At 58.1% G+C, this 230,686-nt stretch carries 182 protein-coding genes and 6 tRNA genes (2 of these 188 cut by a window edge); 67 read left to right on the top strand and 121 right to left on the bottom strand.

Going from position 1 to position 230,686, the window contains the following annotated elements; translation table 11 throughout:
* Together RE428_RS10295 and RE428_RS10290 are read left to right on the top strand one after the other, a co-directional pair.
* Positions 1–100: the 3' end of a sulfite exporter TauE/SafE family protein gene (locus RE428_RS10295; protein WP_004581920.1), read on the top strand. It extends 596 nt beyond the left edge of the window; 100 of the gene's 696 nt are visible here — the last part of the coding sequence; its start codon lies off the left edge, out of view; the stop codon is at positions 98–100.
* 207 nt (positions 101–307) lie between these two features.
* Entirely contained in the window at positions 308–799 is a 492-nt protein-coding gene (locus RE428_RS10290; protein ID WP_004581919.1) for a hypothetical protein, read from the top strand.
* Positions 800–835: 36 nt separating this feature from the next.
* Here RE428_RS10290 and ttcA read toward each other — a convergent pair whose 3' ends face one another.
* Positions 836–1,711 (bottom strand): tRNA 2-thiocytidine(32) synthetase TtcA, encoded by an 876-nt coding sequence (ttcA, locus tag RE428_RS10285; RefSeq protein WP_004581918.1) that lies wholly within the window; start codon positions 1,709–1,711, stop codon positions 836–838.
* A gap of 176 nt (positions 1,712–1,887) precedes the next feature.
* Here ttcA and RE428_RS10280 point away from each other — a divergent pair, with 176 nt between their 5' ends.
* The 3 genes from RE428_RS10280 to RE428_RS10270 all read left to right on the top strand — a co-directional run bounded on the left by RE428_RS10280 (position 1,888) and on the right by RE428_RS10270 (position 4,344).
* Positions 1,888–2,547, top strand: coding sequence for a TetR/AcrR family transcriptional regulator (locus RE428_RS10280; protein ID WP_004581917.1), 660 nt, complete (start codon positions 1,888–1,890; stop codon positions 2,545–2,547).
* A 63-nt stretch (positions 2,548–2,610) separates the two neighbouring features.
* Positions 2,611–3,282, top strand: coding sequence for a DNA-J related domain-containing protein (locus RE428_RS10275; protein ID WP_004581916.1), 672 nt, complete (start codon positions 2,611–2,613; stop codon positions 3,280–3,282).
* Positions 3,283–3,297: 15 nt separating this feature from the next.
* Entirely contained in the window at positions 3,298–4,344 is a 1,047-nt protein-coding gene (locus RE428_RS10270) for a polysaccharide deacetylase family protein (RefSeq protein ID WP_004581915.1), read from the top strand.
* A 25-nt stretch (positions 4,345–4,369) separates the two neighbouring features.
* On the opposite strand, the gene RE428_RS10265 is transcribed toward RE428_RS10270, so the two are convergent.
* The 6 genes from RE428_RS10265 to aceE all read right to left on the bottom strand — a co-directional run bounded on the left by RE428_RS10265 (position 4,370) and on the right by aceE (position 14,140).
* Entirely contained in the window at positions 4,370–5,755 is a 1,386-nt protein-coding gene (locus RE428_RS10265; protein ID WP_004581914.1) for a MalM family protein, read from the bottom strand.
* Between the two features lie 53 nt (positions 5,756–5,808).
* The gene (locus RE428_RS10260; protein WP_004581913.1) at positions 5,809–7,434 is read right to left on the bottom strand and encodes an OmpP1/FadL family transporter; all 1,626 of its coding nucleotides are present in this window, start codon (positions 7,432–7,434) and stop codon (positions 5,809–5,811) included.
* 39 nt (positions 7,435–7,473) lie between these two features.
* Complete coding sequence (locus RE428_RS10255; protein WP_004581912.1) at positions 7,474–8,499, bottom strand: hypothetical protein; 1,026 nt, start codon at positions 8,497–8,499, stop codon at positions 7,474–7,476.
* A gap of 60 nt (positions 8,500–8,559) precedes the next feature.
* Positions 8,560–9,360: a C39 family peptidase gene (locus RE428_RS10250; protein WP_004581911.1), complete on the bottom strand. Its 801-nt coding sequence runs from the start codon at positions 9,358–9,360 to the stop codon at positions 8,560–8,562.
* 440 nt (positions 9,361–9,800) lie between these two features.
* Positions 9,801–11,441: a dihydrolipoyllysine-residue acetyltransferase gene (aceF, locus tag RE428_RS10245; protein WP_004581910.1), complete on the bottom strand. Its 1,641-nt coding sequence runs from the start codon at positions 11,439–11,441 to the stop codon at positions 9,801–9,803.
* A gap of 23 nt (positions 11,442–11,464) precedes the next feature.
* Positions 11,465–14,140 (bottom strand): pyruvate dehydrogenase (acetyl-transferring), homodimeric type, encoded by a 2,676-nt coding sequence (gene aceE, locus RE428_RS10240; RefSeq protein WP_004581909.1) that lies wholly within the window; start codon positions 14,138–14,140, stop codon positions 11,465–11,467.
* A 268-nt stretch (positions 14,141–14,408) separates the two neighbouring features.
* Here aceE and malT point away from each other — a divergent pair, with 268 nt between their 5' ends.
* The 3 genes from malT to malK all read left to right on the top strand — a co-directional run bounded on the left by malT (position 14,409) and on the right by malK (position 20,186).
* Positions 14,409–17,177, top strand: a complete 2,769-nt coding sequence (gene malT / locus RE428_RS10235) for an HTH-type transcriptional regulator MalT (protein ID WP_004581908.1) — start codon at positions 14,409–14,411, stop codon at positions 17,175–17,177.
* 231 nt (positions 17,178–17,408) lie between these two features.
* Positions 17,409–19,025, top strand: a complete 1,617-nt coding sequence (locus tag RE428_RS10230; RefSeq protein WP_004581907.1) for an alpha-glucosidase family protein — start codon at positions 17,409–17,411, stop codon at positions 19,023–19,025.
* 45 nt (positions 19,026–19,070) lie between these two features.
* Positions 19,071–20,186, top strand: coding sequence for a maltose/maltodextrin ABC transporter ATP-binding protein MalK (gene malK, locus RE428_RS10225; protein WP_004581906.1), 1,116 nt, complete (start codon positions 19,071–19,073; stop codon positions 20,184–20,186).
* Between the two features lie 804 nt (positions 20,187–20,990).
* On the opposite strand, the gene malG is transcribed toward malK, so the two are convergent.
* From malG to malE, 3 genes are all read right to left on the bottom strand, one after another.
* Positions 20,991–21,881: a maltose ABC transporter permease MalG gene (gene malG / locus RE428_RS10220; RefSeq protein ID WP_004581904.1), complete on the bottom strand. Its 891-nt coding sequence runs from the start codon at positions 21,879–21,881 to the stop codon at positions 20,991–20,993.
* 9 nt (positions 21,882–21,890) lie between these two features.
* Positions 21,891–23,435 carry a maltose ABC transporter permease MalF gene (gene malF / locus RE428_RS10215; RefSeq protein WP_040882642.1) on the bottom strand — a complete coding sequence of 515 codons (1,545 nt, stop codon included), beginning with the start codon at positions 23,433–23,435 and terminating at the stop codon, positions 21,891–21,893.
* Positions 23,436–23,527: 92 nt separating this feature from the next.
* The gene (gene malE / locus RE428_RS10210) at positions 23,528–24,724 is read right to left on the bottom strand and encodes a maltose/maltodextrin ABC transporter substrate-binding protein MalE (RefSeq protein ID WP_004581902.1); all 1,197 of its coding nucleotides are present in this window, start codon (positions 24,722–24,724) and stop codon (positions 23,528–23,530) included.
* 295 nt (positions 24,725–25,019) lie between these two features.
* Between malE and RE428_RS10205 the strand changes: the two genes are divergently transcribed.
* Together RE428_RS10205 and RE428_RS10200 are read left to right on the top strand one after the other, a co-directional pair.
* Positions 25,020–26,834, top strand: a complete 1,815-nt coding sequence (locus tag RE428_RS10205; RefSeq protein ID WP_004581901.1) for an alpha-amylase — start codon at positions 25,020–25,022, stop codon at positions 26,832–26,834.
* A 14-nt stretch (positions 26,835–26,848) separates the two neighbouring features.
* A complete protein-coding gene (locus RE428_RS10200; RefSeq protein ID WP_004581900.1) occupies positions 26,849–27,703 on the top strand; it encodes an aldo/keto reductase in 855 nt (284 codons plus the stop codon).
* A 416-nt stretch (positions 27,704–28,119) separates the two neighbouring features.
* On the opposite strand, the gene RE428_RS10195 is transcribed toward RE428_RS10200, so the two are convergent.
* The 6 genes from RE428_RS10195 to RE428_RS10170 form a co-directional block, all read right to left on the bottom strand.
* Positions 28,120–29,865, bottom strand: a complete 1,746-nt coding sequence (locus RE428_RS10195; RefSeq protein WP_004581899.1) for an ABC transporter substrate-binding protein — start codon at positions 29,863–29,865, stop codon at positions 28,120–28,122.
* A gap of 205 nt (positions 29,866–30,070) precedes the next feature.
* Positions 30,071–30,346 (bottom strand): DUF2160 domain-containing protein, encoded by a 276-nt coding sequence (locus RE428_RS10190; RefSeq protein ID WP_004581898.1) that lies wholly within the window; start codon positions 30,344–30,346, stop codon positions 30,071–30,073.
* Between the two features lie 11 nt (positions 30,347–30,357).
* Positions 30,358–31,158: a carbohydrate ABC transporter permease gene (locus tag RE428_RS10185; RefSeq protein WP_004581897.1), complete on the bottom strand. Its 801-nt coding sequence runs from the start codon at positions 31,156–31,158 to the stop codon at positions 30,358–30,360.
* A 16-nt stretch (positions 31,159–31,174) separates the two neighbouring features.
* Positions 31,175–32,041, bottom strand: a complete 867-nt coding sequence (locus RE428_RS10180; RefSeq protein ID WP_004581896.1) for a carbohydrate ABC transporter permease — start codon at positions 32,039–32,041, stop codon at positions 31,175–31,177.
* A complete protein-coding gene (locus RE428_RS10175; RefSeq protein ID WP_004581895.1) occupies positions 32,038–33,153 on the bottom strand; it encodes an ABC transporter ATP-binding protein in 1,116 nt (371 codons plus the stop codon). The genes RE428_RS10180 and RE428_RS10175 overlap by 4 nt, the downstream gene beginning before the upstream one ends.
* A 6-nt stretch (positions 33,154–33,159) precedes the next feature.
* Entirely contained in the window at positions 33,160–34,263 is a 1,104-nt protein-coding gene (locus tag RE428_RS10170) for an ABC transporter ATP-binding protein (protein ID WP_004581894.1), read from the bottom strand.
* 293 nt (positions 34,264–34,556) lie between these two features.
* Here RE428_RS10170 and RE428_RS10165 point away from each other — a divergent pair, with 293 nt between their 5' ends.
* Positions 34,557–36,452, top strand: coding sequence for a sigma-54-dependent Fis family transcriptional regulator (locus tag RE428_RS10165; RefSeq protein WP_004581893.1), 1,896 nt, complete (start codon positions 34,557–34,559; stop codon positions 36,450–36,452).
* A gap of 36 nt (positions 36,453–36,488) precedes the next feature.
* Here the strand turns inward: RE428_RS10165 and glpK are convergent, their stop codons facing one another.
* Positions 36,489–37,970, bottom strand: a complete 1,482-nt coding sequence (gene glpK / locus RE428_RS10160) for a glycerol kinase GlpK (protein ID WP_004581892.1) — start codon at positions 37,968–37,970, stop codon at positions 36,489–36,491.
* Positions 37,971–38,269: 299 nt separating this feature from the next.
* Here glpK and RE428_RS10155 point away from each other — a divergent pair, with 299 nt between their 5' ends.
* Positions 38,270–39,028, top strand: a complete 759-nt coding sequence (locus tag RE428_RS10155) for a DeoR/GlpR family transcriptional regulator (RefSeq protein ID WP_004581891.1) — start codon at positions 38,270–38,272, stop codon at positions 39,026–39,028.
* Between the two features lie 374 nt (positions 39,029–39,402).
* The gene (gene glpD / locus RE428_RS10150; protein WP_004581890.1) at positions 39,403–40,926 is read left to right on the top strand and encodes a glycerol-3-phosphate dehydrogenase; all 1,524 of its coding nucleotides are present in this window, start codon (positions 39,403–39,405) and stop codon (positions 40,924–40,926) included.
* Between the two features lie 5 nt (positions 40,927–40,931).
* Here the strand turns inward: glpD and RE428_RS10145 are convergent, their stop codons facing one another.
* Positions 40,932–42,128, bottom strand: coding sequence for a M24 family metallopeptidase (locus RE428_RS10145; protein ID WP_004581889.1), 1,197 nt, complete (start codon positions 42,126–42,128; stop codon positions 40,932–40,934).
* A gap of 271 nt (positions 42,129–42,399) precedes the next feature.
* Here RE428_RS10145 and RE428_RS10140 point away from each other — a divergent pair, with 271 nt between their 5' ends.
* Positions 42,400–43,650, top strand: a complete 1,251-nt coding sequence (locus RE428_RS10140) for an ABC transporter substrate-binding protein (RefSeq protein ID WP_004581888.1) — start codon at positions 42,400–42,402, stop codon at positions 43,648–43,650.
* 35 nt (positions 43,651–43,685) lie between these two features.
* Here the strand turns inward: RE428_RS10140 and RE428_RS10135 are convergent, their stop codons facing one another.
* The 3 genes from RE428_RS10135 to edd form a co-directional block, all read right to left on the bottom strand.
* Positions 43,686–44,246 carry an LOG family protein gene (locus RE428_RS10135; RefSeq protein ID WP_004581887.1) on the bottom strand — a complete coding sequence of 187 codons (561 nt, stop codon included), beginning with the start codon at positions 44,244–44,246 and terminating at the stop codon, positions 43,686–43,688.
* 135 nt (positions 44,247–44,381) lie between these two features.
* Complete coding sequence (locus tag RE428_RS10130; protein WP_040883410.1) at positions 44,382–45,368, bottom strand: glucokinase; 987 nt, start codon at positions 45,366–45,368, stop codon at positions 44,382–44,384.
* Between the two features lie 14 nt (positions 45,369–45,382).
* The gene (gene edd, locus RE428_RS10125) at positions 45,383–47,203 is read right to left on the bottom strand and encodes a phosphogluconate dehydratase (RefSeq protein WP_004581885.1); all 1,821 of its coding nucleotides are present in this window, start codon (positions 47,201–47,203) and stop codon (positions 45,383–45,385) included.
* Positions 47,204–47,582: 379 nt separating this feature from the next.
* Here edd and gap point away from each other — a divergent pair, with 379 nt between their 5' ends.
* Both gap and pyk read left to right on the top strand, forming a co-directional pair.
* Positions 47,583–48,590: a type I glyceraldehyde-3-phosphate dehydrogenase gene (gene gap / locus RE428_RS10120; protein WP_004581884.1), complete on the top strand. Its 1,008-nt coding sequence runs from the start codon at positions 47,583–47,585 to the stop codon at positions 48,588–48,590.
* 59 nt (positions 48,591–48,649) lie between these two features.
* Positions 48,650–50,098 (top strand): pyruvate kinase, encoded by a 1,449-nt coding sequence (gene pyk, locus RE428_RS10115; RefSeq protein WP_004581883.1) that lies wholly within the window; start codon positions 48,650–48,652, stop codon positions 50,096–50,098.
* Positions 50,099–50,340: 242 nt separating this feature from the next.
* On the opposite strand, the gene RE428_RS10110 is transcribed toward pyk, so the two are convergent.
* Genes RE428_RS10110 through zwf form a run of 3 tightly spaced genes read right to left on the bottom strand, consistent with a single transcriptional unit; the run spans position 50,341 to position 53,203 of the window.
* Positions 50,341–50,997, bottom strand: coding sequence for a bifunctional 4-hydroxy-2-oxoglutarate aldolase/2-dehydro-3-deoxy-phosphogluconate aldolase (locus RE428_RS10110; RefSeq protein ID WP_004581882.1), 657 nt, complete (start codon positions 50,995–50,997; stop codon positions 50,341–50,343).
* A gap of 24 nt (positions 50,998–51,021) precedes the next feature.
* The gene (pgl, locus tag RE428_RS10105) at positions 51,022–51,741 is read right to left on the bottom strand and encodes a 6-phosphogluconolactonase (protein ID WP_004581881.1); all 720 of its coding nucleotides are present in this window, start codon (positions 51,739–51,741) and stop codon (positions 51,022–51,024) included.
* Positions 51,728–53,203, bottom strand: a complete 1,476-nt coding sequence (gene zwf, locus RE428_RS10100) for a glucose-6-phosphate dehydrogenase (protein ID WP_004581880.1) — start codon at positions 53,201–53,203, stop codon at positions 51,728–51,730. The genes pgl and zwf overlap by 14 nt, the downstream gene beginning before the upstream one ends.
* Before the next feature lie 339 nt (positions 53,204–53,542).
* Here zwf and RE428_RS10095 point away from each other — a divergent pair, with 339 nt between their 5' ends.
* The 3 genes from RE428_RS10095 (at position 53,543) to pulA (ending at position 59,371) form a co-directional block, all read left to right on the top strand.
* The gene (locus tag RE428_RS10095) at positions 53,543–54,415 is read left to right on the top strand and encodes a MurR/RpiR family transcriptional regulator (RefSeq protein WP_004581879.1); all 873 of its coding nucleotides are present in this window, start codon (positions 53,543–53,545) and stop codon (positions 54,413–54,415) included.
* 306 nt (positions 54,416–54,721) lie between these two features.
* Positions 54,722–55,993 carry a maltoporin LamB gene (gene lamB, locus RE428_RS10090; RefSeq protein ID WP_004581878.1) on the top strand — a complete coding sequence of 424 codons (1,272 nt, stop codon included), beginning with the start codon at positions 54,722–54,724 and terminating at the stop codon, positions 55,991–55,993.
* 207 nt (positions 55,994–56,200) lie between these two features.
* Positions 56,201–59,371: a pullulanase-type alpha-1,6-glucosidase gene (pulA, locus tag RE428_RS10085; RefSeq protein WP_004581877.1), complete on the top strand. Its 3,171-nt coding sequence runs from the start codon at positions 56,201–56,203 to the stop codon at positions 59,369–59,371.
* A 130-nt stretch (positions 59,372–59,501) separates the two neighbouring features.
* Here the strand turns inward: pulA and RE428_RS10080 are convergent, their stop codons facing one another.
* The 10 genes from RE428_RS10080 to RE428_RS10035 all read right to left on the bottom strand — a co-directional run bounded on the left by RE428_RS10080 (position 59,502) and on the right by RE428_RS10035 (position 69,466).
* Positions 59,502–61,367, bottom strand: a complete 1,866-nt coding sequence (locus RE428_RS10080) for a SurA N-terminal domain-containing protein (RefSeq protein WP_004581876.1) — start codon at positions 61,365–61,367, stop codon at positions 59,502–59,504.
* 300 nt (positions 61,368–61,667) lie between these two features.
* Positions 61,668–61,940, bottom strand: coding sequence for an HU family DNA-binding protein (locus RE428_RS10075; protein WP_004581875.1), 273 nt, complete (start codon positions 61,938–61,940; stop codon positions 61,668–61,670).
* Positions 61,941–62,177: 237 nt separating this feature from the next.
* Positions 62,178–64,595, bottom strand: coding sequence for an endopeptidase La (lon, locus tag RE428_RS10070; protein WP_004581874.1), 2,418 nt, complete (start codon positions 64,593–64,595; stop codon positions 62,178–62,180).
* A gap of 330 nt (positions 64,596–64,925) precedes the next feature.
* Positions 64,926–66,209, bottom strand: coding sequence for an ATP-dependent Clp protease ATP-binding subunit ClpX (clpX, locus tag RE428_RS10065; RefSeq protein WP_004581873.1), 1,284 nt, complete (start codon positions 66,207–66,209; stop codon positions 64,926–64,928).
* A gap of 194 nt (positions 66,210–66,403) precedes the next feature.
* Positions 66,404–67,039 (bottom strand): ATP-dependent Clp endopeptidase proteolytic subunit ClpP, encoded by a 636-nt coding sequence (clpP, locus tag RE428_RS10060; protein ID WP_040882637.1) that lies wholly within the window; start codon positions 67,037–67,039, stop codon positions 66,404–66,406.
* Between the two features lie 335 nt (positions 67,040–67,374).
* On the bottom strand, positions 67,375–68,679 hold the full coding sequence (gene tig, locus RE428_RS10055; RefSeq protein ID WP_004581871.1) for a trigger factor: 1,305 nt from the start codon (positions 68,677–68,679) through the stop codon (positions 67,375–67,377).
* A gap of 216 nt (positions 68,680–68,895) precedes the next feature.
* Positions 68,896–68,980: transfer RNA gene (locus tag RE428_RS10050), tRNA-Leu, on the bottom strand.
* A gap of 72 nt (positions 68,981–69,052) precedes the next feature.
* Positions 69,053–69,128, bottom strand: a tRNA-His gene (locus RE428_RS10045).
* A 144-nt stretch (positions 69,129–69,272) separates the two neighbouring features.
* Positions 69,273–69,349 (bottom strand) — tRNA-Arg (locus RE428_RS10040).
* A 40-nt stretch (positions 69,350–69,389) separates the two neighbouring features.
* Positions 69,390–69,466, bottom strand: a tRNA-Pro gene (locus tag RE428_RS10035).
* Between the two features lie 283 nt (positions 69,467–69,749).
* On the opposite strand from RE428_RS10035, the gene folD reads away from it, so the two are divergent.
* Entirely contained in the window at positions 69,750–70,607 is an 858-nt protein-coding gene (gene folD, locus RE428_RS10030; protein ID WP_004581870.1) for a bifunctional methylenetetrahydrofolate dehydrogenase/methenyltetrahydrofolate cyclohydrolase FolD, read from the top strand.
* Between the two features lie 88 nt (positions 70,608–70,695).
* Here folD and RE428_RS10025 read toward each other — a convergent pair whose 3' ends face one another.
* The 3 genes from RE428_RS10025 to RE428_RS10015 all read right to left on the bottom strand — a co-directional run bounded on the left by RE428_RS10025 (position 70,696) and on the right by RE428_RS10015 (position 76,156).
* Complete coding sequence (locus RE428_RS10025; RefSeq protein WP_004581869.1) at positions 70,696–72,876, bottom strand: malate synthase G; 2,181 nt, start codon at positions 72,874–72,876, stop codon at positions 70,696–70,698.
* Positions 72,877–73,034: 158 nt separating this feature from the next.
* On the bottom strand, positions 73,035–74,417 hold the full coding sequence (cysS, locus tag RE428_RS10020; RefSeq protein ID WP_004581868.1) for a cysteine--tRNA ligase: 1,383 nt from the start codon (positions 74,415–74,417) through the stop codon (positions 73,035–73,037).
* A gap of 62 nt (positions 74,418–74,479) precedes the next feature.
* A complete protein-coding gene (locus tag RE428_RS10015; RefSeq protein WP_004581867.1) occupies positions 74,480–76,156 on the bottom strand; it encodes a glutamine--tRNA ligase/YqeY domain fusion protein in 1,677 nt (558 codons plus the stop codon).
* 167 nt (positions 76,157–76,323) lie between these two features.
* On the opposite strand from RE428_RS10015, the gene RE428_RS10010 reads away from it, so the two are divergent.
* A complete protein-coding gene (locus RE428_RS10010) occupies positions 76,324–76,833 on the top strand; it encodes a peptidylprolyl isomerase (protein WP_004581866.1) in 510 nt (169 codons plus the stop codon).
* Complete coding sequence (locus tag RE428_RS10005; protein ID WP_004581865.1) at positions 76,830–77,558, top strand: UDP-2,3-diacylglucosamine diphosphatase; 729 nt, start codon at positions 76,830–76,832, stop codon at positions 77,556–77,558. The genes RE428_RS10010 and RE428_RS10005 overlap by 4 nt, the downstream gene beginning before the upstream one ends.
* Before the next feature lie 100 nt (positions 77,559–77,658).
* Here the strand turns inward: RE428_RS10005 and RE428_RS10000 are convergent, their stop codons facing one another.
* Positions 77,659–78,429: a ferredoxin--NADP reductase gene (locus tag RE428_RS10000; RefSeq protein WP_004581864.1), complete on the bottom strand. Its 771-nt coding sequence runs from the start codon at positions 78,427–78,429 to the stop codon at positions 77,659–77,661.
* A 124-nt stretch (positions 78,430–78,553) separates the two neighbouring features.
* Between RE428_RS10000 and RE428_RS09995 the strand changes: the two genes are divergently transcribed.
* Entirely contained in the window at positions 78,554–79,441 is an 888-nt protein-coding gene (locus RE428_RS09995; protein ID WP_004581863.1) for a LysR family transcriptional regulator, read from the top strand.
* 150 nt (positions 79,442–79,591) lie between these two features.
* Here RE428_RS09995 and RE428_RS09990 read toward each other — a convergent pair whose 3' ends face one another.
* Positions 79,592–80,200 (bottom strand): MiaE family protein, encoded by a 609-nt coding sequence (locus RE428_RS09990; RefSeq protein WP_004581862.1) that lies wholly within the window; start codon positions 80,198–80,200, stop codon positions 79,592–79,594.
* A gap of 465 nt (positions 80,201–80,665) precedes the next feature.
* Between RE428_RS09990 and acnB the strand changes: the two genes are divergently transcribed.
* Together acnB and RE428_RS09980 are read left to right on the top strand one after the other, a co-directional pair.
* Entirely contained in the window at positions 80,666–83,260 is a 2,595-nt protein-coding gene (gene acnB, locus RE428_RS09985; RefSeq protein ID WP_004581861.1) for a bifunctional aconitate hydratase 2/2-methylisocitrate dehydratase, read from the top strand.
* 93 nt (positions 83,261–83,353) lie between these two features.
* Complete coding sequence (locus RE428_RS09980) at positions 83,354–83,827, top strand: YchJ family protein (RefSeq protein ID WP_004581860.1); 474 nt, start codon at positions 83,354–83,356, stop codon at positions 83,825–83,827.
* Here the strand turns inward: RE428_RS09980 and thpD are convergent.
* From thpD to RE428_RS09820, 32 genes are all read right to left on the bottom strand, one after another.
* Complete coding sequence (gene thpD / locus RE428_RS09975; RefSeq protein ID WP_051079797.1) at positions 83,824–84,789, bottom strand: ectoine hydroxylase; 966 nt, start codon at positions 84,787–84,789, stop codon at positions 83,824–83,826. The genes RE428_RS09980 and thpD overlap by 4 nt on opposite strands.
* Before the next feature lie 240 nt (positions 84,790–85,029).
* Positions 85,030–86,073, bottom strand: a complete 1,044-nt coding sequence (locus RE428_RS09970) for a sodium:calcium antiporter (RefSeq protein ID WP_004581858.1) — start codon at positions 86,071–86,073, stop codon at positions 85,030–85,032.
* Between the two features lie 13 nt (positions 86,074–86,086).
* Complete coding sequence (nuoN, locus tag RE428_RS09965; RefSeq protein ID WP_004581857.1) at positions 86,087–87,529, bottom strand: NADH-quinone oxidoreductase subunit NuoN; 1,443 nt, start codon at positions 87,527–87,529, stop codon at positions 86,087–86,089.
* Entirely contained in the window at positions 87,529–89,079 is a 1,551-nt protein-coding gene (gene nuoM / locus RE428_RS09960) for an NADH-quinone oxidoreductase subunit M (RefSeq protein WP_004581856.1), read from the bottom strand. The genes nuoN and nuoM overlap by 1 nt, the downstream gene beginning before the upstream one ends.
* 87 nt (positions 89,080–89,166) lie before the next feature.
* On the bottom strand, positions 89,167–91,038 hold the full coding sequence (gene nuoL, locus RE428_RS09955; RefSeq protein ID WP_004581855.1) for an NADH-quinone oxidoreductase subunit L: 1,872 nt from the start codon (positions 91,036–91,038) through the stop codon (positions 89,167–89,169).
* A complete protein-coding gene (nuoK, locus tag RE428_RS09950) occupies positions 91,035–91,343 on the bottom strand; it encodes an NADH-quinone oxidoreductase subunit NuoK (protein ID WP_004581854.1) in 309 nt (102 codons plus the stop codon). Before nuoK ends, nuoL begins: the two co-directional genes overlap by 4 nt.
* Entirely contained in the window at positions 91,340–91,870 is a 531-nt protein-coding gene (gene nuoJ / locus RE428_RS09945) for an NADH-quinone oxidoreductase subunit J (RefSeq protein ID WP_004581853.1), read from the bottom strand. The genes nuoK and nuoJ overlap by 4 nt, the downstream gene beginning before the upstream one ends.
* A gap of 88 nt (positions 91,871–91,958) precedes the next feature.
* The gene (gene nuoI / locus RE428_RS09940) at positions 91,959–92,501 is read right to left on the bottom strand and encodes an NADH-quinone oxidoreductase subunit NuoI (protein ID WP_004581852.1); all 543 of its coding nucleotides are present in this window, start codon (positions 92,499–92,501) and stop codon (positions 91,959–91,961) included.
* Entirely contained in the window at positions 92,501–93,493 is a 993-nt protein-coding gene (gene nuoH / locus RE428_RS09935) for an NADH-quinone oxidoreductase subunit NuoH (RefSeq protein ID WP_004581851.1), read from the bottom strand. Before nuoH ends, nuoI begins: the two co-directional genes overlap by 1 nt.
* Positions 93,490–96,264, bottom strand: coding sequence for an NADH-quinone oxidoreductase subunit NuoG (gene nuoG / locus RE428_RS09930; protein ID WP_004581850.1), 2,775 nt, complete (start codon positions 96,262–96,264; stop codon positions 93,490–93,492). Before nuoG ends, nuoH begins: the two co-directional genes overlap by 4 nt.
* Positions 96,265–96,268: 4 nt before the next feature.
* Positions 96,269–97,639: an NADH-quinone oxidoreductase subunit NuoF gene (gene nuoF, locus RE428_RS09925; protein WP_004581849.1), complete on the bottom strand. Its 1,371-nt coding sequence runs from the start codon at positions 97,637–97,639 to the stop codon at positions 96,269–96,271.
* Positions 97,636–98,160 (bottom strand): NADH-quinone oxidoreductase subunit NuoE, encoded by a 525-nt coding sequence (gene nuoE / locus RE428_RS09920; RefSeq protein WP_004581848.1) that lies wholly within the window; start codon positions 98,158–98,160, stop codon positions 97,636–97,638. The genes nuoF and nuoE overlap by 4 nt, the downstream gene beginning before the upstream one ends.
* Positions 98,160–99,944 carry an NADH-quinone oxidoreductase subunit C/D gene (gene nuoC / locus RE428_RS09915; RefSeq protein ID WP_040882632.1) on the bottom strand — a complete coding sequence of 595 codons (1,785 nt, stop codon included), beginning with the start codon at positions 99,942–99,944 and terminating at the stop codon, positions 98,160–98,162. Before nuoC ends, nuoE begins: the two co-directional genes overlap by 1 nt.
* Positions 99,945–100,022: 78 nt before the next feature.
* Positions 100,023–100,703 carry a NuoB/complex I 20 kDa subunit family protein gene (locus RE428_RS09910; RefSeq protein ID WP_004581846.1) on the bottom strand — a complete coding sequence of 227 codons (681 nt, stop codon included), beginning with the start codon at positions 100,701–100,703 and terminating at the stop codon, positions 100,023–100,025.
* A gap of 99 nt (positions 100,704–100,802) precedes the next feature.
* Positions 100,803–101,216 carry an NADH-quinone oxidoreductase subunit A gene (locus RE428_RS09905; RefSeq protein ID WP_004581845.1) on the bottom strand — a complete coding sequence of 138 codons (414 nt, stop codon included), beginning with the start codon at positions 101,214–101,216 and terminating at the stop codon, positions 100,803–100,805.
* 147 nt (positions 101,217–101,363) lie between these two features.
* A complete protein-coding gene (locus RE428_RS09900) occupies positions 101,364–102,347 on the bottom strand; it encodes a zinc-dependent alcohol dehydrogenase family protein (RefSeq protein WP_227500287.1) in 984 nt (327 codons plus the stop codon).
* Between the two features lie 150 nt (positions 102,348–102,497).
* On the bottom strand, positions 102,498–103,244 hold the full coding sequence (locus tag RE428_RS09895; protein WP_004581843.1) for a sulfite exporter TauE/SafE family protein: 747 nt from the start codon (positions 103,242–103,244) through the stop codon (positions 102,498–102,500).
* A 47-nt stretch (positions 103,245–103,291) separates the two neighbouring features.
* Complete coding sequence (locus RE428_RS09890) at positions 103,292–105,469, bottom strand: TRAP transporter permease (RefSeq protein WP_227500236.1); 2,178 nt, start codon at positions 105,467–105,469, stop codon at positions 103,292–103,294.
* A gap of 69 nt (positions 105,470–105,538) precedes the next feature.
* Complete coding sequence (locus RE428_RS09885) at positions 105,539–106,561, bottom strand: TAXI family TRAP transporter solute-binding subunit (protein WP_004581841.1); 1,023 nt, start codon at positions 106,559–106,561, stop codon at positions 105,539–105,541.
* 302 nt (positions 106,562–106,863) lie between these two features.
* On the bottom strand, positions 106,864–108,354 hold the full coding sequence (gene putP, locus RE428_RS09880) for a sodium/proline symporter PutP (RefSeq protein ID WP_040882630.1): 1,491 nt from the start codon (positions 108,352–108,354) through the stop codon (positions 106,864–106,866).
* Between the two features lie 370 nt (positions 108,355–108,724).
* Positions 108,725–109,537, bottom strand: coding sequence for an AraC family transcriptional regulator (locus tag RE428_RS09875; RefSeq protein WP_227500235.1), 813 nt, complete (start codon positions 109,535–109,537; stop codon positions 108,725–108,727).
* Positions 109,538–109,650: 113 nt separating this feature from the next.
* A complete protein-coding gene (locus RE428_RS09870; protein WP_004581838.1) occupies positions 109,651–110,979 on the bottom strand; it encodes a phospholipase effector Tle1 domain-containing protein in 1,329 nt (442 codons plus the stop codon).
* Between the two features lie 208 nt (positions 110,980–111,187).
* Complete coding sequence (gene tmk, locus RE428_RS09865) at positions 111,188–111,829, bottom strand: dTMP kinase (protein WP_004581837.1); 642 nt, start codon at positions 111,827–111,829, stop codon at positions 111,188–111,190.
* Positions 111,830–111,861: 32 nt separating this feature from the next.
* Positions 111,862–112,902, bottom strand: a complete 1,041-nt coding sequence (gene mltG / locus RE428_RS09860) for an endolytic transglycosylase MltG (RefSeq protein WP_227500234.1) — start codon at positions 112,900–112,902, stop codon at positions 111,862–111,864.
* 27 nt (positions 112,903–112,929) lie between these two features.
* Positions 112,930–113,742: an aminodeoxychorismate lyase gene (pabC, locus tag RE428_RS09855; protein ID WP_004581835.1), complete on the bottom strand. Its 813-nt coding sequence runs from the start codon at positions 113,740–113,742 to the stop codon at positions 112,930–112,932.
* An 8-nt stretch (positions 113,743–113,750) separates the two neighbouring features.
* Positions 113,751–114,992, bottom strand: a complete 1,242-nt coding sequence (fabF, locus tag RE428_RS09850) for a beta-ketoacyl-ACP synthase II (protein WP_004581834.1) — start codon at positions 114,990–114,992, stop codon at positions 113,751–113,753.
* Positions 114,993–115,361: 369 nt separating this feature from the next.
* Positions 115,362–115,595, bottom strand: coding sequence for an acyl carrier protein (acpP, locus tag RE428_RS09845; protein ID WP_004581833.1), 234 nt, complete (start codon positions 115,593–115,595; stop codon positions 115,362–115,364).
* A gap of 143 nt (positions 115,596–115,738) precedes the next feature.
* Positions 115,739–116,482 carry a 3-oxoacyl-ACP reductase FabG gene (gene fabG, locus RE428_RS09840; RefSeq protein WP_004581832.1) on the bottom strand — a complete coding sequence of 248 codons (744 nt, stop codon included), beginning with the start codon at positions 116,480–116,482 and terminating at the stop codon, positions 115,739–115,741.
* Positions 116,483–116,505: 23 nt separating this feature from the next.
* A complete protein-coding gene (gene fabD, locus RE428_RS09835; protein ID WP_040882625.1) occupies positions 116,506–117,441 on the bottom strand; it encodes an ACP S-malonyltransferase in 936 nt (311 codons plus the stop codon).
* A 134-nt stretch (positions 117,442–117,575) separates the two neighbouring features.
* Positions 117,576–118,580: a phosphate acyltransferase PlsX gene (plsX, locus tag RE428_RS09830; RefSeq protein WP_085988668.1), complete on the bottom strand. Its 1,005-nt coding sequence runs from the start codon at positions 118,578–118,580 to the stop codon at positions 117,576–117,578.
* A gap of 53 nt (positions 118,581–118,633) precedes the next feature.
* A complete protein-coding gene (gene rpmF / locus RE428_RS09825) occupies positions 118,634–118,813 on the bottom strand; it encodes a 50S ribosomal protein L32 (RefSeq protein ID WP_004581829.1) in 180 nt (59 codons plus the stop codon).
* Between the two features lie 101 nt (positions 118,814–118,914).
* Complete coding sequence (locus tag RE428_RS09820) at positions 118,915–119,463, bottom strand: YceD family protein (protein ID WP_004581828.1); 549 nt, start codon at positions 119,461–119,463, stop codon at positions 118,915–118,917.
* A 141-nt stretch (positions 119,464–119,604) separates the two neighbouring features.
* Here RE428_RS09820 and RE428_RS09815 point away from each other — a divergent pair, with 141 nt between their 5' ends.
* The gene (locus RE428_RS09815; RefSeq protein WP_004581827.1) at positions 119,605–120,222 is read left to right on the top strand and encodes a Maf family protein; all 618 of its coding nucleotides are present in this window, start codon (positions 119,605–119,607) and stop codon (positions 120,220–120,222) included.
* Here RE428_RS09815 and RE428_RS09810 read toward each other — a convergent pair.
* The 3 genes from RE428_RS09810 to rluC all read right to left on the bottom strand — a co-directional run bounded on the left by RE428_RS09810 (position 120,198) and on the right by rluC (position 123,114).
* Complete coding sequence (locus RE428_RS09810; protein WP_004581826.1) at positions 120,198–121,229, bottom strand: S49 family peptidase; 1,032 nt, start codon at positions 121,227–121,229, stop codon at positions 120,198–120,200. The two genes, RE428_RS09815 and RE428_RS09810, sit on opposite strands and share 25 nt — an antisense overlap.
* Before the next feature lie 95 nt (positions 121,230–121,324).
* The gene (locus RE428_RS09805) at positions 121,325–121,975 is read right to left on the bottom strand and encodes an HAD family hydrolase (RefSeq protein WP_004581825.1); all 651 of its coding nucleotides are present in this window, start codon (positions 121,973–121,975) and stop codon (positions 121,325–121,327) included.
* Positions 121,976–122,052: 77 nt separating this feature from the next.
* Positions 122,053–123,114 (bottom strand): 23S rRNA pseudouridine(955/2504/2580) synthase RluC, encoded by a 1,062-nt coding sequence (gene rluC, locus RE428_RS09800; protein ID WP_004581824.1) that lies wholly within the window; start codon positions 123,112–123,114, stop codon positions 122,053–122,055.
* Between the two features lie 611 nt (positions 123,115–123,725).
* On the opposite strand from rluC, the gene rne reads away from it, so the two are divergent.
* Complete coding sequence (gene rne, locus RE428_RS09795) at positions 123,726–127,172, top strand: ribonuclease E (protein ID WP_040882623.1); 3,447 nt, start codon at positions 123,726–123,728, stop codon at positions 127,170–127,172.
* Between the two features lie 213 nt (positions 127,173–127,385).
* Positions 127,386–127,925 (top strand): YecA/YgfB family protein, encoded by a 540-nt coding sequence (locus tag RE428_RS09790; protein WP_004581822.1) that lies wholly within the window; start codon positions 127,386–127,388, stop codon positions 127,923–127,925.
* On the opposite strand, the gene RE428_RS09785 is transcribed toward RE428_RS09790, so the two are convergent.
* On the bottom strand, positions 127,884–128,792 hold the full coding sequence (locus RE428_RS09785; RefSeq protein ID WP_004581821.1) for a PHP domain-containing protein: 909 nt from the start codon (positions 128,790–128,792) through the stop codon (positions 127,884–127,886). The two genes, RE428_RS09790 and RE428_RS09785, sit on opposite strands and share 42 nt — an antisense overlap.
* 80 nt (positions 128,793–128,872) lie before the next feature.
* Here RE428_RS09785 and RE428_RS09780 point away from each other — a divergent pair, with 80 nt between their 5' ends.
* The 3 genes from RE428_RS09780 (at position 128,873) to RE428_RS09770 (ending at position 130,684) form a co-directional block, all read left to right on the top strand.
* Positions 128,873–129,172 (top strand): YciI family protein, encoded by a 300-nt coding sequence (locus RE428_RS09780; protein WP_004581820.1) that lies wholly within the window; start codon positions 128,873–128,875, stop codon positions 129,170–129,172.
* A gap of 200 nt (positions 129,173–129,372) precedes the next feature.
* Complete coding sequence (locus RE428_RS09775; protein ID WP_004581819.1) at positions 129,373–130,122, top strand: TIGR04211 family SH3 domain-containing protein; 750 nt, start codon at positions 129,373–129,375, stop codon at positions 130,120–130,122.
* A gap of 271 nt (positions 130,123–130,393) precedes the next feature.
* On the top strand, positions 130,394–130,684 hold the full coding sequence (locus RE428_RS09770) for a PilZ domain-containing protein (RefSeq protein ID WP_040882621.1): 291 nt from the start codon (positions 130,394–130,396) through the stop codon (positions 130,682–130,684).
* Positions 130,685–130,793: 109 nt separating this feature from the next.
* Here the strand turns inward: RE428_RS09770 and rraA are convergent, their stop codons facing one another.
* The gene (rraA, locus tag RE428_RS09765; protein ID WP_004581817.1) at positions 130,794–131,279 is read right to left on the bottom strand and encodes a ribonuclease E activity regulator RraA; all 486 of its coding nucleotides are present in this window, start codon (positions 131,277–131,279) and stop codon (positions 130,794–130,796) included.
* Between the two features lie 101 nt (positions 131,280–131,380).
* Positions 131,381–133,753 (bottom strand): phosphoenolpyruvate synthase, encoded by a 2,373-nt coding sequence (gene ppsA, locus RE428_RS09760; RefSeq protein WP_004581816.1) that lies wholly within the window; start codon positions 133,751–133,753, stop codon positions 131,381–131,383.
* 264 nt (positions 133,754–134,017) lie between these two features.
* Here ppsA and ppsR point away from each other — a divergent pair, with 264 nt between their 5' ends.
* Positions 134,018–134,833 (top strand): posphoenolpyruvate synthetase regulatory kinase/phosphorylase PpsR, encoded by an 816-nt coding sequence (gene ppsR, locus RE428_RS09755; protein ID WP_004581815.1) that lies wholly within the window; start codon positions 134,018–134,020, stop codon positions 134,831–134,833.
* Positions 134,834–134,884: 51 nt separating this feature from the next.
* Here the strand turns inward: ppsR and RE428_RS09750 are convergent, their stop codons facing one another.
* Complete coding sequence (locus tag RE428_RS09750) at positions 134,885–137,809, bottom strand: insulinase family protein (RefSeq protein WP_004581814.1); 2,925 nt, start codon at positions 137,807–137,809, stop codon at positions 134,885–134,887.
* Positions 137,810–137,851: 42 nt separating this feature from the next.
* Complete coding sequence (locus RE428_RS09745; RefSeq protein ID WP_004581813.1) at positions 137,852–138,301, bottom strand: methylglyoxal synthase; 450 nt, start codon at positions 138,299–138,301, stop codon at positions 137,852–137,854.
* Between the two features lie 220 nt (positions 138,302–138,521).
* Between RE428_RS09745 and RE428_RS09740 the strand changes: the two genes are divergently transcribed.
* The 3 genes from RE428_RS09740 to RE428_RS09730 all read left to right on the top strand — a co-directional run bounded on the left by RE428_RS09740 (position 138,522) and on the right by RE428_RS09730 (position 142,060).
* On the top strand, positions 138,522–139,118 hold the full coding sequence (locus RE428_RS09740) for a hypothetical protein (protein WP_004581812.1): 597 nt from the start codon (positions 138,522–138,524) through the stop codon (positions 139,116–139,118).
* Between the two features lie 224 nt (positions 139,119–139,342).
* Complete coding sequence (locus RE428_RS09735) at positions 139,343–140,794, top strand: MORN repeat-containing protein (protein WP_004581811.1); 1,452 nt, start codon at positions 139,343–139,345, stop codon at positions 140,792–140,794.
* A gap of 90 nt (positions 140,795–140,884) precedes the next feature.
* The gene (locus tag RE428_RS09730) at positions 140,885–142,060 is read left to right on the top strand and encodes a response regulator (protein ID WP_040883392.1); all 1,176 of its coding nucleotides are present in this window, start codon (positions 140,885–140,887) and stop codon (positions 142,058–142,060) included.
* Here RE428_RS09730 and RE428_RS09725 read toward each other — a convergent pair.
* Positions 142,052–142,657 (bottom strand): nucleotidyltransferase family protein, encoded by a 606-nt coding sequence (locus RE428_RS09725; protein ID WP_051079796.1) that lies wholly within the window; start codon positions 142,655–142,657, stop codon positions 142,052–142,054. The two genes, RE428_RS09730 and RE428_RS09725, sit on opposite strands and share 9 nt — an antisense overlap.
* Before the next feature lie 166 nt (positions 142,658–142,823).
* Between RE428_RS09725 and RE428_RS09720 the strand changes: the two genes are divergently transcribed.
* Entirely contained in the window at positions 142,824–143,675 is an 852-nt protein-coding gene (locus tag RE428_RS09720; RefSeq protein ID WP_004581808.1) for a 6-pyruvoyl trahydropterin synthase family protein, read from the top strand.
* A gap of 325 nt (positions 143,676–144,000) precedes the next feature.
* On the opposite strand, the gene RE428_RS09715 is transcribed toward RE428_RS09720, so the two are convergent.
* From RE428_RS09715 to gltX, 3 genes are all read right to left on the bottom strand, one after another.
* Positions 144,001–144,076: transfer RNA gene (locus RE428_RS09715), tRNA-Glu, on the bottom strand.
* Between the two features lie 8 nt (positions 144,077–144,084).
* Positions 144,085–144,160 (bottom strand) — tRNA-Ala (locus tag RE428_RS09710).
* Positions 144,161–144,253: 93 nt separating this feature from the next.
* Positions 144,254–145,738, bottom strand: coding sequence for a glutamate--tRNA ligase (gene gltX / locus RE428_RS09705; protein WP_004581807.1), 1,485 nt, complete (start codon positions 145,736–145,738; stop codon positions 144,254–144,256).
* Positions 145,739–145,937: 199 nt separating this feature from the next.
* Here gltX and RE428_RS09700 point away from each other — a divergent pair, with 199 nt between their 5' ends.
* Positions 145,938–146,900, top strand: a complete 963-nt coding sequence (locus RE428_RS09700; RefSeq protein WP_004581806.1) for a zinc ABC transporter substrate-binding protein — start codon at positions 145,938–145,940, stop codon at positions 146,898–146,900.
* Here the strand turns inward: RE428_RS09700 and RE428_RS09695 are convergent.
* Positions 146,877–147,791: an AEC family transporter gene (locus tag RE428_RS09695; protein WP_004581805.1), complete on the bottom strand. Its 915-nt coding sequence runs from the start codon at positions 147,789–147,791 to the stop codon at positions 146,877–146,879. The genes RE428_RS09700 and RE428_RS09695 overlap by 24 nt on opposite strands.
* A 214-nt stretch (positions 147,792–148,005) precedes the next feature.
* Between RE428_RS09695 and dusA the strand changes: the two genes are divergently transcribed.
* From dusA to RE428_RS09670, 5 genes are all read left to right on the top strand, one after another.
* A complete protein-coding gene (gene dusA, locus RE428_RS09690; RefSeq protein WP_004581804.1) occupies positions 148,006–149,040 on the top strand; it encodes a tRNA dihydrouridine(20/20a) synthase DusA in 1,035 nt (344 codons plus the stop codon).
* A gap of 190 nt (positions 149,041–149,230) precedes the next feature.
* A complete protein-coding gene (gene tal / locus RE428_RS09685) occupies positions 149,231–150,193 on the top strand; it encodes a transaldolase (RefSeq protein ID WP_004581803.1) in 963 nt (320 codons plus the stop codon).
* Between the two features lie 2 nt (positions 150,194–150,195).
* Entirely contained in the window at positions 150,196–150,651 is a 456-nt protein-coding gene (locus RE428_RS09680; RefSeq protein WP_004581802.1) for a tellurite resistance TerB family protein, read from the top strand.
* Positions 150,652–150,661: 10 nt separating this feature from the next.
* Complete coding sequence (locus tag RE428_RS09675) at positions 150,662–151,768, top strand: phospho-2-dehydro-3-deoxyheptonate aldolase (protein WP_004581801.1); 1,107 nt, start codon at positions 150,662–150,664, stop codon at positions 151,766–151,768.
* 92 nt (positions 151,769–151,860) lie between these two features.
* Positions 151,861–152,652 carry a glycerophosphodiester phosphodiesterase gene (locus tag RE428_RS09670; protein WP_004581800.1) on the top strand — a complete coding sequence of 264 codons (792 nt, stop codon included), beginning with the start codon at positions 151,861–151,863 and terminating at the stop codon, positions 152,650–152,652.
* A gap of 292 nt (positions 152,653–152,944) precedes the next feature.
* Here the strand turns inward: RE428_RS09670 and sthA are convergent, their stop codons facing one another.
* From sthA to RE428_RS09620, 10 genes are all read right to left on the bottom strand, one after another.
* Positions 152,945–154,336 (bottom strand): Si-specific NAD(P)(+) transhydrogenase, encoded by a 1,392-nt coding sequence (sthA, locus tag RE428_RS09665; protein WP_004581799.1) that lies wholly within the window; start codon positions 154,334–154,336, stop codon positions 152,945–152,947.
* Between the two features lie 149 nt (positions 154,337–154,485).
* Entirely contained in the window at positions 154,486–154,734 is a 249-nt protein-coding gene (nqrM, locus tag RE428_RS09660) for a (Na+)-NQR maturation NqrM (RefSeq protein WP_004581798.1), read from the bottom strand.
* 11 nt (positions 154,735–154,745) lie between these two features.
* Positions 154,746–155,765, bottom strand: coding sequence for an FAD:protein FMN transferase (locus RE428_RS09655; protein WP_004581797.1), 1,020 nt, complete (start codon positions 155,763–155,765; stop codon positions 154,746–154,748).
* 21 nt (positions 155,766–155,786) lie between these two features.
* The gene (nqrF, locus tag RE428_RS09650) at positions 155,787–157,013 is read right to left on the bottom strand and encodes an NADH:ubiquinone reductase (Na(+)-transporting) subunit F (protein WP_004581796.1); all 1,227 of its coding nucleotides are present in this window, start codon (positions 157,011–157,013) and stop codon (positions 155,787–155,789) included.
* A gap of 39 nt (positions 157,014–157,052) precedes the next feature.
* The gene (gene nqrE, locus RE428_RS09645; RefSeq protein ID WP_004581795.1) at positions 157,053–157,661 is read right to left on the bottom strand and encodes an NADH:ubiquinone reductase (Na(+)-transporting) subunit E; all 609 of its coding nucleotides are present in this window, start codon (positions 157,659–157,661) and stop codon (positions 157,053–157,055) included.
* Positions 157,661–158,326: an NADH:ubiquinone reductase (Na(+)-transporting) subunit D gene (locus tag RE428_RS09640; protein ID WP_004581794.1), complete on the bottom strand. Its 666-nt coding sequence runs from the start codon at positions 158,324–158,326 to the stop codon at positions 157,661–157,663. Before RE428_RS09640 ends, nqrE begins: the two co-directional genes overlap by 1 nt.
* 2 nt (positions 158,327–158,328) lie before the next feature.
* Positions 158,329–159,132, bottom strand: a complete 804-nt coding sequence (locus tag RE428_RS09635; RefSeq protein WP_004581793.1) for a Na(+)-translocating NADH-quinone reductase subunit C — start codon at positions 159,130–159,132, stop codon at positions 158,329–158,331.
* Positions 159,125–160,330: an NADH:ubiquinone reductase (Na(+)-transporting) subunit B gene (locus RE428_RS09630; protein WP_004581792.1), complete on the bottom strand. Its 1,206-nt coding sequence runs from the start codon at positions 160,328–160,330 to the stop codon at positions 159,125–159,127. Before RE428_RS09630 ends, RE428_RS09635 begins: the two co-directional genes overlap by 8 nt.
* Positions 160,331–160,334: 4 nt before the next feature.
* Positions 160,335–161,681, bottom strand: coding sequence for a Na(+)-translocating NADH-quinone reductase subunit A (locus RE428_RS09625; protein ID WP_004581791.1), 1,347 nt, complete (start codon positions 161,679–161,681; stop codon positions 160,335–160,337).
* Positions 161,682–162,084: 403 nt separating this feature from the next.
* Complete coding sequence (locus tag RE428_RS09620) at positions 162,085–163,542, bottom strand: glyceraldehyde-3-phosphate dehydrogenase (RefSeq protein WP_051079795.1); 1,458 nt, start codon at positions 163,540–163,542, stop codon at positions 162,085–162,087.
* Positions 163,543–163,840: 298 nt separating this feature from the next.
* Here RE428_RS09620 and mfd point away from each other — a divergent pair, with 298 nt between their 5' ends.
* A complete protein-coding gene (gene mfd / locus RE428_RS09615) occupies positions 163,841–167,350 on the top strand; it encodes a transcription-repair coupling factor (protein ID WP_004581789.1) in 3,510 nt (1,169 codons plus the stop codon).
* Positions 167,347–168,201 (top strand): CsiV family protein, encoded by an 855-nt coding sequence (locus tag RE428_RS09610; RefSeq protein WP_004581788.1) that lies wholly within the window; start codon positions 167,347–167,349, stop codon positions 168,199–168,201. Before mfd ends, RE428_RS09610 begins: the two co-directional genes overlap by 4 nt.
* Positions 168,202–168,219: 18 nt before the next feature.
* On the opposite strand, the gene RE428_RS09605 is transcribed toward RE428_RS09610, so the two are convergent.
* The 6 genes from RE428_RS09605 to RE428_RS09580 form a co-directional block, all read right to left on the bottom strand.
* Entirely contained in the window at positions 168,220–169,017 is a 798-nt protein-coding gene (locus RE428_RS09605; protein ID WP_004581787.1) for an S-methyl-5'-thioinosine phosphorylase, read from the bottom strand.
* Complete coding sequence (locus RE428_RS09600) at positions 169,017–170,267, bottom strand: mechanosensitive ion channel family protein (protein ID WP_004581786.1); 1,251 nt, start codon at positions 170,265–170,267, stop codon at positions 169,017–169,019. The genes RE428_RS09605 and RE428_RS09600 overlap by 1 nt, the downstream gene beginning before the upstream one ends.
* A 94-nt stretch (positions 170,268–170,361) precedes the next feature.
* Positions 170,362–170,889, bottom strand: a complete 528-nt coding sequence (locus RE428_RS09595; RefSeq protein WP_051079794.1) for a L,D-transpeptidase — start codon at positions 170,887–170,889, stop codon at positions 170,362–170,364.
* Between the two features lie 155 nt (positions 170,890–171,044).
* A complete protein-coding gene (locus RE428_RS09590) occupies positions 171,045–171,704 on the bottom strand; it encodes a TetR/AcrR family transcriptional regulator (RefSeq protein WP_004581784.1) in 660 nt (219 codons plus the stop codon).
* 221 nt (positions 171,705–171,925) lie between these two features.
* Complete coding sequence (locus RE428_RS09585) at positions 171,926–173,137, bottom strand: ammonium transporter (protein ID WP_040882612.1); 1,212 nt, start codon at positions 173,135–173,137, stop codon at positions 171,926–171,928.
* A gap of 385 nt (positions 173,138–173,522) precedes the next feature.
* Entirely contained in the window at positions 173,523–174,422 is a 900-nt protein-coding gene (locus tag RE428_RS09580; protein WP_205624613.1) for a hypothetical protein, read from the bottom strand.
* A gap of 200 nt (positions 174,423–174,622) precedes the next feature.
* Here RE428_RS09580 and RE428_RS09575 point away from each other — a divergent pair, with 200 nt between their 5' ends.
* Positions 174,623–175,240, top strand: coding sequence for a riboflavin synthase (locus RE428_RS09575; RefSeq protein ID WP_004581781.1), 618 nt, complete (start codon positions 174,623–174,625; stop codon positions 175,238–175,240).
* Here the strand turns inward: RE428_RS09575 and RE428_RS09570 are convergent.
* Both RE428_RS09570 and RE428_RS09565 read right to left on the bottom strand, forming a co-directional pair.
* Entirely contained in the window at positions 175,231–176,382 is a 1,152-nt protein-coding gene (locus RE428_RS09570; protein WP_227500233.1) for a class I SAM-dependent methyltransferase, read from the bottom strand. The two genes, RE428_RS09575 and RE428_RS09570, sit on opposite strands and share 10 nt — an antisense overlap.
* Positions 176,383–176,624: 242 nt before the next feature.
* Positions 176,625–178,340 carry a sensor domain-containing diguanylate cyclase gene (locus tag RE428_RS09565; protein ID WP_004581779.1) on the bottom strand — a complete coding sequence of 572 codons (1,716 nt, stop codon included), beginning with the start codon at positions 178,338–178,340 and terminating at the stop codon, positions 176,625–176,627.
* Positions 178,341–178,708: 368 nt separating this feature from the next.
* Here RE428_RS09565 and RE428_RS09560 point away from each other — a divergent pair, with 368 nt between their 5' ends.
* Entirely contained in the window at positions 178,709–179,218 is a 510-nt protein-coding gene (locus RE428_RS09560; protein WP_004581778.1) for an acyl-CoA thioesterase, read from the top strand.
* A 37-nt stretch (positions 179,219–179,255) separates the two neighbouring features.
* Here RE428_RS09560 and RE428_RS09555 read toward each other — a convergent pair whose 3' ends face one another.
* Positions 179,256–180,104: a UDP-2,3-diacylglucosamine diphosphatase gene (locus RE428_RS09555; RefSeq protein ID WP_004581777.1), complete on the bottom strand. Its 849-nt coding sequence runs from the start codon at positions 180,102–180,104 to the stop codon at positions 179,256–179,258.
* Positions 180,105–180,407: 303 nt separating this feature from the next.
* Here RE428_RS09555 and RE428_RS09550 point away from each other — a divergent pair, with 303 nt between their 5' ends.
* Complete coding sequence (locus tag RE428_RS09550; protein WP_004581776.1) at positions 180,408–180,674, top strand: hypothetical protein; 267 nt, start codon at positions 180,408–180,410, stop codon at positions 180,672–180,674.
* Positions 180,675–180,701: 27 nt separating this feature from the next.
* Here RE428_RS09550 and RE428_RS09545 read toward each other — a convergent pair whose 3' ends face one another.
* The 6 genes from RE428_RS09545 to RE428_RS09520 form a co-directional block, all read right to left on the bottom strand.
* Positions 180,702–181,316, bottom strand: a complete 615-nt coding sequence (locus RE428_RS09545) for a flavin reductase family protein (RefSeq protein WP_004581775.1) — start codon at positions 181,314–181,316, stop codon at positions 180,702–180,704.
* Between the two features lie 44 nt (positions 181,317–181,360).
* Positions 181,361–182,383 (bottom strand): class I SAM-dependent methyltransferase, encoded by a 1,023-nt coding sequence (locus tag RE428_RS09540; protein ID WP_004581774.1) that lies wholly within the window; start codon positions 182,381–182,383, stop codon positions 181,361–181,363.
* Between the two features lie 60 nt (positions 182,384–182,443).
* Positions 182,444–183,100, bottom strand: a complete 657-nt coding sequence (locus tag RE428_RS09535; protein WP_169334073.1) for an energy transducer TonB family protein — start codon at positions 183,098–183,100, stop codon at positions 182,444–182,446.
* Positions 183,101–183,476: 376 nt separating this feature from the next.
* Positions 183,477–183,656: a hypothetical protein gene (locus RE428_RS09530; protein WP_040882606.1), complete on the bottom strand. Its 180-nt coding sequence runs from the start codon at positions 183,654–183,656 to the stop codon at positions 183,477–183,479.
* Between the two features lie 367 nt (positions 183,657–184,023).
* A complete protein-coding gene (locus tag RE428_RS09525) occupies positions 184,024–185,154 on the bottom strand; it encodes a tRNA-queuosine alpha-mannosyltransferase domain-containing protein (RefSeq protein ID WP_051079793.1) in 1,131 nt (376 codons plus the stop codon).
* A 365-nt stretch (positions 185,155–185,519) separates the two neighbouring features.
* Entirely contained in the window at positions 185,520–186,071 is a 552-nt protein-coding gene (locus tag RE428_RS09520) for an HD domain-containing protein (protein WP_004581771.1), read from the bottom strand.
* Between the two features lie 127 nt (positions 186,072–186,198).
* Here RE428_RS09520 and RE428_RS09515 point away from each other — a divergent pair, with 127 nt between their 5' ends.
* A complete protein-coding gene (locus RE428_RS09515) occupies positions 186,199–187,677 on the top strand; it encodes a protein adenylyltransferase SelO (protein ID WP_004581770.1) in 1,479 nt (492 codons plus the stop codon).
* Between the two features lie 46 nt (positions 187,678–187,723).
* Entirely contained in the window at positions 187,724–188,086 is a 363-nt protein-coding gene (locus RE428_RS09510) for a SpoIIAA family protein (protein ID WP_004581769.1), read from the top strand.
* Between the two features lie 45 nt (positions 188,087–188,131).
* Here the strand turns inward: RE428_RS09510 and RE428_RS09505 are convergent, their stop codons facing one another.
* Positions 188,132–189,646, bottom strand: a complete 1,515-nt coding sequence (locus tag RE428_RS09505; RefSeq protein WP_040882604.1) for a fumarate hydratase — start codon at positions 189,644–189,646, stop codon at positions 188,132–188,134.
* A 277-nt stretch (positions 189,647–189,923) separates the two neighbouring features.
* Here RE428_RS09505 and RE428_RS09500 point away from each other — a divergent pair, with 277 nt between their 5' ends.
* The 3 genes from RE428_RS09500 to RE428_RS09490 all read left to right on the top strand — a co-directional run bounded on the left by RE428_RS09500 (position 189,924) and on the right by RE428_RS09490 (position 195,386).
* A complete protein-coding gene (locus RE428_RS09500; RefSeq protein WP_004581767.1) occupies positions 189,924–190,697 on the top strand; it encodes an enoyl-CoA hydratase in 774 nt (257 codons plus the stop codon).
* 356 nt (positions 190,698–191,053) lie between these two features.
* Positions 191,054–193,951, top strand: a complete 2,898-nt coding sequence (locus tag RE428_RS09495; protein ID WP_004581766.1) for an MECDP-synthase — start codon at positions 191,054–191,056, stop codon at positions 193,949–193,951.
* Between the two features lie 235 nt (positions 193,952–194,186).
* Positions 194,187–195,386, top strand: a complete 1,200-nt coding sequence (locus RE428_RS09490) for a GGDEF domain-containing protein (RefSeq protein ID WP_004581765.1) — start codon at positions 194,187–194,189, stop codon at positions 195,384–195,386.
* Positions 195,387–195,465: 79 nt separating this feature from the next.
* Here RE428_RS09490 and RE428_RS09485 read toward each other — a convergent pair whose 3' ends face one another.
* The 4 genes from RE428_RS09485 to RE428_RS09470 all read right to left on the bottom strand — a co-directional run bounded on the left by RE428_RS09485 (position 195,466) and on the right by RE428_RS09470 (position 203,706).
* On the bottom strand, positions 195,466–198,213 hold the full coding sequence (locus RE428_RS09485) for a penicillin acylase family protein (RefSeq protein ID WP_004581764.1): 2,748 nt from the start codon (positions 198,211–198,213) through the stop codon (positions 195,466–195,468).
* Between the two features lie 269 nt (positions 198,214–198,482).
* The gene (locus RE428_RS09480) at positions 198,483–201,167 is read right to left on the bottom strand and encodes a penicillin acylase family protein (protein WP_004581763.1); all 2,685 of its coding nucleotides are present in this window, start codon (positions 201,165–201,167) and stop codon (positions 198,483–198,485) included.
* 239 nt (positions 201,168–201,406) lie between these two features.
* Positions 201,407–202,621: an argininosuccinate synthase gene (locus tag RE428_RS09475; RefSeq protein ID WP_004581762.1), complete on the bottom strand. Its 1,215-nt coding sequence runs from the start codon at positions 202,619–202,621 to the stop codon at positions 201,407–201,409.
* A gap of 176 nt (positions 202,622–202,797) precedes the next feature.
* The gene (locus RE428_RS09470; protein WP_040883377.1) at positions 202,798–203,706 is read right to left on the bottom strand and encodes a flagellar protein MotY; all 909 of its coding nucleotides are present in this window, start codon (positions 203,704–203,706) and stop codon (positions 202,798–202,800) included.
* Between the two features lie 168 nt (positions 203,707–203,874).
* On the opposite strand from RE428_RS09470, the gene pyrC reads away from it, so the two are divergent.
* Positions 203,875–204,915 carry a dihydroorotase gene (gene pyrC / locus RE428_RS09465; RefSeq protein ID WP_004581760.1) on the top strand — a complete coding sequence of 347 codons (1,041 nt, stop codon included), beginning with the start codon at positions 203,875–203,877 and terminating at the stop codon, positions 204,913–204,915.
* A 79-nt stretch (positions 204,916–204,994) separates the two neighbouring features.
* Entirely contained in the window at positions 204,995–205,627 is a 633-nt protein-coding gene (rnt, locus tag RE428_RS09460; protein ID WP_004581759.1) for a ribonuclease T, read from the top strand.
* A 66-nt stretch (positions 205,628–205,693) separates the two neighbouring features.
* Here the strand turns inward: rnt and RE428_RS09455 are convergent, their stop codons facing one another.
* Positions 205,694–207,679, bottom strand: a complete 1,986-nt coding sequence (locus RE428_RS09455) for an SDR family oxidoreductase (protein WP_004581758.1) — start codon at positions 207,677–207,679, stop codon at positions 205,694–205,696.
* Between the two features lie 447 nt (positions 207,680–208,126).
* Here RE428_RS09455 and RE428_RS09450 point away from each other — a divergent pair, with 447 nt between their 5' ends.
* A complete protein-coding gene (locus RE428_RS09450) occupies positions 208,127–208,426 on the top strand; it encodes a hypothetical protein (protein WP_004581757.1) in 300 nt (99 codons plus the stop codon).
* Between the two features lie 129 nt (positions 208,427–208,555).
* Positions 208,556–211,384 (top strand): insulinase family protein, encoded by a 2,829-nt coding sequence (locus RE428_RS09445; protein ID WP_004581756.1) that lies wholly within the window; start codon positions 208,556–208,558, stop codon positions 211,382–211,384.
* 75 nt (positions 211,385–211,459) lie between these two features.
* Here the strand turns inward: RE428_RS09445 and mtnA are convergent, their stop codons facing one another.
* Entirely contained in the window at positions 211,460–212,536 is a 1,077-nt protein-coding gene (gene mtnA / locus RE428_RS09440) for an S-methyl-5-thioribose-1-phosphate isomerase (RefSeq protein WP_004581755.1), read from the bottom strand.
* Positions 212,537–212,783: 247 nt separating this feature from the next.
* Between mtnA and RE428_RS09435 the strand changes: the two genes are divergently transcribed.
* The 8 genes from RE428_RS09435 to rdgC all read left to right on the top strand — a co-directional run bounded on the left by RE428_RS09435 (position 212,784) and on the right by rdgC (position 218,976).
* Positions 212,784–214,115: a TRZ/ATZ family hydrolase gene (locus RE428_RS09435; RefSeq protein WP_040882602.1), complete on the top strand. Its 1,332-nt coding sequence runs from the start codon at positions 212,784–212,786 to the stop codon at positions 214,113–214,115.
* Between the two features lie 31 nt (positions 214,116–214,146).
* Complete coding sequence (gene ubiG / locus RE428_RS09430; RefSeq protein ID WP_004581753.1) at positions 214,147–214,896, top strand: bifunctional 2-polyprenyl-6-hydroxyphenol methylase/3-demethylubiquinol 3-O-methyltransferase UbiG; 750 nt, start codon at positions 214,147–214,149, stop codon at positions 214,894–214,896.
* A gap of 3 nt (positions 214,897–214,899) precedes the next feature.
* Entirely contained in the window at positions 214,900–215,580 is a 681-nt protein-coding gene (locus RE428_RS09425; protein WP_004581752.1) for an HAD-IA family hydrolase, read from the top strand.
* A gap of 179 nt (positions 215,581–215,759) precedes the next feature.
* The gene (locus RE428_RS09420) at positions 215,760–216,506 is read left to right on the top strand and encodes a YciK family oxidoreductase (RefSeq protein ID WP_004581751.1); all 747 of its coding nucleotides are present in this window, start codon (positions 215,760–215,762) and stop codon (positions 216,504–216,506) included.
* A 17-nt stretch (positions 216,507–216,523) separates the two neighbouring features.
* On the top strand, positions 216,524–216,775 hold the full coding sequence (locus RE428_RS09415; protein WP_004581750.1) for a glutaredoxin family protein: 252 nt from the start codon (positions 216,524–216,526) through the stop codon (positions 216,773–216,775).
* A gap of 141 nt (positions 216,776–216,916) precedes the next feature.
* Positions 216,917–217,690 (top strand): peroxide stress protein YaaA, encoded by a 774-nt coding sequence (gene yaaA, locus RE428_RS09410; protein WP_004581749.1) that lies wholly within the window; start codon positions 216,917–216,919, stop codon positions 217,688–217,690.
* A gap of 30 nt (positions 217,691–217,720) precedes the next feature.
* Positions 217,721–217,921: a DUF2788 domain-containing protein gene (locus RE428_RS09405; RefSeq protein WP_004581748.1), complete on the top strand. Its 201-nt coding sequence runs from the start codon at positions 217,721–217,723 to the stop codon at positions 217,919–217,921.
* Positions 217,922–218,040: 119 nt separating this feature from the next.
* Positions 218,041–218,976 (top strand): recombination-associated protein RdgC, encoded by a 936-nt coding sequence (gene rdgC / locus RE428_RS09400; protein ID WP_004581747.1) that lies wholly within the window; start codon positions 218,041–218,043, stop codon positions 218,974–218,976.
* A 245-nt stretch (positions 218,977–219,221) separates the two neighbouring features.
* Here the strand turns inward: rdgC and RE428_RS09395 are convergent, their stop codons facing one another.
* Positions 219,222–221,957 carry a bifunctional acetate--CoA ligase family protein/GNAT family N-acetyltransferase gene (locus RE428_RS09395; RefSeq protein WP_004581746.1) on the bottom strand — a complete coding sequence of 912 codons (2,736 nt, stop codon included), beginning with the start codon at positions 221,955–221,957 and terminating at the stop codon, positions 219,222–219,224.
* 232 nt (positions 221,958–222,189) lie between these two features.
* Between RE428_RS09395 and RE428_RS09390 the strand changes: the two genes are divergently transcribed.
* Positions 222,190–223,116: a histone deacetylase family protein gene (locus tag RE428_RS09390; protein WP_004581745.1), complete on the top strand. Its 927-nt coding sequence runs from the start codon at positions 222,190–222,192 to the stop codon at positions 223,114–223,116.
* A 279-nt stretch (positions 223,117–223,395) separates the two neighbouring features.
* On the opposite strand, the gene fliS is transcribed toward RE428_RS09390, so the two are convergent.
* From fliS to RE428_RS09370, 4 genes are all read right to left on the bottom strand, one after another.
* Positions 223,396–223,797, bottom strand: a complete 402-nt coding sequence (gene fliS / locus RE428_RS09385) for a flagellar export chaperone FliS (RefSeq protein ID WP_004581744.1) — start codon at positions 223,795–223,797, stop codon at positions 223,396–223,398.
* A gap of 42 nt (positions 223,798–223,839) precedes the next feature.
* Positions 223,840–225,822: a flagellar filament capping protein FliD gene (gene fliD, locus RE428_RS09380; RefSeq protein ID WP_004581743.1), complete on the bottom strand. Its 1,983-nt coding sequence runs from the start codon at positions 225,820–225,822 to the stop codon at positions 223,840–223,842.
* Positions 225,823–226,037: 215 nt separating this feature from the next.
* Positions 226,038–226,460, bottom strand: coding sequence for a flagellar protein FlaG (locus tag RE428_RS09375; protein WP_004581742.1), 423 nt, complete (start codon positions 226,458–226,460; stop codon positions 226,038–226,040).
* Between the two features lie 73 nt (positions 226,461–226,533).
* Positions 226,534–227,964, bottom strand: a complete 1,431-nt coding sequence (locus tag RE428_RS09370) for a flagellin N-terminal helical domain-containing protein (protein ID WP_004581741.1) — start codon at positions 227,962–227,964, stop codon at positions 226,534–226,536.
* A gap of 470 nt (positions 227,965–228,434) precedes the next feature.
* Between RE428_RS09370 and RE428_RS09365 the strand changes: the two genes are divergently transcribed.
* Together RE428_RS09365 and RE428_RS09360 are read left to right on the top strand one after the other, a co-directional pair.
* On the top strand, positions 228,435–229,952 hold the full coding sequence (locus RE428_RS09365; protein WP_004581740.1) for a flagellin N-terminal helical domain-containing protein: 1,518 nt from the start codon (positions 228,435–228,437) through the stop codon (positions 229,950–229,952).
* A 183-nt stretch (positions 229,953–230,135) separates the two neighbouring features.
* Positions 230,136–230,686 carry the 5' end (the start) of a tetratricopeptide repeat protein gene (locus tag RE428_RS09360; RefSeq protein ID WP_004581739.1) on the top strand. It continues 1,450 nt past the right edge of the window, so only the first 551 of its 2,001 coding nucleotides appear in the window; its start codon is at positions 230,136–230,138; its stop codon lies beyond the right edge, outside the window.

Below are 230,686 nucleotides of genomic sequence, written 5' to 3'. Positions count from 1 at the left end.
GCGTACCCATCGCCGGTTCCGGCAAGTGACGGGAGGCTTGCTGATTATTTTCGGTGTTTGGACTCTGCCCTTTACCGCCAGCCTGATACATAGCCTCTGAATCCTTCCCTCTGAGCTCTTTCCCTATTTGACAAGATTTAATGTTCAAGGATTGACCAGCCCGTTTTAGATGGACTAAGTTGATCATGTACTTAGGGCTGTTTTCTCAAGTGAATTTCACAGAGCAAAGCATAAGTGCTCGTTATGTTTGCGAGCTGACAGGACAGTAATGCCGTCAGTTCGCCAGGTTCCAGCGAGGGCCAAGCATATGTCGCAGGCATCCGCACTGTTAGATCACGTCATTCGCCCGGTATCCCATGCATTGGGCGAATCCCACCCTGTTATCGAAGAAATACTGCTAAGCGCGGCCACTCTGAGAAGCTTCGATCCGTTTGCCGAAAATGCGGAGGCGGGACTCGGCGTGTTCGGCATATCGCCGGAACTGCACCGACAGGTCTGGGATGAATTCCTGGCCTTCCAACCCGATCTGGCCAGCCAGGTGCGTGGTTTCGCCAGCCAGCATCAGTTTTTGATCAACCCCGACGCAGAACTCGTAACCAACACGCGCTATGCCGCCGCGATTGCGATCAGTGCACTCGAATGGGTGAAACCATCCTGGCCGCTGCCCAATGACGCCTATGCTCTCACACAGCTATGGTCGGGACTGACGCACATTCATGAGGAGAGCTACGTCAGTCGTTTGCAGCATACGCTGGAGGAGCTTTGCGACACGGCAGGCGCTCCTCACTACGCGTTCTAAGAGGCGAGAGTCTGCGGACCTCAGGCGTTCAAGACCTCAGATGTTGAGCACATCGAGACGTTCGAAGGCCGGCGCATCTGACGGCGCGGCTTTTTCCTGCTGACGCCAATCCACTTCAAGGTTATTGAAATCGTATATAGACGGATCCGCGAGGTGTGAAGGCGATACGTTGCAAATCGCCCGGAACATTGATTCGATGCGCCCTGGGTGCTGGCGATCCCAGGTATTCAGCATGTCCTTGACCACCTGACGCTGGAGATTCTCCTGGGACCCACAGAGGTTACACGGAATGATGGGGAACTCGCGTAGTCCGGCATAGCGCTCGATGTCTTTCTCCCGGGCGTAGACCAGTGGTCGGATCACCACGTTGCGGCCGTCATCACTCTTCAGCTTGGGCGGCATGGTCTTCAGGCGCCCCCCATAGAACATGTTGAGGAAGAGGGTCTCGAGCAGGTCGTCACGGTGATGGCCCAAGGCGATCTTGGTAACGCCGTGCTCCTCGGCAAAGTTGTAGAGTATGCCCCGGCGCAGGCGCGAACAGAGCCCGCAGGTGGTTTTGCCTTCGGGCACCTTGTCCTTGACGATACTGTAGGTGTCCTTTTCGATGATGTGGTACTCGATACCCAGCCTTCCCAGGTACTCGGGGAGCACGTGTTCGGGGAAACCCGGTTGTTTCTGGTCCAGGTTCACGGCAATCAGTTCGAACGGTACCGGCGCACTGCGTTGCAGATTGAGCAGGATATCCAGCATGGCATACGAATCCTTACCACCGCTGAGACAGCACATCACCTTGTCACCCGCTTCGATCATGCCGAAATCGGCAATCGCCTGACCCACGTCTCGCCGTAGGCGCTTCTGCAGCTTGTTGAGTTCGACGGTTGCCTTGCGGTTGTCTGCGAGTTGCTCTTCCATAACCTTGCCGGACAGTGAAAAATGGGACCCGAGTATACCGAATGGCGATGGCCGTCGTCAGGCCCGCCTCCCGGTATTCCGGCTTTCACGTATACCTCGGCGCGAACTTATCGGAGACTCTAGCGCCTCAAGGATGACAAACAGTTCATAAAAACCCATGGAAAGGGAGCAGTAGCATGCAAGGCAAGAAGCCAGGCCCTGCGGTCAAACAGGGCAAACGCGAACTTAACCGCTTCAACAACCGCCGCGCCATCCTTGGCGCCGCCCGGGAATGTTTTCGCGAACGGGGCTACGAACAGACCACTATTCGCGACATCATCCGCCGTACTGACCTGGCGGCAGGCACCTTCTACAATTACTTCTCCGACAAGCGTGATATCTTTATCGCCCTGCTGGAGAGTTTCCTCGGCACCCTACGCACACACATCAAGGCTGGTCACCGTTCAGCCGGCAACGAGCTGGATCTCATCCGCTCTACCTATCTGGCCCTGTTCCGGGCGACCGCCGATGACCCAGTCATCTACGAACTCGCCTACCGGAACGGACAGGCAATTCGCGAGCTCCTTGGTTCTGACCTTTTGGGGCTGGCCATGGCGTCCCTGGATGAGGATATCCGCCAGGCAGCTGACCGCGGATGGATTGCGCCCGATAAGCAGGATTACCTGTCGGCGGCATGCCGGGGTATCGCCTACGAGATGAGCCTTCAATTGGCCCGCCGTGCCGGCACCGAGCCCGACCATGCCGTCAAGGCTGCGGAGGAGGCAGCGGACTTCGCCATCGACATGCTCCGCCACCACTTCACACCGGTAGCCGGGACACGACGCAGGCAGGCATGATTTCCCGAGGGTCTGTTGACCCTACGGCTTTCACTTCGCCTGCGACTGCCTTAGTCTAATGGTATGAATGATCAGCCCGAGAAATCATTACCCGAAAACAGCGAGCGCCAGAATGCTGCGCGCTCAGCGGCCCTGCGCCAGAAAATCGCGACCATGCTGGTGGCCACAGAGGCCATCCTGCGTGAGGACGATGAGGGTATTTCGGAGCTTGCACTCATACGCCGACTCCAGCAGCCGCCCTGGCAGTTGCTCGAAAAGGTAGATTTTTCGGATCCCGCCGGACTCTATCCCGTGCATTTCCTGATCTTTCATTGCCTTTATCGACTAAGGGACGACCTCGCGCCGGATGGTGAAACCGTGGACATATCGCCCCTGCGCATCAGGCTGCGGCCCGACCCCACCATTGCCAGCGATGGACTACCAGCGGAACAGGATCAGCTGCGGCTTTTTTACCTGGACCTGTCACAGTATGATTTGTCGGAAATCGTAGTCCGCCGCATGCTGGACGATTTCTGGGCTGGTCGCACACCCACCCGTCTGGGAGTGGAAGAACTCGACGAAGCAGCGCAGGTACTCGGCTTCGAACAGTTCCCGGACGACTTCGACAGTGTCCGCCGGGCCTACCGGCGCCAGGCTATGCGCGCGCACCCGGACCGCGGCGGCTCCAAGGAGGAAGTCCAGCCCCTCAATGAGGCATTCAATATACTACGTACGCATTTCCTGTCTGCTGTCTAGAAATAGGAACCTATCGTGACTGGAAGACTATCCGCACCGATCGCCGGACTGGCGATACTGACACTGCTGGCCATCGGCGCACCGAGCCATGCCGATCTGGCTATCCTCCAATATCACCACATCAGCAACGAGACACCGGCCGCTACCAGCACCACGCCTTCGCTATTCCGGGGGCAGATCGATATGATCCAGGATCTGGAGCTGCCGGTTCGCTCCCTGCGGGAGGCCACCCGGGCGGCGCTGGCCGGCGATATCGGCGAGGAGCCGGTCGTCGCCATTACTTTCGACGATGCCTACAGCTCGGTCTACGACACCGCCGCGCCCATCCTGCTCCAGCGGGATATGCCATTTACCATCTTTGTGAACACCCAGGCTATCAGCGAGGGCCGTCACGGTCACATGACCTGGGATCAGTTGCGCGAACTCGCCGCCAAGCCGCAAGTCACCATAGGCAACCACAGCGCCGACCATGGGCACCTGGCACAGAAGCCTGAGGAACGCGAGGAAACCTGGCGCGAGCGAGTGACCACCAGCCTGGACCAGGCCCAAGAGACCTTGCAGGAAAAAATGGGTGAAGCCACTCCACTTTTCGCCTACCCCTACGGGGAGTTCAGTGAGGCCCTCGAGGAGTTGGTCGCCGAACGTGACTGGTACGGTTACGGCCAGCACTCCGGGCCGGTCGGCAAAACATCGGCACCGACCCGTCTGCCCCGATTCCCGATGGCGACCAGCTACGGACAGTTAGCATCGCTGGAAGATAAACTGCGCAGCCGCACATTGCCTGTGGATGCGACAACGCTACCTGACGGTATTGTCGACACGAATCCACCCAAACTTACGCTGGATTTACCGCAGGGTATGAAACCCGATCCCCTGACCTGTTATGGCTCAGGCGTTGGTCGGCTCGACGTAGAACCTGCAGAAGGCAACCAGGTGAAAGTCAGTGCAGACAGCGCCTTTTCCAGCCGCCGCTTTCGCTACAACTGCACTTACCCGGCAGGGAATGGTCGCTTCTACTGGCAGTCCGTGCAATGGGTAGACCTCTCCCAGCCGGAAGACTGAAATCGATAGGAAGTCGATGCAACGGTCAGCCGCCTAACTCGGCCAGCCCTAGCAGCCCATGCGTGGAATGCCTTATGACCGTGGTACCCTCCTCGGTCTCGAACACCGTCTGTCCCGCCTGGTCCTCAGCTCGACTCATAATCAGTAGCCAGCGGTCTCCCTGTCTTGGAAAAGCCGGGACCCGGGCCTCCAAGTAACCATGGCTATGCCAGCTCTCCGGCTGATACTCGAATGCCAGCTCGGTAACCAGACGACGGGTGGCCATATCCTTGTCGAGGAAAACAAGAGTCGGCAGGAAAACGCCCTGTTTGACGTAGGAGCGAACCTGCATCACGAAAGCGACTGAATTCTCTGGTTCCGGTAATTCAACCAACCGGTAAGCGCTGTTACCCGTGGAAAACCGGAATTCGGGCGCAAGGTCATCAAGGTCCAGCTGGAATTCCCGGGAATCATCCCACTCGGCCAGGTCTTTCCTGGGCAAGTCCTCGCAGCATTGCCTGACCCAGGCCTCCAACAAAGACTCTGTCTTGTCGATACCCAGCACTTCCAGCGCAGCGGGATTGGCCTGCTCGATCGTCGGTTGCCGTGACCCATCGATCACCAATGCCGAGGTCAGTTCTGTTACGCTCCGATCCTGCTTGGGGTTATCGAAACCGGCCTCGGGCCGGTAATAGTCGACACGGGTATTGCCTTGAGCATCCCGCCAAGTGAAGTAGGGTAACGGGTCGCCTTCGCGGATAAAGCCCTTCTTTGCCAGTTCGTTACCATCCGGATAGTTTTCGAGGGTGTACTCGGATTCGTCGTTTCGGGCTCGCTCGGGCGACGGTTTTTTTGAGGGCTCCGCCCCAGGTCGCGCCTCCTTTATGTCCAGTTCAGCAGCCCGGCTCGCTTTGTTTTTTGTTGACGCCTTCTCTGCCGCCACGAATGCAGGCAGGCTTCCAGGTGAAGCATCGGCTGGCGTATCTTTTGACGTATTATAGGAAGGAGCTGTTTGGGGGGGTAACGTAGCCTGCGCATCCAAGACCGCAGGTTTTGCCACATCAGATTCTGCTTCGAGTGTACCTTCGGCTTTCTTATTCGACAGCGCATGGGAGCGAATCTGAAGATCCGTAACAGGATCGCTAGCCTGATCCATTGCACGTGTCGACGTAGGGTCCTGTGCGGCCTCGGGTTCCACCGGCCTGGACTTGGCCGGCGTTCTCTGCCCTGCCCGTACCTGTTTGGCCCGCTGCTCGACAGGGTTCTTCTCTTCCTTGATCGGCGACTGACGCACGCGCCCGAACTCGTCGACCCACGTAAAGTACCGTCGATCGCCTTCGGCTCCGCCCCCAGTCGAACATGCGGCCAATACCAACACGCAGGAAAGCAGTAGCACAAGCAGACGTGAAACGACTATGGTATACAGCTTCATATCGGCTCCCCGAACGCCGCATGCCCAGGCTGCGCTCGTGCATACCTCCCCATTCAGAACTTGGTCCGGAAACTCAACCCCGCCATAACAACCCGCAGCGACGTCTTGACGTCGAGGCCGGCATAGGGGTTATAGATAATATTCGTAATACCGTCGCAGTTGATATTACAGCTGGTGTCCGCCGGAATTTCCTCGACCGAATGCAGGTAGCTCAGGTTCATATCGATCTGGGTGTCCCGGTCCCAACGGTAGCCCAGGCCAACGCTGTACAGGTTAGCGCCACCAAACGGCGCCATGATGGTTCGCTGGTCATCCGGAATGACCGAGTCACGGATTTCCACACCGGCGCGCAGATCGAGACGCGAAGAGGCATGGAATTCCGCCCCGAAGGCCCAATTCCACTGATCCTTGAAGCCCAGCGGTAAACGCAGGGTATTTGGGGTGGCGTTGTCCGGCGAAAGAATGCGTGCCGCGTTGAGGAACTCCAGATTGCGGTCGAACTTCAACTCCAGTGCATCCCATTCTGAATAGTCGGTCCAACCCAAGTCTACGTTCAACGTCAGCTTGGGATGGACCTTGACGCTGATACCGGTCTGAAAATGCTGAGGGTAAGTCAGGTTGAGACTGACATTCCCCGATTCCCGGGGCGCACCGGAAGGCAAACTCAGTATCGCCGAACCTATCGCCCCCAGAATTGAACTATTCACGCTCTGCCAGAAGCCTGACCAATCCTCGGTATACTCGATGGCGAACTGGCCCTTCATATTCATGTCAGCTTCGGAGGTATAGCTGGCACCCCAACTGAACCACTCCGTGGGCTCCCACATCACCCCAAGCGAATAGGTCGGTGAAAGGGTTTGCTGGACGTCGATACTTAATGCACCGATATCGTCCCAGGGGCCTACATTACCTCCGCATAGCGCCAGCCAGGGTGCCAAGGGCTCGTCGCCGGATTCACAGTTGAAGGCATCCTGAAGCACCTCCGCCACACCCAGCAGCATATTCGGCGCACGCATGTACTGGTCGGCGGCAATACCCATATGGGACAGATGGACGCCAGCCCCGACCGACCATTCATCGTTGACCTTATAGCCAACCGTTGGCGACAGATAGGTGGTCCGTTGCAAGGCCGTCGCCTTGGGCTGGTAACGGCCCGGGTCTTCTTTCTCCCGATAGAAGCCGGCGGCCATCGGCATATAGAACGCATTGCCGAAGGTCAGCTTGGAGCCGGGTTCGTTGATGCTGACACCTCCCGACGGCGCTAGCGCAGGCCCAGGCGGCAACTTCTGCAGGCCGAACCCGGGTACGTAAAGCGCCACGGTGTTGGTATGACTGTGGCTATTGGCAACGGGGTCCCGCTGCTCACCGGTGACCGGATCGGTTTCGAGCCCGTCGATACCAAAGATGTTGTAACCATCCGGCGCGTGGAAATCGGCATCATTGTCCAGATAGATGCTCATCAGGTTCACTTCGACCTGGCGATCTTCCAGCTTGGTGAGGCCTGCCGGGTTGTAGTGAATGGCCATAATCCCCGGGGGGTCTGCGGTGACGGCGTTGCCCAACGCCAGCGCTTTGGGGTGAATGGTCAGGTTCTGCGTCAATTGCGCGTGGGCACCGCACGACACAGCGCCGGCCGCCAGGGCCCCGATAATTCGTGTTCTGCAGCGGTTAACTCGCATGAAGATGATCCCTTGCCGATAAAACGTCCGTTGCCTCGTTTATTCCCGGAGTCCCGAGAAATTAATCGGCAGGGAGACACCCAACGAGAAATCAGGCGCATCTTCGGTCAGGCCGATGCCTACACTGGTATTGATGATGGTGGTGTCGCTGACCCTCGTACCGAGTGACAGGCTGAGGAAACCCGTCATCTGGTCCTGGGCCGTTGCGTCGGTGCCATCACTGAACTGCAGCTGGGTTTCATCGCTGTAGCTGATCTGTGAGGACACACTGAGGGAGATGTCGTAGGAAAGCGAATAAGCGAAACCCATGGATGCGGACAAACCAAAACCTGGCTCAACGGTGGTCAGAAGCCGTGCGCCGCGAACCTGTTCAAGATCATCCACTTCCATGTTGTAGCTGGCGCTGGCCGACCCGAAGAGCACGACCGGGTCAAGCACCTTCGACATACTGACCCCGCCGGCTACGGTGTAATAGCCACTGCCCGTGGATAGCTGACGGTTAACGTCGATCTCATAGGGGCTTACACCGGTCTTGCTGGTGATAGAGGTAAACAGTGTGGTCGACATCTTGCCGGGCACGTATGCAGCCGGCTGCCAGCGGGCGGTAAACGAAACGTCACCGATATCGTAGATTTCGAGCTCGTCCTGGGTATCGTACTTCACCACCAGAGGAATTCGCGTGCCGATGGTGAGGTTATCCAAGAGGCCGTAATCGTAAGAGAAGGCATTGGTGAAGTTATGGGTTGCAGAAGGCACGATATCCAGGTTACGGACCGAACCGTCGCTGATATTCACATCCAGCCGTTGATCCCCGGTGTAGGAGTAGTCGAAGGAATAGGTCAGCGCATGCGTGCCCTTCTTCTGCAGCGAATAGTTCTTTTCGGCGGACTGGAAGACCTCTTCCAGTTGCTTGGTGGAATCCTCGTCATCGTCCTGCTTCGCCAGGGCTTCCCGCGCCTTGTCGACGTTTTCTTCCTGGGCCCCGTTATTATCCTGAGCCCAGAGGAGGGTCGGCTGACCCGCGACGGAACAGATGATTAAACCTCGCACAACCCAACGATTCATCCCAGCTCCCTTATTTTTCGCATTCGTTTCCCTGACGTGCAGGACTCACCCGACCAGCCATCAATTGCGCCGGTAAAACAACTGTTTGCGGGTGTTCTCCACGGTGCCGTCAGGATTGTTCTTCTGTCGTTCAAGCAGATTATTGATCCGGCGACTGGTCGCCTCATGGAACTCTGGGATGGTGTCCAGCGCGAACAGCGTCATTGTCTGGTCGTCCACGAAACGCATGTCCTCTTCCTTGAGTTCAAGCGCATCCAGGGGCTTTTCACTCCCCGGGAATACGATGAAAAGGACATTGTCATCCCACTTCTCTTCGAACTGGGCCAACGTGAAGGAGATATTGCCGACGGAGGGATCTGCTAGGAACGCACGACCATCACGGATCGCACGCAACACCACAAAATGCTTAAAGCCGGCATGCTGAATGGGGACGATAGCGGGGTGATCCAGTTCCTTGAGATCGGCCACCGTGGCGCGGAAGCCACCTGATGGGTAACCCAACGCCGTCACCAGGCGCTTCATGTCCAACATTGAGAAGGCCCGGCGCTGGACAATGCGTTCGCTCTCGCCGTAATGCAGCAACCCTTCCATCACCTGGCGCTCATTGAGGTTTCGCCCCAGGTAATACTTCAGGACCGTGGTTAGTGCGGCGGAGCCACAGCTGTAGTCGTAAGCCTGGCGAACGATGTTGCGATAACGCTGTTCCACCAGCGGGTGGACATCGATGTCCCAGCGCAGCTCCTGCGGGCTGTCATCGAAATCCTGCTCGATGACGATAACGCCGGGTTCGCGTGGCTCAACGACTGTCGCCTCCTGCACCATCGCAAACGTCATGAGGGATCCCGCCAGCACGAGAATCATGGCAACTACGCGTCCTTCTTATAATTGGAATTCAATTTCCGGAATTCAGTCTTTGGTATTCTTTGAATCTGCTGAACTGTCGTTGTTGTTATCCAGCAGCCGCTTGTCTTTGTTTTGGCGCAGCTACCGTTACATCGTGTAACGCTAAGATACCGGATTGATATCACGCTGAAAGATAACTGTGCCTCAAATCCAGGGGTGGCCAGAAGGGCGTCTGGAGCGGTTTTGCGAGCCAGTTCACGTCATCGGAAAACAGGCTTGAGGAGGCATTGATAGAGCTCGGCCGGGGATTTTCTATCAGCACTTCAGCACATGAGTGTCGATAGCGAGGGAGAAAACGGCATGAACAGCAAAGAAGGGCTAGGGAAGGAAAAGAACAGAAAGGAAGGAAAAAAGGGAGCGGCCGCCGGGGGCTGGCTGACCGCTCCAATAGTGGCAACCTAGAGCAGGAGCTGGCGCAGGTCCTCCAGGCCCTCCCGCAAGGTATTGGTGAAACGTGCCGCGTCGGCGCCGTTGATCGCGCGATGGTCATAGGACAGCGACAGCGGCAGCATCAGACGCGGCTGGAAGGCAGAGCCATCCCACACCGGTGCCATGCTGGACTTCGATACGCCCAGGATCGCGACCTCGGGCGTGTTGACGATCGGCGTAAAGGCCGTGCCGCCAATACCACCGAGGCTGGTGATGGTGAAGCAGGCGCCCTGCATCTCCTTCGGGCTCAGCTTCTTGTCGCGGGCCTTCTGGGCCAGGGTTTGACATTCCTCAGCCAATTCCCAAAGCCCTTTCTGATCGACATTCCGGATGACAGGAACCACCAGACCGTCCGGCGTATCCACGGCAATACCAATGTGGATGTAGCGCTTGCGAATGATCTCCTTGCGATCCATATCCAACGAGACGTTGAAGTTCGGATGGGCCTTCAGCGCATTGGCGCAGATCTTCAGCAGGAAGGCCATCGGCGTCAGCTTCACGCCCCGCTTCTCGCCCTCACCCTTCTTCGACTTGCGGAACGCCTCCATCTCAGTGATGTCCGCCTGCTCGAACTGGGTCACGTGGGGCACGTTGAGCCAGCTACGCTGCATGCTATCCGCTGTCAGCTTCATCAGGCGGCTCATGGATTCCCGCTCAATGTCGCCGAACTGGCTGAAATCAGGCAGTTTCACGCCTGGCAGACCAGTACCCGCTACGGCACCGCCCTCCTGGGACTTGGCCAGGGCCTGTTTGATGTAAGCCTGCACATCCTCCTTGAGGATCCGGTTCTTGGGGCCAGAGCCTTGGATTCGACCCAGGTCGGCGCCCAGCTCGCGGGCCAAACGGCGCACCGCAGGACCTGCGTGGACACGCTTACCAGAGGCCGGCGCCACCTCTGCTTGAGGCTCAGGCTTTGATTCCGCCTTGGGGGCAGGTTCAGGCTTCGGCTCGGCGGGCTTCTCGGCTTTAGCCGGTTCAGCCGCCTTTTCGGTTTTCGGCTCGGGTGAAGCTCCGCCGCCAGACACCTCGATCTGACCGACCACATCGCCTTCACTGATGCGATCCCCCACCTTGACGGAGATGGACTTGATCGTACCCGCTGCCGGCGCAGGCAATTCCACCGATGCCTTGTCGGACTCGACCACCAGGATGGCAGCTTCCTCTTCAACAGAGTCGCCGGCGGTAACGCTGATCTCGATAACTTCCACCGACTCGGCACCGCCGAGGTCTGGAACATGAATGTCCTGGACACTACCGGAAGCAGACGCTTCTTTTTTTGCATCGCTCGCCTCTTCGGCGGGCGCTTCCTCTTCAGCGGGTGTTTCCTCCGCAGGCGTGTCGGCAGCGGAGGAACTCTCCTCGGCATCACTGCTATCACCCGCTTCCAGTTGGCCGATCACATCGCCTTCGCTGATGCGGTCGCCAACGCTGACGTTCAGGGCGGTGATCTTGCCAGTCTTGGGTGCAGGCAATTCGACGCTCGCCTTGTCGGACTCCAGGACCAGGATCGGGTCCTCTTCTGCCACGCTATCGCCCACGTTTACACTGATTTCGATGACCTCAACCGAATCGGCTCCGCCAAGGTCTGGCACGCGAATATCTTCTGCCATACTGCTGTGTCTCCTTAACGGGTTCAGTTGATGGCCGGAGCCGGCTTGTCGGCGTCGATGCCGAATTCACGGATGGCATCCTCGACAACCTCTGCCTTAACCTTGCCCTGGCGTGCCAAGGCACCCAGGGCAGCAACGACCACATGGCCACGATCCACTTCAAAGTGGCGACGCAGCTTTTCACGGGTGTCGGAGCGCCCGAAGCCGTCCGTGCCCAATACGGTGTAGTCTGCCGGCACCCACGCCCTCACCTGTTCGGCGTAAAGGCGCATGTAATCCGTCGAAGCGATCACCGGAGTTTCTGCGTCACCCAGGGTATCCTGGATATAAGCCGTACGCGGACGGGACGCCGGATGCAGGCGATTCCAGCGTTCGACGTTCTGACCATCACGGGCCAACTCGGTGAAACTGGTGACGCTATAGACATCGGAGGCGACTTCGTACTTCTCGGCCAGGATTTTCGCGGCCTCGCGCACCTCATTGAGGATGGTGCCGCTACCCAGCAGGCGTACGGCGTGCTTGGCCTTCTTGGCGCCCTTCTTCGCACCACTCTTCTCGCCCGCGGATTCCAGCTTGTAGATGCCGCGAATGATGCCCTCTTCCGCACCTTCCGGCATGGCCGGGTGGGCATAGTTCTCGTTCATCAGCGTCAGGTAGAAGTAGACACTCTCGTTATCGCCGTACATCCGCTGCAGGCCGTGACGCACGATAACCGCGACTTCATAGGCGAAAGTCGGGTCATAAGAGACACAATTGGGAACAGTGGCGGAAAGTACATGGCTGTGACCGTCCTGGTGCTGCAGACCTTCGCCGTTCAGCGTGGTGCGACCGGCAGTGCCGCCCAGCAGGAAACCACGGGCGCGCATGTCACCGGCAGCCCAGCACAGGTCGCCCACACGCTGGAAGCCGAACATCGAGTAGAAGATGTAGAACGGGATCAGCGGATAGTCGTTAGTGCTGTAGGAGGTCGCCGCGGCAATCCAGGCGGACATGGCACCGGCTTCGTTGATGCCTTCCTGCAGGATCTGGCCCTTACGATCCTCGCGGTAATACATGATCTGGTTGCGGTCGTTCGGCGTGTACTTCTGCCCTTCCGCGGTGTAGATCCCCATCTGGCGGAACATGCCGTCCATACCGAACGTCCGGGCTTCGTCCGGAACGATCGGCACGACGCGGGAACCGATCTGCTTGTCCTTGATCAACGTGCCCAGCATGCGCACGAAGGCCATGGTAGTGGAAAACTCGCGGTCGCCACTGTCCTGCAGTTGCTGTTTGAAGGTATCCAGCGGGGGAATGGTCAGCGGCTGGCTATCCGGACGACGGCGTGGCAGTGAACCACCGAGCTTGCCGCGCATCTTCTGCAGGTACTTCATCTCCGGCGAATCGTCCGCCGGTTTGTAGTACGGCATGCTCTCGATATCGTCATCGGAGATCGGAACACCAAAGCGATCACGGAATTCCTTGATGGTTTCCATGCTCAGTTTTTTCTGCTGGTGGGCGGTGTTCTGGGCCTGGCCCTGCTCACCGAAGCCATAGCCTTTAATCGTGTGCGCCAGGATGACCGTCGGTCCACCCGTATGGTTGACCGCTTCGTGGTAGGCGGCGTAGACCTTGTATGGGTCATGTCCGCCGCGGTTCAGGGCGTAGATATCCTCGTCGGACATGTGCTCGACGCGCTTGAGCAGCTCCGGATCGCGCCCGAAGAAGTTCTGGCGTACGTAGCCACCACCGTTGGACTTGAAGTTCTGCATCTCGCCATCGACGGCTTCGTCCATGACTTTCTGCATGCGCCCGTCATCGTCCTGCTCGAACAGCGGATCCCACAAGCGGCCCCATACCACTTTAATGACGTTCCAATTGGCGCCACGGAAGATGCCTTCCAGCTCCTGGATGATCTTGCCGTTACCCCGTACCGGTCCGTCCAAACGCTGCAGGTTGCAGTTGACGACAAAAATCAGGTTATCGAGCTTCTCGCGTCCTGCCAGCCCGATGGCCCCGAGGGTCTCCGGCTCATCACACTCACCGTCACCGATAAAGCACCAGACCTTACGATCGGGTCCTTCCGTGAGTTCACGGTTGTGCAGGTACTTCATGACGTGCGCCTGGTAGATTGCCTGTATCGGGCCCAGTCCCATGGAGACCGTCGGGAACTGCCAGTAGTCAGGCATCAGCCAGGGGTGCGGATAGGATGACAGGCCGTCACCGTCGACTTCGTTACGGAATTTGTCCAGGTGCTCTTCGGTCAGGCGCCCTTCCAGGAAGGAGCGGGCGTATAGGCCGGGCGAAGAGTGGCCCTGGAAGTAGATCAGGTCGCCTTCGCGGGTTTCGTCGCCGGCGTGGAAGAAATAGTTGAAACCGACATCCAGCAGCGTCGCGATGGACGAGAACGAATGGATGTGGCCGCCCAGTTCACCCGGGCGTTTATTGGCGCGGATAACCATCGCCAGGGCATTCCAGCGAACCAGCGAGCGGATACGACGCTCCATGAACAGGTCGCCCGGCATGCGCGCCTCGCGACTGGCTGGAATGGTATTGCGGTATGGCGTGTTTACGCTGTACGGCAGGGATGCACCCTCGCGGCTGGCCCGCTCTCCCAGCCGTTCGAGCAGAAACGCTGCCCGGTCAAGCCCTTCCTCACTGAGAACGGACTCCAGGGCTTCAACCCACTCCCCGGTTTCCGTTGGATCTTCATCATGCAACATCTACTTGTCTCCTCGTGCGGAAGCTGGGCTCGACCGGCTTGGTCTCGACTGGCTCTTAAAGGGTGGACCTGTTCATAATGGCGGGAACCACTAGCGACCAGGGGGCACATAACCAGGCGATCTGAGGCCAGAACGCAGCCCTGTTTAAGTCCTACGGTCGTCGTTCGAAAAGCTCTACGACTTTTGTAGTAATAAATAAATCAATGTATCTTTTAGGCGCTCTATAATAGAGTTTTTTTGCTATTATTTACAACAAATAGACATGATGGCCGTGATGATGACAACAACAATCGAGCCGGGGCAGCGCACCTATATCAGCGCCAAGACCCTACCACCCCAGGCACCCGCTGCTCTGATTGCGAGAGAAAAATTCAATGACCTTTTGCACGAAACCGATCCGGTCAGCCTGCTACTGATGCAGGCGCCGGCCGGTTACGGCAAAACCACTACGCTGGCCGAGCGACTGGCCGCCCTCGGGGCCCAGGCCGCCTGGTACCGACTCGACGACCAGGACAACGACGCGGCGCAGTTCGCGGCCTACCTCGCCCATGCCCTCGAGATCAACCGTCCGGGCACTTGTCCCGCTACCTTGCGTCAACTTGCGGAAACCGGCTTCGACAACTTGCAGGCATTCCTGACCGACCTGCTCGCGGAAATGCCACTGGACGCCGACCCGCTGTATCTGGTGTTGGACGACTTCCATCTCATCAAGGATCCGGAAATCCACGAGGCCATACGCTTCCTGCTGCGCCACCAACCGGGCTACCTCACCCTGGCGATACTCACACGAACCGTACCGCCGATCGGCGTCGCGCAATTGCGGATGCAGGGACGAATGCTAGAGATCTCGTCCAGGGATTTGGGTTTCGATGCCGACGAGGCGCAGACCTATTTCGAAACCAGACTGACTTACGAGGTATCGCGGGAAAGTATCGAGCGTGCCGTCCGTCGTGTGGAAGGCTGGGTCTCGGCGTTGCAACTGCTGGCGGCCAGCGCCTCGACCAGCGTTGCCTTCAACGACATGGTGGCCCAGTTCGAGGAGGGTAATCAGTACGTCTTCGATTATTTCGACGAATTGGTGGGTCGCAGCCTGGACGAGAGCGCGCTAGGATTTTTACTACGTACCTGCATACTGGACCGCTTTAACGCCTTTATGGCCATGCGAGTGGCCGGACACCAGGACGGACAGGCGCTTTTAAACCAGCTCATCAACCACGGCTTCTTCGTCATTCCCCTCGACAGTAGTGGCCTCTGGTTCCGCTACCATCCGCTGTTCAGCGCCTACCTGCGTCACCTGCTGGCCTGCTCAGCCCAGGAAAACGTCGCAATCCTTCACCAGAAAGCCAGTGACGCCTGGCTTGAGCAGAATCAACCTGAGGAAGCCGCACGCCATGCGGTCAAAGCCTGCGACCCCACGCGAATCGTTCGTATCCTGATGGATTATGGCCGTGCCTTCTTCACCGAAGGACAGTTCTCCCTTTTGCAGCAATGCCTTGACGCACTGGATCCCTCCACGATTGCCGACGAACCCATGCTGACCCTGCTGCGCGCGTGGGTGGCCCAGGGTCAGTACAAATTCGATGAAGTGGAACAGTGGCTGGCCGCCGCCGAAGCCAAGCTCAAGGAACACCTGGACGACGCGGACCTCCGATCGGTTCGCTGCGAGTTCAGCGCTGTTCGCGCACAGGTGGCCATGAACTTCGGAGACTCCCACAGTGCGTTGGGGTTGGCCACCGATGCCATGGAGCAGGAAGCCCGCTTCCTGCCCACGTCCAAGGTGGCAGCTGCTTCGGTCATGGGCGAAGCCCTGTTCGTCGAGGGCCACCTCAAGGAAGCCCTGGCCCGCATGCAGGAAACCGAGACCCTGGCCCGCGCTCATGGCGCCCACCAGAACGTACTGTGGGCCTTGTGCCAGCAGTCCGAAATCAGCGTTGCCATGGGCCTTCTCCAGAAGGCCTACAACGTCCAGGAGAGGGCTTTCCAGTATGCCGAGGAAAACCACCTCGATCACTTGCCGATCCTGGAATTTCTCTACCGCATTCGCAGCCAGATCATGTGGGAATGGCACCATCTGGAAAACGCGGAACGCTGTGCGCTCCAGGGTATCGAGATCCTCGAAGCCCAGGGCGAGCGCTGGTACCTGCAGAGTTATACCTCCCTGGCCAAGGTGGCCCAGGCCCGCGGCCGCCAGACCCTGTGTGCGGATTACATCCAGAAAATCCAGAAAATGCTGGCCTCCGGTGAATACCATATCGACTGGGTCGCCAACTCCCACGCCACCATGCTCTCTTTCTGGGACGCGGTACGGGACCGGGAAGCCATCCAGCGCTGGCTGACCGCCGCGCCGGAATACACCATCGACGACGCGACCAACCACTTCCTGCAATGCAATGCTCGTAACTGGGCCCGGGCCTACCTGAGCCTCGAGCAGCCGGAAAAAGCCCAGCCTATCCTGGAAGGTCTACAGGCAGTTGCCGAGCGCGTGGGTCTGCAGACCGACCTGAACCGCAACCATATTGCCCTCGCCCATCTTCACTGGCAGTTGGAGGATCGGGAGAAGGCCCTCTACCACATGCGCGAGGCGCTGCAATTGGCCAGCACCACCGGGGCCGTGGGGAGTTTCCTGCGCCTGGGCAAGGTGTTGATCGTCGTTCTCAAGGCGTTGATCAACGATAGCCTGATCGACGGCATGGAGCTACAGCGCGCTGAGCGGCTGATCCAGCTTTCCCAGCAGCAGCGGGACTTTAGTCGGGCGATCCGTATTTCGCTCGATGAGGCGATCATCCAGGACATCATCGACCGGCCGGACGTCCCCGAGCTGATCCGCACCTCGCCACTGACCCGGCGCGAATGGCAGATCCTCAGCCTGATCCACGCCGGCCTCTCAAACGACCAGATCGCCGAGCATCTGAAGGTTGCTGCGACCACGGTAAAGACGCACATCCGCAGCCTCTACCAAAAGCAGAATATTGCCCATCGGTCCGAGGCCATCGAACTGGCCCGCGACCTGCTGAGCAAGATCCAGGGGGAGTAGAAAAGCAAGCCGTCCTCCGGGGAGTGGGAGTCTTCTCCTCCCCCTCCTCCCCCTCCCTACGCCAGTAAAAACACGAGTGGGAGGATGCTTCAGGAACGGTTGCGAAGCACCCTATTCGCATCACAGAAACTCCTTATCACAACAAAAAAGGGGCCGACGGAGGGCCTGGGCGTGCGATCCACCCCGCCACAACTCCTGAAGCTCCCCAAGCGAATTCGTTCTGAGTGAGGCATGATGCAAAAGAATCCAGATTGGTGGCGCGGCGCAGTCATCTACCAGGTTTATCCACGCAGCTTTTTCGATTCCAATGGCGACGGTATTGGCGACCTGCCTGGCGTGACCGCCAAGCTGGACTATATTGCTAGCCTGAACGTCGATGCGATCTGGCTTTCGCCGTTCTTTACCTCACCCATGAAAGACTTCGGTTACGACGTCTCGGACTACCGTGGAGTCGACCCCATCTTCGGCACCCTCGATGACTTCGATACGTTGATTGCCGAGGCGCACAAGCGCGACCTGAAGATCATGATCGACCAGGTGCTGAGCCATTCTTCGGACCAACACGCCTGGTTCAAGGAAAGTCGCGCCAGCCGCGATAATCCCAAGGCAGACTGGTATGTCTGGGCCGAGGCCCGGGAGGACGGTACACCACCCAACAACTGGCTCTCGGTATTTGGTGGCTCCGCCTGGGCATGGGACAGTCGCCGACGCCAGTACTACCTGCACAACTTCCTCACCAGTCAGCCGGACCTGAATTTCCATAATCCCGAGCTGCAGGACCAGATGCTGTCCGAGGTCCGCTTCTGGCTGGACCGGGGCGTGGACGGCTTCCGTCTTGATGCCATCAACTTCTGTTTCCACGACCCCCTGCTACGCGACAACCCGCCCAGCCAAGCCATTCAGGAAGCGTCCATCGGTGTGCGCAAGGAAAATCCCTACGCTTACCAGTACCACAAGTACGACAAAACCCAGCCGGAGAACCTGGCGTTCCTCAAGCGCCTGCGGGCTCTGCTGGACGAGTATCCCGGCACCACAACCGTGGGAGAGATTGGCGACGACAATTCCCTGCAGACCATGGCCGACTACACCAGCGACGGCGACAAGCTGCACATGGCCTATTCCTTCGATCTGCTGACCGAACAGAACAGCGCCTCCTTCATCAAACACACGGTCGAAACCATCGAGGACAAGCTCGAAGACGGCTGGCCCTGCTGGGCCATTGGCAACCACGACGTCGCCCGCGTCGCATCACGCTGGAAAGCAGCCTCCCCCGAGCAGATGAAGCTGTTCATGATCATGATGCTGAGCCTGCGCGGCAGCGCGTGCATCTACCAGGGCGAGGAGCTGGGCCTGACCGAAGCGGAACTGGAATTCGAAGATCTGGTCGATCCCTATGGCATCAGTTTCTGGCCGGAATACAAAGGGCGGGATGGCTGCCGCACGCCGATGGTCTGGACAGCGGGTGAAGCCAATGCGGGCTTTTCCGAGGGCAAGCCCTGGCTTCCGGTCTACGCGGAACATCTGAACGCGGCTGTGGACCTGCAGGATCAACAGGAGACGTCGGTCCTGCAAGCCTACCGGGAATTCCTGGGGTGGCGCAGGCAACAACCGGTACTGCTCACGGGCGATATCCGTTTTCACGCGAGCCCGGCGGATACCTTGCTATTCAGTCGCACGGAAGGAGAAAACGCGTTTCTGGTCGCCCTCAACTTTACGGACGAGCCGGTCATGCTTGAACTGCCCTCCACCGCCAGGCCGATCGACGACGCACCACGTTGCCTGGTCGGCCAATGGCGGGGAGCCAGCGTCACCCTGCCCGCCTACGGGGCAGGTATCGGCAAAGGCTAAGCACACCAGTAGTTAATTTCACATCAACAACAAAGACTGAAGACTATGGCAAGCGTCACTCTCAGAAACGTCTATAAACGCTTCGGCGAGGCCGAAGTCACTCGGAACGTCAACCTGGACATCCAGAACGGCGAGTTCGTTGTCTTCGTCGGCCCCTCAGGATGCGGAAAATCCACGCTACTGCGTATGATCGCCGGCCTGGAAGACATCACAGAAGGCGAACTCTACATCGGCAACGACAAGGTTAACGATTTGCCGCCGAAGGACCGCGAAGTCGGTATGGTGTTCCAGTCCTACGCCCTCTACCCGCATATGAACGTGGCGGAGAACATGGCGTTCGGTCTTAAGCTTGCAAACGTCAAGAGAGCTGAAATCGATCGCCGTGTCCAGGAGGCCGCGCGTCTGCTGCAACTGGACAACCTGCTCGAACGAAAGCCGAAAGACCTCTCCGGAGGCCAGCGCCAACGGGTCGCTATCGGCCGCACCATCGTGCGCGAGCCGGCGGTATTCCTGTTCGACGAGCCGCTCTCCAACCTGGACGCGTCACTGCGGGTACAGATGCGGATCGAGATCTCCAGCCTGCACAAGCGTCTTGGCGCCACCATGATCTACGTGACCCACGATCAGGTGGAAGCCATGACCATGGCGGACAAGATCGTCGCCCTGGACAACGGCGCCATCGCCCAGGTCGGCAAACCCCTCGAGCTCTACCACTATCCGGCAACCCGTTTCGTAGCGGGATTTATCGGTTCGCCAAAGATGAATTTTATCGACTGCGAGGTTGTGAAGGCCGACAGCCAGGAAGTGACGGTCAGCATGCCGGGCGCTACAGAGATTACGCTGCCCATCAACGGTGCCGAACTAACGAGCGGGGAAACCGTTACCCTGGGCATCCGTCCGGAGCATTTCTCAAGCGAGGACGACTGCGCGCTGACGATGCAGGGCGAAGTCAATGTGGTCGAGCGACTGGGTTACCAGACCCTGGTTCACCTGAATGTCGAGGGTGTGGATGGCATTCTGACCATGCGAACCGAGGGTACCAACCCGGTCCAGGAAGGCCATGCGATGGTCCTGGGTATCAAGCCCGAGATGTGCCACCTGTTCCGACAGGACGGTACGGCTTGTCCACGGCTTTTCAAGGAGCCGTGTGTCGATCTCTGAATCGGCGTTATCTCCTCACACTCTCATTAGCGTTTGTCACGTTATTGCCCGCCCTGTGCGGGCTTTTTTGTGTCCGTGATTCGTCCAAACACGAAGATAGGGAAACGTCAGTGAGATTATTAGAGACAGACGGTCACACCTGGAGCGCTTGCTGCGCCTCAGAAGCTGAAGGTTCTGCTACATGCTCGAGTTGCCTGTAAATGCAGTAGCCGACGGTTCAGAGGGTGGTGCAAAGCGTCGCGAGCGAAGGTCAGATAAGGCGAAAATCAACGAAAGAGCGCAGTTTACGGGTTGTAAATGAGCATCTTGATCCGACTCGCGCACGAGGCGATTTTCAACGCCGTATGGCCGAGCGCAGTAGCTTTTGCAACTCCCTCTTCAGCTTCTGAGCAGGCCATCGGCCTGGCCTATTTATAGCAGTGGCGAACCCACCAATATCACCGCAGACACGAAAACCAATGCTCACAGGTCCAACCATATACTTACCCGTCGGCGTGTCGAAGACCGCCTCTGCCCCGCGATACAACATGAGCAGGCTCAACCGGGAAATGAAGATTACGTTGCATCGCCATTTACTCGCGGCCACCGCCGATGTCCGCGACACAGGGGACGCGGAAGCCACGGACAAACACCTTGTCTTTCAATAATCGGTGGGGACAACAAAAAAGCCCCGGAGCAGTCGCGGGAGGGCGCTGTTCCGGGGTCGCGTAAGGATTCTTTAAGGAAGACGCAACAGGTTTCGCGCAATCGGATGAAGCGGGAACAGCGCTCCTGATCATCCAAGAAGCATTCGTTCGTATTGCCCTACCCTTTCACACCGCCAGCGGTCAGACCACCAACAATCCACTTCTGGCAGTACAGGAACACGAGCGTAATCGGCAGGCCAGAAAGCACGGCGGCCGCTGCAAAATCACCCCACAGGTAATTCTGTTCATAGAGATACTGTTGCGCCCCTACCGCTAGCGTCAGTTTATTGGTATCCACCAGCAGGATCGAAGCCATCGGGTACTCCATGATCGTCATGATGAACGCCAGGATGAACACCACCATCAGGATGGGCACCGATAGCGGCAGGAGAATGTAGCGGAACGCCTGCCACGTGGTCGCGCCATCGACGATGGCCGCTTCCTCCAGGGAGCGATCGATAGAGTCGAAGTAGCCCTTTATCGTCCATATGTGTAACGCCATTCCCCCCAGGGAAGCGACGATAACCGCGCCGTGAGTATTCAGGCCCAACCAGCTGACGTGGTTGCCGATCTCATCGAACAGCGCATAGAGCGCCACCAGCGACAACACCGGCGGGAACATCTGGAAGATCAGCATCGACTTGAGCACGAACCCCTTGCCACCGAAGCGCATGCGGGCGAAGGCGTAGGCACTGGTGGTCGATAACGCCAGGATCAGGACCGACGAGATCACTGCAATCTTGACCGAATTCCACAACCAGAGGAGAACCGGGAACGGTGGCTGGGTCACGTTGCCCGCCTCATCGGTGTAGGGAATGCCAAGCGCCAGGGACCAGTGTTCAAGCGATGGCGTTTCCGGCAGCAGACTACCGGTGGCAAAGTTCCCGCTGCGGAACGAGATCGAGATGATCATCAGCAGCGGAAACAGGATCAGTGCAATAAAGCACAGCATACCGAGGTGGGAGGCGAGTACCCGGTATTTGGTGGAGCGGGGTTCGACCATTGCCATAAGAGCCTCCTACACCTTGACCTTGGACAGTTTGAGATTGATCAGGGACAGCGCGCCCACGACCACGAAGATCACCGTTGCTATCGCTGCCGCCAGGCCGAAGTTCTGGCCGGAATCCTGAAACGCAATCCGGTAGGTATAGCTCACCAGCAGATCGGTCGTGCCCGCCGGCGTGCTGGCACCGATTATGTCTGGCGCGCCGCCGGTCAGCAGGGCGATCAGCACGAAATTATTGAAATTGAACGCGAAGCTGGCAATCAGCAGCGGCGCCAGAGGCTTAAGGATCAGCGGGAAAGTGATGTTCATCAGATTATTGATTGGACCTGCCCCATCCATGGCCGAGGCCTCATACAAATCCCGCGGAATCGACTGCAACAAGCCCATGCACAGCAGCATCATGTAGGGATAGCCCAACCAGGTGTTGACGATCAGGATCATGCTCCGCGCCATGGTCGGGTCGCTGAACCAATCGGGACGGAGACCGAACAGGTTCTCCAATACCAGGTTGATCTCACCGAAGTTCTGGTTGAACAACCCCTTGAATACCAGGATCGAGATAAACGCCGGTACCGCGTATGGCAGGATTAGCATGGTGCGGTAGAAACCCTTGCCACGGATCTGGTCCCACTGCAGCAGGTTGGCCAGCAGCAAGCCCAAAATCAGGGTGAAGATGACGGTGAACACCGAGAAGGCCAGTGTCCAGGCGAATATCTGCAGGAAGGGGCCGCTAATGGTTGGATCGGTGATCACCCGCTCGTAGTTCGACCAGCCGGTGTTTACCGTCCAGCCCGGCGACAACCTCTCGCCCTCGGCACTCTGGTAAAAGCCGGTGTCATGATTCGGAAAGTAGGTCACGCCAGTGCGCTGATTGGTAAGCGCGCCGTTCTCGCTCAGCTCATACAGTGGCTGTATTCCAGCAAAGTCACGCAGCCCGACCATGGTGAGCATACGCCCGTCCTCGGTCTCCAGCGTCAGCGCACCCAAGGCTTGCCGGTTCTTGATAATGTCGCGCATCGCCAGCGGCTCGCCCGTTGGGGCGCTCGCGGCAGGCCGTAAAGGCACCGCTTCGGCATTGCCATTTTCCAGGGAGAACGGCGGCGATTGGAAATTCTGGTTCTGACCTTCGAGATAGATCACATACCCCTGTTCGGTCTGGTACAGCTCATATCCATAGCGTACCGCCTCGGATTGGTAGGTCCGCGCGAGTATCTGTTCCTGCACACGCTCGAAGCTCAACAGGTTGCTGGCGCTGTAATTGGTGAAGCCGATACCGACGGTGTACATCAGCGGGAAGATGACGAACAGCGTCATGCCCGCCACCGCAGGATAGATGTAGCGATGGGCGTACATACGCCGATTCACGAAAACGAAGACGGCTGATGCGGTGAGCACCAGGAACAGCATCGCGAACACGAATTCTCGCTGCGCGTAGAGCGCCAGGATCAGGTACAGCGCCAGGCTGACCAATATGGCCATCAGGCCCCACTTCAGAATATTTCGACTCATGAGAGGTTTGCTTGCTGCGCGAGGATAGGACAGCGTCTCGGTTAACATTGTAGTCAGCCCCGTCGGTTGTCGCCTGGACACGGTTACCCGGGGGCAACCGGCATCCGGCGGCGGTCGGCGCCGCCGCCGGACGGAGGCTTTTATCGGGTGATTCGGTTTGCCGCCGTGTCCAGCGCTTCCTCGACGGACTGACGGCCAGACGTGATGTTTTGCAAGGCCGGCGCCATGGAGGACCAGAAAGCACCCATCGCAGGAACGCTCGGCATGGGCTCGCCTATCTCGGCGTTCTTGAACGTGGCCTCTATGTGCGGATTGGCCGCAGACAATTCTTCCATCAGTTCCTTGTTGGCCACGGCGCCCAAGGGAACGTCGTCGTTGACCATTTTCAGGCCTTTGACCGACAGTGCATAGTTCTCAAGGAACTCCACAGCCAGCGCACGATTGGGGCTCGCGCTGTTAAGGGTAGCTGCCATCACACCCACCATGGGCTCGGGCGTTCCGCCGTCGATGGTCGGCAGCGTGGTCACACCGAAGTCGATGCCGCTCTTCTTCAGGTTCGCCCAGGCCCATGGACCGTTGATCATCATTGCCACTTCACCCTGGTTGAAGCGGGAGTCCATCGCGCCGTAGTCGGCCCCGCGAGGCATGACGCCCTGTTCGATCAGGGTCTCCAGCATCTTGGCGCCCTTGATGGCACCTTCGCTATTTACACCGGTATCGCTAACGTCGTACCCGTTATCGGTTTCCTTGAAGATGTAGCCACCGTTAGCCGCCAACAGCGGCCAGGTGAAGTAGGTGTTGTTGTAGTCCCACAGGATGGCCTTCTTGCCCTGCTCGGCGAGCTTCTTGTCCAGGGCGGGAATCTCTTCGAAGGTCTTGGGCGGCTCGGGTACAAGATCCTTGTTGTAGATCAGGCCGATGGACTCTACCGCCATAGGGTAGCCGTAGACTTTCCCGTCTACAGTAACCGCATCCCAGGTGAAGTCGTAGTTGGCGTCGCGTGCCGACTGGGAGGGATTGAGTTCCGCGATCAGGCCACTCTGGGCCCATTCGCCCAGACGATCATGCGCCCAAATGAAGATATCCGGACCGTTGCCGGTCGCTGCAGCCTGCTGGAACTTGTCCGTGGCGCTGTCGGGATGGGCTACTTCCACAGGGATACCGGTTTCTTCGGCGAACCAGTCGCCGACTTCCTGAAGACCGTTGTAGCCCTTGTCACCGTTGATCCAGACAACCAGCTTACCTTCCTCGATCTCGGCGTGGGCCGACCCCACAGCGCCCAGGGTTGCAAGCATGGAGACGGCGAGCGTGCTGCGGATGAAATTGCGGCGATTCATTGTCAGTACCTCTTCTGTTCTCTGCCTTATTGTTCTTGTCCGGTGTCTTGCTGAGGTTTGTTGCACCGGGATGGTCGCACTTGTCGTTATTGCGATGCTCAACATCGTCAGTGAAAACCGCAATACAGGCATCAGCCCTGTTTTTAATACCCGAGGCGTAGCGCGGGGGAGTAGGGGGCGTAGTTTTTTCCGTCTACAAAAAACGCGCCCGCTCTGGTTTTATTCAGCCTACTCCCAAACAATAACCGGCGCTCCCGTTAACGCGCCTGATAATAAATACCGCCAGGAGAATGCTATGCGCTCGCCCCTACGCCCTGCCCTGACCAGCCTCTGTGCACTGCTCGTCGGCTGCGCCGGCCCCACAAGTCAGGGAACTGGCCCACTCAATCGAACCGACGGAAACATGGTTAGTGACAAGGTCTGCACGGTCTCCGCCGAACCGGAACGCATTCCCGTTGGCGACGTCTTCGCCGATGGTGAGTGGGTTCGCGACTTCTATTCCGGACGCAAGGTACAGGTCGAGGACGGCCACGTCACCCTGGCCGCCGCACCCGGTTCAGAAGGTCTGATCATGCTGGAATCCGTCGAGGCGGAGCCCGGCAGCTTCAAGTGGGCCGGGGCTACCGTCTATTTCGTCATCACCGATCGCTTTGCCAACGGCAAGGCCGGCAATGATAACGCCTACGGCCGAAAGCGCGATGGAAAAGAAGAAATCGGCACCTTCCACGGTGGCGATTTCGTTGGCTTGACCGAGAAGCTGGATTACCTGGAACAGCTGGGCGTCAATGCAATCTGGGTGTCGCCGCCAGTAGAACAGATTCACGGCTGGGTCGGCGGCGGCGACCAGGGCGATTTCCGTCATTACGGCTATCACGGCTACTACGCGCTGGATTTCACTCGCCTGGACGCGGCCTACGGTACTGAAGCCGAGTTCCAGGCCCTGGTGGACGAAGCCCACGAGCGCGGTATCCGCGTAGTGATGGATATCGTCATGAATCACCCGGGTTACAGCACCCTTCAGGATATGCAGACCTTCAACTTCGGAGGGCTGTTCGAGGGGTTCGAACAGTACTTGCCGGAACGCTGGGGCGACTGGCGGCCGGAATCCTGGGAAAACCTGCATGCCTACCACGCCCTGATCAATTACGATCATCCGGACTGGTCGCGCTGGTGGGGTGGCGACTGGGTGCGGGCGGGCATCGCCGACTACCCCGATGCCCCCAGCGTCACCCTGGACCCAGTCAAGGGCTCGCTGTCGTTCCTGCCGGATTTCCGCACGGCGTCCGATGAGCCGGTCGACTTACCCGTTTTCCTTGCCGGGAAAGACGATACCCGCGCCAAGCAACTGGAGAACGCCACGGTCCGCGATTACCTGATCCAGTGGCACACCGACTGGATTCGCCGCTTTGGTATCGATGGCTTCCGGGTGGATACGGTCAAGCACGTGGAGCCCGAAGCCTGGGCTGAGTTGAAAGTCGCAGCACAGGAGGCGCTGGACGAGTACCGGTCGGCACATCCTGGAGCCGACTTACCGGCGAAGGACTTCTGGATGGTGGGCGAAGTCTTCCCTCATTCAGTCTCGCGCAGCCAGTACTACGATGCCGGGTTCGACGCCGTAATCAACTTCGACCTGCAGGAGGAAGCCCTGTCCGGAGCCGAGTGTCTGCCCAACATGGAGCCGGTCTATGCCGACTATAGCGACGCCATGCATGGAGAAGAGCGCTTCAACGTCATGAGCTATATTTCTTCCCACGATACCCGGTTGTTCAGCAGCGAAGCCGACGAGGACCCGGCGTTGCAAAAGCGAGTCGCCGCCGCCCTCCTCTTCACGCCAGGCACAGTGCAGGTGTTCTATGGTGACGAGAGTGGCCGCAAGGACGGCCCCAACGGTTCAGATGCGCACCAGGGCACCCGCTCGGATATGAACTGGGCTGAACTGGACGACGACGAAACGGCTGAGACCTTGCGCTACTGGCAAACGATGGGGCAATTCCGCGAGAATCATCCGGCCATCGGCGCTGGTCGGCATGCGCTGCTGTCAGAGGCGCCCTACACCTTTGCCCGGCAAACCCGGACCGATCGAGTCGTGATTGCCTTCGCGCGAAAATAAAACAGGAGCCCACCATGGCAACGCCCTATCCCGAGCTCGTTCTCGGCTTCATGCGCCTGCTGGACTATCCGGAACTGGGCCGGCCCAATGATCTGGCACGCTGGATCGAGACGTACGTCGACCAGGGGCTGGACACTTTCGATCATGCGGATATCTACGGCAGTACCGTGTGCGAGAGCGCGTTCGGAGAGGCCCTGAAAGCAGCACCGTCGCTACGAAACCGGGTTCGCGTGATTACCAAGGCGGACATCGTTCACGCTCATGGCGATACGGTGAAGCATTATTGCGCCGAATCAGACTATATATCCTCGGCCATCGACAGCGCCCTGCAGCGACTGAACATCGAACAGATCGATACCTTCCTCATCCACCGACCGGACCCCCTCATGCACGCGCCGTCCGTCGCACGTGCCCTCGAAGCCGCCGTGGAAGCTGGCAAGGTGGCCCAGATCGGTGTATCCAACTTCCTGCCAGAGCAATGGCGCTGGCTGCAAGCCAACACCCGGCTCCCGCTGGTATGCAACCAGAGCGAACTGTCACTGCGCGCGAACGCTGCATTGTCCGATGGCACTATAGAAGCGCACTTACGCGACAATCTCCACTGGCTCGCCTGGTCGCCCTTGGGCGGTGGCAACCTGCAAGCCGGCAAGCTGGCCGATGAGCTGGCACGGATCTCCAACGAAACCGGCCTGACCTCGACGGCCCTGGCCATAGCCTGGCTGCGCATGATCCCCGGAACGCCGACGCCGGTTCTGGGCTCCATGCGTGCCGAACGGATTGCCGAAGCGCGGGCGGGGTTGCAGGCGAAGCTGCCGAGGACGGATTGGTTTGCGTTGTTGGAGGCGGCGCGGGGGCAGGAAGTGCCGTAGGGCTTTAGGGCTTTGTCGGAGCTTGGTAAGCCGTATGTTTTTTGCTGCGGGGCACCTTTGGTGCCTCAGAAGCTGAAGCTTCTGCTACACACTCGAGTTGACTGGAGCATGTAGCCGACGCTTTAGAGGGTGTTGCAAAAGCGTCGCGAGCGACGGTCAGACAAGGCGAAAATCAACGAAAGAGCGCAGTTTACGGGTTGTAAATGAGCATCTTGAGGCGATTTTCAACGCCGTATGTCCGAGCGCAGTAGCTTTTGCAACACCCTCTTTAGCTTCGGAGCAGCCTGGTCAAGGCTGCCCTCTTTCTGAACTTCTAAACTCCATCACGCAGTTTGCCGCCAAGATGCAGTCCGCACCATTAAAAAAGCCACCGGAATCCGAGTCTCCGGTGGCTCTTATTTTCAACCAGTCAGCAATTAACTCTCAGCTGCTTCCCAGCTCTTCAGCAGTTCCTGGTAAGGAACGGTCTCACCTTGCGGCTTCTCGTTCTCGAGCTTGGGCTTCGGTGCTCCCGGCTGCTCCAGCCAGTAACTGGCTTCACGCGGCTCGTTCAGCTTGGGTCCGCAAGTTGCCATCACATTGGCCCGCTCCAGACGCATCATGATGTTGTCCTGGGCTTCAGCCAGGCCGTCCAATGCCTGCTGCGGGGTCTGTTCGCCGCTGGCGACCTGGGAGATGTACTGCCACCACAGCTGGGCCAGCTTCGGATAGTCCGGCACGTTGGTGCCGGTCGGGCTCCACTGTACGCGGGCCGGGCTGCGGTAGAACTCCACCAGGCCACCGAGCTTCGGTGCCGCTTCAGTCATGGCTTCCGAGTTGATGTCGGACTCGCGGATCGGGGTCAGACCTTCGAGGGTCTTCTTAAGCGAAACGGTCTTGGAGGTGGTGAACTGGGCGTAGAGCCAGGCCGCCAGGCGACGTTTCTCAGGCGTAGACTCCATGAAGGTCCATGAACCCACATCCTGATAACCCAACTTCATGCCTTCCTGCCAGTACGGGCCATGCGGTGAAGGCGCCATCCGCCACTTGGGCGTGCCGTCTTCGTTGACGACGGGCAGGCCGTCCTTCGTCATGCTTGAGGTAAACGCCGTATACCAGAAAATCTGCTGGGCCACGTTACCCTGCGCCGGCACCGGACCCGCTTCGGAGAACGTCATGCCCTGTGCTTCAGGCGGCGCGTACTTGTCCAACCAATCCACGTATTTCTGAGTGGCGTAGACTGCCGCCGGACCGTTGACCGCGCCACCGCGGGTCACACTGGAACCCACAGGATGGCAATCCTCGACACGGATGCCCCACTCGTCCACCGGCATACCATTAGGCAGGCCCTTGTCGCCTGCACCGGCCATGGAGAACCAGGCGTCGGTGAAACGCCAGCCGAGGGAAGGATCCTTCTTGCCGTAGTCCATGTGACCATAGACTCGCTTACCGTCGATTTCCTTCACATGCTCGCTAAAGAATTCGGCGATGTCTTCATAGGCCGACCAGTTCACCGGAACGCCCAGCTCATAGCCGTAGAGATCCTTGAACTGTTTCTTCAGATCTTCACGCTCGAACCAGTCGGCACGGAACCAGTACAGGTTGGCGAATTGCTGGTCCGGTAACTGGTAGATCTTGCCGTCCGGGGCGGTCGTGAAATCGAGACCGATGAAATCATCCAAATCCAGGGTCGGCGACGTGTACTCCTTTCCGGAACCTTCCATGATGTCGGTAATTGGGACCACCTTACCGTAGCGGAAGTGGGTACCGATCAGGTCGGAGTCGTTGACGTAGCCATCGTAGATATTGCGGCCGGACTGCATCTGGGTCTGCAACTTCTCGATGACGTCACCTTCCTGGATCAGGTTATGGGTCAGGTTGATACCGGTAATTTCAGAGAAGGCCTTGGCGAGGACGTTAGCTTCGTACTCATGCGTGGCGATGGTCTCGGACACCACGTTGATGTCCATGCCACGGAACTCCTTGGCGGCTTCCGTAAACCAGGCCATTTCCTCAAGCTGTTCTTCCTTACTCAGGGTGGATGGCGTGAATTCATTCGTCACCCACTTCTCGGCCGCATCGGAATATTGGTCGGCTCCGGCGTGCATGCTGAAACCCGCACCGAGCACGCCAACGGCGGTACTCAATAACAGGGCTCGCGGATAGTTCTTCTTGTTAAACATATCCAACCTCGTCTGTATTGTTAGTGTTGTCGACCACGGGGCCTCGCGGCCCCACTTCCCATCCATAGCCCCCGTGCTTGAGGCAACCACCGGGTCACAGATCGAAAACTTCCTCGCGATCGTTTGCGATCATTTTCCATACAATAGTTCGTTTACGAAAAGCATACAATTTCGAAAGTGGAAATATTTACCAGCTTCACCTCCTTCATCCCCACCTTAAGAGTACACCTACCCACACCACCGATATGGCCAGCGCGATCCACAGCGAAGCATCGGTCAACCCCAGGAATAACAAGTGGATATAGGCGCTGCTCAACAGGCCGATGAACAACCGGTCGCCCCGGGTGGTGGCGATGGGAAGAAACCCTTTTCGTTCGATACACGGCGAAACCACTTCGAAAATCGTCATCACCAGCAGGATTGCGGCGATCACGGCGAAGAAAATGGCGGTCGGCAGGGTCCACTGCATCCAGGCAATCATGATCGATCTCCTTAAACCCGGCCCAGGGCAAAGCCCGTGGCCACATGGTTACGAACAAACCAGACCACCAGCAGCCCGGGAATAATGGTAAGTACCCCTGCCGCCGCCAGCACACCCCAATCGATCCCGCTGGCACCGACCGTTCGTGTCATGATGGCGCTGATGGGCTGGGCGTCCACCGATGTCAGGGTGCGCGCCAACAGCAGTTCGACCCAAGAGAACATAAAGGCAAAGAACGCGGCGACACCGATACCCGAGCGAATCATGGGCATAAAGATCTTGATGAAGAATTTGGGAAAGCTATAGCCATCGATATAGGCCATTTCGTCGTATTCCCGCGGTACGCCAGAGATAAAGCCCTCGAGGATCCACACCGCCAGCGGCACGTTGAACAGACAGTGGGCCAGGGCCACAGCAATGTGGGTGTCGAACAGGCCAATGGACGAATACAGCTGGAAGAACGGCAGCAGAAAGACCGCCGGAGGCGCCATGCGATTGCTCAGCAGCCAGAAGAACAGGTGCTTGTCACCGACGAACTTGTAGCGACTGAAGGCATAGGCCGCGGGCAAGGCCACGACCAGGGTAATCACCACGTTGATCGACACATAGATCATCGAGTTGATGTAGCCGGAATACCAACTGGGGTCGGTAAAGATCACCGCATAGTTGTTTAGCGTGAAATCTTTTGGCCACAACGTCAGCGAGCTCAATATTTCCTGGTTGGTCTTGAAGGACATGTTCAGCAACCAGTAGATCGGCAGCATCAGGAACAGGATATAGAAGGTGATGCCGAAGCCTTTGCGTTGATTCATCTTCATGGCAGCGCCCCTACTTGTCTCTGTCCGGGTATGTGATGGCGGTGAAAAACAGCCAGGAAACCAACAGCACGATCAAGAAGTAGATCAATGAGAAGGCAGCGGCCCGGCCGATATCGAACTGACCTACAGCCATCGTCGTCAGTGTCTGACTCAGGAATGTGGTTGAACTGCCAGGTCCGCCCCCCGTAAGCACGAAAGGCTCGGTGTAGATCATGAAACTGTCCATGAATCGCAGCAGTACGGCGATGACCAGCACGCTTTTAAGACGCGGCAACTGGATATAGCGGAACACTGCCCAGCGGGAAGCCCGATCTATTTCGGCCGCCTGGTAGAAGGCCTGGGGAATAGCGCGCAGCCCGGAGTAACACAGCAGCGCCACCAGCGGCGTCCAGTGCCAGACATCCATCAGCAGCACGGTGAACCAGGCATCGGCGGTATCCGCCGTATAGTTGTAACTGAAGCCGATCTCGTTCATCGCCCGACCAAACAGTCCAATGTCGCCGCGGCCGAAAATCTGCCAGATCGTCCCGACAACGTTCCACGGAATCAGCAGCGGAATAGCCAGCAGGATCAGACACAGGGATGCCCGGCGACCCGCCGTCGGCATCATCAATGCAACGCCAATGCCCAGCGGAATCTCGATGATCAGTACGGCGGCGGAAAAGATGATCTGACGACCGAGGGATTCCTGTAGCGCCTCGTTACGCAGAACGTCCCGAAACCATTCGATACCGACCCAGTAGGCACTGTTGGGCCCAAAGATATCCTGTACCGAATAATTCACGACCGTCATCAGGGGAATCAGTGCCGAGAAGGCCACCAGGATGAATACCGGCAGGACCAGCCACCAGGCTTTATTGTTGGGTACTTTTCTCATTCTGCCTGCTCCTTTGCGCCACGCTCGTCGACCAGGAACTCATCGACATAGAGCTTCAGCCATTGCCTCGGAAAACCGACATGTACAGACTCGCTGGTGACCTCCTGGTCCTCGTCCACCCTTGCCTTCAGGGTTTGTCCGCCCAGTTGCAGGGTGACGATCTTGTATGTCCCCAGGTCTTCGATGTCGCGTACCTCACACGGATAGGTATCGTCGGCGGCGTGGCCTGTCAGGTGAACGAACTCAGGGCGGATACCCAGCTTGATGTTGCCGCTCTGATCTGCCCGGATGGCCTCCATCAGGTGTTCGCTCAGCGGTACGTCGATACCGTCGAACCGCACCCCGCCCTCAGTGGGCTCGACTTCGATGAGGTTCATGCCGGGGCTGCCGATGAAGAAACCGACGAAGGTGTGGTTGGGGCTCTCGAACAGCTCCCGCGGCGTACCAAACTGCACGATCTGGCCGTCGTACATCACCGCGATCTTGTCCGCGAAGGTGGACGCTTCGAGCTGATCGTGGGTGACGTAGACCATGGTGATATTGAATTGCTCATGGATCTGCTTGAGCTTGCGGCGCAGCCTCCATTTGAGCTGCGGATCGATCACCGTTAGCGGCTCGTCGAACAGGATGGCGGACACGTCGTCCCGCACCAGACCGCGGCCCATGGATACTTTCTGCTTCTCGTCCGCGGTCAGCCCCTTCGCCTTCTTGTGGAGCACCGCTTCCAGCTCAAGGATAGCGGCGATCTCCTCAACCTTGGCCTTGATCTTCGCCTTCGGCATATCCGCATTCTTGAGCGGAAACGCCAGGTTGTCGTAGACCGTCATAGAGTCGTAGACCACCGGGAACTGGAACACCTGGGCGATGTTACGGTCTTTCGGCGATAGCTCGTTGACCTTGACGTTATCGAACAGCACATCGCCTTCGGACGGCTCCAGCAGCCCGGAGATGATATTGAGCATGGTGCTCTTGCCGCAGCCGGACGGGCCGAGAAGCGCGTAGGCGCCGCCCTTGTGCCAGGTATGACTCATACGGCGAATGGCATAGTCTTCAGAGCCGGCCGGGTGGCGGCTGTAGCTGTGGGCAAGCGAATTCAACTGGATCTCGGCCATGGTCGCTTACTCCTCGTTGGCAGGGACGGAACGGACATGAGCCGGCGCATGGATCAACTCGCCAGCCTTGTCGAAGACGAACAGCTTGCCGATGGGCAGGTAGATCTTGATCGGCGTCTCCGTGTGGTACTCATGCACGCCCATTAACTGCAGCACGAGTTCGAAATGCTCGTTCTTGACGTGCATGAAGGTTTCCGAGCCGCTGATTTCCGCCAACTCCACCGTCATTGCCAGTTCCAGGTCGTCATCGTTCTGCGGTACAAGGCTGATGTGGCTGGGGCGGATGCCGAAGGTATAGTCGTCCGGCTGCAACTGGCTCAGTTCACGGGTGAGCGGATGGTGGGCGTACTCATCGAAGGTCACGTCGGTTTCGGTAACGCGACCAGGCATGAAGTTGATCGGCGGTTCGCTAAACAGCTCTGCAGCCACGACGTTGGTGGGCTTACGGTAAACATCCATTACCGGCCCGCTCTGGATGATCCGCCCTTCGTGCAGCAGCGTGGTAACGCCGCCCAAGGCCAGGGCTTCGTTGGGTTCGGTGGTCGCGTAAACGGCCACACAATTTCGTGCCTTGAAGAGTTCCCGCAGTTCCGCCCGCAACTCTTCGCGCAACTTGTAGTCTAGATTAACCAGCGGCTCGTCGAACAGGATCAGCGTGGCGTCCTTCACCAGCGCCCGGGCCATGGCGGTGCGCTGCTGCTGACCACCGGACAGCTCCAGCGGATAGCGTTTGAGCAACGGCTCGATGCGCAGCATCGCGGCTGTCTCACGTACCCTGCGATTGATCTCGTCGGACGACACCTTGGCGAGTTTCAGGGGTGACGCGATGTTGTCCCAGACGGTGAGATTGGGATAGTTGATGAACTGTTGGTAGATCATCGAGATATTGCGTTTCTGTACCGTTTGCTCGGTGACGTCTCGACCATCTACCAGCACACGCCCCTGGTCGGGCTTGTCCAACCCCGCCATCAGGCGCATCAGCGATGTCTTGCCGGCAAGCGTCCGGCCCAGCAGTACATTGAAGGAGCCCGCCTCGAAGGTGATGTTTGCATCAGCAACGTGGGCCACGCCATCCACGACACGGGAGACGTTATCCAGAGTGAGCGACATTGATGGTTGTCCTTGTTCTTATTCTGGACCTGAACCCGGGAACGCATCCGTCAGGTTCGCTTTCGAATATACGAACGCAATGAACATACCAATAGCTACGATAGCGCCTGCATTTTTATTTATTATATTGTTTTAAAAAGATTTTATCCGAACATGATCATGTTCTCATTCGATCTCAAGTTTTCGATTTCGAATAACACTGTTCACTTTGAACATTGACAAGGGAACAGTGTGAACACAATATTGAACAGGATTAAGGCCTCGAATAAGCATAAGAAGTCAGGTGAGCCACAGTGAAACAACAAACCACAAGTGACGAGTTCGCGGAGGTGATCGCGGCCTCCTGGGCCCGCTGCCAGGCATTCGGCCTGACCCATGCCAGCCGACCCGAATACACTCACCTTGACCGCCCCCACAGGGTCTTGCTGCGGGAACAGCATCAGGTGCTGCTGGAGACCACCGAGTGCGAAGTCCTGCCCTATTACGAAAACATCCTCGCCAACAGCCGCTCACTGATCATGCTTTCGGATGCCCGGGGCTGCATCCTTAACCACTGGGGCGACCGCCGTTTTATCGAACCGGGGCGGGAGGGCCTGTTCCAGGACGGCACCAGTTGGCAGGAACAGGTCAACGGCACCAACGCCATCGGCACAGCAATCGCCTGCGGGCAGGCCATACAGGTGCAACGCAATGAACATTTCCTGACGGCCAACCGCTTTATGGTCGGCTGTGCCGCCCCTATCCTGGATGTCGAACAAAACCTGGTGGGCGTGCTCAACGTCTCCAGCGATGCCTACCTGCCCCAGGCCCATACCCTGGGCATGGTGAAGCTGATGTCGATATCCGTGGAGAATCGCCTGATGGCGAGGACCTATGGTGCCGACTGCTACCTGCTGACACTGAACACCAACCCGGACAACCTGGACAGCCAGTGGTCGGGCATGGTTGCCATCGATCCCGGCGGCGAAGTGGTGGCGGCAAATCGCCGCGCTGGTCAATTGCTGGGTACAGGCCTGCTGCACAACCCCATCACGGAATTGCTGGACACAGGGTTGGACACGTTGTTAGGCCAAGCAGAGGGGGGCCATGGCAAGACGGCCGCCTTTCAACTCATTACCCGCACGCGCCGCCGGCTGTTTGGCTGCCTGAAGAAGCCCGCCCAGATGGCACATACTCCAGTGGCGAAAACCGATACTGCCCCGAGCGTTCGCGTGGATCAGCCGCTCAGCTTTGCGGATATCGAATTCGGGGATCTCCAGGTCAGGCGCTGTATCAGCCAGGCGTCGAGGGTAGCGAACAAGGACATCCCGATCCTGATTCACGGTGAAACCGGCGTGGGTAAGGAAGTTTTCGTCAAGGCGTTGCATCAGGCCAGTGAGCGGAGCGCCCATCCTGTAGTGGCAGTCAATTGCGCTGCCATTCCGTCGGAACTGGTTGAGTCGGAGCTTTTCGGTTATGAAAAAGGCGCGTTTACCGGCGCCAGTATCCAAGGAGCGTCAGGGCTCATCCGCAAGGCCCACCAAGGGATGCTCTTCCTGGACGAAATTGGCGAGATGCCAGCCCATGCCCAGGCACGCCTGTTGCGCGTCCTGCAGGAACGTGAGGTCACGCCGCTGGGCTCGACGCAGGCTTATCCTGTGGATATCCGGCTGGTATCCGCCACCAACCAACCGCTGCGCGACAAAGTGGAAAATGGAGAATTTCGACGGGACCTCTACTACCGGATCAGCGGCCTCAACATTGAGCTGCCACCACTGCGTGAACGCAGCGACAGGCGAGCCCTCGTCCGCAAGGTCCATTCGCTCTATCGGGAGCCGGGCCAGCCGGCCGAATTGCAGGAAGCCATTCTCGATATCTTCGAACAGCACCCTTGGCCGGGAAATATCCGCCAGTTGATCAACGTCATGCAAGTGGCTCTCGCCATCGCGGATCGAGACGTTGTGGAAACCTGGCACTTACCGGACGACTTCATGCGGGATCTGACCGCGCTAAACCACGACAAAGCTCGTCATGACAGTGCACCGCAGCCGGCCTTTTCACCCCGTAGTTTCGGCACGAGCCCCAACCCGCTTGAAACCCTGCTGGAAGTCTATAACCAGCACCAGGGCAATATCTCACGCACCGCCCGGCACTTCGGCTTCAGCCGGAATACCGTCTACAAACGGCTGCGGGAGCTGGGCGTGCGCTAAACCGCCACCTTCCACCGCCCGGGCTGGTCGCATGGCCTAGTGACTTTGCAGACGATCGACGGCTTCGACCCAGCCTTCATAGAGACGGTCGCGCTCTTCCTTGGTCATTTCCGGCTTGAAGCTGCGATCGCATTGCCAAAGACCTTCCAGGGTCTCCAGCGAGTCAAAAACACCGGCCTTGAGCCCCGCGAGATAGGCTGCACCAAGCGCCGTGGTTTCGATCAGTTTCGGACGATCAACGGTAGCCCCGAGAATATTGGCAAGGAATTGCAGTAACCAGCTGTTCTCCACCATACCGCCATCCACGCGCAAAGCGGTCGGCCGCAGACCATCCTTCTCCATCGCCTTCTGCAGGTCCTTGGTCTGGTAACACACCGATTGCAGGCCAGCGGTGACGATTTCCTTGATGCCGGTATCCCGAGTCAGGCCGAAAATCGCGCCCCTTGCCTTGGGATCCCAATGGGGAGCACCCAGTCCGGTAAACGCGGGAACCAGGTAAACCCCATGATTGGCAGGCGTCTGCTGCGCCAGGGACTCGGTTTCCTGTGCAATGCGGATTAGCTTTAGACCATCGCGCAGCCACTGGATAGCCGCACCAGCAATAAAGATGCTGCCTTCCTGGGCGTATGTCGGCTTGCCATTGATGCGATAGGCGACGGTCGTCAACAGCCGATAATTTGAACGTAGCGGCTTGTCGCCGGTGTTAAGCATCAGGAAACAGCCGGTGCCGTACGTGCTCTTGGCCATGCCCTCGCGGAAGCAGGTTTGTCCAAATAGCGCCGCCTGCTGGTCACCCGCCATCCCGTACACCGGAATGGATTCACCGAGCAGATCAGCTTCGATATCGCCAAACTCGTCAGATGAGTCCAGGACCTCCGGCAGTATCTGTCCGGGAATGTTAAAAATACCCAGTAAGTCCGGATCCCAGGCCTGGGTGTGGATGTTGAAGATCAGTGTGCGCGAGGCGTTCGTCGCATCGGTGTAGTGCGATTTGCCGCCTGTAAGACGCCATAGCAGGAAAGTATCTATCGTGCCGAAGGCCAGCTCGCCCTTTTCAGCCCGCTCCTGCGCGCCGGGCACCTGATCCAGAATCCAGCGGATCTTCGTCGCGGAAAAGTAGGGGTCGACCAGCAGCCCGGTCTTCTCCTGAATCATCGGCTCGTGCCCGTCCGCCTTCAACTGCTCGCAGTACTTCGCCGAACGCCGATCCTGCCACACGATCGCGTTATAGATGGGTTTGCCGGTCGCCCGATCCCAAATGACCGTAGTTTCACGCTGGTTGGTGATACCGATACCAGCAATATCGCCGGCACTCAGGCTGGCTTCCTTGAGTGCGCCGCGGCAGGTTTCGACCACAGAATTCCAGATATCCTCCGGATCGTGCTCGACCCATCCGCTGTCTGGAAAATGCTGCGGAAACTCCTGCTGGCTGACCGCGCAGAATTCGCCCCTGTCGTCGAAGATCATGGCCCGGGAACTGGTGGTGCCCTGGTCGATCGCCAAGAGGTATCTCGTCATGATCACACCCTGTCATCGTTGTCTTGTCGGTTGTTGTGTTGTTGACGGCTGTCGTGTTCCAGATTGACGGCATTTTTACCCTTTTCGAAAACGAATCCAAATATTTTTTCGTTTTCGCTAATGCCCATACCGCGAATGTACCCCATCCACGAGTCCCTTGTCTTATTAGACGCCACATTCCCTGCTATGCTTTGTGGATAATCGTATGATTTACGGTCATTAATTGTTAGAAAACGACTTGGGGCACGCCATTTTCGCAACGCGAGTGGCGGCGAACACCGACTCAGCGAGCAGCAGGTATGGCACAAAAACACCGACACGACCTGATCATGGAGCTGATCCAGAAGAACGGCTTTGTCACCACCGAGCAACTGGTCGACCACTTCCAGGTAACGCCGCAGACCATCCGTCGGGACCTGAATCAACTGGCCAAGCAAAGCCGCGTCAGGCGTCATCATGGTGGTGCTGGCATCGATTCCAGTACGGTCAATACCGCCTACCAGACCCGCAAGATCATGGAACTGGAAGCCAAGGAGCGAATCGCAGAAAGCCTGGTGAAGATGATTCCCGATGGCGCGTCGCTATTCATCAACATAGGTACCACCACAGAAACCATCGCCCGCGCGCTACTCAACCACAACAATCTCCGCGTGGTGACCAATAACTTGCATGTCGCATCGATCCTGGCTACCCGGGAAGACTTCAATATTATTGTTGCGGGTGGAGAAGTCCGTAATCGCGATGGCGGTATCGTTGGCGAAGCCACCCGGGATTTCATCAACCAGTTCAAGATGGATTTCGGGATCGTCGGCATCAGTGGCATCCATATCGACGGCTCCCTACTCGATTTCGACTACCGCGAGGTGCGCGTGGCCCAGACGATCATCGCCAACTCCCAACAGGTCCTGCTCGCCGCCGATCACACCAAGTTTGGCCGCAACGCCATGGTGCGCCTCGGCAGCATCATCCAGGCAGATCACTTCTTCACCGACCAGAAGCCACCCCATGAAATCCAGCAATTGCTGACGGAAAGCGACGTCAAGCTCCACGTAGTTTGACCTGCTGGCCCGGCAAGAACGGCGCCTACTTCACAAATCCATACACCCAAACGAGAGACAGCACCATAGACTGTCATAGCACCCTCGCAACGCACTGCTGGTTCCATCCTGCGACGTAAATCGCACCACATCTCAGTGTTCGTTTTTATTCTTTATTTTCCTTTACGAATACCTGTTCTTTTCGCATAATGGCCTTGCTGGCCATTTATTCGCCAAAACGAACACCTCTTATCCAGTGACGCGCTAGTGCAGTGTCGCCTCCGATCCAGCGACGCCGGCAGCCCAGCGGCACGTCAAAGCAAGTCTGCGCACCCGAGCCTTGGCAGCTATTGTCTCGGCAATAAAAAAGGTGCCGAGGCGGGAGATATTCCGGCATGAGCCCTGACACCACAGAATACGATCTCATTGTCGTTGGCGGCGGCGTCAACGGGACAGGCATAGCCATGGACGCAGCAGGACGGGGTCTCAAGGTCATGCTGTGCGAAATGAACGACCTTGCCTCGGCCACGTCGTCCAGCAGCAGCAAACTGATCCATGGTGGATTACGCTATCTGGAACACTATGAATTCAAGCTGGTACGCCAGGCCCTGGCTGAGCGGGAATCCCTGCTACGCAACGCGCCGCACATCATGTGGCCCATGCGCTTCCGCCTGCCCTACCAGTCACACCTGCGCCCTGCCTGGATGATCCGGACGGGCTTATTCCTCTACGACCACCTGGCCAAACGCGAGCTGCTCAAGGGCTCGAACAGCATCCAGTTCAACGGCAACAGCCCGTTGGTCAGCGAGATCAAAAAGGGTTTCGAGTATTCCGACGGCTGGGTGGATGACGCAAGATTGGTGGTTCTCACCGCAAAGGGCGCCCAGGAGAAAGGCGCTGATGTGCGGACCCGCACCCGCTGCAGCCGTGCCGAGCGGGACGGCAAGCACTGGAACGTCACCCTTACCGATCAGCTTACCGGTGAGGAAACGCGGCTTCGCGCCAAGGCGATGGTCAATGCTACCGGCCCCTGGGTCAGTTCCCTTTTCAAGGACACGCTGAATATCCCGGCGCCAAAGCAGATCCGCATGGTCAAGGGCAGCCATATCGTGGTTCCGAAGATCCACAATGAACCAGAAGCCTATATCCTTCAGAACGCCGATGAGCGCATCATCTTCGTGATCCCTTACGAAGATGATTTCTCACTAGTCGGCACAACGGACGTCGATTACGAGGGCGACCCGAAGAAAGCGGTCATTTCCAAGGAGGAAACCGAATACCTGATCGGTATCGTCAACGATTACTTCAAGAACAAGCTGACGCCCAGTGATGTGGTCTGGTCCTATTCCGGCGTACGCCCACTGATGGATGATGAAGGCGGGGACGCCCAGAAAGCGTCGCGGGACTATTCGTTCGAAGTGGACGGCGGCAAGAATAACGCACCGCTGATTTCTGTTTTTGGCGGGAAGATCACGACCTATCGCAAGCTTGCAGAGGCCGCAACGGACCGTATCTGCGGGTTCTTTCCGGAAGCCGGCGATCGGTGGACACGGACGGCCGCCTTACCCGGAGGTAACTTCCTTAGCCAGGACGACTTGCTCAACGAATTCAAGATCGAGTTTCCCTGGCTCCCCTCCGGCCTTGCCCATCGCTACGTCAGGACCTACGGTACCCGTACACGAACGATGCTGGAGGGCTGCGAATCCATGGACGAGATGGGTAAGCACTTCGGCGCCAACCTCTATGCGCGGGAAATCGACTACCTGGCCGATCATGAATGGGCTCGGGATGCGGAAGATGTCGTATGGCGCCGCACCAAGCTTGGCCTTCGCCTGACGGCCGGGGAGCTGAGCGGGATCCAGGATTACCTGGACCACCGCTCTCAGGCCCCTGCGCACGAAGTCGCCCATTCCGCCTGACCGGCTTACCGCCCCACCACGTCGAGCTGCCAAAGGTTGCCCGTCAGCGGCTGGGCGCCTTCGGCCGAAACCCGGACCGTCTCGCTAAAGGCCATCCCCCACTTGCCGGGAAGACGAAAACACAGGGGAAGATGAAAGACCATATTCTCCTCAAACCGGTCCGTTTGGCCACGTGCGATAAAGCCCGAGCCCTCAACCCAGGACGGTGGGAACTGCGCGCCCACGGTGTAGCCGTAGACGCCCGAGAAAAAGGCCTCGTCAACCTGATCCTCCCAGGCACTCGCTGCATGCCGGGCTGCTTCTTCAAACGTATTTCCCGGCACCATGGCGTCGATCAGCGTCTCGTAGATCCGCCGGCAGTTGTCAGCCCATTTCAGCATATTTGGATCAGCGGGCTGGTTGCCGGCGACAACCGTATGCATCATCGGCGCCGTATAACGCTGGTATGCCGAACCCAGCTCAAGAAACACGGAGTCCCCCGCCTGGATAGGAAAACGCCGATGGTTCGTGTGTATGATGCTGCTGCGAGTACCCGCGACGACGATCGGCTGCATGCTCATGAACTCGCTACCGGCACCATGCAAGGCGTTTGCGGCCGCGGCAGCCACTTCACTGTCGGTCGTTCCGGCGGCCACCGCCTCACGGGCACCTCGAATACCCGCCTCCGTGATCCGCGCCGACTGCGCGAGACACACCAACTCCTCACCCGACTTAACGCGACGAATAAGCCCCAGCAACCCCGAGCCGTCGAGCCATTGATGCCCTGAAAGACGCTGCTTCAGACCGGACACAATCCCGCTCCGTAAGCCGCCCCCCCAATAGTCGAGGCCGACGCGACGCCCCATACCCGACAGGACATCCGCCAGCGGATCGAGTACTTCTCGTGGATCTTCCCAGCGATAGCCGAGGATGCTGTCGCAGCGTGCGGTGGCGACGGCTGGGCCGGTTTCTATGGAGGGAACCTGGAGAACCGCGAGCCCGGGCGAATAAGCCAAAGCCGTATGGACAGAAACTTCAAAGGTGTTGTAGCCGGTCAGGTAATAGATATCCGCTGGCTGGGTGATCAACAGCGCATCCAGGCCAGCCTGTTCCAGCCGGCGATCCAGCGCCTGGCAGCGCCGGGTATATTCGGCATCACTGAAAGCGGTTTCACGCTCGGTGAGAACTTCCCGGAGCTGCCTTTCGTAGGTCGTGAAATCCATTTGCCACCTCCTGCGCCGTTTTCTGCAGTTTAGGGATAGCAACCCGTGGCGAACAACCCCCGACCACTCGCTTACAACCCGTTACCCACCACTACAATTTCTGCCTAAGTTTTGACCTAAGTACCATTGTGCCGCCCTCACCCCCGGACCAGACTCAGAAAGGTACTGAAACTACCCGTTTCGAAAAACAACGGCTACCCATTTCCAAAAACAACAAGGGCCCGGGACGCCGGAGCAGGGCCGGCGTCCCGGGCCAGGGAGATTACACATCATGTCATTCGCGCGACTGGCATTGGCCAGCCTGATGCTTACCTTCGTCTGCGCCATGCAGGCTGCCGCCGCTGTCAATATCGGCTTTAACTACCCACAAACCGGACGTTACAAGGACCAGGGCCTGCAGGAACGGCTCGGCGCGTTCATGGCCATGGAGGAAATCAACCAGGCCGGCGGGATCATGGGCGAGCCCATCGAACTGGTCATTCGCAACAACAGCAGCGACCCCAAACAGGGCGCCGCCAACACCGCCGAGATGATCGATAAGTATGACGCCAAGATGGTCTTTGGCGGTGTCTCCAGTGCGGTGGCCATCTCATCGGGTGAAGCTGCCCGCCAGCGTGACCGCCTCTATTTCGGCACCCTGACCTACTCCAACGCCACTACGGGTAGTGCCGGTCATACGCACATGTTCCGCGAGCCGTACAATGCCTGGATGGCGGCCAAGGCCATCAGTAAGTACCTGGCCTCCCAATACGCCGGTCAGAAATTCTATTACATCACCGCTGACTACACTTGGGGCTGGTCCACCGAAGATTCCATGCGTCGCTTCACCGACACGATGGACAAGCAAGCCCATCCCGGCGTCAAGACGCCCTTCCCCCGCGCCTATATCTCCGACTTTCGCAGTGCGCTTGAATCAGCTGAGGCCAGCGATGCCGACGTACTGGTGATGGTGCTTTTCGGCGATGATATGGTTCGCGCCTTGAGTATGGCCTACGAAATGGGAATCAAGGACAAGATGCAGGTGGTCGTTCCCAATATCACGCTGGGCATGGCGCAGGATGTTGGCCCCACGATCATGGAAGGTGTCATTGGCGGCGCACCCTGGGTGTGGGAAGTGCCCTATAAATACAACTATCCGCGCGGCATACAGTTCGTGGAAGACTTCGTCAGCCGCTACGAGATGCGTCCGTCATCAGCCGCAGCTTCAGCCTACAGCATCCTCTACCAATACAAGGAAGCCGTTGAACGTGCCGGCACTTTCAACACGTCAGCCGTTATCCGTGCCCTGGAGGGCTATCGCTATAGTCTTCTCAAGGATGAGCAGGAATGGCGGGCCTTTGATCACCAGAACGTACAGACCGTCTATGTGGTCAAGAGCAAGCCCCGCGAAGAAGTCATGAAGGATCCGCTGGGCGCGGACTACTTTGAGATTGTCGATACGCTGGATGGAAATTCCGCCGCGAAGACCCTGGAAGAATGGCAGGAAGAGCGTCGCGCTGCCAACAAGCCCACGAGCCTATAGGATGACGCCGGCCCGGGGGCCGGCGGATAAACTCTTCATCGCCACTTGGCCTGGGGCGAGGCGTAATCCTCAAACCGGGCCAGTATACGGCTGGGATCGTCGTCGACGATCAGCATGTCGCGATAGACATCCTTCAGGAAGCCGTTCTCGCGCATGTTATCGAGGAAGCTGAACAGCGGATCGTAATAACCCGCTACATTTAAGAAAGCGCAGGGCTTCTCGTGATAGCCCAACTGCGCCCAGGTCCACACTTCGAAGATCTCTTCAAGGGTACCCGGACCACCCGGCATGGCAATGAAAGCTTTTGCCAGTGAATTCATCTTTGCCTTGCGCTGATGCATGTCGTCGACCACAAACAACTCTGTGATGCCGGCATGGGCCACTTCGCGCTCCTTGAGCATATGCGGGATCACTCCGATGACTTCGCCACCGTGCTCGAGCACCGAATCCGCCAGGATCCCCATGAGACCCACTTTGCCGCCTCCGAAAACCAGGCTATGCCCCGCCTCGGCGATCGCTTTTCCCATTGCCCTCGCCTGTTCAGCGAAAATCGGATCGTTGCCGGAACTGGAACCACAAAAGACTGCAACCCTCATTCTGTCCACCACCTGTTTATCTGCCATCAGTGCGTCCAAGACGACCGCCAATGAAAGCAGATTGGCTGGTCCGACACAATCAGTTAGCGGTAGTGGGTACGCAACGACAGCAGATTGGGGCCACCTTGAACCGGCTCACTCCACTTCCCGGTTACGTAGGGCCTCTGCGGCACCAAGCAGGCCAGTATAGGGTTCCATAACGATGTGTACCGGTGTCGCTTCCATGAGAGGGCGCATGCGGCCCTTGTCTTCGAACGCAGCCTGGAAGGGGCTCTCCAGAAAGAACTCGAGGAACTTAGGCAGGATGCCACCGCACAGGTAGACACCACCCAGGCTGCCGACGGTCAACGCGGCGTTTCCGGCCGTGCGACCCAATATCTCGCAGAAGTGCCGCAGTGTATGCCGGGCCAGCGCATCACCGTCTTTTATCGCAGCCGTCGTAATCTTCTCCGGCGCGTCGAGTGGTGCTGAAACACCCTGGATTTCCGCATGGGCCTGGTAGAGGTTCAGGATACCCTGGCCACACAGAATGCGCTCGACAGAAACCCGACCAAAACGCGCCTTGAGGATCTGGAGAATCCTGATTTCAGTCTCGTCGGTGGGCGCAAAATCCACGTGCCCCCCTTCCGTCATCAGCGGAACCCAGCCGTCATGGATGGGAACAAGTCCCGATACACCAAGACCTGTACCCGGACCAATAACCAGTTTCGCGCGATTTTCATCGCCAGGGCCACCACAGACATGGATCAATTGATCCTGAGCTACGTTGGGGACCCCAAGGGCCATCGCCGTGAAGTCGTTGATCAACTTGAACGAGCGAAGCTCGAATTGCTCGCGAATAGCCTGCAGACCGAAACGCCAGTGGTTGTTGGTCATGCGGAATTGCGCATCCGGATCCTTGGCCGAAGGCACCGGTCCGGCTACCGCGAGGCAAACGTCCTTGACCCGGTCGATGCCGACTTTCTGCATATATGCCTTGATGGCACTGTCCAGGTTGTCGAACTCGCCACAGGGGAGAACCTCAATGGCGTGCAAATGCACGTCACCTTCCCGGGTCAGCGCAAAGCGGGCATTGGTACCGCCGATATCGCCGACCAGCTCTACCGCCGCTTGGTCAGTCATACTCGCTCGATCAGTCATGCATCGTGATTCCAGAAAAAGCTGGCGCCCTCCTCCGGCGTCCCGGCAGAACGGCGAAGCCAACCAAACAGTTCACGGCCGAAGCCGGTGTGCACCCGTGACAGGTCAACTTGCGCCTGCTCGCGGGAAGCCAATTCGTTATCGGGGACCTCGATGTCGAGCCGGCCCCTGGTGGCATCCACACAGATCATATCGCCCGCCTTGACCTTGGAAAGCGGACCGCCGTCCAGTGCCTCGGGATAGACGTGAATGGCTGCGGGCACCTTACCGGATGCACCGGACATTCGGCCATCGGTAACCAAGGCCACCTTGAACCCGCGATCCTGCAGTACTCCCAGATACGGCGTTAATTTGTGCAGCTCCGGCATGCCATTGGCCTTCGGTCCCTGGAAGCGGACAACCACCACGCAGTCCTTATCCAGGTCACCGGCATCGAACGCCTTGGCGAGGTCGTTCTGGTCGTCGAAGATCACCGCTGGCGCGCGGATCACATGACGATCCTCCTTGACCGCGGATACCTTGATCACGCCTCGTCCCAAATTCCCGTCCAGGACTCTGAGGCCACCACCCTGCGCAAACGGATCGCTGGCCGAACTGAGCACTTCCGGGTTCCCGGACTCTTTGGCCGCAGGCGTCCACACGAGTTTCTCGTTCTCAAGCGATGGCATGCGGGTGTAGCGATCAAGACCTCGACCCACGACCGTCTCGACATCTTCGTGCAGATAACCATGCTCCAGGAGTTCACGGATCAGGAAAGGCGTTCCGCCAGCATCGTGGAACGCATTCACATCTTCCTGGCCGTTCGGGTAGATACGGGTCATGGACGGCACTGCCGAAGACAGCTCGGAATAGTCATTCCAGTCGATGGTGATACCTGCTGCCTTCGCGATGGCAATCCAGTGCATCGTGTGGTTGGTGGAACCGCCGGTGACCAGTAACGCGACCAGGGCGTTGACGATGCTTTTCTCGTCAACCATATCCGCGAGTCCAAGTTTACCGCCGTTGGGTCTGGAAAGGCGGATGACCTGCTCCGTTGCCTCCCGGGTAAGGGTGTCCCGCAGGTCGGTGTTCGGATGGATAAAGGCCGAACCCGGAATGTGCAGACCCATGACCTCGACCAGCAACTGGTTGCTATTTGCGGTTCCATAGAAGGTACAGGTGCCGGGGCTATGGTAGGACTTGCTCTCGGCTTCGAGCAATTCGTCCTTGCCCACCTTGCCCTCGGCATAGAGTTGACGGATGCGCTGCTTTTCCTTGTTAGGAAGACCTGAGGGCATCGGTCCCGCCGGGACCAACACCGTGGGCAGGTAACCATAGCTCAGCGCCCCGATGAGCAGGCCCGGAACGATCTTGTCGCAGATACCGAGTAGCAGCGTCGCGTCGAACATGTTGTGGCTCAGGGCCACGGCTGTGCTCATGGCGATGACATCGCGGGAGAACAGACTCAACTCCATACCCGGCTGGCCCTGGGTCACTCCGTCGCACATAGCGGGGGTACCACCGGCAAACTGCGCCACGGAGCCCATACCATGGGCCGCTTCGCGAATAACATCCGGGAATCGGTGGTAAGGCTGGTGGGCCGAAAGCATATCGTTGTAGGCGGAGACAATGGCGACGTTCGCCTGGTTCATAAACTTCAGGGTGTTCTTGTCGGACTTGCCGCAGGCCGCAAAACCGTGAGCCAGGTTACCGCATGACAGCGTACCGCGCTGGGGTGACTGCTCCCCCAACTGCGCCATGCGCTGAAGGTAGTCCTCACGATCAGCCCGGCTGCGGTCGATAATCCGCTGGGTTACTTTTTCCACGATCGGATGCATGTCTCTCTCCTAAAATCATCGCCGTTTCATCCCCGTTGACCGGATCTCTGATGGCCCGGTCCGCCTACTGGGAACGCCCGGCGCTCACGGCTGTCTAGATTTTGACCATTTTCGGTCAATTACAGCTTTAATGGCCGTAATCCTACGTAACTTTTTTGTCTTTTTCACGAAATAATCTATATAGACCGAATGTATTTTGTTATGTTTACTACATCATACTGATTTCCCGACCTGGCAGGCGCTGGCCCGCTTGCTCAGGCCGCTGACGTAACTAGGAGCTTCTGATTAACGTCTTGATCGCCTTGCCTTAGAGGCAACGGGAGACGATCAAAGCGCTAACCGGAGGCTCCACAACAAACAGAGTCCGCGGAGGCCTGACATGACTACTCGCATCGCTATCAACGGTTTTGGGCGTATCGGCCGCAACGTATTGCGCGCCCTTTATGAGAACGACTACCGCAAGGATATGCAGGTTGTCGCCATCAACGATCTGGGCGATGCCGAAACCAACGCCCACCTGCTTAAGTATGACAGTGTGCACGGGCGTTTCGGCGGTGTTGTCAGTCATGACTCCGAATCTCTTTCCGTTAATGGCGACCGCATCGCCATTACTGCAGAGCGCGATCCTGAGAAACTCCCCTGGAAAGACTATCACGTTGACGTCGTGCTCGAGTGCACGGGCATTTTCACCTCACGTGATGCCGCTGCGGCCCATATCCGTGCCGGTGCGGACAGCGTAATCATCTCCGCGCCCTCCGGCGACGCCGACGCAATGATCGTCTACGGCGTCAACCATGACGTGCTGACCGCCGGCCACCAAATTATTTCCAACGCATCCTGTACCACCAACTGCCTGGCACCGGTGGTGAAGGCGATCCACGATGGCGTGGGTATCGAAAGTGGCCTGATGACCACAATCCACTCCTACACCAACGACCAGAAGCTCAGCGATGTCTACCACAAGGACATCTACCGTGCCCGGTCTGCCACCCAATCCATGATTCCGACCAAGACCGGCGCTGCCGCAGCGATCGGCAAGGTCCTGCCCGATCTCGATGGCAAGCTCGATGGCCTGGCAGTCCGCGTGCCGACGATCAACGTCTCACTGGTAGATCTGAGCTTCATCGCCAACCGCGACACCACCACCGACGAGATCAATGCCCTGGTCCGCGATGCCGCAGAGAAGAACCCGATTCTGGGCTATAGTGAAGAGAAACTGGTCAGCATCGACTACAACCACTCCGCCCTATCGAGCATCTTCGATGCCAACCACACCCGGGCGCTGGGTCGTCATGTGAAAGTCATGGCCTGGTACGACAATGAGTGGGGCTTCTCCAACAGGATGCTCGACAATACCCGTGCACTGGTCGCAGCCCGCAAGAAGTAGATCGGGCGACGGCCCATCACGGACGCAAAGCACCACCCATGATAACCAGAGGACATTAAATGCTCAGGCGCACCAAGATTGTCGCCACGCTGGGACCTGCCACGGACTCGCCGGAATCACTCGCCGCTATTATCGCGGCGGGCGTGGATGTAACCCGCCTCAACTTCTCACATGGCAGCGCGGAAGACCATATCGAGCGCGCTCGCCGGGTACGGGAAACGGCCAAGTCGCAAGGCCGGTTCGTCGCTTTGCTGGCCGACCTTCAGGGTCCCAAGCTCCGCATTGCCCGATTTGCGGACAATAAGATTACCGTCCAGGCCGGTCAGACATTTGTGCTCGATGCGGCCATGGACAAGGCGGCCGGCGATGAGACGCGAGTCGGCATAGACTACGAACAACTGATCCAGGACGTGGTTCCCGGTGACATCCTGGTGCTGGATGACGGTCGCATCGAAATGGAAGTCGAGGAAGTCAACGACCACAGCATCAGTTCCCGGGTGCTGATCGGTGGACCGCTCTCGAACAATAAGGGCTTGAATAAGCGGGGTGGCGGGCTCTCCGCAGACGCGCTGACCGAGAAGGACAAGCAGGATATCAAGACTGCCGCCGCCCTTGGCGCGGATTACGTTGCGGTGTCGTTCGTGCGCACGGCCGATGACATGCATACGGCCCGTGCGCTTCTGCGAGAAGCCGGATCCGATGCCGCACTGGTGGCCAAGATCGAGCGGGCAGAGCTTGCCCACAACCTCGAACAGCTGGACGCGGTTATCGAGGCCTCCGACGCGGTCATGGTGGCCAGGGGCGACCTGGCGGTGGAAATCGGCGATGCGGAACTGGTCGGCATACAGAAGCACATCATCAACCGCGCCCGCAGCCTCGACCGCGTAGTAATCACGGCCACGCAGATGATGGAATCCATGATCGACAATCCCATGCCCACACGGGCAGAGGTGTCGGACGTGGCCAACGCGGTTATGGACTATACCGATGCCGTCATGCTTTCGGCGGAAACCGCTGTGGGCGACTATCCGAAGGAAGCGGTCGACGCCATGGTGCGAATATGCCTCGGTGCGGAAAAGCAGCCGTCGATGCACCAGTCCAAGCACCGTATCCATGAGAGTATGGAGCGGGTGGACGAAGCCATCGCCCTCTCCGCGATGTATGCCGCCAACCACCTTGAAGGCGTAGCTGCGATTATCTGCCTGACCGAGACAGGCGCAACGCCGCTGCTGATGTCCCGGATCAAGTCGAGCCTGCCCATCTTCGCCTTTTCACGCCATCACAGCACACAGCATAAAGTCGCGCTTTACCGTGGTGTGCAAACTGTTCCGTTCGACTCCGAAATCCTTCCCAACGAGACGATCAACGCCCGAGCCGTGGATGAGCTTGTGGAGCGTGGCGTGGCCAAAGAAGGCGACCTGGTGGTCGTCACCAAGGGCGATTACGTTAACGCCCAGGGTGGCACCAATACGATGAAGATTGTACGGGTGGGCTCTACGATCCAGTAGAGTTCTACCAGAGAAAACCGACGACTGCGTGTGGTGCTCCAACCATCGTGGACTTGGCAGGGAAGCCACTCTCCCAGGGGTTTCTCCTGCCCTTTTTTTCTTTCCTTTGCCCCTCCTTTCATAGTTCTGTCTTTCAGTCTAAAAGCGTCGCTCGAGCCATTTGCTTATCTTCTCTCGCCAACGAAAAAGGCGCCCGAAGGCGCCCCAGATATTATTAGTTCGTTGTTCGGCGAGACTAGCGACTAGCCCTTCAACAACGCCAGGCTTTCTTTGGCAATGGCAGTCACCCGATCCCAATCACCGGCGTCGATGGCGTCCTGCGGTGTCAACCAACTACCACCAACGGCCACCACATTGTCGAGTGCCAGGTAATCTTTGGCGGTTTCCTTCTTTATCCCGCCAGTGGGACAGAAGCGGACGTCCGGGAATGGCCCGGCAAAAGCCTTAAGCGCATTTACTCCACCGGAGACTTCCGCCGGGAAGAACTTGAAATGGCGGAAACCACGCTGGTAGCCCATCAGCATCTCTGACATGGTCGCCACACCGGGCAACAGCGGTGCGCGGGCGGTTGTCGCATGCTCCAGCAGGGATTCGGTCACCCCCGGCGTAATAACGAACTGGGCGCCCGCCTTGTCCACCTCGCGATACTGCTCGATGGTCGTGACGGTGCCCGCGCCTACCCAGGCTTCCGGCAATGCGGCGCGAAGCTCACGGATGGCATCGAGGCCATAGGGGGTACGCAATGTGATCTCCAGAATAGTGATACCACCGGCCACCAGCGCGCGACCCAGGGGCAACGCATGCTCGGGCTTGTTGATGGCGATAACCGGCACCAGCGGGCAGGTGTCCAGCAGTGACTGGACCTGTTGGCGATGGGCTTCTGTCAGCAGTGAAGGCATTGAAAAGGTCTCTTTCTTAAGAATTCAGGGGCTCCAGAACAGGCTCACGCCCGTACTGAGAAAAGCCCGGATCGGCATGTCGCGCACCGCATTCATGTCGCCAATGGCCGTTTCCAGGGTATCCATCTTGTCCTGACCGCGCAGGTGCAGCGCAATCCAGCTTGCGCCCGCCAGCGCACTGCGGGTCAGCGAAAGACGGGGTTGCGGCTGGGATGCGGGGTGCAAGGCCATGCAGCGGTCGGCAAGGCTCTCCTCCAGCGCACGGTCGATTTCGGGCGCGTCAGGAAAAAGTGACGCAGTGTGCCCGTCGTTACCCATACCCAGCACCAAGACATCCAGCGGCCAGGTCATCTGGCTCAGGGCCTCTTCAGCCAGCGGTTGACCGGCGTTGGCGGTATCATGGCGCTGTTTCAGGCCGATAAACCGTGCCCCGCTTGCTGCGCCCTGCAGCAAGGTCTCCCGCAACAGACGTTCATTGCTGTCCTTGGAGTCGGTAGGCACCCAGCGCTCGTCCGCCAATGTGATATCGATACGAGACCAGTCCAGCGGCTTTTCCCGTAGCTTTTCAAAGAATGGCCTTGGGGTGCTGCCACCGGAAACCGCCATACTCGCGCGGTCCCGGCTCTGCAATGCCGCTTCCAGACGGTCGGCAACGGCATCCGCCAGGCGGGCAGCAACGTCATCGGCGCTCTCACCGAGCTCCGGCGTAATGGTTGGAGGCCAATCGATATCAGGCATCTTCATACCAGCTCCTGCCATCTCGGGTTATCAATGCAATGGAAGCCACCGGCCCCCAGGTGCCGGCCGCGTAACGCTTGGGTGGCGACGCATGCTCTTCCCAGTTGGAAATGACCTGGTCGACCCATTTCCAGGCGTATTCCACCTCGTCACGGCGCACGAAGAGATACTGATTACCCTTCATCGCTTCCCAAAGGAGCCGTTCATAGGCATCCGGAATACGCTCCTGGTTAAAGGTCTCGGAGAACGTCAGTTCCAGCGGCCCCTGGCGCAGGCGCATGCCTTTGTGTAGTCCCTGGTCCTTGGTGAGGATTTGCAGGGACATACCCTCGTCCGGCTGGAGGCGGATAATCAGCTTGTTGTTGGCCAGGTGCTTCTGGTCCGGATCGAAGATGTAATGGGGCGCCGGCTTGAAGTGGATGATGATCTGCGACAGCTTTTCCGGCATGCGCTTGCCGGTACGGATGTAGAACGGCACGCCGGACCAGCGCCAGTTGGAGATCTCAGCCTTCAGCGCGACGAAGGTTTCCGTCGTGCTGCCCCGCACCGCATCTTCCTCTTCCAGATATCCCGGAACCGGCCGACCGTTGGCGGTACCCGCGGTGTACTGGCCTCGCACCAGGTGCGTTTCCACCAGGTCCGGGGTAATGGGTCGAAGGGCCTTCAATACCTTGACCTTCTCGTCGCGGATACTGTCGGCGGAAAGATCCGAGGGCGGGTCCATAGCGATCAGGCACAGCAACTGCAGCAGGTGATTCTGGATCATGTCCCGCATCTGTCCGGCCTTGTCGAAATAGCCCCAGCGACCTTCGATCCCGACACTTTCGGCCACGGTAATTTCCACATGGGAAATGTGATTCTGGTTCCACTGGGTGGCAAACAGGTTGTTGGCGAAACGCAGGGCGATCAGGTTCTGGACCGTTTCCTTGCCCAGGTAATGGTCGATACGGAAGAGCTGGTTCTCGTTGAAGACTTCAGCCAACTGGTCGTTGATCTCATAGGACGAATCCAGGTCATGACCAATCGGCTTTTCGACGACGACGCGGGTTGCGGTGTCGATGCATTCGGTTTCCCTGAGATTTCGGGCGATCATGCCATAGATGGAGGGCGGCGTTGCCATATAGACGATCAACGCACCGCCCCCACCCTTGCGCCATTCGCGCAGACTGACATAGTCGTTGGTGGCTGAAAAGTCGAGTTGTTGGTAGTCGATGCGACTGAGGAAGCGTGACATCACGGAGTCATCCAGCTCCGCTGCCTTGATATGCTCTTCCAGCTTCTGCTTCAGTTTTTCCCGCGCACTGTCAGTATCGTAATCCTGACGGGCCAGGGCGAGGATGCGCGTTTTCGGCGCAAGCAGGTTGGCCGCGTCCAGCTGGTAAAGTGCGGGGAAAAGTTTACGCTGTGCCAGGTCACCCAGCGCGCCGAACATGATCAGGTCGCACTGGTTCTCGTTTTTCCGGCTCATTCGACGATCGTCCTTCAAGCTCTGGTTGGCGCTCAAGCTATTTTGGCGCTTATTGTCTATACATCACGCTACAGGTGTGAAAGCGGTAAACCGCCGCATCCAGCTTATGATGTAGTAATTTTGACAAAATAATGGCATCAAAAAGGACTAAATCCAAGATTATTTCTGATATTTTGACTACTTTACTACACAAGCAGTCCGTAAAAACCGGTATAATCCGCAGCTCCACAGACGTCACGATGTCTCTTAGTCATACGGCGAATGCCTCCAAGCCATCCGTCGAATATCAGGCGAGCGCCCTACAATCATTCAAGCAGAGCCAATCCGGGATAGCCAAACATGAATAAAGCCAGCGACAGTACTGCACCGAATCTGCTGGAACAGATCCAGAGTAAACTGGACACCCTGAACAAGTCCGAGCGTAAGGTGGCCGAAGCCATTCTCCGCGATCCAACGGCCGCAACCCGCTATAGCATCGCCGCCCTCGCCCGCGCAGCGGATGTGAGCGAGCCGACTGTCAACCGCTTCTGCCGCGGCTTCTCCACTTCCGGCTTTCCCGATTTCAAGATCCAGCTGGCTCAGAGCATCGCGACCGGCACCCCCTACGTCAGCCAGAATGTACGGCCAGACGACGACGTTGCAACTTTCTCCGACAAGATAGTGCTGAGCACCATCGCCAGTCTGGATAAAGCCCGCCAGGCCCTGGACCCGGTAGCGATCGGCACCGCCATTGACTACCTGATCCAGGCCAAGCAGATCAATTTCTTCGGCATGGGCGGCTCCGCCCCAGTCGCACTGGATGCACAGCACAAGTTCTTCCGCTTCAACATTCCCGTCATCGCTTACGACGACGCGCTGATGCAACGCATGGTGGCCGCAGGCAGTCACACCGGCGACGTCATCGTGGTGATCTCCTACACCGGCCGTACGCGGGACCTGGTGGACATCGCCGAGGCCGGTCGCAACAATGGCGCTACGGTCATCGGCATCACCGCGCCGAACTCACCCCTTTCCCGTGCGTGTACCGTCGCGCTGGAAGTCACGGCTCCGGAAGATACCGAGGTCTACATGCCGATGACGTCACGCATCATCCACCTGATGATCATCGATATCCTGGCCACCGGCGTGACCCTCAAGCGCGGCAGCGATTTCCAGGGCCACCTGAAGAAGATCAAGGACAGCCTCAAGCCTACGCGCTTCAGTGCCGAATAATCGGCGGGGAGCGGCGACACCCCACGCCGCTCCCTCCTTATGCTCTACCACCCTACGCCCCGCCTACCCCCTGATACTCACCCCCCTTTTCTCTCAACCTGGATGATGTGACGCCCTGTTGCATTGCGGACTATGAATACGGGTTTCCCGAAACATGGGCAGGAAGCCGGGAAGACATGACCTGATAACGGGCAACTCGGTCTTCCTGGGGTGAGTAACCGGCGAGCAGTCCGGCCGACGCCCGATTGCACCTTGCGGTGACTAACCCTGCGCTCATAACAAAACGAAAAGCACAGGACAGAGATGATGCAAAACAACAACAGACGACTGTTTAGACTGACTCCGATTGCGGCCGCGATTGCATCTACAGCACTGGCAACACCGGCGCTCGCAGTGGACTTCAGCGGTTACGCCCGCGCTGGCGCTTCAACCAACCTGCAAAGTGGTGGCGAGCAGACCTGCTTTGGTAGCGGTGCGGCCGGTCATTTCGTCGGCCGTCTGGCGGATGAATGTGATACCTACGCCGAAATCGGTCTGGGCGACGAGCTGTACAACGAGGATGGCAAATCCTTCCGCTTCGACTCCATGGTGTCCTACGGAACAGATAACCAGGGTAACGATTTCCAGAGCTACAGCTACAACGATTCCTCGGGTGGCTACGGCGGAGGCGACACGTCGCTGCGCCAACTCTATGTCTCTGGCGACAATGTCATTGACTCCCTCCCAGGCGCGACGCTCTGGGCCGGTAAACGCTACTACCAGCGTCACGATGTCCATCAGCTAGACCTCTACTACCTGAACAACTCCGGTTACGGCGGCGGTGTGGAAAACATCCAGGCTGGCCCGGGCAAGCTGTCGCTAGCCTTTGTCAACCACGACGGCGACGAATTCATCCAGAACAACAAGTTCGACGTGCGCTACGCGTTCCCGGTAGGATCCAGCACCCTGACCCTCGTGGGTATCTATGGCATGGCCGACCTGACCGACCAGCAGGAGGACGCCGGCTTTGAAGATGAGAACGGCTACTTCTTCACCGCTGAGCTGGCCAGCGGCATTATGGGCGGTTTCAACAAACTCGTCGTGCAGTACGGCGCCGATTCTATGGGTTTTGGCGCCTTCGAGAATGGCGGTGGCGGCCGGATTGCAAACAGCAATGTTGACGGTTATCTGGAAAGCAGTTGGCGCGTACTCGACCACGGCGTCATCAGTCTGGCGAGCAATTGGGAAATGGGCTATTCCGCGCTGTACCAGCAGGGGTCCGCTCACGACTCCGACGCAGAAGATGCAGAGCGCTTCAGCGTCGTGGTTCGTCCCACCTACAAGTGGTCGCCCGTCCTGAGCACGGCAATCGAAGTCGGCTATGACGATGTGCAATATGCTGGCATCGACAGCGAGTCCACTGATCTGCAGAAGGTTGCCATCGCTCAACAATGGTCTGCCGGCGGTAGCTACTGGGCACGTCCTGTCATCCGTGCCTACGCGGCCACATTCTTCGGTGACCGTGCCGAGGCAGCCCGCGAAGGTGACGGCGTCGACGGCGACATCCAGTTGGGCATCCAGATGGAAGCTTGGTGGTAAAACCTCAATAGAACCAGCGTCTTTCCTTTGCTTGAGCCTCCGCGCCCGCAATCCGGGCCGGAGGTTTTTTCTTTCCGATCCCCTTCCTCCTACGCCCCAAAATCTACGCCGCGATAAATCCCACCTGAGAGGATGTGTCGGCAAGACACGCAGGCGACCATTTCTTGTGCAGTAGCAAAAACAACAAACATACAAGGAATGCTTCTCATGAATCAGCGACATATCCTGAAGCTGGCCTGCGTATTCGCCCTCTCACTGGGCGTGGTGGGCTGCAATTCCGGGGATGACGATCCCTCCGACCCGGGCACACCCGGTGACTCGACTGAACCACTGATCGAACCAGGCGCCAACGAAGCGGTACTCTACTACCTGCGTCCCGATGCCACCTATGACGGCTGGGGCCTCCACCTGTGGAATAACGACGCCTGCGCCGGCGCCGCCGCACCGACCGACTGGGCGGAGCCTTTGGCCGCCGAAGGCGTCAGCGATACCTACGGCGCTTACTACATCATCGACACCACCGAAGACGCGTCCTGCCTCAACTTCATCATGCACAAGGGCGACGAGAAAGATCTGGGAGGCAACGACATCCTGTGGCAATTTGACGAGCTTGGTCGCAGGGTATTCACCCTGAGCGCGTCGAGCAAATTGTCCAGCGAGCCGATTTCCGCCGAGCCTTTGGTTATCGAAGGCGCCAGTGCCCATTGGGTCGACCAACAGACCCTGCTCTGGGATGACGCCGAAGGCGCATCGCGAGTTGAATTGCGGTATGACGTTAACGCCCGCATAGAGCTCAACGATGGCCAACTGGCTGGGGGAAGCTCCGTTGAACTCGCCAATGGCAGCCTTTCTTCAGCGTCTGCAGAGAAGTTCCCGCATCTTGCCAACTGGCCGGCCTTCGAGGTACCACTCACCGGCTCAGATCGTACCGACGCGCTGAAGGGACAGCTCGTGGCTGCGGCCTACAACGCCGACGACGAACTGATGGCAGCTACGCGCTTGCAGATCCCGGGCGTTCTCGACGAGCTCTTTGCCTATGAGGGGCAACTCGGGGCCACGGTAAACGGTAGTGGCGTGGATTTCCGAGTCTGGGCGCCTACCGCTAAAGCGGTGAATCTGCATGTATTCGATGCCGGTAAAAATGCCACAGACGGATACCCGGTCGCCATGACTGCCGACCCGGATCACCCGGGAGTCTGGACGTATTCAGGCCCCCTGTCGCTCGATCGCATGTTCTACCAGTATGAAGTCGCGGTGTTTCACCCGCGCACGGATGCCATCGAAACCACGATGACGACCGATCCGTACGCCCGGAGCCTGTCAACGAACGGCCAGTACGCCCAGGTCGTTGATCTTGAAGACAGCGACCTGAAGCCGTCCGGCTGGGATAGCCTGACACCGCCCACCGTGGCCAACCCTGAAGATATCGTGGTCTATGAAACCCATATCCGCGACTTCAGCGCTGGCGATGCGTCGGTCTCCGCCGAGGATCGCGGTAAGTATGCTGCTTTCAGCGAAGCCGGTAGCAGCGGTGTCACACACCTTCAACGCCTGGCCGACGCCGGTATCACCCACCTGCACTTGCTGCCTTCCTTTGACATTGCCACCGTCAACGAAGATCCGAGCAAGGTGGTTGATATCGAGGACGACTTCAACCAGCTTTGCAGTCTGTCGGAAGAAGCGGCAACACGATGGGCCGACAAATGCAGCGCGGGTACGATCCGGTCCGTACTGGCGTCCTTCGATCCAGCTACCGGCGATGCCCAAGCACTCTATTCCACCCTGCGTGGCATCGACAGCTTCAATTGGGGCTATGACCCGGTGCACTACACCGTTCCCGAAGGCAGCTACGCCTCCGATGCGGACGGCACCGCGCGCATCCTGGAGTTTCGCCAGATGGTGCACTCACTCACGTCCATGGGCTTCAACGTGGTGCTGGACGTGGTCTACAACCACACCAACTCATCGGGGCTGGCGGACAAGTCGGTGCTCGACAAGCTGGTTCCCGGCTACTACCACCGCCAGAATTCCCAAACCGGCGCGGTGGAACAATCCACCTGCTGCGAGAACACCGCGTCCGAACACGTCATGATGGAAAAACTCATGATCGACTCCCTGGTGACCTGGGCCGACCAGTACGGCATATCGGGCTTCCGTTTCGACCTCATGGGGCACCACATGCTAAGCAATATGACCAAGGCGCTGGAGGCGGTACAGGACGTCGACCCGGATACCTACTTCTACGGCGAGGGCTGGAATTTCGGTGAAGTCGCCAATAATGCCCGGGGTCTGAATGCCATACAGGCCAACCTGGCTGGCACCGGTATCGGCTCGTTCAACGACCGCAGTCGGGATGGCGTGCGCGGCGGCGGACCCTTCGATGGCGGCCAGGCGCTGCGTGACAACCAGGGCTTCGCCAACGGTCTTTTCACCCTCCCGAATGAGTTGAACTCCGGTGCGGAGGACGAGAAGCAACAGTTGCTGCACAGCATGGATTGGATTCGTGTGGGTATCGCCGGCGGCTTGGCCGATTTCAGTTTCGAGACAGCCGATGGCAACCTCCGGACAGGCGCCGAAATCGACTACAACGGCCAAGCGGCTGGTTACACCGCCGATCCCCAGGAATTGGTCAACTACGTCTCCAAGCACGACAACCAGACACTCTGGGACAACAACCAGTACAAGATTGCCTCATCGGCCAGTAGCAGCGACCGCGCAAATATGCAGGTTGTCGGCCTCTCCGTGCCTATTCTCGGACAGGGCATTCCTTTCCTGCACATGGGTTCGGAAATCCTGCGCTCTAAATCCATGCAGCGCGACAGCTATGACTCTGGCGACTGGTTCAATGCGGTGGACTTCAGCTACCAGGAAACCGCCTGGAACCGGGGTCTCCCGCGGGAAGACAAGGATGGGGACAACTGGCCAGTAATCCTGGAGATCATCGAAGACCCCAACGCCGAGCCTACGCCGACGGATATCCTGGCCACTCGTGATGCCGTGGAAACGCTGCTCCGTATTCGCAAGAATTCCCCGCTGTTCCGCCTACAAACCGGCGACGCAGTGAAGCAACGCCTGGCCTTCCATAATACCGGTCCCGGCCAGATACCCGGCGTGCTGGCCTTCAGTCTCGACGACGGGAGCAGTGCCGGCGCGGATCTTGATAACGCCCGGGATGCCCTGATGATGATTATTAACGCCACACCCGATAGTCAAACCGTCAGTACCGGAATGACCGGTTTTTCCCTGCATCCGCAACTCGACGGCAATGTCGCTGCGACGTTCCTGGCAGGGGATTTCGTGGTACCCGGTTTATCGGTGGCGGTATTCGAGCAGGTGCAGACCGGCGCCCAGGGGCCTGGCATACCGGCTCAGCCTTAACCACAGCCGGGCTGCACTTATCCCTTACCCGCAGGCAAAAAAGTCATAGCTGCGAGCAATAAAAAAGGAGGGCCAAGACCCTCCTTTTTTATTATCGCTTATCCCGAACCTGCAGTTTTACTGGACTGGATCAGGGGCGCTCAATTTCCGCGCTGTTACGCAGCGTTTCGGCATAGGCGCCATATTCGCGCTGTCCCCGCTGGTTGACCAGGAAGTTCGTCAGCGCCTGAATCTCGGTTTCCTTACCTTCGATATCACCGTCCTCAACACGCTGCAGGCTGATAATAACTGCACGCTGCGCACCGCTCACCCAATCGTAGGTCGCCTTTTCATCTGCCGGGCGCGGCATGCTGAAGGCGGCGTTAAGCACATCGTACTCCACGTCGCGCGCATTGCGGGGAACGGACTCGTGGGACGCCCATTCAGCACCGATATCCTCAGCCACCGCAGCCGGTTCCTCTCCATCCTGCAGGCGAGCCACCAACGCTTCGCTACGCTCGGCCAGCGCCTCACTGATCTGTTGGGCACGTAGTTGCTCGCGGATCTGGTCGCTTACGGCTTGCAGCTCCAACTGCTCCTGTTCGTGGTGTTCGCGCACATGAGCGACAACCGCAGTGTCGTTATTAACGTCAATCACTTCGGTATTGAAGTCGCCAGCCAACACGTCTTCCGAGAACAACTGACGAACCAGACCCTGATGATTGAACGGCGCTTCGCCACCCTCACGGGTAACACCTTCACGGGTCTGGATTTCCAACCCCAGGTCTTCGGCCGGGACTTCCAGACTGGGCTCCGAATAGGAAATATCAGCCAGTTGGGTACGCAGCTCGGAGAACCGACGACCGGCCTTTTCGCGGGCCAGTTGCTGGCGCAATTCGTCGCGACGTTCCTCGAAGGCGGGTCCTTCGGTCTTGCGAATGTCGGTCAGCTTGATGATGTGATAACCGAACTGCGTCTCTACCGGCTCGGATATCTGACCCTCTTCCATGTCGAACAAGGCATTCTCGAAGGCGTTATCGTAGACGCCCTTCCCGGCGTATCCCAGGTCGCCGCCCTGCTCTGCAGAGGCAACATCCGCTGAATAAGTCTTGGCCACTTCAGCAAAGTCCTCACCGTCTTCCAGCTCCTGCTGTACCTCGGCGAGTTTCTCCTGCGCATCATCACCCGACTCGATCAGGATGTGGGAAGCACGGCGCTGCTCCTCACCGCCGGCCTGGTCACGCTGCTGCTCATAATAGTCACGCAGCTCCTCTTCGGTGATTTCCACATCGTTGGCAAGGTCGTCGAGAGACAGGGTCAGGTAGGCTACGTCCACGCGTTCGGGCTGGAGGAAATTGGCCTTGTTTTCGTCGTAATAGTCTTCGATATCGTCTTCGGTAACCTCGACCTGTTCTGCGACCGTTGAGGCCGGGATGCGCAGTGTGTCGAAAGTCCGGCTCTGGGATTGGATACGAAGGATGTCCTGAGCGGTCTGTTCGTTGACGATGGCACTGCTGACAATACCGCCACGAATCTGGTTGACCAGGAACTGGGTGCGGAGTGCTTCGCGGAACTCGGCGACGCCCATTCCCAGATTGCGCACGGCGCTGGCAAACCTTTCGCGACTGAATTGGCCGTCCACCTGGAACTGCGGCATGGTGGTGATCAACTGGTCAACATCCTGGGATGACAGTGAGAGACCTTGAGCATGCGCATCCTGTGTCAACACGGATTGCTGGATCAGGCCTTCCAGGACATTTTGACGGATCTGGTCTTCATTGAGCAGGGACGGATCAGGATTCTCCATCTGGGCCAGCTGACGCTGACGCTGCATTTGAACGGTGCGGGTAAATTCACGCTCGGTGATGTCCTGACCGTTGACGGTGGCAACTTCGGGCTCCCCAGCAAACCCGCCGATGATGGCGTCAACACCGAACATGGACAGACCGATGACCAGCAGCACGATGATAATCTTGGCAATCGTACTCTGGGCGTTGTTCCGAATATCTTGAAGCATGTTCCTCCCAGACGTCAGCTTGGCCGGCAGTCGGATGAATCGTTGCGGCTCGCTGCGTTAGGCCTCTTATTGATGTTCTTCGGGACCACCAGCCGCTGCCTTCGAACCGTCGATATTGCCGGACAAGAGCAGCGCACTGAACGTAAAAAGGCGCATCCTGACAGGGATGCGCCTCGAAATCTGTGGGGCAGTTAATCAGTAGATTTCAGCATGATCAGGTATGTTGACTTACCGGGACCAGATGCCTTTAAGAAACTACCCCGGCAATGCCTCGACGGGCATTGCCGCGAAAGTCGCCTCTTACTTGACGGCGTCCTTCAGAGCCTTGCCTGCCTTGAAGCCAGGAACCTTGGAGGCCGGAATCTTGATTTCCGCGCCGGTCTGCGGGTTACGACCAGTACGTGCCGCACGCTCTTTAACAGAGAATGTACCAAAGCCGATCAGGGTAACCTGATCACCTTTTTTCAGTGCGTCGGTGATAGAGGCAACCATAGCATCCAGGGCACGTCCTGCACCGGCCTTGGAAATATCTGCTGACTCTGCGATTGCATCGATAAGTTCGGACTTGTTCACACTAAACCCCTTCGATTTCAGGTTGAAGATGTTATAGGTTGGTTTCTTTTTTTCGGAGCTTCCCGACTATCGCATAAGCGGTCGGGGAATTCCATTCTTCGGTTTTGTTATTCCTTTCGGTCATCTGGCGTCGATCGGAATACCAACAAAAACCCCGGGAGCCCTTGGTACAGGCTGCTTCAGGAGGAAACAGTTATACCAACGGGCTCTGAGGCCTGTCAACAACGGCTTCGACGTTTAATGTGTATTTATGCGTTCGCCGGTTTCGCCTTCATCCTCGCGGCTTTTAGCCGTTGCGCCCTCCTTCGGAAGGTCGACCGCATCAGGGTCCGGCTGGTATGCCAAAGCCACATCAAGCACCTGGTCGATCCAGGTCGCCGGTACGATTTCCAGCGACTCCTTGATATTTTCCGGTATCTCCCTGAGATCCCGAACATTTTCCTCAGGAATGATGACTGTCTTGATGCCACCGCGGTGGGCTGCAAGCAGCTTCTCCTTGAGGCCGCCGATAGCCAGCACACGGCCACGCAGAGTGATCTCGCCGGTCATCGCAACGTCAGCCCGCACCGGAATTCCGGTCAACGCTGACACCAGACCGGTGCACATGCCGATACCGGCACTCGGGCCGTCCTTCGGCGTTGCACCTTCAGGAACGTGAATGTGCAGGTCATTATGCTCGTAGAAGTCTTCCTTTATACCCAGGCCGGCCGCCCGGCTGCGAACCACGGTCAAAGCCGCCTGGATCGACTCCTGCATCACATCGCCGAGGGAGCCGGTCTTGACCACCTTGCCCTTGCCCCGGGTCAAGGCACACTCGATGGTTAACAGCTCGCCACCGACCTGGGTCCAGGCCAGGCCAGTGACCTGCCCTACCTGGTTAGCCTCTTCCGCAAGGCCATACTTGAACTTGCGGACACCGGAGTAGTGTTCCAGCAAGTCCGGCGTGAGCTCGACTGACGTCTTCTCGCCGGACTCCACGTGCTCGCGGACGACCTTACGACAGATCTTGGCGATCTCACGCTCCAGACTACGCACACCGGCTTCGCGGGTGTAGTACCGGATCAGGTCCCGCAGGGAGTCGTCGGATACCTTGAGTTCGTCCTTGCGCAAGCCATTCGCCTTCAACTGCTTTGGCAGCAGATGCTGCAGCGCGATGTTGACCTTCTCGTCCTCGGTGTAACCCGGAATGCGGATGATCTCCATCCGGTCCAACAGCGCCGGCGGAATATCCATGGAGTTCGAGGTACAGACGAACATGACGTCCGAAAGGTCGTAATCCACTTCCAGGTAATGGTCGTTGAAGGTGTGGTTCTGCTCGGGATCCAGCACTTCCAGTAACGCCGAGGCCGGATCGCCACGATGGTCCATACCCATCTTGTCGATTTCATCGAACAGGAACAGCGGGTTCTTCACACCCACCTTGGACAGCTTCTGCAGAAGCTTGCCCGGCAGCGCACCAATGTAGGTCTTGCGGTGACCACGGATCTCCGCCTCGTCGCGAACACCGCCCAGCGCCATCCGCGTGTATTTCCGGTTTGTGGCCCGGGCGATGGATTGCCCCAATGAGGTTTTACCCACACCCGGAGGACCAACCAGACAAAGTACCGGGCCCTTGATCTTCTTCACCCGGCTCTGGACGGCCAAGTATTCAAGAATGCGCTTCTTGACCTCATCCAGCCCGTAGTGGTCCTGGTCGAGAATCTCGCGCGCCTTGTCCAGGTCATGGCGAACGCGGCTGCGTTTTTTCCAGGGTACGGCCAGCATCCAGTCGATGTAACCGCGTACCACCGTGGCCTCGGCCGACATCGGCGACATCATCTTTAGCTTGTTCAGCTCGGTTTCCGTCTTCTTCCGGGCCTCTTCGGGAAGACCGGCTTCCTCGAGCTTCTGCTCGAGCTCTTCGAAATCGTTGTTACCCTCTCCGAGCTGCCCCATCTCCTTCTGGATGGCTTTCATCTGCTCATTAAGGTAGTACTCGCGCTGGCTGCGCTCCATTTGCTTCTTCACGCGGCCACGAATACGCTTTTCTACCTCTATCAGGTCGATCTCGCCGTCAAGGCGACCCAACAGAAGCTCAACGCGCTTGCGCACATCCAATGTCTCAAGCAGTTCCTGCTTCTCATGGATCTTCAGTTCGAGATGGGCGGCCATGGTGTCTGCCAGACGCTCAAGGTCATCGATGCCCGTGAGAGAATTCGTGACTTCCGAAGGTACCTTCTTGGACAGTTTGACGTATTTCTCGAATTCTTCGGACAGGGTTTTTACCAGGACGGATTCCTCCCGTTCCGGCAACGTATCCTCGTCCAGCAGCGCAGCGCGGGCACTAAGGAATTCACCATCCTCAATGGAATCCAGGCGGGCACGAGCATTGCCCTCGACCAGCACCTTTACCGTTCCGTCCGGCAGCTTGAGCATTTGCAGCACTGTCGCCAGTGTACCCATGTCATAGACATCTTCTGGCGCAGGATCGTCAGTGCCCGCGTCGCGTTGGGCAACCAACAGGATTTCCTTACTCCCCTCCATGGCCGCTTCCAGGGCCTTGATAGACTTCTCGCGGCCTACAAACAGCGGAACAACCATATGTGGAAACACCACCACATCCCGCAGGGGAAGCATCGGATAATCATTCATGGGGGCTTCAGGTATCGGTGTCATAGAGATTCCTCTGACTGACGTGTCGAAAGACACGTGGCGGAAACGATCAAACGCAAGTGCCGTTACCTTGATCGCGTACAAACGGGCTAAATACCGAACAGCCTTGGCTCAATAATGCCATAGAGAAGTGGCTGTCAGCTTCCTTTGCTTCTTATCATTGGGGTTCGGTTTGGGGAATGCAATGCCCTAAAGAGACCGTTTTTGGCCGGAACTCGCGCCGATTAGGCAAACACCAGGCAGCAAAAAGGGGCGCAAGCGCCCCTTTTTACCGAGCCCACAAACAGACCCAAGGCGATGGGCCGGCAAGTAGACTCATGATCCGCCGAAGAATCAGTCCTCCGGCACCGCCTTGGCATGGTCGTTGTTGGCGTAGATCTTGAACGGCTCGGAGTCACCGTTGATCACGCTTTCATCGATCACCACCTTGCAGACTTCATGCTCGGACGGGATCTGGTACATGGTATCCAGCAACGTTGCCTCAAGGATCGAGCGAAGACCTCGCGCGCCGGTCTTCCGCTCCATCGCCTTCCGCGCTACGGCGCGCAGGGCGTCTTCACGGAAGTCGAGCTCGACGTCTTCCATGTCGAACAACTTCTGGTACTGCTTGGTCAGCGCGTTCTTCGGCTCGGTCAGGATCTGCACCAACGCTTCCTCGTCGAGCTCTGTTAGAGTAGCAACGACCGGAAGACGACCGACAAACTCAGGAATCAAGCCATACTTGACGAGGTCTTCGGTCTCGACGTCCTTGATGATGTCACCCGTGCTCTTGCGATCTTCTTCGCTGACCACAGAAGCGGAGAAACCGATACTGCTACGCTCGGACCGCTCGCGAATGACCTTATCCAGACCGGCGAAGGCACCGCCACAGATAAACAGGATGTTGCCTGTATCTACTTGCAGGAACTCCTGCTGGGGATGCTTGCGACCACCCTGCGGCGGAACTGACGCCACCGTTCCCTCGATCAGCTTGAGCAGTGCCTGCTGCACGCCTTCACCGGAAACGTCCCGGGTAATCGAAGGGTTGTCGGACTTGCGGGAAATCTTGTCGATCTCGTCGATATAGACGATGCCGCGCTGGGCCTTGTCGACGTCGTAATCACACTTCTGGAGAAGTTTCTGGATGATGTTCTCGACGTCTTCACCCACATAGCCGGCCTCGGTCAGGGTCGTGGCATCGGCGATCGTGAATGGAACGTTCAGCATCCGCGCAAGAGTCTCGGCAAGCAGCGTCTTACCGCTACCTGTCGGTCCGATCAGCAGGATGTTGCTCTTGCCCAGTTCCACATCAGACTTACCTTCGCCGTAGCGCAGGCGCTTGTAGTGGTTATAGACCGCAACCGACAAAACGACCTTGGCGCGGTCCTGGCCAATGACATACTGGTTCAGCGTATCGCGGATTTCTGCGGGCGTCGGCAGCCGATCGCTCTGCTCTTCCTGTGCACTCTCCTGGATTTCCTCCCGGATGATGTCGTTACACAGGTCGACGCACTCGTCGCAGATGAATACCGAGGGCCCTGCAATGAGCTTGCGGACTTCATGCTGGCTCTTTCCGCAAAACGAGCAATAGAGCAACTTGCCGTTATCGTCGCCCCTGCCGTTTCTGTCATCTGCCATTGAAATACCTCTGTCTTGGCTAACATTTCTTTCGCCGGGACCCGGATCAGAGATTCCGGCCCTTCCCGACATACGCCCGCGACGCCTATTGCGATCACGGCACGTCCCTGCGAATTCCTGCTGGCCTCTATACAGGCATGGGGCGCACCGACAATGCCCGGTTACCCCAACCTTTCATAGCCACCAAATCAGTATTATTTATTCGACACGCGTTTATCAAGTACGGCGTCGATCAGACCGTAGTCCTTGGCTTGGTGTGGATCCATAAAGTTATCGCGATCAGTATCGCGCGAGATCGTTTCGAGATCCTGACCGGTGTGATGGGCCAACAGACGGTTCAGCGTTTCACGGATTTTTAGAATCTCACGGGTATGGATCTCAATATCGGACGCCTGACCCTGATAGCCACCCAGCGGCTGGTGAATCATCACCCTGGAATTTGGTAGACAGGCGCGCTTCCCTTCTGCTCCACCGGCGAGAAGGAACGCACCCATGCTAGCTGCCTGCCCCACGCAAAGCGTGGCCACATCGGGCTTGATGAACTGCATGGTGTCGTAGATCGACATTCCTGCCGTAACTGAGCCACCAGGACTATTAATATAGAGGTGAACGTCCTTATCCGGGTTCTCGGATTCCAGGAACAGGAGCTGCGCGACAATCAGGTTGGCCATGTGGTCCTCGACCGGCCCTACCATGAAAATGACACGCTCCTTGAGAAGACGGGAATAAATATCGAAAGAGCGTTCGCCGCGAGCAGTTTGCTCGATGACGATCGGTACCAGACCGGAATTGGTCACCATGGTCGGGCCGTCATAAGGTTTTTGCATCATGATGTGCCTGAACTCCTTAATGTTTGGGCGAGCCAGAATGTTAGAGCGGACCAATCGGTGATATGGGGGCCACCCGATTGGAAGTCAACTGAGGCGCTCTCCAAAAATAGGCCCAGCTATCTAAACAAACCCCGGTTTTCCAAGGGAGCCTTTAATTGCCCCCTAGAAAAAACAGCCGGCAAATCCGGCTGTTCCGTAGTCTACCCCATCCGTTTCAGCCTGGGCGAAACAGAACGTTATTCGAGTGTTGCATATCCGCCCCTCAAGGCTAAGTTATGCAACACCCCTCGCCACCCTGGTTATTGACACCGAGGGCGCTTGAGCCATCGCGGCGTTTAACCCTGCGACTGCCCTGCCTGAACCGCTTCCTCGTACTTCATCTTCTTCTCTTTGACCTTGGCCTTGTCCAGCACATGGTCGACAACAGCGTCTTCGAGCACTACGGACTCGATCTGAGCCTTCTGCTGCGGGTTGCTGCTGTAATGAGCGATGACTTCATCCGGAGTCTCGTAAGTAGACGCGATCTCCTGGATCTTCTCGTCCACCTTTTCCGGTTCAGCTTTGATGTCGTTCTGGCGGATCAGTTCCTGGAACAGCAGCCCGGTCTTTACGCGGCGCTTGGCTTGGTCAGTAAAGAGTTCAGCAGGCAGTTGCTTGGGGTCCATCTGGCCGCCGAAACGCTGTACGGCGTCCTGGCGCAGACGATCGATCTCCTGGTCGATAAGGGCCTGGGGCACCTCGACTTCAGTGCTTTCCAGCAAACCTTCAACAACGTCGTTCTTCACCTTGTTGTTGACCGCCTGCTTCAACTCCCGCTCCATGTTCTTCTTCACTTCGGTGCGGAAGCCTTCTTCGTCTTCGGCCTCGACACCAAACTTCTTGAAGAACTCCTCATTCAGTTCAGGCAGGACCGGCTCTTCGACGGTGTGGACCTTGATCTCGAACTTGGCCGGCTTACCCGCCAGCTCTTCGTTCTGGTAATCCTCGGGGAAAGTCACCTCGACCTCCAGCTCTTCACCGGCCTTGGCGCCGATGACACCTTCCTCGAAGCCGGGAATCATTTGGCCGGAACCCAGGGTCAGCTTGTGCCCTTCGGCTGAGCCACCTTCGAAGGCTTCACCTTCGATGAAACCCTTGAAGTCGATAGTGACGACGTCCTTCTTCTTGGACTTACGCTTTACGGATTTCATATCGGCCTGCTGGCGACGCAGGTTATCGATCATGTTGTCGAGATCCTTGTCAGACACCTCGGCTTTCGGCTTCTCGACTTCGATCTTGCTCAGATCGCCCAGCTCAATCTCAGGCAGTACTTCGAAGATGGCAATGAATTCGAGATCCTTACCTTCTTCCATGTTCTTGGGCTCGAAACGAGGCCAGCCTGCCGGCGAAATGTCCTTCTCTTCAAGCGCCTTGACGTAGCTGTCGCGCATGACTTCGCTCACAACTTCCTGGCGAACACCCGCTCCAAAACGACGCTTAACGACGCTCATCGGCACCTTGCCCGGACGGAAGCCGTTCAGGCGTACGGTGCGCGCGGTTTCCTGCAGACGCTTTTGCACAGCCTGATCAATTTCCTGGGCGGGCACACCAATCGTCATGCGACGCTCGATGTTGGACGTCGTTTCAACAGACACTTGCATGGAAGTTCCTCGAATTACCGATTCATGGGTTAGTGGATACAGGCCTGAGAAAAACGCAATGTAAACCACGTTATTCCGCGAGAACCTGCGAAAACTAAAACGCGTATTTTATCACGCTTTTGGTGGCGGAGAGAATCGCCCGGAGCGCCGACTTCACACATTCGCAAGCGCAATCGAAAGGAAAACCGAGAAGAAAGACAGGAAGAAACAGAATAATGGTGCGAGAGGAGAGACTCGAACTCTCACGGGTTGCCCCACTGGAACCTAAATCCAGCGCGTCTACCAGTTCCGCCACTCTCGCATACCGACCGCAGGGCTCATGATGACTGCCGCCATCCCAGGCCACCGGGCATGGAAATCAAATCGGGAAAAGTGGGGTGGACGAAGGGGCTCGAACCCTCGACCGCAGGAGTCACAATCCTGAGCTCTACCAACTGAGCTACGTCCACCACATTGTTGCGCCAAGCATGCAGAATGCAAGCTCTGACTTAAGACCTGAAGGCAATAAATTACCTGGCCTGATATCCGTTCGTTCAACTTTGCTTCGGGGCCTGGTTCGCGCTCTGTGAAGAACCCTCACCCGCCGGGTTGATTGGCGCGCCCGGTAGGACTCGAACCTACGACCCACGGCTTAGAAGGCCGTTGCTCTATCCAGCTGAGCTACGGGCGCTTGACCTTTCGCCCACCTGAATGACCAGGTTTTAAATAAGTGGTCGGGGTAGAGAGATTCGAACTCCCGACATCCTGCTCCCAAAGCAGGCGCGCTACCAGACTGCGCTATACCCCGTTCCAAACGACCTGAACAACAGATGCCTCAGCAAAGTTGGCGCGAATGATACCGGCGGTTCCGGGGCCCGTCAACACGGATTTCCGATTACCTGCCTTTCTCTTCCGCTCCGTTGGCCGAAACCCGGAAGCATGCGACAATAGCGCGCAATTTTTCCGGGGTCATACTCGCCCTTCCCTGTCGTCACACATAGATGCCGGCAACACCCAGAGGCCAGTGCCGATCCCACCGCCACTCGCACGCGCAGGCCCGCAACCTGCCCTCAAACCAGATTATACAGGCAATGACAGCACAACTGATTGATGGAAAGAAGATCGCCGCCCAGGTACGGGAAGAGGTCAGGCTAGGTGTCCAGTCCCGTATGGAACGGGGGCTGCGCGCACCCGGACTTGCTGTGGTACTGGTCGGCGAGGACCCGGCCTCACAGGTCTATGTTGGCAACAAGCGCAAGGCCTGCGAGCAGGCGGGCATTATCTCGCTCTCCTACGACTTACCCGCCGATACGACCCAGAAAAGCCTCGAAAAGCTGGTCGATGAACTGAATGAAAACCCGGAGGTCGACGGTATCCTGGTTCAACTCCCCCTACCCGATCACCTGGACGACGATCCGATCCTGGTCAAGATCAGGCCTGACAAGGACGTGGATGGCTTCCACCCCTTCAACGTCGGTCGTCTGGTACAGCGCCGCCCGGAGCTACGCCCATGCACACCTGCCGGCATTATCACGCTACTTGACTCAGTGGGCACGCCATACAAAGGCCAGCACGCGGTGATCGTCGGCGCGTCCAATATTGTCGGCCGCCCCATGGCGATGGAACTACTAATGAAGGGCGCGACCGTGACAGTCACTCACCGGTTTACCCAAAACCTCCCAGGATACATAGCTGAGGGCGACATCGTGATTGCGGCCGCTGGGAAACCGGGACTGGTCAAGGGCGAGTGGATCAAGGAAGGCGCCACAGTTATCGATGTGGGCATCAACCGAACCGAGGAAGGGAAGCTGATCGGCGACGTGGAATTTGCAGTCGCTACAGAACGCGCCGCCTATATCACCCCGGTTCCGGGTGGCGTGGGACCGATGACCATCGCCACTCTGCTGCAGAATACGCTTTTCGCTGCCAACGAACTGCACGAGGACTGAGGCACGAGGTTTTTACGAAAACCTGTTTTTACACGCCCGGCAGATACAAAAAAACCCGCACGAAGCGGGTTTTTTTGTGGCCGGTCGCTTACTGACCGTACTTGGCTTTCGCCTTCAGGCGATAGGCGTGCAACAACGGCTCGGTGTAGCCGTTCGGCTGCGAGCGACCCTTCAGCACCAAATCGACTGCCGCCTGGAACGCGACGCTGTCGTCATAGTTCGGCGCCATGGCACGGTAGCTGGGATCCTTCTCATTCTGACGATCGACAACGGTCGCCATGCGCTTCATGGTCTCCATGACCTGCTCTTCAGTGCAGATGCCGTGATAGAGCCAGTTGCAGATGTGCTGTGATGAGATACGCAGGGTCGCGCGGTCTTCCATCAGGCCCACATCATTGATGTCAGGCACCTTGGAGCAGCCAACACCCTGGTCGATCCAGCGCACCACATAGCCAAGGATACCCTGAGCATTGTTATCCAGCTCCTGCTGGATCTCGTCCGCGGACAGCGCCTTCGGATCCTTCATGAGCGGAACGGTCAGGATGTCATCGAGACTCGCGCGCTCACGCTTGGCCAACTGCTCCTGAACCTCGGCCACGTTGACCTTGTGGTAATGCAATGCGTGAAGTGTGGCCGCGGTCGGCGACGGGACCCAAGCTGTGTTGGCGCCCGCTTTCGGGTGGCCAATCTTGGCGTCCATCATTGCCGCCATCATGTCCGGCATGGCCCACATACCCTTACCGATCTGGGCAACGCCTTTCAGGCCTGATTCAAGACCGATATCCACGTTCCACTGCTCATAGGCCTGGATCCACGCGGCGGATTTGATCTCACCCTTGCGGATGATCGGACCTGCTTCCATGGAGGTATGGATCTCGTCACCGGTGCGGTCAAGGAAGCCAGTGTTGATAAAGATACAACGTTCTTTGGCGGCTTCAATGCAGGACTTCAGGTTCACCGTCGTGCGGCGCTCTTCGTCCATGATACCGACTTTCAGCGTGTAGCGCGGCAGACCCAGCGCGTCTTCCACGCGGCCAAAGAATTCGTTGGTGAACGCCACTTCCTCCGGACCATGCATCTTCGGCTTGACGATGAATACGCTGCCCTTGGTGGAGTTCTGGAATGGGCCATTGCCCTTGAGATCGTGAATGGCGACCAGGGAAGTCAGCAGGCCGTCCATCAAACCTTCTGGAATTTCGTTGCCGTCCTTGTCCAGGATCGCATTGATGGTCATCAGATGGCCGACATTGCGCACCAGCATCAGACTGCGGCCTTTGAGACTCAGCTCGCTGCCGTCTGGCGCAGTGTACGTGCGGTCACCATGCATCTTACGGGTAACCTGGCTACCGCCTTTCTCGAAGGTTTCTTGCAGGTCGCCTTTCATCAGGCCCAACCAGTTGCGGTAGACCACAGTCTTGTCTTCCGCATCAACGGCAGCCACGGAGTCTTCGCAATCCATGATGGTCGTCAGCGCCGACTCCATCAGGACATCCTTCACGTGAGCACCATCATCCTTGCCGATCGGATGGGTCGCATCGATCTGGATCTCGAAGTGCATACCGTTCTTGACCAGCAGGATCCCAGTGGGCTCACCGGCCGCGCCGGAATAGCCGACGAAGGCAGACTCGTCTTTCAGGCCGACAGCTTGGCCCTCATGCAGCCTCACGACCAGCTTGCCGTCCTCGACCAGATACTTGGCAGCATCCTTATGGCTGCCACTTGCCAGCGGAGCGGACTCGTCCAGCATATTGCGCGCATACTCGATGACCTTGGCGCCACGTACCGGGTTGTAGCCAGGACCTTTATCAGCACCACCCTCTTCGGAGATGACATCGGTACCGTAAAGCGCGTCATAAAGGCTGCCCCAGCGGGCATTGGCCGCGTTCAGCGCAAAACGGGCATTCATCACCGGTACGACCAGCTGCGGGCCAGCCATGGTGGCGATTTCGGGATCGACGTTGGACGTGGTGACGTTGAAGTCAGCCGGTTCGTCGACGAGGTAACCGATCTCTTTCAGAAACGCCTTATATTCGTCCAGATTGATCGGCTGGCCCTTGCGCTCGGTGTACCAACCATCCATCTTTGCCTGGATGTCGTCGCGCTTGGCCAGCAGCGCCTTGTTCCGCGGAGCCAGCTCGTGAATGATGGTGTCAAATTCCGCCCAGAATTTGTCAGCATCGACGCCGGTGCCCGGAATCGCTTCGTTGTTCACAAAGTCGTACAAGACTTTAGCGACCTGTAGGCCGCCGACTTGGACGCGTTCTGTCATCGTTATCGCCTCAGTGGGTTGCTGTATTCTGTGGTATCCGAGCGCGGAGTTCTGGACGCTACCCGGTCCACCTCCCTTCTTTTATATGTTCACCTCTCCATCGGAGCAGCGAACGCGCTTTTCGGAGCGCGATAGTCTACGTGAAAATACGGATGAATTCATACACGACGCCAAGTAGTGCCTTCCCGGGCATCGTCCAGGATCACGCCCTGCTCCGCCAGCGTGTCACGAATCCGATCAGCTTCAGCGAAATCCCGGTTGCGCCGCGCTTCGGCCCGGGCTTCAATCTGCGCCTCGATCTCGTCGGCCGTCGGACCATCCGCACTTCCCGTCTGGAAGAAAGCTTCCGGATTCTGCTGCAGTAAACCCAGGACATCGCCCAGACGCACCATCACACCTGCCAGGCGGGCGGCCTCATGCTCGTCTCCGTTGCGGCGCAGCCGGTTGATTTCAGAGGCGACCGCATGCAGCACGGTATTGGCACCCGCAGTATTGAAGTCGTCATCCATGGCCTCCCGAAATTGCTGGTCAAACTCGGTCTCGGGCACATCAGCTGCTGGCGCCAGGCCACGCAACGCCTGATAAAGACGCGTCAACGCACTGGAAGCTTCCGCCAGGTTGTCCTCAGAGTAATCGACCTGGCTGCGGTAGTGACTCGACACCAGGAAGTAACGCACGACCTCCGCCGGGTACTTTTCGAGGATCTCGCGGATGGTGAAGAAGTTGCCCAGCGACTTGGACATCTTCTCCTTATTTACCCGCACTGCGCCCGCGTGCATCCAGTAGTTGACGAAAGGCTGACCGGTGGCCGCTTCCGACTGGGCGATTTCGTTTTCGTGGTGCGGGAACAGCAGGTCCGGACCGCCGCCATGGATATCAAAGGTATTGCCCAGGCAGCAGGTGGACATGGCAGAGCACTCGATATGCCAGCCCGGGCGCCCCTTGCCCCAAGGCGAATCCCAGCTTACTTCGCCGGCTTTTGCGGCTTTCCAGAGGGCAAAATCCGCAGGGCTGCGCTTTACCTCGGACACGTCGACGCGCGCACCGGCAATCAGGTCATCGAGCTTCTTCTTGGAAAGCTTGCCATACCCCTCGAACTGCTCGACCGCAAAATAGACATCGCCATTATCGGCCGCATAGGCAAAGCCCTTGTCGATCAGGGTCTGGATCATGCGCAGCATGCCGTCCATATGACCGGTCGCGCGAGGCTCCTGATCCGGGGCGATTACGCCCAGGGCCCGCTCATCTTCATGCATGGCGTCGATCATGCGTTCCGTCAGGGCGGTGAAGGCCTCGCCATTCTCATCCGCCCGGCGCAGGATCTTATCGTCCACGTCGGTGATATTGCGCACATAAGTGACCTCGTAACCGCGGTGACGCAGATAACGGGTAATCACATCGAAAGCCACCAGCACCCGCGCGTGCCCCAAGTGACAGAAGTCGTAGACCGTCATGCCGCAGACGTACATGCGCACCTTGCCCGGTTCCAGGGTTTTAAGCGCTTCCTTCTTCTGTGTCAGGGTGTTGTATAGTTGAATCACGTTTTCTGGGTCCAAATCTGTTGGGTCCGAATCCTTTGAAACTCGCGCTGTCGGGATGCGTTTTACTTCTGGGCCTTCGCCCAGGAGTCACGCAAGGTGACGGTACGGTTGAACACCGGCTTCTCTGCCGTTGAACGAGCTTCGTCCAGGAAAAAATAGCCTTCGCGCTCGAACTGGTACGGAATATCGTTGCGCGGCTGCGCCAGACTCTTTTCAACGCGGGCTCCGGTCTTGACGATCAGGTTCTCGCTGTTGATATGGGTGACGAAGTCGACGCTCTTGTCACTGTCCGGCGCCTCATGGTTGAACAGCCTGTCATAAAGATAGACGTCGGCGTCCACGCTCTCGTCGGCGGACACCCAGTGGATGACGCCATTGGGCTTGTACCCTTCAGGATTTACACCCAGGGTCGCCGGATCATACTCGCACCTGAGCTCGACGATCTCGCCACTATCGTCACGAACGACTTCGCGACAAGTCATCACGTAACCACCGCGCAGGCGAACGGCCTGGTTCGGGGCCAGACGCTTCCATTTGCGCGGAGGCTCTTCCGCGAAATCCTCACGGTCGATATAAAGCGTCCGTGTCCAGGGCGCCTCCCGGGAGCCCATGTCCGGATCCTGTGGATGTACCGGCAACGTAAGTGACTCAGACTGCCCTTCCGGATAATTGGTCAGTGTCACTTTCAGCGGACGCATCACACACATGGCACGCGGTGCGCGGGCGTTCAGGTCCTCTCGAATCGCATGCTCGAGCATACCCAGGTCGACCGTGCCGCCGGCCTTGCTGACACCCACCATGTCGCAGAAGTTGCGGATCGATTGTGGCGTAAACCCTCGGCGACGCATGCCAGAGATGGTCGGCATTCGCGGGTCGTCCCAGCTTTCCACAAACCCTTCGTCCACCAGGCGCTTGAGTTTGCGCTTGCTGGTGATGGTGTAGTTCAGGTTCAACCGCGCGAACTCGATCTGGCGGGGCTTGCAGGGTGCGGAAATATTGTCGATCACCCAGTCATAGAGCGGACGGTGATCCTCGAACTCCAGCGTGCACAGGGAATGGGTAATTCCTTCCATGGCATCGGAAATTGGATGGGTGAAGTCATACATCGGGTAGATGCACCACTTGTCGCCAGTCTGGTGGTGCGAGGCGAAACGGATGCGGTAGAGGATCGGGTCCCGCAAATTAATGTTGGGCGAGGCCATATCGATCTTGGCGCGCAGCACCAGCGAACCACCTTCATGCTTGCCGTCGCGCATTTCGCGAAAGAGCTTAAGGTTTTCCTCTACCGGGCGATCACGGTAGGGGCTGTTGCGACCCGGCTCAGTCAGGGTGCCCCGGTACTCGGCCATCTCGTCGGCGTTCAATGCACAGACATAGGCCAGCCCTTTCTCTATCAACTCCACGGCGAAGTCATAGATGGCATCGAAGTAGTCGGATGCATAGCGGACATCACCGGTCCAGTCGCCACCCAGCCACTTCACATCGCGGGTGATGGCATCGATGTATTCCTGGGATTCCTTCTCAGGGTTAGTATCGTCAAAGCGCAGGGTACAGTCGCCGCCAAAGGTTTCGGCAATACCGAAATTCAGGCAAATGGACTTGGCGTGGCCAATGTGCAGGTATCCGTTGGGCTCGGGCGGAAACCGGGTTACCACCTTGCCCTGATGCTGACCGCTGGCAATGCTTTCTTCGATCAGGTTACGGATAAAGTTGTTGGCTTTTCGGGATTCTGCGCTCATACATACTCATCTGGTGGTCGATGGAAAACGGCTATTATACGCATAGATGAGGCCGTATCTCATGCATCCGCGTGAATGCTCGCGTACAATTTTATGAAGAAACCGTTTCGGGTGATTTCCACCACCCGAAGACCTATCCGACCGAGTGACGAACACAGGAACCCCTAATGATTCTGCTGAAAACCAATCACGGTGATATCAAGATCGAACTGGACCACGACAAAGCACCGAAAACGGCCGCGAACTTCGAGCAATACGTGCGCGAAGGCTTCTATGACGGCCTGATCTTTCACCGCGTCATCAGCAACTTCATGATCCAGGGTGGCGGCTTCGAGCCCGGCATGGTTCCGCGCAAGACCGGCGCGTCGATCCGCAATGAAGCCAACAATGGTTTGAGCAACATGATCGGCACCGTCGCGATGGCCCGCACCATGGACCCGCATTCCGCCACGGCGCAGTTCTTTATCAACGTCGAGAACAACGGCTTTTTGGACCATACGGCGGAAACTTCCGAAGGCTGGGGCTACTGCGTGTTCGGCAAGGTGGTCGAAGGTATGGACACGGTCAACAGCATCCGCAGTATCCGCACCACCATGCGCCAGGGCCACCAGGATGTACCGGCCGAGGACGTGGTGATCGAATCCGCTGAAGTGCTGGAGGATGGAGGCGCGGCGTGAGCACGCTCTTCATCTCTGACCTGCATCTTGAGGAATCGCGTCGGGATATTACCGACGCCTTCCTAGGCTTTCTCGAAGCCAAGGCAATGCATGCCAACGCCCTCTATATTTTGGGCGACTTCTTCGAGGCCTGGATCGGCGACGACGAACGCACGCCGCTGCAGGAGGAAGTAGCCGGTGCACTGCGCAAGGTGACCGACGCCGGTGTGACGCTCTACCTGATGCACGGCAACCGGGATTTCCTGATTGGCGAGGACTATTGCAACCGTATCGGTGGCACCCTGCTCGATGATCCCACCGTGGTGGACCTCTACGGCACCCCCACCCTGCTGATGCATGGCGACAGTCTGTGCACCGCCGATGTGGAGTACCAGAAGTTCCGCGCCAATATGCGCAATAAGCAGTGGCAGGCGATGTTCCTGAAGCGCCCGCTGGAAGACCGCCAACTCGTGGCCCGCCAGTTGCGCCAGATGAGCATGGCCAAGAACCAGGGCAAGCAGGAATTCATCATGGACGTCACCCCGGATGAAGTTGTGCGCGTCATGGAGGAATATGGCGTGAAGCGCCTGATCCATGGCCATACGCACCGACCAGCCATCCACGACCACACGGTCGCCGGCGAGCCTGCAGAACGCTTCGTGCTAGGCGACTGGGATTCGCACGTCTGGTGGATAGAGGCTGACGAAAACCAGCCGCCCGAGCTAAAGAAGGAAGCTTTTCGCTAGTTCTCTTAACAAGCAAAACCCCAAAAACGCAGAAAGGGACCGTCAGGTCCCTTTCTTATGCACCTCACCCTTGTATACCACTCAATCGGCTTGGCGCACTTTAACGCTCGACAAATGCCCGTTCGATAACGTAGTGGCCCAAATCGCCATGACGTGCTTCCTGGAAGCCCTGAGCGTCCAGAATGGCACAGGTGTCTTTGAGCATGCTGGGGCTGCCGCAAATCATGAAACGGTCGTCTTCTTTGTTGAAGGCGGGCAGGCCCAGATCTTCCATCAACTTGCCGCTTTCCATGAGATCGGTCAGACGCCCCTGATTGCGGAATTCTTCCCGGGTCACCGTCGGATAGTACAGCAGCTTGCCATCGACCATTTCGCCGAAGTATTCGTTGTCCGGCAGGCTGGTAATCTCATCCTGATAGGCCAGCTCGGACACATGGCGAACACCGTGGGTCAGGATCACCTTGTCGAAGCGCTCATAGACCTCCGGGTCCTTGATGATGCTCAGGAAAGGCGCAAGGCCGGTACCGGTGCTGATCAGGTAAAGGTTGCGACCAGGCAGCAAGTGATCCACCACCAAAGTACCGGTCGGCTTGCGGCTGACGAGGATCTCATCACCGACCTGAATCTTCTGCAGCTTGGAAGTGAGCGGGCCGTCCTGCACCTTGATCGAGAAGAACTCCAGCTCCTCTTCATAATTGGCGCTCGCAATACTATAGGCGCGCATTAGCGGCTTACCCTCTTGCTCCAGACCAATCATGATGAAATGACCGTTCTTGAAGCGAAAACCAGGGTCCCGGCTGGTCGTAAAGCTGAACAGCGTGTCGTTCCAATGACGCACGCTCGTTACAGTTTCGCGATTCATATTGCTCATAACGATCTTTCCTGACGCAGCTGTTTAATAGGTTCAAAAGTTTAAAAGTTGAGCACAGCTTACCCCAAGAGTAACCTATCGACAAAATGGGATATTTTCATAACCTTATTCGGTTTACTCGATAATGCGTTACACCTTTCGCCAACTCGAAGTTTTCCTGGCCGCGGCTAATACCCAGAACATCACGCGGGCCGCGGAATCCCTGGCCATGTCGCAGTCCGCCGCGAGCAGCGCCCTGAAAGAACTGGAATCCCAATTCGATATCCAATTGTTCGATCGTATCGGAAAACGCTTACAACTGAACGAGCTGGGCAGGCTATTTCGCCCCCAAGTAGAGGCCCTGCTCTCGCAGGGACGGGAACTGGAGCTGGCACTCGACCAGCACACTGAAGTGGGCGCTCTCAAGGTTGGGGCTACTCTCACAATCGGAAACTACCTGGCCGTTGGCGTCATGGCCCGCTACATGCGCGCCCAACCCCACGCCAAGGTTTCTCTTGAGGTGGCCAATACGCAAACCGTGGCGCGCCGGGTGAAGGACTTCGAACTGGACATCGGGCTGATTGAGGGCGAGCTGCAATCCGACGAACTGGAAGTCATTCCCTGGCGCCCGGACGAACTGGTCGTCTTTTGCTCCCCCGAGCACCCCTATGCCGACAAAGGCGACCTGGACGATGAAGACCTGAAGGCCGCTACGTGGATCATGCGGGAAACCGGTTCGGGCACCCGACAGACTTTCGAGCGCGGTATGCACGGCATCCTGCCCGACCTGAATATCCTGCTGGAACTTGAGCACACCGAAGCGATCAAGCGCGCCGTAGAGGCCAACCTGGGCATCGGCTGCCTGTCCCGGGTCTGCCTGGCCGACGCCTTCCGCCGCGGCAGCCTGATACCTCTCGCCGTGCCGGATTACCGACGATTCGATCGGCAGTTCTACTTTATATTGCACCGTCAGAAGTATCGTAGCGCGGGCATTGGACGCTGGATGGCGTTGTGCCAGGAGCTTTGGAGTTGAGCGAAGTAGTGGCCGGAATGATTCGGTTCACTTGCGCTCACCACATCCTACGCGGGAGCATGCGGCAACGTAGGATGCGCTGAGGCGAAGCCGATGCGCATCAATCCAATAAGGATCCGGTAGGTAGCGTTAGGCAGAGCAACCGCTGACTCAGTTGGCAACCGGACCACTATGGAAACGAAACTCGACATCCGGCTTTTCGATCAAACCTTGCTCGATAGCCAGAAATGCCGCAATACGGTCGTCGATCGATTCGCCAGCTGCCCTCTCCGCCAATTTCAGGTAATCCTGATAATGCCGCGCCTCTGATTTGAGCAGGCTGGTGTAGAACTTTTCCAGATCAGCGTCCAGATGCGGTGCCAAGGCGGCAAAGCGTTCACAGGAACGTGCCTCAATGATGGCGCCAACGATCAGCACATCAACCAGGCGCCCGGGATCCTCGGTTCTTACTTCCTTACGCAGTTCCGCCGCATAGCGTGCTGGCGTGAGGTGGCCGTACTCGACACCTCGTTTTTTCATGATCGCCAGCACCTGCTCGAAATGCCGCAACTCTTCCCTGGCAAGGCGCGACATTTTGTTCAGCAGATCGGAATAATCCACGTAGCGATACATCAGGCTTAGTGCAGTAGACGCTGCTTTTTTTTCGCAATGGGCGTGATCGATCAGCAGCAGGTCCTGGTTAGCCAGTGCGTTTTCGATCCACTGCCGGGGCGTGCGGCATGGCAGGAAGCTATGGATATTATCGAGAGCGGCTTGCATACGGGTTAAATCGGTTCCGGTACGTCTCTATCAATGGCCGCGCATTATACACGATTCGATCAATCCGGCTGCGTCGGCGGATGGCCGCAGGCATCATGACCAACCACATGCTCGCCATTTGTACAACTTAACTTCGTCAGGGATTTCCGCTAGAATTGCCGCCCGAACTCGGTGTCCTGTCGGGCTAATTCATTGACTATTGCTGGGTCCGCGCCGCAAGCGCCTGTCAGTATTGCGTTACTGGGGCGCCTGCCAGTAGATGAATGAATTAGCCAGACGGGACACATATCGGGGAACCAACGACGATTCCCCAGTCACCAATAATCCCTGCTCAAAAAGGAGCCACTGAATAAGTAACTTGCCCTTCCCCATCGATGCCAAGCACCGCCAGGAAGGTTACGTAATCTATTTATTCAGTGCCTCCTTTTGACACTGCGGGGCATCCTAACTGATGAGGGTCTTACCGTGTTAGAAGAATACCGTAAACACGTCGAAGAGCGCGCGGCACTGGGTATTCCCCCCAAGCCCCTGAATGCCGAGCAAACTGCTGCATTGGTCGAGCTGCTGAAGAACCCGCCGGCCGGTGAAGAAGAAGAACTGGTTTACCTGCTGGAAAACCGTATTCCGCCAGGTGTTGACGAGGCTGCCTACGTCAAGGCCGCATTCCTCACTGCAGTCGTCAAGGATGAAGCAAACTCCCCACTGATCAGCAAGGAAAAAGCCGTTGAGCTGCTGGGTATGATGCAGGGTGGTTACAACATTGCCACGCTGGTCGAGCTGCTGGACAACGCCGACCTGGCCAAGCTGGCCGGCGAGAAGCTGAAGAAAACGCTGCTGATGTTCGACGCCTTCAACGACGTGAAGGAAAAGATGGACGCCGGCAACGCCGTCGCCAAGGACGTCATGGAATCCTGGGCCAATGCCGAGTGGTTCACCGGCAAGAAGAAAGTGCCTGAAAGCATGAAAATGGTCGTGTTTAAGGTGACTGGCGAAACCAACACCGATGACCTTTCCCCGGCCCCGGATGCCTGGTCCCGCCCGGACATCCCGCTGCACGCCCGTGCCGCCTACAAGATGCCCCGCGACGGCCTGACCCCGGAAGATCCGGGTACCACCGGCCCGATGACCCAGATCGATGAGATCAAGAGCAAGGGTCTGCCGGTTGCCTTCGTTGGCGACGTGGTCGGCACCGGTTCCTCACGTAAGTCCGCAACCAACTCCGTACTCTGGTTCTTCGGTGAAGACATTCCTGGCGTGCCCAACAAGCGTGCCGGCGGTGTCTGTATAGGTAACAAGGTTGCGCCGATCTTCTTCAACACCATGGAAGACGCTGGCGCCCTTGTATTCGAGGCCCCGGTAGACGACATGAACATGGGCGACGTCATCGACATCCGCCCGTACGAAGGCAAGATCCTGAACGAGGCCGGCGAGACTATCTCCGAGTTCGGTTTCAAGTCCGAAGTGATCCTCGACGAAGTCCAGGCAGGCGGCCGTATCCCGCTGATCATCGGCCGCGGTCTGACCAACAAGGCTCGCGAAGCGCTTGGACTGGGCGCCACTGACATTTTCCGTCTGCCGAAAGATCCGGAAGCGGGCACCAAGGGCTTCACCCTGGCCCAGAAGATGGTCGGCAAGGCCTGCGGCCTGGAAGAGGGCCAAGGCGTTCGCCCAGGCACCTACTGCGAGCCGGAAATGACCACTGTAGGCTCCCAGGACACCACCGGCCCCATGACCCGTGACGAACTGAAAGACCTGGCCTGCCTGGGCTTCCAGTCCGACCTGGTGATGCAGTCCTTCTGTCACACCGCCGCTTATCCCAAGCCGGTTGACGTGGAGATGCAGCACACCATGCCGGACTTCATCCAGACCCGCGGCGGTGTTGCCCTGCGTCCGGGTGACGGCATCATCCACTCCTGGCTGAACCGCATGCTGCTGCCGGACACCGTGGGCACCGGCGGTGACTCCCACACCCGTTTCCCGATGGGTATCTCCTTCCCGGCGGGTTCCGGCCTGGTGGCCTTTGCGGCAGCAACTGGCGTTATGCCGCTGGATATGCCTGAGTCTGTTCTGGTTCGCTTCAAGGGTGAAATGCAGCCGGGTATCACCCTGCGTGACTTGGTTCATGCGATCCCGCTGTATGGTATCAAGCAAGGCCTGCTGACCGTCGAGAAGAAAGGCAAGATCAACGAGTTCTCTGGCCGTATCCTCGAGATCGAGGGTCTGGAGCACCTGACCGTCGAGCAGGCGTTCGAGCTGTCTGACGCCTCCGCCGAGCGCTCTGCAGCCGGCTGTACCATCAACCTGTCCGAAGACTCCGTTGCCGAGTACCTGCGCTCCAACATCGTCATGCTGCGCTGGATGATCGCCGAAGGCTACGGCGACCCGCGTACGCTTGAGCGTCGCGCCAAGAAGATGGAAGAGTGGCTGGCGAACCCAAGCCTCATGCGTGCCGACAAGGACGCGGAATACTCACACGTCATCGAGATCGACCTGGCCGATATCAAGGAGCCGATCGTCTGCTGCCCGAACGACCCGGACGATGCCAAGGTCCTGTCCGAAGTGGCCGGCGACAAGGTGGACGAAGTGTTCATCGGTTCGTGCATGACCAACATCGGTCACTTCCGTGCCGCCGGCAAGCTGCTGGAACAGCACAAGGGCCCGCTGAGCACCCGCCTGTGGATGTCGCCGCCGACCAAGATGGACCAGGCGCAGCTGATGGAAGAAGGCTACTTCAACACCTACGGCACTGCCGGTGTACGCACCGAAATGCCGGGCTGCTCCCTGTGCATGGGCAACCAGGCTCGTGTCGCGGCCAAGTCCACGGTACTGTCCACCTCCACCCGTAACTTCCCGAACCGCCTGGGCGATGGTGCCAACGTGTACCTGACTTCTGCGGAACTGGCGGCTGTGGGCGCGGTTCTCGGCAAACTGCCGACGCCGGCGGAGTACATGGAGTACGCCAAGGACCTGAACAGCATGTCCAAGGACATCTACAAGTACCTGAACTTCGACCAGATGGAGAACTACACCAGCAAGGCGGCCAAGGCTTCCGTAGCCTAAGCCCCGACTGGATACTCCAAGGGCTATGCCCGGAAGACGCCAGCTCTCGCAGCTGGCGTTTTTTTTGGTCTTCTAACCGTTCCGAAGTTACTTATGAGTACCGCTCTTCTCTGTCCCTGCGGTAGCCAGCTGTCCTATGCAGAATGCTGCAAGCCGTTTCACGATGGCAAATCCGCGCCGTCACCCGAATCCCTGATGCGATCGCGCTTCACCGCTTTCGTGATGCACAAGATCGGCTATCTGCTGCAAACCTGGCACCCAACGACACGCCCTTCGGATCTCGACCTCCAGGGCTCACCGAACTGGACGACTTTGCAGATACTCGACGCATCGGAAACGGGCAATAAAGGGAATGTACATTTTCGCGCCATGTATCGCGAGATGGGGCGATGGGGTTACCTGGAGGAAAACTCAGACTTTGTCCGCGAAGAGAATCAGTGGCTCTACGTTAGTGGAACCCCTCGCCAGGGAACGTTCAAGCCGAGCCGCAACGACCGCTGCCCGTGCGGGAGCGGTCGCAAGTACAAGGCATGCTGTCTCAACCGAGAGAGTAACGTCCTTGATTAGCCTCTGAACTTGAGTGGGCTGACTCCCTGCCCCGCCAGCTCAGGGAAATCATCATGCATCGTTAGCGGATCGGTGTTTTCACGGGCACCCAGAAATTCCGGACGTGGGTTTGGTGCGGCGTATGGTTCTTCCAACTGATTCTCTACGCTGTTGTAGACGAAGAACAGGTTAGACCGCGGCCATGGCGACATGTTTTTGTTGGACGCATGCAGGGTATTGCATTCGAACAGGAGTAGCGACCCTGCCGGTCCTTTCGGAGCCTGTATCCCTCCACGTTCAGCCAACATGGCGAGGGAATCCTGATCAGGAACACCGAGGCGCTGTGCCTTCAGGGAATCCGTCCAGTTCATGTCTGGCGTTTCGCCTATGCAGGGTACGAAGTAATGATGTGATCCCGGAATCAGCATCAGCGGGCCGTTGAACTCATTATTGTCGGTAAGCATGAGCGATGCACTTACCGCCCGCATGCGCGGCATACCGTCTTCGGAATGCCAGGTTTCGAAATCCGAATGCCAGTCGAAACCGCTTCCCTGAAAGCCGAATTTGTCATTGATGCGCGACTGGTGAATATAAACTTCACTGCCCAGCAGCTGACGCACCATTCCCAGTATACGAGGGTCCCGGGTGAGTCGGTTGAAATGATCGGAAATTTCGTGCATCGCGAAAACAGACCGAATCTCTCCCGACTCGGGGTCTTTGATGATCTGCTGCGATTCCATGAGTTTCTTATCCTCAGCCATCTCCTTCAGCTCGTCGAAGAAAGGCTGCATGCGCTCCTGGGAAAAGAACCCTTCAAACCAAAGAAAGCCGTCTCGCTCATATCTCGAAAGTGACATTTCATCCAGCGGTCCATCCCAGCGCCACTGATTACGGGAATGTACGACCGGATCAAGACGAACAAAGGGATCGATGCCCTGATCTTCTTTTAATCGCGAAGGGTAAGGGTTTGTTTCGTGGGTCATAGCGGATAACCTCAATTTCTCTGCAATGCATCAAAATTTCGGCCGTCCGGACTGAGCTCCGGGCATTTGCTCCGCCCACCGGTTACGGAGCAGGAAGGGGCCCGACGTCTTGGCTGTTCCTTCGGCCTTTCGCGGGACAAGAACACGTGCATCTGGAAGCGTTTAAACAGTTCCGGCGTTTTTCCTAAGCTTCCATACACGCTTCTCTTATCTACTCTATGTGAACCATAACCGCTTAACTCAACCACCCGCCAACAACATAAGGCAAACCCCGACCACGTAAAGCACGATTATTGCAAAACTTTCAGAGCCGATACGGGCAATGCCCTGCTCTTGCCGGCGGATCAGTCCCATCATCAGGATGCCACACATCAACAACGTCAGCGCCACCCAGAATTGCGACGAGTCGCGCATGGCGTGGTAAATGGAACCATCTCTGTACGCCACGTCAGACGCCGCCATGAAAAGCGTGTCGAAGGCGTTGCCGCCAATAATGCCGCCAATCGCCAGAGTCAGCGCGCCCCTTCGCACGGCCGCAATCGACGTCACCAGCTCAGGAATGGATGTACTGACTGCCGTGAACAGAACGCCCACCGCAGTGAGCGAGAGCCCGGAAGCCGACGCAATCTTGTTTGCTGTCGGCTCGAGCAGGAACCCGGCAATCGCAAGTCCACTTGTCAGTACCGCAAACTCGATACCCAGCCGAGGCAACGGCGGCATCTGGTTGACGTCATCCGGCACGTCCTGTCGCGTCTCCTGGGTGAACGATGGACGCCACATGGGTTCCAGGCGGGCATTCCTGACTAACCAGATACCGTAGATATACATGCCAAACAGGATCGGTGTTATCGGATGCACCCCCCAGATCGTGACATTCGGCGATAGCGGTGCAAACAGGATCAGCGAAAGGAGCGCTATCAGCAGCGCATTCTGCAGCATGTTGGGCACCGAAGCCGCGGCATGCTCCAGGTTTGCACGCCGGTAGACCAAGTCAGCCAGGGCCAGGAAGAGCGTCTGTACAGCGATGCCGCCCATCGCATTACTGATAGCCAGTTCCGGATGCCCCCGCCAGGCCGCAGTTACCGAAAGGACGGAACCGGAAAGCGATGTCGCGGCCCCCAGGATCACCGCGCCCGCAAGCGCCTCGCCAATCCCGAGCCGGTCCGCAAGTTGGTCCACGACCCGGGTGAGCCGCGTACCCAAGACGCCGATCACCAGTGCGCAGGCGCAGAAAACACCTACGGCGACGCCGACAGACCAGTTGTCCGGGCTCAGACTGATCACAGGTTCTCCTTTCTTACTGACCCGCCACCGCGATATCGGCCATCCAGTCGATCGCCGGTGTCGGGTATACACCTAACAGGATCACCAGCAACGCCAGGCCCAGGGTCACCAGCCCCCCGGCACGAATAGCCCAATCGTGAGGGGCATCTCTACGCTGCATGCCCGGCTCTACGAGGTACAGGGTAACCAGGACGCGCAGGTAGTAGTAAAGCCCGATGGCACTGCCCGCAAGGATACCGCCAACCAACCACCAGCGCCCGGCCTCGACGGCGAGCGCGACGATATAGAACTTGCCGATGAAGCCGGCGGTAAATGGAATGCCCGCGAGAGAAAGCAGGGACACGGTCAACACCGCCGCCAGATACGGCCGTCGCCAGAACAGCCCGCGGTAGTGATGCAGGGCCGAAGCATCTTCACCACTATAGGGACTGGAGAGCACCGTCACGACGCCGAAAGCGCCCAGCGTCGTGACCAGGTAGGTCACCAGGTAGATGCCCGCCGTCTCCACAGCAAGCCCATCAGCCACCACCAGCACAACCAGCAGATAGCCGAAGTGAGCGATGGAGGAATACCCCAAGAGGCGTTTCAGGTTGGGCTGGAGCAAAGCCAAAATGTTGCCCACCAGCATCGTAATCAATGCCAGTACCGTCAGGATCAGGTGGGGTCCGGTTTCGTGGAACACCGGCACCTCCATCACGATACGCAGGAAAACAATGAACACGGCCGCCTTGCTTGCCGTAGCCAGGAAGGTAGCCGAAGGTCCAGGCCCGCCCTGGTAGACGTCCGGCGTCCAGAGATGGAAAGGTACGAACGAAAGCTTGAAGCCGAGCCCCACCAGCATCAGCCCTGCACCTGCAATAGCCCAGACACCTTGCGTACTCGCCAGCCGGGCGCCAATGGTCGCAATATCCAGCGCGCCGGTCTCGGCGTAGAGCAAGGCCATACCGAACAGCAGGAAGGCTGTTCCGGCCGCGGACAGGATCAGGTACTTGATCCCCGCCTCAAGGGAACGTTCATCCCGAAAGGTGTACGCCAACATGCCGTAAAGCGGCATGGAGAGCAGTTCAAGGCCGAAGAAGATAGTCGCCAGGTGACGGCTGGCCACCAGCACCATACCGCCGGCAGCAGCACAGAGCAGCAGCAGGTAGAACTCCTCCTTTGGCCCTGGATAGCCTTCCAGGTAGCCATGGGCGAAAGTGGCGCAGGCCAGGGAGGAAACCAGCACGACCGCCATGCCAAAGATGGCCAGGCCGTCGAACACCAGCAGCGGCGTCTCGACCGTACCCATCAGCCACACCGCGATCACCGAGACCAGAGCCAGGTTCAGCCCCAGGACAGAAACCAGGAACGTGGCGGCATGGTGGCGGCGCCACGCAATCCCCAGCATCACCGTTATCGCGGTTGCGCAGACGAGGATCACGGGCGTCAGGGCAAAGATGTCGGCTTTCGTCAGCATCATTGCCCTCCCTTGAACCAATGGACCGTACCCACTTCGGCACCCGCAGCGAACACCTGCTGCACTTCAACCATGACCGCGCTGGTCGTGTCCAACAGCGGTTGTGGATAGAGGCCGAACAGCAAAACCAGGGCCAGCAAACCGGACATCATGGAATATTCACGCCAGTCCAGACCGCGGAACTGCCCCTCCCCCTGCGAAGGACCGAAATGCACCCGTTGCATCAGGATCAGTGAATAGATTGCTGCCAGCACAAGACCGATGCTGGCCAGTACCACTACGGTCGGGGCAACGGGGAAAGTCCCGAAAAGCACCATGAACTCGCCGATGAAATTGGCCGTCCCGGGCATACCCAACGAAGCCGCAACAAAGCACAGGGAGAAACCGGGGAGACTCTCGAAACGGCCCCACAAACCGCCCATCTTGCGCATATCGCGGGTATGTAGGCGCTCGAACAACTGGCCACTGAGTATGAAAAGGCCGGCCGCTGAGAACGCATGAGCCACCATGAGCACCACCACGCCCTGCAGAGCAAGTTGGGAGCCGGAGTAGATGCCGATGATCACGAAACCCATATGGGAGATCGACGTGTAGGCAATAAGGCGCTTGATATCCTGCTGGCCGCAGGCAAGCAATGCCCCGTAGAACACGCCCACCACACCCAGCGCCATCGCAACGGGCGCAAAAGTCTGCGACGCTTCGGGAAACAGCGGCAGCGCGAAACGCAGCATCCCATAGGCGGCGGTTTTCAGCAGGATGCCCGCCAGATCCACACTGCCGGCCGTGGGCGCCTGGGCATGGGCATCCGGCAACCAGCCGTGGAACGGCACCACCGGCAGCTTGACCGCAAACGCCACGAAAAAGCCGAGCATCAGCAACATGGCCATGGGTTCGGATAGCGGCGTCTGCAACAGATCGGCATAGGCGAAGGAGTACTCGCCGGTATTGGCGTGGTGCATAAACACCAGGGCCAGGATGGACACCAGCATCAGCAGCCCGCTCGCCTGGGTATAGATGAAGAACTTCATCGCCGCCCGGATGCGGGTCTTGCCCTCCGACCCGCTATGTCCCCAGAGCGCGATCAGGAAGTACATGGGCACCAGCATCATTTCCCAGAAGAAGAAAAACAGGAACAGGTCGATGGCCAGGAAGACCCCGACAACACCCGCGAGGATGAAGAGCAGGTTCAGGTGGAAAAAGCCGATCCGCTGGGAGATCTCCTTCCAGGAGCAGATCACCGCCAGCATGCCCAATAGCCCTGTTAAGGCGATCAGGATCAGCGAGAGGCCATCGAGGGCCAGGTGGATATCGATACCAAAGCGCGGTATCCAGGGGACGCGGTATTCCATGGCCCAGCGGATGGCGGCGTCGCCCCCCTCCGCAGCTGGCAACCGGTAGTCGCCGTGCCACCAGAGTACCAGCGTCGTGACGAATACCAGCGTCATGGTTGCCAGCGCAATCCAGCGCGGCACCTTCTCGCCCCATTGGTCAGCCTGCCAACACAGCAGGCCACCGATAAACGGAATCAGGATCAGCCAGATCAACACCATGGTGTCGAGTTCTCCCTCCCAGGGCCTGCATTGATCAACCGATGCGCCATCGCCTCTCGTCCTGGCGTCATACACTCTCCCTTTGTGTCAGTAATTCAGCGCCAAAACCAATAGGACCAGGGTCGCTCCCAAGGCCATCGACGTGGCATAGGTGCGCAGGCGCCCGGTCTGGGTCAGCACCAGGCCGGCGTTGAAAACCCGGACGACGGCTGCGACCAGTCCCATGAGGCGGTCGACCAGGTCATTTCGCATCCAGCGCACCATGGCCTGGTATGGCCGCACTAACGTGCGATCGAACAGCCAGTCGAATCCCCAGGCATGGTTCCAGTACGTCCACAACTGCGCAGGCCAGCCCTTCGATACACGACGGTCCAGCCACTGCCTGCGATTCAGGAAAAGCCAGAGACCAACACCAACGCCCGCAAGGGAGGTGGCGGCGGCAAGGAGCTCCAAGGTGACATGTCCGGAGTCGCTCTGGGCCCCTGGTCCTGCCGGCAGAACACCTTCCAGCGGAGGTGTGATCAATCCTCCCAGGAACGTCGAAAGAACACCCAGGACGACAATGGGCAGACCATGCTGTAGCCCACGGCCAGGCTCGGCATGCCGGGCTTTGTCGCTGCCTTCGGCACCATGGAAGATGCCAATGATCAAGCGCAGCGTGTAGATGGACGTCAAGAAGGCCCCAGCCAGGCCAGCAAGAAGCAATCCCGTCTGACCCGAAGCGAATTCTTGCCACAGAATTTCGTCCTTGCTGAAGAAACCCGCACTCACTAGCGGCAAGGCCACCAGGGCGGATCCCCCGAGTACGAACCCCGCGTAGGCCAGGGGCAGGCGGCGCCAGAGACCGCCGAGGCGGCGTATATCCTGTTCATGGTGACAACTGACAATGACCGCGCCCGCCGATAGGAACAACAACGCCTTGAAAAAGGCGTGCGTTTCCAGGTGAAAGATAGCGGCGTCGTAGGCACCTACCCCGAGCGCAAGGAACATATAGCCGATCTGACTCATGGTGGAATAGGCCAGCACCCGCTTGATGTCGGTCTGCGCCAGGGCAGCAAAGCCTGCCATAAGAAGTGTCAGCGCCCCAATGAGACCGACCAGGTACTGGGCAGCAGGAGCAAGGTCGAACAACCCATGCAATCTGGCAATCAGGTAGACACCCGCGGTGACCATGGTCGCGGCATGGATCAGCGCGGAGACCGGCGTGGGACCAGCCATGGCATCGGCCAGCCAGGTATGCAGGGGTAGTTGCGCGGACTTGCCGAGGGCACCACCGAGAACCAGCAAGGCGGCAATCTCCACGGTGGTATCCCCGCGCGCCCAGAGTTCGGGCGCCGTACGCAGGATCTCTTCAATGTTCAGCGTACCCACCTGGCTGAATAGCAGGAACATCCCGATCGCCAGGAACACGTCGCCAATCCGCGTCACGATAAACGCCTTGAAGGCCGCCGCCCCGTTGGCCGAGTCCCGGTAGTAGTAGCCAATCAGCAGGTAACTGCACAGGCCAACCCCTTCCCAGCCCAGGAATAGCAGCAGCAGGTTATCGCCCAGCACCAGCAGCACCATACTGAACACGAACAGGTTCATGTAGGCAAAGAAGCGCGTAATGCCCTCATCGCCGTGCATGTACCAGGCGGCGAAGAGATGGATGAGGAAACCGACACCGGTGATCACCCCCAGCATCGTCAGCGAAAGCCCATCAAGTGCGAGGCCGATGGTGGGCGTGAAGTCCCCGACCGAGATCCAGGTCCAGAGCGTTATGGACTGCGGCTCGCGATCGCCCACCAGGAATTCGAACCCGATGACAGCGGTCACGATGGCGGCCAGCCCGACGCTGGCAACCCCGACGAAAGCGCTGGGCCGGTCGCCCAGACGCCCATGTGAAAATGCCAGGATCAGCATGCCGATCAGGGGCAACAGAAAGGTCCAGGGCAAGAGTGATGTCGATAAATCCGTCATCCGCGCATCCCGCTTGCTTTATCCGTATCGAGGGTCCTGAAGCGCTGGTAGAGCTGGATCAGCAAGGCCAAGCCAACGCTGGCTTCCGCGGCCGCCAGCGTGATGACCAGCAGGAACATGGCCTGACCCTCGGGCTGTTGCCAGGCGGTGCCGGCGACGATAAAGGCCAGACCCGCTGCGTTAAGCATGATCTCCAGGCTCATCAGCACGAAAACCATATTGCGCCGGAACATCAGTCCGGCCAGTCCGAGCGCAAACAGGATGGCCGCCAGGATCAGGCCGTGCTCCATGGGCACACCGCTCATTGATCGCCTCCCCTGCCTTTGTCATTCGGTTTGGCGGGCCACATGCGGCCTACATGGGACGCTGTCACCAGTGCTGCCAGCAACAGCATCGCAGCCAGCTCGACCACCAGCAGCCAGGGTCCGAACAGCGTCGTACCCACAGCTTTGGCGGTCAGTGTCTCACCTTCGATCACACGGCCCGCATCGCCCTGCCACAGGCTGTAGACCAAAACACCCAGCAGGACCAACGCAAGTACAGAGGGCCCGAACCAGGTTCCAGCCTTGAGCCAGAGCCGCTCTTGCTCGGCCGCGCCCTCGCCCAGGTTGAGGATCATCACGACGAACACGAACAGCACCATGATCGCCCCGGCATACACGATAATCTCCAGGGCCCCGGCAAATGGCGCGCCCAGGGCGAAGTACACCATGGCCACGGCGATCAGCGAGACAATCAGGTACAACAGGGCATGCACGGCGTTGGTGCCGCTGATTACGCCCAGCGTGGCCAATACGGCCACGAGTCCACTGAGGTAAAAGGCCAGTTCCATCGTCGCTCTTCCCCGCTCCTCTTCCTAGTGCTGTTCTTAACCGTTGCTCTTCTTTCCTGCTCTCGGGCTGGCTGTGGCCCCGACCGAGTCAGGGCAACAACGTCTTCACGTCTATGGGTTCCTGTTCGTTCTGGGCCTTGCCTTTGTCCTTACCCGCAATCGACAGCCCGGCCACCTTGTAGAAGTGATAGTCATGGTCCTTGCCGGGCCCGTTGATCAACAGGTCTTCCTTCTCGTAGACCAGCTCCTGGCGGTCATACTCGCTCATCTCGAAATCCGGCGTGAGCTGGATGGCGGATGTGGGGCAGGCTTCCTCGCACATGCCGCAGAAGATGCAGCGGGAGAAGTTGATGCGGAAGAACTCCGGATACCAGCGGCCATCTTCATGTTCTCCTTTCTGCAACGCGATGCAGTCCACCGGACAGGCCACCGCGCAGAGATTGCAGGCGACGCACCGCTCCTCACCATCCGGGTCGCGGGTCAGCACGATACGGCCACGATAGCGTGGTGGCAGGTCAACCTGCTCCTCCGGATAGTTCACCGTCTCCCGTTTGCGGAACGAATGCATGAAGATGATGCCCATGGTCTTCAGTTGCGACCAGGTTCCGGTTATCAGCTGTCTGGGTGTCATCAGCTTCCTCCCGCGGCCGGTGTATCCAGCAGGATCACCGCACCGGTTACCAGCAAATTGATCAGCGTCAGCGGCAGGCAAACCTTCCAGCCAAAGCTCATGACCCGGTCGTACCGCGGCCGTGGCAGCGCGGCCCGCAGCAACACGAATACCATCAGGAAAAAGCCCGTCTTGAGCGCAAACCAGATGATCGGTGGCAGCCAGGGGCCGTGCCAACCGCCAAAGAAGAGCGTCACGATCAGCGCGGACACCAGCACCATGCCCACGTACTCGCCGATGAAGAACATGCCGAACTTCATGCTTGAGTATTCGATGTGATAGCCGTCTGCCAGCTCCTGCTCCGCTTCCGGTTGGTCGAAGGGATGGCGGTGGGTTACCGCAATACCCGCGATCAGGAAGGTACAGAAGCCGAAGAACTGCGGGATGATGTACCACAGCCCTTCCTGGGCCTGGACGATATCGCGCATATTGAAGGTGCCGGCAAGGGCCACCACGCCCATCAGGGCGAGCCCCATGAACACCTCATAGGACAGGGTCTGGGCCGACGCCCGCATGGCGCCGATCAGCGCGTACTTGTTGCCGCTGGACCAGCCGCCGAACAGTACCGCGTAGACGTTGATGCCCGCCATCGCGAAGAAGAACAGTAGGCCGATATTGAGGTCGGCCACACCCCAGCCCGGCGTAATCGGGATGATCATGAACGACAGCAGCAGCGAGGCCATGGCGATTGCCGGTGCCAGCACGAACAGCTTGCGATCGGCAAACGGCGGAATCCAGTCTTCCTTGAAGAAGATCTTGATCATGTCGGCGACCAATTGCATCGAACCGAAAGGCCCCACTCGGTTGGGACCATAACGATCCTGCCAGAGCCCCAGCAGACGGCGCTCGATCACCGTCATGACCGCCCCGAGCAGCACGGCGCCCAACAGGATCACCACAGCCTGGAACATGGCGTAGAGGATAGCGAGCAGCTCTGGCGTCAACCAGCTCATGGGCGTGCCTCCCCACCATCAGCCGCTGGCTGGTCCGACATCACCGGATCCGACCCGGCCAGGCTGAGGCTAGCCCAACTACCGTTGGCGAAGTCCGTTCCTGCGCCGGCGGGTAAGCCCACCATCCCTGACGGAAAGCCAGCCTCAATGTGAACCGGGAAGGTTCGCTCAGACCCATTCAGTGCCATTTTGAGAGAGTCTCCCGGGGACACACCGAGTAGCTGGGCATCCCGCTCGGAGAGGATCAGCTCCGCACGTCCGGCGCGCTCCTGAATCGGTTCCGCACGGGCCGAGGTCTCATCACCGCCGAACAGCCGCGGCAGAACTATGACGCGCCACTCACCTTCCTGCGAGGCAAACGCTGCCGGAACAGAATCACTGTAGCGGTAAATACCGGGTACCGGCTCCACCAGGCGCACGCCGGGGTCGCCGGCACTAAGATGGCCGCCCACCTCGTCGGTAAACTTGTTCCAAGCCTGGGGCGAGTTCCAGCCCGGAGCCCAGGCGAAGGCCACGGTATCCCGGGGGCGGTCGAAGCCGTTGTATCCCTCCATGGAGAATGTGAACGGCGTGTCCACATCCTGCGGTGCCCGTGGTTCGCTGACATTCAGATGCGCGCGCATCGAGGTGCGGCCGCTATAGCGATGCGGCTCCCGAGCCAGCTTGGTGCCACGGACCCGGTAGCTCGATCCCGGCGCCGCGTAGACTATCTGTGCCAAACCCGGGTTGTGTTCGGCGCACGCCACCGTCACCTGATCCAGGTTGATCTCCGTAACCATCTGGCGCTGCAGGCCGCATTTGAGCGCATGCAGCCAACGCCAGCTTTCGCGAATCCTGGTTTCCGGACGGATATAGCCCGGGTCGTAGACCTGGAAGAAACGCTGCGCGCGGCCTTCCATATTAACCAGTGTGCCATCCGCCTCGGCAAAGCTCGACGCCGGCAAGGACAGATGCGCTTGATTCAGTGTGTCGGTACTCTGATGGTCCAGCACGATGACGGTTCTGGCCTGACCCAAGGCCTTCTCCACAAGGCTGCTGGGCAGACGCTGATAAAGATCGTTTTCCAGGATCACCACCGCATCGGCGCGCTGTTCCGTCAGTTCCTCCAGCGCCCAGTCAAGGGTCTGCCCACCCATCAATCCAAGCCCCGTACTGTTTGCTTCCCGGCGCACCAGCATAAATCCACCATTACAGGCACGACGAGCCAGCGCGCGGGCTATGTTGCCTGCCGCGTCCAGGATGGCTGGGGATTCCATAGAGCTGCCACTGACGACCAGCGGACGGCTGGCTTTCAACAAGGCTGCAGCGATTTCATTCGCCAAGTCCCGGTCTTCGGCTTCGAGGTCCGGTACCGCGGGTGAGGCATCATCGATGCAATGGGCAACGGCATGACCGACTCGGGCAATAGCCTCGGGATCCAATTGCGGTACCGGCATGGCGATACCGTCCAGACCCGTGCTGGCCGGATATAGTGAATAGAGCGGGTAGCGACTGTCCTGGCCGAGCGTCTTGATCGCTTCGGCGTTCCAGGTCGGAATGCCGCGACTGCCGGCGTGCTCGCCCCGGCGGCCCAGGATGGCCTGACGCACGGAAAGCCCCACACGCGCAGCGCTCTGGATCAGGTCCTCACCCAGGACCAATACGGCATCGTGTTCTTCGACTTCCCGCAGGGTCGGCGTAGGCAGGCCGGTGGACAACGAAAGCTCCGCCATCTGCTGGATGCAAGTCCATTCGCTGGAGGCAATGCCGGTAGAGAAATTGTCGGCACCGACCAGTTCACGCAGCTGATGGTTACTTTCCAGGCTGGCCCTTGGAGAACCGATGCCGATGACCCGGCGCGCATCGCGAAGCAAATCACTTCCGCGATCAAGCGCGGCGTCTACCGACAAGCTGACCGCTGAGCCCTGCCCGTCGCCACGCCACGCCGGTTCGACTGGACGGTCGTTACGGTTGACGTAGCCGTAGCCGAAGCGCCCGCGATCGCATAGAAAGAAGCGATTGATCTCGCCGTGGTAGCGGTTCTCGATCCGGCGAATGTCGCCATACCGCTCGCCCGGAGAGATATTGCAACCCACCGAACATTGGTGGCACACACTTGGGCCGAACTGCATGTCCCACTTGCGGGTATAACGCTGGCTGTGGGTCTGGTCGGTGAAGACGCCGGTAGGACAGACTTCCGTCAGGTTGCCGGAAAATGGACTCTCCAGCGTACCCTCTTCGTAGCGCCCGAAGTAGATATTACTGTTTGCGCCAAACGCGCCCAGATCGGTGCCGCCGGCATAGTCGTTGTAGAAACGGGTACAGCGGTAGCAGGTAATACAGCGATTCATTTCGTGGGCGATAAACGGCCCGAGGTACTGGTTACGATGGGTGCGCTTGCGGAATCGGTAACGACGGCGGTCATGACCGGTCATTACCGTCATATCCTGCAGGTGGCAGTGCCCACCTTCCTCGCAGACTGGACAATCATGGGGATGGTTGATCATCAGCCACTCGATGACGCTGGCACGGAATTCTCGCGCTTCGTCATCATCGATGGAAATACGTGTCCCATCCGACGAGGGCGCCATGCACGCCATCACCAGCATGCCCTTATCGTCTTCCTCGTCCTTGTATTGCTTTACCGCACACTGGCGGCACGCCCCAACGCTCCCCATGGCCGGGTGCCAGCAGAAGTATGGAATATCCAGTCCCAGCGACAGGCAGGCATGCAGCAGATTATCCGCGCCGTCGACCGTGTAGGAATTGCCGTCCACATGGATCGTCGCCATACGCTTACACCTCGCCTACCGGTATCGGATCCGCGTGTGCTTCCCGCCTCGGATGGCTAACGCCAGCCTCGAATTCGTCACGGAAATACTTGATTGCGCTGGATAGCGGCATGGCGGCGCCAGGCGCGTGCGCGCAGAAGGTCTTGCCGGGGCCCTGATCGTCCGCCAGTTTTTCTAACAACTCAATGTCTCCCTCTTCCCCTTCTCCACGCTCCAGGGCCTGGAGGATCTTCACCGTCCAGGGCAGACCGTCGCGACACGGGGTACACCAGCCGCAGGATTCGCGGGCGAAGAAAGCTTCGAGATTCCGCATCAGCGATACCATGCTTTGCTGGTCGGTCACGACCGTCAGCAAACCGGTGCCCAGGCGGCTGCCCTCCTTGCCAATGGTGTCGAAGTCGAGTCCCAGCTTCAGGTGTTCGGGCAACAGGAAGCCGGTGCTGCCACCACCGGGCAGCCATGCCTTGAGGGATTGGCCTTCGACGACGCCGCCGGCCAGGTCCATGATTTCTTCACCGGGTGTTCCTATAGGCAGTTCCCAGAGGCCGGTACGCTTCACCCTGCCCGAAACCCCGTAGAGCTTGGTGCCGCCGTCATCGCTTAAATCCCCGGAAATGCCCTGGAACCATTCCGCACCGTGACGCATGACGGCCGGGGTGTTGCACAGGGTTTCGACGTTGTTGACGACTGTGGGCTTACCCCACGCACCGGATTGGCCGGGGAACGGCGGCTTTGCCCTGGGATTGGCGCGCTTGCCTTCCAGGGAATTGATGAGCGCTGTTTCCTCACCGCAGATATAGCGTCCGGCACCGGTATGCAGGGCGATATCGAAATCGAAACCACTGCCGGCGATATTGTCCCCCAACCAACCGGCGGCACGGGCCTCTTCGATGGCGCGCTGCAATGCGCGGGCCGATTCCACGTACTCACCGCGAAGGAAGATGTAGCCGAACCGCGAGTTGTTGGCGTAGGCACCCAGGATCATGCCCTCGATCAGCAGGTGCGGCATCTGCTCCATGATCAGGCGGTCCTTGAAGGTGCCCGGTTCCATCTCGTCCGCATTGCAGACCAGGTAACCCCGAGGCAAATCGCCGCCCTGCATGGTCAGGCTCCACTTCACCCCTGCGGAGAAACCGGCACCGCCACGGCCGCGCACGTTGGCTGTCTTCATCTGCTCGATGACATCCTTGCCGCTCAGCTCGTTCAGCACGTGCTTTACCGCAGCATAGCCATCCTTTTTTGAATACTCCTCGAGGAAGACCGGCTGTCCGTCGTCACGCATACGCCAAGTCAACGGATGGGTCTCCTCCCGCCGCTCGTGGGCCGACTGGCGAAGCTGGCTGTGGTAGCGAAGCCGGGGCAGATCTCGACTCATGAATAAGCCTCCAGGAGCACGTCCACATCGTCCGGGTGGACGGGCCCGTAGGTGTCATCATCGATCATCAAGGCAGGCCCGCGATCGCAGGCCCCGAGACAGCAGACCGGTAGCAAGGTGAACCGGCCATCGTCGGTGGTTTGGCCGAAATCAATGCCTAACCGCTGTGACAATGCTTCCCGCAGGGCCTCGTAATCCGTCAGGAAGCAGGAGCTGCTGTCACATACGAGGATGACATGCCGACCCACCGGCTGCCGGAAGACCAGACTGTAAAAGGTCGCCACCCCCTCGACCGAAGCCGGCGTAACTCCCAACGCGTCGGCAATGGCCGGAATCGCACCGTCGGGAACCCAACCATGACGACGCTGGACGATCTTCAGCGCCTCGATGCAGGCTGCCTGGGCCTGTTCGTAATGATCGCGTTCGTGGCGGATGGCCTCGAGGTCATCGCCGTGCAATACGAATCCGTGGCCGTCGGTGGCGATGGTGACTGCGTTGGAGGGCGTCTCTTCGGTTTTCATCAGCGGTCCACGTCTGCCATGACAAAATCAATGCTGCCCAGGTGGGCGATCAAATCCGGCACGAAGCCGCCCCGGAACAGCGCCGGTATCTGCTGCAAATGCGGGAAGCTGGGCGTACGGATACGGGTCCGGTAACTCGTCGTGTTGCCATCGCTGGTCAGGTAATAGCTATTGATGCCTTTGGTTGCCTCAACCAGTTGGCAGGATTCGTTGGGCTTGAGCACGGGGCCCCAGGAAACCTGCAGGAAATGGGTGATCAGCGTCTCGATATGCTGCAGCATGCGCTCCCGCGGAGGCGGTGTGGTCAGCGGGTGATCGGCCTTGTAATCCCCGGCCGGCATGTGGTCGACGCATTGCTGGATAATGCGCAGGCTCTGACGCATCTCGTCGATACGCAACTGGCCCCGATCAAAGACATCACCGTTCTTACCCAGGGGAATCTCGAACTCGAAATTCTCGTAGCCGGAATATGGCCGCTGTTTACGTAAATCGTAATCACAGCCGGTCGCCCGCAGATTGGGACCGGTGACGCCCCAGGCGAGGGCTTCCTCGGTATTGAACGCGGCGACGTTGCGGGTACGCTCACGAACCAGGATGTTGTCCATCATCGCTCGCTCATACTCCCGTAGGCGCTTGGGCATCCAGTCGAGGAATTCCTGGACCAGCCCTTCCCATCCCTTGGGCAGATCCTGGGCTAGCCCGCCGATCCGGAAGAACGCCGGATGCATACGGAAACCGGTAATACCCTCGATGACCTTGTAGGCACGCTGGCGATCGCTGAAGGTGAAGAACACCGGCGACATCGCGCCCAGGTCCTGCAGGTAGGTCCCCAGGAACAGAAGATGACTGGTGATACGGAACATCTCTGCCAGCATGACCCGCATGGTCTTGGCCCGATCCGTCACCTCGATACCCGCCAGTTTCTCGACCGCCAATATGTACGGCAAGTTGTTCATCACACCGCCGGTGTAATCCACCCGATCGGTGTAGGGAATGAAACTGTGCCAGGACTGGCGCTCGCCCATCTTCTCCGCACCCCGGTGGTGGTAGCCAATGTCCGGTACGCAGTCGACGATCTCCTCGCCGTCAAGCTGTAGCACGATACGGAAGGCGCCATGGGCCGAAGGATGGTTGGGTCCAAGATTGAGGAACATGAATTCGGCGCCGTTGCGCTCACGCTTCATGCCCCAGGACTCGGGATCAAACTGCAGGGCGTGCTGTTCGGTGTCCTGCCCCTCAACGGTCAGGGTGTAGGGGTCGAACTCCGTCGCCCGGGCCGGGTAGTCCTTGCGTAGCGGATGCCCGTGCCAGGTGGGCGGCATGAGGATACGCGTAAGGTGAGGATGGCCAGCGAAGCTTATGCCGAACATGTCCCACACTTCCCGCTCGTACCAGTTGGCGTTCGGGAATACGGAAACACTCGTGGGCACCGAAAGATCATCTTCCGTGAGCGCAACCTTCAGCAGGATATCCCTGTTACGGTCGACGGAAAGCAGGTGGTAGAAAACCGTAAAGTCAGAAGGCGGCAGGCCGGAACGCTGTCCCCGCAAGCGCTCGTCAATCGCGGACAGGTCGAACAGCATCGAGAACGGACCGTCCATATCTCGCAGGAAGGTCAGCGTATCGATAAGGTGCTCATGCGGCACCCACACTACGGGCATGCCCGTCAGCGCGGCCTGTTCGACGAATAGTGTTTCGCCGAAGTGCTGCCGCAACGATTCCAGCACCGGATCGCTCACGGCTTCATTGTCCGCTTGCCCTCTCGCGGGAGTAGCAACGCTCATAGTCGGCCTCTACCGAGGATGGATGACCAGGAACTGCCAGTGTCGAGGTCGCTATCGACGTCCTTCAAAGGTCGAAAGCTATAGGCTGTCGGGACTACGTAACTCCGTCGCCTGTATGCGGCGATCCCTGTGCTTCAAACGTTGTGACGGCATATCCGCCCTGTAGACCCCCTGATCCCCCACAACCCAGGACAGGGGCCGCCGCTCTTCGCCGATGGAGTCCCGCAGCAGTTGCAAGCCTTGCAGGAACGCCTCAGGCCGCGGCGGGCAACCGGGCACATAAACATCGACAGGCAGGAACTTATCCACGCCCTGCACTACTGAATAAATATCGTACATGCCGCCGGAATTTGCGCAGGAACCCATGGAAATAACCCACTTGGGTTCGAGCATCTGGTCGTAGAGCTGCTGGATCACCGGTGCCATCTTGATGAAACAGGTACCCGCAATCACCATGAAATCCGCCTGACGCGGGGAGGCACGGATGACCTCGGAGCCGAACCGGGCGATATCGTGGGGCGCCGTGAAGGCCGTGGTCATTTCCACGTAACAGCAGGAGAGTCCGAAATTGTAGGGCCAGAGGGAGTTCTTCCGGCCCCAGTTCACCGCCGAGTTGAGCACCTCCTCAAGCTTGCCGGTGAAGACATTGCGTTCAAGCTGACGCTTGATGGGGTCCTCTACTTTGCGGCGTTGGCCGAGCGGATAATGGTCGGTTTCCGCGGCCACAGCGTCATCAGCCCGTGTCAGGGTGTATGACATGTGCTTCCTCCCTCAATCGGTAACTTCCAGACTCCCTACTGCTTTTATCTTTATGGTTGATCGTAACGGCCTAGCGGACCGGTGTTCAGCAACAAATGTTCATCGCGACCTGCTCGTTGACGGTTTGCGGCCTTTTGGCGCCCAATCCAGAGCGCCAACCCGGCTGTCGTAAAGCAGACCGGCCAACAGGACGAAAATAAAAATTGCGGCGCCCCAGAAACCAACCCAGCCGACTTCACGCACGGACACCGCCCAGGCAAAAAGGAAGACGGCTTCGATATCGAAGATCACGAACAGCATCGCAACCAGATAGAACTTGACGGAAAAGCGCTGCCTGGCACTGCCCGTGCCGATAACGCCGGATTCGAAGGGAATGTCTTTGCTGCGCCCGCGACTGCGGCCGCCCAATAGCATGGACGCGCCGATCATAAAGGCACACAGAGCCAGAACCGCAAAAATGAAGAGTCCGATGGCCCAGTATTCAGCGATCACCGCAGTTACAGGCTGATCCATAATTTCCACCGAAGGTAACCCGCCAGTCCATGTGGGTCCGGACCTCAGTTCATGTTCCCAAGGTCCTCGAACCAAAGACTAACAGGCAAATCAGCAGGATGCGAACCAGCTTGACGGTTTATTCATCAACGAGGGATTAACGTTCGGTCATCTCACCAGCAGGATCTTGCCGAGTGCCTGACCCTTTTCCAGTCTCCGATGAGCCTCGGCAACGTCGGTGAATGCAAAGGTCTGCGAGTCGATCAGCGGCCTGACGGCATCCTCCTCAAGCATCTGCGTGAGGTTGTCCAGCAGGCGTGGCTGATCGTCCATACCAATACCGTGCAGTAGCGGCACCGACCGGAAGATCACGTGAAGCGAGAGGTTCTTTGCGTGCAGTTGAGACAGGTCATGTGTCGACCGGGTATTGATCGAACAGAGCCGACGTGAAACGCCTGTTGCTTCAATCGAGCGGTCAAGGTTTTCTCCGCCCACGGTGTCGAATACCAGGTCGAAGCCGCTGCCACCCGTCAGACGTGTGACGTAATGGTCCACCGCCTCGTCTCGGTAGAAAATAATATCCTCCGCGCCAAGCGATTGGGCCAGTTCGGCTTTCTCTTCCGAGGAAACCGTTGTCGCAACCCGAGCGCCCAGATGCCGGGCAATCTGGATCGCCGCATGGCCAACGCCCCCCGTACCCGCGTGAATCAACGCAAACTCACCGGCCTTGAGGCCGCCGCGATCCGCCAGCGCGGTCCAGGCCGTGAGGAAGACCAGCGGCAAGGCAGCGCATTGCTCCAACGGCAACTTGATCTTCGCCGTCCGTTTGGCCAGCACTCGTTCATCGGCGATCATGAAATCCGCCAGTGCTCCCTGCCAGCCTCGGACACCGCCCGCACAGCCGAAGACCTCATCGCCCTCGGCGAAACGCGTAACACCAGGGCCGACCTTGTCCACGATGCCCGCCACGTCGCCGTTCAGGATCGCGGGCATCTCCGGGCCGGAGCGAACGAAACCGGAACGGATCTTGGTCTCGATCGGATTGGCGCTGGAGGCGACGACCCGGATACGGACCTGGCCCGACTGGGGCTCCGGTGTTTCCACCTCCCGCTCAACAAAAACATCAGGTTCGCCGAACTGTTCGATAACCATCGCTTTCACGGTGTCGTCTCCCTTGCTATTCGCTTGCAGCACAAGCACCTTCGTTCAGCATAGCGCCGCTCTTGCGCTATCCAGCGTCATCAGCCAGGCAGCAGCGCTACCCGATCCTTACACCAACAACATACGAGCGGAAACCAGACATCAATAGAAAATCAGTCTGACCAGAATGGCGGCGACCATGACCAGCGTCAGCCACTTGATCCATTGGGCGCCTTTCGGACCCATATTGACTTTAACCGCCAGCATGGCGCCAGTGATATTGCCGGTGGCCAGCAACAGGCCAGTGCCCCACCACACCTGATCATTGATTGCGAATATCGCCAGCGCCGGCAGGGTATACAGCAGGATGATTGCGACCTTGAAGACGTTGACCTGGCGCAGGTCGATCCTGAGCATACGGTAGAGTACGACAATAAACAGCGCGCCCACGCCTACCTGGATAAAGCCTCCGTACAGGCCGATCAGGAACATCGCCAGATAGATAACCGGCCCAAGCCGATCCGGCGTCAATGGTCGGGTATCCAGTTGAGGTTGGGGCAGGAGCATAAAGGCCGAGGCGCCGATCATGGCTGCCACGAGCACGAATTCGAAGACCTCCCGGGAAATCCAGGTGGCAATCCAGGCCCCCAGCAACGAGCCCAGTATCGCTGGAATCGCCAGCCGGAGGCTGACGCCCAGGTTGCCATGACCACCGCGGAAGAAACTGCCGACCGCCGTGACGCTTTGCAGGGTAATGGCCACCCGGTTGGTACCGTTTGCCACCTGCGGTGGCAACCCGAGGAACATCAGCAGCGGTAGGGTCAGCATCGAGCCACCCGCGGACAACACATTGATAAACCCCGCCACACCGCCGAGGAGCACCAGCGCTCCGATCTCTACTACAGTCATTCGCCGGTATTCCTCCTTCTCAGGCTATCCCTTTGGGGCTGTCCGGGCTATACGGTGGCGGGCGCTACCCTCCCCTTGCGGCTACTCCAGACCAGTAGAACCAGGAAAACCACAAGCCCGGCGCCGTCAATCCAGAGCATGCCGTGCGGCCAGAGCATCAGCGCACCCACCGGAAACATCAGTAACCGTAACGACCAGCCGAGACGATGTTCCAGAAAGCCCTCGAGGCCGGCAATAATGGCATAGATACCGAAAAGACCGAAAATGAAGACGCGAAGCATCTCTTCGAAATCGCCGGAAATCAGCGGCGAGTAAGCAAAGAGCAAAGGCACGATGTATAGACCCTTCGCCAGCTTCCAGGCCGTAAAGCCAGTACGCATCTGCGGTGTGCCGGCGATGGCTGCGGCGGCAAATGCGGTTAGGCACACTGGCGGTGTAACGTTGGAATCCTGCGAGAGCCAGAAGATGATCATGTGCGCCGACACCAGCGCCATAGTAATCGCATGGGGCGACAGCGCCTGCTCCAGCAACTGCGAACTGAACGTGTCAGGCACCGCAGCCAGCATTTGCAACGCCGTCGCCTTATCCATGGGCGCGTTCAGTAACTGAACCTGGTCCGGCGCCGCTAGCATGAATACGGCTTTGGCCTGTTCCGGCAGGTTGCCGCTGTTCATCAGGTCCAGCAGCTGGCTCTGGGCAATGAGGTTGTAGATGGCGGGTGCTGACAGAGTCGCCAACACGATATAGGCCGCAGTGACCGGCAGCCCCATGCCGAGGATCAGCGAGGCCAGTGCTACCAGGATAATCGTCACTAATAGGCTGCCGCCCGCCCAGTCAGCAATCATTAGCGAGAAGGTATTGCCGATGCCTGTGGTCGAAACCACCATCACGATGAGCCCGACCGTAATCAGCAGGATGGCGGTGGTGATAATGTTGCGCGTACCCAGCGCCATGGCGTCGAGGATATCCTTCGGCTTCATAGGCTTGGACGACAGCCAGGACGCAGCCACCACCGACAGGATCGCGATACCCGCCGCATAGGTGGGGGTGAAGCCGTAGACCAACGCCGCTATCAGAACGACAAGAGGCAAGAGGTAATGCCACCCGTCCTTGAGTACTTCCTTTAGGGTTGGCGTGTACTCATCCTCTAGCTTCACTGCGTGGCTGCGCTTGGCTTCGATGCGTACGAACATGGCCACGGACAGGAAATATAGCAGCGCCGGCAAGGCCGCCACGCCGATGATCGTCAGGTAAGACACTTGGGTGTAGGACGCCATGATAAACGCCCCCGCGCCCATCACCGGCGGCATGAGTTGGCCACCGGTCGAGGCCGCAGCCTCGACACCCGCCGCAAAGCGGGCGGGGAACCCGGCCTTTCGCATCAACGGAATCGTGATCACACCGGTGGACACCGTATTGGCCACACTCGAACCGGAGACCGACCCCATCAACCCAGAAGAAAACACCGCGACAAACCCTGGCCCGCCGACAAATCGCCCGGCGGCGCAGCGGGCCAGGTCGATAATGAAATCCCCGGCGCCCGACTTGACCAGAAACGCGCCGAACAGGATGAACATAAAGACGTAGGTCCATGATATCCGGGCGATTGAACCCAGCATCCCCTGCCCGCCCATATAGGAGCGAAACAACACCGTCTCCCAACTCAGTCCGGGGAAATTGAACAAACCTTCGACATACTTGCCCCACCAAGCCACGTAGGTGAGCGAGACAATGCACAAGACCGGTATAAACCAGCCGGTGGTGCGGCGGGCGAATTCGAGAATCAGCACGACGGCCGTAATCGATACGACCCAGTCCATGGTGGAAAAGGTAACGCCCCGCGCGTAAAGGGCGTCTTCGAAACCGATCAGGTATAGAGCACAACCCAGGGCAGCAAGCCCCAGGAACAGGTCGACGCCAAAGACCCAGCGCTGGGTTGATGGTGTCGTGCTGCGGACCATCGGCATGGCCAGCGCGCACAATAGACCGAACAGGCCGAAGTGAAGTGCGGAGGTCCAGAGTTCTGACAGGGTGGAGAAGGTATTGAAGTAGAGATGACTTACGGCGATGACAATCGCCAAAAGGAAAATACTGCGGCCGATAACAGGATGCTCAAGGCGTTCGGGTGCCTCGGTACTGCTCTCATCCCGGATCTTTTCCAGGGCCGCGCTGTTATCCGGGTTATCGTTGTTGGTACCAGCAGACGTTTGCTCAGTCTTACTCACAGGAAACCCCAAGCAGAACGGGGCCAGCAAGTTGCCGGCCCCGGTTTCAGGTGGAAGGAATGTCCAGCATTACTTGGCGATCAGCCTATCCGGAATCTCCAGACCCTTTTCCCGATAGAAACGAGCAGCGCCGGGGTGTAGCGGCATCGGCAATCCGGCAATGGCCTTCTCCAGGGCCATTGCCTTGGTCGCCGGGTGGATATTGTTCAGGAACGGCAGGTTGGCGTACATCGTCTTGACGATCTGGTAGACGTCCTCCTCCGGCAGATCTGCCCGCACGGCCAGGATATTCGGCTGTGCAATCGTATTGATCGGTTTGGCCTGGTTGGGATAAGTCTCTGCAGGGATGGTATACGGCGACCACAGCTCGAACTCGCTGTTGATCTGCTTTAGTTGTTCATCCGTTACATCGAGCGTGGTGATATCGCCGCCCATGTTGGCATAGGCGCGGGTAACGGCAGAGGCCGGCACGCCCGCGGGAATGTTCATGCCATCGATGTTACCGTTCTGCAACGCGTCGGCACTGGGGCCGTAACCCAGGTAAGCCATCTCGATCTTGTCCAGATCGATGTCCAGTGCACCCAGGATGTAACGGCCAGAGCCTTCTGTACCGGAGTTGCGGGCACCGATAGAGAATGTCTCTCCGTAAAGGTTTTCCATGTCCGACATGGTGCCGCTTTCAGCCAGCCCGCTGCGAACGACGAAGTGCTCGACGTTCTGCCACAGCATCGAGACCGAACGCAGGTTCTTGTAGGCCTTGGGTACCGGACCGGTCCCCTTCCATGCCCACGCGCCATAGAGCCCCTGGAGAATGCCGAACTGCGCCTGGCCTTCATCCATCAGTTTTAGGTTCTCGCCAGAGCCGGCCGAGCTGATCGCGGAAACGGAAATACCGGTGGAGGGCTCCAGCTTCACCTTGATCAGTGTGGACAGGGCCACACCTACCGGGTAGTAGGTACCACCCGTGGTTGCAGTGCCCATGACGTAATTGCTTTTCTGGTTACTTTCCTCGGCGTAGGCGGGTCCATTGAAACCGAGTACGGCCGCTGCAGCCACGCTGATGGCGGTTTTGATAAACTGGCGCTTATCCATGGTCTTCCCGTGCCTCCTTTGTCGACAGCGTTGTTATTGTCTGCGTTTTATTGTTCAGGCGATTTGGAATCGAGAGGTCGCGCTGTTGGATCCAGGTGATTCAACATCACAGCAAATGAGGATAGCCACAAACCGGAAGGGGCGCCATGTTTGGCGGATAAGACATAAGTAGATGCTTTGGGGCCGACTCTGTCGTCGGTCAAACGTTCTTATCAAACGCGAAAGGGGCTGCCGAAGGAGCCCCTTTCTTTTACTGCTCGTCAGTTTTTAAGCAACCATTGGGCGCAACGCGCCACCGGTTATTACCGCTGGATCGGCTGATACTCACTGGCATCGGCCGTCGCGAGGCTGACAACCACGATGGCGATCCAAGAGACGATGAAGCCTGGGATAATCTCGTAAACGCCCGGGCCACCCATGAAGCTGGAGTTCCAACCCAGGGCGATCCAGATAATGACCGTCACAGAGCCTGCGATGAGGCCGGCTACAGCACCGGCGCCGTTCATCCGGCTCCACATGAGCGAGAGGATGATCAACGGGCCAAATGCGGAACCGAAACCCGCCCAGGCATTACTGACCAGCCCAAGGACCTGGGATTCCGGATCAGAGGCGATAACAGCGGCGACAAGACCGACCAGGACCACGCATGCCCGGCCAACATTGACACACTCCCGGTCCGTGGCTTCCTTACGCAGGAACAGGCGATAGAAATCCTCGGTCAGCGAAGAAGACGACACCAGCAATTGACTTGAGATGGTACTCATGACGGCCGCCAGGAGCGCTGCATACAGGAAGCCGGTAATTAGCGGATGGAAGAGCAGCTCTGAAAGGACAATAAAGATCGTCTCGGGGTCTTCCACGTCGAGCCCGTTACGAACCGCATAGGCACGGCCAAATACACCCAGGGCGATGGCACCGATCAGCGAGATGGCCATCCATGACATGCCGATGTTTCGGGCAGTGGGAACATCCTTTATCGAACGTATCGCCATGAAGCGAACAATGATGTGGGGCTGGCCGAAATAGCCGAGGCCCCAGGTCACTGCAGAGAGGAAGCCGATGAAGGTAAGCCCCTCCGTCCAGGAGAGTAAGGTCGGATCGACTTCATTCAGGGTCTGGGATGCCTGGGCAAACCCGCCGCCACCTTCGCCAAACAACACCACGGCAGGCATGACGACCAAGGCCAACATCATAATACAACCCTGGACGAAATCGGTCATGCTCACCGCCAGGAAGCCCCCGACCACGGTGTAAACAAGAACCACACCCAGCGTGATGACAATGCCAACCGCATAGTCGCTCATGCCACCGACATTGATGATCTCGGCAAAGGCACTCTCGAACAGTTTGCCACCTGCGACCAGGCCGGACGCGGTATAGACCGCGAAGAACAATACGATAACGATAGCCGATACCGTCCTGAGCGGAAGCGCCTTGGTGGGGAAACGGTTGGCCAGGAAGGCGGGAATGGTTAGCGCATTACCGTAGTGGACGGTTTGCTCACGCAGCCTCGGGGCCACGATTATCCAGTTGATAAACGCACCGACAAACAGACCGATGCCGATCCAGGCGGAAGCCAGGCCACTGGCATACAAGGCCCCCGGAAGGCCCAGCAGAAGCCAGCCACTCATATCCGACGCACCAGCTGAAAGCGCCGCGACCTTGGGACTGAGCCTGCGCCCACCCAGCATGTAATCTTCCGAAGAAGACGTGGACCTGCGCATTGCGTAAAGACCGATGACGATCATTAGCGCAAAGTAAAGGAATAGACTTATCCAAACACCACTAGCCATACGACTCCTCCGGTTTTATACGAGTCGGATCACATCCGCTCACTGGGACAGCGACAGTTGTTTCTAACCCGCGATATATAGCGGCGTTATAAACCTGTGCGTGCGCCGTTGTTCTTGTTGACTGCCTGATTTTTATTGATTGCCACATTCTTTTTGACTTCGATGAATAACGGCCGGCGTGTTCCGGCGGCTATCCGTTCGACTCCCCCATTCACTATAGACAACACTGAGTGCTCTGCGACCCTGGCGGTTACAGGGGCGGGAGTTCATCGAACGGTATAGGTTAGTATTAGTACGGATGCCCGAGTTACAGAATTCTCCGATTTTTTTGCAGAATCCTGCGGGAATTCACTCTATACACCGGCCCAGTTCACTCAACGGTCACAACTGACTGTTCCAAACGCATTTTCGCCGGCGTCATACCTTTGTGTTTTCGGAGTGCATTGGTAAAGGCGCTCTGTGAGGAAAAGCCGCTTCGGTAGCTGATTTCGGATACTGACAGTGACGTCGTCGTAAGCAGACGGACCGCCTGCTCCAGTCGCACCTGGATGACATATTGATGAGGGCTGACGCCAGTCATCTCACGAAAGGTTTCATGAAACCGACTGACACTGAGGCAGGCCTCACTGGCCAGGTCCCTGATAGTGATCTTTTGGTGCAGGTGGGCATGGATGTAACGTCGGATCGCCGCCACATCAAAAGTCTGGGGCCGGCGCCGACTGAACCGATATCTCTCGCTCAGGCGATTGGACAGGCAGTGGACAATGCCGGTGGCAAAATGTTCATGCAGGGAACGATTTTCCGGGGCCTGGTTCAACTCCGATGCACACAGATGGATCAGGCTCTGCAAGCGAGTATCCATATCCAGGTGTTGCGGTCGATCGAACAGAGGAGCCAGACGATCATAGTCATGGTGCTGCGGATTGGACAGGGCGGGTGCCGCACGGTCCAGGTCGATCACCAACACATGGTTGATATCGTTGCCGAAATAGTCGTGCCGGGTTTCGGTGGGCACCAGGCAGGCCCTGCGGTTATCGAGGTCGACGCCCCAACCCTGCCCCGCGAGCCCCGAGTTTCCCTGCAGACCGATCACCACCTGATGATGTTCATGGGTATGCTGGGCCGCATTCTCAGGCAGCTTCAGGACTCGGGCGTTGAGCATAGGTGGAAATATGGCCGTCACTGGAATTGTCGCCTATTTAAACACATGCGCAGGCTAGATTCACCCGGACCCTGTGTGGTTGCTACCACCCCGCGTGCCCGGCATCGAATCCTGCCATTCGCTACCCCCGTTAACTACGCTGCAAATTCGACACCAACCTCATTACCCAGACACCACTTGACTCGAGCCTTCCGATCGCCAATGCGTGGATGCCGAAGCCGCAAGGAAGCGCCTTCACTCACAGCGCCGTTGCCGCTGTAGTGCAGGCGCGCGCCGGATTCGGACATATTCACGAGCGTGCAAACCTCGCCGACATCCGGCATGTCCGCCACTGAAAGGCTCTCCGGCACTTTCAGTCTAAGGTGACGCCGCTCATGGAAGACCGGCGCCCCATCTTCGAGCGCCGTCTCGAGATTGCGGCGGTTATCGAACATGCCGCCGCCCTCCAGGCGGTTCATTGCAGAGATATGGATCTTCTCGCTGACGGACACCTCCAGCCCCGCTTGCTCCCGCTGTAGGCCGCCAATAGGTCGCAGATGCTCGCCGAAAGCGCGGTAGGCCAGGCTATAGCTGTCGTTCAGCGGCGCGTGGATTCTATCGTCCGGATCACTGGAAAAGATATTGCCCAGTTGCCATTCCAGTCCATGCTGGTTGGCCTGGGCGATCATGAACTGAAGCGCCAGGTCGGATAGGCCGGTGCTCGGGTAGCCGCCGCCTATGTCGCTATGCACACCGGGCAACCAGACCTGTAGGGTTCGTCGGTTCACAGACTCAACCTGCTGTTCGCTCGCATCCTGGGCATGTGTCCAGAGATCCGGCTGGAAAGGCGCACGACGCTCATCGATGGCAAGGGCCTGGACCGCGTAGGATACCGAGTCGCACAACTGCGTATCGTGAAACCCCACCCAGGGGCGCGACAGCCGCCGCAGTCCCGGCACCGGTATCCCCAGGGCCCCAACCGTATCGAAAACGCCAAGAAACCGGACCGGAATACGCCGACTCGTCTGCCGAAGTTCCTCGACCAAGGGGGCCTGGGGCAGCTTGTCGCGGTCCGGGCCGGGCTCCGCCCGATACCACTGGTAGGCCTGGGGCAGGTGCCGCATCTCTGACTTGGCCATCAGCCCCATAACGTGGATGAATCCGGCCAGGCTGCGCACCGTGTACGCCCCCCGACTGAATCCCAACAGGTATATATCGTCAGTGGGCGCCCAGTTATTGGCGATGAAGCGGTAGGCCTGCAGGAGATTGGCTGAGAGCCCCACCCCGAGAAAACCGCCGAGCCATCGATCCAGGCCACCTGCAGTCCCGATGCCCTCGTCGTAGTAGACGACCTGGTCCCGGCGCCCTGAGTGCGCCTTCAAGGCTCGCGTACACTTGAGGATGTTGGACGGCTCCACCCTTTCGGCTTCGGTCTCCGGCCGGTTCCACGTTCCGTCACAGCAGACGATGATAGCTTTGGACATGGCTGCCTTTCCTCCAAGCGCTTCACGGACTGCAAGGTGCGCGAGCAATCCGGCTGCCCGACATTGGTCACGATTGGCATTCGCGCGCGAGGGAACATCCGGTTTGCGCCGACCGGATGCGTATGCGGTTATTTTTTGATCACTTGAAAAGCGTAGCAGACAATCTAATGACCCGTTAGACAGGTTCGGCATGAACTGTCAGCTGAGGTCAGGAGTCGGCAACGTGGACGTCGAGGATGGATTGCAGGGTTCTGGACAGACTTTCCGTGACCGCCTCGATCGATTGCGCCGCGTCGAGCACGTGATAACGTTCAGGCCAGCAAACTGCCCGTTCACGGTAGGTGCTGCGGATGCGCTCGAAAAAGGCCACGGTCTCACGCTCGAAGCGATCGAGTTCACCGCGTTTCCTTGCCCTCGCCATACCGACTTCAACCGGTGCGTCCAACAGGATGACGTGATCGGGCCGAAGGGCATCCTGGACCAGGTTTTCCAGGATCGCGATCTGCTTGCGTGACACCCCGCGCCCCCCGCCCTGGTATGCATAGGTGGCATCGGTAAAGCGATCACACAGCACCCACCGCCCTGCATTGAGCTCCGGCAGGATCAACGTGTTCAGGTGCTGGGCGCGGGCAGCGAAGATCAGTAGCAGCTCAGTGAGGTCGACGACCTGTTCGTCCCGCGGAGCCAGCAGCAGTTCACGAATGTTCTCGGCCAGCGGCGTTCCTCCGGGCTCACGGGTGACGACAACGTCGATGTCGTGGGACCGGAGCCAGTTCTCGGCATGCTTGAGCTGGGTGGACTTGCCGACACCTTCGGTGCCTTCAAACGTAATGAAGTTTCCGCGTTTCATAGAGTCTGCCATTGGGGCGTTCGCCGGACCGCCTACGGTTGAGCCTGCGGTGACGAGCGGTAATCGGAGCGTCGTTGCAACTGGTATTCCCGCACGGCTTTCTGGTGCTCGCTGAACGTCTCGGAGAATACATGGGAACCATCGCCGCGGGCGACGAAATAGAGCGAGGTTCCTGGCTGCGGGTGCAATGAGGCGTGGATCGCATCACGGCCGGGCAACGCGATCGGCGTGGGCGGTAAACCGGAGATACGATAGGTATTGTACGGCGTTGTGGTGCGCAGGTGTTTGCGCGTGATGTTGCCATCATAGTCCTCACCCAACCCGTATATAACGGTCGGATCGGTCTGTAGCCGCATCCCCTTCTGTATCCGCCTGACAAAAACGCCGGCTATCTGACCACGTTCGTCGGGAACGCCCGTTTCCTTCTCGACGATGGACGCCATGATGAGCGCCTCATACGGCGTCTCGTAAGGCAGCCCATCTGCGCGGCCCTGCCATTCTTCGGTCAGGATACCTTCCATACGCTGGTAGGCCCGGCGCAGGATATCCAGGTCAGTCTCCTTCCCGGTATATACGTAGGTGTCGGGGAAGAAACGTCCTTCCGGGTGTTGCTCCGGCTTGCCCAGGCGCGCCATGATCTCTTCGTCGGTAAGCTCTTTGGTAAGGTGTTCGAGGTGCGACTGCTTCGCCAACGCCGCCCGTAGCTCGCTGAAGCGCCAGCCCTCGATGAACTGTACCGACCAGGTCTTGGTATCACCCCGCACCATCTTACCCACCATCGCTATCGGGGTCTCACGCGGCACGAACTCATAGGTTCCTGCCTTGATGACATTGCGATCAGGGTTGAGACGACCCCAGATCTTCAGCCACAACGCATCCTCGACAAGGCCCTCACGCTCCAGTTTGGTAGCCACCCAGTTGAACGCGCTGCCTTGCTCGACGTCGAACAACACGGGTTCTGGCAGGTCAACGGGCTCTTTTAGTGTCTGAAGCCCCTGCCACAGCCAGAGCGCTGAGCCACTGGCCAACAGGACGAGCCCGAGAATGGAGACGAGAAGAAGTCGTTTAAGCAAGATAAGGAACCGTTCGTTTAGGCGAAATCAGAAGCCAAGGGCTTCAGCAAGGAAGGACCGGATTTTGGCAAGGCAGGGACCCGTAGGCAACCTCAGCCCGTCGATTTCCGCGACCGGAATGGCGCCGAAAATACTGTTGGTAATCGCCAGGCCCTGGAAATCCGTGTGCCTGAGGTCATCAGGCGTGATGGCGCGATAGTCTATAGGCTCCCCTGCCGAATCCAGATAATCGATCACAGCCTGACGAGCCACGCCAGCAACGGCCAGCTGTTCCACCGGTGGTGTCACCCATCGGTCGTCCAGACGGGCAAACAGGTTGGTCTTGGTGCCTTCCAGGTAGTCGCCATGGCCACTGGTCATAAGCGCCTCGTACGCCCAGTCCGGCATCGACTGGCTGGCAAGCACCTGGGGCAGGCGATTCAACGTCTTCAGCCCCGCCAGCAATGGATCGACCGTAAGCACGCATTCCGATGTGCTGACCGCGATACCCGCCTGGGGTACCGGCGGCAGAACATGACGACTCGCAATCATTCGCGGCCGGGACGCTGGATCCGGGCGATAGCCTCGCCCACCGGTGCCGCGGGTGAGGATGATCTTGAGTATCCAGTCATCGGCATTACCGTAGCGTTCGACGGCCGCCTGTATCGTATCGACAATGTCATCGAACGCCAGGGAGATCGACAAGCGTTCAGCGCCCTGGAACAAACGTCGGACATGATAATCAAACAGGGTCGGCTGATCGCTGTGAACGCGGATGGTCTCGAAAAGACCATCCCCGTAAGCGAGGCCACGATCATCCGCGGGAAGCGATTGCTGGTCGGCCCAGATACACTCGACCATGACGCCGATCAGTTCTCGTAGCGGCGGAAGATCAGTGTGCCGTTGGTGCCCCCGAAACCGAAGGAGTTGGAAAGGGCCGCATGCACATCAGCCTTGCGGGATTGGTGAGGAACGAAGTCCAGGTCGCAGCCATCCTCTGGATTGTCCAGGTTGATGGTCGGCGGCAGGATACCGTCCCGAAGTGCCAGCAGCGAGAAGATGGCCTCAACGGCGCCGGCGGCACCAAGCAAGTGACCGGTCATCGACTTGGTACTGGAGATCGCCAGTTTACGGGCATGATCGCCGAAAACCGCTTTCACCGCGTCCACTTCCGCCACATCGCCTACAGAGGTGGAGGTGCCATGGGCGTTGATGTAGCCGATCTCCGCCAGATCGATACCCGCATCCCGCAGCGCATTGCGCATGGAGCGCTGGGCGCCCTCACCAGAAGGCGCCGTAATGTGGTGGGCATCATCACTCATGCCGAACCCGATCACTTCACCATAGATCGTCGCGCCACGGCGCCTGGCATGCTCGAGCTCTTCCAGAACCAGCACACCCGAGCCGTCGCTCAAAACAAATCCATCCCGATCCTTGTCCCAGGGACGACTGGCTTTTTCCGGCTCGTCGTTACGGGTGGACAGGGCTCTCGCCGCGCCGAAGGCAGCAACGCCGGTGGGCGTGGTCGCCATTTCAGAACCACCGGCCAGCATCACGTCAGCGTCCCCATACTGGATGGTACGCGCGGCATAGCCGATGTTATGGGTACCTGTGGTGCAGGCCGTCGTAATCGCGATATTCGGACCCTTGAACCCGAACTTGATGGCCACATTGCCGGCAACCATGTTGATGACGGACGCCGGCACGAAGAAAGGCGAAACCTTACGCGGGCCCTTTTCCTCCAGCGTCAGGACATTCCTTTCGATAAACTCGAGGCCGCCAATGCCGGAACCGATCGCGATACCGACGCGATCCAGGTCACAGGCATCTTCGCCATCCAGCCCGCTATCCGCCACCGCCTGGGATGCAGCTGCAATACCGTAGTGGATGAAAGCATCCATCTTGCGCGCATCTTTCACGCTGAGGTATTGCTCGAGGTCCAGGTTCTTGATGGCGCCTCCGATGCGGGTATTGAAATCGGCCGCATCGAACCGATCGATCGGACCGATACCGCTCTTGCCGGCACAGATACTCTCCCAGGAGGAAGCCACGTCATTTCCTACGGGAGACACCATACCGAGACCGGTGACTACGACACGTCGTCCAGACATTATTCCTTCACCTATCGTTGTGCATCTGTTGTCTGATCTTTAATTATTTGCAGAAATCAGGCAACGCTATCTTTGGTTAATTGCCGTTTCCGTAAAGCATCAACCCAATACGGGGCGCAGAACGGCTACATCCGGCTCAGGCAGTCAGCTTAAGGCGTCAGCGGTTTATCGCAAAACCCAATGACGCTTTTGTGACACGCTTTGTGAACGCAGCACCAGCGGAAGAAGGGAGCCCGACGTCCGACAGCTGTAATATCCCAGACGACGCCTGGGCCAATACCGAGACTATCACGCGGACGCGAACAAAAAAGCCGCCCTTTATTGCTCGAATAAGGACGGCTTCTGCTTGGCTTTCAATCTGTCTGAGTATCAGGTGTGCGCGACAATGTAGTCGATCGCATCCTGAACACTGGTGAGCTTTTCAGCTTCTTCGTCGGGAATCTCGGTCTCGAACTCCTCTTCGAGGGCCATGACCAGCTCAACGGTGTCCAGTGAATCGGCGCCCAGATCCTCTACGAAAGAAGATGTGCTCTGAACTTCAGACTCCTTCACGCCCAGCTGTTCGCAAACAATCTTCTTAACGCGCTCTTCGACTGTACTCATATTTTCCTCACTTAATTCGCAACCAAGCACAAATTCGCGTGCAGTTTAGTTTAATCCCCACCCGCAAACAAGCAGGGTTTGAAGCTAAAGGCTTGTTGTTCAAGGGATTACAACAAGACTTCAGGAGCTTCTGAACAGCTCCATTATCCCATGAACATACCGCCGTTCACGTTAATGGATTCGCCTGTAATATAGGCTGCTTCCGGCGACGCCAGGAACGCGACTACGGCAGCAACTTCTTCAGGTTCCCCCAGACGGCCCGCAGGAATGACACTCATCATAGCGTCCCTCTGGCCATCGTCCAGTTTCTTCGTCATATCCGTATCGATAAAACCGGGTGCAACACTGTTCACGGTGATACCACGGTTGGCCATCTCCTTGGCGAGACTGCGCGTCATACCTTCCACGCCGGCCTTGGCGGCACAGTAATTCACCTGGCCAGGATTGCCCATACCCGCGACTACGGAACTGATGTTGATGATCCGCCCCCAGCGAGCCTTACCCATACCACGAAGGACTGCCTTGCTGGTGCGGTAGACCGAACTGAGATTGGTAGCAATCACCGCGTCCCAGTCCTCTTCCTTCATCCGCATCAACAGGTTATCCCGTGTAATACCGGCGTTGTTGATCAGGATCAGAGGAGCACCGGATTTCTCGGCGATTGTCTTGAGACCGACGTCGATGCTTTCTGCATCGGCAACGTCCATAACCAGGCCATAACCGTTCTCACCACGGGACTGGAAGTCTTCGGTGATCGCATCCGCTCCGTTCTGGGTGGTCGCGGTACCGACAACCTCGGCGCCTTTAGCAGCCAGGGTACGCGCAATCGCGCGTCCGATGCCACGGCTGGCTCCAGTAACCAGGGCAACCTTGCCTTCAAGCGACATAACGCTTTCCTTCTCCTAAACGCTTATTTTGAAAATCCATCGAGGGCTTTTTGCAGCGAATCGGGATTCTCAATTCCAAATGTAGTCAGATTTCGATCGATGCGCTTCGCCAAACCTGCAAGCACCTTGCCCGCACCGCACTCGATCGCCACCGAAACGCCCTCTTCCGTCAGGTAACGCACGGAATCGGTCCACTGGACCGGCGAATAGAGCTGGCGCAGGAGATTGTCCTTAAGCGCATCGCTATCCTGTTCCGGCGCAGCACTGACATTCTGCACGACCGGTATGACAGCATCGTTGAACTTGACGTCGTCCAATGCCTTGGCTAGTTCTTCCGCCGCTGGTTTCATGAGATCGCAATGAGACGGCACACTCACCGGCAGCGGCAGCGCGCGCTTTGCACCCTTGCCTTTACAGATCTCGATGGCCCGATCAACCGCCGAGGCGTTACCGGCGATCACCACTTGCCCCGGGGAGTTGAAGTTTACGGCGGCGACCACCTCACCTTCGGCGGCATCTTCGCAGGCCGCGATGACGACATCGTCTTCGAGTCCGAGCACCGCCGCCATACGTCCTTTACCGGCAGGCACCGCGTTTTGCATCAGCTCACCGCGCAGACGGACCAGCTTCACCGCGTCGAAGAAGTTAAGGCTTTCCGCGGCGACGAGCGCGCTGTATTCGCCAAGGCTGTGACCCGCAAGAAAATCGGGACGCGGGCCGTCAGCTACGAACCACTGGCGCCAGAGAGCGACACTCGCGGTAAGGAGCGCTGGCTGGGTTACGGCAGTGGAGTTGAGCTCGTCTTCGGGGCCGTTCTGACAAATAGACCAAAGATCGAAGCCGAGGACCTCGGAGGCTTCCGAAAATGTCTGGGCAACAATCGGCCATGTCTCTGCGGCTTCAGCCAGCATGCCTACCGATTGCGATCCCTGGCCCGGGAAAAGAAATGCTGATTTCATGGCGCTCAGTCTACCCCTGTTTCCTTTCTGAGAAGATTAGCCAATGGTACAAGCCTTTTCCCTGCAAAACACGGGTTGCAAACGCTGAATAAGACTATTGGATGGCCTGAACGCCATTCGCTCCGATCGAGGCGCTAGTAGACCATTAATTCGTCAAGCTGCTCGTTGATCCTGCGCGGGACCTCGAGACGGACTTCGCGGTAACCCTGTCGGATAGCGGCCAGCATGGCACGCTCATTGGCATTACCATGGCTCTTGATGACGACACCTTGCAAGCCCAACAGGCTGGCGCCGTTGTGGCGGGAAGGATCGATAGTCTTGAGCAGACGGGTCAGCGTAGGGCGAGCCAGCCAGCCGATAAAACGGCCATATAGCGTGCGTGTAAAGGTTTGATCCAGCAGCTCCATGAGCATACTGGCGACGCCCTCCCCGGTTTTCAGCGCAATATTGCCGACGAAGCCGTCACAAACCACCACATCGGCCACATCGCGGAACAGGTCGCTCCCCTCCACGTACCCGATGTAATTAAGGTTCTCTGCCTGGGCGAGCATATGGGAGGCGAGCCGAACCTGCTCGTTCCCTTTGATCTCTTCCTCGCCGACGTTGAGTAACGCCACCCGCGGCTCCTGCAGGTTGTTGACGGCTGCCGCCATGAGCGAGCCCATCAGGGCATATTGGTAGAGGTTTTCGGCAGAGGCGTCGACATTGGCGCCCAGATCAAGCACGTGACAACGCCCACGCAAGGAAGGAATCAGTTTGACGATCGCCGGTCGCTCGATACCCGGATACATCCGCAGCAGCGACCGGCCAAAGGCCATCAGCGCGCCGGTATTACCGGCACTGACGCAGCCCTGGGCTTCGCCATCGCGTACCAGGCGTAGCGCTACCGCCATTGATGAATGCTGCTTGTGCCTAAGGGCGTGGGAGGGGCGCTCGTTCATCCGGACCACTTCGACAGCTTCGACGATCCGGATTCGCGGGTGAGGCTCTGACAAAGAAGCCTCGAGCTCACTCTGTTGACCCACAAGAATGACACTCAAGGCTTCGTTTTCCCGCACAGCGTCAAGCGCTGCCGAGACAGCAATGGCGGCACCACGATCACCGCTCATCGCATCTATGGCAATGGTGATAGAGCTCACCCTTTACCTTTCATACAGTCGGTGGCCATAATCAGCCGGCCACTCCCGGACGATTACTCGTCGCGGGACTCGACCACCTGCTTCCCACGGTAGAAACCGTCGGGAGACACGTGGTGACGACGATGCACTTCACCCGTGGTGGATTCCACAGACAGGGTAGGCTTGCTCAGTGCATCGTGAGAACGACGCATGCCACGCTTGGAGCGGGTCTTACGGTTCTGTTGTACGGCCATGATTTTACTCCTGGGCTAAAAATAACAAATCGCCGGCCAAACCGGTTAGGCTGCCGACCGTGTCTGTGACGCACTGCCAATCAGACGAAGCGTCTGACTATTCAGTGACCGTCTTTTTTCTTTTTGAGCTCCGCCAGCACGCTGAACGGATTCTCTCGCTGCTCCGAATCAGGCTCTGCTGTTTCGTCGCCCGCTTCTTCGAAGGCTTCCAACGTCTCCGCGGCGGGACACTCATCCCTCTCATGCAAGGGATAAGGTGGCACCACGAGCAGTAGCTCATCCTCGACCATCTGCCACAGATCCGCCTGGAAATCCTCGATCAGGAAAGGCTCGAGATCCCTCGGTAGATTGCGCGCCTGCTCATCGCCCACTACGAGACCTAACGCAAATTCGGAGGTCAGTGTCGTGTGCAAAGGCGACATGCAGCGCTGGCATTCGAGAACGACTGCCGCCTCCAGACGACCTTCGACGATACGCCGGCGCTCAGCATCCATTCCAAACTGCAAACGGGCACTGACGTCGCCATCCGACTCGAGCAGCATATCTGCGAAACGGGAGAGCGAGCGCAATGCGATGACCCCTTCCAGGCTGGCGTTTTGCTCGGCCAGTTTGTTGGGATCGATGGTCCGGGACAGCTCGGCATTCGACATAGGCGCGCAATTTTAGGGCCCTGCCCAGCGCCTGTCAAAGAGTTCTGCGCGTTATTTCGGCAACTACCCAGGCCGGCACCAGGGATTTCAGCCCGGCGCCCGGTTCGGTATGCTCAGCAAAAACGCAGCCAAGGATCGAACGTGACCACTAAACCACTGCTTCTCGCCTCATCATCCCCCTACCGAAAGGCCTTGCTGGAACGATTACACCTTCCCTTTACCTGCGCGTCGCCGGACATCGACGAGACCCCAAAGCCTGGAGAAACCGGCGAAGAACTGGCCGTCCGGCTTGCCGAAGAAAAGGCCGCAGCCCTGGCCGACCGTTACCCGGGCCACCTGATTATCGGCTCGGACCAAGTAGCGCAATTGGCGGACGGAACGCTACTGGCCAAGCCCGGCAACCACGAACGCGCCCGCCAGCAACTGGCCGCCTGCAGCGGCGAATCGGTACTCTTCCTGACCGGCCTGGCACTCATGGATGCCGATACCGGCAGCACCTGGAATGTATGCGAGCCCTTCCGCGTCAACTTTCGCGAACTGGATGAGGAGGAAATCGATCAGTACCTGAGCGTAGAGCAGCCTTACGACTGTGCGGGGAGCTTTCGCATGGAGGGATTGGGCATCGCCCTTTTCAAGAGCTTCGAGGGGCGCGACCCCAACAGTCTGATCGGCCTGCCCCTCATCGCACTGATTGACTTGCTCAGGGAGCAGAAGATCTACCCCCTGGCTATTGCTTACCGGAGCTCCAGACGGGACTGAATCAGCGCATTAGCGACGCCACTGCCCACGGAAACCCCAAGTTCGTCGACCAATTGCTTGAACGGCGATGGGCGGTGGCTGTAGTCGACCAACTCTTCCTGGCCAACGATTTCCCGGGCGACGTAGCTGGCACTGCCCAAGCCGTCGATCAGACCCAGGCCGAGTGCTTGCTCGCCCGTCCATATCAATCCGCTGAACAGCTCGTCGCTGTCTTCCAGGCGATCACCGCGCCCTTCCTTCACCTGCTCGATAAACTGCTGATGCGTGGTATCGAGCACCTGGTTCCAGAACTTCACCTCTTCCGGCTCTTCCGGTGAGAACGGATCGAGGAACGCCTTGTGCTCGCCCGATGTGTACAACCGGCGGTCGACGCCCACCTTATCCATAACGCCGGTAAAGCCGAAACCGCCGGCAACGACCCCGATGGAGCCTACCAGACTCGCCTTATCGGCATAGATTTCGTCGGCAGCAACAGCAATATAGTAGGCACCAGAGGCACCAATATCCGAGATCACCGCATAGACCTTCTTGTCCGGATGAACCTGGCGCAACCGTTCGATTTCATCGTTGATATAGCCCGCCTGGACCGGGCTGCCACCAGGACTGTTGATCCGCAGGACGATAGCCTTGGCCTCCGGCGCCTCGAAGGCATCCCGCAGGGCGCCGACGATGTTGTCGGCATTGGCTTCTTCATCAGCTGCGATCGGCCCGTGAATTTCGATCAACGCGGTATGCGCGCCAGCAGAAGCGTCCAGACCGCTTTCCATCGGCGCCCTGAACATGAACAGCAGGGCGAACAAATAGACGAAGGTCAAGACCTTGAAAAAAATCCCCCAACGCCGGCTCTTGCGCTGCTCGGACTGCAGGGACATCACCAGCTTCTCTATCAACTTCCAGTCCCTGCTGCTCTCGGGCCGCGGCCGCTCTTCCCGCGCCGCCTTCGGCTCGGGACGCTGTTCCTGGGAGGGGCCCCAGCTGTTCTTTCCATCGTTATCCCAGTCAGACATACCTCTTCCCTTCTCCACCGGACCGGCACACCATTAGCCGGCCTCTGTTGAAATCTACGCGACCCAGATGAACTTTCGCCATGCAGGCCCGCGATCTAGGCCAGGTACAACGCCTGACGTAAAGCCGCCATATCGCTGGCAACGGCCACAGGCGAATAGGCCTCCAGCCTGGCCCGAGGGTGCACACCCCACTCGACGCCGATGGCCGGCATGCCGATACGCTGGGCCATTTCCATGTCGTAGATGGTGTCGCCGATCATTACCGCCTCCCGGGGCTCGATACCGAAGTGCTCGATGATCTCGATCAGCATGGCGGGGTCCGGCTTGGACCGCGTCTCATCAGCACAGCGCGTTGTCGCGAAGCGCGATCCCAAACCACTGCTTTCGAGCGCTTTAACGAGCCCCCGGCGACTCTTCCCGGTGGCCACCGCCAGATGTGACGGGGCCCCCGCGAGATCGTCCAGCAGATCCTCGACACCTGGAAAGACGCTCTGCGGCGTGGTCTGCTTGCTGAAGAAATACCGCCCGTAACCTTCGCGGATAGCGTGGATCTCATCCATGGCCAATCCAGGATAGAGCTTCTGCAACGCCTCGATGATGCCCAGGCCGATAATATCCTTGTAGGCCTCGCGCTCCCGTGCTGGAAAACCCAGCTCCGTGGCCGCCAGGTGCAAACTATCGGCAATGTGATCGACGGAATCGATCAGCGTTCCATCCCAATCGAAAATGACTACTTTGGGGGTCATGTAAAAATGGACTCCATATCGACTTCAATCGGTTCCTGCCGCTCACAACATCGGCGGCTCACGCACAACTCCAGAGCTCAGCCACCTGAGCGCCGCAAACGAAGCCGCTCCAGGGTTTCGGCAAATCCGGTTTCGTAAGGGGCTTCGAAGCGAGCCTGCTGCCCGTCAGGCAACACCAGCTCCAGGGCATAGGCGTGCAACATTAGCCGCTGGCCGCCCTGGGCCCGAAACGCTTTCAAACTGACATCATCCATATACTTGTCGTCGCCAGCGATCGGATGACCCCCGAAGGCGCAGTGAACACGAATCTGGTGAGTGCGCCCGGTAACCGGGAAAGCCTGGACCAGGCTGTAGCCATCGAACAACTCCAGCACCTGGAAGCGCGTCAGCGCCACCTTCCCCGCATCCGAGACGCGGACCATGCGCTCGCCGGATCGCAACTCGAATCGTTCGAGCGGCGCGTCGATCTCGGTACGGCTGGCAGGCCAGTGACCGGCCACCAGCGTATGGTAAAGCTTGGTGACCCGTTTGCCGCGAATTTCATCCTGCAGATGACGCAAGGCCGAACGTTTCTTGGCCACCATGATCAGCCCGGACGTATCCCGATCCAACCGATGCACCAGCTCCAGGAAACGGGCGTCGGGACGGGCCGCGCGCAAGGCCTCGATCAAGCCGAAACTGAGCCCGCTGCCACCATGGACTGCCATACCTTGGGGCTTGTTGACGACGATAAGCTGATCGTTCTCGAAAATAACCGCGCCCTCGACCAGCCGGCGTACTCGAGCGCTGGGCGCCGGCGTCTCCGGCTTTTGCTTCTGTACGACTGGCGGTATGCGCACCTCATCCCCGGCCGCCAACCGGGAGTCGGGCTTGCAGCGCTTCTTGTTGATCCTCACCTCTCCCTTGCGGACGATGCGGTAGACTACACTGCGAGGAACGCCCTTCAATTGCGTGATGAGGAAGTTATCCAGGCGCTGCCCGGCACCTTCCTCGTCGATTCGCACCCACCGAACGCCGGGCTTGGGCGCAGCGTCCTGCTTGACGGCAGCAGCCTGCTCCGGCCTACGCCGGCGTTCGGTGGGCTTGGGGCGGCGCGTATCGGCGTGGGTGCGTTTTCTGTTTGGGGCTTGCCTGGGCATGGTTCTGCGTGGTTCCGGGTACAACTGTGCAGGATTGACGGGTCGGAGGAATACTGCTATGTTCCGGCCTGCTTTTATGCTCAGAATCGACACTTAAAAATCGGAGTGGCTGATTCAAGCGAGCCCGAAGTATACCGACACTATTTGAATCTTTGAAAGCAGGTGGTCGAGACTTTGAAAGCCGTGGCCGGACAAGACCTGACCACCGCGCTGAGCAAGAAAGGCACCTCCTCAACGCCTGTTGACCTATAACGGGCCCAGGGTTTGAGGTAGGACGTGTTCAATCCGCACGGAAAACCGGCGGGTGACATCGCGAAGAATCATTGCAATCACGCCGGACCGGGCCGTCCAGCTTACGAATATGACGTGAGACCTTGGCGCCGGTGTGAACTTGAACTGGATAGCATGCGTCATTTGACACTGAGTTGTTGCGGTTACTCCCTGCATATGCTGGAAAAACAAGCCGTTAGCCTTTTCAGGCACGGTGGACGGTCTTCCGTCGCCGCCTGATTGTGTCCGGCTGCCCTATTTGCAGCCAGCAGCATCCTGCCTCGCCGATGAACGCCAATCTGGCCGGTTTCCGTCGTTAACTGACAGGAAACTCGTTCTTCATGAAAAGAATGCTCATAAATGCAACACATCCTGAAGAGTTGCGCGTTGCATTGGTAGACGGTCAACGACTTTTCGATCTCGATATCGAAGCGAGCAATCGGGAACAGAAGAAATCAAACATCTACAAGGGCAAGATCACCCGTATCGAGCCCAGCCTTGAAGCCGCCTTCGTGGACTTCGGTGCCGATCGCCACGGCTTCCTTCCCCTGAAAGAAATTTCCAAGGAATACTTCAAGAAGTCGCCGAAAGACATCGACGGCAAGATCAATATCAAGGATGTCCTGTCCGAAGGTCAGGAAGTCATTATCCAAGTCGATAAGGAAGAGCGTGGTAACAAAGGTGCCGCACTCACCACCTTCATCTCGCTGGCCGGCCGCTACCTGGTACTCATGCCCAACAACGCTCGTGCCGGCGGCATATCACGCCGCATCGAAGGCGATGAGCGCGCGCAACTCAAAGAAGCCATGAGTGGCGTGGACGTACCCCGCAACATGGGCGTTATCGTGCGCACCGCGGGTATCGGCCGCAGCTCCGAGGAGCTGCAGTGGGACCTGAACTACCTGACCCAGATCTGGCAGGCCATTACCGACGCTGCCGGCAGTCGGCAGGCGCCCTTCCTGATCCACCAGGAAAGTAACGTCATTATCCGCGCCGTGCGCGACTATCTCCGCCAGGACATCGGCGAAGTCCTGATCGATTCCGAGATCGTGCACGAAGACGTGCTGAGCTTCGTGCAGGCGGTCATGCCTTCCTTCGAAAACAAGATCAAACTGTACAAGGATGAGATCCCCCTGTTCAGTCGCTATCAGATCGAAGGCCAGATCGAGACCGCGTTCCAGCGCGAAGTGAAACTGCCATCCGGCGGTTCGATCGTCATCGATCCGACCGAGGCCCTTGTATCCATCGACATCAACTCCTCTCGCGCCACGAAAGGCCAGGATATCGAGGAAACCGCGCTGCAGACCAACCTGGAAGCGGCTGAGGAAATCGCACGCCAGCTTCGTCTACGGGATATCGGCGGCCTGATCGTCATCGACTTCATCGACATGACGCCGGCCAAACACCAGCGTGAAGTTGAGCAGAAGGTCCGCGAAGCCCTGGAACTGGATCGTGCACGAGTCCAGGTGGGCAAAATCTCGCGCTTCGGACTTCTGGAAATGTCCCGTCAGCGCCTGCGCCCCTCCCTGGGCGAGACCCGCAGCGAAGTGTGCCCGCGCTGTGATGGCCAGGGCACCATCCGCGGTATCGAGTCACTGGCGTTGAGCATCATGCGCCTGATCTTCGAAGAGTCCGCCAAAGACAAGACCGGCGAAGTTCGCGCCATCGTACCGGTATCCGTGGCGACGTTCCTGCTCAACGAAAAACGCAAGCAACTGGCCGATATCGAAGCCCGCCAGGAAGTGACCGTGCTGGTCGTGCCCAATCCACACATGGATACGCCGCACTTCGAAATCCTCCGCGTGCGTGACGATGAGGTCAGCGCTGTCGATCGCACAACCAGCTATCAAATCGCCAGCGAGTTCAAGGAAGAGGAAACCGCGGAAATCCAGACCGCCCGGGAACAGCCTGCGCGCGAAGAAGCGGCCGTCAAGAGTATTCGTCCGGCAGCACCCGCACCCGCTTCGACGGCGACAGCAGCAGTGCCGCCTCAACCTGCTGACCAGCAGGAGGAGGGGCTGTTCAAGCGTCTGTCGCGTAAGATTTCCGCCTTCTTCAATGAAGAATCCGCCGAAGATGCCGGCCGTGAGCGTGAAAGCAGCGGCCGCAACCAGTCCCAGCGCCGCGACTCCAACGGCGGCCGCCAGGACCGCCGCAAGTCACGCGTTGCTCGCGACGACAATCGGGGCGGCAATAACAATCGTCGTCAGAGTGAGAACGACCGCCGCCAGGGCGATAGCGAAGGCAGCAATCGCCGCAACCGCGGCCGTCGCAGCGGCGACCAGCAACAGCAGGCGCGAAGTGATCGCGGTGGCCAGGGGGACAATAGTAATAAAGGTGGCGACCGTTCCGGCAAGCGCAAGGATAATCGCGACAACCGCGGTGATGACAAGCGTAGCCAGCAAGGCAAGGATACTCAGCAGGCTAAAGACGCCCCACAAGGCAAGGACAGCCAGCAACAGGGTAAAGGTGGCGACGACAACAAGCGTCGTCGCCCGCGTCGGCAGCGCAACCGCGACGGTTCGCCAGTAGAACCGACTCAGCGTCGCAGCGAAGAACGCAAGGCCAACAAGCCAGACACGGCGAAAGTCGACGACTCGTCCTCGAAAAAAGAGGCCGCACCGCTCGCTGAGTCAAGCTCCGATGACAAGTCGGGCAAGCCTCCGGCAGCGGACAAGCAGCAGGATAAACAGTCCGCCGAGGCCCAGAAGCGGGAGCAAAAGCCTGCGAACAAGCCTGAAACCCAGGGTGAAAAACCTGAACAGGCAGCCCTTGGCGACACACAAAAGCCGGCCGAAGCCAAGCCAGCCGACAGCACCCCTAAAGGTGATGCAAAGCAGGCTGATGCGGAAACAGCCAAACCTGCCAAGGAAGAGGTAAAGTCCGCGTCGCAAGCGCCGAAGCCTGGAACGGCTGAGAACAGCGCGGGTGAGGCGAACAAGGCCAAGGCCGAGCAGAAGCCAGCACCCGCTACGCCCGTGGAAGACAAGGCAACCGAAGCAAAGGTCGAAAAGCCGGCCACTGAGAAGCCTACCAGCGCGGCGCAAGGTAAATCGTCGTCAGATAAGGAGGACGGGGAAGCCAAAGCCCCGGCAGAGACACCGAAATCGTCGCAGCCTGACGACAAGGGTAAATCAAAGTCGGATAAAGCCGAGCCTAACGACAAGTCAGCTCCAGCTGCGGAAAGTCCGAAAACCGAACAGAAGGCACCCGCACGCAAGACACCTGCGCCCAAGCAGGAACCTGCAGCTCAGGGAGAGCCCTCAGCCAAACAGGAGCCCTCAGCCAAGCAGGAGCCTTCGGCCAAGAAGGAGCTCTCAGCCAAAGAAGAGCCTTCATCTAAAGAAGAGCCTTCATCTAAAGAAGAGCCTTCATCTAAAGAAGAGCCTTCATCTAAAGAAGAGCCTTTAGCTAAAAAAGGGCCGTCCGCGAAGGAAGAGCCCGCAGCCCCCAAGGAGGCCTCCGTACCCAAATCGCCACTGGGTGATGAGGAGCCAAAAGCGCAGAAGCAGCCTTCAGAGCAGCGGCCTGAGGCGCCAAAAGCATCCTCCGCTCCAAAAGAGGCGGTCGACACCGCCCAACAGAAAGGTGCGGACCAGCCCAAGGCGGAAAACCCAAAAGCGGCAGGTCCCGACTCGGAGAAATCCGAAGCGGACACCGCGCCTGCGTTGACTGAATCCGGTCGTGCCTACAACGACCCCCGGGAAGTGCGCAAACGGCAACTGGCCGCCCAGAAAGAGGCCGAAGGCAAGCAAAGCAACGACGACAGCAAGTCGTCGAAGGGCTAGACAAGGCTTCCCTGGCGACAGCGGTTGAACGCCAGCAGCCCTACGCTAGATAGAGCGGGTGCCCCTAGGGGCACCCGCTTTTTTCTACGTCCTTACAATTTCCAGCAAAAAGACCATTGATATCCGGTAACCCGGAAACTTACTGTGTTGCCGATACAGTCGCTATAATAGCGTCCAATCGTGTCGTGCCGCCCAATCGGGAGAGTTTGAAGAATGCTGTCTCCACAAGAAATCGAAGCCGTTGAAGATATCCTGTTCGCCGACCCCTGGGGCGACGATGCCCTGGATTTCTTCGGGCTGCATGGTGTGGTCAGCGCCAGCGTCGTAGGCCCACACGAACTGGACTCAAAGGCCATGTTCCTTATTGCCACCGGGCTGGACGAAGTGCCCTCCTCGGGCGTGCCGGAAGCCTTTGATCATGCTGTTCGCAAGATGAGCGAAGCGATGACCGTGTCGCTGGACCGGGGAGAAGCCCTGGAACTGCCGGAGCCTGAAGACGGCGATCCGATGAACGCTCTGGAAAACTGGTGCGCCGGATTCGTCGACACCTTCCTCCAGCATGAAGACGAGTGGCTAGAGATGAACGAAAAGAAAACCGCGGATCTGCTGTTGCCAATGCTGGCCCTGTCCGGGTTGTTCGAGGACGAGGACTTCGAGCGCGTGCGCAGTAGCGAGAAGCTTAGCCAGGAAATGGCCGATGCCATTCCCGATTCATTGACTGATCTGTACCTGCAATTTCACGTCCCCGCGTAGGGCCTCCTGGAGCCCTGGCAGATGGCGCCAGACAGGCTCCAGGCCCTCGGGCAGTACGCCGGGCAAGCGCCCAAGGTCACACCAAGCCGCACCAGGGAAGTGGAAATCGCTCCCCTGGGAAGCCAGATAACCTTCCCGCCGGCATAGCTCCGCCAGAAACCCCAAATCCCCACTGGACTGACCCGAAGTCAGCACCTCCATGCCCTGCCCGCCGGCGTCGACAAAATCCTTCATCAGTGCCCGCAGCTTGGTAGCCGTCATCTTGTACTTCTTCGGGTGCGCCACCACAGCGATACCGCCAGCACTCCGTATCCAGCCGGTGACCACTTCGAGTGAAGGCCAGCACGCTTTTACATCGCCTGGCTTGCCAGCGCCAAGGTAACGTTTGAACGCCTGGCCGTTATCCCTTACTACACCCTCGTCAATCAGTATCCGGGCAAAATGGGGCCGACCCGGGACATCGCCACCGGCAGCCCCGGTGGCCTTCGTCAGCAGGTCGTCGACACCCAACTTACGCAGGCGTTCCTCGATCATGCGGGCTCGCTGCCAACGATTATCGGCCTGTTCTTTTAGGGCCGCTTGCCATTGCGGATCCTCGTCATCAAATCCCAGGCCAACGATATGAATCGTGTGGGAGCGCCACTGGCAGGACAATTCGATTCCGTTGATCAAACTCAGCCCCACATCCAGTGAGGCCTGCCGCGCTTCCGGCAAACCTGCGGTCGTGTCATGGTCGGTCAGAGCCAGGTGGGTTACACCATTGTCCGCTGCACGCCTGACAACATCGCCGGGACTAAGCGCACCATCAGATGCTGTACTGTGACAATGCAGGTCAATTCGGACAGATTGTGTTGCAGATATGGTCATATGGTGCCTAACCCTTTAATGTACGGCACAGGATACGCTTCGACCCGATATCAGGCCAGTGCAACCCCGGAGGGATAGCCATGTACTACGCCATCATCAGTCAGGATGTGGACAACAGCTTGCCTCTGCGCAAGGAAGCCCGCCCCGCTCATATTGAGCGGCTTGAGGCACTCAAGGAAGAAGGTCGCCTGATGCTTGCCGGCCCCTATCCGGCGATCGACAGCCCGGATCCTGGCCCAGCTGGCTTTACCGGTAGTCTGGTCGTCGCGGAATTCGAGTCGCTGGAAGCGGCCCAGCGGTGGGCGGACGATGATCCCTACGTTGCCGCCGGCGTCTATGCGAGCGTGATGGTGAAGCCTTTCAAGCCAGTGCTACCTTGATATGACACATTCGACGTAGCATTGACAGATCGTAATAAGTCGGCGCTTGATCGCGTCGGGAACTATGACAGAATTCCCGGTTTACATGGCCTCTGAAAAGTAGCCTTACACGGCGTCGGGGGACACCATCGCCCGCCCTTCCGATGGAACAATAAAGGTCGCTCTCTCCCGACCTGGCCGACCTGATTCAGGACCCCGGGATGCGTCCGGAAAATAAGCAGGAACGATTCGTTGTGATTCACAAGCCATTCGCACTGAACAAGCTGTTTTCACCGAGCAAGCTACTCGTACCTAACAAGCTTCTGGTGGCTGTCTTACTGGCAGCGCTTTCGATCCCGGTTTTGGCCCAGACCCGATACGTCGATGATGAACTGCTGATCATGCTGCGTAGCGGTGCGGGTAACCAATTCCGGATTCTCGACAGCCTTACTTCCGGCACGCGACTGGAGGTGCTGGAAGAGGACGCGTCGGGATACAGCAGGGTACGCACGTCCGATGGACAGGAAGGCTGGGTGCTCACCCGCTACCTGTCGGCAGAACCCATCGCTCGCGACCGTCTATCCGCCGCGCAGCGAAGGCTCGAACAGGCAGAGGCCGAACTCAAGCAAAGCCAGGAACAACTGAGTTCGCTCCGCGCCGAACGCAACGAGTTGGCGTCTTCCGAAGAAACGCTCGAGTCGAGGGTGGGCAACCTCAGCACCGAACTCGAGCGCATCAAGGAAGTATCGTCCAACGCACTTACCCTGGACCGTCGCAACCGGGAGCTGCAGGAAAGTAATCAGCAGCTGCGCAAGGAAGTGGAGGTCCTCACTGCGGAGAACGAGCGCCTGGAAGCCAAGAAGGAGTCGGATTTCATGCTACTGGGCGCCATGCTGGTGGGTGCCGGCGTTCTGATCGCCGTAGTCCTGCCCTGGCTGAAGCCAACCCGCAAGACAGATAACTGGGCCTGATACGGTACTCATCCCCGGAGACACAGACGCCCCATATTCTCCGGGGATGCCGCTCGCTATAATATCCACTCTCTTTACATTCCCTTCATTTTTCTCCTGAAACACGCCTACCTCCAACGCCAGGCACCATATATTGTGGCTTTGATGATGCCCACGCACTAAATAACAGGCATCGACGCTTGTTTATTACGGATAGTTCTTTGACTGTGCTGCTTTGTCGCCTTATAACAGATAAAACATAAGCCGAAGAGGTATAACCGTGGCAACGATAATGCGTGATTTTTCAGAAAAACGGGATTTTCACCGTATGCAGGTGAACACAGAGATCACCATCACCGATGCCGAAGGCAGACAACACAAGGGGCTATGCAAGGATTTGAGTGGTACCGGTATGCAGGTTCTCGTGGAAACAGCGTTTGCTGAAGGTACTCAGCTCCATACCCTCCTACCTTCGACCAACGAACAGTTCCCACCGTTTGAAACCGTTATCGAAGTCCTTCGCTGCGAACCCGCCGAGGGCGGTTACCTGATTGGCGCGGCCATCAGGGAAGTTAAACGTTAGCGGGAGCGCCGCTGCCTGATACCTGAGCAGTACATATTACCGGAAGAGCTGCTCTTGAAAGAAAAGTGATAAGCCCGGGGGCATCGCTACCACCGGGCAAGGAACGCAGTCAGGCGGGCGTCGAGAGCGGCTTCTCAGAAACGATAATACCGTTGTTGTCCGCATAGACGTAGTGACCGGGCCTGAAGGTGACGCCATGGAAGGTCACGGGTACATTCAGGTCGCCGATGCCCCGCTTCTCGGTTTTACGTGGAATTGTCGCCAGAGCCTGGACGCCCAGTTGCGTTTCGCCGATCACGTCGACATCACGAATACAGCCGTAGATAATAATGCCGGCCCAGCCGTTGCTCGCGGCCTTCTCAGCCAGCATATCGCCAAGTAGCGCTGCGCGACGCGATCCGCCACCGTCCACCACCATAACTTTGCCTTTACCCGGAAGACCGACCTGCTCCTTCACGACGGAATTGTCCTCGAAGCACTTCACGGTCACGATCTCGCCGCCAAACGCCTTGATACCGCCGTAGTTGTTAAAACCAGGCTCTACGACCGTTACCTCCGGGTACTCATCGCACAGGTCAGGCGTCACTATATCCATCACATTCTCCTTCAGTCTTGAATGGGGAAGCTGTATGGCTCAATAAGCTTTAAGACAGAATGAAAAGCCGGTGAGATGAGCACCGGCTTTTCAGGTCAGACTTAGACCAACTCTTCGTCGGCGAGGAAGAACCAGGTATCGAGCACTGAGTCCGGGTTCAGGGAAACGCTGTCGATGCCCTCTTCCATCAGCCACTTGGCCAGGTCAGGATGGTCGGAGGGGCCCTGGCCGCAGATACCGACGTACTTGTTGGCTTTCCTGCAGGCCTTGATGGCATTGGACAACAGCTTCTTGACCGCTTCGTTGCGCTCGTCGAACAGGTGCGCAACGATGCCGGAATCCCTGTCCAGGCCCAGGGTAAGCTGGGTCAGGTCGTTGGAGCCGATGGAGAAACCGTCGAAGTGCTCAAGGAACTCATCAGCCAGCAGCGCGTTGGCGGGGAGCTCGCACATCATGATGACACGCAAGCCGTTCTCACCACGTTTCAGGCCATTCTCGGCAAGCAGCTCAACGACCTGACTGGCCTCACCCACGGTACGCACGAATGGCACCATGATTTCCACGTTCTCGAAGCCCATTTCCTCACGGACTTTCTTCAACGCCCGGCACTCGAGTTCGAAGCAGTCACGGAAGGTTTCGGAGATATAGCGAGACGCGCCACGGAAGCCAAGCATCGGGTTTTCTTCGTCCGGCTCATACAGCGTGCCGCCGATCAGGTTGGCATATTCGTTGGACTTGAAGTCGGAAAGGCGCACGATCACTTTCTTGTCGGCGAAGGCGGCAGCCAGGGTGGAAATACCCTCGACCAGCTTATCGACATAGAAATCCACCGGTGACGCGTAACCCGAGATCCGCTTCTCCACCGTCTGCTTGATATCGCGGGGCAGGCCGTCAAAGTTGAGCAGCGCCTTCGGATGTACACCGATCATACGGTTGATGATGAACTCCAGACGGGCCAGTCCTACGCCTTCGTTGGGCAAGGACTGGAAATCGAAGGCACGATCCGGGTTGCCGACGTTCATCATGATCTTGAACGGAATGGCCGGCATGGACTCGACCGTGTTCTCACGCAGTTCGAAATCCAGGCTGCCCTCATAGATCAGACCGGTATCACCTTCGGCACAGGATACGGTGACTTCCTGGCCTTCCTTCAATACATCGGTGGCATCGCCACAGCCGACGACCGCCGGAATACCCAGTTCACGAGCAATGATAGCCGCGTGACAGGTACGGCCACCGCGGTCGGTTACGATAGCCGCCGCACGCTTCATGACCGGCTCCCAGTCCGGGTCGGTCATATCCGTAACCAGCACATCTCCAGCCTGGACACGGTCCATCTCCTGGATGCTGGTGACCACGCGTACCGGGCCTTTGCCGATCCGGTGACCGATACTGCGGCCTTCGGCGATGACCTTGCCGGTTTCCTTGAGCAGGTAACGCTCCATGACGTTGGCGGCAACCCGGCTCTTCACTGTTTCCGGGCGGGCCTGGACGATGTAGATACGGCCATCGTCGCCGTCCTTCGCCCATTCGATGTCCATCGGACGCTTGTAATGCTTCTCGATGATCAGGGCCTGACGGGCCAGATCCTCGACTTCTGCATCCTTGATACAGAAGGTATTGCGATCATCCTGCTCGACCTTGACGGTTTCGACCGACTTGCCGGCTTCGGCACTGTTGCCGTAGACCATCTTGATGGCCTTGCTGCCCAGGTTACGACGCAGGACCGCCGGTCGACCCGCTTCGAGGGTCGGCTTGTGCACGTAAAATTCGTCCGGGTTTACAGCACCCTGGACGACGGTTTCACCCAGGCCATAGGAGGCGGTGATGAAGACGACATTCTGGAAGCCGGATTCGGTGTCCAGGGTAAACATGACACCGCTGGCCGCCGTCTCACTGCGCACCATCTTCTGGATACCGGCGGAAAGAGCCACCATCTTGTGATCGAAACCGTGGTGGACCCGGTAGGAAATCGCACGGTCGTTGAACAGGGACGCAAAGACCTCCCGCACGGCATGCTTGACGTGGTCGAGACCAACAATATTGAGGAAGGTTTCCTGCTGGCCGGCAAAGGACGCATCGGGCAGGTCTTCAGCCGTGGCCGAGGAGCGGACCGCTACCGCCATGTTGGTATTCCCCGCCTGCAGCTGCGAATACGCATCTTCCAGGGCCTTTTCCAGGGATTCAGGGAATGGTGTGTCATTGATCCACTGGCGAACCTGGGCACCGACCCGAGCCAGCTCGTTCACATCATTGATATCCAGCGCTTCGAGCGCTTCATCGATACGGTCCTTCAGACCGTCCTTGGCGAGAAATTCGCGATACGCATGGGCCGTCGTGGCGAAACCACCCGGAACAGTCACACCGGCGTTGGCTAGGTTGCTGATCATTTCCCCCAGCGAGGCATTTTTGCCACCCACCCGGTCGACATCTGACATGCCCAGGTTTTCAAACCAGATGATGTAATCTTCCAAAGCGCATCTCCCTTAAATCTGTGAGCCCATTTGGCGCTGTAGCCTGTCGAGCAGCTTTTCGAACTTGGCAATAGCCTCTCGAATTTGGCAGTAGCCTCTCGAATACCGGCCGTATCATACTGTAACCTGCGAGGATAACCTAGGGAACCTACCTACAGACGGCCTTGCAGGCAGATTACCTTACTCTCACCGGTAGCGCGCGAAAGGAGCCAGACTCCCTCGGATCCCTGCCTGACAACGAAGAAACGGAGCCATGCAGTTCACATGAAACGGACCGCCTTTTTTATATCCGATGGTACGGGTATTACCGCCGAAGCCTTGGGCAACAGTCTGCTTGCCCAGTTTGAGAAAATTCATTTCGAACGCATTACCGTTCCGTACATTGACGATCTGGAAAAAGCCGCCAACCTCGTCAAACGCATTAATAAGTCTGCGGAGCTGGATGGTGAAAAGCCGCTGGTCTTCGACACGATCGTCGACAACACGATTCGGGCCGAGATCACCAAGGCCAACGGCTTCATGATCGATATCTTCGGTACTTTCCTGCAACCGCTGGAGCAGGAACTGGCGGCTTCATCTTCCTACTCCGTTGGCCGCTCCCACTCCATCTCCAACGAATCCAACTACGAACGCCGTATCCATGCGGTCAATTTCGCTCTGGATAACGACGATGGTGCACGCACACGCTATTACGACGAGGCAGACATCATCCTGATTGGCGCTTCCCGAAGCGGCAAGACACCGACGTGTCTGTATCTCGCCCTGCACTACGGTATAAAGGCAGCCAACTATCCGATTACCGAAGACGATATCCACGACCAGCGTTTGCCCAAGGTCCTGCGCCCCCACCGCGAGAAGCTCTTCGGACTCACCATCGACCCCGACCGCCTGGCCACTATCCGCAACGAACGGAGGCCGAATTCGCGCTATTCATCTGCGAAACAGTGTCAGTTCGAAGTGGAGGAGATTGAGCTGATGTATCGTCGGGAACGGCTGCCCTACCTGAATACGACAGCCTATTCAGTCGAGGAAATTTCCACCCGGATCATGGTGAATACCGGCATAGAGCGGAACCGCTAGGATCCCGCTCTATGTCGCCAGCCAGTTGACGCCGTGGTGACCACGGACGCCTTAGAGTTCGTGGATTTCCAGGCCTGCAGCTTCAAGCACCGAGCGCTGCTGCGGGCTGGTAATTACGGCCGTGCTGGCTTTTTCAGGCACCAGCCATTCCGAAGCCACCCGCTTGAGGTCGTCGATGGTGACGGCAAGAACCCGCTCACGGAAGCGTTTCTGCTGATCCGGCGTACGTCCGAAGAGACGATTGTGGAAAGCATGCTTCGCTTCGCCAGCTGGGGAGCGCGGCTTGTCGAGCTGACCAACCACACCGAGGATCGCCTCTTCCAGCGACTGCGGGTCGTGATCGGTCTCTTGCAACCATGTCAGTGCGCCATCGAAGTCATCCAGCGTCTCCACCAGGCGTGGATCGCGGTAGGAGAAGAAGCGGAAGGTACCGTTTACGCTATCCTGCGCTGCGCCGCCGCCATAGGCGCCGCCCTGTTCCCGGATCGCCCGGTGCAGGTAACCATTACGCAGGAAGCCGCCGAGCACACTCAATGCCGCCGCATCCGGGTGATCCACGGCTACGGTGCTGTAGGCCTTGGCACAGAAGTTAACCTGGGTGGAGGTAAGCCAGGCCTGACGCACGGTTTCGTTAACCGGCGGCACCTGCCAAAGCTCGGTTTCGATGGACGTGGCTTTCGGCCATGCCTTGCGTAAGTCCTCGATCATCGGATCGAGCTGCTCGGATTCGCCCACCACCAGGAACTGACGCGCCTGCTCCTGAACCCGACCATGGATCGTCGCCAGCTTGTCACACAAGCCTTTCAGGGCCTGCTCGTCCTTCAGCGAGTCGTCCAGCGCCTTGATCCCCTTGATAGCGGACAGTCCGCCCAGCTTGAACGCCAGCTGCGCACCGGGGCTCAGACCCTGCGACGCAGCGCCCATCGCCAGGGCGTGGCCACTGCCCGTTACGGCCTGTTCGCGGCGAGACCGGATCTGGGCCACAATTTCGCGGATACGGTCATGCTCGTCGAAACGGGCGCTGGTAAAGACATCGCGCAGCAGCTGGGTCAGCTTGTCCTTATTGCGTGCCAGCGCCTTGCCACTGAGGACGAGATAGCCCGTGAGGTCCTGGACGTCGTCGACCTTACCCTTGGCCACCGAGAAGGCGCTCACGCCGCCGGATTCCGCTGACATACGGTCCTGCATGGCCAGGTAGTCCAGATCGCCGCAACCCACCTCCGTCAGGCATGTGGTATACAGCGGCAGCAGCAACAATTCCTCTTCGTTCAGGGAGGGCAGAGGTAGAACGACCTGCTCGTAGACCAGGCCGTTCGTGCCCTGGGCGTAGGCGGTGGCCGGAAAACCGTCTATAACCCGGGCGTCAGGCTCGGGCAATTGCAGCGGAACGTCGCTCAGGTCGACTTTCGGCAGGATCGAATCGTCATCCTTGCGATTCTGACGGGCCTCCAAGGCGGCCGCGCGATCGACGATGGCTTTCTTCTCATCCTCATCCAATGCCGCCTTACGACGCTCCAGTGCTTCGCTGATTGCTTTCTGCTGCCGGGATTCCATCTGGTCATCCGGCCGGAGCGTCAGAGTCACGCGGTGCGGGTTGTCGAGCAGCATGCGGCGCACCAGGTTCGGCACATACTGCGGGTCCTTGATCTTCTCCCGCAGGCGCGCCAGGACCGGCTCGAGGTCCAGCAGTTCAACAGGATCCCCACCATGTACCATCGGCGAGATGGAGGCCATGATCAGTTGCAGCCCATAGGGAAACTGATCCCCGGCGATTTCCCGCTGATGCAGTTCGAGTTGGTGCAGGATGGCTTCGAGACGCTCTTCACTGACGCCCTCTTCAGCCACCGTTTTCAGCACATCCTCGATAAGCGTCTCCAGATCGCCATCGCGGCCCGGTTCGCTGCCTTCGATACCGCAAACGAAGGTCATCTCACGGTTGGAATCCTCCAGTCCGCACATCGGTGACGGCGAGTGGCCAATGTCCGTGGTTTCCAACGCCCGCATGAGCGGGGACGCGCTATTTTCCAGCAGTACGTTGGCCAGCAGGTGGGCTTCCAGGTTCTCCTGCAGGTCGAAGCTGTGGCCCAGCAGCCAGCCCATCACGATATGCGTCTTGTGCTCGGTATCTTCACCAGCGCTCACCGGATAAGCCTGATCAACTCGCAACGGTGAGAAATACCGCTTCTCATCGTGCACCGGTAATTCCACCTCCAGGCGATCGAAGCGCGACAGCGCCAGGGACTCGAACCGTTCATGGTGTTCGATGGCCGGAATATTGCCATAGGTGGCAAAGATCGCATTGCTCGGATGATAGTGGTGGCGGTAGAACTCCAGCAGGTCCTCGTAACGCAGGTCCGTAATGTGATCCGGCTCGCCGCCACTGTTGTAGTGGTAGGTGGTGGTCGGGAACAGATGACTGCTCAGTGTCTGCCACAACTGGGCCGTCGCTGCGCTCATGGCACCCTTCATTTCGTTATAGACCACGCCACGGTAGACCAGTGGGCTTGAAGGGTCAGTCGGCTCCTCGAACTCCAAACGGTGCCCTTCCTGTGAAAAGTCCATTTCATCGAGTTTCGAGAAGAACACGGAATCCAGGTACACCGACAGCAGGTTGTCGAAGTCTTTGCGGTTCTTGGTTGCGAAGGGATAAGCCGTCCAGTCGCTGCTGGTAAACGCATTCATAAACGTGTTCAGTGACCGGCGGATCATCATGAAGAACGGATCGCGCACCGGGTAACGCTCACTACCGCAGAGGGCCGTGTGCTCGAGAATATGGGCCACGCCCGTCGAATTCATGGGAAACGTTCGCAGCGCAACGAAGAAGACATTCTCGTCGTTGTCGGACGCCAGGTGCAGGTGCGTCGCCCCGGTCTTGCGGTGCCGGTACTCTTCAACATCGATATTGAGCGTGTCGATGCGATGTTTGCGAACCTGCTCGAACGCGGGATGCACGGCTTGGTCTCGATTCTTGGTCATTACGTTATCCTGATAATCGATCGGATTTCCGTCGCGGCCTGATCAGGCGGACGGACTTGCGACAGCACGGTTCTGGTACGCGGAAAAGTCGGGCTTGCGCCGCTCGTACTGTCGGAAACAGGGCGAACTCACGATAAAGTCCGCAGAGCTTTCGTTACACGCTATCGGAATATTCCATAAGGTCGCAACGCGCAATAGCGCCTTGATATCCGGGTCATGGGACATGGGCTCCAACGGATCCCAGAAGAAAATCAGCAGATCCACCTGCCCTTCGGCGATCCGCGCTCCGATTTGCTGATCACCACCCAGCGGACCACTTTGCAGACGCTCGACCGCCAGACCGGTCACATCAGTCACCAGTTTACCCGTCGTGCCGGTGGTCAACAGGTGGCAATCCGTCAACAACTTCCGGTGACGACTGACCCAATCGATCAGCTCCGACTTCTTGTTGTCGTGGGCGACCAGCGCGACGCGCCGAATTCCTTCACTCATGTCGAGTCCCTACCCCATTATTGAACGCCGGGAAAATACCGGCAAAAGCGTCAGTGCTTTTAGGGTAACATGCACTCTCTACCTGCACGCACTATCCATCATGAAGCACCTGTAAAGGAACCAGGGTGCAGTTAATGGTTGAATTAGTTACTCTCTATCACATCACTTTTGAAGCAATACGCTTCCCCCACGGGATCGTATTCGGGATATCGCAACACGCATGACAGCACCTCTTTCCCAGGTCCAGACCGCGCAGGAACTCCCTGAGACCCGCGAGGGGACCGCCGCCGAGACGACCCCGGCAACGGCACAACGTGAAACCTCGGAGCTCCCCCATCCCCACGCGGAACCCGGCAGTGCTGAGCTGGCGCCCTATTGGGTCGAGCGCAAGCGCTACCTGAAGGAGGTCAAGCGCATACCCGAACTGCGACAGCGATTCTGGAGTGCCATCCTGGTCTATCTGTTGCGCCGCGTGCTGTGGTCGTTTGGCTTCTTTCCCATCTTTATCGCGTTCTGGGTACCACTGGTCATGGCCAGCTTCAATCCAGTGATCATGGTCAACGATATCCTCCCGGATTTGCAGGCCTTCGTCGCCGCCAACCCGGAAGTCCAGGCCAACCGTATCCAGACCCTGTTGATTGCCTGGCTCTCGATCGGCTTCGCTTTCCTCGTCTTCGATTTCGTGTTGACCCCTTTTCGCTCCCCGTACGAGTACGAAGCCGATGTCTATATGCGCGCCTGGGAGCAGCGCCACGCCTCTCCGGCTCGTCCGCTCGTTACGCCTGAAGAGCAGGAAGAAGGCGCCTCTCAAGGCTGATGTCCTGACCTCTCAAGCCTGTTTTCGGCAGAGGGTGAACCGCTTCCGACCAAAATGTGAAGCGGGCTACAAACTGCGAAACTCCGTTCACTTTCTGTTACATAAGCCGATATCGAACCGCTAGTATGACTGGATAAGAAGAGCCCGGGGCAGCAAAGTCGCCCCGGGCTGGGCCTGCTCGAGGCAGACCACTCAGTTTTTCCGGCATCCGTTCGAGGTCGTACATGGTCGATTTCAGGCCACTACTATTCGTCAACGCACTGGCACTTATGCTCCTGGTTACCGCGGGCTTTGCGTCCATCCGGAGCGATGCCGGCCATATGCCTGGGCTAGGCGGTCAGCCCGAGGATGTGTCGTCGGCCAAAGTCTCGCGTCACCTCAGCACGACGCCCGAGCGTTTTGAACCAGGGATCCCTCAGCAGCAAGAGCCAGCTTTCGCATCAGAGGAGGCTTCGGTCTTTGCAGACGTCGTGCCTGAATCCACTCTTCGACAAAAACAAGAGGTAGACGTTGAGTCAGGCCAGATCGAAGCCACCGTCGTCGGTACTGAGGTCTCCAGCGCCGAACGCCTCGACTCACCAGCGGCAACCGACTCCGCCACTTCAAAGAAGGCCTCAGAAAAACCCGAAGAAAACATAGAAACGGCCATACACGAAGCCATGCCGCCCCAGCTCGCGATGGCGGAGCAGGAAATGCCAGAGGAACAGGCCGTGAAGACGCCGCTGGAACCGATTCCCGAGCCGACGACCGCCCAACTGACTTTGCGCTCCAACGTGGTGGGCGACTCGGTCCGGATCAATGGTAAAGGCTACGGCGCCACCCGGCTCGACCTGGCGCTGGAACCAGGCGAATACAATGTGGTCATCAGCAAAAACGGCTACAAGGACTGGTCGGAAACTGTTCGATTGCAGGCTGGGGACGACCTTACCCTGCGCGGCCGATTGGAGAAATACACCCGGGTCAACTATCTCGACGGCCAGTGGCTCGGCGGTGTCCGCACCGGCGACGGAACCTATAGCGGCGGGGATGGCCTTGCATACAGCGGTCATTTTGTCGACGGCCAGTTCGACGGTCGGGGCATCGCCCGTTATACCGATGGTTCCCGCTACGAAGGTCATTGGTCTGCTGGTGAGCGCTCTGGCGAGGGCACTTTCCGCGCGGCCGACGGCTCAACCTATATCGGCCAGTTCGACAACGATGAGTTCAACGGTCAGGGCACCCTCACCCGTGCAAACGGCGATGTTCTGACCGGACAGTGGACCAATGGCCGCCTGGACGGCCATAGTTCCCTCACCACCGCGGATGGGATGCTCTATGTCGGCGGATTCAGGAACGGCGCATTTCACGGCGAGGGCACCCTCACCTATCCAGATGGGCGCCATTACGAAGGCGGGTTCTCCAACGGCGAGTACCATGGTGAAGGCAGCGAGATATTCGCCAACGGCAAGAAGTATGTAGGCCAGTACATCGAGGGCGATTTTCATGGCAAAGGTACGCTGATGAACCCGAACGGTAGCACGATCGAAGCGACTTTCCGCTACGGCGAACCCTACGGGCAAGCGAAGCTGACCACGCCTGAAGGCGAGGTTTTCAACGCGCGGACCAGCGAACCCGGCGTCTGTTATCGGGACAAGAGTTACAGGGCGACACAATGCCCACCACTGGAAGGATGGTAAGCTTCCGGCCAATCTGGGACGAAAACGGGCCGACCGGGATCAACCACATAGGGACCGGCCTATTAAACGAGTGAACATTGAGGTTGTATGATGGCAATCAAGAACGCACTCCTGGTGGACGACTCGAAAGTGGCCCGTTTTGCGCTCAGCAAGCTGCTCGAGAATCGCGAAATGCAGATCAACATGGCGGGCTCTGCGGAAGAGGCGTTGGAATTTCTCAATGGTGACAATCATCCGGATGTGATCTTCATGGATCACCTGATGCCGGGCATGAACGGCGTGGAAGCAACCAAGGCCATCAAGGACAACCCGGCGACCGCAGGCATTCCCATTATCATGTGCACCTCCAAGAAGTCACCCTCGTTCATGGAGGAGGCGCGCAAGTTTGGCGTCTATAACATCCTTACCAAGCCACCTCACAACGATGGGCTGAATTCCCTGCTGGACCAGCTGGCAACTGACGTCACGAACGAAAACCTGCCCGAAACACCCACCCTGGACGCAGGGACCGGGCTCTCGCTGGAACTCGAAGAAGAGCCGCTGGATCTGCCGGAGAACGCCTCACTGGAGCTCTCACCCAAGAACGGCAGCGAATCGGTGGCACTCGAAACGCACGATAGCAAGCACGAAGAGAAGGTTACCCCCAGCGAGGACCATACCTATCGAGCCAGCGAAGACCTCCATTCCACTCCTCAAGTGGTGCCCCTGACCAGTGACCTGATCGAGCAGATCGCCCGCTCGGCGGTCAAGACGCACATCAACAACCGCCTGCACGAACTCCTCAGCAGCCTGTTCGACGAGCAGTACGATCATCTCAAGCGAGTACTGGATGATGACGAGCGCAAACAGAACGAAGCGCTCACAGCCCAGCTCCGAACGTTGCGGGAAGACTTTGATTCTCACAACCAGGGGCTGAAGGACGAGATCGTCGCTGAGGTCAACCTGACACTGGCGCGTGAACTGGCAGACCTGAAAAAGCAGATTCAGGCGGGTTCCGGATTCTCGAACGATCGCATGTCCGAACTCAAGGACCACATTACCAGCGTCCAGACGATCGACACCGAGTTCTGGCAGACACTGCAGTCCGAAGCGATCCAGCAGGCCCACGATATTTCCCGTGAGACCGCCGAGGACATTGCCCAGCGTACGATCGATCTCTACGTACGCCAGCAACGGGCCACGGCCTCGCGGACCTACACTATCGGGCTGGCCATCAGTCTGAGTATCTTTGCGGTGGGCATCGCCTGGTTGGCCGGCCTATTCTGAGCCGTTCAGTGCTGTCCGGTCGGATTGCCGCAACGCTAGCCAGTCCGCCCGGGTATCGACGTCCACCTTCGCACCCGGCGCGGGCACCGCGATTGCTCCATTGCTTCGCAATAGCTTCCCGGCGCCGGCATCTCCCTGCAAATCCATAATATCCGGCCACAGCCAACGCGGAAGATAAGCCGGCGCGCCAACAAATCCTCCCAGGTCAGCCGCTACCGGCTGCCCACCTCCGGACCGCTCGACTGCGGTGATCAATCCGGACCAGAAACAGGCCTCGATGGCCGGCTGATCAACCAACAGCACATAAACACCTTTCACGCTTCCCGGCATGGACATCAGGCCCGCCTGCAGGGAAGACGCCATGCCTTCAGGCCATCGGGCGTTGAACACCCAGCGATCCGGCTGGTCGACGCTGCGAAAGCGAATCAAGGGATAGTGGCTGCCAGTCACAACGTGGAGCGGTGAGCCCAGACGACGCCCCTGGCTTATGGTGTGGGCGAGTAAGGATTTTCCACACCACTGCAGGTTAGCCTTGGGACGCCCCAAACGACGGGAAGCGCCTGCAGCCAGGATCAGGACACCAATTTCACTCTGCATGAACGCCTCGTAGCTCACAAACCTGTGACGCGAATGGGAAACACTATTGGGCACCGATTTTTGCTAGAATCGCGCCACGGAGCCTCCGCACGGATGCCACCTGGGTCGTTTCCGCGCGTTTGGAAACTCCCCAATCCTACACGCTTAGCCGAGAATAGATCGATCCATGAATCACCTTTTCGTCGACAACCTCACCGTTATTGATTTCGCCTACCTGGACCACCATCGTGGTCTCGTGGGTGAAAGCTGGATCGTCGACGTCATGCTCGCGGGCGAACTGGACGAGCAAGGTATGGTCTTCGACTTCGGTTCGGTCAAACGCACCATAAAGCGCGTCATCGACGAACGGGTCGACCACAGGTTGGTCGTACCTCGGGATCAAGCGGGGCTGCAGGTGCGCGAGCACGGTGATCGCGTCGAACTGGAATGCCCCCTGTCCGACGGCAGCGTGATCACCCATAGTTCGCCGGTGGAGGCCGTGCTGCTGGTGGGCGGCCGAGAGGTTCTTCCTTCCGCCGTTTCTGCTCTGTTGCAGGACGAGCTACGCGCCGTACTACCAGGTAACGTCATCGGTATCGAAGTCCACCTGCGGGAGGAAGAGATAGACGGCCCCTACTACCACTACGTGCATGGGCTGAAGAAGCATCTCGGCAATTGTCAGCGCATTGCCCACGGCCACCGTTCACGCATCCAGATCCAGCGCAACCACGCCCGGGATCAGCAATTGGAGCGGGAATGGGCACGTCGCTGGCAAGATATCTACATCGGTACCGAGGAAGATATCAGCGCCCGTTTCGTCGAGGACGAGATCAACTACGTATCCTTCACCTACGAAGCCAACCAGGGTGAATTCAGCCTTACCCTGTCCGCCAACCGCGTCTACCTGATGGAAACGGACACTACCGTCGAGTTGATTGCAGCTCACCTGGCCGATGCCTGTAAACGCAGCCATAGCGACGATGAGATCCGGGTGAAGGCCTTTGAGGGCGTGGGTAAAGGCGCGTTGGCGATTCGGTAGAAATATCGCTCCCCGGTAAAACGGCAAACGCCAGTGGCGAGCATTCGGCAAAAGGGCAGCCCCTCAGGCTGCTCCGAAGCTAAAGCGTCGGCTACATTTCACCAGCCAACTCGAGCATGTAGCAGACGCTTCAGCTTCTGAGGCACCGAAGGTGCCCCAATTCCCAAGCCCCTTCCATACGCTCCCCGCTCGCCTCAAATCCGCGCAGAACCAAATTCCAGGCATAAAAAAACCGCCACAAACGGGCGGTTTCTTTATTTCCGATAACCGGTGGACTAAACCGGTTTCGGAACGGGAAAGCTGTCTTTCGAACAACTCTCCAAAGTGGCGTCCCCTAGGGGGTTCGAACCCCTGTTGCCGCCGTGAAAGGGCGGAGTCCTAGGCCACTAGACGAAGGGGACTAGAAAATTGGTGGAGCCAAGCGGGATCGAACCGCTGACCTCAACACTGCCAGTGTTGCGCTCTCCCAGCTGAGCTATGGCCCCGTCAACGGAGGCGTATATTAGTGATGCCCCCCTATGCCGTCAACCCTTTCCTCGAACTTTTTTAAGGCATTGACGGCATTTACATGAAATTGCCTACTCCGCGACCAGCGCGGCGTACTCCTTTTCCACGCGCTTGGTCTCTTTCTTGGAGAAACCACCGAGTACCTGGAGCGCATGGCGCAGGCGCGAACGGGTCATGTCCGGGCCCAGCAACGCCATGGAGTCCATCACCGACCAGGAGTTGGGTGTTCCCGCGATCGCGACAAAGATGGGGAACATGAAATCACCCATCTTCAAGCCCATGGCTTTTGCCAGCCCCTTCACATCCGCGAAGATGTTGTCCTTGGTCCAGTGACGCTCGGCTTCCAGCGTCCACAGTGCAAACTGCAGGACGCGCTTCACATCGCCCTCCTCCAGTTTGTTATGGCTGAAATCCTCAGGCTTGAGGTTCAGCATGCCGGAAAACATGAAGCTTACCATCGGCGCTACGTCACTGAAGACTTCCGCCCTGCCGCGAATATGGGGCACGAGCGCTTCCAGGGACTCGCGGTTGAACCACCACTGCTGCAGGCGCTCGATAAACGCCTGGTCGTCCAGATCTTCACGCAACCACAGGCCATTCAGCCAGCGCAGTTTCTCCACGTCGAATACGGGACCACCGAGGGAAACACGCTGGATGTCGAAGTTATCGATCATTTCCTGCAGGGTGAACTTCTCCCGCCCGTCCGGCATGGACCAGCCCATCCGTCCCAGGTAGTTGAGAACTGCCTCGGGCACAAAGCCCATACGCTCATAGAAATTGATGCTGGTGGGGTTCTTGCGCTTGGACAGCTTACTCTTGTCCGGATTGCGCAGCAGCGGCAGATGGCACAGCACCGGCATGTCCCAGCCGAAGTATTTGTAGAGCAACTGGTGCTTGGGCGCGGAATTGATCCACTCTTCACCGCGAAGCACGTGGGTAATGCCCATCAGGTGATCGTCCACCACATTGGCCAGGTGATAGGTGGGCATACCATCCGATTTCAGCAGGATCTGGCAATCCACCTGCTGCCAGTCGATTTCGACCTTACCGCGCAGCATGTCATCGATCACGCAGACGCCTTCGTCCGGCACTTTCATGCGGATAACGTGGGCCTCGCCGGCTTCGAGGCGACGCTTCACCTCATCCGCAGGCAATTCCAGGTCGCCCTTGATGCCGGGATTCAGACCGTGGGCCTTGCGCTCTTCCCGGATCTGCTCAAGCTCTTCCGGCGTGCGGAAGCAGTAGAAGGCGTGGCCTTTTTCCACCAGCTCTTCGGCATAGGCCCGGTAATCGTTCTTGCGTTCGGACTGGCGATAGGGACCGTAGGGGCCGCCGACGTCCGGACCCTCGTCCCATTCCAGCCCCAGCCAGCGCAACGCGTTGAGGATATCCCGCTCCGATTCATCGGTGCTGCGGGCCTGGTCAGTATCCTCGATACGGAGAATAAACTGGCCGCCGTGCTGTCGGGCAAAGCACAGATTGAAAAGCGCGACATAAGCGGTGCCGACGTGAGGGTCACCGGTAGGCGATGGCGCAATACGGGTACGAACGGTCATGCATGGATCCCTGTGAACGAACGGCACACCACTGGAACAACGGCGTGCCGGCTTGGTGAATTCGAAGCGCGCATTATAGCGTTATGAAATAGTGTTCGCATGAAATGGGAGGCACCTGTAGATCCGCGCCCCGCGTAACTCGTTTACATTTTAGCTGTTACATTATAACATTTCGAAAAATTCAAGTCGGAACCCTATCATGCAAAACCGTTTTTTGCCGTTCATCGCGGCTGCCTGCCTGATTGCCGTCGCGCCCCTCTCTGCTGCAGATGAGCCATTGCGCATTGTCACGTCCATCAAACCGCTGTCCTTGCTGGCCCGGGCCATTGCACCGGAGGACACCCAAATCACGACGCTCATCCCCGCTGGCGCCAGTCCGCATACCTACCAGTTACGCCCCTCGGACCGCCGCGCCCTTGCCGAGGCCGACCTGATCCTCTGGGTTGGTCCATCCATGGAAACCTTCATGCAGCGACTGCTGGAAAACCCCGAACTGGCACCCCGCACCCAATCGCTGATGCCCACGGAAGAGGCTCAGATAGCTCATGAGCACGAACACGAACATGCCCACGCTGAAGAAGTTGGTCATGAGGAGCACCCAGGCCACGACCATGGCGACGGCCACCATCACGATGGCGTCGACCCTCACGTATGGCTGGATCCCGCGCTGGCCCTACTGATGACGCACACCATTGGTGACCGGCTGGCAAAGCTGGCACCCAACCAACATGACGTTATCGAACGCCGCCTGAAGCAGCTGGAGCATGCGTTGCACGCCCAGGATGAGCAACTGCGCCCGAGCCTGGCGCGACTGGAAGGCATCGACATCTTCACCTACCACGATGCCTTCGGCCGCTTTGCCGAACACTACGGCATACACCTCGCCGGCGCACTGACTCCCAGTCCGGAGCAGACGCCCGGCGCGAGGCACATCAATGCGATTCAGCAAAAGCTGCGCGGTGCGAATCACCCGTGCCTGCTGACCGAGCCGCAGTTCAACCGCGACTGGTGGCAAAGCCTCACAGAAGACGTCGGCCTGACTATTAGCACGTGGGACCCGCTGGCCTCGGAGATTCCGGAAACGCCCGACGGCTACGTGAAATTCCAACAGTCGCTGGCCGACGCCGCCCTGACCTGTCTACCCGAGCAAGCTCAGCATTAAGGGCATCGTGACGATGGCCAGCAAAGTCTGGCCGCTGATGATGCCCGCCATCAATGGCGCGTCACCACCCAGTTGGCGCGCCAGGATGTAAGCTGACGATGCGGTCGGAAGCGCAGCGAGTAGGACAGCCACCTGCAACAAGAGCCCTTCCACCCCTACCAGCCATGCGAGGCCAGCTGCGATAAACGGAAATGCCAGCAATTTCAGAGATGTCGCTACCAGGAATGGGCCCGATGCGCTACGTAATCCTTTGAGCTGCAGCCCGGCTCCAACCGTCAGCAGCCCCAGCGGCAACGCCATATCTGAGAGAGGCTCCAGGAAGCGCGCCATGATCGGGTGAAAGCCGATGCCGATATAACCCCACACGGCGCCCGACACGGAACCAATAATCAACGGGTTGGTGGCAATGGCCTTGAAAGTCGGCCCCAGCCTTATCGGGCCCTGCCCAACGACAATCGCAAACATCACGATACAGAGCAGGTTGAGCATCGGCACGTTGATCGCCACGGCCACGGCAAACAGAGAGAGACCATCGTCACCCATAAGCAAACCAGCAGCCGCCAGGCCGACAAACGTATTGAAGCGTATCGCGCCCTGGTAAACGGAACTGAATACCGCACCCGGCCAGCGCATCGCCACTTGCAGGACGGCGAGCAACACCGTCATCGTCAGCCCCATGCCGATGACGATCAGCGCAACATCGCCATAGGCCGAGGAAGGAATCTGGGCGCTGCCCAACTTATAGAGCAGCATCGGTGGGAACAACACGTAGTAGGTAAAGCGCTCGGCCATGGGCCAGAAGCCATCTCCAGGGAACTGCATGCGGCGCAGGAACTGACCCAGCAGGATCAAGCCGAAAACCGGCACCAGGGCCTGTATCAGTACATCCACCGACTCTACTCCTTTCGCCGAAACCCGACCGGGCCGAAGTCGCCATTCGCAACCCGCTGAAAAATGGCAGTTTACCAGCTCTATCTGAATTAAGCTGGTTCGTTGGGCGGGAGGTTGGCTCAATTTTTATTCATCTGACAACACGTTATAATCCCTCGCCCAATCTCATCGATAACCCGTCTCGTTATATCAGGGCAAAAACACAGGCGTTTAGATGACTCCGACGACGACCGCTACAACCTCCAGTTCACTCAATCGGCGCTTCTCCGTGGCACCGATGATGGATTGGACCACCTCAGCGTACCGTTATTTCGCACGCCTGCTATCCCGGCGCGCCCTGCTATATACCGAGATGGTCACCACCGGAGCACTGATTCACGGCGATACCCAGCGTTTCCTGCGCCATCATGAAGCCGAGTACCCGCTGGCCCTGCAACTGGGCGGAAGCAACGCCTCCGAACTGGCTACCTGTGCGCGCCTGGCCGAGGACAACGGCTTCGACGAGGTCAACCTGAACGTCGGCTGCCCCAGCGACCGGGTACAGAACAACATGATCGGCGCCTGCCTGATGGAGCATCCGAAAACCGTTGCGGAAGGCGTCGCCGCCATGCGCGCGGCCACGGAACTACCGGTCACCGTCAAGCACCGTATCGGTATCAATGGCCGGGAATCCTTTGATCAGCTTTGCGAGTTCATCGAGACGGTCGCCGCAGCCGGATGCACCACGTTTATAGTCCACGCCCGGATTGCCGTCCTCGAAGGCCTCAGCCCGAAGGAAAACCGTGATATACCGCCGTTGAAGTACGATTGGGTCTACGACCTGAAGCGGCGCTATCCCCATCTGGAAATCATCATCAACGGCGGCATCAAGACTCTCGGAGAATGCCGTAGCCACCTTGAGCACGTAGACGGCGTGATGATCGGCCGCGAGGCTTACCAGAATCCCTGGATGCTCGCCCAAGTGGACGCCGAGCTCTATGGCGAGACCTCCATCGCGCAGAGCCGTCACGATGTCCTGCGCGCCATGCTGCCCTACATACAGTCAGAGCTAGACCGTGGCGTCTACCTGAGCCATATCAGCCGCCATGTTATGGGCCTGTTCCATGGCTGCAAGGGCGGACGCCAGTTCCGTCGCCATATCAGCGAGAACGCTCACCGCCCGGGATCTGGCGTCGAGGTCATCGAGCAGGCTATGGCGAAGGTGCCCGAAGACCACCCCGAAACAACCCCGCTCCTGGCGAGCGCATAAGGGACGCGGCTGAAGGATCGACTTCTCACCCAGCGCCAGATGCTTGTGACAGGCGCTTAACAGGCCACCCCGCCTCTTGTTCCGCTGCTGGCAGATCGCTATTGTAGGTTTAATTCAAGGTTCCTTGCCTTACCGAAAGGACGCAGCGCCTGCTGTGCCCGCGCAACTACAATCAGGACGATTTGTACCCATGAGTAAACTCGATCAGCTCAAAGCCATGACCACGGTGGTCGCCGATACCGGTGACCTGGAAGCCATAAAACAGTGGCGTCCGGTCGATGCGACCACAAACCCGTCACTGCTGCTCAAAGCTGCCGATCTGCCTGCATACCGCCCAATGCTCGACGCCGCCATTAACTACGCGCAGAGCCAACACGGTTCAGAAGCTGATCAACTGGGCATCGCCACCGATTATCTTGGGGTGCTGGCTGGCCAACAGATCCTGGAACTGATCCCCGGTGTGGTGTCCACCGAAGTGGATGCGCGCCTGTCTTTCGATACCGAAGGCACTGTGACCAAGGCGCGGCGCCTGGTGGAGCTTTACGACAGTATCGGCGTACCCACCAACCGGGTGCTGATCAAAATCGCTTCCACTTGGGAAGGCATCCGCGCCGCCGAGATCCTCGAGAAAGAAGGCATACGCTGCAACCTGACCCTACTCTTCTCATTTGCCCAGGCCGCCGCCTGTGCAGAAGCAGGCGCCTTCCTGATCTCGCCGTTCGTCGGGCGTATACTGGACTGGAACCTGAAAGCTACCGGAAAGACAGCCTACGCGCCTCACGAAGACCCCGGCGTACTCTCGGTTACCCGGATCTACAACTACTTCAAGGGCAACGGTTACGATACCGTCGTCATGGGCGCAAGCTTCCGCAACGCTGGTGAAATCGAGCAATTGGCCGGTTGCGATCGCCTCACTATCAGCCCGGCCCTGCTGGAAACCCTGCAGAATGACGAAGGCAAACTGCCCCGTATCCTGTCACCGGAAACAACAGGTAAGGTGGAATCACGTATCAGCCTGCAGGAAAACGACTTCCGCTGGTTGATGAACGAAGACGCCATGGCCACGGAGAAACTGGCCGAGGGTATCCGTAAATTCGCTGCCGACCAGATCGAACTGGAACAGAGGGTCCGGCAGTTAGCCCGAGCAGCCTGAGCATGATCGAAGCCTTGAAGAAACTGTTCTCCGGTGACGCTGAAGGCGTACCGGAGAAAAATGATCCGAAACAACTGGCCGTTGCAGCAACCGCCCTGATGGTCCAGCTCGCACGGGTGGACCAGTACGAAGACGATGTGGAAATGAGCATGATCGTCGATTGCGCGATCCGCTCCCAGGAAATCACTCGGGAGGAAGCCACCGCGATCCTGGCGGACGCCCGCGCCCATGCCGAAGATGCAACGTCGCTCTATGAGTTCACCGAGCAGCTCAACGCCCGGCTCGACCAGGCGGGAAAGGCCGAAATTCTGGAAAGCATCTGGCGCGTGGCCTTCGCCGACGGCCGTATCGACAAGTATGAGGAACACCTGGTCCGGCGTATCGCCGACCTGCTGCACCTCAACCACCGCGAATATATGGAATGCCGACATCGGGCCGAGAAGGCGATGTCGTCCTGAAGGAGACGCCATGCTTGCCATCCTTTACCCTGACACGCCGTTGGATAGCGACGCCTATCGCGACACCCTCTCCTTCCTGGAAAACCTGCCGGGTGTCTCGGTAAGGATTCATGAGGTCCAGGGTGCGCAGCAAAAGCTGACGGAGCTCTATTTGCTCGGGGACACCAAATCCCTCAACAAGGAAGAAATCGAGGCCCTGCCAGCGGTCGAGCGCGCGATCCGGATTTCCGATGAATACCGCATTCTTGGACGCCACCGGGATGACCGACGTCAAACCGGCTTCAGCTATAACGATGTGCATTTCGACCAGGATAACCTGAACGTCTTTGCCGGTCTGTGCGCCGTCGACACGCCGGAACACGTTGAAATCATGATGAAGTCACTGGCCGACCATGGCCAGACCTGCACCCGCATGGGCGCCTATAAGCCGCGGACCAACCCCTACTCGTTCCAGGGCCACGGCGAGGCCTGCCTGCCCTACGTGTTTGAACTGGCCGGCAAGTACGGCATCCGGGTGATTGCCATGGAAATCACCCACGAGAGCCATATCGAGGAAATCGATACCTGCCTGGAACAACTCGGCCGACCGACTGGTGTCATGCTTCAGGTGGGTACCCGCAATACGCAGAATTTCGAGCTGCTCAAGGCCATCGGTCGTCAGAAAGAATATCCAGTGCTACTTAAGCGCGGCTTTGGCATTACCCTGAACGAGTCGCTCAACGCTGCGGAATACCTGGCGAGCGAGGGCAACGCCAATGTGATTTTCTGTTTGCGCGGAATGAAGACCGAAGCAGGACAGCCGCACCGCAACATGGTGGACTTCGCCCACGTACCGGCCGTAAAGCGTCTGACCCGCATGCCCGTATGCATTGACCCTTCCCATTCCGTGGGCAGCCGTGACAGCTCGCCGGATGGTATTCCGGATGTGATGCACGCTACGGCCCAAGGGATTGTCGCGGGCGCAAACATGGTCCTGGTGGATTTTCACCCCAGACCGGAGAAAGCACTGGTGGACGGCCCCCAGGCGCTGACCATGGAAGAGCTCCCAGCCTTTCTCGACGATGTAGCCCTATGCCATGAATTATGGAAGAAGCGGCGCGAGCTTTACCGTCGCTGATTCCAACCTCCATATGCAGTAACCCCGGGATGCCAAGTATTGGCGATTTCGGTTTATGTCTGTGCGTCAACAGCTTGAGAGACTCTCGCACAATGATTATCTACGGTCACCGCGGTGCAAAGGGAGAAGCGCCGGAAAACACACTCCCAGGCTTCAAACACGCTTACAAGCATGGTATCCGGCATTTCGAGATGGATATCCTGCTGTCTGCCAACGGCGAGCCGGTGGTTATCCACGATACGACGACAGACCGGACCACCGGCGTTGAAGGCAAGGTGGGCGAATTAACTACCGAAGCCCTGTCACAACTGGACGCCAGGCACAACACGGTGCCCTGGCACCAGCCCTGCAGCATCCCCACGCTGAGGCAGGTGCTCGATACCTGCCCCGACTTTGCTCACATGCAATTCGAGGTTAAAACCGACGAACGCCAGCGCATGAACGTGCTGTGCAATCGCCTGGCGGAGCTGATCCAGAAGAATCACTGGTACGACCGCGCCGCGCTGACATCGTCCAATACCTGGTTCCTGCGGGAGGTCAAACGGCGTGACCACAATATCCGTACCGGTCTGGTCTTCGACAAGCGCTTCCCCAACCCGGTCAAGAACGCCAAGCGCCTGGGTTGCGACTATCTCTGCCTGAACGCAAGGCTATGCTCTACGGCGGTGGTCGAGGCCGCACACAAAGAAGGCCTGCACGTCTCCGTCTGGACGGTTAACCGTATCCAGGACATGCTGGATCTGGAAAAAATGGGTATCGACAGCATCATTACAGACTTCCCCACCAGCACGCTGATGTACTTTGAGAATCGCGCCGCTAATGCTATTTCCCGGCTGCCCAGGCGCGTGGAGAAAGATCCGGAAACCCTGGCGGGGACCACTTGATCGTGTATACAGACCATGAGGAAAAGAGTCTTCGTGAATTAGCGTGAGAGGAAGGTGCCACCTGTGACGGCAAAGTCCATGGGCGCCTTCAGCGCCTCAGAAGCTAAAGCGTCTGCTACATACTCGAGTTAACTAGAAAATGTAGCCGACGCTTCAGCTTCGGAGCAGCCTGCAAGGCTGCCTATTGTGCCTATCAAGACCGTCAGGAGGGCTTCCCTGCTAAAGTGCGATGAATACTAAAAAGCCGGCGGATGAGTATCCTGCCGGCTTTTTTGTAGTGCTTGACGCGTAATCAGAAGATACGATTCAAACCGTTCAGTGCAGCCACCCGGTAGGCTTCCGCCATGGTCGGATAGTTGAAAGTGGTATTGATAAAGTAGTTGAGGGAGTTGGCCTCACCTTCCTGATTCATGATTGCCTGACCAATATGTACGATCTCTGCCGCTTGGTCACCGAAACAGTGGATACCCAGGATCTCCCGACTCTCGCGGTGGAACAGAATCTTCAGCATACCCACGGCTTCACCAGTGATCTGAGCGCGTGCCAGATCCTTGAAGAACGCCTGCCCGACTTCATACGGAACCTTCGCCTCCGTCAGTTCCCGCTCGGTCTTACCCACGGAACTGATTTCAGGAATGGTGTAGATGCCGGTGGGCACGTCCGAAACGAAGCGGAAGTGCTCGTCCCCAATCAGGTCGGAGGATACCGAGCGTCCCTGGTCATACGCCGCGCTCGCCAGGCTGGGCCAGCCAATCACATCTCCGGCGGCATAAATATGCGGAATCGCGGTACGGTAATGCTCGTCCACCGACAGCTGACCACGGGTATTGGGCTCCAGGCCGATATTCTCCAAACCCAGTTTGTCGGTGTTGCCGGTTCGACCGTTACACCACAGGAACGCATCTGCGCGAATTTTCTTGCCTGACTGCAGCGTCAGGATGACGCCATGGTCATCACCCTCGACCGATTCATATTGCTCGTTGTGCCGCACCAGAACGCCATTATTGCGCAGGTGATAACTCAACGCATCGGAGATTTCATCGTCGAGGAAGGTCAGCAAGCGGCTGCCCGGATTGATCAGGTCCACCTTGACTCCGAGTCCCGCGAAGATCGACGCATATTCGCAGCCAATTACCCCTGCGCCGTAGATTACCAGGGTGCGCGGCGTGTGGGAGAGCTTGAGAATGGAGTCACTGTTGTAGACGCGATGGTGGCGGAAGTTCACATCGGGCGGAAGGTAAGGGCGTGACCCCGTAGCGATGACCACCGATTTGGCATTGAGGATCTCCTCCCCTTTCCCACCGCGCACTTCAATACGATGCTCGTCGAGGAAATAGGCCCTGCCGTTGAACAGGTCGACCCGATTACGGGCATAGAATTGTGTGCGCAGCTTGACCTGCTTGCCCATGACTTTCTCGGCATTCTGCAGGACGCGCGGGAAAGAAAACCAGCGCGGCTCGCCAATGTCCCGGAACATCACGTTGGTGTTGAAGGTAATGATCTGTTTGACTGAGTGACGCAGCGCCTTGGACGGGATGGTTCCCCAGTGGGTGCAGTTACCGCCGACGGTGGGTTTATCCTCAACGATAGCGACACGCTTGCCATGCTTTGTCGCGTTCATCGCCGCACCCTCGCCGGAAGGACCGGCGCCGATAACGACGACGTCGTAGTGATGCTCTGCCATAGGCGCAGTAACTCCTTATTCCGTCGTGTTAGTTGATGTGGTGTTTGGCGCTGGCCCGGGCAGGTAGGCTGGACTGCCAGTTACCCAACCTGGAAACACAAACAACCCGCGCATGTAGCGGGTGCGCGGGCTTTTAACGAGACGAGAACCTAGTGCGGTTTCGACTCTGTTGCATCATAGCTGAGCGCTTCTGCGCGGGAGGCCTCGGTTGCAGTACGCTCGTTCTCTTCGTCGCACTTGTTGCGGTCGCCACCGCAGATTTCACAGGCCCCGCTTATACCCAGCGCACCGATACCGCCACAGGTACCGCTGATGGGCTTGCGACCCATAATGACACCGATGGACATGCCCGCAAGCAGTATCCCGAAAATGGCCAATACCAGGAGAAAAGTACCCATCGTACCCTCCGTCAGTCGATCAGAAAGGACGAAAACGCGGGTGTGTACTTGGTTTCAAACCCGCTTTCGGCCCGATAGATAAAGTATGCGGCGATGTCGTGTTGGACTGCAAATGCATAGCCCCGTTCCTCGCCCATGACATTCAGGGCGGTTGCCATGGCATCTGCCGTCATACAGTCTTCGGTGATCACCGAAACCGATGCCAGCCGATGGCCGATCGGATGCCCCGTCGCCGGATCGATCGTATGCGAATACCGTTTTCCGTCGGCCTCGTAATAGTTACGGTAATCGCCTGAGGTCGCCATCGCGCGGTTTTCCAGCGCCACGACCTGCTGCACCGTACGTTCCCGGGATACCGGCTTTTCGATGGCCAGTCGCCAGACCTCGCCGTCAGGCTTACGTCCGTGGGCGTTCACTTCGCCGCCGATCTCGACCAGATATGCCTCAACTCCGGCGTCCGCCAGATATCTGGCTACAGCATCCACCGCATAGCCCTTGGCAATAGCAGACAGGTCGAGATAAAGCGGAAAGTCGGAGCGAATAGTCTTATCCCCGGCATTCAGCTCAAGCTTCTCGTACCCCGTGTCAGCCATACGCTGGGCCAGCACATCGTCCGTCGGCACCTGGTCGGGGCGTGCCTCTGGCCCGAATCCCCAAAGATTGACCACAGGTCCTACGGTGATGTCGAAAGCTCCTTCGCTTAACCTGCTGACGCGCTGCGCCTCTGTAAGCACTTCAAACAGCGGGTCGGATACCGGAAACCACTCCCCTTTCCGCTCTTGGCGGTTGAAACGGGACAGTTCGGAGTCTTCCCGCCAGGTCGACATCGCCGCGTCCACGTCTTCCAGAACGCCGGTGATCCCTCCAGCCAGATTTTCCAGACGCCCTTCATCGTCGGTCAATGCGACCTTGATATGATATTGGGTTCCGAAAACCGGGCCACTTATTTCCCAAATTTCACGGTCAGGCTCAAACGAACAGCCCGCCAGGGCGGCGCTGCAAAGCAGCGCCACCAAGGCGGGCCAGATCATGCTGGATTTCATGCAGTCGTATTAACCCCCGAAATCGTCCAGCATGATGTTTTCGTCCTCGACACCCAGGTCCTTCAGCATCTTGATGACGGACGCGTTCATAATGGGGGGCCCACACATGTAGTACTCACAGTCCTCAGGTGCGGGATGGTCCTTGAGGTAGTTTTCGTACAGAACGTTGTGGATGAAGCCTGTCGGGCCTTCCCAGTTGTCCGTCGGTAGTGCGTCGGACAGCGCCACATGCCATTCGAAGTTGTCGTTTTCCTCCGCCAGCTGGTTGAAGTCCTCGACATAAAACATTTCACGGACACTGCGTGCGCCGTACCAGAAGCTGATCTTGCGCTTGGAGTTCAGTCGCTTCAACTGGTCGAAAATGTGGGAGCGCATGGGTGCCATGCCCGCACCACCGCCAATGAACACCATTTCCGCTTCGGTTTTCTTGGCGAAGAACTCACCAAACGGACCGAATACCGTGACCTTATCACCCGGCTTAAGATTGAAAACATAAGTGGACATGAGGCCCGGCGGGTGCTCAGTACCCGGCGGCGGTGTAGCGATACGGATGTTGAACTTGAGGACACCCTTCTCTTCCGGGTAGTTCGCCATGGAATAGGCACGGATGACCTCTTCCTTGTTAATGGCCTTGTAGCGCCAGATATCGTGCTTGTCCCAATCCTCGTGGAACTCCTCCTCGATATCGAAATTCTTGAAGTCGATCTCGTAGGGAGGACATTCGAGCTGGACGTAGCCGCCGGCTCGGAAGTCGACTTCCTCACCTTCGGGCAGCTTCAGCACCAGTTCCTTGATGAAGGTGGCCACGTTGTGGTTCGACACCACTTCGCATTCCCATTTCTTCACACCGAAAAACTCTTCCGGCACTTCGATCTTCATGTCCTGTTTTACAGGGACCTGGCAGGACAGGCGCCAGCCTTCACGCTCTTCACGGTTGGTGAAATGGGTCTTTTCCGTCGGCAGCATGGAGCCACCACCGTCAAGCACCTTGCACTTGCATTGCGCGCAGGTACCGCCCCCGCCGCACGCGGAAGACAGGAAGATGCCGTTGCCGGCCAGGGTACCGAGCAGCTTGCCGCCGGCTTCGGTCTTGAGCGTGTGCTCAGGGTCGTCGTTGATCTCGATCGTTACAGCGCCGGTACTGACCAGCTTGGAACGCGCCGCCAGGATAACCGCCACCAGTGCAAGCACGATGACAGTAAACATGACCACGCCGAGAATGATTTCTGTATTCATGGTCTCGCCTTAATCGTTATTAACCGTGTGCCGGATGACTTACAGGGAAATACCGGAAAACGACATGAAGCCCAGCGACATCAGGCCCACCGTGATGAAGGTGATGCCCAGGCCACGCAGGCCCTCGGGTACGTCGCTATACTTCAGTTTTTCACGGATGCCTGCCAGCGCGACAATCGCCAACGCCCAGCCCAGACCGGCGCCGAAGCCGTAAACCAGACTCTCGCCGAAGGTGTAGTCACGCTCGACCATGAACAGTGAGGCACCCATAATGGCGCAGTTCACGGTAATCAATGGCAGGAAAACACCCAAGGCGGCATATAGCGCGGGGATGTACTTGTCCAGGATCATTTCCATGATCTGAACCATCGCGGCGATAACACCGATATAGGTCAGCAGGCCCAGGAAGCTCAGATCCACCTCGGGAAGTCCGGCCCACGACAGCGCACCCTCACGAAGTACGTTGTTGTAGATCAGGTTGTTCACCGGGACGGTCAAGGTCAGCACCACGATAACGGCGATACCGAGACCCAGCGCAGCTTCGATCTTCTTGGAGATGGCCAGGAACGTACACATCCCCAGGAAGAACGCCAGCGCCATGTTTTCAACAAAGACGGCCCTCAGGATAAGGCTGATGTAATGCTCCATCAGAAGGCCTCCTTAACTTTGTGCCGGGACATTTTGTAATCAGGCGCTTCCACCTGGTCCGGTTTCCAGGCACGAAGGCCCCAGATAGACAGACCGATGATAAAGAAGGCACTCGGCGGCAACAGCATGAGACCGTTCGGGACGTACCAGCCACCATCGTTCACCACCGGCATCAGCGCCACGCCGAACAGAGAGCCAGAGCCCAGCAATTCGCGGAAGAATGCAATGACGATCAGCATCACCGAATAGCCCAGACCATTACCGATCCCGTCCAGGAAGCTCAGTAGCGGACCATTCTGCATCGCAAAGCCTTCCGCGCGACCCATGACGATACAGTTGGTGATGATCAGACCAACAAACACCGACAGCTGTTTACTGATCTCGTAGGCATAGGCCTTGAGGATCTGGTCGACCACGATGACCAGCGACGCAATGATCGTCATCTGCACAATGATCCGTATGCTGTTCGGGATTTGCGAACGCACGACGGAAACAAAGAGGTTTGAAAATGCGGTAACCGCAATAACCGAAGCACACATAACCATTGTGACGCTAAGGCTACTGGTCACCGCCAGCGCCGAACAGATCCCCAGGATCTGAAGGGCGATGGGGTTGTTATTGAATATGGGTTCGAAGAGAACCTGCTTTGCACTTACATCCGCCATGGTCAGACCTCCCCTTCGCGAAGCTTGTTGAGGTAGGGCGCGAAGCCACGTTCACTCATCCAGAAGTTAACCAGCTGCTGTACACCACGGCTGGTCAGCGTCGCTCCGGAGAGCGCATCGACCTTGTGTTCAGCATCAGGTGCATTGGGATCGACACCACCCTTGACCAACTGGATCTCGGGCTCTTCCAGGTTTTCGCCGTATACCTTCTTGCCAACCCATTGAGCCTTCCACTTCGGGTTATCGACTTCGCCCCCCAGGCCCGGTGTTTCCGCATGGGCATAGAAACCAAGACCTTCGATGGTATTGGCATCGCCTTCGAGAGAGACAAAGCCGTATAGCGTAGACCACAAGCCGTAGCCGTGAATCGGCAGTACAATGCGCTCGAGCTCACCATTCGTTTGCAGCACGAACACCTTGGCGATGTCGGCCTGGCGCTTGATGCCAGCCTTATCTTCGGAAGACGGAATGTCTTCCGACATTTCGGGATCCGCCGAAGCTCGGTACTGGTCGTAGGCCATAGCGTCATTCAGGCCGATAGATTGCGGGTCGACATATTCGCCAGATTCCAGATTGACCAGCCTGACGTCAAATCGCTGGAATTGCTCCTCGATTTCATCAGCGCTGGCACCTGGCTGCAACATACCGGCTGCGGCCAGGATATTGGTCTTCATGTCGAGGTTACGGTTGGTTATTTGAGCCGGCTTGAGCACAACCGCCGCGGTCGAAACGATGACCGAACAGACGATGCACAGCGCCAGGGCTACGACAACCGTGCGGGAAACGGTTTCCTTCTTCTTAGCCACGGGCGAGCCTCCGTTTGATATTGGCCTGCACGACGAAATGATCCATCAGCGGCGCAAACAGGTTAGCGAACAGGATGGCGAGCATGATGCCTTCCGGGAAGGCCGGGTTGACCACGCGGATGAGCACGGTCATCAAGCCGACGAGGATACCGAAGGCCCACTTGCCGGTGTTGGTCATGGCCGCAGATACAGGATCGGTTGCCATGAACATCATCCCGAAAGCGAATCCACCCATGACCAGGTGCCAATGCGCAGGCACACCGAACATCGGATTGGTTTCCGAACCTATGGCGTTGAGCAGCAAGGTAGTCGCGATCATGCCGATCATTACCCCGCCCACGATGCGGTAGGATGCGATCTTCATGCCCAGAAGGATCAGGCCGCCGATCAGGATGGCCAGCGTGGAGGTTTCACCGATGGACCCCTGGATCGTGCCATAGAAGGCTTGCGCCCAGGTCATGGACTCCCTTACCGCGTCCATACCGCCGGACGCTGCCATGCTCAGAGCCGTTGCGCCACTGAAACCATCAACGGCCGTCCAAATGGTATCGCCAGAGATCTGCGCCGGATAGGCGAAGTAGAGGAACGCACGGCCAGTGAGCGCCGGGTTCAGGAAGTTCTTGCCAGTACCGCCGAACACTTCCTTGCCGATAACGACACCGAAGGTGATACCCAAAGCTACCTGCCACAGTGGAATGGTGGGCGGGCAAATCAGGGCAAAGAGGATGGAGGTCACGAAGAACCCCTCGTTCACCTCGTGACGACGAACCGTCGCGAACAGAACCTCCCAGAAGCCGCCGACAATGAAGGTCACGGCATAAACCGGGATAAAGTAGGCCGCACCGTAGACCAGGTTGTCCCAGATGCTGCCCGGGTCGTTGCCTGCCAGCGCGGAGATGATAGCTGTACGCCAGCCACCATCACCCATCATGGCATCCGGAGTAGCAGCCAGGAATGAATTGGCCTGGTAACCAATGTTCCACATGCCGAAGAACATCGCCGGCCAGACACAGAACCAGACCGTGATCATGATGCGTTTAAGGTCGATACCGTCGCGAACGTGCGACGTCGTGGACGTCACGCTGCTCGGCGAATAGAAAATGGTGTCGACCGCTTCGTAGAGCGCATACCAGCGCTCGTACTTACCACCTTTTTCGAAGTGGTGCTCGATACCGTTGAGGAACTCTCTTAATGCCATGTGCTTAGCCCTCGATCTCGATGCGGGTCAGGTTCTGACGCAGGATAGGGCCATACTCGTATTTGCCGGGACAAACGAAGGTGCACAGGGCAAGGTCTTCTTCGTCCAGCTCGAGACATCCCAGCTTCTGGGCCATTTCGGTATCGCCCACAATCAGCGAGCGCAGCAGCTGCGTCGGCAGGATATCCAGCGGCATGATGTCCTCGTAGGCTCCGATGGGCACCATTGCACGCTCACTGCCATTCGTTGTCGTGGTCAGGTTGAAACGACGGCCACGGGTCAGCTTGGAGAGATAGATATTTAGCGTCGAGAAACGGTTGGTACCGGGTGACATCCACCCCATGAAGTCCCGCTTGTCGCCCTCTTCAAGCAGACTTACCTGATTCGCATAGCGACCCAGATAGGCACAGGAGCCGCGTGCGGTACGACCACCGAACACGGAGCCGGAAACGACGCGCACGTCGACAGACGTATCGTGCTCGCCTTCGAGCAACTCATCCAGACTTGCACCTACACGGGTGCGGATGAGGCGCGGCTTGGTCGCTTTGGGACCGCCCAGGGCCACGATACGCTCAGATGGCACTTCACCAGTCTCGAACAGACGCGCGATGGCCATGACGTCCTGGTAGCCGATGGACCAGACCACCTTGTCACCCACGACGGGATCCAGAAAATGGATATGGGTACCCACATTACCGGCGGGGTGGACGCCATCAAACTGACGCACTTCCACCTGGTCGTCCTTGGGTACGGAAACGTCGGAACCTGGCTTGCCAACCACGAACACCTTACCGTTGGTGAGCTTGCCCAGGATACGCAGGCCGTTCTCAAAAGATTTCGGGTCGTCCTTGATGATGACGGTGGGGTCTGCAGCCAGCGGATTGGTATCCATGACTGAGACAAAGATGGAATGCGGTGCGGAGTCGATTTCCGGCACCTTGCTGTATGGGCGCGTCCGGAACAGGGTCCAGAGTCCGGACTCGACCAGATTGTCGACCACCTGCTGACGCTCCAGAGCGCCAAGCTGACTGGACTCGTAGCGAGCAAAGCCTTCCGCCTCGTCGCCATCGATCTCGATGACGACCGACTGGAATACCCGGCGTTCACCGCGATTGATTTCTTTCACCACACCCGCAGCCGGTGCAGTGTATCGAACACCCTCGGTCTTCTTATCCGTAAACAGCAGCGAGCCCCGCTTGACGCGGTCGCCCTCCTGAACCGCCATCGTTGGCTTCATACCGTTATAGTCAAAACCAATTAGCGCAGCGCTGCGCACGGGCTTGCCTTCGGTAATAGTCTGTTCGGGAGCGCCACTGATGGGAAGATCCAGGCCTTTTTTGATCTTAATCATTTAGCCCCGTCCAATCATCAGAAACTTTCTATGGATTAGTCACGTCCGGGAAAAACTCCAGGATAGCCCCGAATTGACGCGAAAGCGCCCAGGACCGGCGAAATCAAGCACCTGGTGAGACCGGGTGTTTGGTTGAAGGGTGAAGTTTCAGCAGCCAGACGTACCCAAAATCGCGCCAATTATAGAGAGTCAGACGCGTCATTTCCACCAGAACACCCCCTACTTTACGCTCGGTTACGTAGTGGCCCACAACCCGTCCAAACCCTCCCGCGCGCCCAACAGCTACGGCCACTTGCACACAGCCAAGGGCCAAACAAAAACGCCCCGAAAGGCTTGGACCTAACGGGGCGCCGGAGATTCGCCGGCCACGGCTGGATAGCCATAACCGATCAAATCGGACCGATCAGCGTACGCGTGACGGGAAGATCGGGTAAGTCACACCGGCCATCTGGTTTACGCAACGGATAACCTGCGCACTGTAGCCAAACTCGTTGTCGTACCAAACGTACAGGATCAGCCGATTACCGTTGGCGATCGTCGCCTGGGCGTCGACCACCCCGGCGTGACGGGAGCCCACGAAATCGGTAGACACCACTTCCGGCGAGTTGACGAAATCGATCTGCTTCTGCAACTCGGAGTGCAGCGCCATCTCCCGCAGGTAATCGTTGGCGGACTCGACGGTCACGTCCTTGCTCAGGTTCAGGTTCAGGATCGCCATGGAGACGTTGGGCGTCGGTACCCGGATCGCGTTGCCGGTCAGTTTGCCTTTCAGCTCTGGCAGTGCCTTGGACACGGCCTTGGCGGCACCCGTTTCGGTGATAACCATATTCAGCGGCGCACTGCGGCCACGACGCGAGCCTTTGTGATAGTTGTCGATCAGGTTCTGGTCGTTGGTGTAGGAGTGCACGGTTTCCACGTGACCATCGATGATCCCGAACTCGTCATGGATCGCCTTCAATACCGGCGTAATCGCGTTCGTGGTACAGGACGCGGCCGACAGGATGCGATCATCCTCGGTGATATCACCATTGTTGATGCCGTAGACGATGTTCTTGATATTGCCTTTACCCGGTGCGGTCAGGATAACGCGGCTGGCCCCCTTGGACTTCAGGTGCAGGCCAAGGCCCTCTTCGTCGCGCCACTTACCGGTATTGTCGATGATAATGGCGTTGTTGATGCCGTAGTCGGTGTAGTCCAGCTTGTCCGGACCGTCGGAGTAGATCACCTTGATAAAGTTGCCGTTGGCGATCAGGGCGCTATTTTCCTCATCGACGGTGATGGTGCCTTTAAAGGAACCGTGTACCGAATCCCGGCGCAGTAGGCTGGCACGTTTCTCCAGATCATTTTCGGCACCACCCTGGCGTACGACAATCGCGCGCAGACGCAGATTGTTACCGCCACCCGCTTTTTCGATCAGGATACGCGCCAGCAGACGGCCAATCCGGCCGAAGCCGTAGAGCACCACGTCTTTGGTGTCACGACAGGACTCTTCGTGGCACTGCTCCTGATACTTGCCGACGACTTCGCCGATTTCCTCCCGCAGGAATTCTTCCAGGGAGCTGCCACTGCCCTGCTCCTTGAAGCGCACGGCCAGTTTGCCGATGTCGATGTGGGCGCGACCAAGGTCGAGCTTGTCAAGGATTTCGAGGATAGGAAGCGTGTCGTGGACAGATAGTTCGTTGTGCTCAACCTGACGCACAAAACGGTGAGCCTTGATGATGCCAATCGTGGATTGGTTGATGATTGCACGACCGTAAATTGACGTGACCACATTGTTCTTGCGATACAGGCGGCCGATCAGGGGAATCATCGCCTCCGCCATGGATTCTCTTTCAGTCCAGGCGGACAGGTGCTCGTTCATCTGCTCGTGACTCACGCGTAAACCTCTGGTGTTTAGACATTGATAGGCAGCGGAAAAGCCCGCTAACCCGCACAAATTGGGCGGTTATTATCCAATTTAAGAAGCTGGCGAACAAGCCCAAGGAAGAGCCCTGGCATTACAGTCATGACAGCCCAGATTCCGCCCGCTAGAATGAGCCTCCCAATATAGGGGCCTATATCTCCAAGGGCCTTTACCATCGCGCCCAACGCAGTAACCGTCGAAACTATCGAGGGCAATGCCCGCTTAATTCCAGACTAGCCAGGAAAGCCGCAACGCTATGAGTCCAGTCGCCACACCGCAGGCCCTGATCGCACCCAAGCTGCCCAGCCGCCCCTCGAACCATGAAATCTGGAGCGGCTTGCACGGTAGCAGCCAAGCCTTGGCGATTTGCGAGGGTGCACGCAGCCATGGCGGACTGACCCTGGTGATTACAGCCTCGACGGACGAGGCGATCCGTCTGGAGCAGTCACTGCGTTTTTTCCTTGGGCTGGCAGCAGACGAAGACCAGGGCGGCATCAGCGACGATGGGCTCGAATTGCTCTCCCTGCCCGACTGGGAAACCCTGCCCTACGACATGTTCTCGCCGCACCAGGACATTATTTCGCGCCGGATCCGTACATTGCATCGTTTGCCCCAGGCGCAATGCGGGCTGTTGGTGGTCCCGGCCCGAACATTGATGCATCGGCTGGCGCCGGTTTCCTACCTGCAGGGCAATACCCTGCTACTGGAAGTGGGTCAGACCCTGAAAATCGACAGCTGGCGCCAACAGCTCGAAGCAGCCGGCTATCGCCATACCGAGAATGTCTACGAGCACGGCGAATATGCGGTCCGTGGCGCCATCCTGGATATTTTTCCCATGGGCGCGGCCCAACCCTACCGGATCGACCTGTTCGATGATGAGATCGAGACCTTGCGCACCTTCGATCCGGAGACCCAGCGTTCCGTAGACCGTATCGAACGCATAGAACTGCTCCCGGCCAACGAATTTCCCTGGCACAAGGAGGCACGCTCCAGCTTCCGCAACCGCTGGTTCGAGCACTTCCCGCACGCCGACAAGGACGCGCCGATCTACAAGGACGTGAGCCAGGGCATCACCCCGCCGGGTATCGAGTACTACCTCCCGCTGTTTTTCGAAGAGACGGCAACACTGTTCGACTACCTGCCAGACAATACACAGGTCTTCACCTCAGCCGGCCTTGAACCCGCCATCGATCACGCCCGGGAAGAGGCCGAGACCCGCTACGAGGATCGCCGCTACGATCGCATGCGCCCGATCCTCGAGCCTCGATACCTATTCATGGCCAAGGACGAGTGCTACCGCCAGCTGAAAAATTTTGCCCGCGTAACCGTACAGACCGAGTTTGCCGATGCCGGCGCGCGTGAGCGCACCTGTGCCACAGCCGCCCTGCCCCGCGTTGCGATGGACGGCAAGGCCCAGGATCCGGCCCACCGGCTACGGGACTTCCTTAACGGATTCGAGGGGCGCACGCTGCTCTGTGTCGAATCGGCAGGCCGACGCGAGGCCCTGATCGAGAACCTGGCGGACTACAAGCTGCGTCCCGAGCCTATCGGCGACTGGGCCGCATTTATCCAGAGCAACGCCGACCTGGCCATCACCGTGGCACCACTCGATGCGGGGTATCAGCTAACCGAAAATCAGCTCGCACTCATTACCGAGACTGAACTCTTTGGCGAGCGCGTACTCCAGCAGCGGCGCCGCGAAAAGCCTACGGAAATCAACGATGCCAGCTACCGCGACCTGTCGGAATTGCGCATCGGCGCCCCGGTGGTCCACATCGATCACGGCGTAGGCCGCTACCAAGGCCTGCAGACTATCGCCGTGGACAAGGACAATGCCGAGGAATTCCTGACCCTTGAGTATGCGGACAACGCCAAACTCTATGTGCCTGTCTCCAGTCTGCACCTGATCTCCCGTTACGCCGGGACGGATAACGACCTGGCCCCACTGCACAAGCTCGGTACCGACCGCTGGAGCCAGGCCAAGCAAAAAGCGCTGGAGAAGATCCGCGACACCGCCGCCGAACTGCTCGATGTCTACGCCCGACGGGAAGCCCGCAAAGGCTTTGTCTTCGATGACCCGGCAGAAAACTACCGGGCTTTCGCCGCCGGGTTCCCGTTCGAGGAAACCCCGGACCAGCAAGCGGCAATCGATGCCGTTATGGAAGACATGACCAGTGAGCGCCCGATGGACCGTCTGGTCTGCGGTGATGTGGGCTTCGGCAAGACGGAAGTGGCCATGCGGGCCGCCTTTATTGCAACCTATTCCGGCAAGCAGGTCGCCGTGCTCGTGCCGACCACCCTGCTCGCCCAGCAGCACTATGAGTCCTTCCGTGACCGCTTTGCCGATACGCCCATCAACGTCGAGTTGCTGAGCCGCTTTCGTACCGGTAAGCAGGCAAGCCAGACCCTCGAAAACATCGAAGCTGGCAAGGCAGATATCGTGATCGGCACCCACAAGCTGATCCAGGGCGATGTGAAGTTCAAGAACCTGGGACTGGTGATCATCGACGAGGAACACCGCTTCGGCGTGCAGCAGAAAGAGCGACTCAAGGCACTCAGGGCCGAGGTGGACTTGTTAACCCTGACGGCAACGCCAATCCCGCGTACGCTCAACATGGCCATGGGCCACCTGCGGGATCTGTCCATTATTGCCACCCCGCCAGCCCGGCGCCTGTCGGTGAAGACCTTCGTGCGGCAGCGCGAGGACGCCATGGTGAAGGAAGCGGTCCTGCGGGAAATCCTCCGGGGTGGCCAGGTCTACTTCCTGCACAACGAAGTCAGTACCATCGAGAAAGCCGCGGCCGACCTGCGCGAGATGATCCCCGAAGCCCGGGTCGGCGTCGCCCATGGCCAGATGCGCGAGCGCGAGCTCGAGCAGATCATGTCTGACTTCTACCACAAGCGCTTCAACGTGCTGGTATGCACCACGATCATCGAGACCGGCATCGACATCCCCAGCGCCAATACCATCATTATCGAGCGCGCAGACAAGTTCGGCCTGGCCCAGCTGCACCAATTGCGCGGCCGTGTCGGCCGGTCTCACCACCAAGCATATGCCTACCTGCTGACCCCGCCGCCGAAGAGCCTGAGCGCCGATGCCGAGAAGCGGCTGGAAGCCATTTCCCTGGCGCAGGATTTGGGTGCGGGGTTCATGCTGGCAACCCAAGACCTGGAAATCCGCGGCGCCGGCGAGCTGCTGGGCGAGGAACAGAGCGGCCAGATCGAGAGCATCGGCTTTACACTCTACATGGAGCTCCTGGACGAAGCCGTCAAGGCGATCCGCGAGGGGCGCACGCCAAACGCGGAGCTACCACTCAGCCATGGCACCGAGATCAACCTGCGCATTCCGGCGCTGATTCCGGAAGACTACCTGCCGGATGTGCATAACCGGTTAATGCTCTACAAACGGATCGCCAGTACCAAGAGCCAGGATGAGCTCAAGGAGCTGCAGGTCGAGATGATCGACCGCTTCGGCCTGCTGCCGGACCAGACCAAGAACCTGATACGCCAGACTCAGGCGCGCATCCGCGCGGAAGCGCTCGGCATCACCAAGATCGATGCCGGCAGCGAATGGGGCCGATTGGAATTCGGCAACACCACACCGGTCGATCCGTTAATTCTTGTCCAGAAAGTCCAGGGCGCACCGCAATCCTATAAACTTGAGGGCGCCAACACCTTCCGCTTCAGGCTGAAGGATACCTCGACCGATGGTAAACTTGCCGGCGTCGCGGACATGCTCACGGAGCTGGAGAAACGCCCCGCATGACCGAGCGCCGCCCACGGCCGGCATGGCTGGCCCAGAAACGGGAGTATGGAGTTTTGCAGGATTTCCAGAACCGGTGGCTGGCGCCACTGGCCTTCGCAGCCGCCCTGATGTCAGCATCCGGAACAGCAACGGCCCAGGACAATCTCTACCGGGCCGAACTGGTTCTGTTCGAGCGTCTTGACGCCGCCTCGTCGATTGGCGAGGAAATGCAGACGCGCCGCCCCGAGGCCAACCCTGATGTTGAGAAACAGCTCTGGGTGGTCGGTCCCGGCGGCCAGGTCACCTCCGATCTATCCCTGATTCCCCGTAATAACCTGTATCTCAATTCAGCGGCAGCCCGGCTCGAGAACAGCGGTCGCTACCGCGTGCTGATGGCGACCGGCTGGACCCAGTCGTTTCCACCGGATTACCAGGGAGAACCCTTGCGGATTGCGCTGGGGGAAATGCTCGAGGAAGCCGGCGAGCGGGAAGTACAGGGCTACATCGACATCGACCGTATCCGCTACCTGCACGTCACGGCGCATCTCAACCACTGGGAACCGGCGCCAGAAAAATCCATGCAGGACGGCGTGAACCAGGACGGGAGTCTCGAGCCGCAACAGTCGGAAGTCAGCCAGGACAATCCCCTGGCGGCGAACGATCCGTATATGGGCTCGCGCTCTGCGGGCGACGAATTCACCGTGACTGATCTTCGCACCGAGCCAACCTCCGACAAGCAACTGCTGACGTGGCTCCACGAGACCCGCCGCATGCGCAGCGAGGAAATCCACTATCTGGACTCACCATCCCTGGGGCTGCTGGTCTACTTCAAACCGATCGCAGACCAGAGCGGAAGCGCCAGTACGCAATAGTTGATGGAGAAATAAATCTCAGGGCCGGTCGACCGGCCTGTAGTCCTGCTGGATAAACCGGGCCAGGATGGCCCGCACGCCGGACATGCCGGCGTCGATTGCCTCCTGGATTTCATCCATCGTAATGATGTGATCGGACTTCCCCGCTGCCCAGTTCACCACCAAGGCCAGACAGGCATAATCCAGTTCCAGCTCTGCCGCCAATGCTGCCTCGGGCATGCCAGTCATTCCGATCAGGTCGCAACCATCGTTTTCCAGTCGCCGGACCTCCGCCGACGTTTCCAGCCGCGGCCCCTGGGTGGCCGCGTAGACACCGAAATCCACGCAATGCACGTCTTCATCCAGTGCCGCCGTCTTTAGCGCCTGGCGCAGTGTCTCAGTGTACGGGTAGGTGAAATCGATATGGGTCACGTGCTCGATATCGCCTTCGAAAAAGGTGTGGCCACGCCCCCAGGTATAGTCCACCATTTGGTCGGGTATGACGATCTGGGCTGGGCCCATGGCTGCATGAATACCGCCCACGGCATTGACGCCGATAACCGTCCGGACGCCGGCTTCCCGAAGGGCCCAAAGGTTGGCACGGTAATTCACCTGATGAGGCGGGATCCGGTGCGGGTTGCCATGGCGGGCGAGAAAGATAACCGGAACACCACTGAGATTGCCGGTAACGAGCGGTGCGGAAGGCGCGCCCCATGGCGTCGTGATGGTCTTCTCCCCTGTTATCTCCAGACCTTCGAGCTCAGTCAGGCCGGTACCGCCAACGATACCGATAGTCGGCGTCGTTATCTCTTTGGCCGATGTAGCTGCTTGCGTCATTAGTCGGCATCTCCCTGGGTGGTATGGTCAGCCTTGGGGTTGTTTTCGTAGTTCTCGATGGCATTCTCTTCCCGGTAAGAAGGGCGGTCCTCACCCTTCCTGCGGCTCTCCTCCTCGCTTTCCTCTTTCCGGCTCTCCTGCCGCGGCGAATCAAGGCGTATGGCATCCGCCAGGTGCAAGGTCCTGGTGGGGAAAGCCACCTCGGCATCGTAGCTATTGATGATCTCGCTGATCTGCAGCAGCACGTCTTGCTTGATCGCGTGGTACTTCACCCACTCCACCGTCTTGGTGAAGGTATAGATCATGATGTCCAGGGAGGATTCGTTGAACTTGAGGAAGTTGACGATCAGCGTCTGCTCGCTGTCGATCTCTTCATGTTCCTCAAGCATGGTCCGAATGTCATATACGATGGAACTGATCTGGCTCACGTCCAGGTAACGGATGCCAATGGTTTCGTAGATGCGCCGGTTAGTCATCCTCGATGGGTTTTCCACTGAGATCTGGGTGAACACTGCATTCGGCACGTAGAGTGGTCGCTTGTCGAAAGTACGGATAGTGGTGAGGCGCCAGCCGATGTGTTCCACCGTGCCTTCGATTTCCTGGTCCGGCGAGCGAATCCAGTCCCCCACCTTGAACGGCCTGTCCATGTAGACCATGAGACCACCGAAGAAATTGGCCAGTAGGTCCTTGGCGGCAAAGCCGATGGCGATACCACCGATACCTCCAAAGGCCAGGACGCCTGAAATACTGTATCCCAGGGACTGCATAATAATCAGGGCCGCTGTAATGAAGACCACAGCGCGAGCCAGTTTGCTGACCGCAGTCACGGTCGTATAGTCCATCGGCTTGCGCATCTTGGCCGGAGAAGCGAGGATCTTTTCGCCCTGCTTGATGAAGCCCCAGAGGAACCAGACCAGCAGCCAGATCAGGCCAAGGCGGAGTACCATTTGATTCGCCTTGAAGATCTCGGCTTCGGAATAGCGGTGGGCCAGCGCAGCGGCCCAGTAGACGCCCTGCAGCCAGACGAAGCCAATCGCCGGTTTGCGCAAGGCATGGAGGAGCGCATCGTCCCAGAGGTTGTTGGTCTTGCTGAACTTGTTTTCCAGCCGCACGATGATACGGCTAATGGTAAAGGCTATCACCGCCGTAGCCAGCACAAGCGCGAAAACGACGATGGCGACGCGCCACTCCTGCGAAAGCAAGCTGTAATTCTCGATCCAGCGATTCAGCCTCTCAGGCGCTTCTTCCACACCTTGTCTCCTGGTTGTCTACAGTTGATTTCCTTCAGGGCACACGGGGCCCCTTACTCACATTCCGACTGTTCATTCAGGGCGGTTCGGTACCCTATTCGATAAATACCGGCGTACCGACCCGGATATGATCAAAGAGCGCAAGCAGATCATCGTTGCGCATACGTACGCAGCCATGGGATGCGGGCACGCCCATCGGTTCAGTATCCGGCGTGCCATGGATATAGATGTAGCGGCGCATGGAATCGACATTACCACCCCGGTTGACTCCCGACTCCCGCCCGCAAAGCCACAAGATCCGGGTCAGGATCCAGTCCCGGGAGGGGTGCTCGGCAGCGAGTTGGCTGGAATAGATCTCGCCGGTGGGGCGCCGGCCCACGAAAACAGAACCTCGTGGCTGCCCCGCCCCAATTCGCGCCCGGACGTAATGGCGCCCGCGGGGCGTGCAGCCAGAGCCGTTGGCTTCTCCGGGGCCATTACTGGCAGTGGATACTGGATACTGGCAAATACTACCGTCACTCATCTGAACCGTTAGCGTTTGCCGGGGAATACTGATCCGTATTTCTTCAGCCGTTAGCAAAAGGCACCTCTGGTCAAAGACGCGATCGGGACAACGGTCCATCGTAGGTTACAGGCGCAGAGATTACCGAGCCCAGGACGGCCAGGCAATACAAGAGGGTATTTCTGCGGGCGAAAGCGGGAGGCTTTCTACGGCGTGGCAAGGGGGTTGCAGGTCAGGCGAACATGGCTATCGAGGATACAGACAGTCCCAGCGTGTCAGGCTGTCTGCGGGAAAGCCACCGTATCTGACGCCTGCAACCCGGATGCAAGGAAAGGCACCAGGCGCGCCGCGATTTCCTGCACCGTGGTATCTACCCCAAGTTTGTTCTCCAGGATCTCCCGCAGCGCGTCGCTACTGGACATGGTGAACGCGGTCGCGCCCAGCATGAACTGGATGCGCCAATAGCGGTCTACCGCGGACAGTTGGGGTGTGGCCTCCTTGAGCAGCCCCATGAAACGCCCGAACGGTTCGCTGTATTCCTCTTCCAGGAATTTACGCAGGTGCCCCTGGGACTGTGTGTATGCCAGCCCCAACAGACGCATGAAAATGGAGATACCGTCCTCGTTACGGTGCGGCATGCGCACCGCACTTTCGGTGAGCGCCCACAGCGTTTGATGCAGCGAGGGCGGTCGACCGTTGCAGCGACGCTCGAGATCGTCGAATGCTTTTTCCAGAGTGTCCGAGAATGGGGTTAGAAAACGTGCGAACACGGCCTGAATGAGTGCGTTCTTTGATCCAAAATGGTAATTGACGGCGGCGAGATTAACGTTAGCCTTACTGGTGATCATGCGCAGTGAGGTCTCGGAAAATCCGCGCTCTGCGAAAAGCTCTTCAGCAGCATCGAGGATGCGATCAACGGTATCGGACTGCGCCATAGTATGTCGCCGGTTAGATAGTATTTCCCCAGCTTCTCCAGACAGACACGCTCTGCCCGTCAGAAAGCCAAACATTTGTTTAAAACATACGTTTGACTTTAGTGTGTGTCAAGCATGCACCGTTCTGGCACCCTTCCGCTCTCCTACTCCAGATCTTCGATCCATAAAAAAACGCAGATGCCGAAACACCTGCGCTTTCCTGTCCAGCCCTACGAGAAGGATCAATTATCCATCGAGGTCGCCGCGATACGGTGAATACTCAGGTCGGCACCTTCAAACTCTTCCTCTTCGGAAAGGCGTAGCGAACTCACCAGATTGACCAGACCGTAAACGATCGCGCCGCCGATAAACGCGACCAGCACGCCGACAACAGAGCCGATAACCTGCGCACCCAGGCTGACCCCGCCCAGACCGCCGAGCCCGGCCTGGCCAAATATTCCGGCAGCAATACCGCCCCATACGCCACAGATGCCATGTAACGGCCACACACCCAGTACGTCGTCGAGGCGGGTCATGCGATTCTGCGCCCACTCGAACAGGTAGACGAACAAGGCGCCCGCAACGCCACCGGTGACCAGCGCGCCGATCGGATGCATGAGGTCAGAGCCGGCGCAGACCGCCACCAGCCCTGCCAGCGGTCCGTTATGGATAAAACCCGGGTCCTTGCGGCCGACCAGCATCGACACCACGATCCCGCCGACCATGGCCATCAGGCTGTTCACCGCGACCAATCCGCTGATCCCATCGAGGGTTTGTGCAGACATCACGTTGAAGCCAAACCAGCCCACCGTCAGTATCCAGGCGCCCAACGCCAGGAAGGGGATGTTGGACGGCGCGAACGCAACCACCCGTCCGTTGCGGTAACGACCGTTGCGGGCGCCGAGGATCAGCACCGCAGCGAGTGCGATCCAACCACCCACACCATGTACGACCACGGACCCGGCAAAATCATGGAACCCGGCGCCAAAGGTGGACTCGAGCCAGGCCTGGAACCCATAGTTGCCATTCCAGACCATACCTTCAAAGAACGGATACACGAGCGCGACAATAAGCGCCGACGCTACCAACAACGGATAGAAGCGAGCACGCTCGGCAACACCGCCGGAGACGATAGCCGGGATCGCCGCCGCAAAAGTAAGCAGGAAGAAGAACTTGACCAGTGCGTAGCCATTGGCCTCCGTCAGTACGGTGGCACTGGCGAAAAAGTCTGTCTGGTAGGCAATGGTGTAACCGACAAAGAAATAGGCCAGGGTTGAAACACCAAAGTCCGTCATGATCTTTACCAGGGCATTGACCTGGTTCTTGTGACGGACTGTACCCACCTCAAGGAAGGCAAAGCCGGCGTGCATGGCCAAGACCATGACGGCCCCCAGCAGCAGGAAAAGCGTGTTGGCACCTTGTAGCAGCGTCTCCACTGCACTTGTTGTTTCCACGGTTTATAACTCCCGTTTACCTGATGAACCCACAAGATGCAGCAACTGCTTACACCTTGATGCTTTATAGGGGTGCACAGACATACAAGAAGTGTTCCAAAAAGGAACGCTTCACCGGAGCGCGGTCAGTTAAGCGTAATAAAAGACAACCCGAAGGAAACGAATGGTTCTTTGACTGCCCGATTTCGCACTATTTAAGTGCACTAATGGCAGGAAAGGTTCTTAGTCGCACCATTTTCGATCCGGACAAGTGGCCAAACGTGCACCACAATGCAGACTCAGAGTAAGTGCGAACGGCGTAGTCCTATCGGACTTCGAAGTATGAACCTGTTCGGTGCGATCGCCATTTGATCCAACGATGTAAGCAACACGCGATCGACCTAAGCTACTCTGGTCTGGCCGTGGCCTGTTGAGGGACGTCGTGATCCTCCTCCGTCACCTCATCGGTAGGCTCCGGCGGTGCCCAACCCTTGTCGATGGCCGTCTGGTGGCCTTCGAAATAGGCATGCTGGAGACGCTCATAGGCTTTCTCTGCCTCAAGCATGTAGATAAGGAACAGCCGTATATGATCCCGGCGGCGCAACTCCCGCGCCAGGCTACGTTTTTCGGAAAGGTTGACCAGCCCGCTGAAACGAGGCGATCTCAGCGCGGGATTGAACTCGGCCATCATCGCGCACTGCCACGCCAGTCCTTCAGCGCCCTCTAGATGCTGGATGTGACTGCGAGCCTCCCGCATGCGGTGCTGTCGGCGCAGTAGCAGATCGATATAGCTGGGCTGGCCGCTATACAGCCGACGCACAAAAGGAATGCCCGCAAGGACGATCAGCACGAAGGCGCCAAAGCCGGTACCCGCTATCCAGGCGGGCACGATGCCCGGCACCCCGGCCAGAAACACAATGGCCGCGAGGGAAGCGGAAAACAACCAGATATCGCGTCTACGACGGGCGGCGGCCATCGTGAAATTATCCGGCCAGTCCGGCATGGCAAGCGTGTTGAAATCCAGCAACAGCACCCGTTCACATTGACGCAGCAAGCGGCGGCGCCCCGACTGACGCATCATTGATGCCTCCCGATCATCCTCGGGAGCACTCTGGTCTTCGGCAGACCCAGCGCCCTCATCGAGTGGCGCCGCAACCGGCGGTTCGCTTTCTACAGGAATGGGCGGATGGACCTCATGGGCCGCCACCCCGGTCTCAGCAGCGACGGGTACCGGCGGAGCGGGATCGGCGGGCCGTCCCGGTTGCAATACCGGAGATGGACGTGTCCGCGCTTGTGTTGTTGCCACTTTCCTCTCCTCCGCCACACCAGACCTCGTTGTTCACTTCGCTTTCGTTAACTCACTAGTTACTCACTAATGGCTATTAACTATAGGTATCGGCAGCAAGACACATGACTTGAGCATTCCTTTACCGATCGCGCGCTGCTTGGCAGACCGGGAGCGTCTCGCTATCCTACGGCCTCTGCCCAACCGACGCTGGAGTCATCATGTTTACCGGTATTGTTCAAGGTCAGGCCCGAGTGGTTGCGGTCGATCAACGTCCTGGCCTCTCTACCCTGGTACTGGAATTCCCGGAAGATCGCGTCCAGGGGGTCGAAATCGGCGCGTCGGTATCCATCAATGGTACGTGCCTGACCGTCACCCGCCAGCAGGGTAACCATCTCTACTTCGATGCCATGCAGGAAACCCTGCGATTGACCACCCTTGGCGACCTGAAAGAGGACCACCGGGTCAATTTCGAGCGCGCCGCACGCATCGGCGACGAGATCGGCGGGCATCTGCTTTCTGGTCACGTGCACACCACAGCTACGGTCCGACGTGTCGAGGCCTCGGAAAACAACCTCACGCTCACGTTCCAGGTGCCTAAAGACTGGATGAAGTACATCTTTGCCAAAGGCTATATCGCCGTCGAGGGCGCCAGCCTCACCATAGGCACGGTGACCGAGGACACCTTTAATGTTCACCTGATACCGGAAACGCTGCGTGTCACCACCTTTGCCAACCTGGCAGGGGGAGATCAGGTCAATATCGAGATCGACAGCCAGACCCAAACCATCGTCGACACCCTTGCCCGTATGGGATACGACAAGCCGCCTCAACGATGACGGCAGGCAAACACCACGAACTTGGGTGAAGACGCCAACTGCTGCACCTGACGAAAGGTATTGCGTAGCTTGACGTGATACCCCAGATGGCGGTTGCCCACGACCAATAGCTGCCCCTGTCCGGAGAGTGCTTTTGCGGACTGGCGAAACATGCGCAGCGCAATATGATCGCCGACGGCACCACCTTCGTGGAATGGCGGGTTACACAGGATGAGATCATAACGCTCGCCCACCGGCACTGCGTCAGTATGGTGGAACCGGCTTCGCTCGCCGAACCCGCTGTCGTAGCAGTTCTGCTCAGCACTGGCCACGGCCTGGCTGGAAACATCGGCGAATGTAACTCGAATATCATCCCGGGCCGCCAGGGCAGAGAGTCCCAGCACGCCATTTCCACAGCCCAGATCCAGCACCCTGGCTCCGTCGGGTAACGATTCAATGGCCGAGACAACGTAGGGTAGAAACTCCCGACTGCCGATATCCAGCCGCTCCCGTGCGAATACAGCCGGCAAGGCCTTTACTGGCCCTACTCCCCCGGACAGCGTGTAGCCACGCCAAAGGCCGTCCCAGTCATCCAGCGTAGCCGTCCCCCGTTGCGATAGGATGACCCGTGCCTTCTGGCGGGCACGCAGGGGCTCGTTTGATCCCATCAACGCCTCGAACAACTGGGCACAGCGATCTGGCAGATGCTTGATCATACCGCCCGCAATCAACCGCCCATTCGGCGCGAGGTGGGCATTCACCCAGCGCAGCAGGTATTCGAGATAGTCCACCTGGCGCGGAATCTTGAGGACTATGATGTCAAAACACCCATCGGGCGGCATTCGCCAGTCTGCAATCTCCGGAACCTCCAGACTATTGAGGCGGGCGTTGATCGTGACCGACGGTTGCAACAGCGCGCTGTCGGCCACGCTGATCGGACCATATTGGCCCAAGGCCAATGTCAGGGCACCGAAGCTATCGTCCACAATGGCCACGCGGGGATTTACTTGCGATTCGGACCGGACTGCGTCCAACTGAACCATCGCCTGTTCGACCAACTGGGGATCTGCGGCGTCCCACGCCCGCAGGTCGCGCTGGCCCTTGCCCGGTCGCTCGAGACGCAACCGGCCACTCTCCCAAAGCATTTCGTTTTGTGACGACACCAACACTTTCCTAGGCTGATTACTCTAAAAATTGCCGATACGGTTGAGCCATAAGCATGACGCGAATGAACGCAGGGATGCCCGCTGGCTGCGAGCCTCCTGTAGGCATCGCAGTCTACTTGAGAGGACTTTCTGTTGCAGGACTCTTTCAAACCCAGGCAGACCCCGTAAGGTCACGAGCAGGGCCCGGAATAGTTTCAGGTTGTGCCCACCTTCTCTTGGAAGCTGATCTCTTTGCCCCCTCACCCCAGGGGCTTTTTTTTGCCCCGACCATCCTCGGAAACGGGATCAGGGCCGCAGGTGGAAGCCTGCTCTATCCGGTTCCGGCCGCGCTCCTTGGCTCGATAAAGCGCGCGATCAGCGTGGGCCAGGAGCAAATCCAGAGTCGGGACCTCACACTCTCCAATGCGCGCGATACCCAGACTGATCGTCATATGGATCTCCTTATCAGGCAGGGCCAGCGGTGTTGTTTCCACCATACTACGCAGGCGCTCGGCGATGTCCCCGGCGTTCTCGCCGGTTTCGTCCTCCAGTAGCAAAGCAAACTCCTCGCCGCCGATACGCGCCAGGAGGTCGATGTCCCGAGTGGCCCGTTTGGCGATCTCGACCAAATGCTTGAGTGCCTCGTCGCCCACGCCATGGCCATAGGTATCATTGATACGCTTAAAATGGTCCACGTCGAACAGGATGACGGCAGCTTTGGTGTGGCGTCGCTCAACCCGCTTGAGTACCCGCTCCCCTTCCTCAAAAAAATGACGCCGGTTACTGATACCGGTGAGGACATCGGTATTGGCGAGGTCCTTGAGCTGGCGGATCATCCGCTCGCGTTCGGCCCGAAGCGTTTCCCGAGTCGCAATTTCCTCACGTAAGGCGCGGTTTGCAGACTCAAGGTCCTCAGTGCGCGATGCCACCCGTTCTTCCAGGGTGATATTGAGTTTGAGTAGCTCGCTTTCCTTGCTCCTGAGCCCACGCACCATTCGGTTGAATGCCCGCGACAGTACGCTCACCTCTTCGAAGTCGTCACGCACGGCAATGTCTGAATGGCGTGCGCCGATCTCGATCGCTTCCGCTTCCCGGGTCATCTCCAGCAGAGGCCGTGATACACGCCGGGCTGTAAGCCAGGCCAACAGGCAGAAAAGTGCGGCCGCCACCAGGCCTGCGATAATGATGCCGTTACGAATATGCTGGGCGGGTTCGAAAGCGCTGGCGACCGGTTTGCGGACAAGGACGGCCCACCCGAGGCCCTCAAAATTGGGGCTGTCGCGGGTCTGGCTGTAACCGATCAGGTAGCGAACGCCGTCGCTCCAAATCTCGACGCCATAACCTGAACGGCCGGACAGTGCCTGGCGCACGGAGCGAGTGTGAAGCAGCGTCTCCTCGAGGCCCCGCGGGCCAAGCAACACGGTCGAGTCCTGGCCAACAACCAGTAAATCCGCATCCAGTCGGTTTTCCAGGGGCGAGAGCATGGCGCTTTCCAGCTTACGCGCCCATTCCCAGTCGAGGTGGGCCCCCAAGACTCCCAGCACCTCACCGCTATCGGCAGAACGTACGGGCACCGCTACATCGACGAACCTCAGGGTCTCCCCGCCGTCCGCGTTGAGGATGGCATCAAGCAGCGATGCACGATGCACATCGCCCAGGTAAGGCTCGCTTCGCGCGGCCTTGAACCAGGGCCTATGAGCAACGTTAATGCCCTCGAGCATATCGCCGGTACTTACCAGCACATCACCATCCAGGGCGGCAAATCCGATCCAGGCGTAATCCTCAAAGGTCATATGCAAGGCATTGACCATAGCCTGTACCCCGTCGAATGAACCGACCTCGATTTCGGGCGCGAGGATACTCGATGCTACCGTCAGATCGAGGTAGCGTTCTTCCAGCCCCATCTCCAGCTTGTCCCGCACCTGTTGCGAAACTTCCTGGAGGTTGACGCCCACACGCTCACGCAGTTCACGCACCGCTATGTCCTGGGCATAGGCTACAACGAGTAGCGTGAGCGTAACGGTGAGAAGCCCAAACGCCAGTGTAAGACGAGTCTTCAGATTGTTTTTTATAGTTGGAACCTGAACTCTCTTGAGAGAGTCGTTCATCCTGACGACCTCACCTGAATTGGTTCCCGTCCAATCCATGGCGACCGGGAGTCATAATCGAGCAAGGTGCGCTATCCTTCGTACGTGTTCCCTAATGACGGCTGCGTACTTACGCTTCGTTCCGGCCCGACTCGATGCGACACCCCTGGTTTGGCCAGGGACATCAATAACCTGTAGATGCGACATTTATTGTTAGTTTAGCGTCTAAATGCCAAGGATTCCTCAAGGCTTTTTCCATGACTGATATATCACGCAAACCCGTTTCTGCATCCGCTATCGACAGTCACGTCTACAAGGTGTTTCCCAATGACCTGAATGCCCAGCAGACAGCCTTCGGCGGCATGATCATGGCGAAGTGCGACCGGCTCTGTCTGGTCGCGGGCGAGCGTCATTCGGGGCGAGTCTGTGTGACGGCCGCCGTCGACTCCTTCGCCTTCCGGGCCCCGGCAAAGGGCAACGATACGCTGGTTTTCAAGGTTTCGGTGAATAGGACCTGGAATTCATCCATGGAAATCGGTGTGAGGGTCATTGCCGAGAACAGCTATACCCGGGAGGAAAGGCACATCATATCCGCCTATTTCACATTCGTGGCGCTGGACGAAGCCGGCAAGCCGGTCGCCGTACCTGAGGTGGTCCCCGAGACCGAGGGTCAGAAACGCCGCTTCCACGAGGCGGATATGCGCCGCGAAGCCCGGCTGAAAATGCGCGACGAGCTCAAGCGCTCGCGCTCGAAGCCCGGTGCATAGCGACCTGAAACCATTTCAAACCAGCATCGGCACGGTACTAGTGCCGCGACATCCTTGCCGCGGCGCTACCGGATAATGTATCGCCCAGATTTCCCGGGTGCCATTCCGGGATGCGGGAAGGAACCCGCTCTGGTTCGCGTTCGACGATATGGGGGCGCTCGGACCAGTGTAGTATTTCCAATACCCCATCGAAGCCCTCAACCAGCGCTGTGCAGTGCTCCACCCAATCCCCGTCGTTGCAATAGAGACCACCGGTGCTCTGCCGGAAGCCGGCAGAGTGGATGTGCCCGCAAATATAACCGTCATATTGTCCGCGCTCTGCCGCGGTCAGTGCCGCCATCTCGAACCGCTGGATAAAGGCTGCAGCCTTACCGATGCGAGGCTTTACCCAGGCTGCCAGGGACCAATAGGGCTTATTACGCATCCGACGCCAGACGTTGTACCAGCGATTCAACTTGAGCAGGAAACCATGGGCCCGATCGCCCACCAGTAAGAGGAAGGGACTGCAGCGAACCACCTGGTCGAACTGGTCGCCGTGACAGACCACGAAGCGGCGCCCATCCGCGGCCGTGTGGACAACCTTGTGCCGGAGATCGATACCGGCCAGAGTCTGACCGCAGAAGTTGCGTAGGAATTCGTCGTGGTTGCCGGGCACATAAATCACTTTCGTCCCCGCTGACGCCAGGCGAACCAGACGCCGTACAACCTCTTGATGGGATTTCGGAAAGTGCACCCGGCGCTGCATGGCGATCAGGTCGATAATATCACCCACCAGGTAAAGTGTTTCGCACCGTACGTTGTCGAGAAAGTCCAGAAGGTAGTCCGCCTGGCAATCCGGCGAACCCAGGTGAACGTCCGAGATGAAAACACTCCGGTATTGAAGCATCAGGAACCTCAGCCTCCCATAATCGCTATGTCACCGCCTTGAAACTGTCACCGCCAGCGTCGCGTCAGGCAATGACACCTCTATGACAGATCTGGGACATTTCCGTGAAAGACTGCGGAGAGCTATTGACCTCCCGCCATGGTCTTTGAACCAGTGCGGGATGTACAACGTAAGGTTCGTGAGACTATCCTGACTGAAACGCTGACTAAAACGTTCCGGACTAACACGTCTGTTGGAGAAAAAGGACCCAACGGATAAAGGCAGGATTCTGCTGAATCAGACAGCCCGTATGAGGAGGTACGCATGCTTCTGAAACACGCGCGAACCGGTCACCTGGTGGAAGTCGCCGATGTCACCACCCTGACCAATCCCTTCAAGGATAAAGTCGACGGCCAATTCCTCTGGGGCGAGGAAACCCAGGATCCAGAGCCCTTTACCAAGCAGGATCTGGTCTTCCCCTCGGATGAACAATTGCCCCAGTGCTGGTGGGATACCCACTTCCAGGATGAGGGTTTGGTGCGGCATCAGCCATCAGCCAACGAGCGGACGCCTGGCTATTACGGAGCCTGATGGCTCAGACTCCAGGAGAGAATCGACTCAGGCCGGGCGCGGGATCGTGATCACCTCGCCAAAAGTGACGTACTCGCCTCCGCCCAGCCGACCGATGGCATCGATGGCGTTGGCATCGATGCGCAGCCGCTCTTTCTCGTCCCGGGTTGCGGCAGCGTCGTCGACGTAGAGTTGTTGAACCTGGCCGAAAATCACGGATTGGCGATTTGGCCCCAGTTCCTGCAGTTGGAACAGTTCACAGGCCATGGCGATCCGGCAGTCTGCCAACCGTGGCAATTCGAAGCCGTCGAACGGAACCGTTTTCAATCCGTTCTCCGCCACTTCCGAAACGCCGTGGGGCAGGCTGCGGGAAGTTTCAGTCATCGCCTTAGCCATCTCACTATGGGCGATGTGGATCACGAACTTCTTGCGCTCTTCGATATTCACCCGTGTATCCTTGAAACCGCCGTCGGGCTTGCGACCTACCGACAGCATGATCATGGGCGGGTCAGCCGTTACTGCGGTAAAAAAGGAAAATGGCGCCAGGTTGTAGTCACCCTCCGGGTTTTCGGACAACACCCAGGCCACCGGTCGCGGGATAATGGATTGGGTCATGCAGTGATAGACGCGATCGGCGGGCATGGTGGTGAAGTCGATAATCATGCAGAAATCTCCTGACTGCAGATGAATGATTGAATGGCGAAGGCCTAACGACGAATGGCCCTATAGACGCTGAATCGCTTGTCCTCACTCAGTATCTCGCAAGGACCGATATAGCGCTGGATCAAGTCGCGATACGGCAGGAAGGTATTTGCCACGATACGCAGCTCGCCACCCCGGACCAGGTGCTTGGCCGCATCACGGAGGAACGCCTCGGTCATCGAGGTATCCGTGCGTACACCGGTGTGGAATGGCGGGTTGCTGACCAGCAGGTCGTATTGCCCCTCTACGGACGACAGCCCATCGGACGGCCAGACCTGCCCCTGCATGCCGGCACGGCCGAAGGTTTCCCGAGCACAATGCACCGCCTGGAATTGCACATCCACCGCATCGAGCCGGATGTCAGGCGCCTTCCGCGCCAGCCAGGCCCCAACCACGCCGGCACCGCAGGCAAAGTCCAGCACCTTCCCAGTGGGAACGACGTCGCCAAAAGACTCGAGCAGGCGCGCCGTTCCCTCATCGAGACGACCATCGCTGAATATGCCCGGCAAACCAGCGATCGCGAGCTCGCTCCCATTGACCTGGACGTGGTGCCAACTCAGCCACGCATCGAGGTCGAAGCCCGTCATGCCTGCCGGCACTTCAACCTGCCAGACCTGGCAATGGCGGGCGCTGTCGATCTTATACGCATTGGGCATGATGGTTTCGAGCACACGGGCGCCGCTGGCGATACCTTCCTTCTTTTCGCCGACCAGCAACAGCTGTCCGCCGGCTTTCGTCATATGGCCAGCCAGGGCCAGGCGCAGTTCCAGCTCCAGTCGCGACTTGGGCATGAAAACGACGGCCGTATCCAGTGAATCCGCCGCCAGGGCTTCATCCCGATAACCGAAAACGGGCCTCCATTTCGCCAGGCCCGACCAACTTCGGTAGATGCCATAGTTCTCCGTCATCACGATCCCGCCCTCTGCGGGCAATTCCGGGAGAACCGCGGCGTCGGTCAGGCCAATCAACCCGAGCCGGCCATTGACCGCCTCGCGATTACGAACGAGTACATCATGGGTATTGAGCATGGCGAAGCTTTCTATATCTTGAATGAGGGCGTTACTTTACCTGTATGAGCGTGTTAAGTCCTACTCACCGGTATAGCGGAAGGTGAGGTGCCGATAGTAGCGGGCAGTCACGAGCGCCGATTCGGGCACGTCGAACCGCGGTACCGATCGTATCGCTTCCAGTGCGCTGGCATCGAGCAGGGTATTGCCACTTGATTCAATGATTCGGGCGGACAACAGATAGCCCGATGGGTCCAGCTCGAAGGCGATCTCCCCTTCCTGGTACGACCGGGCGTTCAGGGGCTTGCGAAACCTCTGGTCCACCTGGGCCTGCATGCGTGCCAGGAACCGGTTGACCATCTGGATACGGCGATTTTCCAGCTCGCTGACCGGAGAGCCGGCGTTGGCTCCAGCCAACGCCTCGTCCGACAGATCTTCCATCCCAGCCGGTTTCTTCGGCGTCTCGGTCTGCTTTTCGGCGATGGATTGCCGGGCGGATTCGGTCGTCAATTCCGGCTTGGCCGCAGGCTCTGCAGCTTCCTTCTGTTCCTCCTCGGCAAGACGCGTTTTCGAATCGTCCTCCGCCTGCACTTTCGGCTTGGGTTCGGGCTTCTCCCCCGCCTGTACCTTTTCCTCAACGGGTGATTCGAAATCCGTGCCGCGCAGGTCGGTCTGCTCGGCATTGTGACGCGGAAGGTGAGCCTGTTGCTGGGGTTCGGGTTCAGGACGATCCGGCACAACCGGTTCCGGCTCAGGTGCAGGTTGAGGCTGTGCGATTTCGATGCGGACGGTGACAGGTTCGGACTGCTCAGTCGTTTCCGAAGGCCAGAACTGACGGGGAGAGGAAACTATGACCAGGACATGGGCAAGCGCGCTGAGCGCAAGGACCAGACCGAATCTGCTCCTGGAATGTTCATGATTTTCCGGAAGGCGGGGCGGCGAGTCAGTTGCAGTCGTCATCACCAGACAGTGCTGTGAACACAAAGGTTAGCCTGAAGATGCTGTGATCTCCTGGCTCAAGAATTATCTTTTCACAGCAACCCGCCAAAGTCGAACGCCGGCTCACTGGCCGGTGTTGGACATGGACATCTGGGTATCCGGACAGCCGAGAGACTTATTTATAACGAGCGACGATGCCGACTTGCAGGGCGTCCTGGGGGGACATATCCCAGTCGTCTGCGGCCTGAGTCTTCGAGACGGCCGGAGACGGCTTCTGAAGAGGGGCGGCTCTTTTCTGGTTCTTCTGACTTGCGGTCTTGAATCGACCAACCAAATGCTGGAATTTCTTCTTCATGGTGCGTGCCTCGTTTACCCACCCCAAGCTTGCGCGGGCTACAACATCTCACTACCAACAGTGCCCGCCGTCCTGGCTTCAGCAGCGCTGTCGATGACTTCCATTATCCGCTTGCGGATGAGCCATTTTGGTGATCCGTTTCACGCGATTTTACATTTATTTAATAATTACAATAGGCTCAATTTAGTTACATACTTTCGAGATAGACATATCGCCCTAGTCCGCCGTAGATAACTGACTAATATATAGATTAAAACGTTGACGAGCTCTGTGACAGGCGACGTATTTGGGGGGACAACAGCGTCGTTAGCGAAAAGAAGGGATTGTTAAAAGGGATCGATCGGTTGGTCAGGATGGACCAAGCATCTCAGTTACCGCGTCCTGCGTTTATCATAAATCGTAGCAACTCCTGGTACCGGGCCTGGAGAGAGGACAATCGCCAGGATTCAACGCCACTCCCAACAGGCGGTGCCTGCAGGAGCCCTATCAGTAATTCCGCAGCCCCGGAAGCTTCGCACTCCGGTTGATCAGGCAGACTGGGATAGCGCTGTCCTTCGGCAATATACTCCGGGTACGCCAGACGGTCCGGCGCCAACGACAGGCAGCCCGAAGCCATCGCCTCCAACATCGACAGCCCCTGGAAATCGTGCAGCGCGGTCGACACCACAACATCGGCACGTCGCATCAGCCAATGATAATCCTCTTGCCGAGCGACAAATCCCCAATCTTCGATGTGCTCGGCAAATTCGGCGTAGATGCTCTCGAACGTATCGGGCCGGCGTCGAAACTGCTCGCCCACGACGCTAAGACGAAACGGCTGCCCCCGATCCTTGAGGGCCTGCAGGATCAGCAGCAACCGATCCGGGCCTTTGTCGTACTCCCAACGGTGATTCCACAGAATATGCGGACACGAACGGTTGATAGGCTGGGCACGTTCGGTGAAGAGTGCGTCCGCGATCGGCACTGGCAGGATACTGGACTTGCCAGCGATACGATCGGATACGGACGCGGGCACCGCGTCCGGCAGGCGAGCCAGCAGGCGATCGATACCCTCGAGAAAACTGCGGCGGTTCCAATCGCTGTTGAAGGCGACGTGATCGGCGGAGAGAGCGCTGTAGAGATTGACCATCTGGTGATCGATACTGGCGTGCTGGTCACCGGAATCCGGGTAGGCGAACTGGTTCTCGTGCATGTAGAACAGCACCGGCGTACGGCTGGTGGCAGGATGAAAAGCCCGCAGCCCGGCCACGTCCACCATGGAGGTGGCGACGATAAGATCCCAAGGTGCCTGAAATTCAGGCGCATCCAGCCAACTCAGGGCATTGCCGCGAATGCGCCACCGAAAGTAGCGTGGGGGCAAAGCGAGAACCTGCCAATCGAAATCAGGCTGACTGGCGACCAGTTGCTCTCGCCAGCGTTTGTGGCTGCCAGCGTCATAACCGGATAGCAAGAGGATTCGCGGCTTTGTAAGAATTGTTGGAAGGGATGTGCTGCTCATGGTCGCAAATTCTAACCAATAAGCTCAGCCCGTACCTCATATGCCCCGCATTGGCACGGCTTCTTTACCTCGACCGCCTCTACTTCAGTTTCGAGGTGCTTTTGCCGGCTTGCCTGAAGCGGGGCCCTGCGGCTTGGCGGGAAGGTTGCCCGGGAACGAGGGCGAAGCCCTTCGCGCCCAAGGTCGCACCAGGACTGACCGCATCAGGTTCATCTGACGCAGCATCATCGATTCCAACCCCATGCTTCTACGCTCAATGCGGTGCGCCTCCAGGATGATCACGCAGCCATAGACGGCAGACGGATTTCGCCTTCTCCCTCCCATTCAACAGGGTTTTCGTGACAGTTTGGCGACAGTGTTGGCGGTCACCACTTCACCATCGGCAGAGGAGAACGGGGGTTACGCCGGGCATGGCCAAATGCCAGACGCGCCAACGCGCGTCGGAAGCCCCGTTCGGGGAATCGCGCCATCAATTCACGCTGCTCCACTTTTGGCAGGTTCGCCAGGAAATAGAGTCCGGTAACGTCCGTCCAGTCGGCCTTCCTGAAGGCCTCTATCATGGGATTTGAATCGTCAACCGGGCGCACCTTGTGATGGTGGCGAATCAGGTTACGTACGACGCGCTGCTCGGACTCCAACGAACGCGAACTGACATCCGGGTACCGAGCCAGCCAGGCACAGGCATGGTCGGCGGACCGTTCCAGATAATCGAAATTGCCATCGAGCCAGATGCCGATGTCATGAAAGGCGCCAGCCACTTGCAGCAGGTTGGCTTCATCGTCGGTTATCGCTGGATGAAAATGGTGAGTCAGATTGATAACCCGGTAGACGTGATTGCGATAAGCCTCGAAATGCTCACCGAGAGCCACATGCCAGGTTTGAAACAGCCGCTCCACGATGGGGAGGTGTGTTTTCATAGGCCACTCCTTGTGTAGGCTTTTCGCAAGGGTGCATAGTGGATTTAGAGCATACAACTTAAACCCCACTTGATATGCCGGGTTTGCGGCACCAGAACAATCGATGAGATCGCCGTAAAGCGCTCACATGTTGCATACCAACTCAATGGTGACTGACCTGAGTTCATTCCGAATCGATAACCGTTACGTCAAGCTCCCCAAGCACTTCTTCAGCCACGTTCAGCCCACACCGCTGAAAGCGCCGAAAATGGTGTGCTTCAACGATGAGCTGGCGCGTGAGATGGGGATCGACCCCGGCGAGAAAGAGGACTGGACCCGCGTCGGTGCCGGCCAGGAACTGCTGGAAGGCATGGAACCCATCGCCATGAAATACACGGGGCACCAGTTCGGCATGTACAACCCGGACCTCGGCGACGGGCGTGGCCTGCTGCTATGGGAGAGCTATGGTCCGGACGGCCGCCATTGGGACTGGCACCTCAAGGGCGCCGGCATGACGCCCTACTCCCGATTTGGCGATGGCCGTGCGGTGTTACGCTCTACCCTGCGCGAGTACCTCTGCAGCGAGGCCATGCATCATCTGGGCATTCCCACCACCCGGGCGTTGTTCATGATCACTGCCAAGGACCCGGTCATGCGCGAGTCAATCGAGACCGCAGCCGCTTTAATGCGCGTCGCACAGACACATATCCGCTTCGGCCATTTCGAGTACGCGGCCTATCACCAAGGACCGGAAGCGGTAAAAACATTGCTCGACCACACCATTGAGATGCACTTCCCGGAATTACTCGAAGTGCCCGAATCGGAACGCTACGTGCGCTGGCTTGAAGACGTCGTCAGCCGCACTGCCCGCCTGATTGCCCAGTGGCAAGGAGTTGGCTTCTGTCACGGCGTGATGAACTCGGACAACATGTCGATCATTGGCGATACCTTCGATTATGGGCCTTACGCCTTCCTGGATGATTTCGATGCGGGCTATATCTGTAATCACACCGACCAGGGTGGCCGTTACGCCTACAACCAGCAGCCGCAAATCGGGTTTACCAATTGCCAGCTCCTCGCCCAGAGCCTGACCAATATCATGGATGAGGACGATCTGCGCCGCGCCTTACGACGCTATGAAACCGTCTACAACAGCAGTTTCCAGCAAGTGATGATGAAGAAACTCGGGCTTGAGCAGCAAGGCGAAGAAGATATGAGCCTGATCATGGACCTCTTCAGCATGCTCCATGAGAATCACATCGACTACACCCTGTTTTTCCGCGGCTTGTCGACACGCCACACCCGGGGGAACGCGCCAGTGCGGGACCTGTTCGTCGACCGCAGCGTCGCCGACCGCTGGCTGGAGCGCTACGAAGAGCGCCTGGCGTCGGAAAACCGGGACCCGGCGGAGCGCGACGCAGCAATGTGCGCGACCAACCCGAAGTACATCCTGCGCAACTATCTTGCCCAGGAAGCCATCCAGGATGCCCAACAGGGTATTTACCAAACAGCCCACAAGCTGCTGGACGTCCTGAAACGGCCTTACGACGAACAGCCGGATAACGAACACTATGCAGCCCTGCCTCCGGATTGGGGCAAGCATATGCAAATCAGCTGTTCATCGTAGGCAAATCATTGGGCGGTTCCGTTAGACATTGAAGGGAGGAAGAGCCATGGCGACGGAATACGTGGAATACCCCGAGGACAAAACCGTTGAAATCCAGGTTGAAGGCAGAGTGTCCGCGTCGGATTTCGAGAATATCGCCAGTCGGATGGAGGCGTTTATCCGCCAGCACGGCAAGGTGAAGATCATCGAAGTGGTGCAGGCTTTTGATGGTTTCGACATGTCTATCCTGAAGGACGCCATCAACTTCGACCGGGAACACCTGAAAGATTTCACCCACTGTGCGGTCGTTTCGGACTCCGGCTGGATTGGCCCCTTCGCGCGCTTTATGTCTCGTTTCCTGGATATGGAGCTGCGTGTGTTCAGGATGAGTGAGCTAGAGAGCGCGCGCCAGTGGTTGCGGGAGGTCTAGACAAAAACGGGGCTCGTGAGCCCCGTTGGTATTGCTTGAGCCGGCTTAGACAGCCTTGGCGGCGATAATCTTCTCGTGCCACTCTACCGGGCCGGTCTGGTGAACCGAGCTACCTTTCGAGTCTACGGCAACGGTGACCGGCATATCCTCGACCTCGAATTCGTAGATGGCTTCCATCCCCAGTTCCTCGAAAGCCACGACTTCAGCATTCTTGATCGCCTTGGATACCAGGTACGCTGAACCGCCTACCGCCATCAAATATACCGCGCCGAATTCTTTAATGGCGTCGATCGCAACCTGACCGCGCTCAGCCTTGCCGATCATGCCCGTTAGGCCCGTCTTCTCAAGCATGGTGTGGGTGAACTTGTCCATGCGGGTTGCCGTCGTCGGACCGGCAGGACCGACCACTTCCTCACGGACCGGATCGACCGGGCCCACGTAATAGATAAAGCGGCCTTTCATATCCACTGGTAATTCCTCGCCGCGGGACAGCATGTCCACCATCTTCTTGTGCGCAGCGTCGCGGCCGGTCAGCATCTTGCCCGACAGCAGGATGGTCTCGCCCGGCTTCCAGTCCTTCACGTCTTCAGGTGTTACCGTGTCGAGGTTGACGCGGCGAACATCATCGCCCACTTCCCAGGTAATCTCGGGCCAGTCGTCCAGGCTCGGCGGGGTTTGCAGAGACGGACCGGAACCGTCCAGCACAAAGTGCGCATGGCGGGTAGCGGCACAATTGGGAATGATCGCAACCGGCTTGTTGGCAGCGTGGGTCGGATAGTCCTTGACCTTCACGTCCAATACCGTGGTCAGACCACCCAGACCCTGGGCACCGATGCCCAGCTCGTTCACTTTCTCGAACAGCTCCAGGCGCAGCTCTTCGGCCCGGTTGGACGCACCGCGCGCCTGCAGGTCATGGATATCGATCGGATCCAAAAGGGACTCCTTCGCCAGCTCCATGGCCTTCTCGGCGGTACCGCCGATGCCGATACCCAGCATGCCCGGCGGACACCAGCCGGCGCCCATCTGGGGCACCATCTTCAGCACCCAATCCACAACCGAGTCGGACGGGTTGAGCATGGCGAACTTTGACTTGGCTTCGGAGCCACCGCCTTTCGCTGCCACATGGACGTCGACAGTGTTGCCCGGCACCAACTTGTAATGGATGACGGCCGGGGTATTGTCCTTCGTGTTCTGGCGTTTGCCGTCCGGATCCGCCAGCACTGACGCGCGCAGTACGTTGTCCGGATGGGTGTAGGCCCGGCGAACACCTTCGTTGATGATGTCGTCCAGCGGCATATCCGCGTCCCAGGTCACGTCCATGCCCACATTGACGAAAACCGTCACGATGCCGGTGTCCTGGCAGATCGGGCGCTTACCCTGGGCACACATGCGGGAGTTGATCAGGATCTGGGCCATCGCATCCTTGGCTGCCTGGGACTCTTCCTTTTGATAGGCCTCATACACACCCTGGATAAAATCCTTCGGGTGATAGTAGGAAATGAACTGCAGCGCGTCGGCAACGCTCTCAATCAGGTCGTCCTGGCGAATCACTGTGGTCATGTTGGCTCTCATCAGTTGGGGACTTCTTTTTCATCCTCGAAGGCGGCCAACAGTAAAGGGTTGTACCGTCATCGATGCAAAATTGCGCCGTAGTTTACCCGATTAGATCGTTTGAATCAGCGTATGGTTACGGTAAGCGCCGCCTATGGGTTGACCGTGGCGAACCCCAGATTTCAACAAGGCGGGATGGCCCGGTAACTTGCAGGATATCTTTGCAATTGACCGGCAACTTTGGCTTTAATCCCGCAACAACCGACAACAATCGCAGGAGCCCAATGTGAGCGAACTGATCCAGACCGAACGCCACGACCGCGTTCTGGTGGTACGAATCAATCGTCCCGAGCGCAAGAACGCCCTCAACCACGCCATGTACACTGCGCTGGCGGACGCATTGCAGAATGCAGAAAACGACGCAGATATTCGTTGCACCCTGTTTACCGGCACCAGCGACTGCTTTACTGCCGGCAACGACTTGAGCGACTTCGCCGAAGGTCTGCCCGGCGAGTTCGAGTCCACCCCGGTGGGCCGTTTCCTGTTCGGGTTGGCGAACGCCGCCAAACCTGTTGTCGCGGCCGTTAACGGCCCTGCCGTGGGGATTGGGACCACCATGCTGCTTCACTGCGACCTGGTGTTCGCCGGTTCCAACACCCGATTCCAGATGCCCTTCGCCAACCTGGGCCTTTGCCCGGAGGGCGGCTCGAGCCTGCTGCTGCCCATGTGGCTGGGCCGTGCCCGCGCCAGTGAATTACTGATGCTGGGCGGTGCGTTTACCGCGGAGCAGGCAGATCGCCTCGGCCTCATCAATCGCATCTGCGAGCCGGAAACAACCGAACAGACAGCCCTCGACACCTGTAAGGCACTTGCCGCCCAACCACCGGCCGCGATCCGCGCCACCAAAGCCCTGATCACCCGTCCTAATAAGGAAACACTCAGCGCCACCCTTCTGGCCGAGGGCGAACTTTTCGGAGAACGGCTGAAATCTGCCGAAGCGGCGGAGGCTTTTGCCGCCTTCAAGGAAAAGCGGAAACCGGACTTCAGCCAGTTCGATTGATCGATCCCGTGCTTGGAAATCCAAACGAATCGCTTTCGCCCCGAACGGCTTGGAATCGTTAAAGCTAGAGGGGCGGCAGAACAGGCTCTGCAACTCGACAAACCCGCAGGTGCGATCTATTTTTCAGACAGGCCCGCGGTCACCACCAAGAATCACACTTTAGAGCGATCAACAGGTTTCTGTTTCTTTCGTTATAGTCAGAGTGATAGAAACCAGCGCTGGCCAGGGGACGACTGAAAGACCGGTTTACCCCACAGGTTTTCAGACAATATAGGCAGCTGACGAACGGCTTATCGGGCAAACCGAACCGGTCAGCGCCGACAATAACGACACAACAACAGGAAAAGGTTCCACCCATGTTCAAAAAAACGCTAATAAGCCTTGCCGTGGCGTCTTCCGTTGGACTTTCCGGCTGTCTTGATGACGGCTCTTCGGGGAAAAATGCGAATCCGGATTACGATATTACCGATACAACGATCGATAGAAGTCTTGTACGGCCGCTCTATAATCCCAACCCTCTCGTATCCGATGCAGAGTTTCCTATCAACTCTGACCTTATCCTATTGCTCGGCGCCTCACAGTCAGCCAATTTCGATTTCACCGGCACATCTAGCGGAACGTCACCTGCAGATGACGCCGTTCGTCGGCTGGGCGGGTTTTCAACGAGTGGCGCATTTAACGTTAGGTTCGATGGTTCACTCGACCCGAATACCGTAGCACTTAACCAAACCGTTTTTTTACTGCCGCTAAACGTTAAGCCGGCCGTTGCGTCGGCGCCCAATGCCCTTCCACCAACGAACCCAAGCGGGATCAATTCCGATAATCCTTTCTCTACCGATCCTGATGTTCAGCCCAATGTCAGAGTGGAAGTCGTAAGCCTGGATGGTGGACAAAACAACGCAATCCGCATCGTCCCCCTTGAGCCACTGGCGGAGGATCAGAAGTTCCTGGTTACTGTCACCACAGGTGTTAAGGGCGCCAACGGCAAGCCGATCGACCGTGCAGTTCAGGATAAAGCCCTGGCTGACGGTGAACTGGGTAACCCAGCCCTCGGTACAGTCAAAACACTACTGCAAAGTTTGGACTCTCTGGGTAATGGATTCCTGAAAGCTCGAGGTATCCCAGGCTCATCCGCCATCTCTTATACGTTCACCACTAACTCTGAGATGGATGTGCTGCGAGCCATGACTGCTCCGGCGGCGGCCATTCCCAGTGATGCGAACGGCGCCACCTACTTGACAGCATTGGGACAAAAAATTGCTTTTACCGCTCAACTAAAAGCGGTTCGGGACAACTATCCAACCCTCAACTTCTCAGAGCTCACTGCCAAACTGGCTGAGCTAGGGGAAAAGGCTGCCAAGCTTCAGGCGGACCCCAGTTATGCAAACAGCCTGACCACCCAGGAGCTTCAAGCCATCACTGCGCTTGGCCAGGCACAGGCCATCCAGCCGAACATCGAGGCCGCTATTACATCGCAAGTGGCGACGACCATTCACGTTCCACAACCACGCCCGTCGTTTTTCTATCCATCTGAACCCGCCAGTACACTGGCGACCATTCAGGGTATCGCAGCTACAGATCCAGGTAACTCTATCGTGGCGGCAGCTACTCAAGTGCGGGTATCACAAGGTGCTATTGCTCTACCCTACTTCCAGCAACTTCCTGGCGATGGCGGGGCAGGCATCGTTAACGGTAGCTGGACCGGCAGCACTGATCTCGAAGCAAATCTAAACGACGAGCTGACCGGAGGTGGGAGCCCTATATTCCAGTTCCTCCGCGATACGGATGGCAAGCTTAATGTGAATGGCTATTTCCCCTTCCCTCAGCAACGCGCAACAGTCACGGTACCCATCGTGGCTTATCACCCAGCAATAGAAGATTCAGGAACACCTCAACCCGAGCGTCCTGCATCATGCGTAGATGCTAACCTGCCCAATGGAGTCACCATTTTCCAGCACGGCATCACGGTAGATCGCAGTGTGTCGATGCTTCCGGGCATACTGCTCGCCAACCAGGCATGCCAAACTGTTATTGCCATTGACCAGCCTCTGCATGGTTTGGCTGGCGATTCCGCTGGCACGGTTGCAGGCCTCGACCCTCTTGATTCTCAGGCACTCAAGAACACCGTCAACGCCGTTATCTCAGGAGGTGTTCCCCAGCAGACTGAGGACGCGCTCAAGGCTTTGATCAATGCCGATTACATTGGCGAACGGCATTTCTATTACACGGCCAACAGCCAACTTCAGCCTGTCGAGGCCAATCTTTCCTCTGTAAGTTCAGGCAGCCTGTTTATCAACCCGCTCAACATGGCTAATAGCCGTGACAACCTCCGTCAGGGTGTTGTCGACCTCCTGAATGTCGCCGCCTCCACTCAGACGTTCGCGCTGGACGGTACTGCGGGGGTATTGGCAGGTAGCGAAGTCAACTTCGTTGGGCATTCACTCGGTGGCATATCGGGGACGACATTCGCCTCCCTCAGCAACAATACGGTGCTGAATGCGACTCTCAACGGCCTCTACGATCAGAATCCTGCAACGGCATCTTTCGACTACCCTGCGATGTTCTCAGTCAGCCTCCACAATACCGGTGGTCAGGTGACGCGACTGATAGAAAACTCCCCGGCGCTGTCTTCCCGCATCCTTGGAGGCCTGGCTGCTCAGGGGGTTAGCCAAGGCTCAGCAGACTTCGAGAATTTCTTCTACATTTTCCAGTCTGTGATGGATTCGACCGATCCAGTCTCATTTGCCAAAGATCTCGGGACTTCGACCAGAAATATCCTTATCTCTGAAGTTGTTGGAGACGATACGGTTCCCAACGAAGCTAACGTAAATCCGCTTGGAAATGCGTTCTCCGCTCCCCTTGCCGGAACAGAGCCACTGATGGCCCTGATTGACCTGGGATCAGAGGGCAACTCAGGCATCCTGGCCAACGGTACAGGCGTATCACTGGTCACTTCCAATTCATCAGCCAACCAAGGGGCCCTGCCTGCAGCATCCTTCTTTGCCGGCGACAACCCTTGCGCCGATGCAAACCACGGAACGTTCGTAGGGCCGCAGACGCAGGCTGACCCGGAAGATCTTCGCTGTCCAGGCGGTTCAAACACTGTCGCAGCTTTTGCCGAGATGGTTCGTCAAACGGCGTTGACTATAAATGATGTACCCGTTCTCACCACTACAGCACCCGGCAATGTCGCCAACCTGAATGTACTTGGCTCAAGCGACACGGTAGAGAACGCTCTCGACCAAGATGAGTGATTGCAATAGCTCTAACTAGTTCTTACTTTTATCCAAGCCCCTGACATTCATCAGGGGCTTTTTTGTTTGCGCTTTTAACAGTCACAAATATTTTCGCCTTAACAGGCCAGAGTACTAACGCTACCGATTAACGGGTATCACCGTCCTCACCTTTTAAAAAAGATTACGTTTTTGATTTTCGAATTTAGCTACACTTCAACCAACAATAATTAGCTAATCTAAACGACACACTTCAATGATCTCCGACCAAGCCAAGCAAGCCCGAGAAAACAACAATACTATTGAAAGGACTGACAGCTCCGCTACCGATCAGAAGCTTCGGAAGCGCCGTTTGGGCATGTCCTTCATTTCCTATCAGGTTACGCTCACGATCGTCGTGCTGTGCTGGTACTTCGGCATGGTTCCTCTCAGGGTAGTCTTCGAATTCCTGGCCTTTTCCTTACTTATCAACGCCGGTTTTTTTCTACTTATACATTTCAACTTGAACCTGAGATTCAAGGATCCGGCGATGACGGGGCTGCAGATGGTGATTTCCCTGTTGCCGCCAATATGGGTCATGTATTTCCTGGAAGATGGGCAGGCACGCGCGGTATTCCTGCTAATCGCCATGGTCCCGGCGCTGTATGGCATCCTGGCTTTGCGTACCCGTGAGTTCCTGCTGGTAGGCCTCTGGTTCTTCCTCCTCTATGGCGCTTTGATGAGCGCTATCTGGATAACGAAGCCGGAAGTGCTGATGGGCTCCAGATCTGTCGAGGTAATCCAGATGCTGGGATTCATGCTCGTCATGGGTCAGATCGCGATGATAGGCGGTTTTATCAGTGGATTGCGGGGAAAGCTGCGCGAGCGGAACCAGGAACTGCAAGATGCCATGCAGCGTATCCGGGAGCTGGTTAACATTGACGAACTCACCGGCGTATTTAACCGGCGGCGGCTTTTCGAGGTGCTCAGCGAGGAATCGAACCGCTACAGCCGTACACAGGGGCCGTTCAGTATCTGCATCCTCGATATTGACTACTTCAAGCAGGTTAACGACACCTACGGGCACCAGGCCGGCGACAACATACTGCGGACAGTGGCCCAGACCGTGAATCACAACCTTCGACAAATCGACTGTTTTGGCCGTTACGGTGGTGAAGAATTTCTGCTAGTACTGCCCCAGACGCCGCTCGATGGGGCTTGCATAAAGGCTGATCGGGTACGTCAAAATATACATGGCCTGCCGTTCGACCACATCAAGGATGGGCTCAGGGTTTCGGTGTCCCTCGGCGTTGCTCAATATCGCGAAGGGGAGACCATAGAAGATACGATAGCCCGCGCTGACGAAGCGCTCTACGTTGCCAAGCAGCAAGGTCGGAACCGAATAGTCAGCGAAGATCAATTGCCCGGCACTCCAACTCAAGAAGTGACTAGCAACCTCCCTCAGTCCTCCCACTAGAATTGACGTTTCTTGCTCTGCCCGTGTTGCAAACGAAAAAAGGCCGGCGTCTGCCGGCCTTGAAGGTTTTGCCTAGAAGTTATTTGCCGGAGATCGTTACCTCTCCCTGTGGCAACAGGTTTGCCATGATCTCCGACTCTGTGAACAACAACTTACGGTAGTTCTTCTCGGAATACAGTTGGCTTTGGTCGGTGAAGTACGGCGACATAGCATCACTGGACTGTGAGTAGCTCACCAGGCCATAGGCTTCCGGACCATTGTCGGTAAACTCAAGGCCGAAATGCCAGCTGGTGCCGCGAGCGATTTTCCAGCCTTCCCCGGAATTCGCAGAGACACCCGCTGCAAAGCGGACTCCCTCACTGCTGTTGAATTCAGGCGTGTTCTCACGCGGAATAATCGTATCCTCCGCGAAGTCGGAATCGACCACGCCAATAGCGTTGAATGCACCATCGACGTTCCCATCTCCGCCATGCCAAGGAATTGGCGCACTCTGAACCACTACTGCATTGGGATCGCCTCCGGGCGGGACGCCACCAGTGGGCTGATAGTACTGCACGTCTCCCAACCTGGCAGCCGGGTCTATACCAGCGGCGTCCAGGACCACCAAACCAGCGGCAAGTGACTGGAGCATCGGATCATTTTCCGTGCCTGCATCAACTGGGGAAGGATCAGCCGGCGTGTAGACCGGGTTCTCAGGATCAAACTTCGTTTGAAGATGATTCTGGAAGCTGCGCATATAAACATCAACAAAGGCTCGGAAGGTATGTGCGCCGGTACTATCCAGATCGTAAGTACCGTTCCAGTTGGTTAGTGCTGCGCAACCATCGGCTACCGTTCTGGTACCACCGGCGAGGTCGGGAGCAGCCGGCAGTAATTCGTCCGGTACGTTGACCGGCGTGCTGGCGATCATGCCGCAACGGCTCAATAGCTCATCCAGGAACTGTTCGGAGTACCAGGCCCGGTTATTCCATATCACACCAATCAGGTCTTCCGCTCCGAACTTGCCGTCTTGACCTGCCGGCGCGGGTGTACTGGGATCAAGACCATGCTCAAGCGGATTTTGCAGCATCTTGATACCAAGACGCGTACGCGGATTGATTGGGCTTTCCTCGGAACCAAACAAGGGAGAATACCCCGTCAGGAACTCGTCCGGGTTGGTTGCCCAGTAGCTGCTGTTGGAATTCTGAACCCAATCTGCTCTCAGGAGCTTTGGCTTATCCTCATACGGAACGAGTCCTTCACACTCGCCTTCTACCCAATCATTTACTGAACTACTTCCGTCCAATAGAGTCACGCCGTTATCGAACAATTCAGCATAATCCGCATTTTGAGATCGGAATAGATTGACGATAGCGATCGACTTTTCGGAAAGGTTGGGTACCGAGCTGCTATCTATATAGAAAGCATTACCCTGATCGTCGGCATAAGTCGAGTTGGTCCAGAGCGTCGACCCACAGTTCTTGAAGACATTCTGGAACTCCGTCAGGTTGGAAGCACGACTCATCTGCAGCCACGTATCCAGGAGCCTGGGCGTATCGGCGTTCGCATCACGGTACGTATAAGCAGCTGGAGCACCGGTCAAAGCGCCATTGCTTCCCCACCCGGGTAGTTTTGAGCTTACTGCATTAGCAGCCAGCATCGGACCATATTCCGAATAGTAAAACTCGCGCTCCAGAGTCACCGGTTCGACCATACCCATATCCACTTCAATACGAAGCGTTTTGGAAGTAATAGGCTTTTCCTGGCCGTCTTTGACATAGGTTAGATTATCGCCTTGCTTGAGCTTGAGCTCGTACCAAGTAAATCGACGGCTGGTCGTCACGGTATGCGACCAGGCAAGGTGCTCGTTAAAGCTGATAAGCGGAACTGCGGTCCCTAACAACCCTGCCCCGTTGACATTCAAATAACCAGGTACCGTCATTTGCATTTGATAGAGCCGGCGGTGTCCTGTGTAAGGAAAATGGGGGTTAGCCAATAAGGCACCACGACCCTGCTCGGTCATTTCCCTGCCAACGCCCCACGCATTACTGGCTAGACCAGTATCCTGAAAGTTTTGCTTGGAGCCAGCGCTTGTCCTAGCGGTATCGACTACCTGTTGCATCAGATTGTCGATTCTTGAGGAATCAGAGACTTCGGTAACTACCCGAGGCGCAGGAGACTGCGCGGGCGGTACGGCCAGAAATACAACACCAGTCGCAAACTGTGCGCCGCTCGCATACTGACCAACAATTCTATAATGAGCCAAGAGGTCTACGGGCGTAATCTCCTTGACCCAGGGCTGATCACGACATTCCTCCGGAAAATCAGAGGGATCGGTTTCTACAACATATTTATTGTAGCCCTCGGAGAAACCGGTTATCAGCGCCTTGCTTTCGTCACTTAACGAGTCGAACTGCTCTTCGGCCCCGCTGTAGATCTCCTGAGCCTTATAGCTAAAATCAGAGATGATGTTGAAGCCCACCGACTGGCCCGGAGCGAACGTTACGTCGTAGCCAGGCCCAAAATACTTAGCCCGCTCACTCCGGGCTTTGACGATAGCCTCCGCCAAGAGACAGATATTATCTTGGGCCTGCGAGTACCCGGCACCAAAACCTGCAGAGGACAGATCGTCCGCCTTGATGTGCGGAACGCCGTTGGTCGTGCGTCTGATAGTGGCCTGCAACTGGCCGTTTTCGGGAAAGAGCGGATCGCTTGCCGTGTCATCTGAACCAGAGGAACTGTCGCCGTCAAAGCAGCCACTGAGGAGGAAACTGCTCGCAACGGCGATGCCCAGCGCTTGCAGCCCACTCCGACCGGGTGCTTTGAACCCCAATCTGGAATGTTTCATTTTGGCCTTCCATTTTTGGATTTATTAGTCGTTAGAAGGAGCCCATGGAGGACTCTTTTCCAGCCTAGCAGATGCTTGGTTACGGTCACACCAAAAAGTGATTCACTATTCAGTTTTTGATATTTCCTGCTGCAACTGAATGACTTAACTAATTTTTAGTCAATACATCGTTAAAGACGTGCACGACATTTTGGTAGGGTCTGGACTTGGGAGGGCATAAAAAAGCCCCGGCAGAACCGGGGCTTCTTGGGTAGAGAGCAATCTCAACTCTAGTCTTCGTCTGAAAGCAACTCGCTCGAAATAGTAACCTCCCCCTGTGGAAGCAGGTTGGCCATGATTTCATCCTCCGTGAACAGGATTTCGCGATAATCCTTCTCCGAGTAGCGGTAGCTCTGATCGATAAAATAAGGTGACATCGGATCGGTCGACTGCGAATAGCTCAACAGCCCAAAGGCTTCGGGGCCGTTGTCGGTAAACTCCAGCCCAACGATCCAGGTGGAGCCCTGCGAGACATTCCAGCCTTCGCCCGCGTTGGCTGATAGGCCTCCGGCAAACCGGTTGCCGGCCGCGTCGCGGAAGGCCGGCGTATTCTCGCGGGGAATCACCGTGTCTTCGGCGTAGGGCGAATCCGCTACGTCCGTCGCGTTGAATGCACCGTCGATGTCCGCATCCCCGCCATGCCAGGGGATCTCCGGGCTCAGCTCGACCACACCAGAGGGATCGCCTCCAGGCGGTACGCCACCGGTAGGCTGGTAATATTGCACGTCACCTAATGCCGCCGCAGGATCGATACCGGCGGCATCCAACACAATCAAGCCGGCCGCCAGTGACTGAAGCATCGGATCATCCGGTGTTCCAGCCTGGTCGTTCGAGGGATCCGCGGGCGTGTACACCGGGTTGGCCGGGTTAAACGGTGTCTGCAGATCGTCCGGGAAGCTGCGCAAATAGACATCGTTGAATGCCCGGAACACATGCGCACCGACGCTGTTCAGGTCATAGGTGCCGTTCCAACTGGCCAACGCTGCGCAGCCATCGGAAACTGTCCTGGGGCCGCCGTCCAGATCCGGATTGGTCGGCAGAATCTCGTCCGGCACGTTAACCGGGTTACCGGCAATGGCTTCACACCGGTTAAGGAGTTCGCCTAGATACTGCTCGGAATACCAGGCCCGGTTGTTCCAGATAACGCCGGTGAGTTCCCTCGCGCTGAACCGTCCGTCCTGCCCGCCAGGCGCAGGGGTGCTGGGGTCAAGACCGTGTTCCAGCGGGTTCTGCAGCATCTTGATGCCCAGACGGGTACGCGGACCAAGAGGGCTCTGCTCGGGACCATAGAGCGGCGAGTAACCAGTCAGGAACTGATCCGGATTTGTTGCCCAGTGGCTGTCGTTTGAGTTTTGTACCCAGTCCGTGCGCAACAGCTTTGGCATCGACTCATAGGGAACCAGGCCATCGCACTTCCCTTTAACCCAGTCGTCGCGGGATGTACTTCCATCGAGTAGCGTCAAGCCGGCCTGGAATAGCGCATTATAGGCTGGGCTCGCGTTACGCTTGGCCTCGATCACAGCCAGGGTCTCTGCCGAGAGATTAGGCACAGAGCTGCTATCGATGTAGAACGCATTTCCCCGATCATCGGTGTAGATGGTGTTGGTCCAGAGCGTAGAGCCGCAACCACGGAAAACGTGCTGGAATTCCTTCAGGTTGGACGCCCGGCTCATCTCCAACCAGGTTCCCAGCAAGTCGCTGGTGTCCCCATTGGCATCCCGATAGGTATAGGCGACCGTCGCACCCTGCGCGTTGGTCCCGCCCCACTTCGGTAGCCCGCCGCCGGTCACGGCATTCGCCGAGATCATCGGTCCATACTCGGAGTAATAGAAGGTCCGCTCCAAAACCATCGGTGTCGGCGTGCCATTAGCCACTTCGATCTCGAACGTTTTGGTGGTAATCGGCTTTTCTTCACCATCTTTTATGTAGGTCAGGTCATCGCCCGACTTGAGCGTCAATTCGTAGAACGTGAAGCGACGGCTGGCGGAATTGGTGTGGGACCAAGCCAGGTTCTTGTTGAAGTTGATCAGCGGAATGGCCGTACCCAACAAGCCCGCGCCGTTGATGTTCAGGTAACCCGGCACGGTCATCTGCATCTGGTAAAGCCGACGATGGCCGGTATAGGGGAAGTGGGGGTTGGACAAGAGCGCGCCGCGGCCCTGCTCCGTCATGTCCCGGCCGATAGCCCAGGCGTTGCTGGCCAGCCCGGTTTCCAGGCTTGCTCGCAGGGATGGCAATGCGTTGGCGCCACCGGCCACACGCTGGGCGTCGTAATCCAACGCCGTACCGGCCATTGCAGGCACCGGTGCAGGGGATACGCCGGGAGGCACGGCGAGGAAGGTCGCACCCGACGCAAACAATGCACCGCTCGCATACTGCCCGATAATCCGGTAGTAAGCGATCAGGTCGGCGGGCTCGATCGACTTGACCCAAGGCTGGTCACGGCATTCTGCCGGGAAATCCGATGCCGGTGTGTCCTCCACATACTTGTTATAACCCGCAGTGAAGCCATCAATCAGGGCACGGTTCCGCCAGGACAATGTGGAGTAATCTTCACGTGCACCGCCGATAACACCCTGAGCCTTGAACGAAAAATCGCTTATGACGTTCATGTTGTCAGGACCGGGGCCGAAATATTTTGCCCTTTCGCTCCGGGCTTTAACGAAAGCCTCCGCGAGCAGACAAACATTGTCCTTCGCCTGAGCGTAACCTGCCCCAAATGCAGCAGAAGTCAGATCACCCGCCTTGATGTGCGGGACGCCATTGGTGGTGTAACGGATGCTCGCCTTTAACTCACCATCCTTCGGATAGAGTGGTTCAAAGCAACCACTCAGGAACAGACAGCTTAAAAAAGCAATAGAAGTACGTAGCGCAAGCCAGCAGGGCCTTTTATAGCCCAATATGAAGTTTTTCATTGGAATTCTCCATTCCTTGGATATGCAGTCTGAAGAAACGAGTCCGAAAAACAGACTTGTCTCTCAGATTAGCAGACGATTTTGCAGTCGACATTAAAATATGAGTGGTGCATCACTTTCTTTTTCATATCGCAAGCAACTGATTTTAATTGACTTTTATTATTATCAAGCAATTCAAAGACAAAAAAAGAGCCGCCCCGGTGGGGCAGCTCCCGATACGCAAAACAGGTCGTACCCGTTTAACTCAACTTGCGTCCCTTGCTCGCAGCAATGCGCAGACGCAGGGCGTTCAGCTTGATGAAACCCTCGGCGTCTTTCTGATCGTAAGCGCCCTGATCTTCCTCGAACGTGGCGATTTTCTCGTCGAACAGGGAGTCCTCGGATTTCCGGCCAACGACTTCCACGTTGCCCTTGTAGAGTTTGAGACGGACCGTCCCGTTGACGTAGGTCTGGGTTTCGTCGATTAGCGCCTGGAGCGCCTGACGCTCTGGCGACCACCAGTAACCGTTGTAGATCACTTCAGCGTAGCGCGGCATCAGGCTGTCTTTCAGGTGAGCCACTTCGCGATCCAGGGTAATGGACTCGATCGCGCGATGGGCTCGGAGCATGATGGTGCCGCCCGGGGTTTCGTAGCAGCCTCGGGACTTCATGCCCACGTAGCGGTTCTCGACGATATCGATACGGCCGACGCCGTTCTCGCCACCCAGCTTGTTCAGGTTGGCCAGGACTTCGTGGGGTTTCAACCGCTCACCATCGATGGCCACGATGTCGCCTTTCTCGTAGGTCAGCTCAATGTAGGTCGGCCTGTCCGGCGCCTGCTCGGGGGCGACACTCCACCGCCACATATCCTCTTCGGCTTCGGTCCATGGATCTTCCAATACCATGCCCTCGTAGGAGATATGCAGCAGGTTGGCGTCCATGGAGTACGGCGATTTGCCCTTCTTCTTCTCGACCGGGATGTTGCGTTCCTCGCAATAGGCCAGCAGCTTCTCGCGGGAGTTCAGGTCCCACTCGCGCCAGGGTGCGATCACATGCACCCCAGGCTTCAGTGCATAGGCGCCCAGCTCGAAGCGTACCTGGTCGTTGCCCTTGCCGGTTGCGCCGTGGGAGATTGCATCCGCACCGGTTTCGTTTGCGATCTCTATCAGGCGCTTGGAGATCAGCGGGCGGGCAATGGAGGTACCCAGCAGGTACTCGCCCTCATAAACAGTGTTGGCTCGGAACATGGGGAAAACGAAGTCTCGCACGAACTCTTCGCGCAGATCTTCGATGTAGATTTCATTGACCCCCAGCGCTTCGGCCTTGGCGCGGGCCGGCTCGACTTCCTCGCCCTGCCCCAGGTCGGCTGTGAAGGTCACGACTTCACAGTTATAGGTGTCCTGAAGCCAACGCACGATGACCGAGGTATCCAGGCCACCGGAATAGGCTAGCACTACCTTTTTGATGTTCGACATGCCCATGCTCCGATTCAATAAATGAACAGACGCTCCTCGCCGCAACACGGTCAAAGGGAGCATCTGGAATTCGACGAAGGGCGTTATTGTACGGCAGCGCGGGCCGGCATCCAATTGGATCGGCGGGAAAAGGCGATATGTCGGCCGTCAGGGACGGCTGATGGTAGCGTTCGCGTCTACCCGTTGACCCGGGGATCCAACTCCGCGCCGGCTCGCTGGAGAGTACGGCGCTCCTCCCCTTGCCTCTCGAGCCTGACGGTCGTGCGACGATTATCCGAAGCACTTGAAGAGGCCGGATAACGCTCCCCGTGATAGCGCGTCACGATAAGCTCTTGGGAGAGCCCGTTCGCCGTCAGGTAATCGGTCACGGCATTGGCGCGTTGTTCTGAAAGCGTCCGGTTGTGAATGCGGCTGCCACTGCTATCGGTGTGCCCATCCACATAGATCTGGCTTATGGTGCTGTCCGCCTGGACAAACTGGATGATCAGGTCGAGGCGATCCAGGTCCGCATTGCTGAGTTCGGCGCTGTCCAGTTTGAAGCGAATGCGTGAGCGCTGGATCTGGTCATAGTTGACCGGCAACAGGCTTGCCGTGCACGTCCTATAATCGTTGAACGTCGCAGGGAAGTTGATATTGGACACACTGACCCGAACCGGCTGTGGCGAATAGCGGGCTTCACTGGTGACCGTCGGCGCCATACCGGACATCAACCCCTGCACCATTGCCATGGCCTGCGCAGTCTCAACGCTGACAGACCGACGGTCGTCAGTCACCTGCACCGCGCCCAACGGCCTTGGGGTGGCGCCAGGCCGCCAGCTGGGCGCCTCGATATTCAGCGATGCCCGACCGGTCTTCATGAGGCGGATGTCCGATTCCAGGAAGAACTTCAGATCTTCTCCCGCCCGATGCTGGAAAACTGCCCGTCCGTAGCCCGGCACCTCATGTGTCAGAGTGCAACTGAACACGGAGGATGCGAGATACCACTGGCTGTTTTCGATACCGGCACCAAAACTGGCGGCTTCACTGCCGACGGCAGGAATGCCGAGCAGCGGCAGGATCATAAGGGTTCGGATTGTCTGTCGCATCGCAGGGCCATCGGATTTGCGTAAGTTAGCGTCTTTACCCTTATCGGCATCGCCCGGCCAATCTTTAGTCCATCCGTACCAGAAATTGGGACTCGTCATCCGAAGCTCATGCCGCTTCTGGTATACTGCGCCGCAAACCGAATCACGCTTCAGGACGCAGGACGATCCATGACCACGACTTTGACGCTGACCCGCCCCGATGACTGGCACCTGCACGTTCGGGACGGCGAGGTCCTGGCCGATACCGTGCCGGCTACGGCCCGCTGCTTCCACCGCGCCATTATCATGCCCAATCTGGTACCGCCCGTGGTCAATGCCGAGCAGGCATTGGGCTATCGTCAAAGGATCCTTGATGCCCTGCCGGCAGATACATCGTTCGATCCGCTGATGACGCTCTACCTGACGGAACAGACGACGCCGGGCGACATCCGCGAAGCGAAGGATGCCGGCGTGGTTGCAGCCAAGCTCTACCCCGCTGGCGCCACGACCAATTCCGCGTCCGGTGTCACCGATCTCCGTAAGATCGACGATGTACTCGCCACCATGAGCGAGTGCGGCATGCTTTTTCTTGTCCATGGCGAAGTGACCGACAATGACATCGACATCTTCGACCGCGAGAAAGAATTCCTCGATCGGGTGCTGGCACCCACCCGGGAGCGTTTCCCGGAACTCAGGATCGTCCTGGAGCACATCACTACGGCCGATTCGGCGGAATTCGTGCGCAACAGCGACCGCAACCTTGGCGCGACTATTACGCCGCAGCATCTGCTGTACAACCGCAACCACATGCTGGTTGGTGGCATACGTCCGCATCTGTACTGCCTGCCGATCCTCAAGCGCCAGCGCCACCAGCAAGCGCTACAGGACGCCGTAGCCAGTGGCGACTCTCGCTTCTTCCTGGGTACAGATTCCGCACCCCACGACACCAGCCGAAAAGAGTCCGCATGTGGCTGTGCTGGCTGTTTTTCTGCCCCGGCTGCGATCGAGCTTTACGCCGAGGCTTTCGACGATCTGGGCGCACTCGACAAGCTCGAGGCCTTCGCCAGCTTCAACGGCCCCGATTTCTATGGCCTGCCGCGGAATACCGATACCATCACCCTGGTCCGGGAGCCCTGGACTCAAGCCGCATCACTGCCGATGGGCTCAGGTTCAATCACCCCGTTGCGCGCCGGCGAAGCGATTCGCTGGCGGCTTCAGGACCGGGCATAATCAAGCAAGCGTATAAGCAACTACCAGTCATCAACAGTAAGGGTATTCAGTGATCGAGGAAGAAAAGCCGACGTCTCCTATGGCCGCACGGTTCAGGGGGTTCCTGCCCGTAGTCGTCGACGTGGAAACCGGTGGATTCAACTCCCGGACTGATGCCCTGCTGGAAATCGCCGCCGTACTAATCGACATGGACGACGACGGCTGGCTGACCCGAGGCGACACCCTCGCCCACCATGTGCATCCATTCGACAACGCCAACCTGGAGCAGACGGCCCTGGACTTCACCGGCATCGATCCCTGGGACCCGGACCGGGAAGCTGTCCACGAGCGTGACGCATTGGCGGATATCTTCAGCCCCATCCGCAAGGCCATCAAGAACAACGGCTGTAAGCGCGCAGTGCTGGTAGGCCACAACGCGACGTTTGATCACAACTTCCTGTTCGCCGCAGCGGACCGTTGCGGCATCAAACGCAATCCCTTTCACCCGTTCTCCACGTTCGACACCGCAACCCTCGCCGGGCTGGCTTATGGCCACACGGTGCTGGCCCGCGCGTGCAAACTGGCCGGTATCTCGTTCAGCAACCGCGAGGCCCATTCGGCGGCTTATGATGCGGAAAAGACAGCGGACCTGTTTTGCCGAATCGTCAACCGCTGGAAGGAGCTGGGCGGCTTCCCGCCGCCATTCGCTGAGCTGGCAGATGAGATGGAGTAAAACCAAAAAACCCCGCCGCGGCGGGGTTTTCGTTTTCTCGGGACGCTAGACTCGCGAAACGCGAGACTACCAGTAAATACCCCGCATAATTGCCGCAAAGGCCACCTGCTCGGTAGAAACCTTCGGCTTCTCCGCGCGGCGCGCACCGGAGGCCATGGCAGAATCCGGGAACATCCGATAGCCCGTGTTCATCACAATCTCGCCCATTTTCGGCGCCAGTGCATGTAGCACCTGGGCGAACACTCCCAAACGCGTGGCAATGCGCTTGGGTCGGTGGACGATGGCTTCGGCCACCATATCCGCAGCCTCGTCCGGCGTCAGGGTCGGTACCTGGTCGTAGATCTTGGTCGGCGCAATCATCGGCGTCTTCACCAAGGGCATATTGATGGTGGTGAAGGTGACGTTACGGTCGGACCATTCCGCCGCGGCACAACGACTGAAGGCATCCAGGGCCGACTTGGAGGCAACGTAGGCGGAAAAACGTGGCGCGTTGGTCAGCACACCGATAGACGAAATGTTAACGATATGGCCGCGGCGACGCTCCAGCATGTTGGGCGCAAAGCCCATGATCAATCGTACCGAACCGAAATAGTTCAGTTGCATGGTGCGCTCGAAATCATGGAAGCGATCGAAGGACAGATCCAGGGAACGACGGATCGAACGCCCGGCGTTGTTGACCAGAACATCTACCTGACCATGATTGTCCAGCACGGTCTTCACGAACTCGTCGCACTGGTCCATATCCGAGAAATCGCACTGGTAGGGATGCACACTGGCGCCGCGCGCTTCCAATGATTTGGCCACTTCCTTGAGTCGCTCCGGCTTACGCGCGCCTATCACCAGGATCGCCCCCGCATCGGCTAACTTCTGCGCGGTCGCCAGACCGATGCCCGAGGTCGCACCAGTGATAACGCAAACCCGACCTTCCACGGTGCCCCTGAGCGTACGGTCCTTGAAAAGATCCGGATCCAGATGGCGTTCCCAGTAATCCCAAAGCGTCGCAGCGTAATCGGTCAGTCGGGGGACCTGGATATCGGTTCCTTTGAGTACGCGTTCGGTTTCGCGCGCATCGAAACGGGTTGGATAGTTCACAAAGGACATTACCGAGGGCGGGATGCCCATGTCGTCCAATACCGCACTGGTCAGGCGCCGCACCGGAGGCAGGTTCTTCAGGCTTTGACGGATAAAAGGGGGTATGAAGCCGAACATTCGGCTATCTACCCGCATCGCCATCCGCGGCGCGTGTCCGGCCTCGCAGAAGATATTGAGGATTTCGCCAACTTTGTACGGGTCCGGATCGACCAGGTGGAAACAGTTGCCGTCCTCACCGTCCAAATGGGCGATATGGTCCAACGCATCGACTACGAAATCCACGGGCACGATATTCAGGCGACCGCCCTCGATACCGATGGTCGGTACCCACTGGGGCAACGCTGCGCGGATCTTCTGGATCATCTTGAAGAAGTAATAGGGGCCGTCGACCTTGTCCATCTCACCGGTCTTGGAATGACCCACGACCATGCCCGGCCGATAGATCCGGAAGGGGATCTTGCACTCGTAGCGGACCACTTTCTCTGCATCGTGCTTGGTCTGCAGGTAGGGATGGTCGAGCTTTTCTGCTTCCTCGAACATATCCTCCCGGAACGTCCCCTTGAACATGCCCGCCGCGGCAATGGAGGACACGTGATGGAAGCACCCGGCATTCATCGCCTGCGCCGCCTCGACGGCCTGATGGGTGCCATCGATGTTGGCTGCACGCTGGGATTCCTCGTCGGCGCCCATGTCATACACCGCCGCCAGGTGGAAGAAATGCCGAACATTGCCCTTGAGGCTCTTCAAGGTCGCTTCGTCGATACCGAGGTTCGGTTGGGTCAGGTCGCCTATCACTGCCTTGAGACGTGACTCGTCAACCCCGTAACGCTCGCGAAGACGCTCCACCTTTGCCAGCGACTGCTCGCGTACCAGAACGTGGACCGTCCCCCCACGATTCAGCAGCTTTTCAACCAGAAACCGACCGATAAACCCGGTTCCACCCGTCAGGAAATATTCCATAGTTTGCCCATCCAGTTATTGCTTTTGTTTGGAACTTTCACTCGTCCCCTAAAATTCGGTCGCATTGTACTCAAGTGCAGTGTGCAAGTATCGCTATTTATTAGAGCATTTGCTCTTTAAGCTCATGTTTTTAAATTAGATTATTTACTCTAACCACGCCAGCGAGGGCTGCAACTGAACGATGGAGCCGGGGCGACTAAAACGGACAACAAACGCTCGCACCCTTCCGTTTGCACCGTACTTTGAGACTAGCACAACGCCATGCGCCCGCACGCTGGCAAGGGGTGTTGGTTGACCTTGGCCACACACAGTCAACACCATAGATGCCATACCTGTGACAATAACAGCACCCGATGCGCAAGAGCGCAGATTTTCGGGACCCATTGCATGCATCCGGCCATACGGAATGCCATAATCCGCGGCCTTTGAACTTTTTGGGAGTGCACCATGTCTCAGAGCAACGCCAACTCCGAGCGTTACATCAAGATTGCCCGCGCCTGCCTGCGGGCCATTAACGCGTCGGCAACCAGCGGTGAGAGCCGGGAACAGCAGATCCAGAGCGTCTACGATGCGATCGATGACGCCTTCCAGGCGGAGTTCCAGGACTATCGCGAGTCGGTTGCGGTTATGGGCTCGGTACTTGAGCGGATCGCCTCGGGCCAGTTGAGCGGCGATGCTGCCGCGGACCTGGCACGCAAGACGCTATCCGGCTCAGGACACAATATTGAGCAGAAACCGATCCACTGATCGGTGCGGTTCGCAAGACGGACCGGCTCAATATATATCACCGCTTTTTTGCAGAGAATTCGTATGTTTTGGCCAACTGGTTAATACCAAGACCAATTGGTTAACATCACCAAGAGGAGTTCCGTGTAGATGCGTCATGCGCGCCCTGTCCGCTTTTGGTTCCAATCCAGTCTGTTTGCCCTGCTCTTTCTCGCTGTTGGTTTCGCCAACGCAGCAGTCCAGCCCATCAAGAGTCCCAACGATGAGGCCCAATACCGCTACCTGACGCTGGACAACGGGCTGGACGTCCTGCTGATCTCGAACCCGGACGCCGATAAAGGTGCAGCGGCAATGAACGTCGCGGTGGGGAGCGGCGACGACCCGAAAGACAGGGAAGGTCTAGCGCATTTCCTCGAACACATGCTGTTCCTGGGCACCGAAAAATACCCCAAAGCCGGCGAATACCAGCAGTTCATCGCCAGCCACGGCGGCAGCCACAACGCCTTTACATCGTTCCAGGACACCAACTATTTTTTCGACGTTCAGGCCAAATACCTGGAACCTGCCCTCGACCGCTTCGCCCAACAGTTTTCCGCTCCGCTGTTCACGATGGACCTTGTCGGGCGGGAAATGAATGCGGTGCACTCGGAATACTCATCCAAACTCCGCGAAGACAGCCGCCGTTTCTTCTCTGCGGAGAAGGCAATCTATAACCCCGACCACGCTTACAGCCATTTTGCCGTCGGCAACCTCGATACCCTGGCCGACCGCCCCGACGATCCGATTCGCGAAGATCTGGTCGAATTCTGGAAGACGCACTACTCAGCCAACCTGATGTCCCTGGCCGTCTACGGCAAGCAGTCCCTCGGCGAGCTGGAGAAGATGGTGCGGTCACGCTTTGCTGCGATCGAAGACCGGGAACTCAACGCCAAAGCGCATACGGCGCCGCTGTTCAAACCCGGCTTCCTGCCGGCCCTGATGCAGGTCGAGTCAATCAAGGATGTGCGGAAGCTGGAACTGGTCTTTCCGCTTCCCTCCCTGCGTGACGATTACGCAGTCAAGCCTGCGGGCTACGTCGCCAACCTGCTGGGCCACGAGGGTCAAGGCAGCCTGCTCAATGTGCTGAAGACAGCGGGGCTGGCTGACAGTCTCTCCGCCGGTCAGGGTATGGATACCGGATACGAGAGCAGCCTGCAGATCAGCATGTCACTCACGCCGAAAGGCCTTGAAGAATGGCGCACGGTGGTCGACCTGACTTTCGACTACATCAGTATGGTTCGTGACAACGGTATCAAGCGGCATTATTTCGAGGAAATCCAGCAGCTATCCGAGATCGGCTTCCGTTTCCAGGAAGCGTCTGAGCCGATCCACAAGGTCAGCCGGCTGGCGATGCAGATGCAGCAGGTGGCGCCGGAGGATGTCCTGCAGGCCCCATGGATGATGGAAGAATACACGCCGGAAAAATACCGGATGGTATTGGAAAAACTGAATCCGCAGAACGTGTTGATCACGTTGCTTTCGCCTGAATCGCTGCCGAAGGACGCTCCACGCACCCAGTGGTACGACACCCCTTACCAGGTCAAGACGCTGGAAACCGGCGACCTGGGTAAGGCGCCAGAGAAGCTGGAAGCACAGCTCGGATTGCCGGAGCCCAACCCGTTCATTCCGGAGAACTTCGCCATGGTCGAAGGTGAGACCATGCCGCACCCGGTCGCGCTCGACGTGCCGGGGACGCCTCAGATCTGGTACGCGCGTGACACACGTTTCGGCGCCCCCAAGGCAAACGTCTACCTGAGCCTGCGTTCACCCGAGACCCGGGATTCGGCCCGCGGCCAGGTGCTCACCAGCCTGCTGGTGGACAGTATCCGCGACAACCTCAATGCCTACGCCTATCCGGCCCAGCTCGCTGGCCTGGACTACGCGGTCTACAACCACCTGCGGGGTGTCACCCTGCGGGTCGGTGGTTATGACGACAAGCTGCACGTGTTGCTGCGCCGGATCATGACTCAGGTGGCCGAGCCGGAGATCGACCCGGAACGCTTCGAAATCAACCGCAAGCAGTTGATAGACGACCTGCGCAACCAGAGCAAGGCCAAGCCCGTCCAGCAGGCGACGTATCAGCTCCAGAATACGCTGATCGAAGGGGCATGGCCCGCCGAAACCAAGCTGGAAGAAGCGAAGTCGATCACCCTTGAGGAGCTGCGGACCTTCGCACGCAACTACCTCAACGATGTGGATCCGGTAATGCTCGCCCACGGCAACCTGACCGAGGCCAGCGCCATCAACCTCCAACAGCAGGCCAACGCCATCCTGTTCGGGAATAGCGATATTGTGGAGGTGCCCCGCAGCGGCATCCGGGATCTGCCGGAAGGCCTGACGGACATGGCGCTGCAGGTCGATCATCCGGATACCGGTTATGTCCTTTACCTCCAGGGTGCCTCCACACGGTTTGACGAACGTGCCCGCTACGCGGTACTGGCGCAGATCATCAGCGCGCCCTTCTATGAGCGCCTGCGTACACAGCAACAACTCGGCTATATCGTCTCCGCATCGTCCTATGAAATGCTGGAAGTGCCGGCTTTGGGGTTCATGGTGCAATCGCCTTCGGCCGATATGGCAACGATCGATGAAGCTGCAACCAGCTTCTTTGCAGACTTTAGCAAGACGCTGGACAACTTCAGCAAAGAAGATCTGGAGCGTGAGAAGCAGGCTGTACTGAGCCAGCTACTGGCCCAGGATCGGCGGCTCGGCGAGGTGTCTGAACGGTATTGGCGCGAGATCGACCGTGAGCAGTATGACTTCGACAGCCGTGAGAAACTGGCAGACGCCATCCGCAATGTGACGCTGAAGGATATCCAGGACACCTACCAAGGTGCGGTGGATCCGCGCACCGATGCGCTAAGAGTCTTTACCGGCCCCGACCTCAAGGAAGATAGTGAGGGGCTGGACGCTCTGCGCAGCGCGCGCTTCGTATACTAGTTAAGGAAGCGGCCGGCGGACTGTGGGTAATCCTCAGCCCCGCCGGCCAAGGCTTTCAGGTTGTCGCTGAGAGTCTTAGTCCCGGGTTGCGAACATGGCCTGCATGGCATCGCGATCCGGTCGTTCGATTACCCCTTTTTCGGTCACGATGGCATCGACGAGTTCCGCCGGCGTCACGTCGAAGACCGGGTTGAAGACATCGACGCCGTCGGGCGCAATCGAAACGCCCCGCACCGCACGCACCTCGGTGCCGTCGCGTTCCTCGATCGGAATATCCTCCCCGGACGCCAACGCCATATCCACCGTGCTCGACGGTGCAACGACCATAAAGCGGACCCCATGATGGCGGGCCAGGATCGCCAGGTTGTACGTGCCAATCTTGTTGGCCACGTCACCATTGGCGGTAATACGATCTGCGCCGACGATCACCCAGCGTACGTCGCCCTGGCGCAGGATCTGGGCTGCGGCACTGTCCGCATTCAGCGTTACGGGAATGCCCTCCTGCTGCAGCTCCCAGGCGGTCAGGCGGCTGCCCTGGAGCCAAGGCCGTGTCTCGTCCGCGTAGACACGTTTAAGACGGTTGGCATGCCAGAGGCTGCGCACCACGCCTAGCGCCGTACCATAGCCACCGGTGGCCAACGCGCCGGTGTTGCAATGGGTCAGTACGGCCATGGGCTCGTCCCCCATTACCGATAACGCGTGACGCCCCATCAGTCGGTTTGCAGCCACATCTTCGGCATGGATAGACTCCGCTTCGCCGGTCAGCTTGGCAATGGCCTCGGCGGCCGATTGGCAGGCCTGGAGGCGGGTTTTCATTCGCTCAAGTGCCCAAAAAAGATTGACGGCCGTCGGACGGGATTTCGCCAGTACCTCGATGGCGACCTCGATGTCGGCTCGCCAATCCTTCGTATCGCCAGCCTGATGAGCAGCCAGGACCACACCATAGGCGGCGCTGATACCTATTGCAGGCGCACCACGCACAACCATATCCCGTATAGCGTCCGCTACGGCGCTGGCGTCCTTGTAGGTGAGCCAGATTTCCTGGTCGGGCAACTGGCGTTGGTCCAGCAAGGCAAGATGATCACCGTGCCAGATTATGGCCAAAGTGCCCAGATGGTTGGAGTCCGGATTGGGAACGCAGTTTTCAGTCATGAGAACGAAGGTCCAGGAAAGCGGAAATTCAAAGCCGAAGTATAACGGGTAAGCCGCCGGGCGAAACAGTCGGGTGGCTGGTTCGACATGCCTCGCACCGCTATACTGGCGGGCACTCCGAGGGGCGTCGGCGGTCTACAAAATGACTGCAGCACCGGCCCCGCGTAAATCCGTACAAGCCAGCATCTGGGCCCGTCGCCATAATAGCCCTAACGAGGAAGAAGGCTTGGCCGTCACAGAGAAAGACATGACCGCAGACACGATCACCGCAGTCGACACGCGCATCAATGCCCGCTGGATCATTCCCATAGTGCCCTCCGGCACCGTGCTTAACGAGCATGCGTTGCTGATCCAGGGAGACCGGATCGAAGCCATCCTGCCCCAGGCCGAAGCCGACCAGCATTACCGTGCCAGGGAGACCCTGAACCTGAACGATCACGTGCTGCTGCCGGGACTGATCAATGCCCATGGGCACGCCGCCATGTCGCTGATGCGGGGCATGGCGGATGACCTGCCGCTGATGACCTGGCTGAACGACCATATCTGGCCGGCGGAGGCCAAGTTCGTCAGCCCCGAGTTCATTGCCGACGGCACCCGCCTGGCCATAGCCGAGATGCTCCGCACCGGTACGACCTGCTTCTCGGATATGTACTTCTTTCCCGAGGTTGCTGCACAAACGGCCTCCGATGTCGGGATCCGCAGCCAGATCTGCTTCCCGGTGCTCGATTTCCCGACGGCCTGGGGCGATGGTCCGGACGACTACTTGCGCCAGGGCGCGGATCTGATCGACCAATGGCAGAACCACAGCCATGTGCGCATCGGCATCGGCCCCCACGCCCCCTACACCGTTTCCGATGGCCCGATCCGGGACCTGATCCGTTTATCTGACGACAAACAGGTCCCCATCCAAATCCACCTGCATGAGACGGCCTTCGAAGTCGCCGATGCGCTGGAAAAAAGTGGGACCCGCCCGTCACAACGACTGGCGGAGCTCGGACTGCTGACACCACACACGCAGTGTGTGCATATGACCCAGGTGGATAGCACGGATCTTATGCTCCTTGCCGAGAGCGGCGCCCACGTTGTCCACTGCCCGGAATCCAATCTCAAGCTGGCTAGCGGTTTCTGCCCGGTGGACAAGCTCCAGAAAGCGGGGGTCAACGTATCTATCGGTACCGACGGTGCAGCCAGCAATAACGATCTCGACCTGTTTGGCGAGCTCGAAACGGCAGCCATGCTGGCCAAGGCTGTTGCCGAAGATGCAGCTGCGCTGTCCGCGCATCAGGCGCTGGCAATGGCGACCATCAACGGTGCCCGCGCCATGGGGCGCGAGAAAGACATCGGATCCCTCGAAACAGGTAAAATGGCCGACGTGATTGCTATCGACCTGAGCGATCCGTTCAACCAGCCCATCTACGATCCGGCGTCCCACCTGGTCTACAGTCAGCATGGCCGCCAACTGAGCCATAGCTGGATTGGCGGCGTACCCCAGGTCCAGGATGGCAAATTGACTCGCATTGATGTGCCGGATCTGATGCTCAAGGTTTCACATTGGGCGAAGCGCATCCGGCAGGGTTGAGTCCACCGTTTATCACAGGAAAGATGACACCATGAATACGAACAATTCTGGCGGGAACGATGGCTTTAGCGGACAGAACGTCGACCAGAACGAAATCGCCAAGTTCGAGGCCCTGGCTAACCGCTGGTGGGATCCGAACAGCGAGTTCAAACCCCTGCATGAGATCAATCCGCTGCGCCTTAACTACATCGATGAACGCGCGCCCCTGCCCGGCCGTAAGGTGTTGGACGTAGGCTGCGGCGGCGGCCTGCTCAGCGAAGGCATGGCCCAGCGCGGCGCTCATGTAACGGGGATCGACCTCGGAGAGGCGCCGCTTTCGGTTGCCAAGCTCCATGGGCTGGAATCAGGGGTAAAGGTGGATTACCGCCGCATTGCCGTTGAAGCGTTGGCGGAGGAGCCCGAGCACGCCGGACAGTACGACGTGGTGACCTGTCTGGAGATGCTGGAGCATGTGCCGAATCCGGCATCAATAATCCAGGCCTGCGCAAAACTGCTCAAGCCCGGCGGCGATCTGTTCGTTTCCACCATCAACCGCAACCCCAAGTCATTCCTGTTTGCGATCGTAGGCGCCGAGTACGTGCTCAATCTCCTGCCCAAGGGGACCCACGAATGGCGCAAGTTCATCCGTCCGTCAGAAATGGCAGACTTCCTGCGCCACGCCCATTTCGAGGTGGCCGATCTGACCGGTATGACCTATAACCCGTTGACGAAGATCTACAAGCTCGGTCGCGATGTGGACGTCAATTACATGATGCACGCCCGACTCGACGGGCGCTCGTAAACCATGAGCCAGGCTGAGCGATTCCCGAAACCGCACGCGGTGCTGTTCGACCTGGACGGCACCCTGATCGATACGGCACCGGATTTCGTGCGCTGCCTGAACGCCGTACGCCAGCGTTATCAGCTCCCGCACTTGCCCGAACTGGAAATCCGGGAGGCCGTCTCAGACGGTGCCCGCGCGATGATCCACGTGGGCTTCGGCCTGTCGCCGGAAGACGACGACTATTTCGACCGGCATAGCGAGTTCCTCGATCTCTACGAGAGTGAAATTGCGGTCGAAACCCGCCTCTTCCCGGGTATGGACGAACTACTGGGCTGGCTGGAAGAGGAACATATCGCCTGGGGCATCGTGACCAACAAGCCTCGGCGATTCAGTGTACCGTTACTTCAAGCGCTGGATTTGTCCGACCGCTGCGACGCCCTGGTTTGTCCCGATGATGTCTCTGAGCGCAAACCCCACCCCGAGTCCCTGCTGCTGGCAAGTCATTTGCTCCAGGTGGAACCGACGGGCTGTATCTACGTGGGCGATCACATCCGCGATATCGAGGCGGGTCGCCGCGCCGGAATGACCACCATCGCCGCCCGTTACGGCTACATCAAGCATCCCGGTACCATCCCGGACTGGAAAGCGGATTTCGTGATCGACTCTGCCGGCCATTTGCTATCGATGCTGCGTAACCGCTAACCCTTCCAAACCTGAAGCCCGCTATTTTCCTGATCTGCCCGGGGGAACGTCGTACCGGTAACCGGGGTAAGATCAGGCGCAAAATCAAGACTGAATCAGCGGCATCAGACCGTTACAATAACCGCAACGAAAGGTCGCCCGACAAGATGCTATGGCGGCCCAAACAGGAGATTGTCGCTATGTTTGAATACCAGGCACCGTCCGACCTGTTGAAGGATCGGATCATCCTCGTGACGGGCGCAGGCGACGGCATTGGCCGATGTGCAGCCAAAACCTATGCAGCCCACGGCGCCACGGTCATCCTGCTTGGCCGTACCCTGAGTAAGCTGGAATCGGTCTACGACGAAATCGAAGCGGCCGGGCATCCACAACCGGCCATCGTACCGATGAACCTGGAGGGAGCGGCCGTTAAGGACTACGAAGAGATGGCCATGACCATCGAGGAATCCTTCGGTCGTGTGGACGGTGTTCTTCACAATGCCGCCCTCCTGGGACAGCGCACGCCTATTGAGCTCTACGACCCGGAAACCTGGGACCAGCTGATGCGGGTCAACGTGACTGCGCCATTTCTCCTCTGTCGGGCGCTGATTCCGGCTATGCGCAATTCCGAAGACGCGTCGATCATCTTCATGTCCTCCAGTGTCGGCCGAAAAGCCAAGGCCTACTGGGGCGCGTACGCCGTTTCCAAGTTTGCACTGGAAGGCCTGAGTCAATTGCTGGCCGACGAACTCGATGACGAGCGCCATAACATTCGCGTGAATAGCCTCAATCCCGGCGCAACCCGAACCAACATGCGTGCCCATGCCTACCCAGCAGAGAATCCGGTCAACAATCCAACGCCGGCCGAGATCATGCCGGCCTTTCTCTACCTGATGGGCCGCGACAGCCATGGCGTGACCGGCCAACAGATCAACGCCCAGGGATAAATCCGCAGGAAAATAGAATGCAGCTGTTGTTCTACACGACCGAGCACTGTCACCTTTGCGAACTGGCTGAAGCGCTACTGGTGCAAACACCAATGGATCCACCCATTCCGGTGGATGTCGTGGATATCGCCCAGTCCGACGCTCTGGTTAATCGCTATGGCACCCGCATCCCGGTGTTGAGGCGCGACGATATCGGTGAGGAGCTTGACTGGCCGTTCACCCAGGAAGAGCTGCTTGCCTTTCTCGAGCGTAAACCGACGAGACACTGAGATGCCCGAGCACTCGTAAACAGTCGCAACAGATCAATAGCCAAATCCAATCGCTATTCTGTTAAATTATTGGTCGGCGTTATAGAAACCTGATGACTTCCGGCCAAGATCGGCGGAACCCGAAAGACGAGGATTGCAGACATGCTGATGGTGATTTCACCGGCCAAGAACCTGGATTACGAAAGCCCGCTGGCGACCAAGACCTACACCCAGCCGCAGTTCCTGGACGATGCCTGCGAGTTGATCGACCAACTCAAACCGTTGGAGCCGCACCAGGTGAGCAACCTGATGGGTATCAGCGAGAAGCTGGGCGAGCTGAATGCCGAGCGCTACCAGCAGTGGCATACTCCCTTCACACCGGATAACGCCCGCCCAGCCGTTCTGGCTTTTAACGGCGACGTCTACACCGGCCTGGACGCGCCCTCTTTCAGCGAGGACGATTTCCAGTTTGCGCAAAAACACCTACGGATTCTCTCCGGTCTTTACGGTATCCTTCGTCCGCTCGATTTGATGCAGCCCTACCGCCTGGAAATGGGCACCAAATTCGAGAATTCACGCGGCAAGGACCTGTATGCGTTCTGGGGCAACAAACTGACCAATGCCCTCAATGACGAGTTGGCCGATGAGGGCGAGGTGCTGATAAACCTCGCCTCCAACGAATACTTCAAGAGCATCAAGAAGCAGGCGCTAAACGCCCGGATCATTACGCCGCAGTTCAAGGACTGGAAGAACGGGCAGTACAAGATGATCAGCTTCTACGCGAAGAAAGCCCGTGGCCTGATGTGCGCATACGCTATCAAGAACCGGATCGACGATCCGGAAAGCCTCAAGGACTTCGACGTAGCCGGTTACCGGTTCAGCGACGAGCAGTCCAGCGGCGATAACTGGGTTTTCCTGCGTGACGAACCAGCTTGAGTGCTCGCTCTCAGATAATCGGAGCCATGAATGAGTGAAGCCGTCTTTTCTGAAATTGCCATGTATGTGCTGCTGACGGCACTGATTGTCTACATGGGGTTTATCGTCTGGGACCTCGCAAAAAAATCACAAGCCGGCCGGTTTGGCACCATTGCTCTGTTTACCGTGCTGGGTGCCGGTGTGGTTGGCTTTATCATCAAGACCATCCTGGTCGAGGTTATGCAGCTCTAGCGAGTGGTTAAGCGTAGCCTGGGCTGCGCCACCATAGTGGTCAGGATTTCCTAGAGGGAACGTCCGGCCTTCCGCACGTACTGCCAATTCAATAACGATCTAATCAGGGAACAATCTGAATGTGGTTTCGTAACGCCCGAATCTACCGTTTCACCAAACCTTTCGACGTCAGTGTCGAAGAGCTGGAAAGCAAGCTGGAAGAAGACGCCTTCAAACCCTGCGGCCCGCAGGAGTCCTTCCGCCAGGGCTGGGTCGCTCCGCTGGGCCGGCATGGCGTGCAGAAGGTCCATAGCGCCAACGGCTACCATCTCGTGGCCCTGCGCAAGGAAGAGCGCGTATTGCCGGCAGCGGTGATCAAGGAAGCCGTTACCGAACGGGTCGAAATGATCGAATCGGAGCAGATGCGCAAGGTTCCTCGCAAGGAAAAGGAGGAGATCAAGGAAGAGCTCACCCAGGAAATGCTGCCCCGCGCATTTACCAAATCCAAGCGCACCTTCGCCTATCTGGCGCCGAAGGACGGCTTCATGATCGTGGATGCGGGCTCCGACAAACAGGCGGAGGAATTAGCCACAACCCTGCGCAAGGCGCTGGGCTCCCTGCCGATTCGTCCGCCCGCCCTTGAACAGGCGCCGACCTTTACATTCTCCGGCTGGCTGAACGAGACCATCGACCTCCCCTCGACGTTCTCCCTGGGCAACGAATGCGAACTGAAGGATACGGGCGAGGAAGGCGGCGTGGTTCGTTGCAAGGGCCTGGATCTACTGGGCGATGAGATCCGCAATCACCTGAACGCCGGCATGCAGGTCACCAAGCTGTCACTGGGCTGGGAAGATAGCCTCACCTTCGTACTGGACGAGGAACTGGCCCTGCGCCGCCTGAAGTTCGGAGATACCTTCCAGGAAAAGCTGGACGATATCGACGCGGACGACGCTGCCGCCAAGTTCGACGCTTCGTTTACGCTGATGACGCTGGAACTGGCGCGCCTGATTCCTGCGTTGCTGGAGGCGCTGGGTGGTGAGGACCGGTCGGCGATTGTCGAGGAAGACGCGGCTTAAGCACCATAAGCACAATAGTCGGCGCTTTTATTCCTTCGGTCCCGGAGGTTGCATCCGGCAGTCCTTCGGACTGCTCCGAAGCTGAAGCGTCGGCTACATTTCCCAGCTAACTCGAGTATGTAGCAGAAGCTTCAGCTTCTGAGGCGCCGAAGGTGCCCCCCCGGCGCGGCGGTCTGAAACGCCGACAAACCTGCGGACGACGCCAAAGCCGAAACGCCGCCGTATTTCGGCTTAGTTGTTGTCCACTAACTCCTCAAACGCTCCCGCTTCCAATCCGTCTCCGGCTCATTCAAGGGCAGCCGCAGGTCCATCACATCCTCTTCCATGTTGTAGGTGATCTCAAACCCGAGTCGACGGGCCAGTGCCAGCATTGGCTGGTTATCCGACAACACGTTGCCGATCATCTCCACCGTGCCCCTCGCACGGCAATAATCGATCATCTTGCGCATCAGCGTGTAGCCCAGGCCTTCACCTTTCATGTGGTCACGGACCATCACCGCAAACTCGCACTGGATGTTATCCGCATCGGTCCACACCCGCACGGTGCCGAGAGTTTCCTCGCCGCTGCCGTCTTCCTTCTCGGCATTGGCGACAAAAACCATTTCCCGGTCATAGTCGATCTGGACCATCTGCGCGATGTCTTCGTGGGAGAAATGCTTACGGTATTGGAAGAAACGGTAGCGGATGGACTCCGGCGACTGAAGGTGATGAAACTCCATGTGGGAGGGTTCGTCCTCCGCCAGCACAGGCCGCAGGATCACGCGACGACCGGATTTCGGCAACACAATCCATTCTTCCAGTTCCCTGGGATAAGGCTGGATGATGGGCCGACCAGGCTCTTTCGCCAGATCGATTGCCACGTCGACTGCAACGGCGCCATGCCGGTCGAACAGCAACGGCAGAATTTCCACCCCCTTGATATGGGGAATGTCGATCACGATCTGCGACAGGGTCACCAGGGTTTCGCAGATCGCCCGGATGTCTTCTTCCGGTTGGAGGCTGTATTCCCGCAGCAGCCGGTACATGTAGGTCCGGCGCAGTAGCTCCTTGGCTAGAACCATGTTCAGCGGTGGCAGCGCGATCTGGCGATCGGTCATCACGTTCACACTAGCGCCAGCGGCACCGCAGACCACCAGGGGACCGAAAATGGGGTCGCGGGTAATGCCGACACTGAAGGCGATACCCCCCAGGTGCTGATAGGTGCGCTGTACTGCAAACCCGAGGAATCCGCTACGCGGGAAATGGGCCTGATACTCTTCCATCAGTATGTGGCAGGACTCGATGATCGCCGACTCGCTGTTCAGCCCCTGGATCGTTGCCTTGTAGCGCCCGCGCCCGGTCTGCTCTTCCATGAATGGATGACAGGAACGCTCGTGGATAAGCGTTACGTCGACGGGGCGGCGCTCCACCTGGAAGCTCTCCACGACGCCTTCGATATCATCGCAATAGACGGTATCGACAGTGCGGATGCCGTAGTCGCCGATGACCGCCCTCGCCTCGCTGTTGGACAGGTGATTGCGGCCAGCACGATGGGCTTTCATCACGATCTTGCGCGCCTGGGCGCGATCGGCGAAGTGATCGGTGAAGGACTCCGGCGTCTCCCGCAACAAGCGCTGGACCCGCTGGTGATGCACGTGTTGCATGAATGCCTTGACTGCCTTCTCCGGCGAAAAGAACGACGGAATCCCCGCCCTATAGAATTCATCCCGTGCGTCCAACACGGTACTTTGCCCCAGCCAGCAGGTGAAGATATTCAACCGCGTGCCCTTGCTCGCCTGCACGACCGCATCTGCAATTTGCAGGCTGTCTTCGGTCAGGCTGGGCGCATACATCACCAGCACGTTGGAGACGTTCGGATCCTTGGCCAGGATGCGGATCGCCTCGGCGTAGAGCTCCGGGGAAGCATCGTAGTTCAGGTCGATGGGATTCTTGCGCGTCCAGTAGGGCGGCAGATGCTTAGCGAGGGCCTCGATGGTTTCGTTGGATAGCGTCGCCAGCTCGCCGTGCTCCCCGGCCAGGCGATCCACCGCCAGCACCCCGGGGCCAACACCGTTCGCCATAATGGCCAGCTCTTCACGGCGTACTGGACGCATGCGGGTCAGTGTTTCGAGCGCATCGAACATCTGCCCCAGTCCGTCGACCCGAAGGACACCAGCCCGGCGCAGGACGGCATCGTAAATCGGGTCGGTGCGTGTTACGCCGACAGGCAACTGGACCGGCAACCATTCCGACTCCGGCACCCGGCCACTCTTTACCGCAATGACCGGCTTGGTCCGAGAAGCCACCCGGACCGCGGACATAAAACGGCGAGGATCCGGGATGCTCTCGAGATGCAACAGGATTGCCCGGCATTGGGAATCCTGTGCCAGGTAATCGATCAGGTCGTCATGCCCGATATCCATGCCGTCGCCGAGAGTCAGGAAGTGCGAGAAACCCACACCCCGGGCGAAAGCCCAGTCGATAATGGAACTGGCCACGGTACCGGACTGGCCGACAAACGCGACCTTGCCCGGGATCGCCCCCATATGGGCGTAAGTGGCGTTCAGACTGCGAGCGGGCACCATCAAACCAATGGTGTTGGGGCCCAGCACCCGTATGCCGCTTTCACGCGCAGCATCCCGGACGGAGTACATCAGTGGCTGGCCAGTCTTACTGTGGGCCCGGGACAGACCCCCCGTCATCACAATGGCGGTTTTAACACCCGCTTCCCCCAGTTGCCGAACCATCTTCGGAACCGTATCAGGTGGCGTACAGACGATCGCCAGCTCCGGCTTGAAGGGCATCTTGGCGACCTTACGGACGCACGGCACCCCGTGGACATTCTGGTATTCGTTGCGGTTGACGACCAGGAGTTTGCCCGGAAAGCCGCCCGCCATCAGGTTCCGCAAAACCATACCGCCGAGGTTTTCGGCGCGCTCCGATGCCCCGGTAATGACGATGGATTCGGGATTGAACAGGCTTTCCAGATACCGCGTACTCACGTCGACGTCTCCCCTTTTTATCAGCCCTAATGTTAGGCCTTAAGCCGGCGTTTTAAAACGAAACCTTTCAGGTATCGAACCATCGGTCTGCATTACGGGCAAAAACACGCCTGGCAGTAAGGAACCAACCGAACAAAACGCCACCAAAAAGCGGCTAACCCTGTTAACATGGAATCGATGAAGCCAACAAATAAGACATGAAGAGCCGCTTCGCCACAGGACTTCCCGCATTATGACGACCGCCTTTTTCTTCCATGATGACTTCCTGAAACACGATATGGGACCGGAGCATCCGGAATCCCCGGACCGGCTGAACGCGATCGTCAGCTATCTCGCGGATACTGAACTGGAGCAGAAACTGGACTGGGTACGGCCAGACGAGATCACCCATGACCAGCTCTTGCTGGTTCATCCGGAGCGCTACCTACAGCAGTTGGACATGATGCAGCCCACCCGCGGGCGAGTCTTCACCGATCCGGATACCGCCATGACGCCCTACACATTACGTGCGGCGCGGCTGGCTGCGGGCGCCAACATCCAGGCGGTGGACATGGTGATGTGCGGCCAGGCAACCAATGCGTTTATCGCCGCCCGCCCGCCCGGCCATCATGCCGAGCGCGGCAAGTCCATGGGCTTCTGCTTCTATAACAACGTTGCCCTGGCGGCCAAACATGCCCTGACCTTCCACGGCCTCGAGCGCGTTGCCATCATCGATTTCGACGTGCATCAGGGGAACGGCACGGTCGATATTGTCCAGGGTGACGAGCGAATCCTGATGTGCTCCAGTTTCCAGCATCCGTTCTATCCGCATTCCCACGTGTACCGGCTGCCAGAAAACATCATCAATACACCGATCCTCGCCGGAACATCGGCAACAGATTACCGCAAGAAGGTGGAGACGGAATGGCTGCACCGGCTGCAGGATTTCAAACCCCAGCTTGTACTCGTTTCAGCGGGCTTCGATGCCCATAAAGCAGACCCGCTCGCGGAGCTCCAACTGGAAGCCGAAGACTACCGGTGGCTCACTGATCTGATTACGGGCGTAGCGGGCGATTCGGCCGACAATCGTGTCGTTTCAACCCTGGAAGGGGGCTACCATTTGAAGGCATTGGCTGAGGGCGTGACGGCTCACCTGGAAGGGCTATGCGCCATCGACTGACCGGCCAGCACCGTGGCTAAACAGATGGAATGTTAGTATGGCGGGGTTATAGCCTCGCACGAATTTCAGTAAAGGCGGCACGGGCTGGCGCACACGACTAAAGAAGAATTCTGACAGACCGTCGAGACCGAATTTCAGACGAGTAAACGGCATGACGCTTGGGGTTCGGGTAACAACCATTTATCGGGCAAAGACGCCCGCATCTTGATGAGCATACAAGGGGAGCTGGACACCCAGCTCAGCTTCCCCAACGCAGCCGTCTACAGAGGTCAATACTAATCAGACGGCAGCTTGCTGACCGCTCAGAACCTCACCGCGGATGCCATCCCACCCTTCTTTGATCTGGCGCAGCAGACGGGCCACTTCATCGAGCTTTGCTGCGTCGTTGTAGCGATTGGCCTCGAACAACGTGCGCTCCATGTAGTCATAGAGGGTTTCCAGGCGCTCGGCCAGTTCACCGCCCTTCTCGAAATCCAGGAAACTGCGCAGGCCACCCACGATCTCCATGGTCTTGCTAATTAGCCGACCTTTACCTTCAAAGTCTTTAGCCTGCATGCGAGCCTTCGCCATATTGATACGCTCCAGCGCTCCGTCGTAAAGCAACTGGATCAGTTTGTGCGGATCGGCATCGACGATGCTGGTCTGGGTATTCACCCGCTGGTAAGCCTGTAAACCATTCATATTCAACCTCTCATGTGGCCACGCCTAGGCGCCGGCTTTCACTTAATTGTCGCTACTGTTGTTCGGAGCCAACGCTGCAAGCTGCTGACTAATGTAATCGCGTGTGTTGTTGAGTTGGGCAATCAGCGAATCTGCGGCGCTAAATTGAGAAACCAGCCGTTCTTGGTAGGACGTCATCCGCTCTTCCAGAGCTGCACGGTCCTCCGCAATTCGCTCCAATTCCGTTTGCAGGCCGTCGGTCCTGCTCTCGAGAACGCCGTCTGCACCCAAAATATCAGTAACCAGATTAACGGTTCGTTCACCAATACCTTCTACGAAAGTGATAGACCCCCTCGATCCGGTCGTCTCGCCCGTAACGCGGACCTGGAGTCCAGCCGGTCCGGAGCCTGAGCCCTCCAAATAGAGAACCTGGCCATCACCACTTGCAGCTCGTCCGCCTATAGTACCCGCGACATCCTGACCAACCGTGCCAGTTGCAACCGAAAGGCCCAGTTCCGAGCTGCTATTGGTATCGACCTTGGTCAGACTGACGTTCGACTCACTACCGTATTTGTTCGAGGTGAAGTTGAAAGTTCCGGTACCCCCGTCGAATTCGACCTTAACCGACTGCCCTTTGGCGCTTAATCCCGCACTCGAGTTCAACTGCGTTTGGATTTCTTCCGCCAGAGCCTCCCGCGTGTATGTTCCTGCGGTTAGCTTGATACTTACTGAAGTCGAGCCGTCTACCTCAAATGTGAGGTCGTCGTTATCCGTATTGATCGTCACATCACCGGAGCCCACATTTGCGCTCTGCAACCGCCCTTGTGTCGCCGCCTGGGTTATTTCAATCGCGTAGTCGCCCGGCTCAGTATTCAACCCGCTCCTTACAAACTCTACTTGCGGATCGGTCGCACGGCCTTGCTCGGCAAATAAAGCAGTCACATCGTCCGGGCTGGACTTTAGTTTCTTCTCGAACGTCTCACGGTCAAACGACAGGCCTCCCGTTTTATAGTCTGTCGTGATACCCACATCGGCCAAGGTTCGAACGGATGCATTCTCAAGACCTGGCACTACGCGCGTAAGAACGTTGCGGAGCTGGCTCTGGATATTCCTGACCGTGGCGTCGCCAGACAGCAGGCCGCCTTGCCCTGTTTCGGCGTTGAAACCCGCAAGCCCATCGATGGTCTGCTGCAAGGCATTGAATTTATCTACGAACGCTTGAACCCGATCAGCAACCGCGCCTGTGTCTTGCTCCACTTTGACAACAGAAGTAGCGCCTTCCTCAGCGACCTCGAACGTCAAACCATCGATGACATTCTCGATCGAATTAGTGGGTCGGGTGATCGCTATGCCATTAACTTGCACCTTGGCATCTTTCGCAGCGACAGTTTCTGTCAGATTCTGATTCTGGGAATCGAAGGCAAACTTCGAAAGCCCCATACCATCGTCCAGGGACCCATCGCTATCGCTCACAGTGATAGAGATAGCATTGTCTGTACCGGTTTCCTCGGCAGACATAACCAAACGGTACCCATCACCAGTGTCGATGATGCCAGCCGTTGCCCCGAGGCCAGCCTCGTTTATCGCGCCGGCCAACCCCTGAAGGGTGTTGTTAGAGCTATCGATCACAATGGACTTGGTCTCGCCGGCAACATTCAGAGTCAGCGTGCCGGAACCGATTGCCGTACTGTCTTTGTCCTCGAAGCTTCCAGAAGCTAGCGACTGTGCCTGAGCCAGGCTATCCACTTTGACTGTATAACTGCCTCGGCTTGCCTTTGTGCTATCCACGCTTACGGCAATATCGTCGTTGGAGGTTGTCGCCGAAAAAGACTTCAGGTTATCGGGAGAACTCAGTTGACGCATGGGGAGGCGCAATTCTGTTATTGCGCTACGCAACGTGCCATAGGCAGAAATCAAGGCTTCTGCACGCTGCTGATTAAAATTAAGGCGATCGGTAGCCGGTTTCCTTTCCGCAGCTACAAGCTGTTCCACCAGATCCGAGTTGAGGACCCCAGAACCTATACCGAGTGACGAAATACCTGCCATATCGAAAGCCTCCCCGAGAAGGCGCCATAATCCATTTGTATGCTTATCGGCCGAAAGCGGCAAATCTTTGCCCCTCACGCCGTCGAATTTGTAACAAAATGTTGAGCGTCGGACTCACTTCCTGGTCGCCCGAAACGCGAACACCGCCGGCTCCTCGCGGAGGCGGCGGTGCTGAAATACCGCTATTTAACGTCTGGGTAAAACCGGCAAAGGCACTACACTTCGATGTTAAACAACGTCAGCGGTTCTTCCTGCTGCAAATTTTCGGCCAACCTCAGAGCCACATCATCAGGAATTTGCCGAATGACTTGGTCTGTCTGCTGATCGACAACGCGCACAATGGTCTTTCCAGAGTCATTATCCACTTCAAACTGCAGGTCACGCTGGACAGTCTGAACAAAGTCATTCAATCGGGAGACGGCTTGGTCGAGCGACTCCCGCTGTGTATCGCGCTGCTCCTCCAACCGATCGACCCTGGACTGGGCTTCGCCGGAAAGTGCAACAGAAACACCGGGTTCCTGGACTCGAGCGGAAGGCTTGTTTCCTTCTGCCTGAGGTGACGCAGACGCCCGAGCCGGAGCTTGCTCACTGGAGCGAACCAGCTTCAAATCCGGGCTGTTCAGGTTTACGTCATTCATAGCTCACCTCGCTAGCATGTCACGGCGGAAAGCCGGTCCCCGAAGGGGACCGGCCATTACCGCTCTACCCCTATTACTGCAGGAGGGACAGAACCTGCTGCGGGCGGGCGTTAGCCTGCGCCAGGACAGAGATACCAGCCTGCTGCAGAACCTGGGACTTGGACAGCTTCGCAGTTTCAGCGGCGAAGTCTGCGTCCAGGATCCGGCTGTTTGCAGCGCTCAGGTTCTCTGAGGTCGTCTGCAGGTTGGAGATGGTGCTTTCCATACGGCTCTGAAGGGCACCAAACTTCGCACGCTGCGAGTTCACCGCGTTCAGAGCAGAGTCAACAATGGCGATGGCGTCAGTAGCACCAGAAACCGAAGTGATATCCAGCTCTGAAACCTTTTCCAGATCAGAGACCTCTGAAGCAGCGGTTACAACTTCACCCGCAGTAGTCGCAGAGAGGCTGAACGAACGGTCTGAGTCGAACGTAACTTCGCCGGTCAGAGTCAGTTGTTCACCGTCCGCAGTAACACTTTGACCACCCATCGTCACGGCACCTGCCTGAGCACCGTTTGCCGTAATCGAGATGTTTTCGCCCTTGGCGTTCGTCAGAGTGATGCCGGTAGCATCATCATTTACCTGAGCAGTAACACCTGTCTTGGACGTTGCATCGTTGATCGCCGTCACGGCAGCGCTAAGCGCGCTCTGGCCGGTGCCCGCACTCAGCGAGAAAGAAACAGTTACCGCGTCCGAATTATCCGATTGAATATCCAGGCTGTATGCGCCACCAGCTGCAAAGGTTGCGTCAGCTGAAGTACGAGCGGAAGCCGTGACGCCAGTCACATCAGAGATGTTGTTGACCTTCTTGGCCACATCCGCAGCGCTATCGCCCGCCGCAGTGTCAAAGGTATCGGAACCGAGAGCACCGTTAACAGTGACTGTTTCCGCCGTAGCAACCCTACCGACCGCATCTGCGGTTGCTGAAGCCGCAGCGCCGTCTACGCGTTGCAAGCCGTATTGGTTCGTACGGAAGTCAGCAGTGGTGGCAGAAATGGTCTCGTTGGCGTCGGCTCCAACCTGGAATACCGCAGTTCCGAAGGAACCATCAAGAAGCTTCTTGCCGTTAAACTCAGCTGTATTGGCAATACGGTCAAGCTCGGAGACCAACTGGTTCACTTCGTCTTGCAGCGCCTGACGGTCAGAGGCTGAGTTGGTTTCGTTGGCAGACTGAACCGACAGATCACGGACCCGCTGGAGGATGTCACCGGCTTCACCGAGGGCACCTTCAGCTGTCTGGGCCAAGGAAATACCGTCGTTCGCATTTCGTTGTGCAACGCTCAAACCATTAATCTGGGACTGGAAACGGGATGAAATTGCCAGACCTGCCGCATCATCTTTTGCAGAGTTGATGCGAAGACCAGACGAAAGACGTTCGAGCGCCTGGTTTGAAAGACTCTGTGACTTGTTCAGTTGGTTCTGTGCGCTAAGGGATGCGACGTTTGTATTGATACCGAGAGCCATGATGCTTCTCCTAAAACCTATTAAGTTTCTCTTGGAAGAGGTCTGGCGCCCGTTCTCGTTTATTGGGTGCGCCGCCCTGCTGTAATGCTTAGCGGCGCATCCCGGGAATCCTTTAGGTGGGCTTAGCGTTTTTATTGTTAAGTAATGTAAAACCGAACCCAATCCACCTTAATTATTTGAAAAATAAAGGTTTAATAAAACGCGAAATTAGTCTTGCTGTGATCGTCGTCGGGAAAAAAAGCGGCAATCGCTTTCCTCATCCCAAGCCAATGTTTTGGCGCCTCATCGAGCACGCGTTAAACACAACATCTATTTTTCCCTTATTTTATATAAACTTAGATAAAAAATTAAAAACTGGCACGCCATTCGCTTTATCGCTTGCAATAGCTTCATTTGTTGAACGTTTGCCGGTGCGGCGTCCCTGTGATCGGGCACTAGGTTTCCGGCTTTTCCTGGCAAGGAGAGACAACATGCCTCAGATCATTAACACCAACATTGCGTCACTGAACGCTCAACGGAACCTTAACCGCTCGCAGGAAGATGCGAACACGGCCCTGCAACGCCTATCTTCCGGTTTGCGCATTAACTCTGCAAAGGATGACGCGGCAGGCCTGGCCATTTCTGAGCGTTTCACCGCTCAGGTCGCCGGCCTGAACCAGGCGGTCCGTAATGCCAATGACGGTATTTCCCTGGCGCAGGTGGCAGAGGGAGCCCTATCAGAGTCAACCGACATACTGCAGCGCATCCGTGAGCTCGCAATACAGTCTGCGAACTCGACCAATTCCGCGACGGATCGCCGTGCTTTGCAGGCTGAAGTCAATCAGCTCAAACAGGAATTGGAGCGTATCGCACAGACCACCGAGTTCAACGGTCTCAAACTACTGAACGGTACCTTCCAGGCACAAACATTCCAGGTCGGCGCGAATGAGAACCAGAACATTTCGGTCTCCGTCGCAAATGCCACATCGTCAGAGCTCGGGGTCTATAACTACGATTCAGCAAACGGCGAACCACAAAAAGGTCTAGGTTCAGCTGCTGCCGCCGCCGCGGACGCCGCTTCGCTGGCCGAAGTACTTACCGACCAGACGCTGTCAATCGCCAGCCCATTGGGCTCCGTCGATGACATCGACATTGCCTCGACGGATTCCGCAGCGCAAATTGCAGCAAAGGTTAATAGTAGAACTGTTGAGACCGGCGTGTCGGCGACAGCTCGTACCACCGCGACGCTTTCCGGCCTCAGCACTGGCGGAGCGATTACTTTCGCCCTGGGTAACGGCGATCCGAATTCCACTGCTCAAATCTCCGTCTCGGTGGATGATACGAGCGACCTTTCTGAAGTGGCTTCGGAAATAAACCGCGCCAGTGGTAAAACGGGAATCACCGCCGTCGCGGACGGCGGAAGCATCACGCTTGTCCAAGCTGATGGTAAAAATATAGTACTTGAGGACTTCAATCACTCGACGGCTGGCGAGACGATTCAACTGGCAGGCGCCGACGAGAATAATGTGCAGCTCGAAAGCGGCGCTGCCGACACTACAAAGGTAATAGGTACTGTGTCGTTTGAGTCATCGCGTTCATTCGCGTTGAGCTCATCAGACGGTGGTAACGCGGCAGCCGCTGATTCAGGGCTCTTTGATGCGGCGGCGGACGAACCCGTAATCTCCGAGAAAGATACTGTCGAGGAGATTGATATCGGCACACCTCAGGGCGCCAACGAGGCCATCGGAATTGTCGACGGGGCGCTCGAGGTAATCAACGGGATCAGGGCTGATCTGGGTGCAGTTCAGAGCCGTTTCGAATCCACCATTGCAAACCTGAGTACGACTTCTGAAAATCTGTCGGCAGCACGCTCACGTATCCGTGACGCCGATTTTGCGGCCGAAACGGCCGAACTAGCGAGAACGCAGGTGCTTCAATCTGCGGGCTTGTCGGTGCTGGCTCAAGCAAACGCCCGCCCGCAGCAGGTTCTGCAGTTGCTTCAAGGTTAACGACACTTCTTTCGATTCAAGGCCAGCAATTGCTGGCCTTTTTTATTTCCTGATTTAACACTTTACCACGCCGACTTGGCACACCTTTCGCTCTAATCACTTCAAACCCTGCAAATTATTCCAAAACTGCAGATTCTTGCCGCCCATGCCAAAAAAGCGGCATGCGCGAACACGAGGTGAACCATGTACGCACAGCATCATTCACAGGTTGCCCAGCACGACAAGGCGAGAGTGGCCCGTCTGCTGCTGGAGGCCAATAGCGCCTACAGCGAGTCCAACCATCCGCAAAACAGCTACGCGCGCCGGCTCGAAGCTCGCCAGGAATGCCGTCAGCTGTTGGAACGGATCAATGGGCTGACTGAGAGCAACGCGGCGGCCTGGGGGCTGCTGGGGCGTGTCGAGATGGACGAGGGCAACCTGGAAAAAGCGCAAGCCCTGTTCGAACGCAGCCTGTCGATCGACCCGGAGCAAGCGCAGCAGTACACCAATCTAGGCTACTGGGCACTGGCCAGCGAGCGGCCGGCATTAGCCGAGCAATACTTCCTCGAAGCCCTGGAGCGGGATCGCCAATCCGCGGCCGCTTTCTGTGGTGTTGCCCACGCCAAACGGCGCCTGGGTCAGTTTGACGTTGCCTACCTGCACTATCGCAAGCTGCTGCAACTGGACTTGAACTGGCCTTCGGTCTACAGCGGCATGGTGACCTGCGCAGCGAACCTACAGGTTGATCAGGCCGA

The organism is Marinobacter nanhaiticus D15-8W, assembly GCF_036511935.1.
In the GTDB taxonomy this organism is placed as follows: Bacteria; Pseudomonadota; Gammaproteobacteria; order Pseudomonadales; family Oleiphilaceae; genus Marinobacter_A; species Marinobacter_A nanhaiticus.
The sequence above is the reverse complement of the archived record's forward strand: the minus strand, read 5'-3'. Positions and strand labels throughout refer to the sequence as shown.

Excerpts from the sequence above, each read along its gene's own strand:
- lon (WP_004581874.1), bottom strand. The coding sequence starts at position 64,595 with ATGACACCGATACCTGAAGCCCCCATGAATGATTATCCGATGCTTCCC.
- nuoH (WP_004581851.1), bottom strand. The coding sequence starts at position 93,493 with ATGAGCTGGTTGACGCCAGAGCTGCTCGCTATCCTCTACGCCATGTTC.
- RE428_RS09515 (WP_004581770.1), top strand. The coding sequence starts at position 186,199 with ATGTTGCATACCAACTCAATGGTGACTGACCTGAGTTCATTCCGAATC.
- fliD (WP_004581743.1), bottom strand. The coding sequence starts at position 225,822 with ATGGCAGGTATTTCGTCACTCGGTATAGGTTCTGGGGTCCTCAACTCG.
- nuoG (WP_004581850.1), bottom strand. The coding sequence starts at position 96,264 with ATGGCGACGATCCATGTGGACGGCAATTCCTACACGGTCGACGGCGCG.
- malE (WP_004581902.1), bottom strand. The coding sequence starts at position 24,724 with ATGAATCGCCGCAATTTCATCCGCAGCACGCTCGCCGTCTCCATGCTT.
- RE428_RS09740 (WP_004581812.1), top strand. The coding sequence starts at position 138,522 with ATGACAGCACCTCTTTCCCAGGTCCAGACCGCGCAGGAACTCCCTGAG.
- RE428_RS09605 (WP_004581787.1), bottom strand. The coding sequence starts at position 169,017 with ATGACGCAAGCAGCTACATCGGCCAAAGAGATAACGACGCCGACTATC.
- RE428_RS10250 (WP_004581911.1), bottom strand. The coding sequence starts at position 9,360 with ATGATTCTCGTGCTGGCGGGATCCCTCATGACGTTTGCGATGGTGCAG.
- malF (WP_040882642.1), bottom strand. The coding sequence starts at position 23,435 with ATGTTAACCGAGACGCTGTCCTATCCTCGCGCAGCAAGCAAACCTCTC.
- RE428_RS10205 (WP_004581901.1), top strand. The coding sequence starts at position 25,020 with ATGCGCTCGCCCCTACGCCCTGCCCTGACCAGCCTCTGTGCACTGCTC.
- RE428_RS09620 (WP_051079795.1), bottom strand. The coding sequence starts at position 163,542 with ATGAACGAGCACCTGTCCGCCTGGACTGAAAGAGAATCCATGGCGGAG.
- sthA (WP_004581799.1), bottom strand. The coding sequence starts at position 154,336 with ATGGCAGAGCATCACTACGACGTCGTCGTTATCGGCGCCGGTCCTTCC.
- RE428_RS09670 (WP_004581800.1), top strand. The coding sequence starts at position 151,861 with ATGATTATCTACGGTCACCGCGGTGCAAAGGGAGAAGCGCCGGAAAAC.
- RE428_RS09900 (WP_227500287.1), bottom strand. The coding sequence starts at position 102,347 with ATGGTTATCGAACAGTTCGGCGAACCTGATGTTTTTGTTGAGCGGGAG.
- RE428_RS10135 (WP_004581887.1), bottom strand. The coding sequence starts at position 44,246 with ATGAGGGTTGCAGTCTTTTGTGGTTCCAGTTCCGGCAACGATCCGATT.
- nuoK (WP_004581854.1), bottom strand. The coding sequence starts at position 91,343 with ATGAGCGGTGTGCCCATGGAGCACGGCCTGATCCTGGCGGCCATCCTG.
- malT (WP_004581908.1), top strand. The coding sequence starts at position 14,409 with ATGGCCGTGATGATGACAACAACAATCGAGCCGGGGCAGCGCACCTAT.
- RE428_RS09700 (WP_004581806.1), top strand. The coding sequence starts at position 145,938 with ATGCAAAACCGTTTTTTGCCGTTCATCGCGGCTGCCTGCCTGATTGCC.
- mfd (WP_004581789.1), top strand. The coding sequence starts at position 163,841 with ATGAGTCCAGTCGCCACACCGCAGGCCCTGATCGCACCCAAGCTGCCC.
- RE428_RS10140 (WP_004581888.1), top strand. The coding sequence starts at position 42,400 with ATGTCATTCGCGCGACTGGCATTGGCCAGCCTGATGCTTACCTTCGTC.
- RE428_RS09365 (WP_004581740.1), top strand. The coding sequence starts at position 228,435 with ATGCCTCAGATCATTAACACCAACATTGCGTCACTGAACGCTCAACGG.
- RE428_RS10280 (WP_004581917.1), top strand. The coding sequence starts at position 1,888 with ATGCAAGGCAAGAAGCCAGGCCCTGCGGTCAAACAGGGCAAACGCGAA.
- RE428_RS09895 (WP_004581843.1), bottom strand. The coding sequence starts at position 103,244 with ATGACTGTAGTAGAGATCGGAGCGCTGGTGCTCCTCGGCGGTGTGGCG.
- clpP (WP_040882637.1), bottom strand. The coding sequence starts at position 67,039 with ATGATGCAAAAACCTTATGACGGCCCGACCATGGTGACCAATTCCGGT.
- RE428_RS09655 (WP_004581797.1), bottom strand. The coding sequence starts at position 155,765 with ATGATCTGGCCCGCCTTGGTGGCGCTGCTTTGCAGCGCCGCCCTGGCG.
- RE428_RS10265 (WP_004581914.1), bottom strand. The coding sequence starts at position 5,755 with ATGAAGCTGTATACCATAGTCGTTTCACGTCTGCTTGTGCTACTGCTT.
- RE428_RS09810 (WP_004581826.1), bottom strand. The coding sequence starts at position 121,229 with ATGTCTGACTGGGATAACGATGGAAAGAACAGCTGGGGCCCCTCCCAG.
- ttcA (WP_004581918.1), bottom strand. The coding sequence starts at position 1,711 with ATGGAAGAGCAACTCGCAGACAACCGCAAGGCAACCGTCGAACTCAAC.
- folD (WP_004581870.1), top strand. The coding sequence starts at position 69,750 with ATGACAGCACAACTGATTGATGGAAAGAAGATCGCCGCCCAGGTACGG.
- RE428_RS09725 (WP_051079796.1), bottom strand. The coding sequence starts at position 142,657 with ATGCAGAGTGAAATTGGTGTCCTGATCCTGGCTGCAGGCGCTTCCCGT.
- RE428_RS09550 (WP_004581776.1), top strand. The coding sequence starts at position 180,408 with ATGCTTCTGAAACACGCGCGAACCGGTCACCTGGTGGAAGTCGCCGAT.
- mtnA (WP_004581755.1), bottom strand. The coding sequence starts at position 212,536 with ATGACTGAAAACTGCGTTCCCAATCCGGACTCCAACCATCTGGGCACT.
- RE428_RS09555 (WP_004581777.1), bottom strand. The coding sequence starts at position 180,104 with ATGCTTCAATACCGGAGTGTTTTCATCTCGGACGTTCACCTGGGTTCG.
- ubiG (WP_004581753.1), top strand. The coding sequence starts at position 214,147 with ATGAATACGAACAATTCTGGCGGGAACGATGGCTTTAGCGGACAGAAC.
- rdgC (WP_004581747.1), top strand. The coding sequence starts at position 218,041 with ATGTGGTTTCGTAACGCCCGAATCTACCGTTTCACCAAACCTTTCGAC.
- lamB (WP_004581878.1), top strand. The coding sequence starts at position 54,722 with ATGCAAAACAACAACAGACGACTGTTTAGACTGACTCCGATTGCGGCC.
- RE428_RS09980 (WP_004581860.1), top strand. The coding sequence starts at position 83,354 with ATGAGTACCGCTCTTCTCTGTCCCTGCGGTAGCCAGCTGTCCTATGCA.
- RE428_RS09405 (WP_004581748.1), top strand. The coding sequence starts at position 217,721 with ATGAGTGAAGCCGTCTTTTCTGAAATTGCCATGTATGTGCTGCTGACG.
- RE428_RS09520 (WP_004581771.1), bottom strand. The coding sequence starts at position 186,071 with ATGAAAACACACCTCCCCATCGTGGAGCGGCTGTTTCAAACCTGGCAT.
- RE428_RS09885 (WP_004581841.1), bottom strand. The coding sequence starts at position 106,561 with ATGGATAAGCGCCAGTTTATCAAAACCGCCATCAGCGTGGCTGCAGCG.
- RE428_RS09370 (WP_004581741.1), bottom strand. The coding sequence starts at position 227,964 with ATGGCTCTCGGTATCAATACAAACGTCGCATCCCTTAGCGCACAGAAC.
- pulA (WP_004581877.1), top strand. The coding sequence starts at position 56,201 with ATGAATCAGCGACATATCCTGAAGCTGGCCTGCGTATTCGCCCTCTCA.
- RE428_RS10175 (WP_004581895.1), bottom strand. The coding sequence starts at position 33,153 with ATGGCCGAGATCCAGTTGAATTCGCTTGCCCACAGCTACAGCCGCCAC.
- RE428_RS09870 (WP_004581838.1), bottom strand. The coding sequence starts at position 110,979 with ATGTCCAAAGCTATCATCGTCTGCTGTGACGGAACGTGGAACCGGCCG.
- RE428_RS10185 (WP_004581897.1), bottom strand. The coding sequence starts at position 31,158 with ATGAATCAACGCAAAGGCTTCGGCATCACCTTCTATATCCTGTTCCTG.
- yaaA (WP_004581749.1), top strand. The coding sequence starts at position 216,917 with ATGCTGATGGTGATTTCACCGGCCAAGAACCTGGATTACGAAAGCCCG.
- RE428_RS09610 (WP_004581788.1), top strand. The coding sequence starts at position 167,347 with ATGACCGAGCGCCGCCCACGGCCGGCATGGCTGGCCCAGAAACGGGAG.
- glpD (WP_004581890.1), top strand. The coding sequence starts at position 39,403 with ATGAGCCCTGACACCACAGAATACGATCTCATTGTCGTTGGCGGCGGC.
- rpmF (WP_004581829.1), bottom strand. The coding sequence starts at position 118,813 with ATGGCCGTACAACAGAACCGTAAGACCCGCTCCAAGCGTGGCATGCGT.
- RE428_RS09455 (WP_004581758.1), bottom strand. The coding sequence starts at position 207,679 with ATGGAATATTTCCTGACGGGTGGAACCGGGTTTATCGGTCGGTTTCTG.
- RE428_RS09990 (WP_004581862.1), bottom strand. The coding sequence starts at position 80,200 with ATGCAAGCCGCTCTCGATAATATCCATAGCTTCCTGCCATGCCGCACG.
- tal (WP_004581803.1), top strand. The coding sequence starts at position 149,231 with ATGAGTAAACTCGATCAGCTCAAAGCCATGACCACGGTGGTCGCCGAT.
- RE428_RS10015 (WP_004581867.1), bottom strand. The coding sequence starts at position 76,156 with ATGAGCGCAGAATCCCGAAAAGCCAACAACTTTATCCGTAACCTGATC.
- aceF (WP_004581910.1), bottom strand. The coding sequence starts at position 11,441 with ATGGCAGAAGATATTCGCGTGCCAGACCTTGGCGGAGCCGATTCGGTT.
- RE428_RS09545 (WP_004581775.1), bottom strand. The coding sequence starts at position 181,316 with ATGATTATCGACTTCACCACCATGCCCGCCGATCGCGTCTATCACTGC.
- rluC (WP_004581824.1), bottom strand. The coding sequence starts at position 123,114 with ATGCCCAGGCAAGCCCCAAACAGAAAACGCACCCACGCCGATACGCGC.
- RE428_RS10200 (WP_004581900.1), top strand. The coding sequence starts at position 26,849 with ATGGCAACGCCCTATCCCGAGCTCGTTCTCGGCTTCATGCGCCTGCTG.
- rnt (WP_004581759.1), top strand. The coding sequence starts at position 204,995 with ATGGCCGCACGGTTCAGGGGGTTCCTGCCCGTAGTCGTCGACGTGGAA.
- RE428_RS10010 (WP_004581866.1), top strand. The coding sequence starts at position 76,324 with ATGATTCTGCTGAAAACCAATCACGGTGATATCAAGATCGAACTGGAC.
- RE428_RS09745 (WP_004581813.1), bottom strand. The coding sequence starts at position 138,301 with ATGAGTGAAGGAATTCGGCGCGTCGCGCTGGTCGCCCACGACAACAAG.
- RE428_RS09775 (WP_004581819.1), top strand. The coding sequence starts at position 129,373 with ATGCGTCCGGAAAATAAGCAGGAACGATTCGTTGTGATTCACAAGCCA.
- thpD (WP_051079797.1), bottom strand. The coding sequence starts at position 84,789 with ATGACCCACGAAACAAACCCTTACCCTTCGCGATTAAAAGAAGATCAG.
- nuoC (WP_040882632.1), bottom strand. The coding sequence starts at position 99,944 with ATGAGCGTTGCTACTCCCGCGAGAGGGCAAGCGGACAATGAAGCCGTG.
- RE428_RS09375 (WP_004581742.1), bottom strand. The coding sequence starts at position 226,460 with ATGAATGACGTAAACCTGAACAGCCCGGATTTGAAGCTGGTTCGCTCC.
- RE428_RS09730 (WP_040883392.1), top strand. The coding sequence starts at position 140,885 with ATGGCAATCAAGAACGCACTCCTGGTGGACGACTCGAAAGTGGCCCGT.
- RE428_RS09505 (WP_040882604.1), bottom strand. The coding sequence starts at position 189,646 with ATGACCACAGTGATTCGCCAGGACGACCTGATTGAGAGCGTTGCCGAC.
- RE428_RS10000 (WP_004581864.1), bottom strand. The coding sequence starts at position 78,429 with ATGAGCAATATGAATCGCGAAACTGTAACGAGCGTGCGTCATTGGAAC.
- RE428_RS09630 (WP_004581792.1), bottom strand. The coding sequence starts at position 160,330 with ATGGCATTAAGAGAGTTCCTCAACGGTATCGAGCACCACTTCGAAAAA.
- RE428_RS09560 (WP_004581778.1), top strand. The coding sequence starts at position 178,709 with ATGACTGATATATCACGCAAACCCGTTTCTGCATCCGCTATCGACAGT.
- RE428_RS09420 (WP_004581751.1), top strand. The coding sequence starts at position 215,760 with ATGTTTGAATACCAGGCACCGTCCGACCTGTTGAAGGATCGGATCATC.
- RE428_RS09480 (WP_004581763.1), bottom strand. The coding sequence starts at position 201,167 with ATGAAAAACTTCATATTGGGCTATAAAAGGCCCTGCTGGCTTGCGCTA.
- nqrE (WP_004581795.1), bottom strand. The coding sequence starts at position 157,661 with ATGGAGCATTACATCAGCCTTATCCTGAGGGCCGTCTTTGTTGAAAAC.
- RE428_RS10080 (WP_004581876.1), bottom strand. The coding sequence starts at position 61,367 with ATGCTTCAAGATATTCGGAACAACGCCCAGAGTACGATTGCCAAGATT.
- RE428_RS09675 (WP_004581801.1), top strand. The coding sequence starts at position 150,662 with ATGCTTGCCATCCTTTACCCTGACACGCCGTTGGATAGCGACGCCTAT.
- RE428_RS09995 (WP_004581863.1), top strand. The coding sequence starts at position 78,554 with ATGCGTTACACCTTTCGCCAACTCGAAGTTTTCCTGGCCGCGGCTAAT.
- RE428_RS10170 (WP_004581894.1), bottom strand. The coding sequence starts at position 34,263 with ATGTCGCTCACTCTGGATAACGTCTCCCGTGTCGTGGATGGCGTGGCC.
- RE428_RS09595 (WP_051079794.1), bottom strand. The coding sequence starts at position 170,889 with ATGGACCGTTGTCCCGATCGCGTCTTTGACCAGAGGTGCCTTTTGCTA.
- RE428_RS09490 (WP_004581765.1), top strand. The coding sequence starts at position 194,187 with ATGATCTCCGACCAAGCCAAGCAAGCCCGAGAAAACAACAATACTATT.
- glpK (WP_004581892.1), bottom strand. The coding sequence starts at position 37,970 with ATGACGAGATACCTCTTGGCGATCGACCAGGGCACCACCAGTTCCCGG.
- nuoJ (WP_004581853.1), bottom strand. The coding sequence starts at position 91,870 with ATGGAACTGGCCTTTTACCTCAGTGGACTCGTGGCCGTATTGGCCACG.
- RE428_RS09450 (WP_004581757.1), top strand. The coding sequence starts at position 208,127 with ATGTCTCAGAGCAACGCCAACTCCGAGCGTTACATCAAGATTGCCCGC.
- RE428_RS09575 (WP_004581781.1), top strand. The coding sequence starts at position 174,623 with ATGTTTACCGGTATTGTTCAAGGTCAGGCCCGAGTGGTTGCGGTCGAT.
- RE428_RS09785 (WP_004581821.1), bottom strand. The coding sequence starts at position 128,792 with ATGACCATATCTGCAACACAATCTGTCCGAATTGACCTGCATTGTCAC.
- tmk (WP_004581837.1), bottom strand. The coding sequence starts at position 111,829 with ATGAAACGCGGAAACTTCATTACGTTTGAAGGCACCGAAGGTGTCGGC.
- nuoI (WP_004581852.1), bottom strand. The coding sequence starts at position 92,501 with ATGACACCCAGACAGCTGATAACCGGAACCTGGTCGCAACTGAAGACC.
- nqrF (WP_004581796.1), bottom strand. The coding sequence starts at position 157,013 with ATGAATACAGAAATCATTCTCGGCGTGGTCATGTTTACTGTCATCGTG.
- putP (WP_040882630.1), bottom strand. The coding sequence starts at position 108,354 with ATGGCTAGTGGTGTTTGGATAAGTCTATTCCTTTACTTTGCGCTAATG.
- RE428_RS10260 (WP_004581913.1), bottom strand. The coding sequence starts at position 7,434 with ATGCGAGTTAACCGCTGCAGAACACGAATTATCGGGGCCCTGGCGGCC.
- pyrC (WP_004581760.1), top strand. The coding sequence starts at position 203,875 with ATGACCACGACTTTGACGCTGACCCGCCCCGATGACTGGCACCTGCAC.
- nuoL (WP_004581855.1), bottom strand. The coding sequence starts at position 91,038 with ATGACGGATTTATCGACATCACTCTTGCCCTGGACCTTTCTGTTGCCC.
- fabD (WP_040882625.1), bottom strand. The coding sequence starts at position 117,441 with ATGAAATCAGCATTTCTTTTCCCGGGCCAGGGATCGCAATCGGTAGGC.
- rne (WP_040882623.1), top strand. The coding sequence starts at position 123,726 with ATGAAAAGAATGCTCATAAATGCAACACATCCTGAAGAGTTGCGCGTT.
- RE428_RS09905 (WP_004581845.1), bottom strand. The coding sequence starts at position 101,216 with ATGGATCAGCCTGTAACTGCGGTGATCGCTGAATACTGGGCCATCGGA.
- RE428_RS09540 (WP_004581774.1), bottom strand. The coding sequence starts at position 182,383 with ATGCTCAATACCCATGATGTACTCGTTCGTAATCGCGAGGCGGTCAAT.
- fliS (WP_004581744.1), bottom strand. The coding sequence starts at position 223,797 with ATGAATGGTTTACAGGCTTACCAGCGGGTGAATACCCAGACCAGCATC.
- edd (WP_004581885.1), bottom strand. The coding sequence starts at position 47,203 with ATGCATCCGATCGTGGAAAAAGTAACCCAGCGGATTATCGACCGCAGC.
- RE428_RS10255 (WP_004581912.1), bottom strand. The coding sequence starts at position 8,499 with ATGAATCGTTGGGTTGTGCGAGGTTTAATCATCTGTTCCGTCGCGGGT.
- gltX (WP_004581807.1), bottom strand. The coding sequence starts at position 145,738 with ATGACCGTTCGTACCCGTATTGCGCCATCGCCTACCGGTGACCCTCAC.
- RE428_RS10110 (WP_004581882.1), bottom strand. The coding sequence starts at position 50,997 with ATGCCTTCACTGCTGACAGAAGCCCATCGCCAACAGGTCCAGTCACTG.
- RE428_RS09485 (WP_004581764.1), bottom strand. The coding sequence starts at position 198,213 with ATGAAACATTCCAGATTGGGGTTCAAAGCACCCGGTCGGAGTGGGCTG.
- RE428_RS09720 (WP_004581808.1), top strand. The coding sequence starts at position 142,824 with ATGAATCACCTTTTCGTCGACAACCTCACCGTTATTGATTTCGCCTAC.
- RE428_RS09510 (WP_004581769.1), top strand. The coding sequence starts at position 187,724 with ATGGCGACGGAATACGTGGAATACCCCGAGGACAAAACCGTTGAAATC.
- RE428_RS09750 (WP_004581814.1), bottom strand. The coding sequence starts at position 137,809 with ATGACCAAGAATCGAGACCAAGCCGTGCATCCCGCGTTCGAGCAGGTT.
- RE428_RS10025 (WP_004581869.1), bottom strand. The coding sequence starts at position 72,876 with ATGACAGAACGCGTCCAAGTCGGCGGCCTACAGGTCGCTAAAGTCTTG.
- RE428_RS09530 (WP_040882606.1), bottom strand. The coding sequence starts at position 183,656 with ATGAAGAAGAAATTCCAGCATTTGGTTGGTCGATTCAAGACCGCAAGT.
- RE428_RS09770 (WP_040882621.1), top strand. The coding sequence starts at position 130,394 with ATGCGTGATTTTTCAGAAAAACGGGATTTTCACCGTATGCAGGTGAAC.
- gap (WP_004581884.1), top strand. The coding sequence starts at position 47,583 with ATGACTACTCGCATCGCTATCAACGGTTTTGGGCGTATCGGCCGCAAC.
- ppsR (WP_004581815.1), top strand. The coding sequence starts at position 134,018 with ATGAAACGGACCGCCTTTTTTATATCCGATGGTACGGGTATTACCGCC.
- RE428_RS09910 (WP_004581846.1), bottom strand. The coding sequence starts at position 100,703 with ATGTCATACACCCTGACACGGGCTGATGACGCTGTGGCCGCGGAAACC.
- pyk (WP_004581883.1), top strand. The coding sequence starts at position 48,650 with ATGCTCAGGCGCACCAAGATTGTCGCCACGCTGGGACCTGCCACGGAC.
- RE428_RS09625 (WP_004581791.1), bottom strand. The coding sequence starts at position 161,681 with ATGATTAAGATCAAAAAAGGCCTGGATCTTCCCATCAGTGGCGCTCCC.
- RE428_RS10095 (WP_004581879.1), top strand. The coding sequence starts at position 53,543 with ATGAATAAAGCCAGCGACAGTACTGCACCGAATCTGCTGGAACAGATC.
- RE428_RS09470 (WP_040883377.1), bottom strand. The coding sequence starts at position 203,706 with ATGCGACAGACAATCCGAACCCTTATGATCCTGCCGCTGCTCGGCATT.
- malG (WP_004581904.1), bottom strand. The coding sequence starts at position 21,881 with ATGGCAATGGTCGAACCCCGCTCCACCAAATACCGGGTACTCGCCTCC.
- RE428_RS09525 (WP_051079793.1), bottom strand. The coding sequence starts at position 185,154 with ATGAGCAGCACATCCCTTCCAACAATTCTTACAAAGCCGCGAATCCTC.
- RE428_RS09390 (WP_004581745.1), top strand. The coding sequence starts at position 222,190 with ATGACGACCGCCTTTTTCTTCCATGATGACTTCCTGAAACACGATATG.
- acpP (WP_004581833.1), bottom strand. The coding sequence starts at position 115,595 with ATGAGTACAGTCGAAGAGCGCGTTAAGAAGATTGTTTGCGAACAGCTG.
- RE428_RS09590 (WP_004581784.1), bottom strand. The coding sequence starts at position 171,704 with ATGGCGCAGTCCGATACCGTTGATCGCATCCTCGATGCTGCTGAAGAG.
- tig (WP_004581871.1), bottom strand. The coding sequence starts at position 68,679 with ATGCAAGTGTCTGTTGAAACGACGTCCAACATCGAGCGTCGCATGACG.
- RE428_RS10195 (WP_004581899.1), bottom strand. The coding sequence starts at position 29,865 with ATGTTTAACAAGAAGAACTATCCGCGAGCCCTGTTATTGAGTACCGCC.
- nuoM (WP_004581856.1), bottom strand. The coding sequence starts at position 89,079 with ATGGTGTTGATCTGGCTGATCCTGATTCCGTTTATCGGTGGCCTGCTG.
- nuoE (WP_004581848.1), bottom strand. The coding sequence starts at position 98,160 with ATGAAAACCGAAGAGACGCCCTCCAACGCAGTCACCATCGCCACCGAC.
- RE428_RS09495 (WP_004581766.1), top strand. The coding sequence starts at position 191,054 with ATGTTCAAAAAAACGCTAATAAGCCTTGCCGTGGCGTCTTCCGTTGGA.
- RE428_RS09780 (WP_004581820.1), top strand. The coding sequence starts at position 128,873 with ATGTACTACGCCATCATCAGTCAGGATGTGGACAACAGCTTGCCTCTG.
- nqrM (WP_004581798.1), bottom strand. The coding sequence starts at position 154,734 with ATGGGTACTTTTCTCCTGGTATTGGCCATTTTCGGGATACTGCTTGCG.
- RE428_RS09640 (WP_004581794.1), bottom strand. The coding sequence starts at position 158,326 with ATGGCGGATGTAAGTGCAAAGCAGGTTCTCTTCGAACCCATATTCAAT.
- RE428_RS09475 (WP_004581762.1), bottom strand. The coding sequence starts at position 202,621 with ATGTCGAACATCAAAAAGGTAGTGCTAGCCTATTCCGGTGGCCTGGAT.
- RE428_RS09735 (WP_004581811.1), top strand. The coding sequence starts at position 139,343 with ATGGTCGATTTCAGGCCACTACTATTCGTCAACGCACTGGCACTTATG.
- RE428_RS09445 (WP_004581756.1), top strand. The coding sequence starts at position 208,556 with ATGCGTCATGCGCGCCCTGTCCGCTTTTGGTTCCAATCCAGTCTGTTT.
- pabC (WP_004581835.1), bottom strand. The coding sequence starts at position 113,742 with ATGGTCGAGTGTATCTGGGCCGACCAGCAATCGCTTCCCGCGGATGAT.
- RE428_RS09415 (WP_004581750.1), top strand. The coding sequence starts at position 216,524 with ATGCAGCTGTTGTTCTACACGACCGAGCACTGTCACCTTTGCGAACTG.
- RE428_RS10180 (WP_004581896.1), bottom strand. The coding sequence starts at position 32,041 with ATGAGAAAAGTACCCAACAATAAAGCCTGGTGGCTGGTCCTGCCGGTA.
- RE428_RS10275 (WP_004581916.1), top strand. The coding sequence starts at position 2,611 with ATGAATGATCAGCCCGAGAAATCATTACCCGAAAACAGCGAGCGCCAG.
- RE428_RS10290 (WP_004581919.1), top strand. The coding sequence starts at position 308 with ATGTCGCAGGCATCCGCACTGTTAGATCACGTCATTCGCCCGGTATCC.
- dusA (WP_004581804.1), top strand. The coding sequence starts at position 148,006 with ATGACTCCGACGACGACCGCTACAACCTCCAGTTCACTCAATCGGCGC.
- RE428_RS09805 (WP_004581825.1), bottom strand. The coding sequence starts at position 121,975 with ATGACCCCCAAAGTAGTCATTTTCGATTGGGATGGAACGCTGATCGAT.
- fabG (WP_004581832.1), bottom strand. The coding sequence starts at position 116,482 with ATGTCGCTTGAAGGCAAGGTTGCCCTGGTTACTGGAGCCAGCCGTGGC.
- RE428_RS10190 (WP_004581898.1), bottom strand. The coding sequence starts at position 30,346 with ATGATTGCCTGGATGCAGTGGACCCTGCCGACCGCCATTTTCTTCGCC.
- nuoN (WP_004581857.1), bottom strand. The coding sequence starts at position 87,529 with ATGCTGACGAAAGCCGACATCTTTGCCCTGACGCCCGTGATCCTCGTC.
- pgl (WP_004581881.1), bottom strand. The coding sequence starts at position 51,741 with ATGAAGATGCCTGATATCGATTGGCCTCCAACCATTACGCCGGAGCTC.
- nuoF (WP_004581849.1), bottom strand. The coding sequence starts at position 97,639 with ATGAGTCGAGATCTGCCCCGGCTTCGCTACCACAGCCAGCTTCGCCAG.
- rraA (WP_004581817.1), bottom strand. The coding sequence starts at position 131,279 with ATGGATATAGTGACGCCTGACCTGTGCGATGAGTACCCGGAGGTAACG.
- RE428_RS10145 (WP_004581889.1), bottom strand. The coding sequence starts at position 42,128 with ATGGATTTCACGACCTACGAAAGGCAGCTCCGGGAAGTTCTCACCGAG.
- fabF (WP_004581834.1), bottom strand. The coding sequence starts at position 114,992 with ATGTCTGGACGACGTGTCGTAGTCACCGGTCTCGGTATGGTGTCTCCC.
- RE428_RS10230 (WP_004581907.1), top strand. The coding sequence starts at position 17,409 with ATGATGCAAAAGAATCCAGATTGGTGGCGCGGCGCAGTCATCTACCAG.
- RE428_RS09790 (WP_004581822.1), top strand. The coding sequence starts at position 127,386 with ATGCTGTCTCCACAAGAAATCGAAGCCGTTGAAGATATCCTGTTCGCC.
- zwf (WP_004581880.1), bottom strand. The coding sequence starts at position 53,203 with ATGAGCCGGAAAAACGAGAACCAGTGCGACCTGATCATGTTCGGCGCG.
- RE428_RS09820 (WP_004581828.1), bottom strand. The coding sequence starts at position 119,463 with ATGTCGAATGCCGAGCTGTCCCGGACCATCGATCCCAACAAACTGGCC.
- RE428_RS09680 (WP_004581802.1), top strand. The coding sequence starts at position 150,196 with ATGATCGAAGCCTTGAAGAAACTGTTCTCCGGTGACGCTGAAGGCGTA.
- RE428_RS10130 (WP_040883410.1), bottom strand. The coding sequence starts at position 45,368 with ATGACTGACCAAGCGGCGGTAGAGCTGGTCGGCGATATCGGCGGTACC.
- malK (WP_004581906.1), top strand. The coding sequence starts at position 19,071 with ATGGCAAGCGTCACTCTCAGAAACGTCTATAAACGCTTCGGCGAGGCC.
- RE428_RS09435 (WP_040882602.1), top strand. The coding sequence starts at position 212,784 with ATGACCGCAGACACGATCACCGCAGTCGACACGCGCATCAATGCCCGC.
- clpX (WP_004581873.1), bottom strand. The coding sequence starts at position 66,209 with ATGGCAGATGACAGAAACGGCAGGGGCGACGATAACGGCAAGTTGCTC.
- RE428_RS09425 (WP_004581752.1), top strand. The coding sequence starts at position 214,900 with ATGAGCCAGGCTGAGCGATTCCCGAAACCGCACGCGGTGCTGTTCGAC.
- RE428_RS10155 (WP_004581891.1), top strand. The coding sequence starts at position 38,270 with ATGGCACAAAAACACCGACACGACCTGATCATGGAGCTGATCCAGAAG.